This window comes from Pseudoglutamicibacter cumminsii (assembly GCF_016907775.1).
GTDB lineage: Bacteria > Actinomycetota > Actinomycetes > Actinomycetales > Micrococcaceae > Pseudoglutamicibacter > Pseudoglutamicibacter cumminsii.
Genome location: NZ_JAFBCO010000001.1, coordinates 1,900,719 through 2,131,404 on the forward strand (window position 1 = coordinate 1,900,719; position 230,686 = coordinate 2,131,404).

Sequence of the window (230,686 nt, forward strand, 5' to 3'; positions counted from 1 at the left end):
GCTTTATAAGACTGACAGCGACATGCCGGAGCCTATGTTGCGAAACCTTCAAAAGCCCGTGAGTAAGCGGTTAAACGGTCATGCAAGACATCTGAAGCGGCGTGCCGTTGGGCAAAATCGATCTAAATAGGGATAATGGATCCGTGACCACTGCGACTTCATCACTCAGCAAGCAGGGGCAGGCCATTCCTCGCCGCCCCAACATGGTGGCCGTCGGAACCATCGTTTGGCTGTCGTCCGAACTGATGTTCTTCGCGGCTCTCTTTGCCATGTATTTCACCCTCAAGGCCACAAGGCCAGACGTCTGGGCTGCGGATACCCAGCACCTGGCCTTCCCTCTTGCCTTGATTAACTCGACGATCCTCGTGCTTTCGTCGTTCACGTGCCAGATTGGTGTGAACAAGGTTGAAGCACACGGTAAGCCTGCGGTTCCGCGGCGTACCGGTGGAATCTTCGAGATCAGCAAGTGGGGGCTGGCGGAATGGTTCATCCTGTCGTTCCTGATGGGTGCCATCTTCGTTGCCGTGCAGTCCTTCGAGTACGCCGAACTTGTACAGGCAGGCGTGACGTTCTCGTCGTCGGCCTTCGGCTCCGCCTTCTTCATCACCACGGGCTTCCACGGCCTTCACGTGATCGGCGGTTTGATTGCCTTCCTGATCGTCATTGGACGTACCTACATGGCACGCAACTTCGGTGCCCATGAAGCGTCCTCTGCCATGGTCGTCTCCTACTACTGGCACTTTGTCGACGTAGTGTGGGTGGCCCTGTTCATCATCATCTACATCCTGAAGTAGTACGCGGCGTAGCCCGTCATCACTTCATTGCCCACAAACCCGAATTGAGGATCCGCACGTGAAGGCTTTGTCCCAGCGCCGGCGATCGCCCCTCGCTCTCCTCGCCTTGCTTGTGCTCGGCTTGGTAGCGACCGGTGGTGTATACACAATTGCCGGTTCCGTAACTTCCGCCAATGCTGACGCCCAGGCTGTCGCCGAGGGTGACGTAGAAAACGGCGGCAAGCTTTTCTCTGCTAACTGCGCAACCTGCCACGGCGTTAACGCCGAAGGCACCCCTGCTGGCCCAAGCCTGATTGGTGTAGGTGCAGCATCAGTTGACTTCCAGGTTGGCACCGGCCGTATGCCTATGCAGATGCAGGGCCCACAGGCTCAGATCAAGCCAAAGCAGTTCTCCGAGCAGCAGACCGCCGACCTCTCGGCTTATGTCGCTTCCCTCGGTGCAGGCCCAGCTATTCCGTCTGACGACGTTCTGGACCACTCCAACCTGACTTCAGAAGAGATCGCTGACGGCGGTACGATCTTCCGCGTCAACTGCGCTATGTGCCACAACGCTGGTGCATCCGGTGGTGCTCTGACCCGCGGTAAGTACGCACCAACCATTCACGGCGTTTCCGAGAAGCACATCTATGAGGCCATGGTCACTGGTCCTCAGAACATGCCAGTCTTCAACGACACCAACCTCCCGCCTGAGCAGAAGCGCCAGGTTCTCGGTTACCTCAAGATGCTTGAGAACGAGGGCAACCCAGGCGGCTTCCCACTCGGTGGTTTGGGTCCTGTGGCTGAGGGTCTGTTCATCTGGACAGGCGGCCTCGCCCTGATCATCTCGTTCACCATCTGGATCACGTCGCGTCGCGCCTAATGATCCACGTGCTCCCCGGCTCCGGCCGGGGACGCATACGTCATCTCCACTTGCACATCTAAGAGAAGGTAGTAAGCCACTATGAGCGACGAACGTCACGGCAACCCGCACACGTCGGGTGCCGTCGATCCGGTCGGTCAGGGGGGAACTTCTAAGGAGTTCCAGAACCCCGGTCTACCGCCGCACACCCCGCGTATCACCGACGTTGATCCGAAGGCTGAAAAGCGAGCATCTCGCCAGGTCTTCGTTTTGTTCCTGATCTCGATCCTGGGAACAATCCTGTTCTTCTTCGGTTACTTCGGTGTCGGCCACACCGGCATCGAAATCGGCACCAAGCTGCGTCTGCAGAACACCCTCATCGGTCTGGGTACCGCATTCGCGATGCTCGGCATCGGTCTCGGCATCATCCACTGGGCTAAGTCCCTCATGCCAGACCACGAGGTCATTGAAGAGCGCCACGAGCTTGCCCCAGAAGCTGGCCGTGCTGAAGCTCAGCAGATGATGGAAGAGATCATTGAAGAGTCCGGTATGAGCCGCCGTAAGGTCCTCACCGGTACCCTCATCGGTGCAGCAGCAATCGCACCGCTGCCAGCGATCTTCATGTTCCGCGACCTTGACCGCAGCAAGAAGACCGCAAACCAGATGGTCGACCAGCTTCGTCACACGATGTGGCACGAAGGTGTTCGCCTGGTTCGTGACCCTTCCGGTCTGCCAATCAAGGCTTCCGACATCCAGATCGGCTCCGCAGTACACGTCATCCCTGAAGGCCTCAACGAGCTCAAGGAGAACAAGCTCAACGAAAAGGCCAAGGCTGTTGTGCTGGTCATGCGCCTGTCTGAAGAGAAGATGCACATCTCCCCTGGCCGTGAAGACTGGCACGTCAACGGCATCGTTGCATACTCCAAGATCTGCACCCACGTCGGTTGCCCGATCGCACTGTACGAGCAGCACACGCACCACCTGCTGTGCCCATGCCACCAGTCGACGTTCGACCTCACGCAGGAGTGCAAGGTTGTCTTCGGCCCGGCGTCGCACGCTCTGCCGCAGCTTCCAATCACCGTTGACGATGAAGGCTTCCTTGTCGCCCGTAGCGACTTCCAGGAGCCTGTCGGCCCGAGCTACTGGGAGCGTGGTTGATCACTATGACCAACACAGTGACTGAATACCAGGCAAAGACCAAAACTGGTCGCATTGCCAACTTCGTTAACACCCGTACCGGCGCTCAGGCGCTTGTCAAGGAGTTCGGCCGCAAGGTCTTCCCAGACCACTGGTCATTCATGTTCGGTGAGGTTGCCCTCTACTCGTTCGTGATCCTCCTGCTGTCCGGTACGTTCCTGACGTTCTTCTTCGATCCATCGATGACGCACGTCACCTACACCGGCTCCTACCCTGGTCTCCAGGGCATCGGCATGTCGGCGGCCTACCACACCGCACTCGACCTCTCGTTCGACGTTCGCGGTGGCCTGTTCATGCGCCAGCTGCACCACTGGGCTGCACTGCTCTTCGTAGCTGCAATGTCCGTTCACATGCTGCGCGTGTTCTTCACCGGCGCGTTCCGCCGTCCACGTGAACTGAACTGGGTTGTCGGTTGCGTACTGCTCATCTTGGGCCTCGCGGCAGGCTTCACCGGCTACTCCCTGCCAGACGACCTCCTCTCCGGTAACGGTCTGCGCATTATCGACGGTGTTATCAAGGCGATCCCGGTCGTCGGTACCTACATCTCGATGTTCCTGTTCGGTGGCGAGTTCCCAGGCGAACACATCATTCCTCGCCTCTACGTGCTGCACATCCTCGTGGTTCCAGCGATGATCCTCGCAATGATCGTTGTCCACTTGATGATGGTCGTAGTGCACAAGCACACCCAGTACCCTGGCCCAGGCCGCACCAACAACAACGTTGTCGGCTACCCAGTTGGTCCTGTTTACGCAGCAAAGGCTGGCGGCTTCTTCTTCGTCGTCTTCGGTGCGTTGGCATTCATCTCGGGCGTGTTCCAGATCAACGCGATCTGGCACTACGGTCCATACGACCCATCGCCGGTCTCCGCTGGTACTCAGCCTGACTGGTACATCGGTTGGGTTGACGGCGCGCTGCGTCTCATGCCAGGTATGCTCGGCGACTTCTCGTTCGAGCGCGTTGTATCGCTCCCTTGGGGTGACAACACCTTCGCATTCGCAGTGCTCTTGCCAGCGCTCGGCCCGGCACTGTTCCTGTTCGCCCTGATGTTCGGCTGGCCATGGATCGAACGCTGGATCACCAAGGACAACCGCGAGCACCACATCCTCGACCGTCCACGTAACGCTCCGTTCCGTACGGCCGTCGGTGTTGCAGGTGTGATTTTCTACTGCGTCATGTGGGCGGCAGCGTCCTCTGACCTCGTAGCAACGCACTTCAAGGTTTCGCTCAACGACGTCACCTACTGGCTACGCGTCCTGTTCTTCCTGGGCCCAATCCTCGGCTTCATCATTACCCGCCGTATCTGCCTCGCGCTTCAGCGCAAGGACCGCGAGACCGTCCTGCACGGTAGCGAATCCGGCATCGTACTGATGAGCCCAGAGGGCGGCTTCCACGAGAAGCACACCCAGCTCAGCGAGTACGACCGCTGGCAGCTGGTCTCCTACAACTCGCCTGCCTACATCCCGGCTCAGCCTGATGAAGACGGCAAGATCACCAAGAAGGAGCGCCGCCGCGCCAAGTGGGCCAAGTTCTTCCTCGAGGACCGCGTCGCACCGGTCACCCCGGCAGAACTCGAAGCAGCTCACGAACACCACGATGAGATCGAAGGATCTGATCACCGTTCGGTAGAGAAGTAAGCTTCAACACCACACAGTCAAAGGGTGGGTTCGAAACTATGGTTTCGAACCCACCCTTTGCGTTACCCGGGCTCTGTCGACAGCATCCTTCCTTCCAAGACTCGCGCTCAACTGGTGTGTATAGTCGTTAAACGTGAACATGTGATCTCCACCCCGCTTCTAACGGCAGCAGTCGGCACGCTATAGGTGCCCATTGTGTTGCTAGAACCTAGCAATGCTCAGGAGATCACTATGCCTTCCATCAAGCTCGATCATATTTCTTTCGCATACGGTTCACACCAGGTACTAGATGAGGTGTCACTCAACGTTGGTGATGGTGAGCGAGCCTTCCTTGTGGGACCCAATGGCTGTGGCAAAACCACGCTCTTGAACGTCGCCTCGGGGCTACTTAAACCAGACAGCGGTCGTTTCACCTCCGGGGTTGTTGGCGCACCGATTCCAGAACCGGAACGCTTCAACGGTACTGTAGCGGAGTATTTTGCGACCGCGTTGGCACCGTTGCATGAACTGTCGCGACGCTTCGAAGAAACCACTGCATCGCTATCTACTGGCGACACCGGCGTCGAGCGCGAATATGACCAGCTTTTGGCAGCGATGACCGCACGCGATGTCTGGTCACTCGAAGCACGCCTAGATGAAACACTTGAAGGCCTAGGTCTAGGGGCGCTTTCTGGTTCTTCGGAGCGTCTGCTCACGAGTCTCTCCCCCGGTCAGCGTGCACGCCTTCACTTAGCTGCGCTGCTCACGCTACGACCAGACGTGCTGGTACTCGATGAACCGACAAATCACCTGGACCGTGAGGCGATCGACTTCCTCACCGCGATGGTCTCCAAGTGGCCCCGCCCTGTGCTTGCAAGCAGTCACGACCGTTTGTTCATTGAGAACGTTGCGACTGTCATCTACGACATGGACATCACGGTTTGGCAAGAGCTGGCCAGAGCCGAAGGCCAAGAGCTTACAGGTGGACTGTTCCGTAACGCTGGCAACTACTCGCAGTATCTAGCTGCGAAAGAAAAAGCTAGGCAATCACATCGTCAAATTCATGCGGAGCAGCAAGCAGATAAACGGCACATACGTGAGCACCGTAACGAGAGCATGAAGATTGCGGGCGGCGGGGTACGCCTCAAGACCGCGACGGGAAAGGCAAAGAAGTTCTTCGCCGACCGCGCAGCCGCGACATCCGTCAAACGCACACGCAACGATGACGTCAAGCTAAAGCGTCTAGAAGAGCGCGAAGTCCGTAAGCCACGAGACTATCAACTCGAACTCAGCATCCCAACTCCAAAGCCACAAGAAGGCCTAGCTCTCAGCATTCGGCACGTTGCTGTCGAGCACCGGCTGACACCGTGCGACCTCGACCTATCTGCCGGTGAACATCTTCTTGTAACTGGCGAAAACGGTGCCGGAAAATCGACTTTGCTGCAGTGGATCGCCACCGCTCAGCCGCCCGAGGGCGTTCTCTCGTCAGGGAGCATAACTCGCAAAGAGTCCGTGACTATGGTTCCGCAACGACTTCCAATGGAAAACGACCCGGGGTTCAATGCTGACATGTGGTGCAACGGTGTGGGCGAGCTCGGTAAGGGCTTCATCCACCCAGCAATGTGGTCTACCCCGATTCCTGAGTTGTCGGACGGAAACCAACGCAGAGCGCAATTAGCTGTTGCCATGTCAGCCCACCCGACAACACTGATCGTGGATGAGCCAACCAACTATCTGGATCTCGACACCATCGAGTCGTTGGAACGAGCCTTACGTGACTGGCCGGGAACACTGATCATAGCTAGCCACGATCGGTGGCTGATAGAGCATTGGCAGGGCCGCCATCTCCACCTGCAGTCATGCAGGTAAAAGCTCTAGTGGCGCCTGAGATCAAGCCTGATCGGGAATGTCTCAGGCCTGTAGAACGTACCGCTGAAGATCACCACGTTATCGCCTGAGAACTGGTGACGCACGATCTGCAGGAGTGCCGCCTTAGAGTTCAGGTTGAGCATCCGCTCCTGCAACAGCGTTGCTGTTACAGCCTCTATCTGCTCCAATGAGCGATCCAACGAAACATTGCATCGTTCCGCTAAGTGCTTTTCGATCTGAGCGCTCGGGCGGCCCTCCAAGAGGCCTGGCACGCGGCGCAATGCCACATACATCTCCTCGACTGCAGCAGGCGCCTCATCGGTGCTATGGAGGCGCTGCAGATACAGGATCTCCTCCCCCGGCTCAATACGTAGCTCACGAGCGAGAAGATTCGTTGCCTTGACAACCTCATGACGGATCAGGCGAACGCTCGGAGTGCGGTGCCGTAAACGCATCTCCTCAGCGAACGTGCGCAACCCGTAAGTAGGCGGTGTTGCTTGAGGCCGGGCTGAACGGGTCCCCCTACCAGGCTGTACCCGCACGTAACCTTCCCGCTCCAACGTCTCTACCGCAGTTCGTAGCGTGGTGCGGGAGACCTGGAGTGCCTCAGCCAGTGGCCGCTCCCCCGGTAGCCGCACACCGGGAGGTATTTGCAGTAGTACACCGCGTAGAGCTTCTGTGAGGCCATCTGAGCGCTTATACGCTTCTCGACTGCGCTGACCACGCTGTGCCGGGCCTTGAGCCCCCATGGGGTGGTGCCGCCACGCGTCAACAAATGCTTGCAGAATCAGGTCAGTGCTTGTGACGACTGATTGAGTATCGTCTCGACGTGAAGCAGAGTCGCTATGTGGATTGTCCGTTGTGCTCTCGGTGATAACTGACGAGTTCTTCATGGAACGTCCTGCCGCAGAAGGTCTGACACGTGAAGATAAGAAACGACGAGGGCTTACGTCTCAACTATATCCACTAAGGCGCGTTCGCATGGTTAAACAGCTGCGGGCTCCCACACCGTAGTGTGGAAGCCCGCAGTCTGAATCAGCTAATGCTTAGTGGCGGTAGGAGCCACGGTTCAGCTCGAAAGCCCAACCAATGACGCCAACTGCTACAGCGCCCAGGCCGATGTAGAAAACCCACCAGCCGATAGCCAGGCCCGCGAAGCCGATAGCTACGCCAGTACCGAGCATGAGCGGCCACCAGGACCATGGGGTGAACTGGCCGTAGATACCAGCACGGTCAGCGATCTCGCCGTCATTGTTGTCTTCAGGAAGATCGTCAGAGAGCTTGGCGTGCTTGTTGAAGTAGTAACCGATCATGCCGGTCATCAGACCGAGCAGCACGAGTGCTGGGAAGCCAACCCACTCTTCAAAGTTGGTCAGGAAACCGTAAACGATTCCGACCGGGATGAAGAAGAAGATGCCAGCAAGGAAAAAGTAACCGCTAGTTTTCATAACCTAATCACTTATCTCCCTGGTCAGCAGGACCGAAGATGGTTGCTACCGCGCCCTTCGGCGTTACACGACCCGAGGCGAGCTCTGGGTGGTGCAGGTCGAGGGCTGGACGCTCGGAGCGAATGCGTGGCAGCGAGTAGAAGTTGTGACGTGGGAGCGGGCAAGGAGTTGCCCACTCGAGCGAGGCACCGAAGCCCCATGGGTCATCAACCTGTACGCGGCGACCGTTGCGATGGGTGATGAATACGTTCAGGAAGAACGGAATCATCGAGACTGCAAGGATCATTGCACCGACCGTGGAGACCTGGTTCATAGCGGTGAAGCCATCCGACTGCAGGAAGTCAGCGTAACGACGTGGCATACCCATGACGCCGAGCCAGTGCTGTACCAGGAAAGTCAGGTGGAAACCGATGAACACGAGCCAGAAGTGAATCTTGCCCAGGCGCTCGTTGAGCATCTTGCCGGTCCACTTTGGCCACCAGAAGTAGAAGCCTGCGAACATCGCGAACACAACGGTACCGAAGATCACGTAGTGGAAGTGAGCCACAACGAAGTAGGTATCGGACACGTGGAAGTCCAGCGGAGCCGAGGACAACGTAATACCGGTGAGACCACCGAAGAGGAAGGTCGTAAGGAAGCCGAGGCTCCAGATCATCGGAGTCTCAAACGTGATGGAACCGCGCCACAGCGTACCGAGCCAGTTGAAGAACTTCACACCGGTTGGCACAGCAATCAGCATGGTCATGAAACCGAAGAACGGAAGCATAACCGAGCCGGTGACGTACATGTGGTGCGCCCAGACTGCCACCGAAAGAGCTGCAATCGCGATGGTCGCGAAGACAAGACCCTTGTAACCGAAGATTGGCTTACGGGAGAAGACTGGGAAGATCTCGGAAACCACACCGAAGAACGGCAGAGCGAGAATGTAAACCTCTGGGTGACCGAAGAACCAGAACAGGTGCTGCCAGAGAATCGGGCCACCGTTGGCGGCGTCGAAGATCTGGGCACCCAAGCGGCGGTCAGCGCCAAGGGCGAACAGTGCTGCTGCGAATGGTGGGAACGCCATGAGGATCAGCATCGAGGTGATCAGCGTGTTCCACGAGAAGATCGACATGCGCCACATGGTCATACCAGGTGCACGCAAGGTGATGATAGTGGTGATGAAGTTCACCGCACCGAAGATGGTACCGAAGCCCTGAAGCGCAAGACCGAAGACCCAGAGGTCACCGCCCAAACCAGGGCTGAAGGTCGTGGATGCAAGTGGGGCGTAACCGAACCAACCGAAGGATGCTGCACCCTGTGGGGTGATGTAACCCGACATCGCAATGAGCGAGCCGAACAGGAAGAACCAGAAAGCCAGAGCGTTCAGACGTGGGAAAGCCACATCCGGTGCACCGATCTGTACTGGCATGAGGACGTTCGCGAAGCCAGCGAAGAGCGGCGTACCGAACATCAGCAGCATCAAGGTGCCGTGCATCGTGAACAGCTGGTTGTACTGCTCCTTGGTGTGCAGAATCTGCATACCTGGCTCGAAGAGCTCAGCACGGATCAGCAACGCCATGACACCGGCGATGCAGAAGAAAATAAACGCAGAGATCAGGTAAAGGTAACCGATCTTCTTGTGGTCAGTCGTCGTAATCCAGTCGACGATGATGCGTCCCTTGGACTTAGGCACCACCGACTGAGCTACGGTGCGAGACTCGTTGGTCGAGTATTCAAATGTTGCCACGAGTCATCACTTCCCTTCTCGGCTCGGCTCTTCTTCGCCGGTCAGACGGTGGTAGGAAGGGTCGTTAGTCGGAGTAACCTCAAGGCGGTTGTACTCCTCCTTCAGGCTGCCCTTCTCCATCTTCGCGAGCTGCTTCTTGAATTCTTCCTCAGAAACAACCTTCACCTGGAAGATCATCTCGGAGTGGTATTCACCACAGAGCTCAGCACACTTACCTGGGTAGGTGCCTTCCTTCTGCGGGGTGAGCCACATGTGGTTCTGCTTGCCTGGGATCATGTCCATCTTCTGAAGGAACGCAGGAATCCAGAACGAGTGGATCACGTCACGCGAGTTCAACTGGAAGTGAACCGGAACGTTAACTGGGAGGTAGAGCGTTGGGAGCTTGGACTCGTCAACGACCTTGCCTGGCTCGTGCACCTGGGTCGTGACCTGGTAGCGCTGTTCGCCCTCGTAGTCGTAGTTGAAGTCCCAAGCCCACTGCTTGCCGTAAACGTTAACGGTCAGCGGAGAGTCAACTGGAGTGTCGACCTTCTGCTGGGTGCGGTGGGTGAAAATAAAGAAGGTCATGACAATGGCGATCGGGACCGCCGTGTAGAAGACCTCGAGTGGCAGCGAGTAGCTCAGCTGCTTTGGATAGCCGGTATCGCCCTTGCGGCGGCGGTAGGCAACGATGCACCACAGAGCCAAGCCCCAGGTAATCACACCGATTACCAGCGAGGCGATCCAGGAGTGATTCCACAGCTCAGCGAGTGCGCGAGTGTGGTTGGTCGTGTCCAGATCTTCCAGGGGCAGGAAGCCATTCTTGGACACGGGGGTGCATCCCGCGAGGGCTAGTGCCCCAACGGCAAGGATCCCGCCGAAGACCTTAGTCTTGACGCGACCGCTGGTCCGAACTTGCGAACTCACAGACGGCCCTTCCTCTTGAGTGTATGCGGATGACGTGATGTGTAAGCGGCGGCCAGTCCTAGAACTGGCACACCTACTCTTATAAGAGAGTACCGCTCTTTGGCTTTCGGCGCACAGTTGGCACGCCGAAAGCACTTAATAGTTGGTCAGTGGAACGAGTCGCCGCATGCGCATGAGCCTGCAGCGTTCGGGTTGTCGATCGTGAAACCGACTTTCTCGATAGAATCCTCGAAATCGACGGTCGATCCCGCAAGATATGGGGCCGACATCTGGTCCACGATGAGTTCAACGCCGTCGAAATCGCGGATGGCGTCGCCGTCCAGGACTCGCTCGTCGAAGTACAGCTGGTAAATCAGTCCAGAGCAGCCGCCCGGCTGAACAGCTACACGCAGACGAAGGTCATCGCGACCTTCCTGCTGAAGCAGTTCACGAACCTTACCGGCAGCGCCGTCGGTCAAAGTGACCTCGTGGCTTGCAGTTTCTGCAGCAGTTGTCATGAGAAAACCTCCATACCCGACACGCAGTGTCTCAGCGTGCCGTGTTTTGTGCGGTGTTCGATGGCGGTTTTTCTACCGCCATCGAACACTCAGTGTTGTCTCTAGTGTAGACCTCGGGTCTTAGCGGTTTGAGGCGCTTGAAGCGAGGTGCGCGAGCAGCAATGCTTCGGAAAGCGTGGCCTTGTAGAAGTCTTCAATGTGAAGTGATTCGTTGGCCGAGTGTGCTCGCGTGTCTGGGTCCTCGATACCTGTGACGAGAATCTCAGCGTCTGGGAAGACTTCCTGCAGATCACCGATGAATGGGATCGATCCACCCAAGCCCATTTCTACCGGCTTGACGTTCCACGCCTGCTCGAGCGCCCACATCTTCGCCTGAGCTGCCGGGGACGATGTGTCGGTTGCAAACGATGGACCAACCTCGGTGGTCTTGTAGGTGATCTGTGCGCCAAAGATGTTCTGCTTTGCGAAGTGATCTTCCATTGCCTTCGCTGCTTGTGCTGGATCCTGTCCTGGGGCCAGACGCACCGATACCTTGCCGCGCACCATCGGGATGATTGTGTTCGAAGACAACGAAACGTTGGTGATGTCCATACCGATGAGCGAAATGGCTGGCTTACGCCACAAGCGGTCTGCGATCGAACCGGTACCAGCGAGCTGCAAGCCATCGAAGACGTTGGCGTCGGCACGGAAATCAGCTTCCTCGTAATCGATCTCAGCGCTGGAAGCGGTCGCGAGTCCCTCTACCGCCACGTCGCCGTTCTCATCGTGAAGGGTTGAGACCAAGCGGGCCGCGATCGTCGGGGCATCCAAAACAGGCCCGCCGAATACACCCGAGTGAACCGCATGCTCGAGTACGCGTACCTCGAACTCACCTGCAGTCAGGCCGCGCAGCGACGTGGTCAGTGCGGGCTGACCTACCTTCCAGTTGCTGGAATCGGCCACGATAATGACGTCGGCCTTGAGGGCATCGCGGTTTTCCTTCAGGAAGTTAGCGAAAGACGGCGAACCGGCTTCCTCCTCCCCCTCGATGAAGTACGTGAGGCCCAAGCCCGTTGCAGCTGCAACCTGATCGACAGCACGCAACGCGCCGAGATGGACCATGATGCCGGCCTTGTCGTCGGCGGTTCCGCGTCCGTACAGACGCCCATCAACCTCAGTTGCCTTCCAAGGGTCCGTGTTCCACAAGTCCAGATCGCCGGTTGGCTGCACGTCGTGGTGTGCGTACATCAGAACAGTAGGCATGCCCTCAGCGGCTTCGCGGCGCGCGATGACCGCAGGGCGGCCCTCTACCCCATCGGGACGGGCGGCCGAAAGGATGCGGACATCATCCAGGCCAGCGGAACGGAAAAGCTCCGCGACAGCCTCGGCCGAGTCAATAACAGGCTGTGGATCGAGGTCATCCCACGCGATCGATGGGATCTCAACGAGTGCGCTGAGCTCATTGATGAGCTGCTCGCGTTGGCCGTCAACTGCGGCGCGAAGCTGATCGATGATCTCAGAAGGCACAGCGGAATGAGTTGGGTTTGTAGGTGTCATAGAACCAACACTAATACGAGCAACGTGTGCAAGAACACGTCGCTGTTCGGTAAACAGTGCAAAGACCGATAAGATAAGGGCCGTGTTTGGTCGTAAAAGGAATGAACAGGCGGGGAACACCCCGGAACCTGTAGTGGAAGAAGACAAGGGCAAGGCACCTGGCGCCAAGAAGGGTCCTACCCCATCGCGCCGAGAACAGGAAGCAAAGAACCGCCGCCCTTTGGTGGGCGGTTCCCCGGCAGTCTCGAAGCAACGGGACCGTGAGCGCCGCGCCGCTGAAGCCGCACGCATCCGTGAAGGCATGCGCACCGGCGATGAGCGTTACCTGCTGGCCCGCGACAAGGGTCCGCAGCGTCGCTATGCCCGCGAGTTCATCGACGCGCGCACATCCATCGGTGAGACGTTGCTCATCGTTGTGGTGCTGTTCCTCGTGACCTCGCTGCTGATGTCTTCGATCCTTCCACCTGAAGCGCAGGCCAACATGGTCTTCATCATGTGGATCTACCTGTTCATCGTGATCGTGGACGGGATCTGGGCTAGCCGCCAGCTCAAGAAGCGCTTGCTCGCGAAGTTCGGCGAAGTCCAAAAGGGGACGATGTGGTACGCGTTCATGCGTGCGCTGCAGTTCCGTCCGATGCGCCAGCCTAAGCCGCAGAATAAGCGCGGCCACTACCCAGAGTAAAGCTCTCGAATCGAGTAGAACTCACCAACTAAGGAGAGCTCACGAGGTAGAAACGGTTCGGGACCCACCTGCATGGTGGGTCCCGAACCGTTTAAGGAGCCTGCTATCGACGCGTGTGCCGAGTTTTACTTCCGGCCATAGGCTTTCTTGAGGGCACGGTTGATGCGGTGCACCCAGAACGGCCCCTCATACAGGAAAGCCGTGTAACCCTGAACCAGATCCGCGCCAGCCTCGATGCGCTCAATGACGTCGTCGCCAGACGTCACGCCACCAACGGAGATGATTGCGATATCTTTCGGAAGGGACTCTCGCAGGATCTCTAGGACCTCGATCGAGCGCTCGCGCAGTGGGCGGCCGGACAAGCCACCCGCGCCGAGAGCCGCAACCTCATTCGTTGGCGTCGAAAGTGGCTCACGCTTGATCGTCGTGTTGGTAGCGATGACCGCATCCAGGCCCAGATCCTGAGCCAAACGGGCTACATCGCGAACGTCTTCGTCCGCGAGGTCCGGGGCGATTTTGACCGCCAGCGGCACGTGGCGATCAGTGACCACCGCATCGGCCTCTTCACGCACCGAGGTGAGCAGCGGACGCAACGATTCGATGTCCTGGAGCATCCGTAAGCCCGGCGTATTCGGCGAGGAAACGTTGACAACCATGTAATCGGCGTACGGAGCCAGCGTGCGAGCCGAAAGACGGTAATCGTCAACCGCGTTCTCGAGCTCAACAACCTTGGTCTTGCCTATGTTCACGCCGATGATCGGGCGGATGCCCGCGCGGCGACTCAAAACCTCACGCGTGCGCGCCAAACGCGGTGCGATCGCGGCCGCGCCTTCGTTATTGAAGCCCATGCGGTTGATGAGCGCCTTGTCCTCCACCAGACGGAACAGACGAGGCTGAGGGTTGCCGTCTTGTGCCTGGCCCGTCACCGTTCCGACCTCGATGTGGCCGAAACCAAGGTTCGTGAGCGCGGTGGTGCCGTCTCCGTGCTTATCGAAGCCAGCGGCCAGACCAAACGCCGAAGGGAACGTCAGCCCCATGACGCGCACAGGCGTCGATGGGCGGGTCCAGCGCCGCAGGACCGCGCCGAGGCCGCACTTCTCGGCCAACTTGATCATCGAAAAACCGATGTGGTGTGCCTTCTCGGCATCCATGCCCGAGAAGGCAAGCTTAAAAAACGTAGGGTAAAAACGCATCAAGCAACTTCCTGATCAACACAACTGCTCGGATCACAACAACGCTCACAATGCATGAGCTAAACCTCTGTCCCACCTGAGTTGGCCGGCGCCGCATCATGCGGAGAATTCAACGAAACCGGCTTATTCACCGCACCACCAAACCGGCGATCCCGCGAAACATACTGCTCTAAGGAATCCCAGAACACTTCGCGGTTCATGTCCGGCCACAACGTATCTAGGAAAACCAATTCGGCGTACGCGGACTGCCACAGCAAGAAGTTCGAGATGCGCTGCTCCCCTGAGGTACGCAAGAACAAGTCGACGTCGGGCAGGTCCGGCTGATACATCCGCGCTCCCAGCGCTTTCTCCGTGATCCCTCGCGCAGAGACCGCACCGGAAGCGTAATCGGATGCCAAAGCCTGGACTGCGTGCATGATCTCGGAACGGCCGCCGTAATTGACGCACATCACTAGATCCATCACGGTGTTGTTCCGTGTCATCTCTTCGGCAGTCTGCAACTCAGAAATGACGGACTTCCACAACCGGCCAGGTTCACCGGACCAGCGGACACGAACACCCCACTCGTTCAACGTGTCACGCTGCCGACGCAAAACATCGCGCGAAAAGCCCATCAGGAAGCGGACTTCTTCAGGGCTGCGCTTCCAGTTCTCCGTAGAAAACGCGTACACCGAAACATGCTTGATGCCGGCCTCAATAGCGCCAGCAACAACATCCAGAAGCGCCTGCTCCCCCGCCCTGTGCCCCTCTGTGCGTGGCAGGCCCCGCTGATTCGCCCATCGGCCGTTGCCATCCATCACGATGCCCACATGACGAGGCAACAAAGACTTCTTATATCCCGGAGCGAAGCGGACAGGCCCCTCGCCAGGGGCGGGAACCGAAGCGGAAGAAACATCAGCCACTATGAGCGCAAACCTCCGACCTAAACTTCCTGCGCGCGATCCAGCACGCTCAACGACTTAACAGACCGTTCGAGGTGCCACTGCACATATTGTGTCACGATCTCACCGGCCTGCCGCATCGTTGCCTGATCGGCGCGCTGAACCCTTTCCCACTCCCCCGTGTTCAAGGCATCCAGCAGGTCCATGACCTCAGGCGAGGGACTGCGGGAGCCAGCGGGACGGCAATCGGGGCACACAGCTCCACCCAGCGGAACGTTGACGCTGCGATGAGAGCCAGGCATACCGCATCGAACGCATTCAGCGAACGACGCCGCCCAGCCAGCCACGGCCAGCGAACGCAGAATATAGGAATCCAGCACAGCGAACGGATGCAATTGGCTGTTCGCCAACGCGTTAAGCGCCCCGTAGAGCAGCGTGAACTGCGTGTGGGTCGAATCCGCATCATCACGCGTGAGCTTTTCGGCGACCTCAACCATGACGGCGGCGCAACTGTAGCGAACATAGTCCGCGCTCAACGCAGCGCCGTAAGCCTCCACGATTTGAGCCTGTGTCACGGTGTCCAGGTTCCGGCCCTTAGCGAACTGAGCGTCGATGATCATGCCCGGTTCCAGCACCGCACCGAACCGCGAGGACGTCCGACGGACACCCTTCGCGACAGCCCTTACCTGGCCGTGCGCCTGCGTCAGCAACACCACGATGCGGTCAGCCTCCGCGAGCTTGTAATGGCGCAACACAACAGCGCGATCCCTGAAGGATCGCGCCGAGAAAGTTGAACCACGGGCCATATCTACACCCTATATACAGGAGCTGACACACGTGCGGGTGGGGTGCGCGGTTGAATACGCACCCCACCCACACGGACTCAATGATTGATTACGATGCGGAAGCGGCTGCCGCCTGGCGGTCGCGGATCGCGCGGTTGACAGCGGAGATCACAGCGTTCAAGCCAGCGAGCGTCGTGTTGGTGTGGATGCCCACACCCCACAGGATGCGGCCATCAACTGCGGCCTCGATGTACGCGGCAGCGCGAGCGGCGCCACCGGCCTCGAGCGCATGCTCGGAGTAGTCCATGACACGCACATCGACGCCTTCTGCGTTGAGCAGGTTCACGAGGGCGTCGATCGGTCCGTTACCGGACGAGGCACGGACACGCTCGATACCATCGATCTCCATGGTCGCGGTGAGCTTGACTGAATCGTTCGACTCGTGCGCGCTCTCGACGTTGAGCAGACGGAAGTAACCCCACTGCTCGTCATCTTGCTTGGCTGGCAGGTACTCGTCAGTGAAGACGTTCCACAGCTGCTCGGACGTGACCTCGGTTCCAGAGGTCTCCGTGTGCTTCTGGACGACCTGGGAGAACTCGACCTGGTGTCGACGTGGCAGATTCAAACCGTAGTCCGCCTTCAGCAGGTACGCGACGCCGCCCTTACCGGACTGCGAGTTCACGCGGATCACAGCCTCGTAGGTGCGGCCCACATCGCGCGGGTCGATCGGCAGATAAGGAACAGCCCACACCATTTCGTCGACGGTCTTGCCGGCTGCCGCGGCATCGGCCTCCATGGCTTCGAAGCCCTTCTTGATCGCATCCTGGTGCGAACCGGAGAACGCGGTGAAGACCAAGTCGCCGCCCCACGGGACACGCTCTGGGATCGCCATCTGGTTCGCGTACTCGACCGTGCGGCGGATCTTGTCCATATCGGAGAAATCGATCTCAGGGTCAACACCCTGGCTGAACATGTTCATGCCCAGCGCGACGAGGTCGACGTTACCGGTGCGCTCACCGTTACCGAACAAGCAGCCTTCGATGCGGTCCGCGCCAGCCATGTAGCCCAGCTCCGCTGCAGCGACGCCGGTTCCGCGGTCGTTGTGCGGATGGAGCGAGAGGATGATGGATTCGCGGTTCTTGAGGTTGCGGTGCATCCACTCGATCGAGTCCGCGTACACGTTAGGGGTCGCCATTTCGACCGTTGCAGGCAGGTTGATGATGATTGGGTTTTCCGGTGTTGCGCCGAATTCTTCGACGACCTCGTCAACGATACGGCGCGCGAACTCGAGCTCAGTACCCGTGTATGACTCCGGTGAGTACTCGTAAATGATCTCGGTGTCACCCGACATCTGCTCTTCGTATTTCTTGCACAAGCGCGCACCGGTCAAAGCGATGTCGACGATGCCGTCCTCATCCTGGCGGAAGACGACGCGGCGCTGAAGGATCGAGGTCGAGTTGTAGAGGTGCACAATCGCGCGGTGAACGCCGTCGAGGGCTTCAAAGGTACGCTCGATGAGGTGCTCACGCGACTGCGTCAAAACCTGAATCGTGACGTCTTCAGGGATCAGGCCGTTGTCGATCAGATGGCGTACGAAATCAAAATCGGTTTGCGAAGCGGCAGGGAAACCAACCTCGATCTCCTTGAAACCCATCTCAACCAACAGCTGAAACAGCTTGAGCTTGCGGTCGGTATCCATCGGGTCGACGAGCGCCTGGTTACCGTCGCGCAGGTCGACTGCGCACCAACGCGGTGCCTTAGTGATCTTCTGGTCAGGCCACGTACGGTCCGGCAGGTCAACAGTGATCTGCTCGTGGAAAGGGACGTACTTGTGGATTGGCATGCCGGATGGCTGCTGAAAATTCTTCACGGTTTAGCTCCTGTAGACAACGTAGGTGCAACGGCCGGGCGCGAAAGTTTCCGCAACAAAAGACTCCGCGACGAGATTCGGCCGAAACGTTGATCTACAACGTGCCTACCGAGCATGATTGCTCAGGTTCAGGACTCTGGCATCTCGTCGCGGCAAGCAAGAAGAAGCATGCGCACCGTGATCATGTTTACAAACCTAACACTCGCCTCAAGTGCGTCGCATATTCATGACGAAACAGCGTTAGAACCCGAAGCGATCCCTTTAGAAGCCGAAACGATCTAGGTGTCGGGCGTCGCGCTGCCAGTCCTTGGCGACCTTAACCCGGATGTCGAGGTAGACCTTGGTTCCGAGCATCGCTTCGATCGAGCGGCGGGCGCGTTGCCCAACGTCGCGCAACCGCGAGCCACGCTTTCCGATCACGATGGCCTTCTGCGAGTCGCGCTCAACGTACAGCGTCGCGTAGATGTCGGTCAGCGGGTTGTCTTCGGGGCGGTCTTCGCGCGGTTCCATCTCTTCGATGGTCACAGTCAGGGAGTGCGGAAGTTCCTCGCGGACACCCTCAAGAGCCGCTTCGCGAATGAACTCCGAAACGAGCTTGAGCTCAGGCTGGTCCGTGACATCGCCGTCAGGATACAGCGGCGGAGAAACCGGCATGTGTTCAGCCATTACGTTTTCAAGCGCGTCAAGCTGTTCGCCCTTAACCGCGGAGACAGGCACGATGTCCTTGAAACCGCCGGGCAACAGCTCGTCCCCCATCGCCTGGACCTCGAGCAAGTGGTTCGCGACCCTCGCCTTGTCAACCGTGTCAGTCTTAGTCACGATCGCGATGACCGGCGTGCGCTTAACCTTGGCGAGCTGTTCAACGATGAACCGATCCCCCGGTCCTACAGCCTGATTTGCGGGCGTGCAGAAACCGATGACATCGACTTCCCGCAAAGTGTCTTCAACAAGGTTGTTGAGCCGGTGCCCCAACAACGTCCGCGGGCGGTGAATACCCGGAGTATCAACCAGGATGAGTTGAAAATTCTCGCGATGGACAACACCGCGGATCGTGTGCCGGGTTGTCTGTGGCTTATTCGACGTGATCGCGATCTTCTGCCCCACCAACGCGTTAGTCAGCGTCGACTTTCCTGCATTAGGGCGGCCAACAAGGGAAATAAAACCTGCGCGGAAATCGGAACTTGAAGTCATCTAGTGGCGCTCGCTTTCACGGTTCGTCGAAGTCCGCGGAGCTTTCCTAACGGACCCATCTTCACTGTCCAGTGTGCCACGCGATGCCTTGTGGCCTTCCCTCGCATCATGCTCATCTGTTCGCTCGGCACGCAGGCGTTCATAGCGTTGCATCGTGGACTCGTCGTCATCCCCGCCAAAGTCATCAACGAACTCATCGGCAGAGCCCTCCGGATCAAAGCCACTCGAAACTCGCGGCTCGACCTCGGTAACCCTGATCTTGCCGGGACGGTTGCGGCGGCCTTCAAGGGTCATGACTTCTAGACGCAAACCATCGATTTCAGCAACGGAACCCACAATCGGGACCTTGCCGATGAGCTTGCCGATCAAGCCAGCCACTGTGTCGACATCCTCATCGCGCAACTCGCGGTCAAACAGCTCACCGAGGTGCTCAATCTGGAAGCCCGCATCGACTTCGTAGCTGCCGTCCTCGAGTTGCGTGTAATCCGGTGTATCCGTGTCGTATTCGTCGTCGATGTCGCCGACAAGTTCCTCAAGCAAGTCCTCGAGGGTGATCAGGCCGGCCGTGCCGCCGTACTCATCCACGACGATCGCGAAGTGGGTGGATTCGCGCTGAAACTCTTGCAACAGTTCGTTCACGTGCTTGGAGTCCGGCACGAAACGCGCGCGCCGAGCAACCTCGAGAACGTTCGTCGCGTTGAGTTCATCCGAATAAAGGTTGCCGATCACATCTTTGAGGTGAACGACGCCGCGAACGTCGTCGTTGTCTTCACCGATCACCGGTACACGTGAACAGCCCGAACGCATGAACAGCCGGATCGCGTCTTCAGCGGAAGAGTCGGCAGAGATCGTGACCATGTCAGTGCGAGGGACCATGAGGCTGCGAACCAGCGTGTCATCGAGCTCGAAAACCGAGTGGATAAGTTCCGCTTCGGCATCGTCGATCTGATGAGTTTCCGATGCCCGCTCCAGCATGTCGCGGAAGTGCTCCTCCGTGAAGAAGGTAGCGCCGGGGCGGGCGCCCTTCGGGGTCGCCATCGAAACAAGCCACGAGGACACCGGACCGAGCAACCACGTCACGAAACGCACAATCCACGCCGTAAAGAGAACGGTTTTCTCTGCGTGCCGCTGACCGTACTGACGCGAGGCAAAACCAACGACGAGGATCGAAAGAACCGCTGTCACGAGCGCTGCAAGACCTGCAGCGGCCAAAGGGTGCGGGAAAACGTAGAAGAATGCACAAGCCAGCGCGATGCCCGCCAAAGATTCAGTCCAGACGCGCCAGAACCTGATGGCGTAGGTGTGCTGAGTCGGCTTTGCGAGGATTTTCCGCAAAAGATTGCGGCGCGGATGGTCAGTGAGCTCTTCAGCCGCCGGGCGAGATAGCGCCAAAAAGGCGGCCTCCGCTGTGCTCAATAGCCACGCCAGAGCAAAGAAAAGGCTCGCGGCGCAGAACAATAAAACGCTGGTCATAAGTTAGTGGGTTTCAGTTTCTTTCGGTGCTGGTCGGTTCAAGAACTTTTCAAGCAGCTCACGTTGCAAGCCGAACATTTCCGCCTTAGCTTCAGGCTCATCGTGATCGAAACCGAGCAGATGTAGGAACCCGTGGGTCAGCAGAAGGCAGATCTCATCTTGTGTTGAATGACCATGATCCTTTGCCTGCTTTGCCGCAACGGTTGGGCTGATCACGATGTCGCCCATGACTCCCGGCGGTGTCGGACGTTGCGGTGTTCCCGGGCGAAGCTCGTCCATAGGAAAGCTCATGACGTCAGTTGTATCCGGGAGGTCCAGCCAGTCGATGTGGAGCTGTTCCATCGCCTCATCATCGATGAGGGTCACCCCGAGCTCAGCATCCGGGTGGATATACAGCTCATCCATCAGGAACGCGGCGAGCGAGCCAAGTTGTTCGAGATCGCATTCGTGTTCGGTCTCGTTGTGGATCTCAACGCTCATGCCGTTTCAGGCTCCTCTGTTGTCGTCTGGCGGTGCTGTGCCTGCTTGTGTTGTGCGTGATGATTGTGATCGTTGCGAGGCTCGCGCGCCCTCTTAGCCTTGCCGGTGCTCAAGCGCTGATGGTCTTCATCCCACTTCTGGTAGGCGTCCACGATCTTGCCGACCAAGCGGTGACGTACGACGTCCTCAGCTGAGAGCTCGCAGATTGCGATGTCATCGATGCCGTCGAGGATGTCCAGAACCACACCGAGACCCGAGGTTTTCCCGCCAGGGAGGTCGATCTGCGTGATGTCGCCCGTCACGACCATGTGTGAACGGAAACCCAGACGCGTCAGGAACATCTTCATCTGTTCGGCGGTCGTGTTCTGAGCTTCATCGAGGATCACGAACGCATTGTTCAGCGTACGGCCACGCATATAAGCCAGCGGGGCAACCTCGATGGTTCCCGCGGCAATCAAACGCGGAATCGACTCGTGCTCGACCATGTCATGCAGAGCGTCATACAGAGGCCGCAGGTACGGATCGATTTTGTCTGAGAGCGTTCCCGGCAAGAAACCGAGGTTCTCACCGGCTTCGACCGCGGGGCGAGTCAAGATGATCCGGTCAACCTCACCGGACTGCAACGCTGCAACCGCGCGTGCCATAGCCAGATACGTCTTACCTGTACCGGCCGGCCCCACCCCGAACGTGATCGTGTGGGCGTCCATAGCCTCAACATAAGCCGCTTGGTTATTCGTCTTCGGGCGGATGCTCTTGCCGCGATGACGCAAAATCTCACCCGTCACCGCAGGATCAGGATTAGCGGCAGCTTGCTGACGCTCAGCCATAATCCAGCGCTCAATAAGCGTTGCCGTGACCGCGTTGCCTCCGGCCGCTGCTGCACGAGCCTGCTCGACGACGCGGCGCACAGCCTTAACATCATCGACCGGCCCAGCAACGTCGAGGGAATCACCGCGAGGAATCAACGTGACCTCGGGCCACACCCCGCCAACAATCCGTAAGAGCGTGTCTGCGGGACCGAGGCTCGCAACCATAGCCTGGTCAGATTCGAAATCGATGCGTGCGCGCGCGATACCGGCGTCCCCAGCGGAACCAGTCGCGGACGGTTTTGCTGAGCTGTTCTTAGATGTGAAGGGCACGTGCGTGCTCATCCTCGCTTCGGTAGATATGAAGTTCACGCCAGACCCGGCCGAGCCGGAATCTATCTTCAGTTTAGGACGCCTCGCATGTGTTCTCTATAGAAACCAAAGCGAGGCTTGCAAACGGTTCAGAACTTCGCTGACAGCTTTATTCATCCGCGAGGACGTGACGAGTTAAGACAGTTCCGACAGCACCCGCGGTGGACGCACGCAGAATATGCGGCCCCAGCGACACCAAAACCGCACCTGCCTGCGTGAGCGAGGCAACCTCGTCGGGAGAAATGCCGCCTTCCGGGCCCACCGCAAGCATCACATCGACATCCCACTCCGGCGCAACATCGCCAGTTTTTTCAGGGGCCTCGTCGTTAGCTTCACCTTCCGATGGGGTTGCCGGCTCGGTCTGAACGCGGGCAGCGTTCGCGGCATGAAACGTGGCTAGAACCGTGGCGAGATGGTCGCTTGCGTCCTCATGGCACACGGCAACAAGGACTCCGCGCTCGCTCGCTTCAGATACCGCCTTCACGAGCTGCTTGGTGGTCACCATCGAACCCACAACGGGCTGTTCAGCCCGACGCGACTGTTTAGTCGCGCGAACGGCTGTATCGACCCACTTTTGATGCGCCTTCGCAGCGCGGTCCCCACGCCAGCGGACAATCGAGCGGTCCGCTTGCCAAGGAATGAACGCGTCGGCCCCGATCTCGACGCACGTCTCGACAGCCTGCAGATCGCGGTCATTCTTCGATAACGCCTGAATCAGCCCAACACGTACCCCGGAGGATGTGTGCAGGATCTGCTCAACCTTGACTGAGACAGCCTCTGTATCCACGCGTTCCAGCGTCACGACCGCCGCGCGCCCCGCTCCATCGACAACCTGGATCGACTCGCCAGGCTCGAAACGCATCACGCGCACGTGATGAGCCTCAGACTCACACAGCTCATAAACGCCGCCCGGCTCCCAGTGCGAGACCGCCGGGTCCATGAACGATTTCAGCGACACCGTCTAGCCTCGGAACTTATCGCGCAAACGGCTCATGAAACCCCGCTGGGCGAGCTTGCCCTGGGTGAACTGCTCGTCACGGGCTTCAGCGAGCTTCTCCAACAGCTCGCGCTGATTCTCGTCGAGGTTCTTAGGCGTCTCAACGTTGACCGTGACCTTCAGATCACCGCGGCGGCCGCCACGCAACGACGGAACACCCAAACCAGCCAGCGTTAGGGTCTCGCCGGACTGGGTTCCGGGCTGAATATCGAGCTCTTGGTCGCCATCGAACGTCTCGAGCTTGACCTCGGTACCCAGAGCAGCCTGCGTCATCGGAACCGACAATGTCGCGTGCAAATCGTTACCGATGCGCTCAAAGGTCGCGTGGTTCCGAACGCTGATCTCAAGGTAAAGGTCGCCGTTCGGGCCGCCACCTGGGCCAGCCTCACCCTCGCCTTGCAACTGGATCCGGGTACCCGTGTCTACGCCGGCAGGGATCTTGATGGTCTTCTCGGCCTTCTCACGCACACGACCCTCACCGCTGCACTCAGGGCACGGCTTGACCAGGCGCGAACCGTAGCCCGCACACGCAGGGCACTCAGCAAGAGTCATGACGTCACCGAGCATCGAACGTACTGGGCGCTGAATATGTCCCGAACCGTGGCAGGTCTCGCACGTCACTGGCTGTGTATCGCCCTCGGTGCACGAACCGTGGCACAAGGAACACACGACCGCAGTAGAGACCGTGATATTGACTTCCTTGCCCTGGACAGCATCAACAAGGTCAATCGGGACCCGGACGAGCCCGTCGCGGCCCGGCTGAGTACGCGACTTCGGCTGCGGGCGGCCACTCCCGCCGCCACCAAAGAACGCATCGAAAATGTCGGAGAAGCCACCGAATCCGCCCCCACCGAAACCACCAGCAGCGCCGTTCTCATCGCCCGTACGGTCATAATTGCGGCGCTTATCCGGATCAGACAGAACCTCATAGGCGTGGGTCACCGCCTTGAACTTCTCGTGAGTATCCTCACCAGGGTTCAAGTCCGGGTGCAGCTGACGAGCAAGCTTGCGGTACGCGCGCTTGATTTCCTCATCCGAAGCGTCCTGGGAGACCCCAAGGGTTTCGTAGTGGTTAGCCATGACGTTAGTAAGTCGCTTTCCTTCGCTGTTCTCGTCGGGTGTGAATTGGCGTGCTTTTAGCTAGAAAGAATCCGGTTCAGGTAACGCGCGATTGCACGCACCGCGCCCATCGAGCCTGAATAATCCATGCGCGTAGGCCCCAAGACACCGAGCATCGCCGAACGGTTCTCTCCGTAGCTGCTGGCCACCACCGAGGTGTCCGTGAGCTCGGCGTGCGTATTCTCGCTACCGATGCGCACCACAACCTGGTCTTCATCCACTTCCATTTCTGAAAGCAAACGCAACAAGACAACCTGCTCTTCAAGGGTCTCCAACAAGCCAGTGAGATCCTTACGGAAGTCCTGCTGTGAGCGGGCAAGGTTCGCGGTGCCCGAAAGCACTACCCTATCGACCTGGTGCGCCGTAAGCGCCGAAGCGACCGCGCGAGCCACCGCGTGAGCGAAGTCTAGAAGCTGGCGCGGAAGGTTGAACCCAGTAGGGTCGCCAGGTGGCTGTGCTGCCACAGACGTCAAAACGTCAGTCACCGCATGCAACGGTTGCCCGACGATGTGCTCAGCGATCTGATCGCGTACCAACGCAACATCAACATCGGACACCTCATGTGGAGCTTGCACCATGCGCTGAGTGACATCGCCATTGCTAGCGATCACCACAACCAAGGCTTGCCCTGGGCCCATCGTGAGGATCTCAACGTGACGGATCCGCGTGTTCGAAACATTAGGGATCTGGATGACAGCAACCTGCTGAGTCAACGCTGAAAGCGCGCGAGCCGTGCGCGCGAGGACGTCATCGAGCTCTTCCGCGCCGTCCAGGAGCTTGTGGATCGCGCGACGCTCGGCAGCTGATAGCGGCTTAATGTCTTCGATGCGGTCCACAAAGTAGCGGTAACCGCGCTCAGTTGGGATGCGGCCAGCGGACGTGTGCGGAGCCTCAATGAGCCCCTGCTCTTCCAAAACGGCCATGTCGTTACGGATCGTGGCCGCAGACACGCCAAGGTTGTGGCGTTCAACGAGCGCGGCGGAACCGACGGGCTCACGCGAGTTCACGTAATCGTCCACGACGGCACGCAACACATGCACGCGACGCGCAGTTGCGCGGCTCATCGGCTTGTCGCTGTCTGGGCTGACCACGTGAACTCCCCCTACCTCGCTAGAACGTTGGCGGTGCCCTCAAGTTTGGCACTCTAAGGCCTCGAGTGCCAATTATATCGGGTGAGGGTCAAGCAACGCTTGGGCTCTGCCTCGGCGCGCCCATCGGCTGAGGCGGCCCGTGCCGGTTACCCTCAGTGTCAGCGCCTAACTAAAGGAGTCACGTGATGGATTGGAGCCAGTGGGGTCCCGGATCTATTTCACAGCCTGCCCGCAAAGCCCCACGCAAAGTCGCGGCGCAAGTAGGGCTTGTTCTGGAAGACGTCGAAACCGGGTTCGTCGGCGAAGTCATAAGAACGGAACGCTCAGGTGGGGTGCGGGTGCTCGAGCTAGAAGACGGACGCGGCGTCCGGCGCTCGTTTCCCGCGGGCTTCGGGTTCTGGATCGACGGTGAACCGGTTGAAATTGTTGAGCCGGCCTCGGTCGCAGAACCGGCTCAAGTGACTAAGATTTCCGCTTCCGGATCCGTGTACGTCGAAGGAGCCCGCGCGAAAACAGCGCGTGCCGCACGGATCTGGGTTGAAGGCATCCACGATGCTGCGCTGATCGAAAAAGTGTGGGGCCACGACCTTCGCGTTGAAGGCATCGTCGTGGAGCCGATGCACGGAGCCGACGACCTCGCTGGCCTCATCGAAGAGTTCCAGCCCACCTCGCAACGCAAGCTTGCGATCCTTCTGGACCACCTCGTCGAAGGTTCTAAGGAAAGTCGCTTGGCCGCCGACGCGATGCGCGTGCCAGGTGCCCGCGAGCACGTGCTGATCGTGGGACATCCGTTCGTTGACGTGTGGGAAGCGGTCAAGCCTCAGAAAGTCGGCTTGGGCGCGTGGCCGCAGATTCCTCGAGGGCAGGACTGGAAGCGCGGGATCCTGCGCCACCTCGGTTGGCCCTCGGATACGGACGCCGACGTCGGGGCTGGTTTCTCGCGCATCCTTGAGTCGGTCTCGATCTACGCAGACCTTCGTCCCGAGCTACTGGGCAAGGTTGAGCACATGATCGACTTCGTGTCAGCTGACGAATGAATCCGGGAGTTCTCAGGGTTCACGGCGTAGCCGCCTCTGTGAGGAAAAACACTTAAGACGCGTTTCTGTGACGAGTGGCCTACAACGTGATAGCCCTCTAAGCCATTAGACTGAAATGAACGCCAACACCCAAAGGAGAGGACAGCCGCGTGACGAACCCGACGCCTGGGAAGCCACAGCAGCCTCGTGACAGAGAGCTGTCATCTGAAGCCCTCCCGTTGGCTCCAAGTGAAGACCGCCGCTGGGCGACCGTCGCGCATTTCAGCGCCATCGCAGGTTTCATCCCGGCCATGATCATCCACTACCTCTTCAAGGATCGTGGACCATTCACGGCACAGGAATCGCGCGAGGTTGTCAACTTCACGCTACCGCTGTCGATCCTCATGTTCGTGCTGATGCTTTTGGCGATCTTCATCCCGGGAATCGGCTCGATCTTCGCTGTACTGCTCGTTGCGGTCTGGCTGTTTATGACGTTCTCCGGTATCGTCGCCGGCGTTGAAGTCAACAAGGGCCGGCCATACCTGTACCGCTTCAACATGCGCTTGTTCTAGCGGCTACGTTCGCCGCCAATCTTGAGTGGCCAATCGCTACCTGTTGACGGTTAACTGTCGATCAGCTCGAGGACGAGTCCGTCAGCGAGCAAACGCCCCTTCAACGTCAAAACGAAACGGCTATCTTCCGAAGCTTCCAGTTGCGTGTTGCCAGAAGCGTCGACGATGTTGCCCAGGCCGCGTGCAACAAATCCAGGCAGACGCCCACGCTCACGCTCAGACAAAAGCGAGACCGGAAGCCCGCTAGCTAAGCGAATCGAGAGCATGATGTTCTCAAGATGCGTTGCATCAGCGGACGGGACTTCACGCCCCAAGGCCGGAGAAACACCCGCATCAATACGCTGTTGATACGCGGCAGGATGCTTCACATTCCACCAACGGATGCCGCCGATGTGCGAATGCGCCCCCGGACCGATCCCCCACCAATCCTGGTTCCGCCAATAGGCAACATTATGGCGGGCCTGATGTTGTTCAGAGCGAGCCCAATTGGACACCTCATACCAGCTGAAACCAGCATCCGCGAGCACCGCATCAGCCAGCTCATACTTCTCAGCGTGATCATCCTCGTCGACCGCTGGGACTTCGCCGCGGCGCATCTGAGCCGCCAACTTGGTGCCCGGTTCAACAATGAGTGAATACGCCGAAATATGGTCCGGCTCCATCGACAGGCCGGCGTCGAGCGAAGTCCGCCAATCATCGATGGACTCCCCCGGTGTCCCATAAATCAGGTCGACCGAAACATCCAAGCCAGCATCGCGAGCCCACTCAACCGCCTGCGGTACACGCTCCGGGCTATGAGTCCGATCCAGCGTGGCCAGCACATGGGGAACAGCGGACTGCATCCCGAAAGAAACGCGCGTGAAGCCTCCCGCTTTGAGCTGAGCGAGCGACTCTGGCGTGACCGAATCTGGGTTCGCCTCCGTGGTAACTTCCGCATCGGGCGCAATATCGTACAGCGAACGCGCACGATCAAGGATCATCACCAGGTCATCGGCAGGCAACAGCGTTGGCGTGCCGCCGCCGAAAAACACCGTCGACAACGATCGAGCCGCGGCGCCGGCATTGCGAAGAACATCGGCCGAGAAATCGAGCTCCCGAGCCGCCGCAAGCGCGTACGTATCTTGGCTAGCGCCATGCCCCAGTTCGGTCGCGGTATACGTGTTGAAATCGCAATAGCCACAACGAACCGCGCAAAACGGGATATGAACGTACAGGCTCAACGAACGCTCACGCGCATGCGCAACCGACTCCGGGCTGAGCGCACCATCGGCAGGGGCTGGATCCCCTTCCGGAAGTTGAGCCATTACTTCTTCTTACCGCCGTTGTCGTCCGAAGACAGCGCCGCGATGAAGGCCTCCTGTGGGACCTCAACACGGCCCACCATCTTCATGCGCTTCTTACCTTCCTTCTGCTTCTCAAGCAGCTTGCGCTTACGGCTAATGTCACCGCCGTAACACTTGGCAAGAACGTCCTTACGGATAGCACGGATGTTTTCACGCGCGATGATGCGGGAACCGATGGCGGCCTGGATCGGGACCTCGAACTGCTGACGCGGGATCAGCTCGCGCAGACGGGAGGTCATCATGACGCCGTAAGAGTACGCGTTGTCCTTGTGCGTGATCGCAGAGAACGCGTCCACACGCTCTCCCTGAAGCAGAATATCGACCTTGACCAGATCGGCTTCCTGCGAGCCGTCGGCCTGCCAGTTCAGGGACGCATAGCCGCGGGTGCGCGACTTCAAGTGGTCGAAGAAGTCGAACACGATCTCAGCCAACGGCAAGCGGTAACGCATCTCAACGCGTTCCTCAGACAAGTAGTCCATGCCCATCATGTGGCCGCGGCGGCTCTGGCACAGCTCCATGACAGCGCCGATGAACTCGGCCGGCGTGATGACCGTGGCCGAAACCATCGGCTCAGTGATCGATTTGAGCTTGCCGTCCGGGAACTCCGATGGGTTCGTCACGTGAACGTGCGAACCGTCCTCCGTCACGACGTCGTACTCAACGTTCGGTGCCGTGGAAATGAGGTCCAGGTTGAATTCGCGCTCAAGACGTTCCCGAATGATCTCAAGGTGCAACAGGCCAAGGAAGCCCACGCGGAAGCCGAAGCCCAACGCGGCGGAGGTTTCCGGCTCATAAACAAGCGCGGCATCGTTGAGACGCAACTTGTCGAGAGCGTCACGCAGCACCGGGAAGTCGGAGCCATCGATCGGGAACAGACCCGAGAAAACCATAGGTTGCGGCTCGTCATAGCCGGCCAAGTGCTCGGACGCCGGATTCGTGAAGTTCGTGACCGTGTCACCGACCTTCGACTGGCGGACATCCTTAACACCCGTGATGAGGTAGCCCACCTCGCCCGCTGCCAAGCCATCCGTCGGGATCGGGCCCGGCGAAGAGACACCGATCTCAAGCAATTCATAGCTCACGCCAGAAGACATCATCTTGACCTTCTCGCGCGGCTTAAGCCGGCCATCGACCACCCGGACATACGTGACCACGCCGCGGTAGACGTCGTACACCGAGTCAAAAATCATTGCGCGAGCCGGGGCTTCAAGATCGCCTTCTGGAGCCGGGATATCGCGGACGATCTTCTCGAGCAGCTCCTCAACGCCCTCACCGGTTTTGCCGGATACACGCAGAACATCATCAGGCTCGCAACCAATGAGATTAGCGAGCTCAACAGCGAAGAAATCAGGCTGAGCGTTCGGCAAGTCAATCTTGTTCAAGACCGGGATGATCGTGAGCTCGTGCTCCATCGCAAGGTAGAGGTTCGCAAGAGTCTGCGCCTCAATACCCTGGGCCGCATCGACCAGAAGAATCGCACCCTCACAAGCAGCCAAGGAACGGGAAACCTCGTACGTGAAGTCCACGTGGCCCGGCGTGTCGATCATGTTCAATGCGAACGTTTGGCCGTCGACCTCCCACGGCATGCGGACTGCCTGGGACTTAATCGTGATGCCGCGCTCGCGCTCAATGTCCATGTTGTCGAGGTACTGGGCGCGCATTTCGCGAGGCTCCACAACACCGGTCGCCTGCAGCATACGGTCAGCCAGAGTCGACTTACCGTGGTCGATATGGGCGATGATGCAAAAGTTTCGAATGACGTCCAGCGGGGTCTTCGAAGGAACCTGCGGCGTAACGGCCTTAGGGGACACGGAGAGGGCCTCACTTCACACGGCGAAACACGAACTCCCCTAGTATCTCATGTCGCAGGCTGTATCTCGTGATGCGGGATGTGGCTCGCGATGCAGGTTGTTACTCCTGACGCGGGGCTCATCCTCATAAACTAGAGGCATGTCTTCACAAGGTCGATTTCTGAGCAGACTCCTGCGGGCAGCGCGTCCGCTCGTCGAACGCTATCTCTCTTCCCAGCGCACAAGCGATAGGCAACGTTCAGGAGAGGATCCGCGCCGAGGACAGGCCCAGCGCATGGGGCGGCGTCCGTCGGGATCTACCTCGCAACGTAGCCCGCAGCAAGCGACGCAAACATCGCAATATCCTGGTGACTACCGTGGTCGGCTCAACGCGGTCTACGATCCACATCCCGATGGGAACCCGGATCCGGGCGAGGTCGTGTGGGCTTGGGTTCCTTATGAAGAGGACCATTCGAAGGGCAAAGACCGGCCAGTTTTGCTTGCTGGCTGGGACGGGCCGTGGCTACTGGGGTTCATGTTGACATCCAAGGACCATGACGACCGCCACGATCACGAAGAATTCGTTGACATCGGATCAGGCGCATGGGACAAGGAACGCCGCCCGAGCGAAGCGCGCGTTTCGCGTGTGATCCGCATCGACCCGGAATCGGTGCGACGCATCGGGGCGATCCTCGATAAAGCTCGCTTCGACCTCGTGATCAGCGAATACCACCGGCAACTCTGACACGGGTGTGTGGCTTCTAGGCCAGTGGCCTCGAGGTCGGTGGCTACTAGACAGCGAACCGCTGTGGCGCGGCTCATGCGGCATGAACGCTAAATGAATGTTAGGATGGTCGCTAGTGTGTCCGCGCGTGGTCGACGGGCACTCGTGACTACCGGACCCAGTTCCCCACTCTCTCAGTCGTGGTAGTCGCGGAACCCTCAGACCCAATTCATCTTCAACACGAAGGAACAACGTGGCGAACATCAAGTCGCAGAAGAAGCGCATCATTACCAACGAGAAGGCGCGCCAGCGCAACCAGGCTGTAAAGTCCGAGCTGCGCACTTTCGAAAAGAAGGTCCGCGCCGCAGTTGAGGCCGGCGACAAGGAAGCAGCAGTTCCAGCTCTGCAGGCAGCAAGCCGCAAGCTCGACAAGGCAGCAACCAAGAAGGTTATTCACAAGAACCAGGCTGCTAACCGCAAGTCGAAGCTCGCTCACGCTGTCAACGGTCTCTAATCAATAGACGTTGAACGACCGGTAGTACAACCGGGAACGTGGCTCGGGGCCCATCCGTTTGGATGGGCCCCGAGTTGTTTAATGGTCGCTGTTGGGAAGCGCGGTATGAGGAATCCCAGGGCCTAGGAGGACAAGGCTTACGAAGCTCGTGGCCCTGCGGCTGCCATGCGCGATATCGCGATCACGCACCGTTCCAGCGCATATTCGGGGTTGCGCGATGCGCCCTTGAGCATGTGGTCCGTGGTTGCGATGAGCTGCACCGCTTTGGAGATATTTGTTGGCGAGAAGCGGCGTGACGACGCCTGCGCCTGTTTGATCATCCACGGCGCCATTCCTAATTCGGAAGCGAGCTGGCCCGAAGGCGCAGAGTTGCCGGCTACCTTCGCGATCTGGCGGACCTTGCCGCCAATCGCGGCGAGCAACGGTACCGGGTCCAGCCCGCTCGCGAGCGCGTACCGCAGCAAGCTGACCGCTTCCGCTCCCCTGCCTGCGACTGCCGCGTCAGCGACAGCGAAGCCCGTGGTCTCAAGCCGGCCACCGAAATAGGTGGTCACCGCATCGACCGTGATCGGGCCATCGATATCCGAAACCAGCTGGGAGACGGCGGCTCCAAGTTCTGCGACATCGCTACCCACGGAATCAACGAGGGCACGGACCGCTTCAGGGTCTGCTTTTCGGCGCAGTGCTTTGAACTCGCCGAGTACAAAGTCCTGACGCTCCTGGTCCTTTTTGAGAGGCGAAACATCGATGACGCTGGCTCGCTTCTTCAAGATGTTGACCAGTGATTTACCGCGCTGGCCACCGCTGTGTTGGAGGACCACAATCGCGTCCTCTTGGGGCGCTTCAAGATAGCTGAGCAGGTCCTTTTGGAGGGCCTCATTCATTTTCTCGAGCCCATGAATTTCGATGAGTGGTGCTCCACCGAAAAGCGATGGACTCGAAGCCAAAATGAGCTGGGACGGCTCATACGATTCCGCATCGATGCGGGTGACGTCGATGGACTCGTTAGCTTCCCGAGCCTTGTTCCGGATGATCTCGAAAGCTCTCGCCGCTTGATAGTCGTCGGCACCGTCGAGGAAAACGAGCGGAGCCGGTTCAGCTGTTCGGAAGTTTGGGCCGCGTTGTCCACCCTTAGCCCTTGCGGCTCGAGTTGAGCGGGCAGGTGGTGTCATCGTGTCTCCTTGACGGCATAGAACAGCGCGGTCAAAACAATAAGCGCGGTCAGAACAATAAAGACCTACTCCGAAATGCTACCCGCTGCCGCACGCTCATGAAGTACCTGAGCGCCTCCCCCGGTATTAGTGCCTTCGGCAGAACCATGAACAGAACCTTCAGATCGACTCAGGGGCCTGACCACGAGTGTGCCTTCGAGGTCTGTTCTGTGAACGCTCGCTTTGGCGCGGTACAGCGCCTCGAGGATTTCTTGGCGTGGGTGACCGTAATCGTTATCAGCGCCCACGCCGATCAACGCGATATCCGGGCTCCATTCTTCGATGAGCTGTGTTCCGCCAGTCGCAGAGCCATGGTGAGCGACCTTAAGGACACGTACGCTTGGGTTGGATTCGCCTAGCGTGTACGTCTGCAGCATCAACTGTGTCTGTTCCGATTCAAGGTCGCCTGTATCTATCAGCTCAATGTCGTAGGCATCACCGTTCCATAGCCGGGCCCTCGTCACAACGGAAGCGCCGTTTTCGGTGTGCGCGGTGTGCGGAGCCCATATGACCTCGACATCCCATGCCCCGCACATCATGGTGTCCCCTTGCGTAGCTCTCCGAGCACCTTCTACCGGCGGAGGCCGCTTCGACGTCCCGTAGATCACCTCTCCGTCTAGCTCTCGATTACTGAGGGCCCCTTCAATACCTCCCACGTGATCGAGATCCAGATGAGTAATGACCACGCCACATAGCTTGGTGACTCCGGCACGCGTCAAGCAATCATCGATAAGTTCAGGCTCTGCACCCACGTCGATCAGCAACGCGCTGTTCTGCTCCCCTATGAGCGCGAGTGCATCGCCTTGGCCAACATGGCAAAAGAGAATGTCCCCGGGCTTGACCTCATCGGTCGTTGAAGCAGGTGATCTAGTGAAGCTGAGGGCTAGAAGCGCTAAGACGACGGTGATGAGACCCGAGAGCGTAATGACTGCCATCTTCCGCTGAGGAGTTTGAAGGTGGTGCGTCCTCTGGCGGTGAGTTTGCCGGTCGTGAGTTGTCTGATGGTGACTTGTCTGATGGTGAATCTTAGCCCTAGGCCGTTGCTCAAGTCGCAGACGCATCTCGGTAATGAATGTGCGGAGTTGACCTGGCCGCATGCGTTGGGCCAGCACCAGGAGAGTCGCTGGAAGAACCCAACTCAGTGAGGCCGCTAGAAGGAAACCCCACGGCATGTCAGGCCATCGGTGCGTTGGGGCGTTCTCGGCAGAGAACTGCGCGAGCACAGTGATAGCTTGAGCAGGGAACCCAACCGATGCCGCTAACGGCCAACCCCAGGGCCAGGGAATCCAGCCCAGGATCATGACTATGGGGGCTGCAAGCCCTATGAGTGCAGCGGCGGGGCTAGCCAGCACGTTGATGGGTATGACCCACAATGACTGCTCGGGATCCAGGACAACCAATACGGGTGTGCACGCGATCGTCGCGGCTGCTGACACCGCCGTGACCTCTGCAAAGAGCCGCGGGAATTTGATGCGTTGCAGAAGCGATGCAATGGGGCGCGAGCCAACGAGTATTCCGAAAGTCGCTAGCACTGAAAGCTGAAACGCGGCCGCTGAGAGCATCCATGGGTCGACGAGCAAGAGGGTTGTTGTCGCGAGGGCGAGCAATGCGAGTGAAGCCGCGGGCCTGCCGATGGTCACCGCGAATGCACCCACTGCACCCGTGATGCATGCTCTGAGAACAGAAGGATCAGGCCCAACAATATGCGCAAAGACAATGATGACCGTGAGAATCACGAGGTAGAGCAACACCCCGCGAATACGTAGCAAGCGACACAGCGAGGAAACGACGAGCACCATGGCTGCGACGTTCGCTCCAGAAACTGCGGTGAGGTGACTGAGCCCCGAAACCACCATCGACGCAGCCAGCTCGACTGGCTGACTCGAGCGATCACCCACAATCAGCCCAGGTATAAGCGCTCCGGCATCGCCACCCCATTCCTCGCCGATTCGTTGCAGGTTCCCTCGCACCCACGACGTGAAGCCGGTTGGTGTGGTTGACTCTGCGACAGCTTGCGATAGGACGGCAACGCTGACCGGTTCCGCGCCCCGCTCGCGCGCGGCACTGACACGTACCCACGCGGTCCATTGCGTACCAACGACTGCCCCCTCCGGTAACTGGGTTGACGATGTGAAGATCACGGCGTCGAAGCTCGGCTGCGTGTGGGGTCGTTCTTGCAGTGCAGAAGCGGGCTGTCCAGGTGGGGCGAGTGGTGTCACTGCGACGTGCGTCAGCATCGACTGGCCGATGTCTCGAGGTGCGTCAGTGACTTCGATACGCGCTTGTAAAGGCGTGTCAGAGATATAGGCCTGGGCTTTCAATCGATCCTGGGCATCGAGTGCGCATGAGGAAAATCCCGCGCTCAGGATCACTAATGCGAGCACAACATGAGACAACCAATGAGCAGACCAATGAGAAGTCCAGGCGGATGAGCGGGGATAGGTTCGACGCGCTCGGCGTCGTAGAACGAAAAACAGGACTGCCGCGGTAGCCGCTGAAAGAAACGCGCAAGACCACGCGAGAACAGGCGAGAAACCGTAGACGGTGTAGATCCAGCAGAGCGCGACGCATGCTGCGGTACCCGACAGGATCGCTGGTGCGAGCGGTTGTAGGGATCGCCCGGGCCTCCGTATTCGGCCCTGCCGCGGTGTCTGACCGCGCCTCTGAGTGCGGCTAGTCATACGAGACCTTCTTCTCGATCTTTCCGAGGATGGAAGGGCCGATTCCCGAGACCGCGTCGAGATCAGCCGGTCCGCGGAACGGCCCGTGTTCAGATCTGAAATCGAGAATCCGTTGCGCGAGTGCCGGCCCCACCCCGGGAAGTTGCTGAAGTTCGTCCGCGCTCGCGGAGTTGATGCGGACTACAGGTGATTCTCCTGAACCGGCCGCAGAATTGGCTGAAGACCCTGGCCTATCAGCGCTACCTGGCTTATCAGCGTTGCCTGGTTGATCTGCCCCAGCGTTGCTGCTTACCTCGCCTTGTTGTGGAACGTGGATTTGCTCGCCGTCGTTGACAGGCGCAGCTAAGTTGATCCCTGCCTGGTCCGCCTTACGCGTTAATCCCCCAGCCTTCTTGACCGCGTCAGCCGCGATTGATCCTGGCTCTAGCGCGTATAGGCCGGGGTTCTTCACGGCACCGACGACGTGCACACGAATGCGCTCGCCTGCTCCCCTGCTCGCTTCCGGTTCTGAACGCTGCCCGGGTGGTTTCTCAGTGACCGGCTCAGCGGAACGATCAGGCTTGCTAGTGACGACCTCGGCTGGTTTTAACCCACCATCGCTGGATCCAAGAAAACGGAAAGTAAGCACAGCCGCTAGTACACAGAGCGCGAGGGCAAGCGCACCGATCCCCCACCGTCCCAGCAGGGGCCGGCGAGGCGGTTCGTCAAGCCACGAATACTCCTCATCAGTGTTTTGCTGATTCAGGTCTTGCTGATTCAGAACTTCTGTGGCTAGTGGATCGCGGACTAGTGGATCGCAACTGTGTCGCGGGCTCATGCACCCAGGTTATGAACGCAGAGACGCAGGCCGGAGCCGCTGTGGATAGCGCGCTGGTTGCAGTCACATTGGGGACAACGGATTGGTCCCGCTGAAAGAGACCCTCAGTCTTCAGTCTTGCTGTGCATGGCTCTGTGGACGACCAGGCCTATCGCGCCTGGCCCACAATGAGCCGCAAGAACCGACGGTAGCGGTGAAATGGTGACGGGCCACGAGGTGTGCGGCTCGAGCGCATCGGCAACCTCGATCGCAGCTTCTTCGGCGGCGAAATGCTGAACAGCGACCTGAACGTCGCCCGGTTCGGCCTCGCTCACGTGCGCAATGCCCAGCTCAGCAATTCGCTGCAACGCGCGGTCGGTGTGCCGCACGCGCTCTAACACGCTGATGCTTCCGGAAGCATCGAACCGCAAGATGGGCCGGATGCTCAATAGATTGCCCAGAACCGAAGCGGTGTTCGTGACGCGGCCGCCCTTACGCAACGCGTCCAAGGAAGGGACGGTGAGCCAGATGTGTGAACCCATCGCATGCTGTGCTGCCTCGACAGGGTCACGCCCCGTCATCGCGGCATCGGCCGCGGAAACCACGGCTAGTGCCTGACCGAAACCCGCGCTGCAAGAATCGATCACCTCGACATCAACGGCACTCTGCTCAGCGGCAAGCCGAGCAGAGTCTGCCGTGTTTGACAGCTTCCCAGCCATCGTGATCACGATGATCCGTTCAGCACCGTTCTCTACCGCGTGATCATAAGCTTCGCGAAACTTTCCGGGTGCCGGGCGTGACGTCGAAACCGATTGACCCAACGCGAAGCCCATAGCAAGGGCTTGCTGCAAATCTGGGTCGCCGTCGTTATAGACCTGGCCACCAACGGTCACGTGCATCGGGACAACCGAGAGGTAGCCACGGTAGCTAGCAACCACCTCATCACTTAGGCCCGCCGCCGAGTCAGTGATGATCCAGGTACGCGGACGGCGGCCCGAATACGCACGAGCCAACGCGGCGATGCGGTGGCCCAGGCGTGGTTGCCCACGCCCCGGCTGCCGCTCCAATGAGGCGGGCAACCGGCGTGCGAGAGACGATAAACGGTCAGACATTAGACGACGATCGAAACCAGCTTAGGGGCGCGCACGATGACCTTGCGGATCTCTTGATCACCAATGAAACGCTGGACGTCCGAGTTGGCGAGCGCGCGTGCCTGCAGGTCCTCTTCGGTGATGTCTAGCGGAACTTCGAGCTTGCCGCGCACCTTGCCCTTGACCTGAACCACGGCGGTGATCGTCTCTTCCTTGAGGAGGGACTCATCAACCTCTGGGTACGGCACGCGAGCGAGTGGCTCGTCGTGGCCCAGCATGTGCCACATGTCCTCCGCCGTGTACGGAGCGACGAGGCTCAAGAGCAACGCGATAACCTCAGCGGCTTCACGCACGGCTGGGTCGGCCGCGCCGGCGCCGGAATCGATGACCTTACGGGTCGCGTTGGTCAGCTCCATCGCGTGTGCAACGACAACGTTGAACTTGCCGTTCTCGAGGTTCTCCAGGGATTCGGCGAGGTTCTTGTGCGTCACGGAACGCAGGTCCTGATCGCCGGATGCGAGGTCGGCGCCAGGCTCGCTCGCGACATCCTGGGCAACGCGCCACGCACGCGCCAGGAACTTGCCGGCGCCCGATGGGGAAACGTTAGCCCAGTCGACGTCGTCTTCAGGTGGCGACGCGAAGACCATGGTCAAACGGACCGCGTCCACACCGAACTCGTCGAGCTGTTCGCCCAGGTTCACGCCGTTACCGAGGGACTTGGACATCGCCTTGCCCTGGTTCAAGACCTGCCCCTGGTTGAGCAAAGCCTTGAATGGCTCGTTGAAGTCGAGGTAGCCGAAGCTCTGCAACGCCTTGGTGATGAAGCGCGAGTACAGCAGGTGAAGGATCGCGTGCTCAACGCCGCCAACGTACTGGTCGACCGGCAACCAGCGCTTGACCGCATCGGCATCAAAGGCGGCCTGATCGTTGTTCGGCGAAGCGAAGCGCAGGTAGTACCAGGACGAGTCGACGAACGTGTCCATCGTGTCGGTATCGCGCTGAGCGGCACCGCCGCATTCAGGGCACGCGACGTTGACCCATTCCTCAGCGCCGGCAAGTGGCGAACGACCCTTGAGGGCAAGCTGCTCGCCGCGGAGGTTCTCCGGCAGACGAACTGGAAGCTCGGTCTCTGGAACAGGGACCTCACCGCAGGCCTCACAGTGGATGATCGGGATCGGTGCACCCCAGAAGCGCTGACGCGAAACGAGCCAGTCACGCAGGCGGTAAGTGATGGCCTCGTGTCCCGTGCCGGCCTTCTCAACGATCTCGATGGCCTTGGCGATCGCGTCCTGTTTGCTCAGCCCATCGAGCGGGCCCGAGTTGATGAGGGTGCCGTCGCCAACGGTTGCTACACCGCTGACAGCCGGGTCTTCTTCGCCGGTGTCGACGACGGTGCGGATCGGTAGGTCGAACGCGCGGGCGAACTCGAGGTCGCGCTGATCGTGGGCTGGGACGGCCATGATCGCGCCGGTTCCGTAGTCGGCCAGTACGTAGTCGGATGCCCATACCGGAACGGATGCGCCCGAGACCGGGTTGGTCGCGTAGCGGCCCAGGAAGACGCCGGTCTTCTTACGGTCGGTGGACTGGCGTTCGATGTCGGATGCGGCCTTGACCGATTCGCGGTACTCCTCGAACGCGGCACGCTGTTCGTCGGTAACCAGTTGGTCTGCGAGTTCGGCGTCGACGGCGACGACCATAAAGGTCGAACCGTAGAGGGTGTCTGGGCGGGTTGTGAACACCTCGATGGTGTGCTCGTCCTTGCCGTCGGCCGCTTCGATCACGAAGTTGACGTTGGCGCCCTGGGAACGGCCGATCCAGTTGCGCTGCATTGCGAGCACGCGCTCAGGCCACTTCCCTTCCAGGGCTGGCATTTCGTCGAGCAGACGGTCTGCGAAGTCGGTGATCTTGAAGTACCACTGGTTCAGGGACTTCTTGGTCACAGGCGTCTTGCAACGCTCGCATGCGCCGTCGACGACCTGCTCGTTTGCGAGCACGGTCTGGTCTTTAGGGCACCAATTCACTGGCGAGTTCTTGCGGTAGGCAAGGCCGTGCTTGAACAGCTCGAGGAACAGCCACTGGGTCCAGCGGTAGTACTCAGGGTCGGAGGTGTGAAGGCGCGCGTTCCAGTCCGCGGAGATCGCGTAACGCTTGAAAGATTCCGCCTGGGTGTCGATGTTCTTGTAGGTCCACTCGGACGGATGCTGGTTGTTCTTGATCGCAGCGTTTTCCGCAGGCAGGCCGAAGGAGTCCCAGCCGATCGGGTGGAAAACGTCGTAGCCCTTGTGCAGCCAGTGGCGCGCTACGACGTCGCCGATTGCGAATGCCTCGGCGTGGCCCATGTGGAGGTCACCAGATGGGTACGGGAACATGTCGAGGACATACTTACGCTCGCGTGAGCCGTCGTCGATTGGGCCGAAAACGTTGTTTTCTTCCCAATAGCCTGCCCAGCGCTTCTCGATGGCATGCGCATCGTAAGTCGCGTTTTCGTGTGGCGTAGGAGCCTGAGCCAACTCGTATTCCTCTTCTGTGTGCGTCACTTTTTGCTTGTAAATTCCTCGCGGATGGCGCGAGAGTCAAGGCAGTTCCCTATTCTACGTCGCGAACAGGGCTCTGTATGTTTGGTGCACGTCACATGACGTGGTGGTTAGGTTCCGGAATCAGCTTGGACGTCCTCGTCGACCCAGTCGAAGCTGCGGTGCACGGCTTTACGCCAGATGCGTTTCTTGCGTTCAACTTTCTCCTTCTCCATCGAGCGGGTGAAGGTGCGTTCAAGTTGCCAGTTCTGTTCGATTTCTTCCAGCGAGCCCCATACGCCAACGGCGAGCCCGGCGGCATAGGCTGCCCCGAGCGCGGTGGTTTCGGTGACTGCTGGTCGTACAACGTCCACGCCGAGAAGGTCGGCTTGGAACTGCATGAGCACGTTGTTGGCGACCATCCCGCCGTCTACGCGTAGCTCGGTGAGCTGACCGTCGACGTCTTCCTCTGCCGCATCGAAAACGTCTGCGGTCTGGAATGCGGTTGCTTCCAGGACGGCGCGGGCGATGTGTTCGCGGGTCACGTAGCGGGTCAGCCCGGTCATGACTCCGCGGGCTTCGGGTTGCCACCACGGGGCGTAAAGTCCAGAGAAAGCCGGAACGATGTAGCAGCCGCCCGAGTCTTCAACTTGGCTTGCAAGCTCCTCGATTTTAGGGGCGTGGTCGAACATCTTGAGGTTGTCGCGTAGCCACTGAACGAGCGATCCGGCTACAGCGATTGAGCCTTCGAGCGCGTATACGGGTTCTTCACCGTCGAGCTGGTAAGCGACCGTCGTGAGTAGTCCTTTGGTGCTGCGCGCTGGCGTGGTTCCGGTGTTGTACATGACAAAGCACCCGGTTCCGTATGTGTTTTTGGCTTGGCCTGGTTTGAAGGCGGCTTGGCCGAAGAGTGCGGCTTGTTGGTCGCCCAGGATTCCCGCGATGGGCAGGTCTGCGCCCGGTTGGTTCTCGCTGATGTGGCCGATGTGGCCGGAGGAGCTCACGATGCGGGGCAACATGGAAGCTGGAATGTTGAAGTCAGCGAGGATGCTGGGTTCCCACTCTTGCTTGCGCAGGTTCATGAGCAGGGTTCGCGATGCGTTGGTTACGTCGGTGACGTGGAGCCCGCCGTTGGTTCCTCCGGTGAGGTTCCAGATGACCCAGGAGTCCATGGTTCCGGCGAGTAGTTCGCCCGCGTCGGCTCGCCGTTGAAGTTCTGGATCGCTGTCGAGGATCCAGCGGAGCTTGGTCGCCGAGAAGTAGGTTGCAAGCGGCAGGCCGGTGATCTCGCGGTAGCGGTCGAGTCCGCCGTCTTCTTCCATTTCGTCAACGATGCGCTGGGTGCGGGCGTCTTGCCACACGATGGCTGGGGCTACCGGCTCGCCAGTTGCCGCGTCCCAAACGACGACGGTTTCGCGCTGGTTGGTGATGCCGATCCCCTGCACAGCACTGGCTCGGTCTCCGAGAGTTTCGAGCAGTTCGGCCAGAACGGCGGTGACGTTGTCGCGGATTTCGCTTGCATCGTGTTCGACCCAGCCGGGGCGTGGGAAGTGTTGCTCATGTTCACGCTGGGCGACAGCTTGTTGCTGACCGTGCTCATCGAAGGCAATAGCCCGGGAGGATGTGGTTCCTTGATCGATCGCCACGATCAGTTTCTGCGTCATGGAGCCCTCGATGGTGTGCGTGGTTGGCGGATGAGTCTCACAGCATCGTAGCGAGCGTGCAGGCTGAGCGCGATGTCCGGCACGCTCAGCCGGGGATCGCATCCCTTATTGTCTTGCTGACAATAACTAGGTACAGTCGCTTCTATGCACCGGTGGGCCAACGTCACTGAACGCCAGAACCTCCAGCCAGAGCTGGCGGTCTCCGTCATCGTTTTCGGCTTCAGAAAAAGCCAACCAACCTCGCCTCTGCCCTACCGCATCGTGATTCCCCTCGTCGAACGAATCCGGGAACCTTTCCGTGGCCGTTACGCGCTTCCAGGCGGGCCGCTCCAGCCGGCTCTATCCCTCGATGAGTCTGCGGCGCTCACGTTCAAGAATGCGGCCGGCCTAAACGGTTATCAGCCGGAACAGATGCACACGTTCGGTGGCCTGCACCGCACTCCTGAGCAGAACGAACCCTCCCCCGGGCTCCGAGTCGTCACGGTCGCCTACTGGAGCCTGCTCCAGGTAACTGACCTCGATGCGGGGCAACAGGTCGCCGAGTCCGATCCCTATCTCAGTTGGTGGGACATCGATGACCTCCCGGATATGGCGTTCGACCACCGGCACATCATCGACCAAGCCCGTGAAACCCTGCGGAACGTGCAGCTGGAGGATCTTGCGCAGGCGAGCCTGCCGTCGAAATTCGTCCTCGCTGACCTGCGAGAGCTTGCCGAAACCATCCAAGGCCACCGCCTAGATCCCGGAAACTTTCAACGCACCATCAAAAACCATCCGCGCATCAAACCCACCGAAGAATTCCTCGAAGGAACTAAGCACCGGCCGCCGCGGCTTTACACCCTCGAAACAACGGAAGCGCCCGAAACAACGGAAGTGAACCATGACTGATCTGCCTATGCCAACTATCCGCCGCGATGTACTCACGCCAGACATGCTCGCCGCAAGCTCGTGCTCGACGGGGCTCGTGGCGGCTCCATGGACGATCGACCAACAGGGCCCGGCGTATGGTCCCGGCGCCTCCGAGTCCGACCAGATTCCGGTCAACGCGCCGGTTCAGGGCAGCATCCCAGAGGAGTACCGCAAAGCGAGCGGTGGTGAGTTGCACGAGCGGATCGCGAGCGCCAAGGCCACGCTGGGCGACCGCGTTGTGGTGCTTGGACACTTCTATCAGCGTGATGAGATCGTGCAGCACGCTGACTTCCTCGGCGACTCATTCCAGCTCGCGCGCGCGGCACTGACTAAGCAAGACGCCGAATACATCGTCTTCTGCGGCGTGCACTTCATGGCGGAAACCGCGGATATCCTCTCCAAGCCCGGGCAGGCTGTCGTGTTGCCAAACCTCGCGGCAGGATGCTCGATGGCGGACATGGCGGACGTCGCAGGCGTAGAGGATTGCTGGGAGCAGCTGACCGACGTTTTGGGTGATCTGAGCACGCCGGATGAGACCGGCAAAATGCAGGTGATGCCGATTACCTACATGAACTCCTCTGCTGCATTGAAGGCGTTCGTGGGCCGTCACGGTGGCGTGGTGTGTACGTCCTCGAACGCTGAGGTGGTGCTGGAGAAGGCTTTTGAGAAGGCGCACCGGGTCCTGTTCTTCCCTGATCAGCATTTGGGCCGCAACACGGGACGCGCGATGGGGATTGGGTTGGACCGGATGCCGATGTGGAAACCGAATCATTCGTTGGGTGGTTACGGCAATACGGCCGACTCGCTCCGGGATTCGAAGGTCATTCTGTGGCACGGTTTCTGCTCGGTGCATGAGCGGTTCACGGTCGAACAGGTTGAGGCGGCGCGTTCCGCGTTCCCGAACGTGCGGGTTATCGCTCACCCCGAATGCCCCATGGAAGTTATCGATGCCGCAGATGAAGCGGGTTCGACCGACTACATCCAGCGCGCGGTGAAGTCCGCGGAGCCGGGAATGGTTTTCGCAATCGGAACCGAAATCACGATGGTCAACCGGCTCGCACAGCAGCATCCGGAACACACCATTTTCTGCCTGGACCCGGTCGTGTGCCCGTGCTCGACGATGTACCGCATCCACCCGGCCTATCTCGCGTGGGTTTTGGAGGAGCTCGTCGCAGGCCGCGTTGTGAACCAGATTTCGGTTCCAGCGGATCAGGCACGCGACGCGAAGCTCGCTCTTGACCGCATGCTCGAAGCCGCTCCGCGTAAGTAATCGCGCAGAACTAAGCACAGGGAGTGAATCGCTTGGCTTTTAATGACGATGCTGTAGCTGGCTTGCCGGCGGATGCTCGCCAGATAGTCGCGGGGGCTTTGGAAGAGGACGCCCCGTACGGGGACATCACGTGTCGCACGTTCGTTGATGCGGACTCGGTGATCGACGCTGTGGTGCGGGCCCGAGAGGCCGGGGTCATGGCTGGCGGCGAGGTCTTCGCCGAGGTCATGCGCCAGGCCGCTGATCGTGTTGGAACGCTGGCCGGGCGCGGCCGCGAAACTAGCGTCATCCAGGTGCGCCAGCTTGTTGCTGGTGGTGAGACCTTCGATGCTGGCGATGTGCTGATCTCGGTTTCGGGGCCAGCGCACGCGGTTCTGCTCGGTGAACGCGTTGGCCTCAACCTTCTCCAGCGCATGTGTGCCATCGCTACCGTGACGCGCGCTTACGTTGACGCAGCGCAAGCGGGGCGGTCAAGCGGTGGTTTCGACGGCGTCGTGCGTGTTGCTGACACACGCAAGACCACCCCGGGGCTACGCTCGCTCGAACGGCTTGCGGTGCGCTGCGGTGGCGGATTCAACCATCGATGGGGCTTGTCGGACGCCGTGATGCTTAAGGACAACCACGTGAGCCTCTTGGGTGATGATGAGGAGCTGACCCGGAATCTGCTGCGGGGCAAGGAACGGCTGGGTCACACTACGCATTTCGAGGTCGAGGTGGATCATCCGGACCAGATCGAGCCTGTGCTCGCGGCGGGCGTGGACACCATCATGCTCGACAACTTCGATAATGATGCGCTCGCTGCGGGCGTCCGGCAGGTAGCTGGCCGCGCGTATGTAGAAGCGAGCGGGAACGTGAACTTAGAAACCATCGGGGCTATTGCGGCGACGGGCGTCGATGTGATCTCGGTCGGCGCTTTGACGCACGCGGTTTCGAACCTGGACCTCGGCCTGGATGCGGTGTTCGCGGATTCGGTCGGTGCTGACGCTGAATCGGATGGTGCCGGTGCTGTATCTGGATGAGGCGGCCTCGGCGCCGCAGTCCGCTGAGTCGTTGCGGCACCACATCGCGTGGCTTCAGCAAGGAATCGGCAACCCGGCGAGCGTCCACGCGGCCGGTGCTTCGATGCGGTCCGGCCTTGTTTCTGCCCGTTCGCTCATTGCGCGAGGTCTCAAGGTTGCGGAGAGCTCTGTCGTGTTTACTTCGGGAGGGACTGAGGCGAACGCGATGGCCGTCACGGGCCTCGCACGTGCCGCGCGTGACACCCAGCCGGAACGCACGCGAATCCTCGTTTCAGCCATCGAGCATTCCTCGGTCCTGACCCCGGCCCGGGATGTGGCCGTGCGTGAAGGTTTCTCTCTCGAGGAGATCCCGGTGAACTTCCGCGGGCTGCTCGACGTTGACGCTCTGGCCGCGATGCTCGATGAGCGGGTCGCGTTAGTCGCCGTTATGGCTGTCAATAACGAGGTCGGCAGCGTGCAACCGATCGAGGCCGTGGCCCGGCTCGCGCGTGATACTGGTGCCGCTGTGGTGTGCGATGCTGTCGCGGCTCCGGTGCCGCTCATGCCGGGGCTGGTGGCTCACTGTGACGCTTTGACGTTTGCGGGTCATAAGTTCGGTGGGCCTACGGGAACTGGCGCGTTGGTTCTGGCCGGGAACGTTACGAATGCGCGCGGATTCGTACCGATGCTGCCGGGTTCGCAAGAGAACGGATTGCGGGCAGGAACGCCGAACGTTCCCGGCCTGATGGGTATGGCGGCTGCGTTCTCTGAGAAGCTCACGGCTGGTCCGGCGGAAGGAGAAACCCCTGCCGAACAACTTAAACGCGTTGTCCGTGAGCACGCCGGTGACGAGGTTGTGGTGCTCGGCCCTGATACGCCTCAGGACAGCTCCCCCAGCATCGCAATGTTTCTTTTCCCGCGCGTCAACGGTGAGGCGATGCTGATTGAACTCGAACACCGCGGCGTCGTGTGCTCGAGCGGCTCGGCGTGCCACGCGGGATCAACCGAACCATCGCGCGTTCTCACTGCCATGGGGATCGGCGCGGCGCAGGCACGAACGTCCGTGCGCATGAGCATCGGCCGTCGACTCAGCCAGGAAGAGGAAGCGACCCTAGGTACCGCAGTTGCGGAGTCTCTCGCATCGCTTGTGCCTATGCCTGGCTAGCCTTCAGCAGCTCATCGATTTCAGGAGCGCTTCGACCTCGCTGACCACCGCATCGTTCGCTTCTCCGTTGAAGCGCAGGTTGGTGCGTCGCCGCAGGATGTCTTCGGCGCTCGTGGCGTGTTCGCGCTGAGCCATCCACGCGACCTCTCCCCTGAGGAGCCCACGCGCGTGGGTCAACGGTTGCGTCGCATCGGGATCCGCCCCTGTGCCGATGAGCTCCGCGATGAACTCTGCCACCTCGTTCGCGTAGGAACCGTAGCGTTCAACCAGCGCTGGTGCGTACTCGCCCACGACCTTCTCGCAATCCTCGGTGGGATCGTATCGGCGGATCATTCCTTTGACGTCCCTGCCGCGGGTTGTTTTCGTGCGCTCGCGGTCAAGGTGATCGAGGACGTGGTCGCTCAGTTGCTCCCCGACCGCGCGGAACGTCGTGAACTTCCCGCCCACAAGGCACATGAGCGGGATTCCGCCGCGGGTTGAGCCGGAGGCATGGTTCAGGTGCACGATGTGGTGGTCGCGTGTGATCGCGCCGGTTGCGTTGGCGTTGGATCGCGGCAAAGGCCGCACGCCGGCGAACGTGTGCACGACGTGTTCCCTCGTGATCGGGATGTTCGGGAACATGTCTTGCACCAGATCGAGCAAGTAGTCGTATTCCTCGTCCGAGCACTCGGGTACTTCCCCAGCCTGGGCCGGTAGGTCCGTCGTGCCGACGAGCACGCGGTCCGCGAGCGGGCAGATCAGCACAATCCGGCCGTCTTTATGTTCGAAGAGAATCTCGCCGCCGCGGCACGCCTCAAGCAGTGCCGGATGGTTGAGCACGAGGTGCGCACCCTTGGTGCCGCCCATGAAATTCGTTTCGTGACCGAGCGCGCGGTTGGTGAGGTCAACCCAGTTGCCGGACGTGTTGATGATGATGCGGGGCTTGACCTCGATGTCGCGTCCAGTGAGCTGATCGGTCAGCGTTACAGCGCCAGACGTACCCGTGCCGGACTCGTGACCAGTCACCCCAAGCTGGTTCGCAACGCGGGCCCCGTAATCCTCGGCCTCGCTCAACAGATCGATGATGAGGCGCTCAGGGCTTTCTACCTGGGCGTCCTGATACTGAGCGACGTAACGCGTGTCGGGCCGCAGTTCCGGGAATGCGCGCCGCACGGCCTTGCGACCCATCAGGAACGAGTGGCGCTTGAGGCCGGCGGCTTTCCTCGTCGCCCTCGAATACGCGTCGTAGAGCATAAGCCCAGCTTTGATCATGAGGGCACCGCGCTCGGCCGGAGCACCTTGGTAATCCTTGATGAGGAAGCGCAGCGGAGCGTTCATGATGCCCGTGAAAGTTGTCCGCAGCGGCACGAAGGTTGGTAGCGGGCGCACACGGTGAGCGGCATGGTGAAGCAGGCGGTTGCGTTCCTGCACCGACTCTTTGACCAGCCGGAACTCGCCGTACTCGAGGTAGCGGATTCCGCCGTGGATCATGTGGCTGGATGCCCCGCTCGCACCGTAAGCGAAGTCGTTGGCTTCAGCGAGCACAACGTCAACGCCTTGAAGCGCTAGCTCACGAGCCGTTGCGGCTCCGTTGATTCCGCCGCCGATAATCAAGACATCGGTTTCTGGCCGCTCAGCGATCCGGGTGATCGATTCGCGAATGATCGATTCGCGAACCGCCGGAGCGCCATCAGCTGTCTTCTTGTCTGAACGCATACCGACCATCTTGCCGGTGTGAACTTCAAGTAACAAGCACGACCCGGCATAAAACCGCGATTACGCCTGCTTGTCACCTAAGGTTAAAGCGTGAGTAAGGACAGCATCGCGAAGCACCCGTATCCGGCCTCAATCCCGCTTGCCGAGCGGCCGCTCGACGATGACCGGGACTCGCTGTACTTCGATCTCAACGTCCATGGATCGCGGATGCGCACGTGGGTCTACCCTGCCGTGAAAGCCACCTCCAGCACCCGAACGTTCCTCGCGATCCACGGTTTCCGCGGAGACCACCACGGCTTGCGTCGCGTGATCAACGCGATGCCAGAACACACGTGGGTCGTGCCTGATCTCCCCGGCTACGGCGTCTCCACGCCGTTCGGCAGCAGCCATGTTCACGACGACAGCCAAGCTCGACACACGGCGCACGGCTTCCATGCGGTGATCGATGCGCTCATCGACGTCCTCGAACTCAGCCCTGACACCGTTCTGCTCGGGCACTCGTTCGGTTCCGTCGTGACATCGACGTACATGGCGGCCAAGCCTGGACGTTTTGCGCGCCTCATTCTTGTCAACCCGATCTCCGAGCCGCCACTCGCCGGCCGCCACATCGTGCTGACCCAAGCCACTCGCCTGCTCTACGAGCTCGGAACCCGCGTTCCAGCCCGTTGGCGCACCGCGGTCCTCAGCTCGCCAGCGCTCGTCGACGGCGCAACCATCACCATGACTACAAGCAAAGACCGCGCAACGCGCGACTACATCCGCCACCAGCATCGGGCATATATGAGCGGCTTCGCAAGCCCGGAAGTGCTGCTGGAAACCTATGAGTCCTCGGTTCGTACCACGGTGCTCGATGCGGCGGCAGATGTCGATGCGCCCACGCTACTGATTGCAGGGGCTGGAGATCCGCTGGGCACAGTCGCAAGCCAGACCGCGCTTGAAGCGCTCTTCCCGAACGCCCGGCTGGTCATGATCCCTCGCGTCGGGCATTTGATCCACTACGAGACGCCACAAACTGCGGCGCAGGCAATGAGGGATTGGCTGTCAGGCTCGCCTACAGCTCGCTAGGGTCATCCACACGAACCATGACCTTGGGGTCACGCCGGAGCGACCCCAAAACCTTACGCCTCCGCAGAGCGTGGGTCACCTTGGGTCCGGATGCGTAATCGAAGAAGAGAAGCCAACGTTGCTCGGCATCATCCGATCCGTCGGCAACGGGCGTCGGCCCGACGGCCCGGACCCCATCGACTGCCTGCATATCGGAACAGAACTGATTGACCACTTCGCGCGGACCCGTCAGCGAGGCCGAACGAACAGCGGGAGGCAAACCCACTTCCGAACGCTCAGCGAGCTCCTGCGCAGCCAGTCCAGACGGATCCCAGCGCACCAAAGCCCTACCTTGAGGCGACGGATGCCCCGTGAGGACTACCTCACCACCGTCCTGACGACCACGCACCAAGGCCGCGGCAGCAAACCAACGGTGAGCCACGTTCTCCCCCGAACGCAAACCACTGGAAGCCAGCATCGCATCCGCGTCCAGAAGCAACGCGGCCGCATAACCGCCGTCTACGAGCGGCTCAGCGCCCGGCGTCGCAATCACCAACTGAGGTTTAGCGTCTACGTGGTGCACCGCATCGGCCCCTGTTGCGCGAACCAACGGAACACCAGGGAACGCGCGGCCGAACTCCTCGACTGTGCGCTGGGCGCCCACGTGGCCCGCACGCAACTGACGCCCGTCGCACTCAGCACACGAAAAGGCGCGCTCGATCGTCCCGCACCAGCCGCATGTTGGAGCGGGATCATGCGACCCCAAGAACTGCAGAGGACCCTGGCACTGCCGGCACCTCGCCGGCATACGGCAACGTTGACACCGCAACAACGGGATGAACCCTGTGCGGGCGACCTGAACCAAGACCGGTCCCGATTCGAGAGCCTTGCGGGCTACCTCGAAAGCCAAACGCGGAAGCCGAACCGAATGGAAAATAGGGTCTCGCTCGGACTCGTAGCTATCCGATGTTGCCCTGACCCACGGGGTGCAATCCCGCAGGAGCGAACGTTCAGCCGCAAGCTCTCGGGCCCACCCGGTTTCGACCAGACGTTGAGCCTCAGAACTGCGTGCAAAGGACGCGAAAATAGCAGCACACCCTGACTCTTGCGCGCGCAACAGCAGAACCTCGCGGGCGTGATGATACGGAGCGCGTTGCTCAACGTGCGAATCATCGTGGTCGTCCCACATCGCGACCAGGCCGAGGCCCCACACAGGTGCGAACGCCGCCGAACGCGTTCCTGCAACAATTCGGCGTTGTCCCGTCACTACCTCAAGAAACGAGCGATACCGAGGGCTCGGGCCATCATCAGCGGAAAGACGCGCATAAGCATGCTGGCCCACAACCGCATCGAGCGCTTTGGACAACGTATCTAGATCGCGTGCATCCGGAACTACGAGGACGCTTCCCCGCCCCGAAGCCAGCGTTGCCGCCGCAGCTGTTGCCAAGCGGACGGCCCACCCCTCAAGCCGATGTTGGGCGTCACCGGGTGAGCCCAGATCGCGAGACACCGCTTGCGCAACTACATCACCCGGTGTGACAGTAACGACCGCGCGCGGAGATTCCCCAGCCGTCAAGGCTGAGGTGAGCCATGCATCGGGATCCTCAGGCGCCCACGATACCGCCCACGCTTGAGTCTTCGGGTCCACAACGGGCAACGCCACCGGCCCCGGCCACGGCTCCTTCTCGATCCGGGCAACCCTCGGAGCCACAGCCGACTTCACGACGTCAGCAAGCGTACCTGCATAACGTTCAGCAACCGCCTCCGACAGCCGCAAAACCGCAGCCGACAGAACAGGCAACGGCGAGTAGACCGTCATGAGCGGACGCGGCGTCACCTCGGGATCACAGTCGGCGGCCCGCTCAACGATGTACCCGTTGACCCGCCGCCCACCGAAGACGACACGCACGCGGGCGCCAGGAACCGCATCGGAATCCTGATTCTTCAAGACCGCGTAATCGAAGAGTCGATCGAGATGCGGAACCGGGGTATCGACCAAAACCCGGGCGTAAGGAAGCTGATCAGCGTACTCATCAGCGCCGATCCGAGGCGTTTTCGACGCTCGCTTAGCCGGCTGGGCGTCCTTGACACCAGGCGAAAAACCAAACTGGGAGGCGTCGAACAAAACGCCATCAGGCGAATCAGTCAACATGCCTCCCAGCTCAGAGAATCCAGTTCAGTTCATCACAGGTTGAAGTAGGACTTGAGTGCGTCGACGCGGTCCAGGTTCTCCCACGTGAAATCAGGGTCAGGCCGGCCGAAGTGGCCGTGCGCTGCAGTCTTGCGGTAGATCGGACGCTTGAGGTTGAGATCCTCGATGATGCCGAGCGGACGCAGATCGAAGACCTCACGAATCGCCGAGGCGATCTTGACCGGATCCTCCTGCGAGGTGCCGAACGTCTCAACGTACAGACCCACCGGAGCTGCCTGACCAATGGCGTAAGCGACCTGGATTTCAGCGCGGTCAGCCAAACCAGCTGCCACAACGTTCTTCGCAACCCAGCGGGCAGCATACGCAGCCGAGCGGTCAACCTTCGAAGGGTCCTTACCCGAGAACGCGCCACCGCCGTGGCGGGCAAAACCACCGTAGGTATCAACGATGATCTTGCGGCCAGTCAGACCAGCGTCACCGACCGGGCCACCAATAATGAACTTGCCCGAAGGGTTCAGCAGGATCTCCGACTCGGATGAATCCAGCTCCTCGGTAGCCAATACAGGCTTGACGACGTAGTCATGCAGATCGGACTGAACCGATACGAGGTCGTAGTCCTCTGCGTGCTGGCTCGAAACCACAACCGACTCGATCGAAACCGGCTTGTCACCGTCATAACCGATCGTGACCTGCGTCTTGCCGTCAGGCCGCAAGCCCGGCAGTACGCCGTCACGGCGCACACGCGTCAACTGCTGCGAGAGACGGTGCGCCAAGTGGATCGGGGTCGGCATGAACGAATCGTTCTCGTTGGTCGCGTAACCGAACATGATGCCCTGGTCGCCGGCACCCTGGATATCACGTGGATCCTTAGCCTTGCCGAGACGCTGTTCAAGCGAAGAGAACACGCCAGAAGAAATCTCCTGGGACTGCTGACCGATCGAGATATTGACGCCGCATCGAGCACCGTCGAAACCGTTGGCGGACGAGTCGTAGCCCAAATCAAGGATGGTCTCGCGAACGATCTCCGGGATCTCAACGTACGCGTCCGTCGTGACTTCACCCGCAACCTGAACCAGGCCCGTCGTCGTCAACGTTTCAACAGCCACGCGGGACTCAGGGTCCTTGGCCAGAAGAGCGTCCAAGATCGCGTCAGAAATCTGGTCGCAGATTTTATCCGGGTGCCCCTCGGTCACAGACTCCGAAGTGAAAAGGCGTAGGTGATCAGAAGTAAACATCATTATTTTTCGATTCTATAGAGCTTGGACGGTGCAGCTTATGCTTCAGTGACGAATCATTGATGAAACCTGGCAGCAATCGCATCCACAACAAAATCAGCGACTTCGCGTTTAGAGCCGGAGAACTCACCGGCATCAGATCCGTCAGCAGCCAAAACAGCGACGGTGTTATCAGGCGTACCGAAACCTCGAGTCTCGGACACCTCGTTCACAACAAGCAGGTCGGCGCCCTTGCGCTCGAGCTTGGCACGACCGTATTCGAGAACACTGCCGTTCTTATCGCCGGTCTCTGCTGCAAAACCAACGATGATGCGAGGCAGAAGACCTTGCTCGGTCGCAGCGCTGCTCTCGTCGTTACGTTGAGCACGAGCACGCCGATCTTCTACCAGACCCTTCAAAATATCTGGGTTACGGACCAACTCGATCACAGGCGCCGAATCATCGGCTGGGTTCTTCTTGATCTTGCTGTCCACGTATTCTTTCGGCCGGAAATCGGCAACAGCGGCGGCCATGACAACCACATCAGCTTCTGCGGCCGCATCGCGCATAACCCGCTCCAGATCATAGGCCGTCGTCACAGCAGTGACCTCTACGCCATCGGGAGCTGGAACTTCGATGTTGGCGGCCACGAGTTCAACCTCAGCCCCCGCGTCACGCAATGCCTCAGCCAGAGCCACACCCTGGCGTCCGGATGAGCGGTTACCCAAGAAACGTACGGGATCCAAAGGCTCGCGAGTACCGCCAGCGCTGACGACAGCACGCACACCAGCAAGCGGCACCGGCCGGTCGATGAGCGCGAGGGCTTCGCGGGCAATGACCGAAATCTCTTCGAGCCGGCCAGGCCCGGTGTCCTTGCCCGTGAGGCGACCAACAGCCGGGTCTGGTACATGGACACCGCGGCTCCGCAAGGTTGCGACATTCGCTTGAGTGGCGGCGTTCTGCCACATCTCGGTATGCATTGCCGGCGCCATATACACGGGCGCGGTTGCTGTGAGGATCGTAGCGGTCAGCAAATCATCAGCACGGCCAGTAGCGACACGAGCCAACAGATCCGCGGTGGCTGGAGCCACGACCACGAGGTCAGCTTCCTGGCCAAGTCGAACATGATTGACGCTGTCGACAGCTTCGAACACGGAGGTACGCACAGGATTGTGGGATAGCGCCTCCCACGTTGCGGCACCAACAAAATTCAGCGTTGACTTCGTCGGGATCACGTCAACGTGATGTCCAGCCTCAGTGAATTCGCGCACCAAGCCAGGGACCTTATACGCAGCGATACCGCCGCCAACTCCGACGACAATCCGAGCCATCCGAAACCCCTACCTCGCTCAACCGTCCCTCAATCCGCGAACAGCGCGAACTGTCCAATGCGGCACCGTGCTCATTCGAAGACCGTGCTCATTCGAAGCTCATTCGAAACACCGCATCTATTTAAACACGCGAAGACGTATGTAGGTTCATAAACGTTAACGGACCCCATGTACCAGGACCGCAGAACCCACATACGTCCGCGAAAACGTTACGTGGTACCTACGTAACCGAGTCTACTCAGCAGCAGGCTTACTCAGCAGCAGGCTTGGACTCTTTGAGAGGCTTCACTTCGAGAAGGCCTTCGTTGTATTCGCGCAGAGCGATCGAAAGCGGCTTCTCGTTTGGCTGGGTGTCAACGAGCGGACCAACGTATTCGAACAGTCCCTCGTGCAGCTGCGAATAGTAGGCGTTGATCTGACGTGCACGCTTGGCTGCGTTGATGACCAGCGCGTACTTCGAGTCAACGTGGGTCAGCAGTTCATCGATCGATGGATCGGTGATACCTGGCAGTTCTTCAGACACAAAGTCTCCTTGGCATTGGTATTGACACGGATCTGTCAATGGCACCATGAGGTGCAAACTATAAGTTTACAACGTCGAAGCCACAGTCGTGACCATCACGGCCGTGAACCTCTCAGTGGGTCGGATCGATACCCATGATCCGCACGAGCTCGGCGGCCGCACGCTCAACTTCGTCGTTGACGATGGTGTGATCGAATTCCGATTCAGCTGCGAGTTCCTTTTTCGCGGTCTCAAGTCGGCGAGCTTGTTCTTCTTCGCTCTCAGTCCCGCGGCCAATCAGCCGGGCAACCAGTTCATCCCACGACGGTGGGGCGAGGAACACGAAGCGTGCTTCGGGCAGGGTTTCGCGGATCTGGCGTGCACCCTGCAGATCGATCTCCAGCAGAACGTGCTTGCCGTCAGCAACCGCTGCATCGACTGAAGCGCGCGGGGTTCCGTACGTGTTCTGGCCGTGAACGACCGCGTACTCCAGCATTTCCCCGGCATCGATCATGCGGCGGAACTCGTCAGGTGAAACGAACTGATAATGCACGCCGTCGACCTCGCCTGGGCGTGGATCGCGGGTCGTCGCCGACACTGAAAGCCACACTTCTGGATAGTTCTCCCGGATGAACGTCGAGACGGTACCTTTGCCGACCGCCGTCGGGCCAGCCAGCACCGTGACCCGTGCTGGGTTGGGTTTGGTTTCAGGCTGTGCCATAGGTTTTCCTCCATTATCCCGGAAATCTGGAGGCCGATGCGGCCGAGTTCATTCTAGCTATTGACTGAAGCGCTATTGACTGAAGCGAGGTCTTCCTGAGCGGCTTCGATTGCGGCTTCCATCGCGTGTGGCTTCGCAAGTGAACGCGATGCTGGAACGACCACTTGATCCCAGACGTCACCGAACGTTTCGGCGAGGTCCGATGCGGTCGCCCCTTGCGCTCCGTAGCCCGGCGTCAACAGTGGTGGCTTGCCTGCGGCCAGGTCGATGCCGAGCTTACGTGCCGCATCGCCGGTCGTCGCGCCGACGACGAGGCCGACGTCACCTAGTGCGGCGGTGACGGCCGCATCAGGCGCGCTGCTAGCGTGGTGAGCCGACATGCGTTGGTTGACCTCGGCTACATCGGTGACTACACGCAGTGCCGCGGAGTCATCGCCGCCTGCGTGCTGAACACGTGCACCCTCAGGGTTGGAGGTCAACCCGAGAACGAAGACTCCACCGCCGAATTCCGTCGCGGTATCAAAAACCGGGCCGAGCGCCCCTACCCCGAGGTACGGCGATACGGTGACGGCATCCGCAGCGAGCGGCGAGGACGGATCCAGCCAAGCCTGGGCGTAGCCGGCCATCGTGGACCCGATGTCTCCACGCTTCGCATCCGCCAGAACAAGGATTCCCTGTTCTGTGGCCGCGGCCTGGACCTTCTCGAGCGCAGCTAGCCCTGCGGAGCCGAAACGCTCGAACAGCGCGACCTGCGGCTTGATGATGCCGGCGCGGCCGGCCGCGGCTTTCACCGCGGCCAAGCCGAACTCGAGCGCACCTTCAGCTGACTCTGCAAGCCCCCAGTCCTTGAGGATCGAAGCGTGCGGGTCGATGCCCACGCACAACTTGCCGTAGCGTTCCATTGCCTGGGCAAGCCGTGACCCGAAGGGCTGAACCGAATCCGTGGCCATGCTTAGCCCTCTTCTCCAGCGCGGATCGCTGCGAGCCGTTCAGCGTGTTCCTGGAGGCTTGCAACCTCCCATGGGTAGGTGCGCTGAGCCTCGATCGCCATGACGGCGGAGCTGAACTCAGCGACCGTCGTGATGATCGGGGTGCCCACCGACGTCGCTGCTGCGCGGATCTCGTAGCCGTCGGAACGCGAATCCCCACCGCCGGACGGCGTGTTCATGATCATCGCGATCTCACCGTCGGTTACAAGGTCAACGATCGAGCGTTCATCGCCGGCTTCGTGAACCTTGTTGACCACGGTCGCCTTGATGTCGTTGCGGCGCAGAACGTCTGCCGTACCGCCGGTGGAAACGATTTCGAAGCCGAGGTCCGCCAGCAGTTTGACTGGCATGACGACCGAACGCTTATCGCGGTTCGCAACCGATACGAAGACCTTGCCTTCGGTCGGCAACGGGTTGTTCGCGGCAGCCTGGGACTTAGCGAAGGCCGTATCGAAGTGCTTATCGATACCCATGACTTCACCGGTCGAACGCATCTCGGGGCCGAGCAGCGAGTCCACGGCGCGGCCGTCTTCGGTGCGGAAGCGAGCAAATGGAAGAACGGCTTCCTTGACCGCGATGGCCGAACCCATTGGCAAGCATGCGCCGTCGCCTTCCGCTGGAAGGATTCCGCCGCGCATCGACGCGATGGTTGCGCCAACACCGATGAGTGCCGCTGCCTTGGCAAGCTCAACACCGGTCGCCTTGGAGACGAACGGAACCGTGCGGGATGCACGCGGGTTCGCTTCGATGACGTAGAGGACATCGGATGCGAGCGCAAACTGGATGTTGATGAGGCCGCGCACGCCGACGCCTTCTGCGATGGCGCGGGTTGCCGCCGAAACGCGGTCGAGGGTTTCCTGCGAGAGCGTGGTCGGTGGCAGCGTGCACGCGGAGTCGCCAGAGTGGATACCGGCTTCCTCGATGTGCTCCATAACGCCACCGATGAACAGGTCGCTGCCGTCGAACAGCGCGTCCACGTCGATCTCGATCGCGTCTTCGAGGAAGCGATCCACGAGCATCGGGTGGTCTGCGGTGATCTCGGTAGCGTTCTCTACGTAGGTTGCGAGCTGGGCTTCGTCGTAGACGATCTCCATGCCGCGGCCGCCCAGAACGTAGGACGGGCGCACCAGAACCGGGTAGCCGATTTCGTCCGCAATCTTCTTGGCCTGCTCGAAAGACACGGCGGTGCCGTTCTTCGGTGCGGTGAGACCCGCGCGGTCCAGAACGCGCTGGAACTCGCCACGGTGCTCGGCGAGATCGATTGCGGTTGGGCTCGTGCCGAGGATCGGAACGCCTGCGGACTCGAGCTCGGCTGCGAGCTTAAGCGGGGTCTGACCGCCGAGTTGGACGTAGACACCCAGCACGCCGCCGGTCGCCTGCTCAGCGTGGATGATCTCGAGGACATCCTCGAGCGTGAGCGGCTCGAAATAGAGGCGGTTGGACACGTCGTAGTCGGTCGAGACGGTCTCTGGGTTGCAGTTGATCATGACCGTCTCGTAGCCGGCATCGCGCAGGGCCATGGTCGCGTGGACACACGAGTAGTCGAACTCGATGCCCTGGCCGATGCGGTTCGGGCCGGAACCGAGGATGATGACGGACGGCTTGTCGTGCTGCGCGAGTTCGGTCTCTTCGTCGTACGAGGAGTACAGGTATGGCGTGAAAGCCTCGAACTCGGCGGCGCACGTGTCAACGGTCTTGAACACTGGGCGGATTCCGAGCGCCTGGCGGATGCCACGCACAACGTCTTCGCGGCGGTGCGCGAGCTTGGCGATCTGCGCGTCGGAGAATCCGTGACGCTTAGCCAGACGCAAGGTCTCAGGCGATAGATCCTGGTCGGCTGCGATCTGTTCGGCTACCTCGTTGATCAACTGGAGCTGGTCGAGGAACCACGGGTCGATCGCAGTCGCCGCGTAGACGCGTTCGATGCTCGCGCCACCAAGCAGCGCGCGCTGAACGTTGTAGATGCGCTCGGTCGAACCACGTTCGGATTCCTTGAGCAGTTGCTCAATCTCAGCCTCATCCGGCTTCTCGAAGCTGAACTCGGCATCCTTCTGCTCAAGCGAGCGCATCGCCTTCTGCAGAGCCTCCGTGAAGTTGCGGCCCAGTGCCATCGCTTCGCCGACCGACTTCATGGTCGTGGTCAGAGTCGCGTCAGCTGCCGGGAACTTCTCGAACGCGAAGCGTGGAACCTTCACGACAACGTAGTCGAGCGCAGGCTCAAACGAAGCCGGGGTCTTCTGTGTGATGTCGTTCGGGATCTCATCGAGCGTGTAGCCCAGCGAAAGCTTCGCAGCGATCTTGGCAATCGGGAAACCGGTCGCCTTAGAGGCGAGAGCCGAGGAACGCGATACGCGTGGATTCATTTCGATCACGACGACGCGGCCAGTTGCCGGGTCAACGGCGAACTGGATGTTGCATCCGCCGGTGTCGACGCCGACTTCACGGATCACGTTGATCGAGATGTCGCGTAGCTTCTGGTACTCGACATCGGTCAGCGTCATGGCTGGTGCGACGGTGATCGAGTCACCCGTGTGAACACCCACCGGGTCGAAGTTTTCGATGGTGCACACGACAACCACGTTGTCGTTCTTATCGCGCATCATCTCGAACTCGTATTCCTTCCAGCCGAGGATGGACTCCTCGAGGAGCACCTCGCTGGTTGGCGAATACTGCAGGCCGGCACCGCAAATGCGGCGCAGGTCGTCTTCGTTGTAGGCCATGCCGGAGCCGAGGCCACCCATCGTGAAGGATGGGCGGACCACGACCGGATAGCCGAGTTCCTCGACGGCTTCGAACGCCTGCTCCATCGTGTGAACGATCGCGGAGCGAGCGGATTCACCGCCCGAGCGTTCCACGACGCCCTTGAACTTCTCGCGGTCTTCGCCGAGTTCGATGGCTTCGATGTTCGCGCCGATGAGTTCGACGTTGAACTTCTCAAGCACGCCGGACTTATCGAGCTCGATCGCGGTGTTGAGCGCGGTCTGGCCACCCAGGGTAGGCAGCAGAGCGTCCGGGCGTTCCTTTTCGATGATCTTCGCGACCACGCTCGGGGTGATCGGCTCGACGTAGGTCGCGTCCGCCATCGCTGGGTCGGTCATGATGGTCGCCGGGTTGGAGTTGACCAGGATCACGCGTACGCCCTCTTCCTTGAGGACGCGCAGCGCCTGGGTTCCTGAGTAGTCAAACTCGGCGGCCTGACCGATGACGATCGGGCCGGAGCCGATCACAAGGACGGATGAAATGTCAGTGCGCTTTGGCATGGAGGTTTCAGCCTTCCTTCTGCGCGGTGTGCGCTTGCATAAGTTCGATGAAACGGTCGAAGAGGTACGAGGAGTCGTGTGGTCCCGCACCGGATTCTGGGTGGTACTGCACCGAGAACGCTGGGATGTCGAGGCAGCGGATGCCTTCGACAACCTGGTCGTTGAGGCCGATGTGGGAGACCTCTACGCGGCCGAAGCGCGACTCGGGCGCCTCTACGGTTCCCTCGACTGGAATGTCGATCGCGAAGCCGTGGTTCTGCGAGGTGATTTCGACGCGGCCGGTTGCCTTGTCGAGGACCGGCTGGTTCATGCCGCGGTGGCCGAAAGGCAGCTTGTAGGTCGAGAATCCGAGCGCGCGTCCCAAGATCTGGTTGCCGAAGCAGATGCCGAAGAGCGGGATGTTGGCGTCGAGTACGTCGCGGACGAACTGAACCTCAGGGTCGGCCTGGGCAGGGTCGCCGGGGCCGTTCGAGATGAAGACGCCGTCGAAGTTTTCGCCCTTGATGTCGGCGAACGTGGATGCGGCAGGCAACACGCGTACGCGAACGCCGCGTTCTGCGAGTCGGCGCGGGGTCATGCCCTTGATACCGAGGTCGAGTGCGGCAACGGTTGCGAGCGGTTCACCTTCCCAGCCGTGATCGGCTGCGTCTACCCAGTAGCTTTCCTTGGTCGTGACGACGTCGGAGAGGCGCTGGCCCTGCATCGAAGGCTGGCCCTTGACGGTCTCTACGAGTTCCTCGACCGGCTTTTCCGCAGCTTCACCCGAGAAGATGCCGGCCTTCATCGCACCAGCGGTGCGGATGTGGCGGGTCACAGCACGGGTGTCGATGCCCGCGATGCCCACGATGCCGTCGCGCTCAAGCTCGTCATCCAGCGTGGTTTCGGAGCGCCAGTTCGAAGCGATGCGCGATGGCTCGCGGACTGCGTAGCCGGCGACCCAGATCTGAGCCGATTCGTTATCGGTCGGGTTGGCGCCGGTGTTGCCGATGTGCGGGAACGTCTGGACGACGATCTGCCCTGCGTAGGACGGGTCGGTCAGGGTTTCCTGGTAGCCGGTCATGCCCGTGGTGAAGACGAGTTCACCGAGGGTCTGGCCACGTTTGCCGTAAGCGGTTCCGCGGAATACGCGGCCGTCTTCAGTGACAAGGAGTGCCTTGTCGTGATCGGTGTGTGCCACCTATGCCGTCCTTTCTGGGTGCGTCCCGTTCACCGCGCCCGCGTTGTCGTTCGCGGTCGTCGATGAGTTCGGTTGCGTGTGAATTTCTGGGGCGAGCTTACGCAAAGCTGCCAAGAGTGTGCTGTGTACGGTGCGGGATTCGGCCCGGAAGCCGGTGTCGACGCTCGTTTCGCCGAGACTGTGGCGGATCACGATAACACCGCCGTCTTCAACGAACTTGCCGACCATGCCGCGCACCGTCGTGATCCCAGTGATGTGCTGGGCTGGGATGAAGAAGTTGTCCGCTTCGGTCCGGTAGACGGCCACGCCGTCCTCGCAGACCGAGAGCGCCGCCGCGCATCGGACGCCGAGCTCGTGTGCCGCGATCCGCTCGAGGTGCTGACCCGCGAAGGTCGTGACAACGTAGGTTCCTTCGCCTTCAACGCGTGGCTCAGCCAGCTCAGCTGGAAGCTGGTGCGGTGCCGCGATCGCTGATTGCCGCTTCTTGCGGTGCGACCAACCGAGCAACATGAGCGCGATAGCGAGAACGCAGATCGCCACCGTGACGATCAAGCCAATGAATTCTCCCTGAGTCATGCAACCTCCTTGCGTGGGGTTGCGAGCTCGCCGTCCATGAACGTCGCGTGGCCCGCGTAGAACGTGTGCATGACCTTGCCTGGGAGTTCGAGGCCCTTGTACGGCGAGTTACGGCCCTTGGTGTGATGCTCTTCAGGGTTCACGATGCGCACGGCACTTGGGTCGTACAGCGTCACGTTGGCCACGGAACCGACTTCGAGCGGCTGTCCGTGGTTGGTCGCCTTGATGAGCTTGGCTGGGGCAGTCGACATGATGCGTGCGACGTCTTCCCACGTGATCATTCCCGTGTCCACGAGGGTCTTCTGGACCACAGGCAGGGCCGTCTCGAGGCCAGTCATGCCCATCGCGGCTTCGTTCCAGGCGCACTGCTTGGTTTCCGATGTGTGTGGCGCGTGGTCGGTTCCGATCATGTCGATCGTGCCGTCAGCAACGGCCTCACGCAGCGCGAGGGTGTCTTCCTTGGTGCGAAGCGGCGGGTTAACTTTGAACACTGGGTCGTAGCCGCGCACCATTTCTTCAGTCAGAAGCAGGTGGTGCGGGGTGACCTCGGCGGTCACGTCGATGCCTTGGGACTTAGCCCAGCGGATGATCTCGACGCTTCCCTTGGTCGATACGTGGCATACGTGCAAGCGGGAGTCGACGTGCTGAGTCAGCAAAACATCGCGAGCGATGATCGATTCCTCTGCGACGGCTGGCCAACCGGTCAAGCCGAGCTCCGAAGACACGATGCCCTCGTTCATCTGAGCACCCTCGGTTAGGCGTGGCTCCTGCGCGTGCTGTGCGACCACGCCGTCGAAGGAGCGAACGTATTCGAGTGCCCGACGCATCAGAACAGGGTCGAAAACGCACATGCCGTCGTCGGAGAACATGCGGACGTTGGCGCGGGAGTCTGCCATCGCACCTAGCTCCGCGAGGCGCTCGCCAGCAAGGCCCTGAGTCACTGCGCCGATAGGGCGAACCTCAGCCCAGCCGGCCTTCTCCCCCAGCTGTCGTACCGACTCGACAACGCCAGCGGTGTCTGCGACCGGCATCGAGTTGGCCATCGCGTAGACCGCAACGAAGCCGCCGGCTGCGGCTGCCTGCGTGCCTGTCTCGACGGTTTCGGCGTCTTCGCGGCCAGGTTCGCGCAAGTGCGTGTGCGGGTCAACCAAGCCAGGAAGCGCGATCAGGCCTTTGGCATCGATGACGTGCGCCTCTTCAGGTGCAGTGATGCTTCCAGCGTCGGCGATGTCCTTGATGACACCTTCATCCAGGAGGATGTCCGCGGTGTTTCCGTTGGGGAGAGTGACGGATTGAATCAACGTGGTCTTCATGATCAGGCCTTCTGAGTATCGGTCGAATCTCCAGCCAAAACCAGGTAGAGCACGGCCATACGGACGGCTACACCGGCGGAGACTTGGTTTAGTACGCGAGAGTTAGGGGCATCCGCTGCTACGGAGCTGATTTCCAGGCCGCGGTTCATGGGGCCTGGGTGCATCACGATCGCGCCAGGCTTCATCGATGCGTGGCGGGCCGGGGTTAGTCCCCAACGGCGTGAATATTCAGAGGCCGATGGGAAGAAGGCTCCGTGCATGCGCTCGGCCTGGACGCGAAGCATCATGACAGCGTCAGGTTCGGTCGCGAGGGCTTCGTCGAAGTCATGGGTCACCTTTACAGGCCAACCTTGAACGCTGTGCGGCATGAGCGTTGGCGGAGCGACGAGCGTGACCTCGGCGCCCAGGATGTTGAGCAACCACACATTCGAGCGGGCCACGCGTGAATGCAGGATGTCACCCACGATGACCACCTTGGCGCCATCGAGGCCCTGGCCGAGCGAAGATTCACCCTTGATGGCGGCGAGTTCGCGGCGCAGAGTGAACGCGTCCAGGAGTGCCTGGGTCGGGTGTGCGTGCGTGCCGTCGCCGGCGTTGACGATCGCGGCGTCGATCCAGTCGGTTTCTGCGAGGCGGTATGCGGCGCCGGAAGAGCTGTGGCGGATCACGATCGCGTCGGCGCCGATCGCCTCGAGCGTCTGTGCGGTGTCCTTGAGGGACTCGCCCTTCGAAACCGAGGAGCCTTTCGCGCTGAACGTGATGACGTCCGCTGAAAGACGCTTGGCGGCCGCTTCAAACGAAATACGCGTGCGGGTTGAATCCTCAAAGAAGAGGTTCGCAACCGTGAGGCCACGCAGGGTCGGGAACTTCTTGATTTCCTTACCCGTGGCATCCGTCATCGACTCTGCGATGTCCAGGATCTGGATCGCTTCTTCGCGGCTGAGGTCCTTGGTATCCAGGAGGTGACGCATCAGTTGTTCGCCTCGCTTTCGTCCGCATCGCTCTCGTCGAGCTCAACCTGAGCGGCTGGACGTTCGATGATCACGCGGTCCTCGCCGTCGATTTCAGAGAGTTCAACGCGAACGGCCTCGGAGCGGGAGGTCGGAATGTTCTTGCCGACGTGGTCAGCGCGGATCGGGAGCTCACGGTGCCCGCGGTCCACCAGGACCGCGAGACGCACAGCTTGCGGACGCCCGCAGTCGACGAGGGCGTCGAGTGCCGCCCGGATGGTGCGCCCCGAAAAGAGGACGTCGTCGACCAAGATCACGGTCTGGTCATCCACGCCAGCCTCCGGCAGACGCGTTGGTGCGGGAACACGCGGAGCACGGCGACGAACGTCGTCACGATGCATAGTGATGTCCAGTGAGCCACAGAACGAAGCGGCTGGACGGTTGATGATGCGCTCAAGCTTTTCAGCGAGCCGTTCGGCCAACGGAACTCCACGCGAAGGGATTCCCAGGACCACGAGATCGTCGCCGCCACGGTTCTTCTCAACGATCTCGTGAGCGATCCGTGTCAGAGCGCGATCGATGTCGGATGCATTCATCACTTCAGCGGTTTCAGCTGAGGTGCTTCCCATGCGCCGACCTCCTTCCCCGCCTCACTGGACGGTTGTTAAAGGGTGTCTTCTCCGGTTCTCTAATCTACCAGCCCGGGAGGTCGCTGACGGGGTTCGTTACCTCTTGCCCGGTTGTGATCTCGCTTGCAGTAGTCTGCGTTGATTAAACGCCGATGGGGCACCCGGCTTAAGCGGGTACCCCATCGAATGCATGGTGGATCTAGTCTGACCGCACCGTTAGAGAATCAGCGTCGGCTTGATGCGCTGCAAGCGACCCAGCAAGCCGTTGACGAAATCCGGTGATTCAGGCGTGGACATTTCGCGTACAAGCCGCACCGCCTCGTCGACGGCTACCGCGTCCGGGATCTCATCGTTGAACAAAAGCTCCCACAAACCGATCCGCAACGCGGCTCGGTCCACCGCTGGCATACGATCGAGCGTCCAACCCTGCGCGTAGGTCGTGAGGATCTCATCGAGCTGGGCAGCATGCGTGCTGACACCACCGACCACTTCACGGGTGTACGGATTAACCGCAGCACCGTCTTCGTCTCGGCGCTGCAACACTTCAGCCGCATCGACGGCCCGCTGATCCGCCTCGAAGAGTACTTCGAGTGCGCGACGGCGAGCTTTCGAGCGGGTGCTCTCCCCTTGCTTGGTCACTCTGTTACGCGGCCCAGGTATTCGCCGGTGCGGGTGTCGACCTTGACCTTGGTGTTCTGCTCGACGAAGAGCGGTACCTGGATTTCGTGGCCGGTCTCCAACTTTGCTGGCTTGGTGCCGGCGTTGGAACGGTCACCCTGCAGGCCTGGCTCGGTGTAGGTGATTTCCAGGGTTACCGAAGCTGGAAGTTCGATGTACAAAACCTGGCCGTCGTTGAGCGCAATCTGAACGTTCTGGTTCTCAAGGAGGAAGTTAGCGGCATCGCCGACGGTCTCGCCAGGAACGGTCAGCTGATCGTAATCCTCGAGGTCCATGAACACGTAGTCAGCGCCGTCCTGGTACAGGTACTGGAAGTCACGGCGGTCAACGGTAGCCATCTCAACCTTGGCGCCAGCGTTGTACGTCTTGTCTACCGTCTTTCCGGATACGACGTTGCGCAGCTTGGTGCGCACGAACGCGCCACCTTTACCTGGCTTGACGTGCTGGAATTCAACGACGCTCCACAGCTGGCCGTCGATGCGAAGAACGCTGCCGTTCTTGATGTCGTTGCTGGTTGCCACGGTGGCTCCTTCAAAATAGATACCGAAGTAAATAGTGATCTAGTCGCGATTCATGGTTCATGTCGCGAAACGCTCACGCCTAGTTTACGCGTGTATCCGCATATGCGTTGGATATGGCCCTATGGGTTGGAAGCGTCAGTCAGAACTGAAACCTGAATCTCCTCAGAGGGGCCGTTGACTTCCTCGAGAACGGATTCGTACGCAGCGCGGGAAGCCTTGAGCAAAACCTCGGAAAAGTTGAACTGTTTCCGACCCTCGAGCGCCGCCTTATAGCGGGATGCTGCCGCGAGCATGTCGCCGACACTGTAGAAACACGCACCGAGGTTCTGAACGATATCGACCTCGTCCGCAGTGCCATCAAACTCTTTCCTGAGCTGTTGAAGCCGGTAGATCGCGCGTTCCGGATCGCCGCTCCAGCGAGACACTTCAGTGTCAAGGAGCCGCAAGCGGATGTTCGCGGGATCCATGAGCCGCGCATCGGCCACAAGTTCAGATGCTGCAGCGAGCCGGCCCTGCGCGATCAAAGCAACCACGCGGTCGCCAGCTTCACCCGACTGCGCGGTCTGGTTAGCGAGCTCTTCATTCACAACGATGGGCCGCAAGTCGGGGAGGCGGAATTCAACACCCGGGATACCCGTGCTAATGCTTTCCGTCTTCGTCACGCAGCAACCTCCTGGAATGCTGTAAAGAGTAGATGATCCTCGGGACCTTCAAGGATGCCCGGGCGCGCCAAACCGTCCAATACGACAAAGCGCAACAAGCGGCCGCGCGCCTTCTTATCGCGCCGCATCGTTTCAAGCAAGCTTTGCCAGCGGTCTCCACGGTAGTTTACAGGCAACCCCAAGGCAGTGAGGATTTCACGGTGCCGGTCGGCGGTTGCATCGTCGAGTCGACCGACGAGCCGGCCAAGCTCCGCAGCAAACACGAGACCCACCGAAACCGCGGCTCCGTGGCGCCACTGATAGCGTTCGGCGTGCTCGATCGCATGCCCCAGAGTGTGGCCATAATTCAGGAATTCTCGGCGACCAGATTCTTTGAGGTCGGAAGACACGATGTCGGCCTTGACCTTGATCGTGCGCTCAACGAGTTCAAACAAGCGATCGCTCGACGGGTCAGTTGCCTCCTCCACGTTCTCTTCAATGAGGTCCAGAATGCGTGGGTCTGCAATGAAACCGGACTTGACCGTCTCAGCCATCCCGGTCACGAGCTCATTCTTTGGCAGGGTCTGGAGCGCATCGAGGTCTGCGAGGACGCCCGCTGGCGGATGGAACGCACCCACAAGGTTCTTGCCCTCAGCGGTGTTGATGCCCGTCTTGCCGCCCACCGCGGCGTCGACCATGCCCAAGTACGTTGTCGGGATGTGCACGACCCGCACGCCACGCAGCCACGTCGCGGCAACAAAGCCTGCAAGGTCGGTTACAGCGCCACCGCCCACAGACACGACCGCATCCGTGCGTGTAAAGTCCGCTTGGCCCATGACCTGCCAGCAGAACGACGCGACCTCAATACGCTTGCCCTCTTCCGCATCGGGAATCTCGGCGGAAAGCGCTTCAACATTCTCCTGAAGCAAGAACTCACGCACGGCCTCACCCGTAGCGCGCAAGGCACGCGGGTGAATGATGAGGACCTTCTGAACCTTCTCACCCAGCATCGGGCGCAGACGGTTCAGCAAGCCGCGGCCGATCACCACATCGTAGCCAGAACCATCAGTGTGGTCGACGCGGACGGTACTCACGCGGTCAGTCATGGCTATGTACTCCTCTGGGGTGCTCTGATCTGGGTTGCTTTGTACAGGGGCGCAACGAAAGATTTAGGGTTTTGTGACGGATACAGGATCCGTGGTTGACGCGGCATCGAGCATACCTTGCAAGGCGCGCGCTACTTCGCGGGGGCTCGACGCCGAGGTGTCGATGGGACCAATGCCACACTCTCGATACAGTGGTGTGCGCTCAGCCCTAATCGACTGCCAGGTTTCGAGTGGATCGTCGCCCGCGAGCAGAGGCCGGTTGGCTCCGCCACGCATTCGGGCCGCGACCGCCTGAGGCGAAACATCGAGCCAGAACGCTACCTGATCGGTGAGGACGGCACGGTTTGCTTCCGCAAGCACTACTCCCCCGCCGGTCGCGATGATCTTAGGCTCACTTTGGCTGAGAGCACGCTCGAAAATGACTGATTCGGCTTCGCGAAATGCCTCAAAGCCATGTTGTTCAATGAACGCGGGAATGGGTCCGTGCTCCGAAACGAACTCGGCGTCCAGATCAGTCCATGGCTGGCCCGAAAGCAGGGACAGCTCGCGCGCGACCGCGGACTTCCCTGAACACATCGGCCCAATCAGGACGATATGAAAAGCTTGGGGGCCACCCTTCGGAAGAGGATGGCGCGAATCATTGGTCTCGGTCATAGTTGAAGATTTATTCTTGGTCGGTGGCCCTGGCAGCAAGATCGTCGGCGACCTGACGATAGTTAGAGATATTCGTGCGGACCTCTTCCACAGAGTCGCCACCAAACTTTTCTAGAACCGCGTCAGCAAGAACCAAAGCAACCATCGCTTCAGCTACAACGCCAGCGGCAGGGACAGCGCACACATCCGACCGCTGGTGATGAGCCTTCGCTGGCTCGCCTGTTGCAACGTTAATCGTGCTAAGCGCTCGCGGAACCGTTGCGATCGGCTTCATAGCGGCACGAACCCGCACAGGTTCTCCGTTGGTCATGCCGCCTTCAATACCGCCTGCACGGTTGCTCGAACGCACCGCGTGGCCATCCGCATCAAGAGCGATCTCGTCGTGGGCCTGGGAGCCGCGGCGGCGCGCGGTCTCGAAACCGTCACCCACTTCGACACCCTTGATCGCCTGAATACCCATAAGCGCGCCCGCAAGACGCGCGTCAAGACGGCGATCCCAGTGAACAAACGATCCAAGACCTACTGGACAACCAGTAGCGATGACCTCAACCACGCCACCGAGAGTTTCGCCCTCAGAGTGCGCGGCATCAACCTCAGCGACCATGCGCTTCGAGGTCTCAGCATCGAAACAACGCAACGGATCAGCATCTAGCGACTCGACGTCGGCCTTGCAAGGAAGCGGAGCGTCGGCTGGCGACGCAACGGTACCGATTGCAGTCGTGTGTGACACGAGTTCGATGCCGAGGCTTTCCAAAAACTTCGAAGCCACGGCACCCAAAGCCACACGCGTCGCGGTCTCGCGAGCGCTCGCACGCTCGAGAGCCGGGCGAGCTTCGTCGTAACCGTACTTCTGCATACCCGCTAGATCAGCGTGACCCGGGCGAGGACGAGTCAGCGCAGCATTGCGCGCTTTGCCCTCCAAAACCGCGGGATCCACCGGATCCGGGTTCATGACATCCTGCCACTTAGGCCACTCAGTGTTGCCGACCTCAATAGCGACCGGCCCACCCATCGTCACGCCATGGCGGACTCCACCCAGCAACGTGACTTCATCTTGCTCGAACTTCATCCGAGCACCACGGCCGTAACCGAGCCGCCTGCGAGCCAACGCCGCCTGAATCTCAGGCGTCGTGATCTCTACACCGGCCGGCAGACCTTCAAGGATGCCAACCAGAGCTTTACCGTGGGATTCACCTGCTGTAAGCCAACGCAACATTGTGCCATCATCCCACAACCACCGTGTTCGTACCGTCTGATGTGATTCCCACTACGTCACAAAGCGTTGCCAACGACGCCTCGTCAGGCTCAAATCCGATGAAACGGCGCCCCTGTTCCACGGCTTGGTGAACAAGCATCGCTAGGCCGTGGATAGCTACCCCACCTTGGTCACGCCACAGTTGTGCCAACTCCGACGGCCAGCCCGCGTACGCGACGTCGAGCAGGAATGCGTTTGGCGAAGCAAGATGCACGGCTAGGTGCCCCCACTGTTCGATGCCCGGGGCCGGCAAAGTGGAGATGATGACGGCCGGCTTGATCTGAGTGTCAGCGAGAGAAATCAACTCACACAGTTCGAGCCGGGGCCCGAAAGCCTCGAGTATATTCGCCATCTCAGCGCGAGCCTTGTGCGGATCACGGACGGCAACTATGACGCGGCTGGCTTCCCATTCCATGACAGCGGCAACCGCGGCGACACTCGTGCCGCCACCGCCCAAGATGACAACAGGCTCATGCATGAGCCGCCCCGGATCAAAGCCCGCGCGCACCAAGGCCTGCTGGATCCCATCGACATCTGTGTTGTCCCCCACCAAGGCAACCGCGCCATCGGGCCCACGACGAACCGAAACCGTATTCAACGCTCCAGTCAAAGCGACCCGGTCCGAAACCGAATCCATGAACGGAACCATGGCCTTCTTCATCGGCATCGTGACCGACAGGCCGACCCACCCCGGTTCGGTGCGTAACATCGACGCTAAACGAGACGCATCATGAGGCTGGGCTTGCACCCGTGTGTATTCGAGATCGATGGGGTTGGGGGCCTGCGCGTTGTGCATCTGCACGCTTTTTATTTGCGACATTGCATTGTGCAGATCAGGGGAACGCGAATGATCGATAGGATCGCCGATCACCGCGGCACGGACTGAAGCACGGGCATCAGGCATTGCACTCGCGTCAGGCATTGCACTCGGCTGGGTGATCTTCACACCACTTGCGGTATTCCTGTACGTAGCGTTCATGCTCAGCCAGGTTATCCGAATACTTCGTTTCACCCGTGATCAGGTTGACCGTGACCCAGTAATAGTCACCGCTCGGATCCGGCTTCGCGGCACCAGCGATTGCAACAGGGCCAGGCGAGCCGATCGGCGTAGGCGGCAAACCCTGATGCTTATACGTGTTGTACAGGTTCTTCTTGTCATCGAGCTCAGACTGCGTCAAATGAACCGTCGTCTTGTCCAGGCCATACGCGACTGTCGAGTCAAGCTGAAGGAAGCCACCCGTCTCGCGGTTGTCCTTGTGCAAGCGGTTCTCGATGATCCCCGCGACGTGCGGGTAATCATCACGCGGTGCTTCACCAGCGATGATGGACGCAATCTTCAACGTCCGGTACTGCTTAGCAGGATCAGTTACGCCGTTCTTCTTCAGCGCTTCCTTGGTCTTATCAACTAAGGTCTGCAGGATCTCTTCCGGCTTAGTGTTCAAAGGGAAGCGATAGTCGCCCGGATGCAGGTAGCCCTCAAGGTTCTTAGCTTCCTCGGGCAAACCGAAACGTTGCGGCTGCTCCGACAACTCTTCGAGCTTGCTCACCGGTATGTTGGTGCCTTTAGCGATCGCTTGCAGCGCGGCCTCGAGCCGTACGTTAGCTGGCAGAGCGAAGTAGGTGACGGCTTCGCGGTCCGTCAGCATCTTGATCGCAGCGTCAGAGGACATCTCTTTACGGAGCGTGAACTCACCTGGGTGGAAAACTGGACGCGGAGAGCCCGAACCCGCCTTCTTGACGAACGTAGAAGCGTTCTTGACGACGCCACGTTCCTCAAGGTGGTTGGCGATCTGACGAGTCGACCAGCCTTCCTCGATCGTTACAGCGACCTCGCCCGTCCCGCTACCTTCATAATCGGGATCAGGCATGTTCAGGAAGCGGTTCAGGGATAAACTACCCACGCCGACGACTAGGGCCAAAACCAGGACCAAGGCAAACAAGTTGATGCGACGGCGCTTGCGGCGTCGGCGACGTTCAGTCAGGTCAGCCTCCGAATCAGAAAAAATGTCTTCAGCCGGAAGGTAACCCACAGGAACATCCTCAAAGTGTCGGGCCAAAGCCCCGGCGAAGCCTACGTGCTCACCTTCGGCCTCGGCTTCGCTCGCCTCAGCGTCCGCCTGAGACAACCATTCCCGGTCATCCAACTCGGCCTCATTGTCGAGCTCCGTGGCGTCCATCGAAACCGGGCCGGCCGATGGAATCACAGCAAGCGTTGCGGTACCGCCCGGGGCAACGTCAACCTCATCGTCGACTTCATGCTCAAATACGAGAGCATCCTTCGGATCGTAGTCCTCCGGAAGTTCGACACCGAGCGGCGTTTCAAGGTTCGTATCCAATGGCGCGACCGGCTCAAGCCGTGCCGCCAAGTGCATCTCAATAACGTCATCGGTGACTACGCAGTGACGTCCCACACCCGTGAAACGGAAAGCACCCTGTGGGCGTTCCGCTTCCGCACGCCGACGAGCGCGGCGCGAGGGATAGCCCCCCGGAGGAGTATGAGTCACTGGAAATCCTTACGTCAGAGATAGGTTACAAACCCATAACGCATCTTGAGCTTATCGAAAAGACTAGCGAAAAAGGCAATGAACCCAATAACGCAACGCTCAAGCACATCATTCAGACGGCTATGACACAGCCGGCGCTCAGTTAGCAATTAGCTCGCGCTTGCCTCACTGACGCTTTGACCTGCCCACGCGTCGCTGCGCTTTTCAGCGTCGAGAGCATTCTCGAGTATCGCAACGGCCGCCGCCTGATCGATGACCGAACGCGAAGACTTAATGCTACGCCCCGCCTCGTGAAGCTGCCGTTGCGCCGAGACCGTACTTAATCGCTCATCCAAAAGACGAACAGGCACGGTGCCAAGCATTCGTTCGAGCTGTCGCGCAAAACGCAGCGCGTCCTTAGTCGAGGGGGTGTGCTCCCCCTCTAGGTTGACAGGCAAACCCACATAAACGCATACGGCGTCATATTCGTGCGCGAGTTCCGTAATACGCCGCAGGTCCGAACGTTGCTTCTTGTCCCGCTGCAACGTCTCAAGCGGAGTCGCCATGACACGGTCAGGATCACACTTAGCAACACCGACACGCGCCTTACCTACGTCGACCCCGATGCGGGTGCCACGCTCAACGAAAGCGTGGCACCCGGCAGCGGCGTCAGAGTCTGGCGACAAAGGTTCAGCCACGTTCGGCAACCTCGCGGCGGATCCCTGCCAGAGCCTCAGGGATCGCATCCACATTCTGGCCGCCGCCTTGCGCGACGTCGTCCTTACCGCCGCCACCGCCGCCAAGGGTCTTAGCAGCGGAACGAACCAGCTGGCCAGCCTTAACGCCCTCGGAGCGAGCGGCCTCATTCGTGGCAACCAAAACCATCGGCTTACCCTTGGCGATGCCGATCACCGCGACAACCGCGGCGTCCGAGCCCAAGCGGTCACGCAGAGGCAACGCGAGCGAACGCAAGTCGTCCGCGGATTCAACCTCGCCCGCATCGTGTGCGATCAGGCGGACACCCGCGACATCCTCGGCAGTATCGACCAAAGCAGCCGATGCGGCCTGAAGCTGTTCACGGCGCAGCTTCTCGATCTCCTTCTCAGCAGCACGAAGCCGCTGAACCGTCTGATCGATGCGTTCGCGCAACTGGTCTGCAGGAACACGCAACATTTCGGTCAAATCGGAAACCAGGGCACGTTCCGCTGCGTTGTGGCGGAAAGCATTCATACCGACGAGCGCTTCAACACGGCGGTTGCCCGCGCCGACGGACGCCTCACCCAGCAGAGACAGCGTGCCTACGTTCGCGGTGCGTGGAACGTGGGTGCCACCGCAGAATTCACGCGACCACGCGCCGTCGATCTCAACAACACGCACCGTATCGCCGTACTTCTCGCCGAAGAGGCTTGTGGCACCCAAAGCGAGCGCCTCATCCTTCTTCATGACGCGGGTTACGACCTCGAAGTCGCGATCGATAGCCCTATTGGTTACTTCCTCGATCTCCGACTGGGTTGCGCGCGAGAGCGCCTCAGCCCACGTGAAGTCGAAACGCAGATAGCCTTCCTTGTTGAAAGAACCAGACTGCAACGCCTCTGGGCCAAGCACCTCATGCAGAGCAGCGTGCACCAAGTGGGTTGCGGTGTGCGCTTCTTCACCAGCGTGGCGGCGCTCGGCATCGACAGCGGCACGCACGAGCGCGTTCTCTGGGAGCTCACCTTCGCGGACAGTAACTGTGTGAACGGAAAGGCCCTTGACCGGCGACTGAACGTCAGTCACTTCGAGGACAAAGCCGTCGCCCGTGATCAAACCTGTATCCGGAGCCTGGCCGCCGGCCTCAGCGTAGAACGGGGTCTCTTCCAGAACCAGCTCAACCGTGCTGCCCTGCTCAGCGACAGGAACACGGACGCCGTCGCGGATCAGGCCCTGAACGCGGGACTCTGTGACGAGTTCGTCGTAGCCAGTGAAGTGCGTCGTGCCCTGTTCGGCTAGCTCGTGGTAGATCGCGATATCGGAGTGGCCGGACTTCTTCTTCTTAGCGTCAGCCTTAGCGCGTTCACGCTGTTCGGCCATGAGCGCACGGAACTTCTCCGTGTCAACGCTCAGGCCTGCTTCTTCCGCGATCTCGAGCGTGAGATCGATCGGGAATCCGTACGTGTCGTGCAGCTGGAACGCGTCTTCACCCGAAAGGTTTGCACCGTGTCCCTTGGCTTCCGCAATCGCTTCATCCAAGCGGGCGGTTCCCGATGCGATCGTGCGGCGGAACGCACGCTCCTCGGCGTAAGCGATGCGCGAGATGCGCTCGTAGTCCTCAGCGACCTCTGGGTAGACGCCAGCCATCGCATCGCGCGACACCGGCAACAGCTCAGGGAGCACGGGGTCGGTAACTCCCATGAGGCGCATCGCGCGGACAGCGCGGCGAATCAGGCGACGCAAAACATAGCCACGGCCCTCATTGGAAGGCGTAACTCCGTCGCTGATGAGCATCAGCGCGGAACGCACATGGTCGGCAACGACACGCAGACGAACGTCATCTGCATAGCTTGGGTTCTCTGGGTCCTCAGTCGAGGAGTACGTCTTACCTGCGAGCTCAGCGGCACGGTCAAGAACCGGACGGACCTGGTCGGTCTCGTACATGTTCTCAACACCCTGGAGAATCATCGCAAGCCGCTCAAGACCCAGGCCCGTATCGATGTTGCGCTGAGGGAGCTCACCGGCAACATCAAAGTCAGTCTTGGAGCGGACCGCGGAGAGGCGGTACTGCATGAACACGAGGTTCCAGATCTCGATGTAGCGAGTCTCATCAACCGCAGGGCCGCCTTCCTTGCCGTAGGCAGGACCGCGGTCGTAGTAGATCTCGGAGCATGGTCCACCAGGTCCAGGCTGACCAGTGTTCCAGTAGTTATCGGCTTTGCCGGTACCAATGACGCGCTCAGACGGTACCCCGACCTTGTCTTCCCAAATGCGGCGCGCCTCATCATCCCGGTCATCGCCGTCTTCGTACACCGTGACCCACAGACGTTCAGGGTCAAGGCCATAGCCACCATCGGCAACCGGCGTAGTGAGCAACTCCCACGCCCATGTGATCGCTTCTTCCTTGAAGTAATCCCCGAAAGAGAAGTTACCGTTCATCTGGAAGAACGTGCCATGGCGGGCCGTCTTACCGACCTCTTCGATATCGGCAGTGCGGATGCACTTCTGTACCGAAACCGCGCGCGGATAAGGCGCAGGCTCGACAGCCGTCAGGTACGGGATGAAAGGAACCATGCCGGCGACGGTGAACAGCAGTGACGGATCGCTCGAGACAAGCGATGCGCTAGGAACATGCGTGTGACCGCGCTTGACGAAAAAGTCGATCCACCGCTGTGCGATTTCCTGAGATTTCATGAGGTTTGGATTCTCCGAATGGGCGAGGATGCCCGGTAATGAACGGACCGTGTCTTCAACACGGCTCTGAAGTTGTTTGGGGTGGGTCAGCGTGCGGCGCGGCGACCAGAAGGCGCCTTATCGACGCCCAGCGCCGCACGGAGCTCCGCTTCGCGTTCAGCAGACCCTTGCTTGAACGCAGCGATCGTGGACTCGACGACGTTAGCGGTGCGGTCGAGAACCGAGTCAGCGGTCGAACGCACACCCTGAGTGCGGATACGCTGCAGTTGGCGGCTAGCCATCACGCCGATAGACACACCTAGCGTGAGCCAAAAAAGCTTCTTCATAATTCCCCTTCACAAGATATTCAGCGCGTCAGAATAGGACGCTGTAAAGGCCACAGACAGACGAGTTACACGCCGTGGTCAACGACGAAAATAAGAGTTAGGAGCGACGACGGGTCAGAGCCGCACGAACACCTGCAGTGAACGATGCGGCGCGGATCAGAGGTCGACCTACAACAGCTGCAGTCAAGGAAGTCACAGAAGCCACGTTGGCAGTTGCGTCCTGAACGTTCGACGTAATCGCATCAACGCGCTCAAGCTGCTGGTTACCGTTGCGAACAGTGGTCGCGGTTTCCTGCAGGATTGGCGTGGTTTCTTCCGTGAGGTCCTTGACAGAGTGCCGCAACTCGTCGAAAACCTTACCCAGCTTGATGATTGGAACAGCCAGAAGGATAACGAGGATCGCGAAGAATCCTGCAGCGATCAAACCAGCGATGTCACCAATGCTCATGTTCTCTCCTCGAGTGTGTGCACACGTACCTGCCTCCCAAGCCTACCGAACGTTGCTCGCAAAACCTTGCACACAGAACCGTGCAGATAAATACATTCGTTAGGAGCGGCACCAGCATAAAAGAACGATGCCGCGGTCCCGTTGGTAACGGAACCGCGGCATCGACTGCTAAAGATTAGCGTGCGTAGTACTCAACGACGAGCTGTTCTTCACACTGAACAGGAACTTCGGCGCGCTTAGGGCGGCGTACGAGCTTAGCCTGCAGCTGATCCAGCTTGACGTCCAGGTACTCAGGGACAGCCGGCAGAACAGCGGCGTGTTCACCCTGGGCAGCCATCTGGAATGGAACGGTCTTCTCGGAGCGCTCCTTAACGTGGATGAGCTGGCCTTCCTTCACGCGGAAGGATGGGCGGTCAACAATCTGGCCGTTGACCAGGATGTGACGGTGAACAACCAGCTGGCGTGCCTGCTGGATGGTGCGTGCGAAACCAGCGCGCAGAACCAGAGCGTCGAGGCGCATTTCCAGCAGCTCGATGAGGTTCTCACCGGTCAGGCCAGCCTCGCGGCGAGCCTCGTCGAAGACGCGAGTCATCTGGGCTTCGCGGATGCCGTACTGTGCGCGCAGGCGCTGCTTCTCGCGAAGGCGAACTGCGTAGTCAGAGTCCTGGCGGCGGCGTGCGCGGCCGTGCTGACCTGGGCCGTACGGACGGCGCTCCATGTACTTTTCTGCCTTCGGCGTCAGAGCGATGCCGAGTGCACGGGACAAACGCACGGTGTTGCGTTGACGATTATTGGCCACGAATGTGTCCTCTTTCGTATGTCTGCGAGCTCACGGTTCTGGCCTCCGGATCGTGGAGAGTTGAGGGAACCCGCTTCCTCATATCTGCAACCCGCTCACGTTCAGTGCTTCCCGTTAGGACACACAGCGATAACCCTGTGAGGGATATCTAGGTGAGGGGCTTGCCAGCCAATGGTCTAGCTTATCAGACAAGAAACGCTTATCAGACAAGGAACGCGTATCGGAGAAAAACTTTCGCGGGCTTGTCGGCTAGTTTTTCCGCAGGATTGAACGTAGCGATTCGATGCGTTGTGAGATGGTGCGTTCGAAACCGTGCTGAGTTGGCTTGTAGTAGTCCACACCTTGAAGGTCGTCCGGGGCGTACTGTTGCGCTACGACGCCGAGCTCGTGGTCATGCGGATATATATATCCCTTGCCGTGGCCGAGCGCTTTCGCGCCTGCGTAGTGAGCGTCCCGTAAGTGCGCCGGAACACCATTGCCCTTGCCTGCGCGCACATCGGCGATGGCTTGGTCGATCGCGACGTAGGCGGCGTTAGATTTCGGTGCGCTTGCGAGGTGGACCACGGCTTGCGCGAGTACGATGCGGGCTTCCGGCATGCCGATGAGCTGCACGGCTTGCGCTGCGGCCACCGCGGTCTGCAGCGCGGTCGGATCGGCCATCCCGATGTCTTCCGATGCCGAGATTACGAGCCGGCGGGCGAGGAAGCGAGGGTCCTCCCCCGCCTCCATCATGACTGCAGCATAGTGCAGGGCCGCATCGACGTCAGAGCCACGGATCGACTTGATGAGGGCGCTCGCGGTGTCGTAGTGGTTGTCACCTTGCTTGTCGTAACGGCGAAGCGCAGTGTCTACTGCTCGTTCCGCATCTTCGCGCGTGACAACAGGCGGGGTCGCGTCGTCGTCGGATTCTTCCGCTTCGTGCCGGGCGCGTTCCAAAGCAACCGCGGCGGCGGCTTCGAGGCTCGTGAGAGCCCGGCGTGCGTCGCCTCCCGATAAATCGATGAGCTGATCCATGACGTCATCGGGAACCTCAACGGTGTTCCCGAGTCCGCGCGGCGACTCCAATGCCCGTGCAAGCAGGTCGCGAACATCTTCGCGTTCGAGCGGCTTGAGCTTGAGCAGCAATGAACGGGAAAGCAACGGCGAGATAACCGAGAACGATGGGTTCTCAGTAGTCGCAGCCACCAAAACGACCCAGCCATTCTCAACCCCCGGAAGCAACGCATCTTGCTGGGCTTTATTGAATCTATGGATCTCGTCGAGGAACAGCACTGTTGTGGTGCCGCGCATCGAGCGGTCCGCGCGAGCCTGTTCCATGACCTGCCGTACGTCTTTGACACCGGCGGAGATAGCCGAAAGCTCCACGAACGTTCGATGCGGGCCGTTAGCGATCACGTGCGCGAGCGTCGTCTTTCCGACGCCGGGCGGCCCATACAGGATGAGCGAGCTCAAACCTGCGGGCCCTCCTCCGTCGCTTTCCGCGAGCTGACGTAGCGGAGACCCGGGGCCGAGGAGGTGCTGTTGCCCCGCAACTTCGTCGATGGTCTTGGGGCGCATCCGCACAGCCAGCGGCGGGCGCGGACGCGGACGGTCGTCCTCGCGCACCGGGCTTTCGCTGGCGTCATCCTGTGCAGAAGAAAAAAGATCCATCGCTACACAAGCCTAGCCGTCAACTCCGTTCTTCCCCGCTTCCCCGTTAAGCTTGAGCTCAGACTGCTGGATGTTGAAAGGTTGGATATGCGCGCGGTTGTGCAGCGGGTGAAGAACGCGAGTGTTGAGGTCGACGGCGACGTCGTGTCTGGCTTTGAAGGCCAGGGCCTCTTGGTACTGCTGGGTGTGGCCGTCGATGATGGGCATGCTGAGGCCGCCGCTGTCGCCTCGAAGATCGCTCACCTTCGGATCCTGGACGACGAGAAGTCGGCGGTCAGCGCTGCCGCGCCGGTCATCGTGGTCAGCAACTTCACGCTGTACGGCGATGTGCGGAAGGGGCGCCGACCGTCGTGGTCGAAGGCTGCGCGGCCAGAGGCCGCGGTTGATCTCTATGAGGAGGTCGCCGCAACCTTGCGTGGGTTCGGTTTAGACGTCGGCACGGGTGTGTTCGGAGCCGAGATGGATGTGCAGCTGACCAACGATGGTCCGGTCACCTTGATCATTGATTCGGCTGAACTCGCGCTATAGAAACCCCGCGCTTCAAACACGGGAGGGATGCGAGCCTAGAACTCGCATCCCTCCCGTCGTCATCATCCTTGAGCAGGATGAATACTGAGCAGTCTCGGTCTACTTTGCAGCGCCGTTCTTTTCTGCGTCCTTCTTTGCGTTGCCGTCCTTCTTCTGCTCGGCAGGCTTGGCGTCAACGCCGGCTTCCTTACGCTGCTGCGGCGTGATCTCTGCTGGAGCGGCCGTGAGTGGATCGAAACCACCACCGGTCTTAGGGAAGGCGATGACTTCACGGATTGAGGTCTCCCCTGCGAGAAGCGAAACCACGCGGTCCCAACCGAACGCGATACCACCGTGTGGAGGCGCGCCGTACTTGAAGCCTTCAAGCAGGAAGCCGAACTGTTCCTGCTGGGTCTTCTCGTCAACACCCATGATCTTGAACACGCGTTCCTGAACGTCACGGCGGTGGATACGGATCGAACCGCCACCGATTTCATTACCGTTGCAGACGATGTCGTAAGCGTTGGTCAGTGCGGAACCTGGGTCGGTGTCGAACGTGTCCAGGAACTCCGGCTTAGGCGCCGTGAACGCGTGGTGCACCGCAGTCCACTTACCGTCACCAACCGCAACATCGCCATCGGCGACAGCTTCAGCGGTGGACATGAACATAGGCGCGTCAACGACCCAGACAAAAGCCCAGTCGCCGTCCTTGATCATGCCAGTACGGTGAGCGATCTCGACGCGTGCCTGGCCCAGCAGCTGGCGGGTCGAGTTGGTTGGCCCTGCACCAAAGAAGATGCAGTCGCCAGGCTTTGCGCCCACAGTTTCGGCGAGGTTCTCGCGCTCGAAGTCGGTCAGGTTCTTGGCCACAGGGCCGGTCAGCTCGCCGTCTTCCTGGACGAGGACGTAGGCAAGGCCCTTACCGCCGTGCTGCTTGGCCCATTCTTGCCAGCCATCGAGCTGACGACGAGGCTGAGAAGCGCCACCCGGCATCACCACGGCACCGACGTATTCCTGCTGGAACACGCGGAACTCGGTGTCCTTAAAGAACTCCTTGAGCTCGGTAATTGGGTTGTCGAAACGCAGGTCCGGCTTATCGGAGCCGTACTTGGTCATCGCTTCCTGATAGGTCATGCGGCGGATCGGGGTCTCGATCTCAACGCCGATGAGCTTCCACAGTTCCTTCACGATCGCTTCACCCAAAGCGATGATGTCTTCCTGATCAACGAAAGACGCCTCAATGTCGAGCTGCGTGAACTCTGGCTGGCGGTCAGCGCGGAAGTCTTCGTCGCGGTAGCAGCGAGCGAGCTGGTAGTAACGCTCAACGCCACCGACCTGCAGAAGCTGCTTGAACAGCTGAGGCGACTGCGGCAAGGCGTACCACTTACCTGGTGCAAGTCGCGCAGGAACGATGAAGTCGCGTGCACCTTCGGGGGTCGAACGCGTCATCGTCGGGGTCTCTACCTCGAGGAAGTTGCGTTCTTCAAGCACACGACGTGCGGCTTTGTTGGCCTCGGAACGCAGACGCAGGTTTGCGGCTGGCTTTGGACGGCGCAGGTCGAGATAGCGGTATTGGAGGCGGGTCTCTTCACCGACCTCGACGTGCTCATCAACCTGGAAAGGCAACGCGGCAGAAGCGTTCAGGACCTCGAGGCTGTCGGCGTGCACTTCGATCTCACCCGATGCGAGGTTCGGGTTCTCAGAACCTTCCGGGCGTGCCTTGACCTCACCCGTGACTTTGACGACGAACTCGTTACGCAACGGCGAGAACGTCGCTTCATCGTGTACCACGACCTGCGCGATGCCCGAGGCATCACGCAGGTCAAGGAAAGCGACACCGCCGTGGTCACGGCGACGAGCAACCCAGCCTGCGAGCGTAACGGTCTGCCCCACAAGCGAGGCGTTGAGGGAACCGGCGTCATGAGTACGGAGCACGGTGATGAAATCCTTTCAGCGGTCCGCCCTGCTCACACGGTTCGTGCCTGACTCTTCCGAGTAGCACTCCCCGGGGCGGGCCGGTTGTTTACAGCGAAACTTAAACGACAGTTATGAACTGCCTACGACGGCAATGGGGTAACTGTTCAGTTGACTATGAGCCAGTCTAATGGCTAATCAGCGCGAGGCGGCATCGGCGTTAGCCCCAACCGCAGGACGAAGATCTACTTCCGCCGGCTTCCACGTGTTCGGATCGGCACTGACCTGCTCACCCGAGCGGATGTCCTTGACCTCGTGAACGCGGTGTCCCGCATCGTCATGGGACATGAACCAGACGTACGGGATCCCGCGGCGATCAGCGTGGCGGATCTGCTTGCCGAACTTCTCCGGCTTGCCCATGATCTCCGTGGCCACGCCACGGGAACGCAACAGCTGAGCAACCTCGAGGGCTTCAGCGAAGTCATCCTCGCCAGGAAGGGCCATGAGTACCGCGGTCGGAACAGCACGGCTGGCCACGAGTTGCTCGGTCGAAAGCAACCGGGAAACCAACCGGGACACGCCAATCGAAAGGCCGACGCCCGGATAGTTCTTCTTACCCTTGGTTGCGAGGGACTCGTAGCGGCCACCCGAGCAGATTGAACCCAGGGATTCGTGACCGATCAACGTGGTCTCGTACACCGTGCCGGTGTAGTAGTCGAGGCCGCGCGCAATCGAAAGATCAGCGACGATGCGGCCCGGCTTGATCTTTGCCGCCACCTCGATGAGCGACTTGAGTTCCGCAAGGCCCTCGCTCAGCAGCTCGTGTTCAACGCCGAGCGCCTCAACTTGGTCGGCGAACGAGGCATCAGCGGCCTTGATCTCAGCGAGCTTCAACGCCTTCGTCGCCTGCTCGTCGTTCAGGCCAAGTCCAACTAGTGCCTCGTGAACCTCCTGCGCGCCGATCTTCTCGAGCTTATCGATCTCGCGCAGAACGGCCGCCGGATCCTCAACCCCGATGCCGCGGTAGAAACCCTCGGACAACTTACGGTTGTTGACGCGCACCTCGAAGTCACCGAGCTCAAGACGCTCGAGCGCATCGGCCATAACCAATGCCAACTCGAGGTCATACGTCAACGGAAGCTCGCCGTCGCCCACCACATCGACATCCGCCTGCGTAAACTCGCGGAAGCGACCATCCTGTGGGCGTTCACCACGCCACACCTTCTGGATCTGATAGCGGCGGAACGGGAACGTCAGGTAACCCGCATTATCCGTGACGTAGCGAGCGAACGGCACGGTCAAGTCAAAGTGCAACGCGAGAGCATTGGGATCGTTAGTACTTGCTCGCGCATCGTCGGCTAGGCGCGCAACGCCATAAACCTCTTTGTCGATCTCGCCCTTATTCAGCAACGTACCGACCGTCTCGACAGCGCGCGTCTCAATGTTGGAGAAGCCATGCAACTCGAACACCTCACGCAGCGTATCCAGAACATGGTTCTCCACGATCCGCTCCTGCGGAAGCCATTCAGGAAAACCAGTTAGGGATAACTTACGGGACATGACCGAGTGACTCCTCACATCAAGAGAACAAACAACAGCAGAACAAACGGATGTGCTCGTGCATCTAGGCAATCATCTATGCAATCCACGCAGGCTGCGAGTGCAAAGATATCGGCACAAGACGCTCCCCATTCTAGAGCTAGACAAGCAACGGTGACCGGTGCCGGAGCGTGTGTGGCGCAAAGCGTCACAATTCAGTACAAAAACGCATGTCACTCAGACGAAACACGGGTAGAATCTGGATCCGTACGTGTGTGCCTCGTCTCTGAACTCATGTTTGAGCCTGTGCATGGGCTTTTAGCTAGTGGTTCAGGCTTACATAACAGTTCAGTAGGCGTGGCAGTCTCAACCTTGAGCGAAAGTGATGACCGTTGACTGAACAGCAGCCTCACTCCCAGGACACTGCGGCCCAGGAGAACACCTCCCCGGAAACCGCGGAGAACACATCCACGCAGGATGCGCAGCCTGAAACGAATACCCCAACGCCAAGTGGCGCTCCAACCCCGGATGCCCCGAAGGCCCCAACGCCTTCCATGATGGCCGAGAAGGACACCGCAAAAGAGTCGGTGATCCCAGCCCCACAGGTTCCAACCACGAGCTTGGAAGAGGCGCGACAGTTCGCGCGAGTCACCGATGACGGCCACGTCTTCGTGATCGTGGACGGCAACGAACACCCAGTGGGCCAATACCCGGATGCAACCGGCGACGAAGCCCTCGCCTACTTCGTGCGTAAGTATGACGAGCTGCTTGGCGAGATCATGCTCCTTGAACAGCGTGTTGTTGCCAAGGCTCCAACTGCTGAGATGCCGAAGGCGCTCAACGCGATCGATGCGCGTGTCAAGGCACGCGACGTCGTCGGCGATATCGCGATGCTCGAGTCTCGCGTCGAAAACCTTCGCGTAGCCATCGATAACCTGCGCCAGCACGAACGCGCCAACGCAGAGCAACTGCGTGCCGAGGCTACAGAGGCACGCGAGAAGATCGTTGCGGCTGCGGAAGAACTCGCCGCCAAACCTGCCGAGCAGGTCCAGTGGAAGAGCGCATCGAAGCGCATGGCTGAGCTCTTCGATGAGTGGAAGTCTGCTCAGAAGAATGGCCACCGTTTGCCTCGCGCTACCGAGGATGAACTGTGGAAGCGCTTCCGTTCGGCACGCAACAAGTTCGATAAGAACCGCCGCACGTTCTTCTCTAAGCTCGACGACCGCAACGCCCAGGCCAAGCGCGTCAAGGAAGAGCTCATCAGCCGCGCAGAAAGCATGCAGAACTCGACAGACTGGGGTCCAACCTCGGCTGAGTACCGCAAGCTCATGGACGAGTGGAAGGCCGCACCGCGCGCATCCCGCAAGGACGACGACGCGCTGTGGGCTCGCTTCCGCGCCGCTCAGGACGTCTTCTTCAACGCCCGCAAGAAGGCTAACGACGAGATCGACGCTGAATACGCCGAGAACCTCAAGGTCAAGGAAGCCCTCCTTGAAGAGGCCCGCGCGATCCTTCCGGTCAAGGACCTCAAGCAGGCTCAACGCGCTCTCGGCTCGATCCGCGACCGCTGGGAAGCTGCCGGCAAGGTGCCTCGCGGTGACATGCACCGCATCGAGGCAGGTCTTCGCCAGGTAGAGGACGCTGTCCGCTCCGCTGAGCAGGACGAGTGGCGCCGCACCGACCCTGAGACCAAGGCTCGTTCCAACTCGATGCTTCAGCAGCTCGAAGACGCGATTGCTGATTTGGAAGCGGACCTCGAACGCGCACAGGCCAGTGGTGACCAGCGTAAGGTAGCTCAGGCGCAAGAAGCGCTCGATGCTCGCCGCGCATGGTTTGAAACCGTCAAGCGTTCCGCAGCTGAGCTGGGCTAAGCACCCGTCAGCTGACGTCCGGGCCCGGAGTTATCCACAGGATAACTCCGGGCCCTTGTCATGTGCGGATAGGAGCTTGAACCATAGAGCTATGAGTCGTGGCCAGAACGTGCTTGATATCCCGAAACCGCAACCAGATCTGTTGCCGATCCCCCACACCAAAAGCCGTTTGTGCTCGGTTGCGTTGTGGGATGAAATGCGTGAGGGGCTTCCGCAGGCTGAGCTCGCCGCAGGCATCAGGGATGACCTCATCCGACACATCCTCGGACCGCTCTACGCGGCCTTGCCGGTCAGCCTAGACCCTAAGGTTCGATGGGCAGCGCTCTATCGCTTCCAGGTTGCGCTTGCCGCGGAAGGCATCAAGAACAGCGTTTTTGACCACGAGAGCGCGTTGTGGGCCTGGCTCGGAGGGAAACCCCCGACGAGCTTGAGTGTGCGTGCACGGGCCATCAGCCGCCGTTTCAGAGCCTTCGGCGGCGTCAACATTTATATCGCCCCGTTGAATCTGGGCCAGAGAGACATCGCGTATGTCGAAGGTGTGCGGGTTGTAGCCCCTTTGAGCCTAGCTGTAGAGCTCGCCGGGTCGATTGCGAGCGACGCGGATGTTCCAAGAACTAAGATCGCTCGTCTGATAACGGACTATCCGGACCGGGTCGCGGCAACCTTTGATCCCAAAACCGGGCACAGCCCCGTGGAATGTGAGCTGAGCCCCGAAGACGTTGACATGATGCTTGCGCAGTGCGATCGCTTCGCAAGGTTTGGGACTAAGCGTCAGACCCTCGTCAAGCGGCGACTACGCGAGATCATTGCTGATCTTCTGACGACCCGCCCAGAACTCGGCTGACATCATAGACACCTTCGATCCGGCGAATCGCGGCGAAAATGTGGCTCATAAAGTCCGGCTCTCCGAGCTGGAAACGGAAACGGGATATCGCCGTACGGTCCTTCGTGGTCCATAGGTTCGCCGACAAAATGTTGACGTGATTCTCTGAAAGCACCTTCGTCACGTCACTCAGAAGCGAATGGCGGTCCAGCGCTTCAACCTGAATCTCGACGGTGAACACGGTGTGGGCGCGTGGATCCCACGCGACGTCCACGATGCGTTCGGCTTCGGCCCCGCCCAAGTTCGCGATGTTAGGGCACGCTGCACGGTGAACCGTCACGCCAGAACCGCGCGTCACGAAGCCCTTGATCGAGTCTGGCGGAACAGGCGAACAGCACGGAGCGAGCTTTGCCATGACATCGCGGGATCCCTGAACAATGACTCCCGACGAGCTCGGCTGCGACCGGTGAGAAGTACCCTGCCCTGACGTGAAATCAAGCCCTGGCTCCGGCGCAGCGACCTCGGGCTCGCCCGTCAGGCTCGTGATGTGCTCCATCACGTTCTTCGAGGAGACGTGTCCTTCGCCCAGCCCGGCATAAAGTCCCGTGATGTCCTTGTAGTGAAGCTCTTGAGCGACCGCGTTGAGGATCTGAGCGGTCATGAGTTTCTGAAGCGGCAGTCCGGCCTTGCGAATCGCTTTAGACAGCAGTTCCTGGCCCTTTTCGACCGCTTCCTCGCGGCGTTCCTTCAAGAACCACTGACGGATCTTGGTGCGGGCACGCGGCGAGGCCACGAAATCTTGCCAGTGACGAGACGGACCAGCGTTCTCGGCTTTAGAAGTCAGAATCTCGACCTGATCCCCGTTATTCAGCGGTGTATGCAACGGGACGAGCTTGCCGTTGACCTTAGCGCCGACAGCCCTATGCCCTACATCGGTGTGCACCGCGTAAGCGAAGTCAACCGGCGTCGAACCTAACGGAAGCGAACGTACCTCCCCCGCCGGGGTGAAAACGTACACCTCAGCAGAGTTGATGACGTAGCGCAGCGAATCAAGGAACTCGTCGGGGTCTTGGGTGTCTTTCTGCCACGCGACCAGACGGTTCAGCCAGTTGATGCTGGTCTCTTGGTCACTCTCCTGGGAGCCCTGCTTGTACTTCCAGTGCGCAGCGACACCGTATTCGGCACGCTGATGCATCTCATGGGTGCGGATCTGCACCTCGATCGGCCGGCCTCCCGGGCCGATGACCGATGTGTGCAACGACTGGTACATGTTGAACTTGGGCATCGCAATATAGTCTTTGAACCGGCCCGGAAGCGGGTTCCAGTGTGCGTGGATGATGCCCAAAACCGCATAGCAGTCTTTCACGGAATCGACGAGGATCCGAACCCCCATGAGATCGTGGATCTCGTTGAAGTCCTTCTTCCGGACCACCATCTTCTGGTAGACCGAGTAATAGTGTTTAGGCCGGCCCGTGATGACGGCCTTGATCTTCTGTTCGGTGAGGTTCGCTTCGATCGCCTGCCGAACCTGTGAAAGGTACCGCTCACGCTCTGGGGTTCGAGCCCCCACCATGCGAACGATCTCTTCATACACTTTCGGGTGCAGCACCGCGAAGGAAAGATCCTCAAGCTCCCACTTGACGGTATTCATACCCAGGCGGTGAGCAAGTGGGGCATAGATTTCGAGTGTTTCGCGAGCTTTCTTCGCGGCTGACTCTGGGTTGACGTACCGCCATGTGCGTGCGTTGTGCATGCGGTCCGCCAGCTTGATCATGAGTACGCGAATGTCTTGAGACATCGCGACGATCATCTTGCGCACGGTTTCGGCTTGTGCCGCTTCACCGTACGTGACCTTATCGAGCTTGGTCACGCCATCAACGAGCAATGCAATCTCGTCGCCAAAGTCTTTGCGGAGGGCCTCAAGCGAATACTCGGTGTCCTCAACCGTGTCGTGCAGCAGTGCCGCCGCGAGGGTCGCGCCAGTCAAGCCCATCTCGGCCAGGATGGTCGCAACCGCTACCGGGTGCGTGATGTATGGGTCGCCTGATTTCCGTTTGACCCCTTCGTGCCAGTGAGCGGCCACATCGTAGGCGCGTGTAATGAGTGTGAGATCCTCGCCCGGGTTCTGTGCCCGGACAGTACGGAGGAGCGGCTCAAGAATCGGTGGCGCAGCGGGGAACGACGAACGGCCAGAGAAACGGATCAGGCGCGACAAAGACCGGCCTCGGCGTGGCGGCTGTGAACCCACTCGCTGTTGCACCATGGCAGCGCTGCCTCCTCTTAGGCCAAGCGCGGAGCCTGGCTGTGTAAACACAATACGGTGATTGGGTCAGTCTAGACCAGGTGTGAAGGAAAAATCGCACCATGAAGCAGAGAAACCGTGGCGGAAGAGGTAGATACCTCGTCCCGCCACGGTTCACTGTCAGTCCATGGTTGCAAGACAACGTGCAACCGTGATCCTATGCGAGTGCTTCAGCCGACTCTTCACGATGCTGAGCGACTTCCGCATCGAGCTCCTTGACGTCTGCGTCGCCCTTACGCAACTGGTAGTACAGCGGCGCCTGAATGAACAGCGTCGACAACGTCGAAACGATGATGCCGACGAACAGCGCCAGCGCAAGGTCACCCAACGTACCGGCGCCCAGTAGCCAGTAGCCGATGAAGAGAATCGAACCAACCGGCAAGATCGCGACGACCGAGGTGTTGATAGAACGCACGAGCGTCTGGTTGACCGCTCGGTTGACCTTCTCCCCGAACGTCATGACGTACTTCAACGCCGGATCAGATGTGTTCTCGCGGATCTTGTCAAACACGACCACCGTGTCATAGAGGCAGTAACTCAGAATCGTCAAGAAACCGATCACAGCGCTTGGCGTCACTTCAAAGCCGACTGCCGCATAAATACCTGCGGTGACGATCATGACCACGATGAGGCCGCCAACTGCCGCGAGCGACATCTTCCAGGTACGGAAGTAGATCGCCATCAGCAACGCAACCAGAACCATGAATACGACCAAACCGATACCGGCCTGGCGGGAAACATCTGCACCCCAGGTTGGGCCGATAGCCGAGACCGAGACCTTATCGACATCGGTCTCATATGCCTCCGCGAGCGCGGCCTTGACATCGTCAGCCTGCTGACCCGTCAGCGGGTCAGTCTGAACGCGCATCGTGTTGGAAGCCAGGTGAGTCGTGCGAGCGTTCTTATCAGGAATCACCGCGTGCGCCGCATCATCACCAAGCTTAGGGTCAGTCTTATGGACCTGAGCCACCTGGAACTCGTTACCACCCCGGAAATCGATACCAAGGTTGAAGCCCCCACGCACGACCGGCACCAAGACCGACAGTACGATCAAAACCAACGCAATACCGAACCACAGCTTGCGCTGACCAATGAAAGGATACGAACGCTTACCCGAGTAGAGCTCGTTACCCCACGTTGCTAACTTCGCCACGTTAGTTCTCCTCTACTTTCGGTGATTCAGAACCCTGAGTGTTCTCGCGGGCTTCAAGCTCTTCAGCTCGGCGACGCTCGGCGATGGTCATACGACGCTGTGCCTCACGGTTGGCCCCACTACCCTTCTTACCGTCCTTCTTGCCGTCCTGCTGTGCATCGCCGGTTTGGCGACGCACCCGAACACGACCTGCACCTGCATACAGCGGTTCAGCACCCAAAAGACGTGGGTCAAGACCAGACATACGGTGGCCCTCGGAGAAGAACCGCATGCGGCTCAGCAACTGCAGCATCGGGTGCGTGAACAGGAACACCACGAAAATATCGGCAACCGCAGTCAGACCCAACGTAAACGCGAAGCCCTTGACGTTACCTACAGCCACGAAATAGAGGACAACGGCCGCGAGAATGTTGACAGCCTTGGAAGCCAAAATCGTACGACGTGCACGGTTCCAGCCCGTCTCAATGGCCTGCTGCAGCCTACGACCCTCGCGCAACTCGTCACGAATACGTTCGAAGTAGACGATGAACGAGTCGGCCGTCAGACCAATCGAGACAATCAAACCCGCGACCCCCGCCAACGACAAGCGGTAATTAGCGCCCCACCCCAGCAGAACGATCGCAAGGTAGGTCAACGTGCCCATGATGATGAGCGAGGCCATCGTGACCAGACCCAGAACGCGGTACTGGAAGAACGAATAGACAGCAACCAGAACCAAACCGATCAGGCCCGCGATCATGCCGGACTTCAGCTGGTCAGCACCGAGCTTGGCCGATACCTGAGTCTCAGTAGGGATGTTGAAGCTCATCGGCAACGCACCATAGCGCAACTGCTCTGCGAGCTCCTGAGCAGATTCCTGGGTGAAGTTACCGGTAATCGACGAGCGACCATCGGAAATGACCACCAGCGACTGCGGAGCCGAAACCACGCGGCCATCCAGCACAATCGCGAACTGATTCTTAGGAGGCTGCGAGGAAGTCAGGCGCTGTGTGACAGTCTTGAACGCATCGGCACCCTTCTTGTTGAAGGTCAATGCAACTTCCCAGCCGCCCGTCGTGTAGCCCTGAGAGTTCTGCTCTGGACGCGCCTCAGCATCAGTGATGTCCGAGCCCGAAACCTCAACCGGACCCAAGAGGTACTTCGCCTGCAACGGCGGATCGAGCTCACACGCAATCGCGGGCTCATCAGCCTTAAACGTCGTGCGCTCCTTCTTGTTCATCTCCGCCTCACAGTCCCACTGCTGGAACTGACGGAACAGCTCAGGAGTAACCCATGCGTCATCCGAACCGTGCTTAGGCTTCCCCTTAGGCTTTGGGATGTCCTTGATCGGAGTCAGATCCTTCTCAGGCGTCGCGGTGATGTCCTGGCTCGCCGTGATCACCGGACGGAACTGCATTTGAGCAGACGACTTTATCAGGTTACGGGTCTTCTCATCAGGGATACCCGGCATCGCGACGACGATGTTCTGGTTGTTCTGAGTCGTCACTTCAGCTTCGGCAACGCCAGTGCCGTCAACACGCTGGCGGATAATCTCAACAGCTTGCTGCAACTGTTCAGAGGTGACCTTCTTACTTGGGTCATCCAACTTAGGGGTCAGCACCATCTCGGTACCGCCCTCAAGGTCCAGTGCAAGCTTAGGAAGCGCACCGGTCTTGCCAGCGACGACGCCACCGACAAGCACAGCAATCATCACGAGATGAATCACTGCAAGCCAGATGAGCGACCGACGCGCATGACGCTTGGGGCTAGATGTTGACATAGGGGTTTCTCTCAAACACGGGCAATGAACAAATAAAACTTTGTGGCAGCCTCAAAACCTCAACGTAAAGAGGGTCCGAAGCGCCGGACGCCAGACGTCAGCGCTGACCAGGTTCCTGAGAGCCGCCAAGGCCGTCTTGGTCCTTAGGCTCATCGGTCGAGGCGGTGTCGGCAACGCTTTCCTGAGGGAACTGAGCGATAGCCTGAATATGGAACATCACCCGGTTGCCTGGAGAGAGCTCCAGCAACACCTTGTTCTCGTCCTTGAAGGTGTCAACGACAGTGCCGAAGATGCCCGCAGTCGTCATGACCTCCGCGCCAGGAACGAGCTTGGTCTCGCGCTCTTCATGGGCCTTCTGCATCCGCTTACGGTTACGGAACATCGTAAAGACCAGGAAGATGACCATCAGGCCAAGCATCAGCAAGAGAGGGCTAAAGCCTCCAGTCTGTGCCTTTTCACCTTCGGCCAATAAATGCTGCGCGGAGAACACGGGGCTTCCTCAATTCAGGTTGTCGAAAACGTTGCATGATCTTGCGCACACTTAAAGCGCAAGGGAAACACCGATCTAGCCTAACCCACGCAACCGACGACTCGCCGCACATCCACCCTAGGTTTCAAACGAGGATTCGCACCAGGTTTCAGATCAGACGGCCCGTACCACCGGATTCTGGATCGCTCCCAGCAACAGAGCCCGGTGCACCTTCAGGAGGCGTCAGTCCGAGGTGCGCCCATGCCGCAGGGGTCGCTACACGCCCCCGTGCAGTGCGGCCAAGGAGGCCTTCTCGAACCAGATAAGGCTCAGCAACCTCCTCAACGGTTTCCGTCTCTTCACCCACCGAGATAGCGAGCGTCGACAAGCCAACAGGGCCACCGCCGAACTTGGTGCACAAGGCCAACAAAACCGAGCGATCCAAACGGTCCAGACCGCGCTCATCGACGTCGTACATATCCAAAGCAGCAGCCGCCTGCACCGCATCGATCCGGTCGATGCGATGCACGAGTGACCAGTCACGCACACGCCGAAGAAGCCTGTTCGCGATACGCGGGGTACCACGGGAACGTGACGCGATTTGCCGGTAGCCGTCGTCAGTGAGCCGCACATCGAGCATCACTGCCGAACGCCGTAAAACCATCTCGAGCTCTTCGACCGAATAGAAGTCCAGGTGTCCCGTGAAGCCGAACCGGTCCCTCAGCGGACCAGGCAAGAGACCCGCACGCGTCGTGGCACCTACCAATGTGAAAGGCGGCAGATCCAATGGAATCGCGGTAGCGCCGGCACCTTTGCCGACGACGATGTCGACGCGGAAGTCCTCCATCGCCAGGTAGAGCATCTCTTCAGCCGGGCGGGCAAGACGATGAATCTCGTCGAGGAACAAAACCTCGCCTTCGGACAGCGAAGACAAGATCGCCGCGAGGTCGCCCGCGTTCTGGATGGCGGGGCCCGAGCTAATGCGTAGCGGGGCCTGCATCTCAGCTGCAACGATCATCGCAAGCGTCGTCTTACCAAGCCCAGGAGGACCAGAAAGCAATACGTGATCGGCAACCCGGCCACGCAACTTCGAAGATTCGAGGACCAAAGATAGCTGCTCACGAACCCGCGACTGGCCCACGAACTCATCGAAGTTCTTAGGACGCATCGCAGCTTCAAGCGCGCGTTCCTCGGGTTCGCCCGTTGCGTCCACGAGTCCACGCGACATGTCATCTGCCATCTCGGTGCGTTCCTCTCCCCTTGCTGATTACCCGTGATGTTAAGACCGTACGCCGGACCCAGCGCCCACTCCACGCAACGTGGCTCGCAACAGCTCAGGAACCGAGGCTCCCGCCAGTTCAGGCTGTGCCTTGAGGGTCGCAGCCAGAACCTTCTTAGCTTCCTTCTCGGTCCAGCCCAAGCCCGTCAAACCTTCGATCACTTGGGCTTCCGCGGCTCGTACCAGAGCTTCGGACTCGGTTTCAGGAGCAGGTGCGGCCTCCGCTGGCGCGTCGCCTGAAAGAGTTAGCTTGCCCTTGAGCTCAAGAATGATGCGGCTAGCGGACTTAGGTCCAACGCCGGATACACGCGTCAACGCCTTGGTGTCCTCGCTTTGCACGGCGGCCGCTAGCTCGTCGGCGGAATGCACCGCGAGAATGGCTAGACCCAGCTTGGGGCCAATGCCAGAGACCGTCGTGATGACTTCGAAAACATCGCGGTCGCGTACCGTGCTGAAACCGAACAGCGTCATCGAGTCTTCACGAACGACCAGGCTAGTCGGGAGCGTCTCTTCCTCACCCACAGTGAGTTCCCCCAGCGTCCGCGGAACAGCGTTGACCAGATACCCCACGCCATTGACGTCGAGCACAACCGAGTTCAGATTCAACGCCACAACAGTGCCTCGAAGCTGAGAAATCATGTGTATGGACAACCTTTCACGGAGAAGACGCACGCGTCGTGCAGCAAAGAAGCGCCGCGACCCCCACTATATCCGAATATATCTTCGAACCTACGGATCGCATCGCGATGCCTAAGGAACAGCCTTATAGTCCTCTTGGCTTTCGGGCCCTAGCACGCAGCGCGGCCTCCGCGCGGGCCGAATTATTCGCGGCCTGAGCCTGGGCTTTAAGCCAAGCCCGCTGCGCAGGTGCAACCCCACTCTCATTAGAAGCCGACGCAGCAGCTTTAGACGCCGGATCAGCGCCACGCCAACCGTGAGCCAACGCGATAGCAATAGCATCCGCCGCATCGGCCGGTTTAGGAGCAGCCGCCAGCCGCAGAATCTTCGTGACCATCCGTCCAACCTGCTGCTTATCCGCCTGGCCACTACCAGTGACAGCGGCTTTGACCTCAGTTGGTGTGTGGAGAGCGACCGGAATCCCCCGCCGGGCAGCCGCAGCGATAATCACGCCCATCGCCTGAGCGGTACCCATCACCGTCGAAACGTTCGTATACGTAAACACGCGTTCGATCGCCAAAGCATCAGGCCGGAACTCATCCAGCCACGCATCGATTCGTTCGGAAATCGTGAGCAAACGCTGGTCCAGCGGGACCTCAGACGGCGAACCGATCACCCGGACATCCTCAAGCGTCGCCGTGCGGTCAGCACCAACAGAAACCAGGGCCAACCCGCAACGGGTCAGCCCTGGATCAACACCTGCTACTCGCACTCGCCAACCACCGTGTTAGCCATCGTGCGTGCCCCTAGGCGCGATGTAAGCAACAGTTTCTACCTCTTGCCTTACTCTTCGCCGAGCGCCTCAATGACCTCAGGGGTCATGTCAACGTTCGAGTACACGGCCTGGACGTCGTCGAGCTCTTCAAGCGCTTCTTCGAGCTTGATGAAGGTGCGAGCGGCGTCAACGTCCAACTCGACTTTCATGGTCGGAACGTATTCGACCTCGTCAGAGCTGTACTCAACGCCGGCTTCATCGAGGGCCTTAGCGACAGACTGCAACTCAGATGGCTCCGAGAGGATCGTGAAAGAATCGCCGACCTTGGTGATTTCCTCGGCATCAACATCAGCCGTGAGGACAACCTCCATGAGGGAATCCTCAGTGTGATCTGCCTCCGGCACGACTACGACGCCCTTGCGGTTGAAGAGGTAGTTGACCGAACCTGGGTCAGCGATCGTGCCGCCGTTACGGGTGATCGCCACGCGGGTTTCAGACGCCGCGCGGTTGCGGTTGTCGGTGAGGCAATGCACCAGAAGCGCGGAACCTTGCGGGCCGCGAGCTTCGTACATGATTTCGGTGTAGTCGACAACCTCACCAGTTAGGCCGGCGCCACGCTTGATCGCGCGGTCGATGTTGTCGTTCGGAACAGAGTTCTTCTTCGCCTTGTTGACAGCGACTTCAAGTGCCGGGTTGCCTTCAAGGTCCGGACCACCAGCACGCGCAGCAACCTCGATTTTCTTAATGAACTGTGCGAAAGCTTTCGCGCGCTTCGCGTCCAGCGCCGCTTTCTTGTGCTTGGTTGTTGCCCATTTGGAGTGGCCTGCCATGGTTCTCCGTCCCTATGTCAGCTGTTCTTTCGACACACCATTCTATAGCTTGAACGCTGAGATGGGCCGCTCCACGCCTCAAGGCCCGCTTTCAAGCACGGTTTACATCTGTTTTCGGAAGCCCGGCGCCCTCGAGAGTGACATCGCCTTGTTTTCTGTGAAAGAGTCTCTTCATGACTTATCTCACACAGCCAAGCGGGCTGCCATACGATTTCCCTGACTTCTCCACAGTCACACCGGAGCTGTTGCGCGACTCGGTTCGTGCGGGAATCAAGGCTCAAGAAGAAGCCGTCGCCGCCATCGTGAACAACACTGACGAGCCGACGTTCGCTAACACGTTCGAGGCCTTTGAGCTCTCGAGCGAGGGCCTGCACCGTGCCGCCGCTGTCGCGTTCCACCTGTTCTCTGCCGATGCGACCGAGCCGATCCAAGCTGTTGAAGCTGAGATCACTGCCATGGTTGCGGCACATCAGGACGCAATGACGCTCTATCCGGGCCTGTACGCCCGGATGCAGCAGGTCGATGCTGGCGCGCTTGAAGGCGAACAGGCGCGCCTCGTTGAGGTCACAATGCGGTCCTTCCGCGCAAGTGGCGCGGAACTTGATGCTGAAGGCCAGGAAAAGCTCAAAGGCTTGAATGCTCAGCTCACTGATCTGCAGACCGAGTTTGGTCGCCTCGCGATGCAGAACCTCGTGGACGCAGCGCCTACCCTCACGGAGGCGGAAGCCACGGGCCTCTCCCCTGCACGACTTGAAGCGACCCGCCACGCCGCTCAGACCGCAGGCGCTGATGGCCACCGCGTCTCGCTCGTGCTGCCAACCGTTCAGCCAGATGAGGCGATCCTTACCACCGCTGAAGGTCGTAAGAAGCTGCATGAGGCTTCCTCTCAGCGCGCATCGGACGGCAAGAGCTCGGCCATCGCCGCGCAAATCGCCGCGTTGCGCGTCGAGCGCGCCCGGTTGCTCGGTTTTGAGACGCACGCCGAAGAGATTCTGTCTCTGCGCTCGGAAACCTCGGTCTCTGCGATCAACGATCTGTTGGCTCAGCTGGCCAAACCTGCGCTCGCGAACGCGGCTAGCGAGGATGCACGCATCGCTGAAACGCTCGGCCTCGAGCCTCTGTCCCCCGAGGTTCCTGTGGCGCCGTGGGACCGTGCACGCGGGCTCAGCCTGGTTGATTCGCAGTCCGATGGGGTTGACGCGGAACTACTGCAACAGCACCTTGAACTCGACACAGTTCTGACCGAAGGTGTTTTCCGTGCAGCTGGATTGGTCTATGGGTTGAGCTTCACCGAGCGCAACGACCTGCCGCTTCCGCACCCGGACGCCCGCATCTGGGAAGTTTTCGAGGAAAACGGAGATGCGATCGGCCTGTTCGTCGGAGACTTCTTTGCGCGTGACACCAAGCGTGGTGGTGCCTGGATGAACGAACTGGCGCAAGGAGCACGTGCCGCAAATTCACGACCGATCATTTGCAACACGCTCAACATTCCTAAGCCAACCGGCGGGAACCCTGCATTGTGCACGTGGGATGAAGTCATCACGTTGTTCCACGAGTTCGGGCACGCGCTCCATGGCCTCTTGAGTGCCGCCCAGTACCCGTCGTTGGCTGGCACCAACGTGGGGCGCGATATCGTCGAGTTCCCATCCCAGGTCAACGAGATGTGGGCGGTGCACCCGGAGGTTCTCCCCCACTACACGAAGCATGCTCACACGGGGGAACCGCTTCCTGCCGAGCAGATCGAGAAACTCACCGCGATCAGCACGTGGGGCGAAGGATTCTCGACGAGTGAATATCTAGCCGCATCGATTCTGGACCTCGCGTGGCACCAGCGCACCGGGACCGATGTCGAGGCTGATCCGGCCGGGTTCGAAGCCTCAGCATTGCGTAATGCCGGCTTCAACCCGAACTCGATCGAGTCTCGCTACAAGACCGGCTACTTCCAGCACATCTTCGCTGGCGGCTATTCGGCCGGCTATTACTGCTACATCTGGTCGGAGATCCTTGATGCCGATGCGGTCGAATGGTTTAAGGAGCAAGAGGACATCCGTGCCGCTGGCCAGCTATTCCGCGACGAATTCCTGGCCCGCGGCAACACCCGCGATGCCCTGGAGAGCTACCGCGCATTCCGTGGACGCGACGCCCGCATCGACCCGCTGCTTGAGCGCCGCGGTCTGAAGGCGTAGGGCGGCTACGAGCCCGGACTCTGGACACGAAAATGGTGTGGGTGATGCAGATTTCTGCATCACCCACACCACGTTAAGAGTGAACAGGGATCTAGCCCTCTAACCTGGTTCGATTACCAGCCGCGCTCTTCGAGGCGGTGGTGCACTGGGATCTCGTCGACGTTGAGGCCAACCATGGCTTCGCCGAGACCGCGGGATACGTCAGCGATCACCTTCGGATCGTTGTAGTTCGCGGTTGCCTTGACCACTGCAGCCGCGCGGGCTTCTGGGTTGCCGGACTTGAAGATACCGGAGCCTACGAACACGCCGTCTGCGCCCAGCTGCATCATCATGGCTGCATCTGCTGGGGTTGCGATGCCGCCAGCCGTCAACAGCGGAACCGGAAGCTTGCCTTCGCGGGCGACCTCGACGACGAGGTCGTATGGCGCCTGCAGTTCCTTCGCGGCAACATACAGTTCGTCTTCAGCCATCGAGGTGAGGCGGTTGATCTCGGCGCGGATCTTGCGCATGTGGCCGGTTGCGTTGGAAACGTCGCCGGTTCCAGCTTCACCCTTGGAGCGAATCATCGCTGCACCTTCGTTGATGCGACGCAGCGCCTCTCCGAGGTTGGTCGCGCCGCACACGAATGGCGCCTTGAACGCGAACTTGTCCACGTGGTTCTCGTAGTCCGCTGGGGAGAGAACCTCGGATTCATCGATGAAGTCGATGTCGAGGGCTTCCAGCACCTGGGCCTCCACGAAGTGTCCGATGCGGACCTTCGCCATGACCGGAATCGATACTGCTTCCTGGATACCAACGATCATGTCGGGATCCGATGCACGCGAGACACCGCCCTGGGCACGAATGTCGGCAGGCACGCGTTCGAGAGCCATAACGGCCTTAGCGCCCGCGGCTTCAGCGATGCGAGCCTGTTCAGGGGTCACGACGTCCATGATGACGCCGCCAGTCAGATGGTCAGCAAGCCCACGGCGGACACGAGCTGCCTGCTGGTTCGGTTGTGCGTTCACGCGAACAATACCTTTCGGTCATCGAAATAGAAGATCAGGGAAAACTTGGGCTGATCGAGGCCAAACCCTTGTTCATGTTATCGGTCATTGCGTCCAACGGTGTGCACGGCTGTCATATCGAGCGAACAAAAGCGTCATATGACGTCCGAGATGATGGATTGTCAGCAATGAATCACCGGCGCGTCTGTGCCGATGCATGGCCGGCCCGGGCCTGGGAAACCACTGTGGCGATGCGTTGCCCGATCGTCAGGACCGAGCCGCCGCACACGGCGACAACTCCTCCGAACCACCACCACGAGTTCAAACCCAATCCCGTGAAACCGGTCAACACCAGCACGACGACCAAACGTTCGGAACGTTCCACGAAACCCACCGCGGCATCGAAGCCCAGCGCCTCGGCTTTAGCCCGCACATAAGAAACCAGCCCACCAGCAGCCATGAGGACCAGCGCGGCAGTGCCGAACATCGGGCGCCCGCCGCCGGTAAACCACCAGAACGCGAGCGTACCGAAAATAGCGAAATCAACCAGCCGATCCAGGGACGAATCGAGGAAGTTGCCCAGGGCACGGTCTGCCGTGGAGCGGGCTTGACCGTGCCCTGCTTCTGCTTGTTGGTCGAGGTAGCGAGCAAGCTGGCCATCGATCATGTCGGAAAAGATGAACAGCGTGATCGCGACCGTGCCCCAAAACAGCTGACCCCAGCTGTACAGAGCGACCGCGGAAACAGCGGCGCCGACCGAACCTAGTACGGTGACCAGGTTCGGTGTTGCGCCCGCGCGTGCCAGAGTACGCACGAGCGGGCGAAACAACGCCGTGAAGAATCCGCGGGCATACCGATCAAGCATCGCTAGTTGACCTCGTCCCAGCCCTGCTTCATGAGACGGAGCGTGTCTCCGAGAACCACCGGGATCGCTTTGGACTCAGCGATGATCGGGAAAAAGTTGGTGTCGCCGTTCCACCGCGGGATCACATGCTGATGCAAGTGAGCCGCGATGCCAGCGCCACCGGCCTGACCCTGATTCATCCCGAGGTTGAAGCCATCGGGTTTCGAGACGTGGGCGGCAACCCGCATCGCTTTCTGCGCGAGCGCACCCATCTCAGCTGTCTCTTCCGGAGTGATGTCGGTGTACATCGGCACGTGACGGTACGGGATGACCATCATGTGCCCCGGGTTGTACGGGTACAGGTTGAGGTTCACGAAGCAATGCTCGCCGCGGTAGACGATGAGCGCTTCCTGGTCGCTGCGTTGGGGGCCAGAGCAGAACGGGCACGTATGCTCGTCCTTGACTTGATCCTGACCCTTCTCGACGTAGGCCATCCGGTATGGAGTCCATAGACGGCCTAGTCGGTCAGAGGCTGAAGCGAGCTCGAAGTCGTCGGTGACCTCGGCGTCGTGATCCTGTTGAGGCTGTTCAGGCTCAGGCATGGTCAGTGTTGATCCGTTCGCGGACGTGCTTCACGATGCGCTCGATGGCTTCATCTACCGGTACCTGGTTGTCCTGGGAACCGTCGCGGTAACGGAACGAGACCGCGTTGGCTTCCTGATCCTCGCCGCCAGCGATGAGCGTGAACGGGATCTTTTCCTTGGATGCGTTGCGGATCTTCTTCGGGAAGCGGTCATGGCTGTCGTCCAACTCCGCGCGGATGCCTTCGGCTTTGAGACGGTCAACGACTTCTGCGAGGTAGTCGTTGAATACGTCGGCTACAGGGATCGCACGGACCTGAACTGGTGCGAGCCACGCTGGGAAAGCTCCCGCGTAGTGCTCGGTGAGCACGCCCATGAAGCGTTCGATCGAACCGAACTTAGCGGCGTGGATCATGACCGGTTCCTGGCGGGTTCCGTCAGCTGCCTGATATTCGAGTTCGAAGCGGGCCGGCTGGTTGAAGTCGTACTGGACTGTACCCATCTGCCAGGTGCGGCCGATCGCGTCACGGGCCTGGACGGAGATCTTCGGGCCGTAGAAGGCAGCACCGCCTGGATCTGGGACGAGGTCCACACCGGTCGAGATGGCTACTTCTTCGAGGATGCGGGTCGCTTCTTCCCACTGTTCGTCAGAGCCGATGAACTTATCGGAGTCTTCGTCACGGGTCGAGAGCTCGAGGTAGTAGTCGTCCATGCCGAAGTCACGCAACAGGGAGAGCATGAATTCGATGAGGTGACGGACTTCCTCTGGGGCCTGTTCCTTGGTCACGTAGGAGTGCGAGTCGTCTTGTGCGAAGCCGCGCACGCGGGTCAGGCCGTGGATCACGCCGGACTTCTCGTAACGGTAGACGTGTCCGAACTCGAACAGTCGCAGCGGCAGGTCGCGGTAGGAGCGGCCGCGCGACTTGTAGATGAGGTTGTGCATCGGGCAGTTCATCGCTTTGAGGCGGTATTCCTGGCCCGGCTTGGTCACGTTGCCGTCTTCGTCGTGTTCTGCGTCCACGGTCAGTGGTGGGAACATCGTGTCTGCGTAGTACGGGAGGTGTCCCGAGGTGTGGAAGAGGCCGGCACGCGAGATGTGTGGGGTTCCGACGTAGTCGAATCCTGCGGCTACGTGGCGGTCGCGAACGTAGTCTTCCATTTCGCGTTTGATGATGCCGCCCTTGACGTGGAAGACCGGCAGGCCGGAGCCGAGTTCGTCTGGGAAGGAGAACAGGTCGAGTTCGGTTCCGAGGCGGCGGTGGTCGCGGCGTTCGGCTTCTGCGAGGCGCTCTTGGTATTCCTTGAGTTCCTGCTTGGTTGGCCATGCGGTGCCGTAGATGCGCTGCAGCTGCTTGTTGTTTTCGTTGCCGAGCCAGTAGGCGGCGGCGCTGCGGGTCAGTGCGAACGCGTTGGAGATGATCTTGGTGTTCGGCAGGTGTGGGCCGCGGCAGAGGTCGCGCCAGATGACGTCGCCGGTCTTGCGGTCGATGTTGTCGTAGAGGGTGATGTCACCTTCGCCGATTTCAACGCTCATGCCTTCGCCGGAGGTTGCGGCTTCGTCGGCTTTGGAGAGCAGGATGAGCTTGTATGGCTCGTCTTTGAGTGCTTCGCGTGCTTGTTCGGAGGTGACGGTTTCGCGGCGGAAGGATTGGGTTTGGTTCACGATGCGCAGCATGCGCTTTTCGATGGCCTTGAGGTCTTCCGGGGTGAATGGTTCGTCGACGTCGAAGTCGAAGTAGAAACCGTCGGTGATGTATGGGCCGATGCCGAGCTTAGCTTCCGGGTAGAGTTCCTGGACGGCCTGGGCCATGACGTGGGCGGTCGAGTGGCGCAGGACGTTGAGGCCGTCTGGGCTGCTGATGTCCACGGATTCGACGACGGCGTCGGCTGGTACTTCGCGGTGGAGGTCCCACAGTTCGCCGTTGATGCGCATCACCACGGTGGTTTTTTGGTCTTTGAACAGGTCGAGTCCAGTTGTTCCCTGTTCCACCTCCCGCGCCTGTCCGTCGATCGTGAGGTTCAGGGAATCAGCCATGGTGGCCCGCCTTTCTTGTTCTATGGCTTTATGGTGAGTGGCATACCGAGACCACGACCAGCCAATGTCTCATTCTAGGACACGGAAGTGCGTGAAGCATCGTAGGACCGTTGTGTGTATTTGGCCCCGGTGTAGTTGACCCCTGTGTAGTTGACCTGGGTCCGGCGGCTGGTGTTGTAGAGGCTGGTGTTGTTGAGGTATCCGGGTTGTGGCGGGATCCGTTCGGGCGGGGTTTCAGCTGTGATGGGTTCTTGGAGGTCCCACGCGCGGATCGCTTGGACGCTCACGGCTCTCGGGCCGGTGCGGCGCGTGGTGCCTTCCACAAGCATGAGCCGTGATGAGAACACGAGTGGGCCGGCTTCTTCTTGGGCTTGAGCGAAGAAGGCGATGTCGACGCACCCGTGGCCGTCGTCGAGGCTGATGAAGACGACTCTCTCCCCCGAGCGCATCGGCGGGGTTTGGGTTGCTACTCGCACACCGGCCACGAGCACACGGGTACCTGAGCGAAGCTCGAGGAGCCGGTTCGAAGGGGTCGCGCCGACCGCATCGAGGTATGGGTAGTGCGTGTTCATGACGTGGCCGCTGATATCGGCCGCGGTGAGGTCGAGTTCGGTTCGGATGTTTTGTTCCGGCGTCGGGTCAGGGAACACGGGTGTGAGTGACGCTGTTTCAAGGTCTACACCGAGGTCGAGCGCGCCTTGACCGGGGATCGGGTGGTCGCGGCGCGTGCGTTGTGGCGTGTTGCGTTGAGCGTCTAGGTGGTGGATGAGGTCAGCGCGGCCACCTCTTCCGGGGATCAGGAAACGATCGAGCGCTCCGAGTTGGGCGAGCCGGACCATGCTGGATTTACTGATGCGGGCGCGGGAACGCACATCTGCGACCGATGTGTAGGGCGCGTTGGCGCTCAGCCGTTGCGCTTCGGCACTCGTGAGGCCGCCGACGAGCGACCACGACATGCGGATGCCGAGGTCTCCGCGTGTTTGAATCCCGGGAACTGGTTCGTGTGGAGTTTGTGCATGTTGAACCTGATCTTGTTCGGGTATGCGTTCGAGCTTAAAGGATGTGCTCGAGGTGTTGACGTCCAGCGGGAGCAATGGGATGCCTAGCCGGCGTGCTTCCGCGATGAGTAGCCGCTGCGGGTACATCCCCGGGTCGTGTTCGAACAGTGCGGCCATGAACGCTTCCGGGTGGTGGGTTTTCAGCCATGCGGATTGGTACGTGGGGATCGCGAACGCGGCTCCGTGGGCTTTGCAGAAGCCGAAGGAGCCGAAAGCGGCGAGGATCTCCCAGACTTTATCGATCACATCGACCTTGTACCCTTTCGAGAGCGCTTCTCGCCTGAACGCTTTTTCAAAGATCGGTTCCTTCTCTGGGTTTCCGATCCAGCGCCGGTACACGTCAGCACGGGCAAGCCCGCACCCTGTCATGGTGTCGATGATGCGTAGGACTTGTTCGTGGAACACGACGACTCCGTGGGTTTCTTTCAGGATCGGCGCGAGGTCTGGGTGTGGGACTTCCGTGTGCCGGAATCCGTGGCGTTGTTCCAGGAATGGGGTGACCATGTCTGATTGCATGGGGCCCGGCCGGAACAGGGAAATGTCGATGATGAGGTCGTTGAGTTCGATCGGGGCGAGTTTTCCGATGAGTTCCCGCTGCCCTGGGGATTCGATTTGGAAGATGCCCAGCGTGTTGGTCGTGCGGATCATCTCGAACGTCGTTTCATCGTCGAACGGGATCCGGTCTAGGTTGATGAGCCCATCGGGTGAGATCCACGGGATATCGCTACCGGCTTTCCTCATGAGCGCGGCCGGAGAATCAGGCACGGTGTCAGGGATGCTGATCCCCAACGCATCTGGAGCGCTGCCGCCTTCAGGGGTCTCACGCACCTGCTGGTCACGGCTACCTGGTTGCTGATACCAGCCTTTCAGTGAAGCCCGATCGTGTTGGCCTGCAGCATAGACCGAACGCGCATTCCCGTGGATCCGTTTGATCTCTTCGAGGGTGTAGGCGATCGCAGACTGCATCCGTACCCCGAGCACATCGAATTTGATGAGCCCCATGTGGTCCATGTCGTGTTTATCGAACTGGCTCATGGCCAAGCCCATGCCAGAAAGCTGAACCGGGGTCCGGTCCAGCAAAGAACTGTCCGATAGGATCACCCCGCACGGGTGCATCGAGATGTGGCGGGGCAACCGGTCCAAGCGCTCCGTGAGGTCGAAGAGTAAGTCCCACCTGTTGTTACCGGAGCGGCGTTCCGCTTCAAGCCGTTGCGAGAGCGGGGCAAGTTCCGGCATCTTCGCAACCGCATCCCGCACGTTCGCGGCGTTGAGCCGCCACAAGTTTTTAGCCGCCCGGTCGATGTCTTCGTTTTCCATACCCAACGCATATCCGGCGTCGCGGACCGCTCCCCTTGCCCGGTACGCGTTCTGCATCGACATCAGCGTGGTGCGGTTCTCACCGAAACGCTTAAACAGTTCCCTGTACACCGCATGGCGTTGAGCGGATTCAACATCCACGTCGATGTCCGGAAGGCTTGCGCGTTCACGTGAGAGGAACCGCTCAAAAATCAGGTCATGCTCCAAAGGGTTCACATGGGATACCCCTAAGAGGTACACCACAAGGCTCGATGCGCCAGAGCCCCGGGCGGCTGCCCTCACTCCCATTCCGTGGATGATGTCGGTCGCTGCGGCGACCGTGAGGAAATAGCTTGCAAAGCCCAGGTCTTCGATGATGCCCAGCTCATGTTCCAGGAGGTCCAGGGCGCGCTGACGCATCCGTTCAGCGCGCTCCGCTGAACGGTGCAGAACCGCTTCACCGCCCGGAGCGAACAACCGTTCGAGGCTGTCAAGACACCGTTGCCGTAGTTCACGCATCGGGCTGTTCTTAATCCCGATCACGTGAGCCTCAGGAACAACCGGTCTCCCCCATCCCATGTGCTCGACCGGATCGAGCACGCTCAGGGACGCGCACATTTGGGTTGAACGCAGCAGCTGCTCGGCACCCTGGGCGCCGAGTCCCGCAACTGAAGCCAACTCAGAAGCCACTTGATGCATGTGGGCACTCGGTTTCAGCCATCCTTGCCCATTGACTTGCGGACTCTCACCCCGCGCAGCGCTCGCCGCTATACCCGCTGCCGCGCTGGAATTTCTTGCCACAGCACTGGAACCACCTGCCGATGCGATGGAACCCAGTGGGGTCATGAGACGCACCGCGTCCACAACATCGGCGGTCGCAGCACCGTCCGGGGTCGCGTACCGCACAGCGTTCGTCAAGACCGAGGCAACGCCACTCTCGCGGGCTGCCTTCCACATGCGTAGAGCATGCGCATGGCTACAGCGCTGCCCCGGCCTAGACATATGGCTCACCAGCTCAACGAACAACGCATCCGTACCGACCGCCGCTTGCCACGATTTAAGCCTGCGCCGCATGACCGAATACCGCCGTCGGTACGCGGCATGCCCCACATCGGAATCCGGGCCTAAGAGCACACTGAGCCGCACCGTACCTTCAGAGTCAACGGCCGCTTGGCTTACATCGGCCCGGCTCACCCCCACGATCCCGTGAGGCTCCATCCCCCGCCGATGCGCCAACGACACAAGCCGCACCAGCGCCGAATACCCTTCCGTGGAACCGCGCGCAAGCACAACAACCCGCCCCGCGACAGTCGCACCGGAGGCAGTCACACCGGGGGCATCCGCGGCTTTAGAGCCAGCAGGCACGCCGGAGTCCCCCGCCCCCTCAAGCAGCGCGAGGTCCACCCCCAGAATCGGGGCAATGCCATGCTCAATACACGCAGCAACATGCTTGACCGCTCCATAGAGCCCGTCGCGGTCCGTGCAGGCTAAAGCCCAAGCGCCATCAGCCGCCGCTTGCACAACCAGCTGCTCCGGACGGTCGACACCGTAATGCGCGCTATACGCGGTAGAAACATGCAGATGCGGGAAACCTATCTTCCCTTCATGCACTGACCCGCTCATCGTTACCCAGCTACCTTCTTCACGCGCTACGCCGTAAAGGCTGAGAGGGCAGCTCGACGTTAATCAGTCGCCACCGGCCCGTTTCACAGTGCTGAGAAACGTACATCGTCTGAGGTTCAGACCGCGGGTTCAGCTGAACCTGCAACTGCCAGATCAGATGATCAACCACCCCCGGCCCAGAACCTTTAACGGCTCGGGGGTCCTCATTCCACCACGCTCTACGCTCAAACCATCGGACGGGTTCAGTACATACCTTCCAGGTGCGCCCTTGCCACAGAACAGCGCTCGGAGCACCCTGCTCGTCGCACCGCAATTCCACAGATTGAGTGAACATACTCATTTCCTACTTCTCACCGGCCGCCTGTGAGCTGGCTCGGCCATAACACTGGATGCGTGAGGCCTGGGAAGCGGAACCTCACACAATGAGAATCGAACATATGTTCGATAGGAAGACCTTAAGAATACCCCCTGACAGTTTGAACCGCACACCCTTGTGTCCCACCTCGCACGCACCCATCGGAGACAATAGGGAGCGTGTCCCCCCAGTCCCTCGATAACGACGCAGCCGCACCCGGTTCCGGCCACACCACAACGGAAACCAACCCCGCCCCATCGCAATGCCTCTATGAACGCCTCGGCTGGGACTCCCTCACCGACGCACTCGAGGCAACCAACCAAGCATCCGAAAGCCGCGGCGTCACACTCGATCCACACCAAGAGCGCGCCGCCCACACAATCCTCGCCTCCCACGCATCAGGGGCCTACCTCACCGGCGAGGTTGGCCGAGGCAAAACCTGGCTCATCGACAGCATTCTCACCAACGCCTCCGCGCCAACCCAGCGCATGCACCTGACCGCGTTCTTCCGCGCGATAACCCACAGCATGCACACCAACAGGCACGCATTCGCGGAAGCCGTCACCGACGTCACCGCTGGCAACAGCGTCATCTTCATCGATGAATTCCACGTCCACGACGTCGCCGACGCCGTCATGCTCCGCCGCGCACTCAACGTCCTCGCCGAACACGACATCGCGCTCTTCACAACCTCCAACACCACGCCTGACAACGGCCACGACGACCCCATGATCGCCGACGCCCTCGCCCCCGCGGCACGCCACATCCACGAACATCTCGAAGTCGTGCCCCTCGCGCACCCGCAGGACTACCGCGCGCTCGCACATCAGCAAATCCAGCACCAACCAACAGGCTTCGCGGCAGGAACCTGGGCCATCATCAACACGCCTGCTTCACGCCCCAACACATCCGGCCCCCGCCCAACAGCCACCATCCCGCTGCCAGGAACCGCACGCACTCTGACCGTCAACGCCACCACCCCAACAACCCTGGAACCCCACACGCTCGACACAACATGGGAGGACCTGTGCGAAGGCAGCATCTCCCCTGCAGACCTGCTCGCGCTCGCCGAGGATTATTCGACCTGGATCCTGCGCGACGTCCCGCAACCGGAGAACATCACTCGCAACGCGATACAGCGCTTTGCGCACGTGGTCGATGTGCTGGTCGACGCCGACATCCCGCTTCACGTCTACGCCCCGATCCCGCCGGAGGATCTAGCACGCGCACCGCATAGCCCGGTCTACCCGCAACGCATGTTTTCGCGTCTGCAGCTACTGACACGCACCCCCGCGGCGCGATAGCCTCAACTGACACGCACCCCCGCGGCGCGATAGCCTCAACTGACACGCACCCCCACGGCGCGATAGCCTCAAAGGCATGATTCAAACCCTTCACACACTTCTCAATGCAACCCGCGTCACTGACCTTGAAGCTAGCGCCAACGGACGCATCGTCGCCACAATCCAGCAGCTGGATGCCGATGGCACCGGCTGGCAGAGCCAGATCGTTGAACTCCCGAAAGGGTCAACACAGCCTCGCACCCTGACCCGCCACGACAAGGACGCCTCGAGCCCGGTCTTAGATGCTCAGGGCCGCTTGTTCTATATGGCTTCCAAAGCCGACGACGCGAAGGCCGGTAGCTGCGTATGGCACCTTCCGCAGGGCTCGGCTTCCCCGTTGCTGCTTGCCGAGCGCCCGGGCGGATTCCGTAGCTTGCAGGTCAAGAAGGACACCCTATTTGCGCAGGCTGGTATGCATTCGCAGGCGAGCACCGAGGAGGAGCACGCCGAGTATTCGCGCAGCCGCTCCACGATGCATGTTTCGGGGATTCTGCATTCCGCGTTCCCGTCGCGGTACTGGGCGAGCGATCTTGGCCCTGCAACTGACGTGATCCTGGTGGCTGATCTTCCTCGCGACATCGAGGCCGCCGCCGCTGAGCATGAGAAGAACGCTCGCCTCAAGAAGGCCGCCGATGCGGCAAGCAAGGACGCTGTCAGCAAGGATTCCGCTGAGGGTAAGGGGTCTGCTGACAGCCAGGATTCGACCGACAGCAAGAATGCGGATTCGCTATTGTCGTGGCGAGTTCTTCACTTGCCTCAGGGCCGTTTGCTTTCCTGGATAGCGGCACCGAATGCGTCGTTCATCCTCGCCTCGATCGAGGTCAACGTCGCTGACCTCATCACGGGCACGCAGTTGTGGCGCATCGATGTCGCCACGGGCGAGCAGACAATGCTTACCGACGTTGACACGGTTCCTGGTCATCACCTCGGCTTGGTCGATATCTCACCTGATTCGGCGAAGGTTGTCGTCAACTGCATCCGCGACTGGACGCCGCAGCAGTCGCTGAGCTCGAGCTCCCACATCATGGACATCGCTACCGGTGAGCGCACTGAGCTGTGGCCGGATCTGGACCACTGGGTGGCTCCGATGTGGGCCACGAACTCCGAGCTCGCCGCAACCAGCGATGATTCCGGTAGCGGCTCGGTGTGGTTCGGTTCCGTGACCGATGCCGAGCCACAGCGCATCGCCGGCGGCCCTGGGAGCGGCGAAGTTTTCACTGGGTTGGCTCGTGTGGGCGCGGCAGATCGCTCAGCCAGCGGCGATGAAGCCCCTGCGCTGATTTCTTTGCGCAACGGCATTGCGGTTACGCCGCATCCGGTGCGCATCGAACTCCCAAGCGAGACCGCTCAAGCTGTAGCTGTTGAGGAGCTCGCGAACCCTGCCGATGCAACGGATCAGCCGGGCCGTACCGAAAACATCACTACAACAGCAGAGGACGGAACCGAGATCCGAGCCTGGCTGCGTCTGCCGGAAGGCGACGGACCGCACCCGCTCGTCGTGTTCGCGCACGGCGGCCCGTGGGGCTCGTGGAACGCGTTCACCTACCGTTGGAACCCAGCACCATTCGTCGCAGCAGGTTTCGCAGTTCTTCTGCCAGACCCAGCTATCTCGACCGGCTATGGCCAGGCGATGATCGACCGCGGCCAGCAGCAGCTCGGCGGCACCCCGTATACCGACATCATGGCGCTTACCGACGCCACGATCCAGCGTGCCGACATCGACGAAACCAAGCAAGCGTTCGCCGGCGGTTCGTACGGCGGCTTCATGGCTAACTGGGTTGCCGGGCATACAGCCGACCGGTTCAAGGCCATCGTGACCCACGCATCGTTGTGGAACACGACCTCGATGGGCCGCAGCACCGACAACGCGTCGTGGGACCGCGCCATGCGTGAACAGGGCGCGGAGTATTCGCCGCACCTCTTCGCGGAGAAAATCACAGCTCCGATGCTCGTGATCCACGGCGATAAGGACTACCGTGTGCCGATCGGCCAAGGTCTTGAACTGTGGCACGCCCTGCACGCGCATGCTGCCACGCCGCGCGCCGCCGACGGCTCACTACCGCACCGCTACCTCTACTTCCCGGATGAGGGGCACTGGATCGAGTCCCGCGGCAACGCCGAGGTCTGGTACCGGACGTTCATCGGCTTCCTGCAAGAGCATGTGCTGGGCGAGACCGCTGAGAAGCCGCTCTCACTCGGGTAGTCCTTGTTGAGCAACGTTCTGGCCGGCTAGCCGTTGATGGTTAGTCGACCAGAACGTTGTCCTGGTCCTTGCCCCGGCGAACATCAGTGAATACACTGTATTCATAATGGATTAGGGGGGCAACCTTGAGCACAATGACTATCCGCATGAACGAGGATGACGCCGAACTCGTCCGTAAGTTCGCCCGGTTCGAGGGGGTCACCATCTCCGATTTCGCCCGTGTAGCGATCCTCGAGAAAATCGAGGATTCGTACGATTTGGCGGAGCTACGTGAAGCCATAGCGCAGGATTCCGGTGAACGTTTCAGCATCGACGAGATCCTCGACGAGCTCGCCTGATGAGCCCACGTCCTGTCAGGTACCGCGTGGAACTAACTGCGCGGGCCCGCAAACAGCTGAAGAAGATGGACCGGTTCGACGCCCGGATCCTCGCCACCTGGATCAAAAACAACCTCGACGATTGCCTCGATCCGCGCGCCTTCGGCAAGGGGCTCACCGCCAACCACTCAGGCGAATGGCGCTATCGCGTGGGTTCCTACCGTGTCCTCGCCCTCATCCACGACGACGTCGTCACCATAGAAGTCTTCTCGATCGGTCGCCGCGACAAGGTTTACAAAGACTAAAGCCGGCTAGACGCAGTAAATCTACAACGAAAAAGCAAAGCTAGAACAGTGGCGGCTCGATGTCGTCGATGGGCGTGATCAGTTCCGGGCCGTTGTTCCGCACGTTGCCTACCGCGGGGTCCACTTCGTGCATTTCCCACTCCCCGAGCGAATCGTAGGCATGAGCTACAGCTTCGGCGACGAGCGCTGCCGCGTCCTGGTTCTGAGGATCGAGCCATGCACTCAGCGCAGCCTCGTCCCCGAGCGGCACAGGTAAACGGTCATGGAGCCGGCCGAGCTCACCCGCCGTCCCGACTGAGTCCGCTGACGGCGATGCGCACGTCAGCATCGTGCATGACAGCACCCACGGATTCTCCTCGCGAGTGTCACCTGTTCCCGAGTCTGCAGCTTCGTGCGAGGCTGAGTCTTGCTGTGGGTTTGGGTCTTTCCACCATTCATACAGGCCGGCGAAAACGATCGGTGCACCATCTTTACGATGCACGAAGAACGGCCTCTTACGCCCGCCCGGTTTCTCTGGCGCGAGCCACTCGTAATAGCCATCCACGGGAATCGCGCAGCGGCGAGCCTTCACGGCTGACCTGAACGTCGGCTTCGATGTCACGGTTTCAGAGCGCGCGTTGAAGGCTCTAGAGGAGAAAGAGAGGTCTTTAGCCCAGATCGGGACCAGGCCCCAGCGCGCTACGTGCAGTTCACGTCGATACCCCGATGGCATCTGTCCCGCTGTCGTCTGTCCCGTTGACACCTGTCCCGATGCTTCGATGAGCCGTTCCAGCACGATCGGAACATCCTTGGTGGGCGCGACGTTGTAGTCGGGCCGCAGTTCAAGCTGCTCGCCCGTAGCTTCCGCGCCATCCACATCCGGTACCTCGATGCCGAGCGCATCCATCAAGTCTCCGGCGGCCCGGGCGATCACATAACGTCCACACATGCATCCATCGTGGCACACGCCTGCTGAACCAGGCACCCGACGCGGGGCTCAGCTGCGTGCGCCGCCTAGTTGAAGCGGTAGCCGTGCTCGTCCCACACCTCTAGCAACACGTCGATGAAACGCTCATGCGTGACGTGCGCGGCGGCGAGGTCTTGCGCGGAGCCGATGGTGCGCGGGTCCAGTTCCAGATCCATCGCCTTGTAAACGGACTCGGTGACGGCGGCGATGGGCTCGGTGTCTTCCAGGACCACAGCCGATGAGAACAGCCACGCGCCTTGCACTACACGTTGCGCTGTACCGACGAGCTTTACTGTGCGGCCCTTTTCGAAGCGGCCTTCTCCGGTCGCGATCCCGTGGACGGAGTACTCGCCCGGGCAGTATTCTCCGGGTAGCTCCCCTACTGCCGCAGGAACGCCGAGGCGTGTGAATACTTCAACGAAGAGGTTCGCGAAGTGTTCGAAGCGGTGCTGGTGCGTGAGCATCGCGACTTTCTCTGGTTGGATGTGGTCGATGACCCAACTACCTGGATGGTAGGCCATCGCCCGTCCGCCGGCTTTACGGATGAGTGGGGCGAATCCGGTGTCGCGGCTCGCTTGGGCCGCGGCCTCGTAGCCGGGCGCGCGCGTGTCGCGTTGGCCGAAGGCCACGGTCGGTGCGGGGCGATAGATGCGCAGTAGCGGGCCGCGTTTGCCTTGCGCGACCTCGCGTAGCAGTTCGATGCCGCGTTCCAGGTCCGCCGCGGGGTCACCGGATGGACTTTCGCGCAAAAGGGTTCCGGTGTGTTGCGGCTGTTCGGGGATCGCTGTGCTCACGGGGCCTTAGTTTAGTCCGCCTGGTGCTTACATGGGCCTTGCAGCTTCATTTGCACGGTGCGTGGCTGACAATTAAGAGGCTCGGCCCTGTCCTGCCCGCATTGGCTGCGGGCAGAACAGGGCCGAGGCTCAACGTGATGGGAGCTTGGTTAGAAGTCCCAGAACCCACCGCCCCCACGCCAGCACACGGGAAACCGCGGCCCGTGGTGACCTAGTGGTGACCCGGCCCCACCACGCCATCACTCGCAGCCACAATCCGCGACACATCATCCACCCACATGTGCGCATACACCCTCAGTGTCATCGACGCATCAGCATGCCCCAACCTGCGGGCGACCGCGACCGGTGAGGCGCCCGCCGCGATGATCTGCGACGCGTGATAATGCCGGAAATTATGCCACCCGCCAACCTCTGTCGCCCACGGCATCCGCGCGAGGGCGTCACGTAGGACACCACCGGCGCGGGACTGTAGGAGCGCACGCTCCGGCGACTCCCAGAAAAGAAGACCGAGCAGGCCCGGCTCCTCGGCGCGGCGGGCGAGGATAGCGAGCGTCGCAGGCCCCACCGCGACAACCCTGTCCGACTCCCGTGTCTTCGGAGGGACGAACGCGGGTGCGTGCTGTGTCCCCGCCACCTGCCGTGTTACACGGATCTTCCCGGCCTCCAGGTCGACAGTGTCCGTGCCGACAGCGAGGAGCTCACTAATCCTGAGCCCGGTTGATGCGGCGACGGTCGCGAGGTCCTGGAACACGCCGGCCGGGAGTGCGTCGATCACCTCCTGGCACTGCTCGACGCTCCATACGGTCATGCGTGCCCGCCGCACCTCCGGGAGCCTCACGCCCCGCCCGGGATTCGACGGGATGAGCCCGGCCTTCACGGCCTCATTCATCGACGCGTTGAAATACGCGGCGACGCGTTTCACGGTGCGGGGCGCGTAATCCTCCGCCAACCGGCCCACCCACGCGGTCACGTCGCGGTATGTGATCTCATGCAGATACATGGCCCCGAATGTGGGGAGGATATGGAGCCGCAGGCTGGTCTCGGTGCTCACCCTGGTGCCGGGCGCGAGCGTGGAGCGTGACTGTACCCACTCGGCCGCCCAGTCCCGGTATAGGGTCGCCTCCACACGCGGGCGCCCCGCGGCGCGGTCTTCCTGCTCGCGACGTTTGAGCGCTATGTAGGCCTCCGCCGCGGCCTTCCGGTCGAATGATTTTTTGCGTTGCGGCTTACCGGGTGTTTCACGCCATACTGCGAGCCAGCGTTTCCCGCGCCCGTACCTGTCAGTGCGGGTGCCGTCTCGGTTATGCCAGGCGTCTACGACACGCACGCCCGCCCCCTAGCATGCATGCGCGCCGCATACCGGGCCGCGTCACCGGGCAGGACCTCCAGCTCGTGTGCGACAGCCTCTACGGTCTCGTAGGCGCGGGCGGCCTCCATATACCTACAGAAAGGGATCAGGAGCCAGGCCGCGTACTCGTCGGCCTCCCGCTCCGTGACAGCGGTGGAGGCTGTGTGCCCGTGGGCGGCGTGCCCTAGCTCGTGCGCGAGCGTGGACGTGTACGGGACACCCGACAGGCGCGGGTCCAGGCGGACCTCCCGGTGGGTGTGGTCGTATTCTCCCCACGCGCCGGTGACGGTGGGTGTGCGTGTGATCTTTACGTCGAGCATCTCGATGACCTGGTCTAGATACATACCCCCGAGTGTCGGCCGGGGGTCTGACAGATTGAACATGTTTATGGGTCGGTCGGTGTCGCGTCCGGGTCGATACCGTCCCCGAGCCCGCGCTGGAGTGCTGCTATCTGTCGAGGCTGAGTGTGTGCTCGATCAGATATTGACGTGACCTCACCGGCCGCGCCTGTGTCTGCGTGTGTGTGATCGTCGTGTGCGTCATTGTGCTCTACCAATAGTCGGATGATCTCGTCCACAGCACGGCGCTGTGGATCAGTGAGTCGCTCCGACCCCTCACGCGGGACATACGGGTGCGCGACCTCATCGGTCGTCGCCTCCACTATCTCGTCGACCGTCACCCCAAACACCGCCGCAAACGCCTCCAGCGCTCGCCGGTTCGGCGGGTCTGGGTGCTGTCCCCGCATATACGAGCCTGCCGTCGTAAATGAGATGCGCTGGCCAGCCTCAGCGGCCTTGGCTTCAATCTCCCTCAGAGACAGGTTCTCGCGGTTCAGCGAGTTCAGGTGGTCGGATAGTCGGCTCACACTCATCACCCTCATCGATACACAGGACTACACGCAAGCCTATCTGTGTGTGTCTCAGTCACAAACCACGCCGATGTAATTCCCGGAATCACGCGGAAACACGCGGGGCGTGCCAATCGTATTTGCACACTCGCATACAAGTGTGTAATGTGTAGACCGTACCCGCACAGCACGCACACTCCACACATTCGGAGAGGAGGCACACATGACGACCACCTACCAGGACACCGCACGCGGCTTCACCGCACGCCCACAGAAACAGCAGATCCGGCTCGCGATGAAGTTCAACCGCTGGACGAACGCAGAGCTAGCACGCCGCGCTGGGATCAGCCCAGGCACCGTCGGAAACGTCCTCGGGGCGCGCGCGACCTGCAACCCAGAGACCGCGGCGAAGATCGCTGACGCGCTCAATGTCGATACCACAGACCTTTTCACGCTCGAGCCGATCACATACGCGGCTTAACACAAAAGGTCCCCCCACGCACCTACAGCGTGGAGGGACCCAGGAGACCCACACGGTCTCGATCACACACAGTAAGGATACCAAAAATGTTGACCTTCCTAATCATCCTCGCGGTCGCGATCTCATTCGCGATCCTCATCGGCGCCGCGATCATCGCCACCGCACCCGACATCCTCGGAATCGAGCGACGCGCACCGCGGCACCGCGCCGAGCCACGCGGCAAGAAGGCGGTGAGCCGATGAGACGCCCCACGGTCTACGACGAACAGGGCTATCCGCGCGTGTGGGCGGTCCTCGCAGGGACTGCAGGGCTCCTCGCGACCCCGTACGCGCTCATGTGGGTATCAGTACAGCTCGCACGCCTCTTCGGCACGATCTAGGAGACACACGCGATGACTCTCACAGTGCAGCAGGTAGCCGACCGGCTCCAGATCTCGCCCTATGTCGCGCGGCAGATGGTCCAGCGCGGCGACATCCAAGGATTCAAACTCACCGATTCACCGCGGGCGCAGTGGCGTATCCCAGCCCGCGAACTCGAAAACTACATCCAGCGGCGGACAGCCGCGACCACACTCTAGGAGATACACATGACCACGACTACTAAAGCCCGGCCGTTGTGGGGGTGCCCGGCCGCGACCCTCACACTCCCAGTCGACGCCCCACAAGACGCTTGGCACGCCCAGCGCGCGACGGGTGTCGGCGGGTCCGAGATCGGCGTCATCGCAGGCCTCGTCACCTACCCGGGCACGAACCGGTACACGCTGTGGCAGGAGAAGACCGGCGAAGCCACCGACCCCGTTTACGATCAGGCGACCCTCGACCGATTCCGATTCGGGCACGCGATGGAGGACACCCTCGCGGCATGGTGGAGCGAGGACACCGGCCTCACTACCCGCCGGGCAGGCTCCTACCGGTCGAAGACCGTCGAGTATGCGCTCGCTAACCCAGACCGGCTCACGTCGGATGGTGGCGTGCTGGAGATCAAGACCACCAGCGGCTACACCGACACCGGGAAAACCTATCTAGCGGGGGATGTGCCGGCACAGCATTACGCGCAGGCGAACTGGTACGCCGGCGTACTCGGTAGGCGCGGGCCACTGCATTTCATCGCGCTCGTCGACCGGACACCAGTCATACTCCAACGCGACCCAGACCCGGAGCTCTACCGGGAGCATGTCGCGGCGGCGGGCGAGTTCTGGGAGCACGTCACCACCAAGACCGCCCCAGAGACGTTACTCGCGGACATGACCGACTCGGAGCTAGCCGCACGCTACCCAGCCAGCGAGCCAGACACGGTCGCAGTCGCGCAGGTCGATTTCCTGGTGCGTGACGAGCTCACACGACGCACCGCAGCCATGGAGCAGAAGAAGGCGGCGGAGGCTGAGATCAAACGCATCGACACCGCACTCAAAGCCGAGATCGGTGACCGGGAATACCTCGCGCTACCGGACGGTGAGAGGGTCGCCCGCTGGCAGACCGTCGCCGGCCGTAAACGCCTCGATACTGACCGGCTCCTCGCCGACTACTGCGAACTCGCCGGGATCAGCACCGACACCAGCGAGTACGGCGACATCCTCGACCGATACACCACCCACGGGAAGCCATCCCGCCGCTTCACGATCATCTAAGGAGACACAATGAGCGAGATCACACACACTCAGGCAGGGTCAGACCTAGCCATCACCGACGACCAGACGACATTCACCCCCGTACAGGTCGCCGCGCTCCAGCACATCGGCGTCGCGACCAACTCCCCGGCGGACGTCGCGATCCTCTTCCACCAGGCGAAGCGCACCGGCCTCGACCCTTTCAAGCGCGAGATCTACATGATCACCCGCAAGACGAAAGACGGGACACGCAAGCCGACGATCCAGACCGGGATCGACGGATTCTACGCGATCGCTCGCCGCGCCGCCGCCGCCGACGGCACCACCTTCGGCATCCCGGAGACCTACTGGTGCGGGAATGACGGGGTGTGGCGTGATGTATGGCTGCCATCCCAGCCGCCAGCCGCGGCGAAGGTCGTCGTCACCCGCGGGGACGCGACATTTACGACGGTCGCGCTGACACGTGAGTACATGGCGCCAGGCCCGATGTGGCAGAAGATGCCGGCCCGGATGATCGCTAAGTGCGCTGAGGCGCTCGCTATCCGGAAGGCTTTCCCGGATGTGACGTCAGGCCTGTACACGTCGGAGGAGATGGCGCAGGCAGGCCCAGGCGACCAGCCACAGCAGGCACCGCAGCAGGCACCTGCTCAGGGGCCGGCTGAGTCCGTCGGCGACCTGGTCTCGCTCCTACCGGACGCGACGACCCTCGACGAGGTCACCGATATCGCCCGCCGCCTCACCCAGATCAACGCACCCGCCGACGCTATCGAGAAGGCACGCGCCCGATGGACCGAGATCAACGACCACACCACCAGCGACAGCGAGGAAGCTGACGTGGTGGAGGATGCGGAGGAGGTCGACGCCGCATGACCACCACCACTAAATACGAGCCACGCCTAACCCACGATCACGGCATCACAGCTGCGTGCTCCTGCGGCACCCGCACCCGTCACCAGTGGGTGACCGACTGCCCAGCCACAGTCCAGGCAGAGGACGGCTACAGCGAGGTCACGATCCACTCCTACGGGAACGAGCTAGAGATCTCACGCGAAGACGCCTGGATGTTGGCACAGAACATTCTCGCGACGCTCGACGCGACCACCTACCAATTCGACCGATTCAAATAACCCGAAAGGACACAGAGTAATGACTGAAACGATGATCACTGTTGTCGGCAACCTCACGGCAGACCCTGAGCTGCGGTTCACCCCCGCGGGCGTGGCGGTAGCGAACTTCACGGTCGCCTCAACCCCACGCTCCTACGACAAGCAACAGCAGCAGTGGGTCGACGGTGAAGCCCTGTTTATGCGGTGCAGTGTGTGGCGTGACTATGCGGAGAACGTCGCCGAATCACTCACTAAGGGTGCCCGGGTCATCGCTACCGGGAAGCTTAGGGCCCGCTCATACCAGGACCGGGACGGCGACCAGCGGACGGCGTGGGAGCTGGAGGTAGACGAGGTCGGCCCTGCGTTGCGGTATGCGACGGCTCAGCCGGTGCGCACCCCGATGAAGAACAGCTCTGGCGGGCAGGCGTGGCCGGGACAGCAACAGCAAACCCAGCAGACACAGCCACAACAGCCACAACCACAGCAGCAGGGCTGGGACCTACCCGCCGGAACCCCGCAAGCCGCTCCACCGTTCTAAACCACACCACACCCGGCTAGCCAAGAAAGGAGACACCCCGCATGACGAAACAACGGGACCGCGCGTGCCGATACGTGGAGCCACCCAACGCCAAAACACAGCGCTACGACACCCACAAGCAGGCATATATCTACGCGACACAATGCGCAACCACGGTTGAGGAATGGCGGCCTATCCCAGGCTACGAACCCCGTTACCTCGTATCGAACCACGGCCGTTTGAAGAACACAGAAACCGGCCGTTACGTCGGCACTAGGGAGCACGGCGGCACCGGCTACATACGAGCAACCATCTACAAACAAGGCGCAACCAAACCAACCCGCGCCCGCGTCCACGTCTTGGTTGCGGCCGCGTTCCTCGGACCAAGACCCGCCGGGCTCGACATCTGCCACACCGACTCCAACCCCGGCAACAACCACATCGGGAACCTACGCTACGACACCCGCGGCGCAAACATAGCGGACGCGAAACACGCGCAAACACGATGCGCTAACGGGCACCCATGGAACACACAGACCCGTTACGTGAGGGCTGACGGCGGCGGCTGGAAATGCCGCATCTGCAGGAACGAAGGAATCGCACGCTACCGGGCACGCACGGCCGGGCACATCACGAAAGGCAGGCGCTCATGGGCATCACGACATGCCGCGGCTGGAACGGGACCGTACACGGCTACCTACACCACCAACAGCACGGAACCGCGCCGTGTATCGGATGCGTTACGGCGTGGCGGCAATACCAGGCACGCACCAAACCGAACCGGCGGTTAGGGCTCGCTACGTGGCCGCTATGCGGGGCAGAACACCCATACACGCCCGCCGGCTACACCTGGCACCAAGCAACCGGAACCCCGCCGTGTATCGGCTGCGAAACCGCACACAACGAAACCACACCATCATGAACCAGACCGAACAGAGCCTACACAACTGGATCACCGACCGGCGCGCCCGCGAACGAACCAGAAACCAGCCGGCCCTAACAATCCACCAAGCACACGCAAACGCTAAACGCATCATGACCGCCGCACAGAAAGAAGCGGATAAAGCACGGTGTGAAGCGAAACAACGGCTAAGCGATGCAACACACTTCGCGGTCACCATCCAGCGACGCCGCGCAATCCTAGCGCAAGCAGACCTGAAACACCGCGCCATGAAGCAGCAACGGCAACGCTCACGACAGGCCCAACCCGAACGATGCGGCGTTTGTGGTGACTGGACACTAAACGACCACTGCAACACGTGCCAACGAAAGAAACGACCATGACCATGACTAGCACTGTCTACAGCTACCGCGGCCGGAACCGTGACATCACATGCGGAGACGCGACCGGGACACCAAGAGGATACCGGAGACACTACCGGCGCGGTGAACCTGCCTGTGACCTATGCCGTGAAGCAGAACGGTTACGGAGCATACAGCGGCGAAACAAAATCCGGGAAGAACACGAACGCAGAACCGGGGGACGCAAACACCCTACCGGGTTCGACCTTGACGCGACCAAACGAGCGCTAGACCGATACCTACAGGCCCGCAGAGAACGGAAACAAAAGGCAGGTGCCGACCGTGGTTGAACGGAACTATTTACAAGCCCGCGGCGCATCCATCACCGCACCCACCAGCTACCGCACATTCAAACCCTACGTGTACAGGGGCGCGGAACCATGGACCCCACCGACCAAACCAGAAAACCACTACACCTGCGAGACCACAGGTAAACGAGCCACCACCTACACCTACAGGCAGCACCTCAACCAGGGGGAGCCGGCCTGCACGCCGTGCCAGGTGTTCAGTCGTCTGTTACAGCGGCGGCGTGAACAGCACCGCACCGTTGGCGTGTACTGCGAGGCACCGAAACCATGTAGCCCGGAAGGCTACGCGTGGCACCAACACCAAGGCGAAACACCTTGCCCCGAATGCACCCGATACCACCAAAAGGAAAACGAATGACTGATTACGCAGACGTTATTGACCACACCTTCGACACAGTCATGACCACGATCAGGTACACAGTCGACGCCCCATCCCCACAGCAGGTGGACCTCATCGTCATGCTCGCCAAGATAATCGAAGCAGCTAGCGGAGTTATCAAAAATAACGTGGCCAGGGATCTCCCACACAGCGCCGGGCTCAAACGGCATCTAGCCGATAGCGAGGTAGACCCGAACATAATCACAGCCGCATACGCCGCGGACCACATCTATGAGTATGTCGACGTGATCCTAGGACCTTGGAACCGTGATACAGCGAGCTGGGACGCCGATGAACGTGAGACAGTCGTATCAGTCATCCTGAGTGTCTCGTTTGAGTTGGGGAAGCTCCAGGGCGAGCTGCGGGGCCGGGCTGGATGTCACTGTAGCGACTGCCTGCCGTTCTAAACCCCACCCCACCCGCGGGCGCATCTCAATAACGGGCGCGCCCGCGACCCTACCCAGGAAACACCATGACCCACAGCCTCAAAACCCTACGGGCGCAATTCCGTGCAGTCGGGAAATTCCATACACCGCCCGAGCTAGCCCTAAAACTCCGGTCATATATCCCCGACACCCCCGCGGCCGTCTATGACCCGACATGCGGCGCAGGCGCCCTCCTATCCGTCTTCCCTGACACGACAGAGAAATACGGGCAGGACATCGACCAAGCAGCCCTCGAAGACGCCGCCGCTATCCCCGGTATGCGGACAGCGCACGGCGACGTACTCACCCACCCCGCGTGGCTGGACCAGCGGTTCGACGCGATCGTCGCTAACCCTCCGTTCAGCATCAGGTGGGAGCCACGCACCGATGAGCGATTCGAGAGCGCCCCTACGATCCCTACCCAATCACGCGCCGACTACGCATTCCTGCTGCATATCCTGCACATGCTCACCGATACCGGGACCGCCGCCGTGCTGTCATTCCCCGGCGTCTTATACCGCGGGGCACGTGAAGCGAAGCTCCGCGCCTGGATGGTCGAGCAGGGCTGGATCCACCGCGTAGTGCGTGTCCCCGGCGACACGTTCGAGGACACCGCGATCGAGACCGCGATCCTCATCCTCAGAAAGTCGCCCGCCGCGACTGAGGTCATATTCGAAGATCTCGAGACCGGTGACACCCACACCGCGACCCTCGACGACATCCGCGCCCAGGACTACATACTCTCACCCCGCACCTACATCCCCGCTCCCGTGGATGACACGCCACCGGTCGACCCGTGGGAGCTAGAGCAGGCCGCGCGCCGCAATACCGTGCGTCAGCTGCGAGACCAGATAGGCATGTCGCGGATGGTCGCCGCGATAGAGCGGTGGCCGATAGAGCCGTTCCTGGACGACCTAGACACGGTCCTAGTCGAGGCCCGCGCCACCCCACTACCGAACCTCTAGACAGACAGGAAACCCCACCATGACGCATGTTGACACGGTACGGATCGAGTCAGACCCGCACTACACGATCACACGCGCCGGCACAGTCACCAACACCAAGACCGGCCGCGCATTAAAACCATTCCCACGCGGGAAAGCTAACGGCCTATCCGTAGACCTACCCAGCGGCACCCACTATGTGCACACGCTCGTTGCGGCCGCGTTCCTCGGACCAAGGCCGGAAGGTCACGACATCATCCACCTAGACGGCGACCAAGTGAACCTACACGCAGACAACCTCGCATACGTGACCAGGTCCGAACGTGTACGAGACCAGCACAACCAACGCCGCCGCGCCCGCCGCCAAATCAAAGGAGTAAACACCATGACTAACACCCCTAACCCAGGCATTGAAGGTACATCACCCCGGAGTTCTGGAGAACACCCGGCATCGATAAGGTCAGCGCCCTGGGCCGTTTGCTGTACATCGCGATGCACACGTGGGCAGACAATCACGGCCGCGGGTTACTAGACCCCGATAACCTCAACCGGCACGCATTCCACCGCGACCGGCTCAGCCGCTACAGGATCACCCTAGAGCTAGCTGAAATCCCGACAGTGTTCCCAGTGACCTACTACACCGTGAACGGCGTCGATTACTACCAGATCGACAACTGGAAACTAACCCAGGGCGAACCGAACACACCACCGGTATACCCAAGCCCGGACCACCCAGACGCAACCCAAATCCCATAGAGACAGACAGGAGCACACAGACTCATGGCACGGATCAGAACCATCAAACCTGAATTCTGGGATTCACCCTCGACAGCGTCTGTTTCGTTCCCGGCGCGGCTGTTGTTTATCGCGCTGTGGAATTGGGCAGATGACCACGGTAGAGGCACCGCAAACCTTAAAGAATTGGAGGGGTTCGCGTTCCCGAATGATGACGAATTTTGCGGGTGTGGCGGAAACACCGCACACCGTAGCGGAAATACCGTGCAGTTCCGTGATCTTGTAGCGGAAGTTTCTGAGGCGTTCGGAGTGCTGTTCTACAAGGTGAATGATCGTCCTTATTACGAGATTCCTAGCTGGAATGAGCACCAGCGGAACGAGCGGCGCGCTAAGTCATCGAAGTTCCCGGGACCCGAAGAAGCGGACGACAAAAACCCCGGAAATACGCGGGAAAACGAGCCTGTAGCGGAAACACCGCACGTTGTAGCGGAAATACCGTGCAATGTGTCGGAAACACCGCACACTTCCGGCCCTGGAATTAGGAACAGTTTAACAGGGGAACAGATAGTTAACACTCCCCCCTCCCCCTCGCTCGACGCTGACGCGCCGACCGAGAGCGAGGAGGTCGCGAACGAAAACAAACCCCGCACCAAGCCAGCCACGAAGCCAAAACCGAAGCCGCGCACCTACCCAGACGACTTCCAAGAATTCTGGGACACCTACCCAAGACGCACCGCCAAAGCCGACGCCTACAAAGCATGGAAGGCAGCCACCAAACGAGCCAGCGCGGAAACCATCACCACAGCCGCCGCCAGATACGCCGCAGACCCGAACCTCCCCGACCCGCAGTACATCCCGTACCCGGCGACCTGGCTCCGCAGCGACTCCTGGGACAACCCACCCGAACCCCCACGCCACGACCTCACCCCCACCCAGAGACGGCTACAAGCCACACTCACCCACGGCCTCACCTGGGCCGCACAAGACCCACAAGACCCACACGACGCACTCACGCAGGAGAACCCGCCATGGCAGATCACCGCATAACCCGCCGCGACACCCTCACCATCGTCGGCTACCTCCAAGCCCTCGACCCCACCATCGACGGCACACACGACGCCACCCTCGACCTCTGGCACCACGGCCTCAACCGCACCCCGCCAGGACAGCCCCCCTACACGCCCGCCGAGATCCGGGCCGCGATCATCACCTACTACGACAACCCACCCACCACCCCGACCGGATACCGACAACCAGCCACACCCGCCGCGATCCGCCGCATCATCCACCAAGCACGGGAACACCAACAGCGGCGCCAGTCAGCTCTCGAAGCCACCCGGCGCCGCGAGCTCGAACCCCCACGCAACCCCACCCCACGCCGCATCCCCTGGCGGCAACTCCTCCATAACCTCCAAAACAACACCCCCTAGAACCCCCAGCAAGCCCGCAGACGCGCGAACACCCCACCAGACAAGGAAACACCCACCCGACAAAAACAAACCCGCCAGAACGCCACACAGCGGCTCGCAAGAGTCCGACCCCCACCGACCCCCACCGACCCCCACCGACCCCCAACTCAACCCCCCCTTCAACCCCCTCGACCCCAGGAACAACACCCATGCCAGACCCCACCCAACCCCCCGCAAAGCGGCAACCCCCAAAAACCCTCACCATCACCCACAACGCAACCCCACAAACCCAAGGCTCCATGCGCACATACCGCGGCCGCATCACCCACACAAACCCGCGCCTGGCCGGGTACCGTGACGGGCTCACCTACACCGCCCGGTCAGCGGCCGCCCGCGCCGGCTGGGCTACCCGCGACACCCCCGTCACCGTCGACCTGACCGTCTACCTCGCCCGCCCTAAAGGCCACACCACCCGGGCCGGTAGCAGGTCGGCCGCGTGGACGGCATACCCGGCGCGGCTCCGCACAGGTGACCTCGATAAGCACCTCCGCGCGACGTTGGATGCGCTCACCGCGGCCGGGATCTGGGTAGACGATTCACGCGTCACGCACATCACCGCCGCGAAAGCATGGGCTGACACCCGCTCTCCTGGTGTGTTGGTTGTGGTGACTGATACACCACCAGACCCCGTTACATCCCCGCTATGACGCTGGCAGACGAGTACAAGAGTGAACCTGTGTCGGATATAATCGGGCGCGGGGCGAGCCACGGAGGTAAAACAGCATGAGTGAGCGTGTCAAACGCCAATGCCAAGGCAAAAACAAGACCGGGAAACCGTGCGGTATCGAGCCCGCTAAAGGCGCCCGCATGTGCTACCGGCACGGCGGTAAAGCACGGCAGGTCGCACAGAAAGCGCGTCAACGCGCGCTAGTCCAGGACAACGCGCCCGAAATGCGGCGGCTACACATCGACACGTATCGCGGCATCGACGATCCTGCGCGCGCGCTCATGGACCTGGTCGCCTCGAAGTCAGCCGAGATCCAGTTCCTATCGCACCTCGAATCCACACTCCACACGGAGTATGGGAACGACGTGTACGCGTGGCATAAGGCCGAGACCACCGAGAACAACGTGACGGGTGAGACTGTGAAACACCGCGCGGGCCCGCACCCGGTGATCGTCCAGCGCCGGCAGGCGGAGAAGGACCTCGCCGCCATCGCGTCCGACGCGCTCAAGGCGGGGGTCGAGGAGCGCCGCGTGAAGCTCGCAGAGCTACAAGTCCGCGCCGTCTCAGACGCGATCCACCGCGGCATCAACAAAACCACCCTCACCACCGACCTACGCGAGACACTCCTCGGCAACATCGCGGCAGAGCTGCGCACCCTCGACACCACCACGGGAGGCACCCAGTGACCGGCGACCGGATCGTGTGCGGCCTCTGCCAAACTCCAGACACAGACATGCACCTCTGCCCCACCTGCACCGGCCGCCTCACCAAACTCTTAGCGTCCTGTCGTGACGCGCTCAGGCTCGCCCCGACCACCATCGCTAAGCAGGGCACGGCACGCGCAGGGGAGCACACTAGGGCAGGGAGCCCAGCCACCGGCGCGCCCGTCAACCTCGCCGCCGCACAAGCCCGCGATAATCTCCGCGCCGTCTACGTCAGGCACGCCACCACCAGTGATACCGCGGCGCTCTACGACTGGGCACCTGCCTGGTACCGCGACCTACTCGCCGCCTATAAGCACCTGATGAGCTTCATTGACCGGCCGCCGGAGCGGCACAGCCTCGGCCGCTGTACCGGTGACGGGTGTCGCGGCCAGCTCCTCTACCGCACCGGAGCCCATACCGCGAAGTGTGACACGTGCCTCGGGACAGTCAACGTGCGCGAGATGCGGGACTGGCAACTCGCTAACCCCGCCACCGATAAGACCGCGCCGCTCCCCGTCATCGTCCGTGCCCTCCAAGCGTGCGGGGCCGAGATCACCCAGGCTATGGCGGACGGATGGGCACGCCGCGGGAAGATCCGGCCGTGTGATGACCAGGGCCGGTATTCATTCCAGCAGGTCCACACCTACTACCGCGGCCGCCTGTAGGAAACCTATAAACAGGCCAGTGCGACACGCCCGAGAATCCACCAAAAACCCGGTAAACGATGCTAACCTAAACATATAGTCCCAGGAGTATGCCCGGGACGGGGTCAAACGTGCAGACGCCCTGCACCCAAACCCCCACAAACAACACCCTCTAGTGGCCGCCCCGCCGTTCTTCCGCAGTGGACAGCGAGCGCGTATTCCTTGCTCCACCAAGCGTCCCGGCTCCGATCTCCGGCCGGGCACGCCTGGTCGACGCCCCCGCACACAGGGGCGGCCACTACAGGGCCACACACCCGACACAGTAGGGGGACAACAGTGTTCCTCACACAACTCGCTGACGCACTCACCCCACGCCCACCACAATGGGCCACACCAGGCGACCTCGCGACCCACCTCAACCCACACACCGTCAACACCCCCGCCCTACGTATCATCGATGACGCGCTCATCGACGCATACACCACCCCCGACAGCCGCCTCATCATCTCGATGGCACCACAGGAAGGCAAGTCACTGAGGGTCGCGCAGGACTACCCGATCTGGGCGCTCACACAAAACCCAGACACTAGGATCGTGACCGCCTCCTACGGACAATCCCTCGCGACACGCAACGGCCGCACAATCCGCAACCGCATCACCGCGGCACCTGAACTCGGTTTAGCTATCGCCCCCGACAACGGCAGTGCTAGCGAATGGCAACTCACAGGCCACGCAGGCGGCGTCTACAGCGTCGGCGTGGGTGGCGGCATGACCGGACGCTCCGCCGACATGCTCATCATCGACGACCCCGTCAAAGACCGGTCCGAAGCAGACTCCCCCACCTACCGCGACCGCGTCTGGGAATGGTGGACAGACGTCGCCTCCACACGACTCACCCCCGGCGCGCCCGTCATCATCATCATGACCCGGTGGCACCACGACGACCTCGCCGGCCGCCTCCTAGCGGCTCCGGACGGCGACAGGTGGCGGTACATCAACATCCCCGCCCAAGCAGACCACCGGCCTGAGCAGGGCGAGACAGATATTCTCGGGCGTGAGCCCGGCGAGTACATGGTGTCCGCGCGCGGCCGCACACACCAGCAGTGGGAGCAACGGAAACTCCAAGCCGGCGCTAAAACCTGGGCGTCCCTCTACCAGGGCCGACCGACACCAGACTCCGGCGGGATCTTCCCGCCATCACACGAGTGGCCGACCTATTCAGCCCCCGTATGGGTCCAACACGACGACGGCCGCCGCACCATCCCACACCACAGCGGCGACATGGAGCTCGTCCAGTCCTGGGACCTCGCATTCAAAGACACGACCGGCTCCGACTATGTCGTCGGGCAGGTCTGGCTCCGTGTCGGCGCGAAGGTCATGCTGCTCGATATGGTGCGTGACCGAATGAATTTCACGGCGACATGCCAAGCAATCCGCACACTTTCCGCGCGCTGGCCGCAAGCGTCCGCGAAGTTCGTGGAGGATAAAGCGAACGGCCCCGCGGTGATCCAGGCGCTACGGCACCAGGTGCCCGGGATTGTCCCGGTAGAGCCTCAAGGCTCGAAGACTGCGCGGGCGTCCGCTGTCGCCCCATTCCTGGAGGCAGGGAACATACACCTCCCGACCGTCGACCTCCTCCCATCCGTGGCAGACCTCATGAGCGAGGCTGACGGATTCCCTAACGCGGCACACGACGACACCGTCGACGCACTCACGCAAGCCCTAAACCGGCTACTACTCCATCCACTCACCCAGGGCAGGAGCCTCACGACCGAGGATGTCCTACCCGACTACACCCCCGTAAACCTCAACCTCATATAAGGAAGGGCGGCCCTATGGCGTTCCTGGACTGGCTCACCGGAAACCGGATCATCCAGGCACAAGAGCACGCCGCCACCACTGGTTATGACGCGCAGGTCGCAAACCTCACCCACCAAGTCGAGACCCTGTCTGAGAGCCTCGCGAGCCTACGGGATGAGGACCGCGGCTGGACCTCGATCACCGACACCGGCGACACCATCGGACGCGACCGCCTCCTAACCATCGCGAACCAGACCCGCGCCGCCAGCCTCACGAACCCTTTCATGGTCCGCGGTAAGAAGGTGCGCGTCGGGTACATCTGGGGCCAAGGCTACTCAGTCACCGCCACCGAGAATGAGGACGGGCAGGACATCGACCGAGTCGTCCAGGGCTACCTGACCGACGACCGTAACCGTCACGCCGTATTCGGGGCGCAGGCGATGCAGGCCGCTGAGGGCGACCTATTCGACGACGGGAATGTGTTCTGGGCTCATTTCGCAGACCCACGCACCGGGCATGTACAGACCCGGCCGTTGCCGATGACGGAGATCACCGAGATCGTCACCGCGCCGCATGACCGGTTTACGCCGCACTACTATAAGCGTGTATGGCGGGAACGCGTCCAGGGCTCGACACAGTACGTCGACCGTGAAGCCTACTACCCGGACATCGACTACGCGCCATCCAAGAAACTCAAGACCCTCGACGGGGTCCCGGTCATGTGGCCGGGGACGGTCGGTGGCGCGGCGATCCTGCACATCAAACCGAACCCAGTCGGGCGTGACCGGTTGTGGGGTATCGGTGACGGCGCCGCGGCCCTCCCGTACGCGACCGCATACCAAGACTTCCTCCAGGATTGGTTCAGCTTGGTGAAGGCCCTGTCGCGTATCGCGTGGCAGGTCACGAACAAGGGCGGCCGCTCCCAAGCCACTAGGGCCGCCGCTGAGGCACTCACGAGCCTGACCGGTGTAGGTGGCGCTATCGCGGGCGACACCGTACAAGTCGAGGCTGTACCTAAGACCGGAGCGACCATCGACGCCGACAGTGGCCGGTCCGGTGCCGCAGCTGTAGCGGCCGCGCTCGACCTCCCCGTCACAGTGCTACTCGCCGACCCAGGCGTCACCGGCGCTAGGGCTGTAGCTGAGACACTAGACCGTCCGATGCATAACGCTATGACGATCCGCCGCGAAGTCTGGGCCGACGCACTCCGCGCGTCGATCAGGTTCATGCTCCGCCAACAGGTAGCGGCCCCATATGGGTCGTTGCGTGGCTCGATTGGTCGTGACGGTGACCGCGAACTCCTGCAATTCACAGACGACACCCGGATCACGTTGCAGGTACGGTTCCCTGACATCACCGAACCGGACATGGACCGCGTACTCGACGCGATCGCTACCGCCGACACCCTCGACGTCATCCCACCGATCGAGAAGGCGAAGCTCGTCCTCCACGCGTTGCGGGTCGAGAACCCGGAGGAGATCATCGGGGCGATGGTCGGCGATGACGGCGAATACATCCCGCCGTCGCTGTCGACGTTGGGTGGTGTGGGGCAGGCGATGGTCGACGCGTACCGGGCCGGCCGGACACAACACACCGCCCCACCGCCTGAGGGCGAGTAGCGCAGCCATAATCCGAACAACACGCACGAGGGGGTGTCTAGTGGCTATCACCCCCGAAACCCTCCACGCCGCCGAACAGGTCAAGACCACGGTCCGGCGCCTCACGGATGAGACCGAGCTCGACCTAGTCCGGGCGTGGGTAGATGCGTGGGAGACCCTAGAGCCCGAATACCGCGCTTTGGCTGACACGCTCGCGTCCCGTATCGAGACCGGCACACCCGTCACACGGGCTGAGGTCGCGCGGCTAGACCGTCTACAGGCGGCACTCGGGCAGACACAGGAGACCCTCACCGCGCTCACGTCACAAGCTAGCGCGGCGACTGTGGACGCGCTTCCCGCCCTTGTAGAGGTCGCTGAGGGGAGCCTCGCGACAGTGCTCGCGACACAACTCCCCCGCAGGCTCCGCCGCACCCCTGACCCGCTCGACATCGAGGCGATCAACCCGGGCGCAGTCGACGCGATCGTCGCCCGCACTAGCGAGCAGATCCATTCCCGCTACCGGCCGCTCCCGGCGGAGACCGTGACAGTCATGCGGCAACAGCTCGTCTCCGGTGTCACGACCGGCACCCACCCGCGCACGGTCGCACGCCGTATCCTGCAGAAGGCTGAGCAGGGCTTCAACGGCGGCCTAGCCCGCGCGACAAACATCACCCGGACGGAGATGCTCGACGCGTACCGGTACGCCGCCCAAGAAAAAGCCATAGCCAACCAACATTTGATCGCGGGCAGGCGTTGGCTCGCCACCCTCGATGACCGGACCTGCCCGTCATGCCTAGCGAATCACGGGCGGGTCGACCCGCCGGACGCGTTCGGGCCAGCCGACCACCCCTCCGGCCGGTGCACCTATGTAGAGGAGCTACGGCCGTGGCGAGACCTCGGGATCGACCTCGACGGCACCCCCGAGCCGGTCGCGCACTGGCAGGACCGTGACGAATGGTGGCAGTCGCTGGATGAGAAGACCCAGCGCCGGATCCTAGGGCCCGCAAGGTTCGAGCTACTCGCTAGTGGGCGTATCGGGTGGGCCGATCTCACGACGCTCGCTACCAGTGATGGGTGGCGGGACTCCTGGCGTACCCCAACCGTCGCGGCCCTCACGCTCGGCTTGGATCATCGCAGCTAGCCGCCGGTAGATCTCCGGCTCCGGCTCGAAGAAACCCGGTGGCGGGGCACGTAACACGCTCACATCGCCGCAGGTGTCGCATACACCCGTGATCGCGCCGCCACCCGCACCGAGCGTTACCCGCGGCCTATACCTGCCGCCCGTACACGCACTACACCGCAACTCATCCTTATCACCCATAAACACCAAGTCTAGGAGCACCCTATGAGTGTGATCCTCACAGAGACACATACCGCCCACATCACCACCCCCGCCCCCGGGCACGCCCGCATCCGAGTGATCACCCCTGGTGAAGGGTCTTCCGGCGTCTACAGCGAAGCCGTGCTCCAGCTGGCCGTGCAGGAGAAGGCTTTCCCGGCGCGGACGCAGTGCCACATCAATCATGACTCCCCGGACCAGCCGCCGACCGGTGACGCTCGTAACCTGGTCGGCTACCTGGTCGAGGACGCGGTGTGGGGTGACGGCGCTATCGAGGCGACTGTGAAGGTCGGCGAGAAGTGGTGGCAGTGGGTCAAAGACTATGGCCCCGTGATCGGGATGTCGATCCAGGCCCGCGCTGAGGTCACCGAGCAGGACGGGAAACGCGTCGTCGAGCGTATCCTGCCGCACCCGATGAACCGCGTCGACTTCGTCACCTATGCGGGCCGCGGTGGCGAGGTCATGGAGATATACGAATCCGCGAATATCGCGGCTACCGAGATTTCATCCACAACCCCTGTGGATGCAGAGAAAACCCCCGCCCGCCCGGCCGGGGACACCACTACACAGAAAGAGGAGGGCCACATGAGTGATGTGACCATTACCGCGACAGAGCACGCACGCCTGTCGGAGGCCTCCAAGCGGGTCCCCGCACTGGAGGCAGACCTGAAGGAAGCACGCGAGGCACGCGAGGCCGCTGAGAAGGAGCTGGCTGAGCTGGTCGAGGCTCGCGAGACCGAGCTCGCGGACGCGGCCGAGAAGGCTGTGCGTGAGCGTCTGGGTGATGACGCGCCCGCATTCATCATCGCGGCGGCACGTGAGGCCGCACGCTCTGAGGCGGGTTTCGACCCGAAGACCCTGGACGGGGTCACGGTCGCGGCTGAGGCTGGCGAGCCGCACGGCACCGGCACCACCGCTACTGAAGGTACTCGCTCTATTTCTCGCGAAGACATCGCGAACGCACTCTAAGAAAGAGGCTAAACGTTATGGCTATGAATCAGCTCTACCCTGAGGCGCGCCACATCGCCGTCGTCGCGCCAAACGCTATCGAATCCGGCGACCCAGTCATCATCGGCGGCCTCGCAGGCGTCGCACAGACCACCGCCCAGGCAGGCGAGACCGTCACTGTCTGGCTGGACGGCTCCTACCGTCTCCCAGTCACCGGCACCCCTAAGACCGGCGACGTCGTCTCCCTGAAGGGTAAGACACTCGCTGTCGGCGCGGGCTCGGCGTTCGGTGTCGTGATCACCGCTGACCAGGCGGCCGGAACCGCCGAGATCGTCCCTTTCGGTATCCACCAGCCAGCCGCTGGCTCTGACTCCTAACCCGCCACCCAAACCATAGAAAGGAAACCCATGTTTGAGAACACTGGGTGGCGTAAGGCCACCACTGCTGATGAGCGTGTCTACGAGGCCGCTCAGTATTTCACGAGCCACCGCAACGGCTCCCCCGTCCAGGTCGCGACCCTCGCCGAGGCATTCACCACGTCCGACTTCCCACGCCTGTTGGCCTCCGCGTTCACTGCGAAGGCACTAGAGCAGCAGAAGACCGTCACCCCGGATTTCGACGGCGTCGTCTACAAGACCACCGCCCCGGACTTCACCGAACGACCACTGGTCGATCTCTGGTCGGGTGACGAGTTCGAGCGCGTCCACGAGGGCGAGGAATACCGTGCAGGCACCTTCAACACCACCAGCGTGAAACACAGCACCGCTAAGTGGGGCCGCTCCTACGGTCTCACCTACGAGCTCCGCCGCGACGGTAACTTCGATCGCCTCGCGGACTTCCCGACCTTCCTCGCTAACGCTGAGGTCCGCGCGAAGAACAAGGCTGTCGCGAACGCGCTGGTCACCAACGGCGCGTGGGATAAGGCGTTCTTCAAGACCGTCGATAACAAGCCGTTGAACGCCGACAACCTGAAGGCGGCTATCTCTCAGCTCGCGTCCACGGAGGATCACCGCGGCGACCTCGTCGAAACCTCGAACCTGGTGCTCGTGGTTGGTCCGGGCCTCGCGGAGACCGCACGCGAGCTGGTTAGCGTCGACCGCCTCACCGTATCGAGCGACGTGAACGGCAAGGACACGAAGGTTGAGATCGCGAACCCGTTCAAGGGTCTCGTGACTGTGGTCGAGTCCCGTGCGCTCGGTGTCGCTCTCGGCGATAATCAGGCGACCGCGTGGGCGCTGTTGCAGGGTGCGTCGTCGACTCTGCCGTCGCTGATTCAGACCGGGCTCGCTGGTGCTGAGGGTATCGATATTCGTGTCCGTAATGACCAGGGCACCTCGGTCACGGGCGGCACGATCGGTGCTGATGAGGGTTCGTTCAACGACGACACGATCTGGTACCGCGGCCGTTCGTTCTTCAACATCGACCGTGGCTTCCGTGAGGGCGTGTACGCGTCCACCGGCAAGTAACAACCACCCACTACCGCTAGCTTGAGGGGATGCATGCCCATGGATATGGAGACTCAGGTGCGTCTCGTACGCCAACTCACCACCGACACCCACCCGAAGGTGCGGCTGTTCAGTGATGGAGACGTCACGGATGCGCTCGCACTCAATACCGGGGCGGGCATCCCCCCAGGCGCGGTAGTACGGTACGCCGCCGCCGACCTCCTAGAGATGGCCGCCGTCAGTGAGGTGCTGGTCTCGAAAAAGATCAGGACACAGGACCTACAGACGGACGGGCCCGCGGTGTCGGCGGAGCTGAGGGCGCTCGCTAAGCGTCTCAGGGATGCGGCGGACCGTCTCGCGACCCCGGTCGAGGATCAGTCCGCGTTCATCCACGTGGTGCCCGGCGGCGGGTCGCGTGGGCGGTGGGAGGCGGAGGAATACCGATGGCATTAGCAAACACGTTCGTGATCCCAGCCAAATGGGTAGAACACCACCGGCCCATCGTGGAAGCCACGCTCGGGCTCCCTGCCCGGCTAGTCCGGTCCCCGCAGGGTCCACCTGAGCCTGGCACCGCACCCGCCGAGGATGTGGTGTGGGAGGGCCGGATCAGGCTCCAACGCCTCGCGCAAGCCCGCACCACACCAGTATCGGATGCGGTCGAGCAGACCCGGCAATACCTCGCCGTACTCCCCGCCGACGTCCTAGACAAGGTCAGGGTCGGTGACTACGGGGACACGCTCATCACCGAGCCCGGTGACACGTACCGGGTCGTGGATGTGATGCGCGGCTCGCTCCTATGGGAGACGGATTTGATCGTGTCGGAGATGGTACCGAGGGGCGGAGGTGAAGCGTGATGCGGATGCGTATCGAGACTAAAGGCCTCGATAAGGCGGCTCGGAAGCTGTCGCCGCGTGACGCGCACCAGATTGCGGGGCGCGTGACTGAGGTCGCCGCCGTCCAGCTGTATAACACCGCGAAAACCAGGACACCGGTCGATACGGGGCACCTGCGTGACTCGGCTACGTGGGAGGCCGACACGTCGAGCGGCGTGATGGCGGCGCGGGTCGAGTATGGCGCGGATTATGCGTACTGGGTTGAGCACGGCACATCACGCATGCCGGCGCGCAGGTTTGTCGCGTCAAGCCTGGAAGACGTCGCACCGAAATACCACGAACAACTGTTGCGGGCGTTGCGGGCTGGGCTGGTGAAGCGATGACCACGCAGACGCTCACCGACACAGTCCTGACCGCCCTACGCGGTATCCCCTACCTGACCGGTGGTGTACACGACGGCACCCCGGCGAAGGTGCCGGCGGATCGTGGCTGGTACCGGCCGCACGCTGTCGTGTGGGCAGGCGAGACACGCGACCACACCCAAGAACGCTCACTGACCCACCTCGGGACAGTCGAGCAAGGCGTGTGGGACATCACCGTCACAGTCACCGCGGCGATACCCGCCTACACCCGCACAGCGGCTAGGCATGTCCGCACCGTACTTGCCGGGCTAGCTTTACCGGGCGGCGGCTACCTGAAACCCGCCCCCATATCGGGCCCATCAACCGTGACCGCGGACACGACGATCACCCCGACCCACTACTACATCCCCACCTACTGGACCGCCACCACAGGAGGCACCCCATGACCAACATCAAAGACGTCACCCCACCGAAGAAGAAGCCACGCCCGAAACCGGGCCCGGACACGCTCGTCCGCGCCTACGACACAGTATCCGGGCGGATCCTCCCCGTCCCCGTCCCCTACCACTACGTGACGCAATTCCCTCACCTAGAGATCGCCCCATCAGACCGATAGACACCCCCGAAAGGAATAAACATTATGGCTGTAAAGATGCTCGCTGACGCGAACCGCAAGCTCGTCTACGTCCCGACCCTCGCCGACTACCATAAGCCGACCATCGCAGAGCTCGAGGCCGGTATCGACATCTCATGTCTCGTGACCGCAGCTGACTTCACGCTCGGCTCCTCCGGTGACGACGATATCGATGACCCGGCGCTGTGCGCGTCCTCGAACTCGACCGCGCCAGGCCGCTCGAATTACGCGGCGTCGATGAATTTCTTCCGCCTCACCGAAGACAAGGATGATAAGCCGTGGGCGACTTTCACCCGTAAGGGCCTCCCAGGCTACCTGGTCCAGCGTATCGGCCGCGGCGCTAAGCCCGTCGAAGACGAGTCCGTGAAGCCCTTCGAGCAGGAGTGGGCAGAGGGCGACGAGGTCCAGGTGTACCAGGTCCTGACGTCGACGCCGCAGATCCTCTCCCCTGAGGGCGGCGGTTTCGAGAAGTTCGCTATGAATTTCCGTGTCCAGGATCAGGTGGACGAGCGCGCGAAGGTCGCCGCAGGCTAACCAGCCCTGCGGCCATAGTCTCCGGTACCCCCGTGCCCCGCTATATGGGTGCGCGAGGTGGATAGCCGGGCGTGTATGTCTGTCGGGTACATGCACGCCCGGTCTGCTATCCCCCGCACGTCGAGTAATGATCTACCGCGCGGGGGTACCGGACCCCCCTTTTTTACCCGGCATCCTTACCCGATATACCCGATAGGAGCATCATGGCTACCGATAAGACCACTACCGAGCAGACCACTACCGAGCAGGTGGGCTCGGTCGATTTTGATGCGTGGCTGGCAGGCCTGACCCGCCAGTCCCGCACCGTCACCCTCTATGGCCGCCCAGACCTCTACGGCGCGCTAGAGCAGGCCCGTGACCGTGTCACCCGTCTCGAGGAGCAGGCGAAGACCGTGAAGGCTACCGCCGGTGACCGTGGCCTCAACGACAACATCAACGGCGACCTCACCGCGGCGCGTGAACGGCGCGACCAGCTCACCGCTGAACTAGCCGCGTCCGCGATGCGGTTCCGCGTCGAGGCGTCCATCGAGGACGAGGTACGCGACGCCGAACGGCAGGCACGCAAAAACCTCACCCCCGAAGCCCGGCAGGCGCTCGCCGACCAGGCAGCAGAGATCGCCCGTGAAGACGCCGCCGCCGCCGGCCACGACGAAGAAACCACGCAGGAGATCATTACCGCGGCACGCACGACCGCGATCGTCCAAGCTATCGCCGACGAGGTCGCCTGCATCATCCTCGGTGACCGTGTCTCCACCCAGCGCGGCGGGGACTGGATCCCCGTAGGAGCAGACGCGATCCGCAAGATGCGTAAGACCCTCGGCGGCCCGCAAATCAAAATGCTCGAGGAGACGTGGCAGACCGCTACCGAGACCACGGTCGAGGTCGACGCCCCAAAATAGCTCACGCGATCGCGACCCCCGAATGGGAACACCTCCGCCTAGCGGTGAAGACCGCCCGCGACTGGCAGTGCCCCGTCACTGTCTTTCTCGGGTATAGGCGCGATGACGGGACCGTGACCCACCGCGACCGGGTCATGGCGCTAGCACTCACCTACCTCGAAGAAAACGAATGCCCGAAATGCGGGCTACCTACGTGGGAGTGCCGCGGCCTAGACGCGCTCGGCGCGTACGAGACGACCGAGGACGTCTGCCACGTCACCGAGACCGTCGAGTCCGGGTACCGAGACGCCGAGAAACGCTACGGCGGGGACGGTGTCCCGGGGCATATCGTGATCGGCCTGAAACGATCCAACGACTAAAACGAACAACTATATAGAGAACGGGATGGTGGCCTCGGTGGCATACACAGAGCGTATACAGGGCGAACTCCTACTGGACGTATCCGACTGGATGCGTGGCATGGCGGAAGCCCAGAAAGCCACCGAGGAAACCTCCCGCAAATCACGCGAGCACTCCCGCAAACAACGCGAGCAGGCTGACGAGACCGCTAAAGCCCATGCGAGACAGGCGAAGAGCGCCAAGGCCGTCAGCTCGGTACTCTCTGGTGTCGGGACGGCATTCGCCGGCGCTACGACAGCGGCCGGAGCTATGGCGACTAAGCTCGTCAAGCAGGGCGTCGCATACAACACCCTCCAGGCATCCTCCCGCGCCGCGCTCACCACCATCTTCAAAGACGCCGGCAAGGCGAATACCCAGATGGACAAGCTGGACGCCTTCGCGAAAAACTCGCCCTTCGCTAAAGACGTATTCATCAAAGCCCAACAACAGCTCCTAGGCTTCGGGCTAGAGGCCGACAAGGTCATCCCTACCCTAGGCGCAGTCCAGGACGCTGTCGCAGCTGTCGGCGGCACTAACGAGGACATCGCGGGCATCACCGAGGCGCTCGCGAAGATGAAAGGCCAGGGCAAACTCTCCGCCCAGGAGCTGAATCAGCTCGGTCAGTACGGTATCGACGCGGCCGCGATCATCGGCGAAGAGATGGGCCTGACCTCGCAGCAGATCCGCGCGATGGCATCTAAGCCCGGCGGGATCCCAGCTGAGGAGATCTGGGACCCCCTCACCAAGGGCCTGACTAAGCGTTTCGGCGGCGCCGCCGCCTCCGTGAAAGAAACGTGGGTCGGCGCTACTGACCGTATCAAGGCCGCATGGCGTGACACCGGCTCCGTACTCGCTAAGCCGCTCATCGACCCTAAGGGCGGCGGCCAAGCCATCCTCTGGGCGAATCAATTCGCCGACGTACTGCGTGGTGTGGAGAAGCAGGCCGGGCCACTCACGGATATGCTGGTCCAGCGGCTCACACCGGGGATGATCGGTGTCTCTAAAGCTATGGAGGACGCTCGGGTCGCCGTCAATAATTTCGATATCCGCGACCTCAATAGCATGCTGTCGAAGCTGGCCGGGTACGGTCCAGCTATCGCCGGCGTGTCCGCGGCCCTATTCTCGATGGGGACGAAGAACATCCCTATCATCGGTAGCCTTACGGGCGCGCTCGGGCCGCTACCTACACTCCTGCTCGGTGCCGCGGCCGCATCCCCAGAGATGCGCGACGCATTCGCCGACCTCATCGACGCGGCCGGGCCACTCATCAAGGCCGCCGGCGAAATCGGAGCAGTATTCGCTGGCACCCTGTCTGAGGGTATGGCTATCGCGGGTAAAGCCCTCCAGGGTGTCGCCGGTATCCTCGGCGCCGCGACTGACGCCTTCGATAAACTCCCCGGCCCAGTGAAGTCAGCTGCGCTCGCGCTCGCCGGGCTCATGGCTGTCCGGAAATTCTTCCCGGTCTTCGCTAAGGATATGGCAGAGCTCCCTAATAAGGCGGGCGGCGCTGTCCAGGGCGTCGTGCGGTCTTTCAGCGGCTGGACGGGCACTTTCCGCACCGCCGCGGCTGAGGCAGGCACTTTCGGCGGGAAAGTCACTGCGGTCGGTAAGACCCTCGCCGCCTCCGGTGGCCGCGGCTTCCTAGGTGCCGTGAACGGGATCATGGGGGCCCTAGGTGGCCCGTGGGGACTCGCACTCACAGGCGCGACCCTCGCACTCGGGTATCTCGCTAAGCAAAACGCCGACGCTAAGGCCCGCCTCGATGAGCTACGCGGTGCCGTGGATGCGCAGACCGGCGCACTCACTGAGAACGCTGAGGCGGTCGCGGCGAAATACGTCCAGGAAGAGATCGGCACCGAGAAGCTCGCCCAATACGGTGTCTCACTCGCTGACGCGACCCAGGCCGTACTAGGTCAGGGGGACGCGCAGGAGCGTGTCGCGCAGCAGATCAGCGACTCCACCGACGAGGCCCAGCGGTCGAAGAATATCTGGGAGACGATCGGTGACGCGATCTTCGACCCATTCAACCAGGGAGCTTCACAGGCAGCGCTAGAGGCCGAGAATCTTCAGGGGCAGATCAGCAAGGGCGCTGACACGCTCGCTGACGCGGCGGAGAAGGGTAAGGCTAACGCCGATGCTGTGCGTGAGCTGGAGGCCGCGCAGACCCAGGCTCACCGCGCCGCTGAGACCTTCACCCAGCAGATCAAGACCTTCAATGACGAGACCCGGACCGCCGCAGAGCGCACGGACGCGTTCGCGAACGCCCTCGACCTGCTCCGTGGGGACACTGCCTCGACGGAGGAGATGAACCGCAAACTCGCCGCGAGCCAGCGCAGTATCGGCCAGTTCTTCCAGGAGAACGCCGAGAAGGGCGAGGCATGGCGGCGGAAGCTCGTCGACGTGAAGACCGGGACAATCCAGCAGTCCGATGAGGGCGACCGCCTCAACCAAGTGCTCTCGGATCACCGCAAGAAGATGCTCGACGCGACCCGCGCCGCATACGATAAGGCCGTCCAGGACGGAGACTCAGCAGGTGCCGCTGATAAGGCGCGCGCCGCATATGCACGGCAGACTGAGGAGCTGAAGAACACCCTCCGCGAGGCCGGGCTGACTGAGGAGCAGATCCGGAAACTCACCCGCCGGTACCTAGATACCCCGGACGCTGTCGAGACGACGATCAAGCTCATGGGGAAGAAGGACTTCGAGGCGGACGCGAAGTGGCTGACCCGTCAGCGTGACATGGACGTGATCGCGCGCGCTACCGCCGACTGGAATAGCTTCGAGCGTGTCCTAGCCAAAGCTCAGGGCTACATGACTAAGGCCGGTAAAGTAGTCACCCCTAATAGCGGGAAGGGATTCGGGGTCCTCCGCGCTGACGGTGGACGCATACCTGGCTACGCGGCAGGCGGCCGCCCAGGCGGGTATAAGCTCCCCACCACGGGGCCGGGCACGCGCGTGACGGACGGTATCGTCGGTGTCACCCGTGCCGGTGTCCCGCTCGCTCGCCTAGATGCTGGCGAGTGGGTGATCCGCCGCAAGATGGCCGACAAGTATGATGCGCTACTGGCTGGGATCAACGCCGACGCTCCGTGGGTCCAGGGGCTACTCGCAGGATATGCACGCGGGGGACGCCCAGGCGTAGGCGTGAAGGTGTCGCCGCCGCAGGTCGAGGGTGTAGATGCGCCGGATAAACGGCCACTCACGGACACGTGGGAGACCGCGATGGAAGAACTCACCCAGACTACGACGCGGGCATTCACGGCGATCACGACTACGACGGCACAGCAGGGTAAATCACAGACTAAGACCGTCCAGGATCAGGGCCGCGCGCAGCAGACTGCGGTCAAGACATCTACAGCCCGGATGCTGGGAGATACCAAGGCCGCGTTTACAGGCATGCGGGCGGTCGCATCGACTCAGGCGCAGGGGATGCGCGCTACTGTCACTACCCACACGCAGGGGATGAGTGACTCTGTCGCGGCCCATACTAAGTCCATGCGGCAGACCGCCTCCACCCAGGCGCAGAGTATGCGGACTACTGTGGTGGGGCACGCGCTAGGGATGCGGAATACTGTCACTAGCCACGCTGACGGTATGCGCGGCAGTGTCGCATCTCACGCTACATCTATGCGGTCTAGCGCTGTCACAGAATTCAATACGATGCGAGATAAGGGCGTCTCGGCTGCAGGCTCTCTCCGCACCGGGATGGTCGAGCAGATGAGCGCCGCGCAGCCAGGATTCACGGGCGCCGTGAATCGCCTGGTCGGTGTGCTCCAGCGCTTCAGCTCATCCGTGAATAAGGCTTACGGCGACTACAGCGTGAAGCTGGGCTCGCCGGTGAAGCTCGCGACCGGCGGTATCATGCCTGGCTACACTCCAGGCCGCGACGTGCATAAATTCATGTCCCCTACCGGCGGGGCGCTAGAGCTGTCGGGTGGTGAGGCGATCCTCCGCCCTGAGGCTACGCGTGCGCTGGGTGCGGGCTGGGTCCACTCCGTCAACGCGGCGGCACGTAAGGGCGGCTCGGCGGGTGTCAGGTCGATGCTCGGCACCGACGACCCGAACATCACCCAGCGTTTCGCTGACGGTGGTATATTCCAGTCACCAGCGCAGGTCCGCGCCCGCGGCCGCTCCATCGCGGGGACACATAAGGGCGAGGCCGGGGCCGGCTGGTTCGGCCAGCTGGGCCGGTCGATCATCGATAAAGTCACCGCGGCCGCCGTGAAGCGAGCGATCAAAGACCTAGAGGAATTCGCTCCAGGCCGTGGCTTCATCAAACCCACCATCGGGTCAGTAACCGCCCCATACGGGCAAGCCCGCGGCCGGTACCCTCACGCCGGCATCGACTTCGCCGCACCAGGCGGCGGCCCGACATGGGCGTCCGCCGCTGGCCGCGTCATGAAAACCGGCTGGAACATCCTCACCGGCCGCACCGGTATCGGTATCGCACTCGATCACGGTGGCGGATACTACACCTACTACGGCCACAACCCGCCGGGCGGGGTGAAGGTTAAGCCCGGCGACAAGGTCAGGCAGCGGGACCGTATCGGCGCGCAAGGTAATACCGGTAATAGCACGGGTACTCACCTGCATTTCGAGATCCATAAGGGCCGGTATGGCGCGGCTGTGAACCCCGCACCGTATCTCGCGGGTGATAAGGCGCCGCTACTGGGTGGTGTCGCTGGTGTCGCTGGAGGTGCGGCACGCTGGGCTAGCGATGTGAGGCGGGCGCTCGCCGCGAACGGGCTCCCCACCACCTCGGACTATGTGGGTGCGTGGCTCCGTCAGATCCAGACCGAGTCCGGCGGCAACCCTCGGGCCCGTCAGGGGATCGTCGACATCAACAGCATTATGGGGATGCCCGCCCAGGGGCTCCTGCAGACGATCCCGCCCACCTTCAATGCCTTCAAACATAAAGGTCACGGCGACATCTATAACGGCTACGACAATATGCTCGCGGCGATGGCGTACGCGAAATCCCGGTACGGCGTGAAGGGGATGCTGCAGGCGGTCGGTCGTGGCCGCGGATACGCGTCTGGCGGCCCAGTCACCGGTAAGGGGACTGGGACGAGCGACAGTATCCTCGCACGCCTATCTCATGGTGAGCATGTCTGGACTGCCGGTGAAGTGCGGGCGGCGGGCGGCCATGATGTCGTGACCGCGCTCCGCGCCTTGGCTACGACACGTACTACTACCGCCGATATTCCGGCACGCGTACAGACTGTGAGCCTGTCGCGCGGCACGCTCGAGCAGATCGCGACGATGGTCGACAAAGCGGCGCGGGCTCAGGTCGAGATCAGCGGCCCCGTAACGACCGTCGACCCGGCTGAGATCGGCCGGGCGGTGGTGCGGGAGCAGACCCGCCGCGCACGGCTCGCGACACTCTAGGAGGACACATGGACGAGTATGTAGTGAAAAATGTGCGGGGCGACTGGGGCACCATCCAAGAATGGATCCAGGCACCGCACCGCGAATATATCGACATGTACCACGCGAAAATAGGCGGGATTCCCCAACTTGATCCGGGCCCGTACCTGGAGGCGGGCCTGTACCGGCCAGACCTCTCCCAGGGCGTCGTGCTCCAGCATGACGGGTCCGGGTACGGGTACAAGCTGCTGGCGGGTGTGGAGGGGCTGGGTCCGGCGCCGGTGGAGTCGACGATCACCCCGATCGCGGCCGGCGGCGGTATCCGCCGACACTACAGGAAGACAGAGGGCGAGATCTTCCTCCCGATCCGGTACCAGGGATTCATGAAGAGTGAGATCCACGCGTACGCGCACGACCTGGCTATCCTGGCGGGTGTGGATGGGGCGCCGGTCGACCTCGTCATCAAAACCGACACCACTGGCTACGCCAACCGCACTAAACAAATGTTCTACCGGTCGGGTATGGAGATCCCCACCGTCTACGAGCGCGGCTATATCGCCTACGGTCTGACTTTCGATTATGTGGACCCGTACTGGTACGGCGACGAACAAACCCAGACCGTCAGGCTCGGCGACCCGATGAAACCATTCATCACCGCCCCCGCGTCGGGTGAGGCTGTCCCTTTCCTCCCGGTCGTGCTCGGCAACTCATCAATCGAGGGCAGATTCACTCTCCGGGTCGACTCTGAGCTACCCGTCTACCCGGTATGGGAAATCACCGGTCCAGGTAATGATCTCCGCATCCAGGTCGGCAAAAGCGTTTTAGAGCTACGCGGGAAAGTCCCGGAAAACCTCACGATCACGACTGACCCGCGCACCGGTATCGACATCACCGGCGACGGGGCCACGCGTGGCGAGCTGTGGGAGCGTGTCCCGCTCGATAGTGAGCTCGCGCCGCTACAGCCCGGCCGCAACAACATCCGCGTGCAGATGACCGGCGCTGAGGGCGCATCCAGTGTCACGATCCGGTACCGGGGGAGGTACACGACACCATGGCGCTGACTGTCTACACGGACTACGTTGTCGCACATATTTACACCCTCGGTAGCGACAATTATTTGACGCCGCGGGGTCGGTTCCCGGTCATCACCGCGACCGTGAACCTGCTCCGTAACGATGTGGGTGTGTTTGAGTTCACGGTGGACCCGACTCTGCCGGGCTGGTCACGCCTCGACACCACGACACATATAGCGCTCTACCACCGCGGGCAGCAACTCGTCGCGGGTGTGCCGGTGGAGATTGAGCAGTCCTGGGAGCACGGCGTCACCGAACTCAGGGTCGCGGCCGTCTCTCACATGGTGTATCTCCGTGACCGCGTCACGGTACCTAACCCTGCGCGTACGTTGACGGCGCAGGACACGGACGCCGAATACAAACTGTCCGGTAGCGCCCTGAATGTGGTCGGGCAGATGGTGCGGGCCCAAGCGTCGACCGCCGCCGCCCGCGCCGAATATAGGTCGCCGCTCTGGGTGACGGGTCTCTCCTCTGGCGGGGAGCGTGTCAAGGTCAGGGCGCGCTACAAAGGCGTGCTCGATGAGCTACAGCGTATCGCCGCGCTCTCGCCAGGCTTGACGGCGTCGACACAGGTCACGGAGACCACCAATAGCCGGCCGCGCGTCGCGTTCACTGTCGCGCATGGCCGCGACCTGGCCCGCGCGATCCGCTTCACCGAAGCCACCGGCGGGGTCCTCTCCTACACCCTCACTCGGTCGGCGCCGGAAGTCACGGACGTGATCGTCGCCGGGCAGGGCGAAGGCACAGCCCGCACGATCCGGCACATCACCGGCGACAGTAAGACGTGGGGCCGGCGAGTCTATGTGTTCCAGGACCGACGCGACACCGACGACCCCACCGAGCTCGACACCGCCGGGAAAGAGACCCTCACCGAAGGCACCGCGACCTCGGCTGTCTCCGTACAGGTCACCGACACCGACCGGATACAGTACGGCCGCGACTACCAGATCGGCGACACCGTCACCATACAGACCAGCGCCGGAGACATCACCGACACCCTCGAAGCCGCCGAGCTGAGGTTCGACCATACTGGCCTCGACATCCGGCTACATGTCGGCGCGAAGCCCGGAGCACCAGCCGGCGCCGAATGGGTCCCCACCGTCGCTAAGCTCGCGCGCGCATTCACCACCATCACCACCCAATAACCCCACCCCACTACACCCACTGGAGGTGCCTTATTATGGCGTCCATCGACGAGCGCGTCACAGCGCTAGAAAAACTCATCAAAGCATCCCCCGCCGCTGACTTCACCGGGCTACAGCGCTCCTACCCGGTCGAGGGTCAGCAGATGACTAGCGACATGTGGGGCAACGTCACCTTGGGTGTCGGTAACGGGATTTTGGACCGCGGCGGGTACCCGTACGACCTCATCAACATCAATAACAGCCGAAATACGGTGACGATCAAACCGGAGAATGACGGGCCGGCCGCGGCGATCGTCAACGGGTACTACCACGAGCTCCACAAGAACGTGGTGTTTAAGGTCCCGGCGCCATCGAGCGGGACGGTCACCTACGACATCGTCCTAGAGTACGATCCCTCGGCACACGGCAGCACGGACGGCCCGGTCATGCTGAAGCTGATCCGCCGTGGCCCCGACCGCCCATCCGGAGCGATCCAGGTGATTGTGCATAGCATCACTCGCCGCGCTAACGAGCTCCTCACGGATGCTGAGATTATCCGCCACTCTCCGCGTATCGCCCCGACGATCTATGTGCACCGGAAGGTGTCGATGCCGGCTCATGACAGTGTCTTGTACGGGACGACGTGTGTCGTCAAAAGTGAGGGCCGCGTCTACACCAGGATGTTGGAGCGGTGGGAGCCACTGGAGCCTCCGGTGGAGCGCGTCAACCTCTCCGGTATCGGCACCGACTACGTATGGGGCACGAATTCCTACATCCTGCGGGAGGGCCCGTACCGGCGCCTATTCGGGCGACTGCGTCGCGCTGACGGCCGGAATTTTGAGCCCACCTCGACCGGGTATGGCGTCTATACGATCCCGTACCAGGACCGCCCACAGACCGTACTCACCGCGCAAGTCGCGGCAGGGTCAGGCGACCGTGACCCGCGGTTCGTGAAATGCGCGGTCGACGGGACCGATAAAGTGTGGCGGCTCTACCCCACCGGGTCGACCTCTTACATCGATTTCCATGACTTCACGTGGAGGGCCGACTAATGGCCGAGCCCCTCACCACCCTCAGAGACCGCGTCATCCCCCGCATCATGTGGGTGCAGGCGGTCTTGTACCTCGCTATCGGCGCGACCTGGTACACGGCCCCTACAGAGTCACGGCTACGCGGGCTAGGCATCCTAGGCGGCGACCGGCCGCATATCGCGGTAGCGCTCCTCCTCACGGTCGGCGGGGTCATCACCATCGCCGGCGCGATCGCGCCAGCGGCCCGATACGGGTGGGTCCGCATCCTAGGAGTCTGTGCCGCGTCCGCGACCCCGCTGCTCGTCGCCTACCCATATTTTTTGTCATGGCTCTTAGGTGACGCCCCGCGCGGGCACATCACCGCTATCAGCTACACCGGCTACAGCGTTATTTTTATCGCGGCGGTGACTGCCGTGTCACGGTACACGATTGATAGCGCGGACCAGATCCGTGCCGCCCCGGCCGCCCGGCACGCCACTGACGAAGGTGGGGGTGGTGGTGTGAGTGAGTGACCACATCCTCACAGCGATATTCGCGGCCGTCTCAGCGCTCGCCGGTAGCGGCCTCACCATGTGGGCGACTATCAGGACTGCCCGCGCAGACCAGGCCGCGCAGGACGCCGCGACCGAGGTTGACGCGACCCGCGCCGCGTGGGAGATCACTACGGACACGATCACGTCCCTGCGTGACCGGATCGACGCCGCAGAGCAGGCCCTGTCCGCTGAGCGGGCAGAGCGTGAGGAGATCTCCGCGAAAGTCTCTGCGCTAATGCTGGATCTCGCACGCAGGGACAGTCTCCTACTGGAGGCTAGCGCTGTGATCGAGTGGGTGCGCAGGGGTGCATATCCTCCCCCACCGACAGTGTCTGACGCGATGATCCACTACATCAGTAAGAATCCCCCATCCCAGTGACCCCGGCTATGTGTCCGGGGTCGTGTTGTTTCTACTCGGCAGGAGACTATCTATGTCGTATAAATATGTCCGTAAACATTCATCCCCCAATAGGACGCCCGGTGCGCGTGGCGCGGGCCAGATCGATCGGATAGTGATCCACTGGTGGGGCGACCCGAAAACCCGCCCGAGCTTCGGCGGGGTCGTAGGGTGGCTGACTAACCGCCGCGCTGGAACCTCGGCTCACTATGTCGTGGAGGCCGGGCAGGTCGCGTGCATCGTATCCCCTAAGGATGTCGCCTGGCACGCCGGTAATTACACGATGAATAAACGCTCGATCGGTATCGAATGCAATCCCCGTATGACCGCCGGCGACCTGTCGACCGTGGTCGAGCTGGTCGCGGAGCTACGCCGCACCTACAGCATCCCTGAGTCTGGTGTGATCGGCCACCAGGACGTGGTCGCGACACAATGCCCGGGACGGTATATGTCTCAGCTGCCGTCGATCCGGTCCCGGTCTACCGCTATCATGCGCGGCTCAGCTGTAGCCGCCTCCGGGGTCGCGTCTGTCAGGGCCGCTAAGGCCTCGACGAAGGCTAAACGGGTACAGAAGCGCGTCGAGAAGAAGGCGGCGAAGCGTAAGCCGTGGCCATCCGCTGACCTCCCCGTCACTAAGACCCACACCACCGCCAGCCATAACGCGTGGGTGCGGCTCATGGCCTCCGTCGGGTATAAAGACCGGCGGCTCGGTACGGCGCTACAGAAATGGCTCCGCAAGCTCGGATACTACCGCGGCATCGTTGACGGGCAATTCGGGCCTATGAGTGTCCGTGCGCTGCAGTCTTTCCTGCGTGCCAAGGGCCTCTACCGGGGCCTGGTCGACGGGTCCCGCGGCCCACTCACGATCCAATCCGAAATCCGCTACCTCAATACCCAACGCAAATACATCAAGAAGTAGGAGACCCTGATGAATATTACTGAAGCTATTCCCGCGCGTGTCCGCGCTGTCCTGTATCTGGTCGTAGGTGTGCTCACTGTCGCGGCTGGTGCCCTCTCCACCTGGTATGCGACCGTAGACGGTGGCGTCCCGACGTGGGTTACCGGTGTGACTGGTGTCCTAGCGTATGTGGCGGGCGCGACCGGCCTGGTCGCCGCTGGCAACACGGCCGTGTCTTCTGTGGATGGCAGCGTTATTTCTGCCGCTGACGAACCCACCATCGACGATATTGACGTAAACACTGAGGCCGAATAGGATAACGTGTGGAGGGCTCGTACCTCTAGTGTTAAAAAGTCATGAGAGCGCCCAGCAAGCCTATCCCAGGTTTGCTGGGCGCTCCTTTTGTGTTTAAAGCCCCATCACGTCCAGTCGACTCCGGCGTCTGGGATGTTGTGGGCGACGCGTGCAAGCACCATGCGCCACCACCCTACCGGCGCTCCCTCGGGTGCCTGCACGTCCTCGTAGATACCCGCGTCGACCGCCGCCTGATTATATGGCACCTTGATCGGCCACTCAGCAGTGTGCGTCTCGTAATGCCGGGTCAGGTACGCGACGGCCTTGTCTGTCAGGGCTACGAGCTCACGTACCCTCTCTGTCACCTCAGGTGGCGGTAGGTACCGCTCTCGCTCCCAGTCGCGGGCGGCGCTTAGTGGCGTGTCTAGGTATTCTGCGAGCTCCCGTAGCTGGTATCCAAGGTAGGCTCGGGTAGCCTTTAGCTCGGCCGCTGTCATTCGACGTGTCATTTGCGGGCTCATTTCTTAGCGGCTGCTGGTGTCGTGGCGCATCAGGACGGCGTTGAATTCGTCTTCGGTGAGTTCTTTGATCCGATATTGGGTGTTACCTAGCTGGATTCCGTCCTCATTGAATTCCTGGACCCATTCGACGATCTCATCTTCGATGGCGTCGAGGTCGTAGTCTTCGACGAAGTCACCGAGATATGGGATCACCACGTATTCGATGATTTCGCCGGGGGTGCTGTAGAGGGTACGGGTGTCTCGCTCTTCCTCACGCTGGGCCTGGTATTGTCTGAGGATTTCTTCGTAGCCGTCGTCTAGTAGCTCGTGCATGTCGGGTCTCCTATATGTGATCGGGGTGCCCCGGCCGGTGTTGGCCGGGGCAGGTTGTGTGTGGGTTTAGGCGGTGAGGTCGTGCTTGGCGACGATGCCCCAGAATTCGTCTTCGGTGACCTGGATCGCGTAGCCGTTCTCGTAGTCGCCAATGACTTCGTCTGCGATCGCGTCGATGTCGTAATCGGATTCGTGTCCTGCGAGTGGTGCGAGGATCTCGGTCTCGATTGCCTCGTTGCGGGTGGTGTAGGTGGTCATTTCGTTTGCTCCTGGTGTGATCGGTTGGCTGAGGTTTTTGTTTCCCTCTCTGCCTTACACCTATAACTATACCCCCTTGAGTGGGGTATTGCAAGTTGAGACAGGAAAATCTTTAAAAATTTTCCAGACCCACCCCGCGCCTGTGGTGTCACCACGACGTCACCACCGTGGCGACATCTCCGCCACCGTCACCACGACGACATCCGCGCCCCTTCGCGCTGTGGTGACTTAGTGGCTACCGCACACCACCACAGCCCCACACCCAGCCACACGCCACCACACCACCAAAACCCGGCCACACCTCCAGGATCACGCGGGAAAACCACGTCAATACACGAAAAAGCGGGAGCCCACGCGCTAAGCGCGTAGACCCCCGCAAAACCAGGACCCTAGAAGTCCCAGTCTTCGTCTTCGGTGTTGACTGCGGTACCGATCACGTAGGAGGAACCGGAGCCGGAGAAGAAGTCGTGGTTTTCATCCGCGTTCGGTGAGAGCGCGGAGAGGATAGCCGGGTTCACATTGGTCACCGAGCGTGGGAACATTGCTTCGTAACCGAGGTTCATGAGCGCCTTGTTGGCATTGTAGTTCAGGAACTTCTTGACGTCCTCAGCAAGGCCCACTTCGTCATAGATTTCGTGGGTGTAAGCGACTTCGTTCTCATAGAGCTCGAAGAGCAGCTCGTAGACCCAGTCCTTGAGTTCGTCGCGGCGTTCCTGGGTCTCGTTTTCTAGGTTCTTCTGGTACTTGTAGCCGATGTAGTAGCCGTGGACTGCCTCGTCACGGATGATGAGGCGAATCATGTCTGCAGTGTTCGTGAGCTTGGCGTGTACAGACCAGTAGAGCGGCAGGTAGAAGCCCGAGTAGAACATGAACGACTCAAGCAGGGTCGAAGCAACCATGCGCTTGAGCGGGTCCTCGCCGTCGTAGTACGACTGGATGATCTGCGCCTTCTTCTGCAGGTATGGGTTCTCGTGAGCCCAACGGAACGCGTCATCGATCTGGCGGGTCGATGCCAGTGTCGAGAAAATCTGCGAATACGACTTAGCGTGCACAGACTCCATGAACGCGATGTTCGTGTACACCGCTTCTTCGTGCGGGGTCAGGGCGTTCTGGATGAGGGATACAGCCCCGACGGTGCCCTGCAGGGTGTCGAGCAACGTGAGGCCGACGAAGACACGCATCGTCATGAGCTGCTCGGCTTCGGTGAGGGTCGCCCAGGACTGTACGTCGTTGGATACCGGGACCTTCTCCGGGAGCCAGAAGTTGTTGGTCAGACGGTTCCAGACCTCAACGTCTTTATCGTCTTCGATGCGGTTCCAGTTAATGGCGTTGACAAGCGGGTTACCGGCGTCGGTGGTCATGTCACCTCTCCCTTTCAGAGGATCGCATGGGTGGAAAATTCGTAAGTGGCGTGAATGTGGTGGGACATCCAACGATGTTCGGCTGGATACCCCACCACTGTCAGCACTGCTGTGTGTCCAGCAGCACTGTCATGTTTAGAGCATGCAGGATACGCAGCCCTCTACTTCGGTTCCTTCCAACGCCATCTGGCGTAGGCGGATGTAGTAGATGGTCTTGATCCCCTTGGTCCATGCGTAAATCTGTGCACGGTTGACGTCGCGGGTTGTCGCGGTGTCACGGAAGAAGAGCGTCAGCGAAAGTCCCTGGTCGACGTGCTGGGTAGCAGCGGCGTAGGTGTCGATGACCTTCTGGTAGCCGATCTCGTACGCATCTTCGTAGTACTCACGGTTGTCGTTCGTAAGGTACGGAGCTGGGTAGTAGACGCGGCCGATCTTGCCTTCCTTACGGATTTCGATCTGCGATGCGACCGGGTGAATCGAGCTGGTCGAGTTGTTGATGTAGGAAATCGAACCGGTTGGTGGCACTGCCTGCAGGTTCTGGTTGAAGATACCGTGCTCCATAACGGAAGCCTTGAGATCTTCCCAGTCCTGCTGGGTTGGAATATGCACTTGAGCGTCTTCGAACAGCTTGGCGACCTTGGGTGTCTCCGGAACCCATGCCTTCTCAGTGTACTTATCGAAGAATTCGCCGCTTGCGTACTTCGAATCCTCGAAGCCGTCGAAAGCTTCCTGCTTCTCGATCGCGAGCTGGTTCGACACGCGAAGCGCGTGGTACAGCACGGTGTAGAAGTACATGTTGGTGAAGTCCAACCCTTCTTCCGAGCCGTAGAAGATGCGTTCGCGGGCGAGGTAACCGTGCAGGTTCATCTGGCCGAGGCCGATCGCGTGGGTCTTGGCGTTGCCCTTAGCGATCGATGGAACCGACTGGATATCGCTCATCTCGGACACAGCGGACAGCGCACGGATCGCAACCTCGACGGACTTACCGAAGTCCGGGGAGTCCATGGTCTTAGCGATGTTCATCGAACCGAGGTTGCACGAAATGTCCTTGCCGACGTGTGCGTAGCTGAGGTCAGCGTTGTAGGTCGAGGCTTCGGAGACCTGGAGGATCTCTGAGCACAGGTTGGACATCGTGATCTTGCCCTTGATCGGGTTCGCCTTGTTGACCGTGTCTTCGAACACGATGTACGGGTAGCCCGATTCGAACTGCAGCTCTGCCAGGGTCTGGAAGAACTCACGAGCGTTGATCTTGTACTTGCGGATCCGCTTGTCATCAACCATCTCGTAGTACTTCTCAGAGACGTTGATTTCAGAGAACGGCTCACCGTAGACGCGCTCGACATCGTAAGGCGAGAACAGGTACATGTCTTCGTTGCGCTTAGCGAGGTGGAACGTGATGTCCGGGATCACGACGCCGAGCGACAGCGTCTTAATGCGGATCTTCTCGTCAGCATTTTCACGTTTCGTGTCGAGGAAGCGGTAAATGTCTGGGTGGTGTGCGTGCAGGTAGACCGCACCTGCGCCCTGACGTGCACCAAGCTGGTTCGCGTAGGAGAAGGAGTCTTCCAGCAGCTTCATGACTGGGATGACACCGGAGGACTGGTTCTCGATCTTCTTGATCGGCGCACCGTGCTCACGCAGGTTGGTGAGGTTGAGCGCCACACCACCGCCGCGCTTGGAGAGCTGCAGCGACGAGTTCACGCCGCGTGCGATGGACTCCATGTTGTCTTCAACACGGAGCAGGAAGCAGGAGACGAGCTCACCGCGCTGCGCCTTACCAGAGTTCAGGAAGGTTGGGGTTGCCGGCTGGAAGCGACCCTCGATGATTTCCTCAACCAGGGACTTCGCGAGCTTCTCGTCGCCACGTGCAAGGTGGAGAGCGACCATGCACACGCGGTCTTCGAAGCGTTCAAGGTAACGAGCACCGTCGAACGTTTTCAGCGCATATGAGGTGTAGAACTTGTATGCACCAAGGAACGTTTCGAAACGGAACTTCTTCGAGTAGGCAAAGTCGTAGAGCTCTTTAATGAACTCGCGCGAGTACTGTTCGAGGGTCTCTGGCTCGTAGTAGTTCTTCTCGACGAGGTAGTTGAGCTTTTCGTCGAGGTCGTGGAAGAAGACCGTGTTGTTGTTGACGTGATCCAGGAAGTACTGACGTGCAGCGTAGCGGTCAGCGTCGAACTGGATCTTTCCGTCAGGTCCATACAGGTTCAACATGGCGTTGAGCTCGTGGTAGCTCAACCCCTGGTACTGCTCAGGAATTTCCTTAAAGCTGGTTTTCACTGAGGATTCAGCGAGAGGTGTGTCCAAAACTCGTCCAGTCCTTCGTTAACGCGGGCTACGTCTTCTTCCGTGCCCATGATTTCGAATGTGTATAGCAGAGGTACGTCTAGTTTCGCGGCGATCTTGCGAGCTGCGATGTTGTATTGCGCACCGAAGTTGGAGTTCCCAGCCCCCATAACTCCACGCAGATATTTCCGGTTCTGAGGTTCCCTCAGAAAGTTGAGGATCTGCGGCAGAATTGACCGCTCAGCCTTAGTGCCGCCGTATGTCGGCACGAGCAACACATAGTCGGTCTCAGCTACGAGATCCGGTTCTGTGCGACGCATGGGGATGCGCGCCGCGCGGCGATTGAGCTTGGTGATAAAGCGGTGTGTATTCCCTGAAGCGGATGAATAGTAAATCAGCCGCTCACGGGTTGTTTCTATGTCCTTTTCCGGCACAGGCATTGCCTGCTGCGGGACCACTGTTGACGACATGCTCCCTCTCCCGACAAAGGCGTCGTGTTCAAAGGCTGACGAGATACACCAGTCGCTAACGGATCCATCCCGGCCCGTGTGGTCAGCCACTAGCCACACGCTGAGGAAATATGAGACCCGCTGAAGGCGTCATTAGGCTACGGAAGACTTGAGCGCGTTTTCGAGCTCGCTGATCTTGTCTGGGCGGAAACCAGCCCAGGAGTCAGACTCGGTCACGACAACTGGTGCCTGCATGAAGCCCATGGAACGTACACGCTCAAGCGCGTCAGCGTCCTGCGACATGTCGACAACGTTGTACTCGATGCCCTTCTTGTCGAGGGCACGGTAAGTCGCGTTGCACTGAACGCATGCAGGCTTCGAGTAGACGGTTACGGCCATGATCCTTCTTTTCCTTCCTGAGTCGTTTCTGCAGAGAAACGTCACAGCATCGGGTACGACGTGTATTGCTGGGCTACGTGATGTTTCAGTTGCTTAGCCGCAGCTGTGCGGTTCCAGCGGTTATGGGTTCCATACTACCCCCCACCACTACATATTGTGTGCAGTAAGAGACACAACCACCATATCCTGTCTTACATCGATGTCATTACAACATCGTTCATCCACAGCACATGTGGAGATATTCACTACTGGAACGCCGAGATTTCGCGGTTCAAAACTCGTTGTCCACAGCGTGTGGGTTAACAGTCCCCAAGGATGTGCACAGTGAAAATCGCTGAAAATTAATTTTTAAACATCTGCCCTCCGGCGTGTTGCGCATCGAATCATCGTCAGGCCTCACCATGCATTAACCCCCTGACAGATTGAAAAAGGACGGGACGTCGATCACTCGACGTCCCGTCCCACATATCCAGCTACACGCGCCACTTCAACCGCTATGCGCATGAGTCAGATAACCAGAAAATCATCACACGGATTCCTGAGCCTGTAGCTCGGCCAATTCAATTGCCGGAGCGTCAGCCCAGATCCGATCCAATCCATAGAAGTCACGATCCTCAACATGTTGAACATGGATCACGATGTCACCGTAGTCCAGCAAGACCCAACGGCCGCTACCGCGCCCTTCCCTGCGCAGAGGCTGATCCTCGTGATTGACACGCAGCTCGTCTTCAACCGCTTCGGCGATCGCTTCTACTTGCCGCTCAGAGCCTCCCGAAATAAGCAAGAACGCATCGGCCAAACCGAGGCGCTCCCCCACGTAGATCGCGGAGATCTCTTCCCCGCCTTTGAGATTGGCCGCATGTGCGGCAGCGTTGAGACGATCTGTGACAATGCCCGGAATGTTCACGGTCCTCCAAATGATGAGTTGTGAGATCTGCCGACTATCTAGACAACAAGGCGAATAGAGCTGCGGCCACAGCAATGACCGCGGAACCACCGACAACACCCATAGCGATGAGTCGTTGACGTGCCCCGCCCTCCTGATAGGTCATAGGTTCGAGGCCGTGAGCCGTGCTAGCGGACACAGGCCCGCCGTCCTGTTCACGGTAGCTCGGTTCATAACCATCTGTATCCGGAGACGCAGGCGCCGGAGGTTTCTGCGTCTCTTCTACATCTGGAGGGGAGGTTTCAGGCACAACAATTTCGATGTTGCGCGTCACGGGACCTATAACGCCCGTGGTCTCTAGTTTGCGTTGCGCGTCCCGATGATCGTCGGTAGAGATACCGAGGACATCGTTGAAACTAGGGAAAGCATCGACGTCGGCGTCGCCTAATGCGTCGCGTAGCTTTTCAACGCGTTGAAGTTCATATTCTTCGAGGGCTTCCTCCTCATCGAAGGTTCCCTCTAGTTCCGAATCAACCGGAGCTGCAATCGCTTGCCGCGTTAGATCCTCTAGGGATTCTTCTGGTTGAGTGCCGTCAGACTCGTTGGCCTGACCGCGGTCTTGTGCATCCTGTTCGTGCTGTGCACGGCGCAGCTCACGACGGCTCACGTACTGTGGCTGATCGTGTCCAGTTTCAGCCTCGCTGGCTTGCGGCTCAGCTTGAGATGTCTCTGCTTCGGCTTGAGCGTTTTCTGCTTCGGCTTCAGCGTTCTCTACGTCAGCCAGTGTCAGGAACAGGGTTTCGATAGGCGCATCGGCTGTAGCGGATGATTCGCGTTCCGCTGCTGCCCGCTCCATTTCGCGGAGTTCACGCCGCGTCAGCGGACGTCCTGATGTTGGCATCTGGTCTTCAGCCACGCGCGTTCACCTCCGCCGATACTGTCTGTTGGTCGACATAAAGCCCATGCTTGTTGATGTACTGAACAACACCATCGGGCACCAAGTACCAGACCGGCTCGCCGCGCGCTACGCGTCCGCGACAATCAGTCGACGAAATAGCCATGGCCGGCACCTCGAGAAGTTCGAGCCGTTCTAGGCCGTTGTCTTCGAGCACGTGCCCCGGGCGGGTCACGCCAATGAATGAGGCGAGCGACTGCAGTTCATCGATGTCTTTCCACGTCATGATCTTGGCAAGCGCGTCCGCTCCGGTGATGAAGAAAAGATCCGCATCAGGGTGTTGAGCGTGGAGGTCTCGCAACGTATCGATGGTGTACGTGTATCCGGGGCGGTCGATATCGACGCGGGATACCGTGAACCGTGGGTTCGAGGCAGTCGCAACAACTGTCATCAGGTACCGGTGTTCGGAATCAGTGACGTGATCCTTGGGGTCCTGAAGTTTCTGCCACGGGCGTCCCGTGGGAACGAAAATGACCTCGTCGAGCCTGAACTTCGCCGCAACTTCACTCGCCGCAACAAGGTGGCCATGATGGATCGGGTCGAATGTCCCGCCCATCACGCCAATCCGTTGACGTTGTGAATGCAGCTTCGGCACGACTTAGCGGCCTGCTCCGAGGGAACCTACCTGGCGGTTCGGGTCGATCAGCTCGATGTCTTCTTTGCCGATGGTGTGGTTGTTGGAGAACGATGCAGTGATCAGCAGGAGGATGAGGAAGGTCAGCATGATGCTTCCGCCGATGATCAGCGGGATCAACAGGCTGTGCTCCGAGTGCTCGGCAGCGTTCTCAGCCAGCAACATGAGGTTATTCGCCAGGGTCAGCACGGGTGACTCTCCTTGGACTCGTTAGGGTTGTTAGCGGTTCCGTGGGCGGTTCCGCACGCGTGATGAATTTGTTAACACGGGAGTGTTCACGGCCATTCTATCCGTTACTGCGCAGAGTTCAGACATTGATCCACCACGGTGTCTCGCAAACATGGCCGTGACGTGCCAGCGTTTCTAGCTCCGAACGTTGTAGTCGCCTTCGAGAATCCACTTCCAAGAAGTCAACGCCACGGCTCCCATTGGACCGCGAGCATGCATCTTCTGGGTTGAGATGCCAACTTCAGCCCCGAGGCCGAACTCACCTCCATCGGTGAATCGCGTGGACGCATTCACAACGACAACGGCCGAGTTGACGTTCTTAAGGAACGCCTGCTGGCTCGTGACCGACTCGGTGATGATCGCGTCGGTGTGGCCGGTGCTGTAACGCTCGATGTGCGCGAGAGCTTCATCCAGCGAATCCACAATCTTCACAGCGATATCGAGATCAAGGTATTCGTCGGTGAAGTCCTCTTCCTGTGCCGGAACGACCTCTGCATCCACTGCCTCGGCTACGCGTTCGTCGCCATGCAGCGTAACCCCAGCCGCAACCAGGGCGGACAAAACAGTCTTGCCGGTCCCTTCGAGCGCGTCGGCATGAATCAGCAAAGTCTCCACGGCGTTGCACACCGAAGGACGCTGAGTCTTGGCGTTGAGCACAATCTCAGTCGACTGCTCGGTAGGTGCGCTCGCATCAAGGAAAATGTGGACATTGCCTTCGCCCGTCTGGATCACAGGAACTTTCGCATTATTGACCACAGACTGGATCAGATTGCGTCCACCGCGTGGGATGAGGATGTCAATCTTGCCCACAGCTTCCATCATTGCGTTCGCGGCGGGACGCCCACCGTCGTCGACCGACTGGACCGCAGCGACTGGCAGGCCCTTCTTCTCGAGGACCTCCTGGATAACGCGCACGAGCACCTTGTTCGTGTGCGCCGCCGCACTACCGCCGCGCAACAGAACAGCGTTACCGGAGCGGATCGCGATGCCTGCGATATCCACGGTGACGTTCGGGCGTGCCTCATAGATCACGCCGACCACACCGAGCGGAACGCGCACCTGACGCAGACGCATGCCATTGGGTAGCTGGCGTCCGTCGGTGACCTCACCCACTGGGTCCGCTTGATTGGCTAGTTCTTCCAAAGCTGCCATGAGACCGTCGATGCGGGCGTCATCGAGCTTGGTGCGGTCAAGCATTGCCTTTGACGTGCCGTTTTCTTCGCCAGCTTTCATATCAGCCTGATTGGCTTCAAGGATCTCGGCGCGGGCAGCGTCAATGGCCGAAGCGATGTCACGCAGAGCCGCATCCTTCGCTTCCCGCGGCAGGTTCGCCATGACGTGTGATGCTTCACGCGCCTTGTCAGCGCGTTCAGCTACCAAAGTGGTTGCGTCAATATCGGTTGCCATACGTGTGTGATCCTCCATCTGATCCCGATTTCTGAGCCGATGTTTGGTCTGATGATCAGCTATTGATTGCGTCTGGATTGGCTTTCGCGAATACAGAACCGAAAACCGCGAGTTCGTCTGCGTGGACGACAGGTCGCTCGAAACGGTCGCCCAGGTCTTCGCGTAGCTGGTCGCTGGTTAGGCCGAGCATGTCTGGGATTTCATCAGATGCGAACGACGAGAAGCCACGCGCGATGACGACACCGTTACTGTTGGTGATGTCGACAGGTTCGCCTTCGATGAACTCGCCCCGGACATCGATGATTCCGGCGGCCAAAAGTGAGTTAGTTCCGCTTGCGATCGCTTTGACCGCGCCGTCATCCAACACAAGGCGTCCGCGGCCCTCCGCGAGATGCTCAAGCCACAGACGTTTGAGGGAACGACGCCCACGCTGGGCAGCAAAGAACGTGCCGACGTCCTCCCCTGCAAGTGCTTTCGACGCATTTGCGGCCGAAGTTACCAGCGTTGGGATGCCAGACTGCGCAGCAATCGTGGCTGCTGCAACCTTCGTCTGCATACCGCCAGTGCCCACGCCCGCGCTTCCTGCGGAACCCAGCTCGACGTCAGCTAGGTCACTTGGGTGCGTCACCGTATCGATCGGTTCACCGCCGCGTTCAGGGTGCGCCGTATAAACTGCGTCAACGTCTGAAAGCAGAACGACCGCATCCGCTTTGACCAAGTTTGCAACCAGTGCTGCCAGCCGGTCGTTGTCGCCGAAACGGATTTCACTCGTAGCGACCGCGTCGTTTTCGTTAACGATCGGCACGATGCCCAGTGACAATAGCCGCGACAAAGAGCGGAACGCATTCGCGTAGTGCCCGCGGCGAATCAAATCATCGGCAGTGAGCAAGACCTGCGCGGCTGTTTCACCGTAGCGGCCGAATTCCTTGGAATACTGGGCCGCCAACACCACTTGGCCAACAGCGGCTGCGGCCTGCTGCGTCGCTAGATCCTTGGGCCGCGACGTCAGTCCCATCGGTGCGAGCCCCGCGGCAATAGCACCCGATGAAACCAGAACCACCTGGTTTCCGCGTCGGATCACTTCACCCAGAGCATCAACCAAATCAACGACGGCCTGCGTGTTGAGTCCACCCTGAATGTCGGACAAAGATGAAGATCCAATCTTCACCACAATCCGGTTAGCGTGTGGGATGTCTGCACGCTGTTGAACCTTAGATAGTTCGCTGTGCTCTGAAGCCACTTAGTGATCCCTTTCTACACTCGCGGAAAAATCTTCGTTGTCTGTCCAGAGGCCGGATTTGCGCTCGGCGTCCATGATTTCGCGGGTGGCTGCGCGGCGATCCTTGCGTGCCTGATACGCGGCGCGACGCTGGGCGGTCGTCCTGCGTTCGTTCGTGTCAAGTCGCGGATCCTCGCCTCGGTTTCCGAGCAGCTCCGCACCTGTAGTCATGGTTGGTTCCCAGTCGAAGAGCACTCCGCCTTCACCACCGATGACGACAGCGTCACCGGGCTCGGCGCCTTCTTCGAACAACGCCTTCTCGATTCCGAGTTTCTCGAGGCGATCCGCGAGGTAACCAATCGCCTCATCGTTGCGGAAGTCTGTTTGTTCAACCCAACGCTCAGGTTTCTCGCCGCGAATTCGATAGAGCGCCTCACCGGATCGTTCCTCACGTTTGATGGTGAACTCTTCGACGTTCACTGCACGAGGGCGCACAACCTTGGGAACCTCAACCACGTCGGCATCATGCACGACCTGCGCGCGAGCCTGCTCAACAAGGTCAGCCATCGCAAACGAAAGCTCACGCAAGCCTTTACGGCTCACAGCCGATACATCAAAGACCTTATAACCGCGGGCTTCGAGCTCTGGACGCATCATGTCAGCCATGTCCTGGCCATCAGGAACATCAACCTTGTTCAATGCGATGATCGCAGGGCGGTCGATCAACGGGACCGGTGCAGACTCGGTACCCTCAAAGTCTGCGTCGGCCTTATAGCGTTCAAGCTCGCCCAGAATAATGTCGAGATCGGAAATCGGGTCTCGATCAGTCTCAAGGGACGCACAGTCGAGAACGTGCACAAGAGCAGCGCAACGCTCAACGTGCCGCAGGAATTCAAGGCCGAGCCCACGCCCTTCAGCCGCACCTTCGATGAGGCCCGGAACGTCAGCGATCGTATAGCGCACGTCGCCGGCCGCAACCACACCGAGGTTCGGAACCAAGGTAGTGAACGGATAATCAGCGATCTTTGGCTTTGCGGCGGAAAGTGCGCCAATCAGGGATGACTTACCCGCGGACGGGAAACCCACCAAAGCGATGTCAGCAACCGTCTTAAGTTCCAGAACGTGGCGCGTTTCCTCAGCCTGCGTACCGAGTAGCGCAAACCCTGGAGCCTTACGCTTGGTCGATGCCAGAGCAGCGTTACCGAGCCCTCCCTGGCCGCCTTTAGACAGGATGAACTCTTGTCCAGGGCGCATCAAATCAGCAAGGATCTCACCTGATTCGTCCTTGACAACAGTGCCTTCGGGAACCGGCAGCACAAGGTGTTCGCCGTGCTTGCCGTGACGCAGGCTACCCTTGCCTGGCTCACCGTTTTCGGCTTTCTGATGCGGAGCGTGGTGGAAAGACAGCAGAGTGTTGATCTGAGGATCAACCCGGACAATCACATCGCCGCCGTGACCACCGTTACCACCGTCTGGGCCACCCAGAGGTTTGAACTTCTCGCGGTGTACGGAGACACAGCCGTGGCCCCCGTTTCCACCGCGCGCGAAAACAGTCACGCGATCAACAAACGTTGCCATTTCGACCTCCCCTTGCCCACCACGATGGGCCCTTATATATGTTCACCGGTTCAAACGGTGCAACCGCAACGGATACGTTGGAGAACCGCGCGGTCGTTGTTTCTATGCTTCCACATCCAGCATCCTCAAGGCCCCCGAATGTGAACAACCTTCACGGTCAGCTAAATCCTTGTGGATAGAGCCGACGCGACACGTCGACTAAAACATCGACTTAATAGAAAGCGGGGAAGACCATGAGGTCTTCCCCGCTTTCGGTGAAAGATATTGATGCTGCGAGGTTTACTCGCCAACAATGCTGACGGTCTTACGACCGCGACGCGTACCGAACTCAACCGAACCTGCAGCAAGTGCGAACAGCGTGTCGTCCTTACCGCGGCCAACGTTGGCGCCTGCGTGGTAGCGGGTGCCACGCTGACGAACCAGGATCTCGCCTGCCTTGACGGTCTGGCCGCCAAAGCGCTTGATGCCCAGGTACTGCGGGTTGGAGTCGCGACCGTTACGAGTCGAGCCAACGCCCTTCTTTGATGCCATTTCTGCCTACCTTAGAGCTTGAGGGTTACTGTTTCCGGGTATCAGGCAATCGAGGTGATCTCGACGCGCGACAATGCTGCGCGGAAACCCTGACGCTTCTTGTAGCCGGTCTTGTTCTTGTACTTCTGGATGACAATCTTCTTGCCGCGGAGGTTCTCCAGGACCTTAGCCTGAACCTTAACCTTGGCAAGCTTGTCGGCATCCGACGTCACGTTGTCGCCGTCGACCAGCAGCACCGCGGGGAGCTCGATCGTGTCACCGATCTCATCGCGGACGCGGTCGAGGGTCACGATGTCGCCAACAGCGACCTTCTCCTGGCGCCCACCAGCGCGAACAATCGCGTAGACCACTTGGTACTCACTTCTCTCGACTTTGGACAATGCAAAGTGGATCCCTGCTGCGTTGCAGCTCATCCACATGAACGTTCGAAACGTGCAATACCCGACCAGAACAATCTTTGAATCTCTAATGGAGTTCATCCTGAGGTCAATACAAAGAACTGACCCGGGCACACGCACCGACATTCCATCTTACGTTCAGACGGCGTTACAAGCAAATAAGAGATGACCCGCGTGGCGCGTCGCTCACTGTTCACTTGAGAGCCGCCCTGGACTGAGGGCTCGAAAGCCGCTAATTAGCCACGCTTAATCTGATCTGCTGAGACCCCAACACCAAGCATCGTGACTTCCGTCTCTTTTTGCTTCGGCGTGTCGCTAGCGGTTTGAGTCGAGCTCACTCGACTGCCCGAGCTCACTCGCGTCTCAACTGTAGCTGCAGTCTTAGACCCTTGCGCAGATCCTGCTGCACGGCGTCGACGGCGGCCCGATATTTCAGGCTTATCGAGAGACTTCTCGACGGACGCTGTCTTCGACTTCGTCTCATCCTGCTTCGTAGGGTTGCTACCTTCGGACTTCGCAGGTTGCGACATCTTAGGTTCGCTGGATTCCGACTTCGCAGGTTTGCTAGCCACTGACTTTGTAGGTTCCGACGAATCAGCTGACGGTGACTTCTCGTTGTTGCCCTCAGCCTGTTGGCGTCCGCGTCCCCCACGGCCGCGACGCCCGCGCCGGCGACGACGGCTCCGGCCTTCAGCGCCGCCATCTTCGGAAGTATTTTCGGAGCCCTTGGCCTCAACATCGCCAGCATCCGCATCGTGCTGTTCAGGCACGTCCTGGCCCTCATCGTCACCGTGCTGTGACGCGGCGGCGATCTTCGTCAGAGCCTCACGAGTTGCTGCTGCCCGCTTTTCACGTTCGCGATCCTGCTCCGTCGGCTCCGCGTTGGATCCGCTATCCGACTGATCCTTCGCTTCATCACGCTGATCGCGTTGCGCCTCGCGTTCCATCTGACGCGCCTTACGGCGTTCGGAGCGAGTTGGACGGTCGCTCGGACGATGCACATGCTGCTGTCGGCCACCGCCACCGACGAGTGGCTCGTCGTGAACCACGATGCCGCGCCCGGAGCACGCTTCGCATGCGGTAGAGAAAACCTCAACGAGGCCAGTTCCCACACGTTTGCGGGTCATCTGAACCAGGCCAAGGCTCGTCACCTCGGACACTTGATGCTTGGTCCGGTCGCGCGCGAGGCACTCGACGAGGCGACGCAACACGAGGTCGCGGTTGGCTTCCAGCACCATGTCGATGAAGTCAATCACGATGATGCCGCCGATGTCGCGCAAACGTAGCTGACGCACGACCTCTTCAGCAGCTTCGAGGTTGTTCTTGGTGACGGTTTCTTCGAGGTTGCCGCCAGTGCCGGTGAACTTGCCGGTGTTGACGTCGATGACCGTCATGGCTTCGGTGCGGTCGATCACCAAGGAACCGCCGGATGGCAGGTTGACCTTGCGGTCCAAGGCCTTAGCGAGGGTCTCATTGATGCGCTTGGCGTCGAATACGTCTTCCTCGCCTTCCCACTTGGAGAGGCGATCCAACAGATCCGGAGCAACGTAGGTCACGTACGCTTCGATCGTGTCCCACACGTGTTCGCCCTGAACCACGAGTTCCGAGAAGTCTTCGTTGAAGACGTCACGGACCGTCTTGATCGTCAGGTCCGGTTCCGCATACAGAAGTTCAGGGGCGCGCGTCTTGGTGGACTTGGACGCTTTTTCGATCGCTTCCCACTGAACGCGAAGGCGGTTGATGTCGTTCATGAGTTCTTCCTCAGAAGCGCCTTCTGCCGCGGTGCGGACGATCACGCCGGCCTCGTCTGGGGTGTGTTCGCGCAGGATGCGCTTGAGGCGCGTACGTTCCACCTCAGGTAGCTTGCGCGAGATGCCGGTCATCGATCCACCTGGAACGTAGACGAGGTAACGTCCAGGCAAGGAGATCTGGCTCGTCAGCCGCGCGCCCTTATGTCCCACGGGATCCTTCGTGACCTGCACGAGGACCGAGTCGCCGGACTTGAGAGCGTTTTCGATTCGCTTAGCCTGGCCGTCGAGTTGTGCGGCGTCCCAGTTGACTTCGCCCGCATACAGGACAGCGTTGCGTCCGCGGCCGATGTCAACGAAAGCGGCTTCCATGGATGGCAACACGTTCTGGACACGGCCAAGATAAACGTTGCCGATCAACGAGTCTTGCGTTGTATGCGATACGAAGTGCTCAACGAGGATGTCGTCTTCGAGCACGCCGATCTGGATCCGCTCGCTGTCTTCGCGCACGACCATCTTGCGGTCCATCGATTCACGGCGTGCGAGGAACTCTGCTTCAGAAATTCCGTGCCGGCGGCGTCCCATGTCTCGGGATTCGCGTCTGCGCTGGCGCTTCGCCTCGAGGCGGGTCGAACCGCGGACGGCAGTCACCTTATCCGGTGCTTTGTCTACCGTTGAACGTGGTGCACGCACACGGGTGACGGTTCCTGGTGGATCGTCCTGGCTACCGCCTTCGATCTCCATGTCTTCGGTACCACGACGACGGCGACGACGACGGCGTGATGTCGTCGTCTGCTCGTCGGCTTGGTCTTGTGCAGCGTTGTCGTTGTCGCTGTCGTCTTGGTTCGTGCTCTCCGCCTCATCCGAGCGGCGGGACTCACGTGAGCGGCGAGACTCGCCTCCCCTGCGGCGGCGTGAACGCCCACCCTGCTCCGATTCCTCGGAGTCTGATTCCTGTTTCACGAGGTCATCGGTCCGCAACAGGTCACCCAGCGGCAGGTCCGGAATCGCAAACGGGTCGAACACGACATGGTTTGCTTGTTCAGGCGTCGTTGCCTTTTCAGCTGACGCTGTATGTTCGGCAGACTCGTGCTGGTCTGCGTCCTTTTTCTTCGCCATACGTGGCTACTCCCAGCGGGTATCTGCCACAGTCAGATGCCCGTACTCGTCATCAGATCTCAGCCTGCACTGTGTGCGTCACGGCTTGATCCGGAAGTCGTTAACCGGTTCGGCCTCTCACACCGAAGCACTCACCGTTGAGCCGCCTTCCACGTCCGCTGGACGTCAACAACGCATGTTCTCGTCCTCTTCAACCATCATTCGTGATGGCGCCAGCCGCGCAATCCTACGGCCGTTCGAGTGTCCTAGCACCCCGTTTACACATGAGATGCTCATGCGATATTCATGCGGATTTCCTGGCGGCGGGTCTATGGCGCGCGTGCAGCAGCAAGCACATAGTCGCGTGCGAAACATCCGTTGACGACCTGTGGTCGTTGCACGGTGTCTCCACCTTGGAAACCCACCAAAACACGTATTATCGGAAGGAAACACACTGTCGGTGAGTAGAGCGCCCCGGTCTGTGGTGTCCGGAGACTCTCTGCACTGATTGTCTCACATCACGGTAGATTGTTCTCTCTACTACTACTGCGTATAAGGATTACCCTCCATGAACTCGCTAGCTACAACAGGTCAACAAGGATCAGATGAGGCTTTCACTGAAGATGTTCCCGGGCGTGTCCAGGACCTTCCGTGGTGGGCTCGCACGCGCGGATTCGGGTGGGTTCTTCTTGTTTGCGGCGTGGGATCCTTCTACGGTGCCGTTGAGCTAACGCTTGAACGGATCCAGCTCTACATCAACCCTGATCACATCGCTGCGTGCGATGTCGGTGGCGCGTTCTCGTGTAGCACTGTCATGAAGTCGGCGCAGGCTTCTGTGTTCGGGCCTCCGAACCCTTTCATTGGCTTGGTTGGTTTCACTATTTTGATTGTTGTCGGTGTCGTGTTGACCACCGAAACACGGCTTCCGCGCTGGTTCATGAACATGAACTTGCTCGGCACTGCCGCCGCGACCGGTTTTCTCGTGTGGCTCTACACGCAGGCCGTCTACGAGATCGGTTCGCTGTGCCTTTACTGCATGGTGTGCTGGTTCTTCATGGGGTTGCTGTTACCAGTTCACCTGGCCCGGAACATCCTCACGAACGATCTGCCGGCTCCGCGATGGCTTCGCGGATGGGCCCAGCACGGTGCGTGGCTGACGTCTTTCATCCTTCTGGTTGCGTGTGCTGCTTCGATCCTGGTGGTTTTCTCGAATCAGTTCTTCGGCTAGTTCACGCGCAGGCCTCAACACCTCAAGGCCTCAACACATGACGATGGCGTGGTCACCTTGGTAGGTGACCACGCCATCGCTGTGTATTACGGCCGTCGTGTTGCGGTGCTTCCAGCAGCGCCGGTCGGTTCTACTCGCTCTCTAGCGCTTAAGCCGAACTCTGCTCCTTTAGCTGAACTCTGTTGCTTTAGTCGAACCACAGGCCGAGCTCACGCTCAGCGGAAAGAGTCGAGTCGGAACCGTGCACGAGGTTCTTCTGAACATTCGCACCCCAGTCTCGGCCAAGATCGCCTCGGATCGTGCCAGGGGCGGCGACCGTTGGGTCGGTTGCTCCGGCCAGCGAACGGAAACCTTCGATGACACGGTTGCCTTCAACCTTCAACGCAAGCACCGGCCCCGAAGACATGAACTCGAGCAGAGGCTCATAGAACGGTTTACCCTCGTGCTCCTCGTAATGGTTTTCGAGCAGTTCACGGGACGGGGTTTCAAGCTTGACCTTAGTGATGACGTAGCCCTTGGCTTCGATGCGGGCCATTATCTGGCCCATCAAACCGCGTTCAACACCATCTGGCTTCACCAATACAAGAGTGGATTCCATAAAAATGAGTCCTTAGAACGTTGAGAAACTTCTGATATTCAGCGTATACGAGGCGAGGGTGAGCACCTAAGCGAACGTGTTGCGGCGCCCGGTATCTGATCCGGCGCAGTGAATGTGCTCCGGCTCAGCGTCACCCGGTGTCAGCCGTTCTCGGCTTCCCATTCAGCTTGTTCCTGGGCGCGGAGGACGTTCTCACGGTCCATCTGCTTGCCCTTGATGATTCCGTAAGCCCAGATGCACGCGAAAATCGCGCCGACCACGTACATCATCGGCTCGAGGATCCCCAGCGCAATCATGACAACCTGGAGACCCCACCCCAAAGCGACGCCCCATGGCTGCCGCAAGAAGGCACAGGTCAAAACCATCACAACGCCGATGACGACGCACGTCAGCAAGTACGGCAGGCCGCCGCCTTCGAGCAGCCCATGCTTACCGAACAACGCGAGGCCTGCGAAAATAACGACGAGCGCTTCAAGTGTGAGCGTCGAGGAACCAAACATCACGGCGATCGAACGCTGTTGTTTCTTCTGACCTGGTCGCCAGGCCAGCTGCTTTTTCGTATAGCGTTTCTGCGCCACTCAGACCTCCTTCTTCGGGTTCAACAAGGCGCGCGCCTGGCCAATCAGGGTGATCGATCCTGTGACCAAAACACCGCCGCCCATGTCCTCGGCCTCATCGGTCTTCGCGGCAGCCCAATCCAAGGCGTCCGGAACCGACTCGGTGATGAAGAGATCTTCTTCATCGAACCCGGCATCCACGGCCATAGCAGCCAGGTCTCCGGCAGGGATGGAACGCGGCGAATCAGACTGAGTGATAGCTACGTCGTGGACCAAGTCCCCGAGTTCTTCACGCCACCGAATCAGCATGCCGAGTGCGTCCTTCTCCTGAAGGACACCGAGGACCAACACGAGGCGAGAGAAACCGAAAGCTTCCTTGAGCGCTTTAGCCGTGACACTCACGCCCGCAGGGTTGTGAGCGGCATCCAGAATGAACGTCGGCGATGTGCGTACAGTCTCAAGACGGCCGGGGCTTTCGGCAGCTTCGAAGCCAGCGCGCACAACATCGATGTTGAGCGGCTTATCTCCCCCGCCCAGGAACGCTTCGACCGCGGCCAAAGCCACGGAAGCGTTCTGCGCCTGGTGTTCGCCGTGCAGTGGAACAGCAACGTCAGGATACCGGTCGGCCAGACCCTGAATCGTGAGCATCTGACCGCCGACAGCAAGCTGACGCTCGGTCGTACCGAACTCAACGCCCTCAAAACGCCACTGGGCGCCCGCCTCCTTTGCCGCATCGAGCAGAACCTGAGCAGCTTCCGGTTGCTGGACCGAAGACACCACGATCGCGTCCTGCTTGATGATCCCCGCCTTCTCCGAGGCGATGTCCTCGAGGGTATCGCCGAGAAGATCTGTGTGATCCAGATCGATCGGAGTGATGACAGCAACCTGTCCGTCAGCGACGTTCGTCGCATCCCAGGCTCCGCCCAGTCCGACTTCAAGAACCACGACCTCAACCGGTTCATCAGCGAAGACAGCGAACGCGAGGATCGTGACGGCCTCGAAAAACGTGATCGGGTTCTCGCCCTGCTCACGCAACTCGGCGTCCACGATCTCAAGGTACGGCTGGATTTCATCCCAGATCCGCACCAGCGTCGTGTCCGCAACAGGCTTGCCGTCGATCACGATCCGCTCCGTGACGCTCACCAAGTGGGGGCTCGTGAAGCGGCCCGTACGGATGTCGTGAGCCAACAGAAGCGACTCGATCATGCGAGCAGTCGAGGTTTTACCGTTGGTTCCGGTGATGTGGATGACTGGCGCCGCTTTCTGCGGATCACCCAGAACATCCATGGCCCGTTGCATCGCGTTCATGCGCGGCTCAACCTTGTTCTCAGGCGCACGCGCAAGCAATTGCGCATACACCCGAGCCACTCCCTCCGGATCTTTCAGAGGTGGTGCGTTGTTCTTAGACACTGAACGATCAGCCTTCCTGCCCGGCAGCATCAGCCGCTTCAACCGTGGCGCTCGGCGCGTCAGCATCCGCGGCCGCCTCAGTCACGAGCTCAACCGCGAGGGTCTCCCCCGCAACAAGCTCACGGTGAGCCTCAACCGCATCGACGACCGACTGCTCAGCTCGGACCACAACCTTGGCACGTTGGCCCACGCTCAGGCCAGAATCACGACGGGCGGCCTGGATCACGCGGATCACGTCACGGGCAACGCCCTCGGCTTCAAGCTCAGGGGTCACCTCAGTATCCAAGACCACGAAGCCACCCGACGGCAGAACCGCTGCCGCGCGAGCGCCGGCCGAACACTCATCGACAACCGTCGAGAGCGTGTACTCGCCCTCTTCCAGCGCAAGACCGCCAACGGTCACGGTGCCGTCCTCGGCAACAGACCAGTCACCGGTCTTCGACGCCTTGATCGCCTGCTGGACCTGCTTACCCAAACGCGGGCCAGCAGCGCGAGCATTCACTACCAGCGTGCGCATGATTCCGTACGATGCATCATCGACCTCGGCAGCATCAGCCAAGCGAACCTCCTTGAGGTTCAGCTCATCCGCGATGATGTCGGCAAACGTGCCCTTCAACGCATCGGCGCCATCGACCACAACATCCATCGCAGCCAGAGGCAAACGAACACGCAACTGATGCGCCTTACGCAAGCTCGAGCCCTGGGACGTGATCGAACGGGTCAAGTTCATCAGCTCAACCAGCTGAGGATCCTGCGGGAACTTATCCGCATCCGGGTAATCCGTAAGGTGCACGGAGCGGCCACCCGTCAGGCCACGCCACATCTCCTCCGTCGCCAACGGCAACAGCGGAGCGGCAACACGGCACACCGTCTCCAAAACCGTGTACAGAACGTCCATCGCCTCAGTGTCTTCATCGAAGAAACGATGACGCGAACGACGTACGTACCAATTGGTCAGCAAGTCAGTGAAGCGACGCAACGCCTCGGTTGCCCCAGCGACCTCGTAATTGTCCATCGACTCACGAACATCGCGGACCAAGTCGCCCGTAGCGGCAAGCAAGAAACGATCCAACGGATCCTTCGCATCGTAGCGTTCCTGAGCGTCATAGCCCTTGCCGCCAAACGAAGAGTTTGCATACAGAGTGAAGAAGTACCACGTGCTCCACAGGGGCAACAGAACCTGGCGGACACCCTCGCGGATACCCTCCTCCGTGACGATCAAGTTACCGCCACGCAGAATCGGCGAGGACATCAGGAACCAACGCATCGCGTCGGAACCGTCGCGGTCCAGGACTTCGTTGACGTCCGGATAGTTCCGTAGCGACTTCGACATCTTCTGGCCATCCGAGCCCAGCACGATGCCGTGCGAGATCACGTTTGTGAACGCAGGGCGGCCAAAGAGCGCGGTCGCGAGGATGTGCATTGTGTAGAACCAGCCGCGGGTCTGGCCGATGTATTCGACAATGAAGTCAGCCGGGTTGTGCGTATCGAACCACTCTTCGTTGCTGAACGGGTAGTGCACCTGTGCATACGGCATCGAGCCGGAATCGAACCACACATCCAGAACGTCCTCGACGTGGCGCATCACGCCGTTGCAACCGTCGCCGCAGCATTCGGCTCCGCACTCGACCGTGAGCTCGTCGATGAACGGACGGTGCAGATCGACCTCGCCCTCGTGGTTGCGAGGCAAACGACCAAACCGTTCCTCGATCTCAGCGAGGGAACCGAAAACCTCGATGTGGTCGCACTCGCCACAGTCGCACTTCCACACCGGGATCGGCGAACCCCAGAAACGGTTACGGGAGATTGACCAGTCACGCGCGTTCTCAAGCCACTTACCGAACTGGCCGTCCTTAACGTTGGACGGGATCCAGTTGATCTGCTGGTTGAGGTCCAGCATGTCCTGCTTGAAATCAGTGACCTTGACGTACCACGACGTGATAGCTCGGTAGATCAACGGGGTGCGGCAACGCCAGCAGTGAGGATAAGAGTGGTTGTAGGTCGCCTGACGCATCAGCCGGCCACGCGACTTGAGGTTCGCGATGATCGCCGGGTTCGCATCGAAAACCTGAACGCCAGCGATCTCATCCAGATCGGTGCCCTTGAAGAACGGCAAGAAGCGGCCGCCCTCATCCACCGACAAGATCACGGGGATCCCGTTGGCTTCACACACACGCTGGTCATCCTCACCATAGGCAGGAGCCTGGTGAACAACACCGGTACCGTCCGTGGTCGTGACATAGTCATCGACCAAGATGCGGTACGCATTCGCGGTATCGAACTTCTCGTTGTCCGCCAGAACCGACCACAACGGTTCATAGTGCAAGCCAGCCAACTGCTCGCCCGCGTAGGTGGCGACCACCGCATCGTGCGCCGCATCCGCATCCGCATAGCCGAGGTCCTTCGCGTGAGCCGCGATCAGATCCTTTGCCAGCAGGTAACGAGCGCCTGCCTCGACCGTGTTGGTCTTTGGTTGCTCAGGGCCGGCAGGGAGCACCGCGTACTCGATCTCCGGGCCCACGACGAGCGAAAGGTTCGTTGGCAGAGTCCACGGGGTCGTCGTCCACGCGAGCACAGCGACGCCCGTGAGCTCATCCGCGAGCGGGTTATCGCCGGCAGCGGTGATCGGGAACGTGACCGTGACCGTTGGGTCCTGGCGGTCCTTGTAAACGTCCTCATCCATGCGTAGCTCATGGTTGGACAGCGGCGTCTCATCACGCCAGCAGTACGGGAGAACTCGGAAGCCCTCGTATGTGAGGCCCTTATCGTGCAGCGTCTTGAACGCCCACAAAACCGACTCCATGAAGGACGGGTTCAGGGTCTTGTAGTCGTTCTCGAAGTCGACCCATCGCGCCTGACGCGTCACATACGTCTGCCACTCTTTGGTGTACTTGAGCACCGACTCACGGCAGGCCGCGTTGAATTTGTCGATCCCCATCTCGAGGATCTCGTTCTTGTCCGTCATACCGAGCTGCTTCATCGCCTCAAGCTCAGCCGGCAGGCCGTGCGTATCCCAGCCGAAGCGGCGCTCGACGCGGCGGCCACGCTGCGTCTGATAGCGGGCCACGAGGTCCTTGACGTAGCCGGTCAGAAGGTGGCCGTAGTGTGGCAGGCCGTTAGCGAACGGAGGGCCATCGTAGAAAACAAACTCGTTGTCGCCGCCGGCGCGCTGATCAATCGACGCTTGGAACGTGCCGTCCTTTTCCCAGAACTCGAGGATCCGTTCCTCGATCGAAGGGAAATGCGGGGACGACGGGGTCTCACCCGACGGATCAGTAGTTACGCGAGGATAGTGGGTTTCACCGGGATTGCTCATTGGCGCCCTTCCAGTTCTTAGACCCGGGTTGCCCGGATCATGATCGTAGGAAAGGGGACGAACCCGCCGATGCGACGCATCAGTGGCCCGCGGTACCACCCCGATTGCTGGCGTCAAGAAACGCCAGCCACTCGTGTTCAGCTGTAACGGGCTGTCCCGTCCGGTTCTACTCCCCCGCCGATGCTACGGCTGGTTTTCTTCCGGAAGGCTCGCCGGTGATTGCCGGGTCAATGCCTCAGTTGTCTGTCAACGATTTTAGCTGAAACAGCCGCGAAAGCCATCACAGCCGGGACCTACTTCTGGCCGAGTGTGCCGCGAATCACTTTATGCTGCGCAGCCTGCGCAACAGGCCGGATGACGACCTCATCGATGTTCACGTGGTGAGGGGCGTTAACCGCAAAAGCGACAACTGAGGCGACGTCCTCAGCAGTCAACGGCTTCTCGACGCCCTCATACACCGCATCGGCCCGTTCCTGGTCCCCGCCGAAGCGGCGAAGCGAGAACTCCTCAGTGGCCACCATGCCCGGCAAGACCTCGATCACGCGCACATTGTTCTCTGCCTCTTCAAGACGCAAAACCTGTGTCAAGGCACGCTCAGCGGACTTCGCCGCGTTGTAGCCAGCCCCGCCTTCATACGAGACGATGCCCGCGGTCGAGGTGAGGTTCAGAACCGTACCGCCACCATCCACAGCGCGCAGATGCGGAAGCAGCGCCTTCGTGACCTTGAGGGTACCGATCACGTTGTTGTTGTACATCCACTGCCAGTTCTCAAGATCAGCATCAGCCACCGATTCCTGGCCCCGAGCACCACCGGCAATGTTGATCAGGGTCTCCGCGCCCGCATCGACCGCCGCGGCCACGATCCGCTCAACATCCGCATCCACCGTGATGTCGCCTGCGACCACTGAGCAACCGGTCTCAGTAGCCAGCGCATCCAGCTTCTCGGCACGACGCGCAACACCCACAACATTCCAGCCGGCTTCGCGCAACGCAACCACCGTCGCACGACCAATACCAGCCGAAGCACCAGTCACAACTGCACAACGAGCGGACGCCGCGGTAGATGCAGGAGTGTTAGAAGCAGAAATCGCAGAAGCCATAGCCCCAACTTTACGTCGTGACGTAAACCCCAGCCCACCTCACGCCGTAACAACGCAATACATGGGACAATGGCGGCATGTCTGAGAATCGTCAGGGCACAGACACGCCCACCGAAATTAATGTTCCCGACCGCCCCGGCCTCGAAGGCCTCGAAGAGAAACTCAATCAACGCTGGGCCGAAGAAGGCACCTACCGCTACAACGAAGACACGACCCGCGCCGACGTCTACTCGATCGACACGCCGCCTCCAACCGCGTCTGGTTCGCTCCACGTAGGCCACGTTTTCTCCTACACACAGACCGACGTGCTGGCCCGCTACCAGCGCATGAACGGCAAGAACGTCTTCTACCCGATGGGTTGGGACGACAACGGACTGCCAACCGAACGCCGCGTACAGAACTACTACGGCGTCCGCTGCGATCCCGCAGTACCCTACGATCCTGACTACCAACCGCCAGCCCAGCCGGCTAAGAACCAGCGCGACTGGGATGCGATCTCCCGCCACAACTTCATCGACCTGTGCCTCAAGCTTTCCGAGGAAGACGAGAAAGTCTTTGAAGCACTCTTCACCCGCCTGGGCCTGTCGGTTGACTGGAACATCACCTACCGCACGATCGACGACCACTCCCGCGCGACCAGCCAGCGTGCGTTCCTGCGCGATCTTGCCGCCGGTAACGCATACATGGCCGAAGCCCCAACGATGTGGGACGTCACATTCCGCACTGCTGTAGCCCAGGCCGAGCTTGAAGACCGTGAGGTCGATGGCGCACAGCACCGCTTCAACTTCACAGCAGCGGATGGCCGCGGCATCGAAATCATGACGACGCGCCCCGAGCTTTTGCCGGCGTGTGTCGCTTTGGTCGCGCATCCGGACGACGAGCGTTACCAGGACCTGTTCGGGACCACCGTGACCTCGCCGCTGTTCGGCGTTGAGGTTGAGGTGCACCCTCATCCCCTGGCTAAGCCGGACAAGGGTACGGGCATCGCGATGATCTGTACGTTCGGTGACGCAACCGACGTGACTTGGTGGCGCGAGCTCAACCTCCCGACCCGCTCGATTGTGGGCCGCGACGGCCGTCTGATGCGCGAAACCCCGGAGTGGATCACGTCCGAGGCTGGCCGCGCCGCATACGAGCAGATGGCCGGTAAGACCATCTTCTCGGCTAAAGAATCCGTGGTGAACCAGTTGCGCGAAGCCGAGCTGTTGCTCGCGGAGCCAACTAAGATCAAGCACGCCGTCAACTTCTTCGAGAAGGGCGAACGCCCGCTCGAAATTGTGACCTCCCGCCAGTGGTACATCCGCAACGGTGGCCGTGACGCCGAACGTCGCGACGAGCTCATCGAGCGTGGCCGCGAACTCGAATGGCACCCGGGCCACATGCGTTCCCGCTACGAGAACTGGGTTGAGGGCCTCAACGGCGACTGGCTCGTTTCCCGTCAGCGTTTCTTCGGCGTTCCGTTCCCTGTCTGGTACCCGATCACTCAGGACGGCGAACCGGACTACGACAACCCGATCATCCCTGACGAGGCGCAGCTTCCAGTTGATCCGCTCGAGGATGTCCCTGCAGGCTACAGTGCGGATCAGCGCGATCAGCCGGGCGGCTTCATGGGTGACCCTGACGTGCTCGACACGTGGGCGACGTCCTCGCTGACCCCGCAGATCGTTGGCAACTGGGGCGTTGACGAAAAGCGTTTCCGCAACGTCTTCCCGTTCGATCTGCGTCCGCAGGGCCACGACATCATCCGTACCTGGCTGTTCTCCACCGTGGTGCGTGCGAACGCTCTTGAGGGCGTTGCACCGTGGAAGAACGCCGCGCTGTCAGGTTGGATCCTGGACCCTGACCGTAAGAAGATGTCCAAGTCCAAGGGCAACGTGGTCGTTCCAACCGAGATTCTGGACCAGTTCGGTTCCGATGCGGTGCGTTACTGGGCGGCATCTGCTCGCCTCGGCGCGGACACCGCATATGAGGTCGGCCAGATGAAGATCGGCCGTCGCCTTGCTATCAAGCTGCTGAACGCATCGAAGTTCGCTTTGAACCTTGGCGCTGATGAGTCGCAGGTCCTGCGCGGCTCTGCTGAGGTTGTCACGAACCCGTTGGACCGTTCCCTGTTGGCCCGCCTCGCGGATGTGATCGAGAAGGCGACCGCCGCGTTCGAGTCCTACGAGTATGCTCGTGCGCTCGACCTCACCGAGTCGTTCTTCTGGGACTTCACCGACGACTATGTTGAGCTCATCAAGGACCGTGCATACGGCGGCCGTTCGGAAGTCGAAACCGCTTCCGTCCGCGCTACGTTGGCCACGACCCTCGACGCTCTGCTTCGTTTGCTCGCGCCATTCCAGCCGTTCGCTACCGAAGAGGTGTGGTCGTGGTGGCGTGCTGGTTCTGTTCACCGTGCGGCATGGCCGAAGGCTGAGGACATCCGCGCAGGTCTTGCGGATGCTGATGTTGACATCCTGCCGGCTGTCGGTGAGGCGCTCATTGGCTTGCGTAAGGCGAAGTCCGATGCGAAGGTCAAGCAACGCACGCGTGTCCTCTCCGGTACGATCACGGCTCCGGAAGTCACTATCGAGCGCGTCCGTGCGGCTCTTGAGGATTTGTCCGCCGCAACTGCTGCAGATTCGCTTGAGCTTGTCGTTGACGGAACCGAGCTGGTTGTCTCTGGTGTCGAACTCGAGCAGGCTGAGGAAGCGTGATCTAGCGGTCAGCTACACCTGAGTGGCCCCGCCACACTCAAGATTGAACTAGCCCCCGAAAGTTGGACTGAGAAATTCAGTTACCGACTAGCGGGGAGCAGCTCAGATGTGTGGCGGGGCCCCTCAGTTTATGAGAGTTTCTTTATTTGAACGGGCTCTCGTTATTCGGGAGTGCTTGCGTTACTCTGCAGTGCTAGGCGATTCGGTGCGGCTGCGCTTGAGCTCGAAGAAGTGCGGGTAGTTGCCCAAAGTAACTGCCGCGTCGAAGATCTTCCCGGCCTCTTCACCCTTCGGAACCCGTGTGATGACAGGGCCGAAGAAGCCAACGCCGTTGAGGGCCACGATCGGGGTGCCTACGTCGTCGCCTACGAGGTCCTGAGCTTCCTTCGTGGATTCACGGAGGCGAGCGTCGAAAGCCTCGTCGTCCCATGCGTCCATGAGATCAGCGTCAAGGCCGAGTTCTTCGATAGCTTCCTTGACCGCTTCATGACGGTTCTCGAGCGTGTCTACGCGGCCTTGGTCGTGGTAGCGTTCACCGATTTCGGTGTACAAGTCATCGAGGACTTCCGCACCTGCACGCTGTTCGGCCGCTGCCATGACGCGCATGGCGCCCCACGACATGTCGATGATCTTGCGGTAATCCGTAGGCAGGTCGCGTCCTTCGTTCACAACACCGAGGCTGATGAACTTCCAGCGGACGTCGATGTCGCGAACCTGGGCTACTTCCTTGATCCAGCGGGACGTGACCCATGCGAACGGGCATGACGGGTCGAGATAGAAATCAACTGTCGTTTTCTCAGCCATAGCGGGTTTCCTCCTGCGGGCTCAGTTAGCTGAAAGCTCTGTTAGTCGAACGCTCAGTTAGTCACAAGATTTATTCAGTGAGAAGAACCAGTCTTTATGTGAAGTCTTAAGCGGACTTACGTTCTTCGATGCCTTCGCGCAGAATCAGCTGAGGTTCTTTACCGTCCGTGATGACGTCCTCGGTCACGATGACCTCTTCGACGTCGTGGCGGCCAGGCACGTCGAACATGATCGAACCGAGCGACTCTTCGAGAATCGAACGCAAGCCGCGCGCACCCGTACCGCGTTCGAGGGCTAGGTCAGCGATCGCGCCAAGGGCGCCTTCCTCGAAGGTGAGATGCACGCCGTCGAACATGAACATCTTCTGATACTGCTTGATCAGGGCGTTCTTCGGTTCGGTCAGAATAGAAATCAGCGCATCGCGGTCTAGATTCTCAACCGCGGTGATAACCGGCAAGCGACCAATGAACTCCGGAATCAGACCAAACTTCAGCAGATCCTCTGGCTGAACGTCGGCATACGACACCTCGTCAGTCTTGAGGGTCGTCAGTGGAGCACCGAAACCGATCCCCTTGCGGCCCGCACGCGACGCGATAATGTCTTCAAGGCCTGCGAACGCACCAGCGACGATGAAAAGAACGTTCGTGGTGTCGATCTGCAGGAAGTCCTGATGCGGATGCTTACGGCCACCCTGAGGCGGAACAGAGGCGACAGTGCCTTCCAGGATTTTCAGCAACGCTTGCTGAACGCCTTCACCCGAGACGTCACGGGTAATCGACGGGTTCTCGGATTTCCGGGAGATCTTATCGATCTCGTCAATGTAGATGATGCCGTGCTGGGCGCGTTCAACATCGAAGTCCGCAGCCTGCAAAAGCTTCAGCAGAATGTTCTCGACGTCTTCGCCAACGTAGCCAGCTTCGGTCAGGCTCGTCGCGTCAGCAACCGCGAAGGGAACGTTTAACCGACGCGCGAGTGTTTGCGCCAAATAGGTTTTACCAGAGCCGGTCGGCCCGACCAGCATGATGTTGGACTTTGCTACCTCAACCTCGTCAAAGTCCTTGAGGGATTCGTGGGTAGCTGAACCGGTTCCGTTGATGCGCTTGTAGTGGTTGTAGACCGCGACGGACAGTGCACGCTTGGCTGCTTCTTGCCCCACAACGAACTTCTCGAGGTGCTCATAGATCTCCTGCGGGCGAGGCAACTCCATTTCCTGGGTTTCCTCAACCTCTACGCTTTCCTCTTCAATGATCTCGTTGCATACCTCGATGCAGTCATTGCAGATGTAAACACCAGGTCCCGCGATGAGACGGCGAACCTGCTTCTGGCTCTTCCCACAGAAAGAGCATTTCAACAGATCCGTAGCTTCGCTCACGAGAACTCCTTAGAACATTCCTATGCTGGCTTCCAGCGCGCGGATTAACTACAACCCACTCTAGGCCAGGGGTCTGACACTTATGAGCGCATAAAGCGCGTGTCCACCCTCGGATCCCCAATTCTATGGGGTACCTGGGCGAACACGCGCCTTATGCTGGGGCGGTTCTTATGCGTTTCTTAGTTATGAACGCGTCACCTTACGCGAGGTCACAACCTCGTCAATGAGGCCGTATTCCTTAGCACCCTCCGCAGTCATGAACAGATCGCGTTCAATGTCCTTGTCGACCTGCTCAGAAGACTGATTCGACAGGTCTGCAAGCGTGTCAGCGAGCCACTGACGCATACGCAAGACCTCATCGGCCTGAATCTGAAGATCAGTCGCCGTGCCGCGTTCGCCGCCGCCCATCGCAGGCTGGTGAATCAGAACGCGAGCGTTCGGCAACGCAAGGCGCTTGCCTGGGGTACCTGCGGCCAGAAGCACCGCCGCGGCAGAAGCAGCCTGCCCAAGGCACACCGTCTGAATCTCCGGGCGGATGAACTGCATCGTGTCGTAGATAGCGGTCATCGCGGTGAACGAGCCACCCGGCGAGTTGATGTACATCGTGATGTCGCGCTCAGGGTCCATCGATTCGAGGACCAAAAGCTGAGCCATCACGTCATCGGCGGACGCGTCATCGACCTGGGCGCCCAAGAAAACGATGCGGTCTTCGAACAGCTTCGCGTATGGGTCCTGGCGCTTGAAGCCGTATGGGGTACGTTCCTCGAACTGTGGGAGGATGTAGCGGTTTTCTGGAAGGTTGCCCGCTGCCCCAGAGAAGTTCTGTGGATCAAAGTTCATGAGTTCTCCTTAGAAGACGTTGGGCTTAGTTCTGGACGCCGCCGGTGCCGGTCACGGACGATGCGTTCACAGCGATGTGGTCGAAGAAACCGTATTCCTTGCCCTCTTCAGCGGTGAACCAGGAGTCGCGCTCGTTGTCCTTGAGGATGCGTTCGAGTGGCTGGCCGGTCTGCTCCGCCGTGAGTTCGCTCATGACCTTCTTCATGTGCAGAATCAGCTGAGCCTGAATGCGGATATCCGATGCGGTACCGCCGATGCCGCCCGATGGTTGGTGCATCAGAATGCGAGCGTTCGGGGTTGCGTAGCGCTTGCCCTTAGTTCCGGAGGACAACAGGAACTGACCCATGGAAGCTGCGAGACCGGTAGCGACAGTCACGACGTCGTTCGGAATGAACTTCATCGTGTCGTAGATCGCCATGCCCGCAGTGATCGAACCACCTGGAGAGTTGATGTACAGGTAGATATCAGCTTCAGGGTCCTCTGCTGAGAGAAGCAACAGCTGGGAGCAGATCGTGTTCGCGATCTTGTCTTCAACCTGGCTACCCAGCCAAATGATTCGTTCCTTCAGCAAACGCTTGTAGATGTAATCTTCCTGCAATGCCGGGTCCACGGAGGACATGCTCGGCGTTTCAGAGCTCGTCATATTTCTCCCTCTCTGTGAGGTCCTCAGAGGCAGACCTGAAATGGGTCCACGTGAATTGCTTGCTAATGACATTACATAGGGGGTCGTTGCTATTTACCGGGAAAACGGCGTGTTTCGCTCACGGCGTGAGTACGCTCGCTAGAAGCGGACAGGTTCTGGAAACCGTTAACCTCCAAGCATGAGTTTGGCCCCGCTAGATGATCTAGCGGGGCCAAACTCAGTGGATACAGAGAATTAGTTCTCCTCGGAAGCTTCCTCGGCGTCCTTCTCACCTTCCGGAGTCACAAACTCAGTGAGGTCAACATCCTTGCCGTCAGTGTCCTTGACCTTAGCGGCCTCGAGAACCTTGGCAAGAGCCTTACGGCGGCGTACCTCACCTACGACCGCCTCGATCTGGCCGCCCTGGCCCAGCATCTGCATGAACTGCTGTGGGTCCATACCGTACTGCTGCGAGGTCTGGAAGATGTACTCGAGCAGCTCGTTCTGCTCAACACCGATCTCTTCTTCGTCGGCAATCTTGTCGAGGACAATCTCAGCACGGAACGCCTTCTCGGTGTTCTCTCGAACTTCCGCACGGTGTTCCTCGGTATCGTGGTCTTCGTCCTGGTTCGGAGAGTTGAAGTGAGCTTCAACCTGCTCCTCGATGACGCTCTCTGGCAGGGCGACCTCGACCTTTTCCAGGAGTGCGTCGAGAGCCTTATCGCGTGCTTCAACACCCTGCTGCATCACGGCGTCCTTCTCGGCGCCTTTGCGCAGAGATGCACGCAATTCTTCGACCGTGTCGAATTCGGACGCCAACTGAGCGAACTCATCGTCTGCCTCAGGCAATTCGCGTTCCTTGACTGCGGTCAGGGTGACCTTGACGGTCGCATCCTCACCAGAGTGCTCGCCACCTGCAAGCTTGGTCTCGAGTGCAGCATCCTCGTCAACGGACAGGCCGATCAGAGCCTCGTCGATGCCCTCGAGCATCGTGCCGGAACCGATCTCGTAAGACAGGCCCGTTGCCTCGTCAACGGTCTCACCGTCGATGGAAGCGGAGATGTCGATCGTCGTGAAGTCGCCATCCTTAGCTGGACGATCAACAGACTTGAGCGTGCCGAAGCGGCCGCGAAGCTCATCGAGAGCCTTCTCAACGTCTTCGTCCTTGGCTTCACGTGGCTCAACAGTGAGCTCGATGCCCTTGTAGTCAGGCAGCTCAATCTCTGGGCGAGCTTCAACAGTGATCGTCAGGGAAACGTCAGCTTCCTTGTCAGCGTCGTTGAGCGACGGTGCCTGCTGAACCTCGACCTCAGGGCGGGCGAGCGGAACAACACCGGTCTCACCGAGAGCCTGCTGGTAATAGGAATCCAGCTGGCTGTTCAGAGCGTTCTCAACCACGTATTCGCGGCCAACGCGCTGATCAATCATCACTGCAGGAACCTTGCCGCGGCGGAAGCCAGGAACCTGGATCTGCTGGGCAACTTCCTTGTAAGAGGCATCCAGAGCCGGCTTGAAGTCGACAAACGGGACCTCGATGTTCAGCTTGACCCGAGTGGGCGTCACACGCTCGAGCGAGGTTTTCACTATGCTGATGCTCCTGACGTCTAGTCAATTATGAAAGTGATTCAAGTAAGGCCCGCCGTCCGAAGATTCGGCTGGCGGGCCTTACAAGATAGTGAAAGAGTCGGGATGACAGGATTTGAACCTGCGACTTCACGCTCCCAAAGCGCGCGCTCTACCAAGCTGAGCTACATCCCGTTATCAGGCACCGATCCATCTAAGCACATCTCTGCGCCAAAACGAAATCGTACCCTATTCTCGAATGATCCTTGAAGTTGATTCCGAGGAGCCTTGCTCCCCCGTCCGCTTCAGGACCAGTGATCACTGTATACGACGATTTTGATTTTGCGAAATCGTCCGTTTCCTACCGTGTGTTTCTAGATCAGGCCGCATCCGAAACACAGCGGCTGAGGTGTGCAAAATTTTGGTGAACTCGATGTCGCTGTTAGAGTGGTTCAGGTCGCTTCACTGAAGCGAACGACGCGGGTGTAGCTTAATGGTAAAGCCCTTGCCTTCCAAGCAAGTTACGCGAGTTCGATTCTCGTCACCCGCTCTGGAAGAAAAGTATTCGCCCGGAACGCAAACATGCGTTCCGGGCGAATACTTTTAACCGCGGATCGTTTTAGCTGCGGTCAGAATCGTCTGACATCAGATCTGCAGTGCTCCATCGCTACATCTGAATTTCGCCGGTGGTTTCGTAGGTGCCGATCTTGCCGATACGGCGGACGTGACGCTCGTCACCTGGGAATGGCTCAGCGATGAATGTGCGAATCAGCTCCGTTGCCTCATCGACGGAATGCTGACGGCCACCAACAGCAACCACGTTCGCGTTGTTGTGCTCACGCGCAAGCTTCGCAGTCTCTTCGTTCCAGACGAGCGCCGCACGAATGCCTTTAACCTTGTTCGCCGCGATCTGCTCGCCGTTACCCGAGCCGCCCAATACGATCCCCAGCGACTCCACGCCCTTCTCCCAGTCATCAGCCACAGCGACTGCCGCGTTGATGCAGAATCCTGGGTAGTCATCGAGCGGGTCGTATTCCTGTGGACCGTGGTCAATGACTTCATGGCCGTCCTCCCCTAGAACCTTGATCAGGTGGTGGCTCAATTCGAGTCCAGCGTGATCTGTAGCGATGTGGATGCGCACAATTCCTCCATGGCAACGTGTCCGATAGTCTCCACGGTTTATTCTAGGCAGGAAACACGTCTACACACCTGGTCAGAATGCGCCTCGAGTGGGAAACTGTTCAAAGATGCCTTGAGATCAGATGCATGGAGATCATGAGTCTGCATGGTCAAAGCGCTGAATGAATCGTAGATTAGAGGAGAAACCTGTGCCCGGAATTAATCTCACCCGCGACGAAGCGATGGAACGCTCACGTCAGCTAGTGGCCCAGACCTCAAACATTCACCTGGATCTCACAACCGGCAGCGAAACCTTCCGCACTAAAGCCACCATCGCATTCCGGGCGACGCCGGGTGCTACCTCATTTATCGACGCGATCACCGAGCGCATCCACTCCATCAACCTCAACGGGCAACAGCTCGACCCGGCCACGCACGCAGATGAATACCGTATTCAGTTGCCAGGGCTTAAGTCTGACAACGTGTTGGAGATCGACGCGGACTTCCGTTATTCCTCAACCGGTGAAGGTCTCCACCGTTTCGTCGACCCAGTTGATGGCGAGGTCTACCTATATACCCAGTTCGAAGTGCCAGACGCCCGCCGCGTCTTCCCTACTTTCGAACAGCCTGACCTCAAACAAGCCTTCAGCTTCACAGTCGATGCTCCGGCCCACTGGACAGTCATTTCCAACCAGCCGACCCCGAAGCCTGAGCCGCTACCGGCTGAACATGGTGCAGAAACCGATACCGACGTCGCGCGCTGGGTCTTCCCGCCCACGCCACGCATATCTTCCTACATCACGGCGATCGTCGCCGGACCTTATGAAGGAACCACCGACGTCTATAGGGCCGAAGACGGGCGTACCGTTCCGCTCGGCGTGTACTCCCGCGTATCGCTCGCGGAATATGTCGATGCCGATAATCTCTTCGCAACCACGAAAGCCGGCTTCAAGTTCTTCGAAGAACAGTTCGGCACCCCGTACCCGTTCACCAAATACGATCAGATCTTCGTGCCAGACTTCAATGCTGGCGCCATGGAGAACGCCGGTTGCGTCACGATCCTCGAAGACTACGTGTTCCGTTCCAAGGTCACGGGCGCGCTGAGGGAACGCCGCGACATCACCGTCCTCCACGAGCTGGCTCACATGTGGTTCGGGGACCTCGTGACGATGCGCTGGTGGGATGACCTGTGGCTCAACGAATCCTTCGCAGAGTTCATGTCGCACCTGTGCGCGGTTGAAACCGGAGTGTCCCCGCATGCATGGACGACCTTCGCCGCCTCGGAGAAGACGTGGGCGTACGCGCAAGATCAGTTGCCGACAACCCACCCGATCACCGCAGATATGGTGGATCTCGATGCGGTCAACGCGAACTTCGACGGCATCACATACGCAAAGGGCGCCGCGGTTCTAAGGCAGCTCGTCGCCTGGGTTGGCCAGGAATCCTTCATGGAAGGTGTACGCGGTTACCTCGCGGAAAACGCGTGGGGCAACGCTGAGCTCAAAGACCTTCTTGGTCACCTCGAGAAAGCTTCTGGCCGTGACCTGAGCGGCTGGTCCCAACAATGGTTGGAGACGTGCGGGGTCAACACCATCAGCGTGGAATACGACATCGATGAAGACGGCTACCTCACTGACTTCACCGTGACACAAACCGCCTGCGAGGAGCACCCGCACCTACGCAAGAAACATATCAAGGTCGCTTTCTACACATTCGACGGGGCGAATAAGCTCAATCGCGACCTGGTCCTCGACGTCGATGTCGACGGCGAGACAACGGTCGTCGAGCAGGCCCAGCGAGTGCCAACTCCGGACCTTGTTCTGTTGAACCATGGCGACCTGGGCTTCGCGAAAATCAGGTTGGACTCGACTTCGCTCGAAACCGTTATCCAGCACTTGTCTGGTCTGGAAGATCCGCTCGACCGAGTTGTTGTGTGGTCAGCCTTGTGGGACGCAACCCGCGACGGCGTGCTCCCCGCTACCACGTTCGTCGACACCGTCTTGACGCACCTCCCGGCAGAAACCGACGCAACGCTTGCCAACTTCTTGCTCCGGCAGCTTGAGTACGCGCTCAAGCACTACGTGCGTCCAGCGAAAACAGACACAATGCTTCAGCGTGCCGGCAACGTCTTGTGGGGCGCCGCGCAGGAAGCTGCCAGCGGTAGCGACATGCAATTCCAGCTTGTCAACGTTTTCGCTCGCCTAGCCAACAGCGATGTTCAGCTCGGCATCATCGAAGACCTCCGGAGCGGCGAAAGCTCGCTATCAGGGCTCGAGATCGACCAAGACCTTTCATGGAATCTGCTCATCTCACTCGCAGCTGGCGGGCGCATCGGCGAAGCTGACATCGACGCCGAATACGAGAAAGACACCTCCGCTAACGGCGCGATCAGCGCACACACCGCCAAAGCCGCGCTACCAACACCTGAGGCCAAGCAGGAAGCTTGGGATGCGATGGTCAACGAGCAATCGCTCACGAACACCCTGCAACGCGCCGTGATTCAGGGCTTCAACCGTTGCCAGGATGAACAGCTCTTGGCTCCATACGCTGAGCTTTATTTCGAGAACCTTGCATCGATGTGGGACGACGCCAGCTACGAGATGTCCCAGCGTCTCGTAACAGGCCTCTACCCGTACTTCGCAGCAACCACCCCAACGCTCGAGGCTACTACCCACGCGATCGAAACCCTCGCGGCCGAAAAGCCGGGACTCAAGCGACCGCTTCTCGAAGCCCGGGACGGTCTCGAACGCATCATTGCCGCACGCAAAGCTGACGAAGCCGCCAACCATGCAAAGGCTACGTGCTGAAGCCACATACGTTCGAGGTGAGCGTTTCGTGGGAGGTCGGCGACGGTGACCCGACGACCTCCCTGCGCGCTTTCTCGCGTGATTCGGTAGCGACCACCCCAGGCATCGAGGCCCAAGCCAGTTCCTCAGCGGGTGCTCGCGTGGGACTCGAGGTATCAGCAGCCAAGGCCTTCTTCGGGGACCCCAGCAAGTGGAATCCTGAAACGCTCCTCCTTGCTGCGCTCGGTCAATGTCACCTGCTGTCGTTCCTGCGTGCCGCAGGCGTTCGCGGATATGAAGTCACGCACGCCACCATCGATGTGAGAGGCGAGCTAGCGCTCTCCCCCGACGGCTCAGGCCGCTTCACTTTCATCGAGATGCAGCCGGCGAGCAGCATTTCAGGGCAGGATCCAGAAACCGACGCGGAAACCTACTCTGAACTCCACGAGCAAGCGCACACCTGGTGCTTCATCGCCAACAGCATCTCGTGCGAGATCGCTGTCCAGCCCGATACCGGCGGCCTACAACGCGTACTCTGAAGAAGCCGACGCGACCACTTGAGAGAATGCAGTTATGCAGATGAACGAAAAACCTACCCCTGGCGTTGAACAGCGAGAATTCAAAGGCGCTATCCTGTTGGGAAACGTGCGTCCAGCAAGCCTCAACAGCACCGAGGCCATGGTCGGTAGCGTGTATCACCAGCTCGGGGAAAAGAAATTCGAAGACCTCGTTGCTGCCTTCTATCGTGGGGTCGCACAAGACGACGTCCTGAGGGCCGAATACCCCGAAGAAGACTTGGGGCCGGCAGAGATCCGTTTGCGGATGTTCCTAATCCAGTACTTCGGCGGCCCCAGCACCTACTCGGAACACCGCGGCCACCCGCGACTGCGTGCCCGCCACTTCGCGTTCAAGGTCAACCGAGACACCCGCGAACGCTGGCTCAAACACATGCGAGCCGCGATGGATGAAGTTTCTTTACCGCCCGCTATCGATGCGTTGATGTGGGACTATTTTGAGCGCGCTGCCACCGCGATGCTCAACACCGCCGATTAGCTCAACCCAGCACGGTAGAGAAGAGTTCCGCCGTGGCACGACAACCGACGCCACATCCCCGAGGTGAAGACGCGCGAACGCTGGCCCTGCGCCACAAACCCTAACGCCTGGGCGGTAAATGCCGCCCCAGCAAGCATGGGCGCCAAATGATCATCCTGCGGAACCACACCTAACTCGCCCAACGTCTGACCCCACACAGCGTTCCGAGCCTGCACGACAACCGGCTGGCCAGGATGATCAGGCAACGAATCATTCACGATCCGCGCAACCTCAGCCCCCGCGTCGTACACCGCATCATCAACGACCGTGCCGCCAGATTCCCACTGCGCCTGCAACGGAACCAGCGACGTCCAAGGAGCGTTCACACGCTGTGGCGGAACCCGCAACTGACCCCGCCCAGCGTTCACAGCCCGAGGCATACGGTCACGCAACTCAGCCAACGGAACCACAACATCGAGCAGCTCAGTCTGCTGCGTCAACCGCACACCACGCTGGGCGATGATGACCGGCGCCGGGTCCGTCAACATCAATGGGAACGAGAACGCCGTATGCAACGCGGCGACCCGCCCACGAGCAACAATCCGGCACACGCCATCGCGGATACCTGCCGACCTCTTGAGGAAGGTATCAACATCGTGAAGGTCGGTCGCATCAGACAAGATCAAACTATTGGCCACCCTCCTAGTGTGCCAGGGGCCGCGAACACACAGTGTGCCAGGGCCCGCGAACACACGGCCTCCGGCTATGATCTGAACAACAGAATTCATCAAGACCACCACTATGGAGGGTCATATTTCATGACATCGCCAACCGATGTGCTCAAGAACTTGCTGGATCTCACCGAACCCGGCGCTCAAACCCACGAAATTATCTCGGTGGGACACACACCTAAAGTGGGGCCGGCGCGTGTTTACGGCGGTCAGGTTTTGGGTCAGGCTGTTGTTGCGGCGCAGCGAACCGTAGCCGATGACCGGCCGATCCATTCGCTGCACGGCTACTTCCTGCGCCCAGGCGATCCTCAGAAGCCCATCACCTACGGTGTTGCAGAGCTACGTGACGGCCGTTCGTTCAGCGCGCGTCGCGTCAATGCGTATCAGGATGGTAAGCCGATCCTTTCGATGTCGGCTTCCTTCCAGACGCCAGGTTCCGGGCCTTTGTTCCAGGACACGATGCCCGAGGGTGTTCCAGCTCCTGAGGACGTCCCTACGTTGGATGAGGAGCTCGCACATATCGACCATCCGTTGAAGGACATGGTTACTAAGTACCGACCTTTCGACCTCCGGTATCCGGGCGGTTCTTTGTATGTTCAACCAGCTGAGCCTCCGGAGCGCCATCTGGTCTGGATGAAGACTCGCGCGGACCTTCCTGATGATCCGCTACTGCATCGGGCGGCTTTGGCCTTCGCTTCCGACTTCACACAGGTTGAGACGGCGCTACGTCGCATGGGAGTTTCATGGGTTGGTCTCGACCGTCTTGGGGCTTCGTACGCGAGCCTGGACCATTCGATGTGGTGGCATCGCGATGCCCGTGTGGATGAGTGGCTACTGTTTGACCATCACGCTACGACTGCGCAGGATGGCCGTAGTTTGATCCGTTCTTCTATTTTCAACCGCGATGGTCAGTTGGTCGCGTCGGTCGTTCAGGAAGCCATGATTCGTTTGCCTGAAGATCAGGAATATCCGCTGGCTTAGCGAATATCCGCTGACCTAGCCACAACGAATATGTTGCAGGCTTCTTCGCAAGACAATTATTAACGTTGGCGGGCCCACACCGTGAAGTGTGGGCCCGCCAGTGTTTAAGGTTTCGCGGACGTTAGCCGCGGAGCGTGTTAGTCGCGGGTGAGGCGACGGTGCGTCACGCGGGTTGGACGTGCAGCCTCTGGGCCGAGACGCTCAACCTTGTTCTTCTCGTAGTCCTCGAAGTTACCCTCGAACCAGTACCAGTTTGCTGGGTCTTCGTCGGTGCCTTCGTAGGCGAGAATGTGGGTTGCAACGCGGTCGAGGAACCACCGGTCGTGGGAAATGACCACTGCACAGCCAGGGAAGTTCTCGAGAGCGTTTTCCAGCGAACCGAGGGTTTCGACGTCGAGGTCGTTGGTCGGCTCGTCAAGGAGCAACAGGTTACCGCCCTGTTTGAGGGTCAGCGCGAGGTTGAGGCGGTTACGCTCACCACCGGAGAGCACGCCGGACTTCTTCTGCTGATCCGGGCCCTTGAAACCAAACGCGGATACGTAGGCCCGCGATGGCATCTCGACTTCACCAACGTTGATGTAGTCGCGGCCGTCGGAGACGACTTCCCACACGGACTTCTCTGGGTCGATTCCAGCGCGGTTCTGGTCAACGTACGCGAGCTTGACGGTTTCGCCGACCTTGAGCGAACCTTCGTCGATCTCTTCGAGTCCAACAATGCACTTGAACAGTGTCGACTTACCGACACCGTTCGGGCCGATCACACCGACGATGCCGTTGCGTGGCAGCGTGAAAGACAGGTCGTGGAACAGCGTGCGCCCGTCGAAGCCCTTCTTGATGTCGTTGGCTTCGAGTACCAGGGTGCCCAGGCGTGGGCCAGGTGGGATCTGGATCTCTTCGAAGTCGAGCTTACGCATCTTCTCGGCTTCGGCGGCCATCTCTTCATAGCGGGCCAGACGTGCCTTCTGCTTCGACTGACGGCCCTTCGTGTTGGTACGAACCCATTCGAGTTCGTCCTGGAGGCGCTTAGCGAGCTTGGCGTCCTTCTTACCCTGGACCTCGAGGCGTTCACGTTTCTTCTCGAGGTACGTCGAATAGTTGCCTTCATATGGGATCAGGCGGCCGCGGTCGACTTCTGCGATCCACTCTGCGACGTGGTCAAGGAAGTAGCGGTCGTGGGTCACCGCAAGAACAGCGCCTGGATAAGTCTTGAGGTGCTGCTCGAGCCACAGGACAGACTCGGCGTCGAGGTGGTTAGTCGGCTCGTCAAGCAACAGCAGGTCAGGCTTCTGGAGCAGCAGCTTACAGAGAGCAACTCGGCGACGCTCACCACCAGATAGATGGGTCACGTCAGCATCCGCCGGAGGTAGCTGAAGCGCATCCATCGCTTGTTCAAGCTGCGAGTCAATATCCCACGCATCAGCCGCATCGATATCTGCCTGGAGCGAGCCCATCTCTTCCAGAAGAGCATCGAAATCAGCGTCAGGCTGGGTCATCTCTTCAGAGATCTGGTTGTAGCGCTGAAGCTTCTCGTAGATCTCGCCAACGCCTTCCTGGACGTTACCCAGAACCGTCTTCTCTTCGTTGAGAGGCGGTTCCTGCAACAGAATGCCCACGGTATAGCCGGGGCTCAGGCGGGCTTCGCCGTTGGATGGCTGATCAAGGCCCGCCATGATCTTCAGGATCGTGGACTTACCGGCACCGTTCGGGCCGACAACGCCAATCTTTGCGCCCGGGTAGAACGACATGCTGACATCGTCAAGAATGACTTTGTCGCCCACCGCTTTACGGGCTTTGACCATGGTGTAGATGAACTCCGCCATGTTTCCTTTCGGTTGCTGCTCCGCCACAAGAAAACGCATCCTGGGCGCGCGGACAGGGCCGCGTTTGGCCAAGGTCCATTCTAGTCCCCTAGCTGCGGCCCTGTCGCACTGTGCTTTAGAGGCGTGCCTTAGGAGGCGTCCGCGTCGCTCCTTACGGTCCGCTTCGACGGATTCCCGCCGCAAAGCGTCAAGCAGTCAGGCGTGCCGTAGCGTCAGCATCCGCGTCGTCTTCCACAAGCGTCGTGGCGCCGAAATCATCGAGACCTTCGACTACAGCGGAGAATGGGTCCGCGCCTGCACTTGGAGAGTGGCCTTGATCTTCCCCGTTGTTGGTGTCGGCGTTGCGCTTTGCTTGAGAGGTGCGCACATACGTCGCTGTGCCAAACAAGAGGTCTGGGCCAACCGCATCCGCTAAGACTTCTACAGCGGTTCCCGTGCTGTTGTCTTCCCGCGTGTATTGACGCACTTTGAGCCGTCCGGAAACCATGACGCGGTCGCCTTTAGATAGCGAACACATCACGTTAGACCCCAAGTCACGGAATGCAGATACCGAATACCAGTTGATGCCGGTTTCTTCCCATTCCTGGGTCTCGCGGTTGAAACGAGACTCAGGGCACCCCATGCGGAAAGAGGCGACCTTGAAGTTGTCGTGGTGCTTGAGTTGAATCTCGGTTGCTACGAATCCTCGTAGTGTCACGTAATCGCTCATCGTGCGCTCCTTATTCTCGTCAGCTGGTTTATGAGCTCTTGCAGTTCCAGCGTCGCGAAAACCCGGTTCAGAAAGATGCGCTCGTCTGAATATGTGGATGAAGCCCAGTGAGTTGGGCGGTGTGAACAATGGATCTACCCGTTATGCTGAGATGGTTGCCTCTATAACAGCCTCTGAGGCATCGGGCCTCCGTAGCTCAGTTGGATAGAGCAGCAGACTTCTAATCTGCCGGTCGCGCGTTCGAGTCGCGCCGGGGGCGCTAACCGCAGTTTTGGTTCTGTATGAGACAGGGAAGGGACCATGAAGCAGCACAACAGCGATAACGTCTCGTTCAACGGTGGCGCGTCCGAGAACGCATCGGACGACCACCATGACTTCCACAGCTCACCCCTGGACAGTCGCGGCAATTTCGTTGCCCACGACAACACGCTTCCTGACGATGCTGTGCTCACGTTTGAGGGCCGCAACAACCGCGTCGTCATCGACGGCTCGGTCCCACTGACTGGTTTGAAGGCTCACTTCCTGGGCGATAACGGCCAGCTTGTGATCGGTTCGAGCGATCACAGCCTCAACATCGAGGTTGTTGTCGCCGAGAACGCGAACGTGGTCATCGGTGAGAACGTCGCTACCGATGGCGCCCTCACGATCAATACTGTTCCGGAAGCGCGTGTAGCTATCGGTTCAGGATGCTATTTCCGTGCGGAGGCTTCGATTGATGCCGATGCGGCTGCCTCACTCGATGCCTCGAGCGAGAATGTCGTCACGATTGAAGACCGTGTTCTGGTCACGGGATCGGCCATTCAGTTCCGCGCAGGCGCGCACGTCGGTGCAGGGAGCATCCTCGAGATGACCCCGATCGTTGACGAGGCCATCCCTGAGGCCTCGCTGGTTCGCGGTCTCCCCGCGACCGTGGTTCGCAAGGCCAGCTGGTCCCGCGAGCACTTACCGCGCGGCTAACAGCGTCTGCCTGCAGCCGCTAGTCGGCTTGCATCCCTCGCCTGCGGTAGGTACGAATCTGCTGCAGGCGCCGCGAAAGCGATGCACGACGTCGTGGGTCGTCTTGCGCGGTGAGGTCAAGGTGGTTATAGCCAAACTTCCACAGCAACAAGTCGTCGAGAAGACGGTCTGGCCCTGGCGAGAACCTGTGGTCAAGCGCTTGACGCACGTGTGTGATTGTTGCGGCGTCCAACAGAGAAGCGAGACCCTTAGGGGTCGTGATGTTGTGCGAGGCCAGTAGTTCCCGCGCCCACTCCCAGTCGGAGTCTTCTTTGTACTCGAGGTGAGGCCACATCGTCGACCACACTTCACCGATCAGTTCGGAGGTCAGCTCCTCGCCGCCAACGCCGTTCGCGTCCCAGAACGCGAGGATGCGTTGGTGCCGCTGGTCGATGTCGGTAAAGAGGTGCTCAACGGAATCGAGCATCGCGGCCGCACCCGTGAATTCGCGGTCGAGGTAGGGTGTCCAGGCTTCAGAGTTGCGTCGTTTGAAACGGATTTCGTGTTCGAATTCGCTCCACGCGTGGGTAAGAATCGTGCGGATCTGGATCTCGAAGACGAACGGCAGCACTCGTTGCGGGTGCCGCGCCTCGTAGTCGGCGACGGTCTGGTTGTCTTTGGGCCGCACGATGAGGTGCCTGGAGGAATAGCCGTATGTTCCGGTTTCGACGGAGCCGGTTTCTTTCTCGCGGTCTGATTCGATGTAGAACTCGTTGCGGCACCGTTTGATGATCTGTGCCGCGGCCCTGACCTGGCGCGGCAACTGAACGATGACACGGATCCCGACGATGTCGTGCATCATCGAGATCGGGTCTGGGAACTCGAGTTCCCGTTCTTGCCCTTCTTCGCCCGAGTACACGGTGCGGGAGGCCTTCTGCCTAAACGATTCAACAGATTTAGTGCGGGCCGCGACGAAAAGCGGACGCACGTCCGTGTCGTTGAAGATCTGCTTGATCTGCACTCGGAGTTGTTCGGTGATGACTTCGAGTTCGGGCCGCATTTCGCGGTATTCGTCGATATAAGCGACGACCTTTTCCCGGAGGCGGTCATCGAGTTCTTTCCATGCTCTCGTCACCAGTACTGCCAGCTCCTTCAAGCGGTATCCCGAGTCCAAACGATCTCACGAGCTCAAGCACTTTCGTTGAACGTATGTGCCTTGAACAGTCCGGCGCGCAGGCTCAGGCTGTTGGTGGCACCCGATCAACAGTACCTGCGAAACCTGAAGGTTTCATGAAGGGTGTTCCCTACTTGCGGGTAGTGAGGCGCTGTGGATTACCAAACTCGTTCGTCGATGACGCGCGGGCTCCGGTAACGGAGGGCCGCGAACTGAGAGACAGACCATGGCGCCAGTGTTGGCATGACGATGCTCGCGTCGGCTGGCTTGCGTATGTCGGTCCACGTCGGCAGTTTGATGAGTTTTCGCTGCGTACGAGGAAAGGCCAAAGCGGTGACGCTGATGGCTGTTGCGACCAATATGAATACGGCCTGGAACCCGCCGAGCTCTTGCCATGGCGGCAGGGAGATTTGGGTTGAGGTTGTCCAGATGACGTGAAGGGTGCTGCCCCAAACAATAAGCTGCTCGACGAAGCCGAAATACGCCTTTCGGCACAGCAGGAACGGGAGGATCCAGTAGAAGTACCAAGGCTGGATGACAGGATTCAGAAGGCTCGCCGCCATGAGCACGAGCCCAGCTGAGGTGAGCGGTGAAACTTTTGGACGGGCAAGCGCGAGCCATCCCGCGAGTCCGATTGCGATGAGTTTGCCGGCCGCATAAAAGAGGCTTTGCGCGATGAGCCCCGCCTGCGTTCCTCCTGCCAACGAGACGAGGTGGCCAAAGCCGAGACCGAGTAGGCCGAATGGCGCAAACGGGAAGATGGCCATACCTTGCCCGGCCATCGCGGTGATCCATCCGAACCACGTGCCGGTGAGCCCACCAAGTGCCGTCAGAACAACGGTGACAGTGATGCCCGTGACGATCCAGCACATCCAGCGACGACCCCATCGTGCGTTCTTGCCTGCCCATGTGAGGCCGAGGAACGGTAGACACAGCACGACGATTGGTTTGATCGCGATCGCGCCAGAAGCGAGAAGCAGTCCGGCAAAAGTTTTGCCTCGGCGCATAGCTACGAAGGCCCACAACATGAGCCCCACCATGAGTGCATCATTGTGGCCTGAGGCGATCATCGAGTACAAGAACAGAGGCGAAGCTGCGGTGAGCCACTGAATCCATGCCGGGTTTACGCCGTGATCTCGGCTGAGCTTAGGGATGATCTTCATGAAGATGATGACCCCGACAAGCGCGACGAGCCGGAAGAGGAACAGCGCGATGTCCGGGTTGCCCCATGACACGAGAGCAACGGCAGCCGCGATGATCAAGAACAGTGGGCCGTAAGGCGAAGCCGACTCAGCCCAGACAGATGCCGCTCCCTGCCCAAACCATCCGGGGACCTGCGATACCCAGTCCGTATAGGGATTCTTGCCCAGCGTCAGCAGGCGCCCCTGGGCGAGATAGGAGTACATGTCGTTGCTGAAGATCGGTGGCGCAAAGAACCACGGCGCGCTCCACAGGACAACGATGCGGGTCTGGATGTGGTGGCCGTCGGCAAGCGGTAAACGGCGGGCTAACTGAATCCAGGCGTGGCTAGCTAGACCCACTGCTACTGCTAGGCCGAGGACTGCCGCCCAGAGCACGGCGTCGTATGCGCGAAGAGCATTCACGAATGTTGAACCGGTCAGGGTGGCTTCAGGGACATTGGCGGTGAAGCCGATCGCCCAGGCTGACAGTGCACCGAGAACAGACGCGATGAAGCCGACCCACACGCTCGTGCTGAGCCTGAGCGCGTCCGGGAGAACCCGAGCGCGCATGCGAGACAAGAGTGAACGCGTGGACCTCACCTGAGAGGAAGGCTGCGCGCCTTGAAGCGCATCGGTTTCTTCGCGCATGGGCTCCCCCAATCAGCTCGAGGTCAAGATCGATTGCAGACAGCGTGTTCAACAACTGTGCTCACCTAAGGCTACGCTGAGTTGTATGGATTCTCGTTCTCATTCTGCAGTGGTGTCTGATCAGGTTGCTCAGCCCGGAACCGTGGCCTCACAGTCGTCTCCTTCCTCGGGACAGCGCACGCTTAGCTCCGGTGATATGCCGTTGGTGTGGATCGATTGTGAAATGACGGGGCTCGATGCGGTCAACGATGCTCTGATTGAGGTCGCTGTCATCGTCACTGACTCGCAGTTGCAGCCGGTCGATGACGGTATCAGCGTCGTTATCAAGCCGCCTGCTGGAGCGGTTGAGAAGATGGATAACTTCGTGACTCAGATGCACACCAACTCCGGACTGCTCGAGGAGATTGACGGCGGTGTATCGATGGAGGAAGCGCAAGCCACCGTTCTGGGCTACATCCAGAAGATCGTTCCTGAAGCCGGCATCGCTTTGTTGGCCGGTAACTCGGTAGGCAACGACCGCCTTTTCCTGGCTCGCGACATGCCGGAGGTCATCGACCACCTGCACTACCGCATCGTCGATGTGTCCTCCATCAAGGAGCTGGCCCGCCGCTGGTATCCAACGGATTTCGATGCGGCACCGGCTAAGACTGGAAACCACCGTGCTCTTGGTGACATCCAGGAATCGATCGATGAGCTCGCCTACTACCGCAGCGCTATCATGAAAAGCAACGACGCCTGAAAAACAACGACACCTGGGGCATTTGTGTTGCCTTCGCCACGAATAGACCCTCAGGATTAGGTTGCCAACACTTTAACGTGTAGAGTCTCTCCTGTTGCCTCAATCCGGTTCACTGCTGAACTGCACTGAACTGAACGAGGAGAACAACTGAATATGGTGGGTGTAGCTCAGCTGGTAGAGCGTCTGGTTGTGGTCCAGAAGGTCGCGGGTTCAAGCCCCGTCACTCACCCAGAAGGGAATGTCCCGGAAGGTTTCGCACCTTCCGGGACATTTGTTTTATGGCCAGTGTGAATCTCGCGGAGCCTGAGTCACGCACAGAGCGGCCACAACGCCACGCGTCATTCTGAAGAAATGCTACCCACGCTCCCCTTGCGGGGTTAGACTGTTCCTCTGTATGGCCCAGGCCCGCATCCAATGGCGGACTGCTGGGAGGGTGCGGAACTTGTGGCTATGCCGCAATCGAATCACCCCGACAGTTTGGAGGATGCAGCATCATGTCCACGCAGTTCCAGCGCAAAGTCGGGTTCGACCCCCTCCGTTACATCCAGCTCCAGTCCAAACACATCGCTGAACGCCGCGAACACATCGGCGGCAAGCTGTACCTGGAGATGGGCGGCAAACTCTTCGACGATCTCCACGCTTCACGCGTGCTGCCAGGCTTCACCCCTGACAACAAGATCCGTATGCTTCAGACGCTGACCGACGAACTCGAGATCCTGGTCACGCTCAACGCTAAAGACCTCGAACGGAACAAGGTCCGGGCCGACCTGAACATCCCTTACGAAGAAGACGCTCTCCGTCTGATCGATGCGTTCCGTAATATGGGTTTCCTCGTTGAGCACGTCGTTTTGACGCGATTCGACGAATCCAACGAGGCCGCCGAGCGTTTCAAGGCCCGCCTCATCAAGCTCGGCCTCAAGGTCGCCGTGCACCGGACTATTCCCGGCTACCCAGATGACACCGACCAGGTCGTATCTTCCGATGGCCTGGGCCGAAACGAGTACGTCGAAACGACGCGCGACCTCATCGTGGTCACGGCTCCAGGTCCGGGTTCCGGAAAGCTTGCAACGTGCCTTTCGCAGATCTATCACGACTACCAGCGCGGAACTAAGTCGGGTTATGCCAAGTTCGAGACCTTCCCGGTCTGGAACTTGCCGCTGAACCACCCGGTCAATCTCGCTTACGAGGCAGCAACGGCCGACCTCGACGACGTCAATGTGATCGACCCATTCCACCTCGCCGCATACGGTGAGCAAGCGATCAACTACAACCGCGACGTCGAAGTCTTCCCGCTCTTGAAGACCCTGCTCGATGAACTCGCTGGCGGCTCGCCGTATGAGTCCCCTACCGATATGGGCGTCAACATGGTTGCTGACGCGATCATCGACGACGACGTGTGCCGCGAGGCCGCTAAGCAAGAGATTATTCGCCGCTGGTACAAGGCCCGCGTTCAAGAACGACGCGAGGGTCTCGACCCGATCTATTCGCGCCGTATCTCGCTCGTGATGGGTAAGGTCGGATGCACTCCGGAAGACCGCACGGTGGTCGCTCCGGCGCTCAAGCTAGCTGAAGAAACCGATGCCCCGGCATCGGCTATCCAGCTGCACGACGGAACGATCATCACCGGCAAGACCTCGGCATTGCTCGGAACGTGCTCCGCTACCCTGCTGAACGCGCTCAAGCACCTTGCTGGATTGCCCAAGGAAGTGCAGTTGCTCGCGCCGACGTCTATCCGACCGATCCAGTCGCTCAAAACCGAGCACCTCGGCTCGCAGAACCCGCGGCTGCACACGGATGAAGTGCTCATCGCGCTGTCGGTCTCCGCGGAACGCGACCCGAACGCACAAGCAGCTCTGGATCAACTCCAGGCTCTGCGCGGATGCGATGTCCACACGACCACGATCCTCGGATCCGTCGACGAAGGCATCTTCCGTAACCTCGGCGTCCAAGTGACCTCCGAGCCTGAGTTCCAGGCCCGGGGCGTCTACAACAAGCGCTAACTCTCACAGCAACCCAACGACGACAGGAGCTCACCGACGTGGCCGTCCGCCCCATCGTGATCTACACGGAGCCAGTGCTTCACCAGCGTGCCGCCGAAGTCACCGAAATTGACGACGAGATCCGCACCCTGGTCGAGGACATGTTCGAAACCATGGACGCCGCTAACGGCGTGGGTCTCGCCGCGCCGCAGGTAGGCGTGGGTCTGAGGATTTTCACGTGGGAGTACGACGAACATGATGACGACGCCCCAACCCGCGGCGTCGTCATCAACCCGAAACTGACGTTGTCGAAGGTTTCTGGAGCTAACCCCGACCCGGAGCGTCACACCGAAGGCTGCCTTTCTGTGCCTGGCCTCAACTTCCCGTTGCAGCGCGCCGACTACGCGCACCTGACCGGCATCGACGTCGACGGGAACCCGGTGGACTTCGAGGCGACCGGATGGTTCGCGCGCATCCTGCAGCACGAATACTGGCACCTTGAAGGCAAACTCTACGTGGACATGCTCAATGAGCGCTGGACCCGCCGCTGGAAACGGGAACGGAAGAAGTCTGGAATGACCGAGCCGGGGCTCACATGGATGCCGGGAGTCGACCCCGACCCGTTCGGTCACTAAATACCGCGTCCCACGCGGTAATCCGGCACAGCAGTGAACAAACACTGTTAAAAGCCTTGGCCCCGAGGTGTTTACCTCGAGGCCAAAGCTTTCGCTATTTACACCGTAACGGATGCTGTATCAGCAGTCTTACTTGACGGCTGGGATCGCAACCGGGTGGCTGCCTGCCATCTTCTCGATGATGCGGACAACCTGGCACGAGTAGCCGAACTCGTTGTCGTACCAGACGTAGAGCACAACGTGCTTCTTGTCTGCACCAACGATGGTTGCGCGGCCGTCGACGATGCCTGCGCGGCGGGAGCCAACGAAGTCAGTCGATACGACCTCTGGCGAGTCGGTGTAGTCGATCTGCTTGTGCAGTTCGCCCGAAAGAGAGGTTTCACGCAGGAAGTTGTTGATGTCCTCGACCGAGGTTTCCTTCTCGAGGGTCAGGTTGAGGATCGCCATGGAAACGTCCGGAGTTGGAACGCGCACAGCGTTACCGGTCAGCTTACCTTCAAGCTCAGGAAGAGCCTTCGCGACAGCCTTAGCGGCGCCGGTCTCGGTGAGCACCATGTTCAAGACTGCGGAACGGCCGCGGCGCTCGCCCTTGTGGAAGTTGTCGATGAGGTTCTGGTCGTTCGTGAACGCGTGAACCGTCTCAACGTGGCCCTGGACAACGCCGTAGCGATCATTGACAGCCTTCAGGACTGGGGTGATCGCGTTGGTCGTGCAGGATGCTGCGGAGAGGATCGTGTCGTCCTCGGTGATGTCGCCGTCGTTGACACCGAACACGATGTTCTTGATGTCTCCCTTACCTGGCGCGGTCAGCAGGGCCGCGCTGGTGCCCTTAGCCTTGATGTGCTGGCCGAGGCCTTCTTCATCGCGCCAGCGGCCGGTGTTGTCAACCACGATGGCGTTCTCGATGCCGTACTGCGTATAGTCGACCTGGGATGGGTCGTTCGCGTAGATGAACTGGATCTGAGTGCCGTTCGCGGTGATCGTGTTGTTCTCTTCGTCAACAACGATCGTGCCGTCGAATGCACCGTGAACCGAGTCACGGCGCAACAGGGACGCGCGCTTCTGCAGGTCGTTATCTGCGCCCTTACGGACGACGACGCCACGCAGGCGCAGGCCCACGCCGCCGCGTTCGATGAGGATACGAGCCAAGAGGCGGCCGATCCGGCCGAAACCGTAGAGGACGACGTCGCGGGCACCGCTTGCGTCAGCCTTCTGACCCAGGACGTCCGCGTAGAGCTCAGCGAGGAACGCATCCGCGTCGTCTGCACCCTTTTCTTCGAGTGCACGGTTCAGACGACCGAGGTCGATCGATACGTTGCCTGGGTTGAGTTCGTTGAGCTTCACCAGCAGATCGTAAGTGCGCTGCGGATCGAGTTCCTTGCCCTCGATGCGGCGGACGACGCGGTGAGCCTTGAGGATGTCGACTACTGAAACATTGATCAGTTTGCGACCGTAGATCGAGGTCACCACGTTGTTTTCGCGGTACAGGCGACCGATCAGCGGAATCATCTTTTCCGCTAGAGCCTCACGGTTCTTCCAGTCTGCGTATACAGCTTCAGTCTGCTGGGTCACTGACAACTCCTGGTTGATTGGATTCAGCCAGCAGCCCTTCATGATGTGAGCGTTCACTGGCCTAGACGAGTGTGGAGCGCGCAACACCTGCCCGGTGAGCGTGCTAAACCGCTCCCCATTCTACCTAAGGACGTGCCAGACCTCACGGGGTTCACGCCGCTTTGAGTGGCGTCACACACTTCCAGAGAATCAGCGCTACGCAGTTTGAGCGGAAGAAGACGGCCATAAGCCGGATTCTGTATGTGTAAGGCGTTACCGCCTCACGCATGACGACCATCTATCTAGAGCCACGATTACTCGTGGCTTCAAGCAACCAACCCGACTACTTCAGCGGACCGCCTTAGAGCGTAGTCTGCTCGGTCTTGCTCCGGGTGGGGTTTTCCTGGCCGCGGCAGTCACCTGACGCGCCGGTGGTCTCTTACACCACCCTTTCACCCTTACCGTGTGCATCCTCGAAAGGGCCACGGCGGTCTTCTCTCTGTTGCACTTTCCTGCAGGTCACCCTGAGTGGACGTTATCCACCACCCTGTCCTGTGGAGTCCGGACTTTCCTCGGCGCCCACGGCGCCGCGATCGTCTGTCCGTCTCCTTCCGCGCCTTACATCCTACCCATGCATGCGGCCCGCGCAGGTTTCTGCGCGACTATGATGACCATCGTGATTATTCTTTTGCCGCCTTCTGAAGGTAAGACGCCCGCAACCCACGGAAAGAGCGTGGATCTGGAGGCACTCGTGTGCCCGGAGCTCGCCGATGCGCGCCGCGAGGTTGCGCAGCGTCTTGAGGAGGTTTCAGTGGCGACCGATGCGCCGGAAGTCTTAGGTGTTGGCAAGGCTGTCGCTCACGAGATCGAGCGAAACATCGACATCTTCGATGCGCCTGCAGCTCCCGCACACGAGATCTATACAGGCGTGCTCTACGATGCGCTTGATTACGCGGGCATGACTACCACCCAGAAAAAGAAAGCCAACGAGCGCATCCTCGTGATCTCGGCGCTGTGGGGTGCCGTTGGGCTCGGTGATCACATCCCGGCGTACCGACTGTCGATGCACGTCAAGCTTCCTGGCCTTGGCAAACTCGCTACCTACTGGAAACCACGCCTTGCCGAGGCCCTAGCTGAACGCGTTGAAGGCGAACTCATCATCGATTGCCGGTCCTCCGCGTATCAAGCGGCTTTCGTTCCACCGCCGGAACAAACCGTGACCGTCAACGTCGTGCAAGTTAAGGACGGGAAACGCAAAGTGGTCTCACACCACGCCAAACACACCCGAGGCGAAGTTGCGCGGCTCCTCATGCAAACCCGCGGCGACGGCCCTCAAACACCACAAGCCCTGCTCACCTCGATGCAGAAACACTGGCCGCAAACAGAACTCATCGAGACGACACCACGAAAGGCCGGGCAACTCACCGTCGTGCTCGACGAAAACTAGCCTCGCTGAGCCGGTTTAGAAGCCGCTCTCACGCACGAGAATAATCCCGGTGTGAGGGCAGAACGCGAGCTCCTCTTCACCAAGCTCCGCGATGGCGGCAAGCTCTTTCGGCGACAACGGCAATCCGGTCGCTGAACACGTACCGTTGTCGAGTCGGGCAGCTCCAACGCCGTGTTCTGCAACGAGCTTCTCAAAAAGCTCACGCAGCTCCGCATCCAGGCGAGATCTGAGCTCCTGACGCTGCGTTTCAGCATCGTTAATCTGCGCAACAAGGGACTCACGCTGGTCCCTCACGTACACCTGAGCGGCGTGATTCTCTGCGACCGCAGCAGTCAAAACCCGCTCAGCTTCCTCGGCATCGGCACGCTTTTCGTCACGCTCCTCAACCGTCTCGATCAACGTCTCCTCGAGCGAAACACGGCGTTCACGCAGAATATCGAGCATCCGTGCCAAACGATCAGCTTCGCTCTGCGGCTCGACGCCGGCGAGGAGTTGCTCTTCCTTGGCCTCAATATCGGATGCCAGCTCAACGATGGCTTTCTCTAGATCAGCGACCGCACGGTTCAAAACCTCAACCTGCCGCACTTCATCGTCACGCTCGGCACGTGCCTGGATCGCATCCGCGCGCGCCTGACGCACACGCTTGGCCGTCGCAACCGCATCGTGTTCGCGGCGCCGCTGCTCAACCGAGGAGATCAGAGCCTGAATCTCCAGGAGAAGCTCCTGATGCTCACGTGTTGCGGTAATCACGACGATCCCTACTTTCGTATCCGAGGCCTCACTGCGTACCTCTATTGTCTCCCACGCCAAGCGGCTAAGCCATTACGGCGTCACGCTGGCCATTCTGCGGGAGCCCATCACGGCGTCAAAATAAAATCCCATGGGTCAGTGTTCACTTGGCTCACCTGGCACACGACGTCATAGCCATCGTCGTGCAGCGAGCGGCTCAGCGCATCAGCCGCGGCGGGTAACCACAGCCATTCCGACGCGAAGTGCGAAACATCAATGAGGAACGGGCGGTCATTGACCGCAGCTTCGCGGGCCTCCGATGCGGGGTGGTGTCTCAGGTCCGCCGTCACGTACACATCCGCTTTAGAGGCACGAACCGCATCGAACAGCGAATCCCCCGCCCCGCCGCACACAGCTACACGTTTGACGCTGCCTTCAGGGTTTCCAGCGACCCGCACCCCACCGGCAACCGCCGGAATGATGCTGTAGACGCGCTCAGCGAACTCCGCGAGCGTGCACTCCTCAGCAAGATCGCCGACGCGGCCGATCCCTTCACCTTCAACGCCACGGTCCACCGGAGCCAGCGGCTCAGACTGCTCAACACCTAAGCCACGAATGATGACGTCAGAGACACCGCCCAGAGCCGAATCAGCCGACGTGTGAGCCGTGTAGAGGGCACAACCCGCTTCAATCAGCGTGTGCACAACACGGCCCTTGAAACGATCACCAGCAACTGAGTTCACTGCCCGCAACATCAAAGGGTGGTGAGTCAACAAGAGGTCCGCGCCGCGTTCAATCGCATCGACAGCGACCTCCTCAGTCGGATCAACCGCAAACACGATGCGGTGAACCAGCTGATCTGGACGTCCAGTTACGGGGCCAACAGCGTCCCACGACTCAGCCAACGTCTCCGGCCACAAACGGTTGATATGTTCCCAAACCGTGCTGAGAGTTGGGACCCGATTCTCCGATGCAGTAGAACTCATACTCATTAAGCTACCCGTGAAACCGGTCTCGGGAACACTCCCGGCTCGCGAAGTGTTGAACCAATTGATGAATCAACAAAGTGTACGCACGATCGTGATGGCCGGCGGGTGCTTCTGGTGCCTCGACGCCTGGTTCCGCATGGTCCGCGGTGTCACCCACGTCAAATCCGGTTACACCGGAGGCGGCGATGCACCCGCCGACTACGACAGCGTGTGTACAGGGACCACGGGCCATGCCGAAGCTGTGGCAGTAACTTTCGACCCTTCTCTCATCAGTGAGGATGTGGTGTTGGACATGTTCTTCACGATGCACAACCCGACAACACTGAACCGGCAAGGCTACGACGTCGGAACGCAATACCGTTCTGCACTGTTCACTAACAGCCAGGAGCAGACTGAAGTCTTCGAAGCCGCCATTGAACGCAACCAAGCCAACTGGACCGACCAGATCGTCACCACCATCGAGCCCCTGGGCCCTTGGTACACGGCAGAGATCGAGCACCAGGACTACTACCAACGGAATCCGCAGGCGGGCTACTGCCAGGTCATCATCGACCCGAAGCTCAGCGCTGCAAGATCACGTTTCGTTAAGTTTCTTGAAGCCGACATTCCAACAAGCAATTCCATAAGCTGAGCACCGAAACCGGGCAGCAGCTCATAGCCAATCACGCTGTCTGGGCACATAAGCGTTACAGACCATTCAAGGAAAAGGAGCAGACCGTGCCAATCCTGAACAACGTCACTGAAGCAATCGGCAACACGCCACTCGTTCGTCTCAACAAGCTCGACGCTGACCTTCCAGGCAACGTCGCCGTCAAGCTCGAGTTCTACAACCCAGCGAACTCCGTTAAGGATCGCATCGGCCGCGCGATTATCGACGCCGCTGAGAAGTCCGGCGAACTGAAGCCAGGCGGAACCATCGTCGAGGGCACCTCCGGCAACACCGGCATCGCGCTTGCGATGGTTGGCGCTGCACGCGGCTACCGTGTGATCCTCACGATGCCTGAGACCATGTCGAGCGAACGCCGCGTGATTCTTCGCGCATTCGGTGCCGAGATCGTTTTGACTTCCGGCGCAGATGGCATGCGCGGTGCAGTTGAAAAGGCACAGCAGATCGTCCAGGAAACCGACAACGCGATCCTCGCTAGCCAGTTCAGCAACCAGGCCAACCCAGAGATCCACGAGGCCACGACCGGCCCAGAAATTTGGAACGACACCGATGGCGCGGTTGACATCCTCGTCGGCGGCGTTGGCACCGGCGGAACCATCACGGGTGCCGGCCGCTACCTCAAGAAGCAGAAGAGCGGCGTGAAGGTTGTTGCAGTCGAGCCAGCCGATTCCCCACTGCTGAGCGAAGGCACCGCGGGCCCACACAAGATCCAGGGCCTCGGCGCGAACTTCGTTCCAGAGGTCCTCGACCGCGAGATCTACGACGAAGTCATCGACGCTCCGCTCGACGCTTCCATAGAAACTGCACGCGCCCTTGGCGCAAAGGAAGGCATCCTCGGCGGTATCTCCTCGGGCGCTTCTGTGTGGGCAGCGCTTGAGGTAGCTAAGCGCGAAGAAAACCGTGACAAGCTCATCGTTGCGGTTGTTCCGGACTTCGGTGAGCGCTACATCTCCACGATGCTCTACGATGACATCCGCGGCTGAAACCAGCTAGCACTCTTTTAGCCCGAAAGGACCCTCTGTGGGATTCATCTCCACGTTCCGGGAAGACATCAAGAACGCGCGGGACCACGATCCAGCGGCGCGCTCAGGCGCCGAAATCGCGATCGTTTATTCAGGCCTGCATGCCATCTGGATGCACCGGCTAGCACACCGCATGTGGAACGCTTCACCGTTGCTGAGGCTCCCGGCCCGGGCCCTTTCGCAGCTAACCCGCTTTGCAACCGGCATCGAGATCCACCCTGGCGCGCGCATCGGCCGCCGCTTCTTCATCGACCACGGCATGGGTGTCGTGATCGGCGAGACCGCGGAAATCGGTGACGACGTCATGCTCTACCACGGCGTGACCCTTGGCGGGCGGTCGCTTGCGAAGATCAAACGCCACCCGACCATCGGTGACCGCGTCACTATCGGCGCTGGCGCGAAGGTTCTGGGTCCGGTTGTCATCGGTGATGATTCACAGATCGGCGCTAACGCGGTTGTGGTCAAGGACGCCGATCCGGGCTCAATCATCACCGGCGTTCCCGGCAGGGCGCGCGCGGCTAAACCGGACGAGCGCAAGCCGGCGGTCGACCCGGGCGAATACGTCGACCCGGCGATGTGGATCTAGGGGCCTCAAGCTGAGCTTTAAACTGGGGCGTTCGATGTGGTGATTGCCACATCGAACGCCCCAGTTGGGTAAATCAGAAAAATTAGGGTAAGGTGAATGTTCGTGCTCAGGGATCGAAAGTGAACTGAGAACAAACAGTTGGGTCTATAGCTCAGTTGGCTAGAGCATCTCGTTTACACCGAGAGGGTCGGGGGTTCGAGTCCCTCTGGACCCACCATTGTTATGTGTCGGGACATCGTTCATACGATGTCCCGACATTTTTTATGTCCTGGGGTGGTGATGTGTCGCGTCATCGTTCCGCTTTTTTGGTGGATGTGTCAGGACATCGTTCCGTTTTTTGGGTTGGTAGTTTTTGGTGGGGTCGATGGTGTAGGCGCCAATGATTTCTCCTGTTGTTTTGTTGATAGCGAGGGCTTCGGGGCCGTTGACGAGCAGGATGATGCGTTGTCTGTTGTGGGCGTGGCCGATGCCGAGGTGGCGGAGTTTTCCGGCGTAGCGGAGGGTGATTTTGCCGTGGCTGTCTACGCGGTCGTAACGGACTCGCCAGCAGCTGTTGCCGAGTGTGATGGTGGGTTGATCTTTAGGTGTGGCGGTGTAGGCCTGGTGGGGTGTTCGTCTGTTGATGGCTCGGTGTTTTCGTTGGGTGTTATAGAGGGTCTGGAAGTCGTGGAGTTGTTGTTGTAGGTCTTGGTGGGTTTGGGCTGGTGGTTGGGCTTTGAGCCATGTTTTCAGGGTGCGGTGGAAGCGTTCGATTTTTCCTTGGGTGGTGGGTTTTCCGGGGCGGCCGTTCTTTTGTTCGATGTTGAGATCGGTGAGGAGTTGTTCGAAGGGGTTGGGTTGTTTATTGGTGGTGCGGCCTCCGGCTAGGCGTGTGGTGTAAACGAGTCCGTTATCGGTCAGGGTTGCTGCTGGGAGTCCGTGTGTCTCGGTGGCTTCTAGGAAGGTGTTGACTACTATGCGGCCGGTGATTCTGGGGTAGACGCTGATGTGGGTGAGGTAGCGGGAGTGGTCATCGAGCCAGGAGATGATTTCGGTGTCGGTGCCATCGGCTAGCGGCCAGTGGGTGAAGTCGGACTGCCAGAGGCTGTTGGGGGCGGGGGCTTGGAATCGTTGCCATGAGGAGCGGGGCCGTTTTTGTGGTTGAGGTTGGATTGTCCCGGCTGTTTTCAGGATCCGGAAGATGGTGCTGGTTGAGGGGCGAGTGTTCTCTGGTAGCAGGTCATAGATCGTTTCAGCACTAGCGTCTAGGCCGTCTCGAAGGAGTTGGTGGCGTAGCGCGAGGATAGTTTCGCGTAGTTTTTCTGGTGTCTGGTTGGGGTTGGTGTGCGGGCGTTTGGAGTGTGGGTGGAGTGCTTCAAGCCCGCCGATACGGAAGCGTTTGAGCAAGGTCCTGATCCAACGGGTGCTGACACCAAAATGTGCGGCTGCGTCTTTAACGCTCATCCCACCGTCAGTGATGGCTAGCACGATCGCTCTGTTGCGTGTGTATGTCATACCTCAGCATGCCGACTCACCCCACCTTATGCGGAACGATGTCGTGACAGACGGGTGAACGATGTCGTGACAGATGGTTGGCAGGGTGTCGTGGCACATCTGTGAGTGGGTTGGGGTGGTTAGGGGTGAACGATGTCGTGAAACCAAACACATGGATTGTCGAAGGATATAACCACTTTGAGAATATTCACGCGCCCAACAAGAAACTCCATAACGGAAATTACTGCGTGACATGTACGGCGCGAGAAGAGGAGCGCATTTTCTTTAGGCCCGGCCGGGCAAAACAGCAGAAACCACGGTGGCCGGCCCTACTGACGCAAGGACGCTCCTATTGAAGCGCAAAGACAACGGCTGGGGAGTTCAACGAGTCGACGGTGTTAGACGCTAAAACTCCTCTAAAGAATCACCGCGACTTAAATGGGCGAATCTATAGTTCAACCCCCGCCGTCTGCAATGCCTCAACGTAGGCGTCCAGAGGTCTGCTCGCGGTGCGATCAGCTTCGATCCTCGAAACCAGCCGCCCTGAAGCATCCCATACGAAAGCGGTACGCGTAGCGTGGCCGCGCCCCGCATCGAACGCGTCCAACGCTTGCGCAAGAGCCCCATGCGGCCAAAAATCACTCAGCACGTCAAAGCACAAACCCAGCTGATCCGAAACCGTACGCAACGTATACCGCGAATCCACCGAACACGCCGCAACATACACGCCAGCCTCAGCCCACGCACCGGCAACCTGAGCAAGCCCGCCCAACTCCGAATGACACACCGGAGTGAAACTCAACGGGAAAAAACTCAAAACCGTCACCTGACCAACACGGTCAGCGAGCACAACCCGCTCACCATGCTGGTTCACCAACGGAACCGAAAGCGACGCCAACCCAGGCGCCGCATCGGAAGGATCTACCACCATTCAGTGACGCTTCCGCTGCTGCAGACACACAGCGGACCACAGCTCAGAAACATCAACAGTGCTCGTCGTGTGCAAGCCAGCCGTCGGTGCAGCTTCCTGAATCTCAACAGGAGACACATGGCCCTCCTCCCCCAGCTTGGGGGTCAAAAGCCACACAACGCCGCCATCATCAAGATCCGTGAGGGAATCAACCATCGCATCAACAAGGTCACCGTCGCCGTCACGCCACCAGAGCAAAACGGCGTCAACAACCTCGTGCTCGTCCTCGTCCAGAATCGGCTCGCCAGTGACCTCCTCGATCACGTCACGAAGCTCAAAATCGACATCCTCGTCATAACCGAGCTCTTGAACAAGATGATCTCCAGAGATCCCCATCCGCTGAGCAGCACCCTCATACGGCGCCGTCCGAACGCTCACGTCACAAATCCTTTTCCATAGAACAACGAAAACTCACCCCGTGATCAGGGCTACACGTCTAACAAAACACGTTTTCAACGCTCAAAACAACTGAACGCGCCAAAACTCCCCGCCGTCCCCTACTACGATGGGAACAAGACAGTTCGCTCAACCGTTGAAAACGGGAGAGAATCAAGAACGAGATTTGTCAGCACTAGAAAGGGAACGGCCGTGGCCCAACAGGACCATCACATCACCGATATCCGCAGCGGATTGGTGAAACATCTGTCTGACACCGACCCCGAAGAAACCAAAGAATGGCTTGAATCCTTCGACGGGCTCGTTGAAACGCAGGGAACCGAACGCGCCGAATACATCGTGCGTTCGCTGCTACAGCGCGCAGGCGCCAAGTCCGTAGCCGTCCCGATGGTTACCACCACCGACTACGTCAACACGATCCCGGTGGACCAAGAACCTGACTTCCCGGGTACCGAGGAACTCGAGCGCGCATACCGCCGCTGGATCCGCTGGAATGCAGCCGTCATGGTCCACCGCGCCCAGGCACCAGGCCTGTCCGTTGGTGGCCACATCTCGACCTACGCCGGCGCAGCAACCCTCTACGAGGTCGGTTTCAACCACTTCTTCCGCGGCCCAGGCCACGACGGTGGCGGTGACCAGGTCTTCTTCCAGGGCCACGCTTCCCCGGGCATGTACGCGCGTGCGTTCCTCGAAGGACGACTGACCGACGAGCAGCTCGACTCCTTCCGTCAAGAAAAGTCGAAGGCCCCCAACGGCCTGCCTTCCTACCCGCACCCACGCATGATGCCTGAGTTCTGGCAGTTCCCAACCGTCTCGATGGGCCTTGGCCCAGCGAACGCGATCTACCAGGCACAGTTCAACCGCTACCTGCACAACCGCGGCATCAAGGACACCTCCCAGCAGCACGTCTGGGCATTCCTCGGCGACGGTGAGATGGATGAGCCAGAATCGCGCGGCTTCCTGCAGCACGCAGCCAACGAAGGCCTCGATAACCTGACCTTCGTCATCAACTGCAACCTGCAGCGCCTTGACGGCCCGGTCCGCGGTAACGGCAAGATCATGCAGGAACTCGAAGCCTACTTCCGCGGAGCAGGCTGGAACGTCATCAAGGTCGTGTGGGGCCGTGAATGGGATGCCCTGCTCGAGAAGGACCACGACGGTTCGCTCGTCAACATCATGAACGAAACCCCGGACGGTGACTACCAGACCTACAAGGCTGAGTCCGGCGCGTTCGTCCGTGAGCACTTCTTCGGCAAGTCCCCACAGACCAAGGCGATGGTCGAGGACATGACCGACCAGGAAATCTGGCAGCTCAAGCGGGGTGGCCACGACTACAACAAGGTCTACGCCGCATACAAGGCCGCCGTTGAGCACAAGGGCCAGCCGACCGTGATCCTCGCTCAGACGGTCAAGGGCTACGGTCTCGGAACCCACTTCGAGGGACGCAACGCGACCCACCAGATGAAGAAGCTCACCCTGCAGGACCTCAAGGACTTCCGTGACCACCTGCGCATCCCAATCTCGGACGAAGAGCTCGAGAAAGACCCAGCACGCCCGCCGTACTACCACCCAGGCATGGACGACGAAGCGATCCGCTACATGATCACACGTCGCCAGGCACTCGGCGGTTTCGTGCCGGAACGCCGCGAACGCACCTCCCCGATCGCGCTTCCAGACAAGACCGCATACCGCGGCACCAAACGTGGTTCAGGCCGCCAGGAAGCAGCAACCACGATGGCGTTCGTGCGACTTCTGCGCGACCTCATGCGTGACAAGGACTTCGGCCACCGCATCGTGCCGATCATCCCGGACGAGGCACGCACTTTCGGTATGGACTCGTTCTTCCCTACCGCGAAGATTTACAACCCACAGGGCCAGAACTACGTCTCCGTGGACCGCGACCTGATGCTCGCATACAAGGAGTCCCCACAGGGCAAGATTCTGCACACTGGCATCAACGAAGCCGGCTCCGTGGCTGCACTCACCGCGGCTGGTTCTTCGTACTCGACCCACCTCGAGCCGATGATCCCGGTCTACATCTTCTACTCGATGTTCGGCTTCCAGCGCACCGGCGACAGCATCTGGGCTGCAGCCGACCAGTTGGCACGTGGCTTCATGATCGGCGCAACCGCCGGTCTCACGACTCTGACCGGTGAAGGCACGCAGCACATGGATGGCCACTCGCTCGTTCTGGCCGCAACCAACCCTGGCGTCGTCTCCTACGACCCTGCCTACGGTTACGAAATCGGCCACATCGTCCAAGACGGCCTTGAGCGCATGTACGGCGGCGAGCACCCAGATCCAAACGTGATCTACTACCTCACCGTCTACAACGAGCCAATCAAGCAGCCGGCAGAGCCTGAAAACGTCGACGTCGAAGGCATCGTGAAGGGTATCCACCAGGTGTCCAAGGGCGAAGCCGACGGCCCAACGGTTCAGTTGCTCGCCTCCGGCGTTGCTGTTCCATGGATCTTCAAGGCCCAGGAGCTGCTCGCTGAGGACTGGGGCGTCAACGCTGACCTGTGGTCGGTGACGTCGTGGTCCGAGCTGCGTCGTGACGGCCTGCGTGCAGAAAAGCAGCGCTTCCTGCACCCTGAGTCCGAGGCACCGGTCCCTTACGTGACCGAGAAGCTCAAGGATGCCGAAGGTCCGTTCCTTGCCGTAACCGACTACCAGCACCACGTGCCGGACATGATCCGTCGCTTCATCCCAGGCGACTACACGACCCTGGGCGGCGACAACTTCGGTTTCGCTGACACCCGTCCAGCAGCCCGCCGCTACTTCCACATCGACGCCGAGTCGATCGCAGTACGTGCGCTCCAGCAGCTTGCTGACCGCGGTGACATCGACAAGGACATCCCAGCCAAGGCCGTCAAGAAGTACGACCTGCTGAACGTCAACGCTGGCACTACCGGCGGCGGTGGCGGCGACGCCTAAGCCCTAACGGTAAAGCCACCCTGCTCGTGAGGCGGCTTGCGCACCCCGTGCGTAGGCCGCCTCACGAGCATATGAACCCCATCAACCCCTATAAGAACCGCCAGGAACAGAATCGTCAGGAGGGCCCGCGTGCTGAACATGCCGCCAGAAGACGGTGCACTCGCCGAAGCAGCCAACGCCGAGGCCCTCCACCAAGCACCGCAGCAAGCAGGAACCTCCGTCCCGTCGCAACGTTCTTTGCGTCTTTCAGAGGCGGTGTCGCAGGCTCCTGTTGCGATGGAGCGGCTCAAAACCCACGTCGGACAGCTATCAACCCTGGCGCTCAATGCGCTCGATCAACAGCTCCCGTGGTACCGATCTTTGCTACCGGACCAGCGTTCGGCGCTGGGTTTGGTTGCCCAGCGAGGAATCTCGCATTTTGTTCAGTGGTGTCAAGACCCCGATACGCCCGCCTGGGTTCTGGCAGATGTGTTTGGCTCGGCCCCGAGCGAGCTGTCTCGCACGGTTTCTCTGCAGCGCGCTCTCCAGCTGATCCGCACCGTCGTGGGGGTAGTTGAAGATGAGGTACCGGCACTCGCGGATGCCTCCGAACAAGCCGCGTTGCGAGAAGCTGTATTGCTCTATTCGCGAGAGATCGCGTTCGCGGCAGCAGATGTTTACGCGCGTGCGGCTGAACATCGCGGCGCGTGGGACTCACGTTTGGAAGCGCTCGTGGTGGATGCGGTGCTACGCGGCGAGGGCGCTGACGCGTTGCGTTCACGGTTGTCTGCGGTTGGCTGGCGTTCGCTGGACTCATTCTGCGTCGTTGTGGGCCACACTGCTGATGAATCCACGGCGAACAATGTTGCCGATATCCGGCGCGCTGCGATGCGAGCTGGCAAGGATGCGGTGATCGGGATCCAGGGAAACCGTTTGCTGGTCTTGCTGGGTGGAGTCAATGAAGCCTCTGAGGCGTTCGAACCACTTGCGAGTCAGTTTGGCGGCGAGCACGTTGTGATCGGACCTGTGGTCGATGCGATCGAGGATTTCCATAACTCAGCGCGACAGGCTCTGGCCGGTTTGGCTGCAGCGTCCGCTTGGCCGGATGCGCCGCGAGTCATCCGAGCTGAGGATTTGTGGCCAGAACGTGCTCTTGCAGGAGACGAGCTGGCCATCGCCGAGCTGATTGAACGGGTCTATGAACCCATCGCGCACTCCGATGCGGTGCTTGCGCAGACCTTATCGACTTACGTTGCTGGTGGGCGTTCCCTCGAAGGCACAGCTCGTGAGCTTTATGTCCACGCCAATACGGTGCGCTACCGCTTGCGCCGGGTCACGGAGCTGACCGGCTGGGATCCTTTGCTACCGCGCGATGCACTTGTTTTGCACGTTGCTCTGATTGTTGGCCGGATTCACGGCGCGAATGCGTCTGCCTAAGCTCGATAAGCACCTCATCCAGCTCTTGAAGCTGCGAGGCCCTTCACGAGATGCGTTGTGCTATTCAACCAATGAAGACGACACCTCGGCGCCGAGTTTTCGCCGAACCGCACGCACCGCTTTGTAGGATGTCTACAAAAGTCATCCGTGACCTTGGTCTCTCGCATGCCAGCCAGAGTCCGTCAAATTTTGGAAGAGTGGAACACGTGTTAGCAATAGTTTGCCCTGGACAGGGTTCGCAGACTCCCGGTTTCTTGACAAGCTGGCTCGAAGAGCCTGCTCTCGCCTCGCGTTTGGCTGAGCTGTCTGACGCAGCGGGCAAGGATCTCGCTTGGCTCGGCACCGAAGCCGACGAGGAAACCATCAAGGATACGGCGCATGCACAGCGCCTCATCGTTGCCGCTGGACTGCTGGCAGCCGATGCGCTGTTCGGCGACGACGGCGCCCCAGCTGATGCGGTTTACGCGGGCCACTCTGTCGGTGAGATCACCGCATCCGCCATTACCGGCGTCATGAGCTACGAGGATGCACTCCGCTTTGTCGCTTTGCGCGCGGATGAGATGGCGAAGGCATCGAACGCACAGCCAACCGGCATGGCGGCCGTCTTGGGCGGTGACCACGCGGAGGTCATCGCAGCCATCGAGGCCGCAGGCACTGCCCCCGCGAACATGAACGGCGGCGGGCAGATCGTTGCCGCAGGTAGCCTCGAAAGCCTCGAGAAGCTCGGAGAAAACCCTCCAGCCAAGGCCCGGGTCATCCCACTGAAGGTTGCTGGGGCATTCCACACCGAATACATGGCCCCAGCTGTAGACCCTCTGCGCGAACTGGCGGCATCTATCACCGCAAGGGATCCACGAGGGACGCTACTGACAAACGCTGGCGGTTCCGAAGTAGACACGGGAACCCACATGCTTCGGCTTCTTGTAGACCAGGTGACACGCCCTGTGGACTGGGAGTCCTGCCAGGAAACCATGAAAGACCTGGGCGTCACCGGCCTCATCGAGCTCACGCCAGCCGGCACGCTAACCGGCCTGGCCCGTCGTGGGCTCAAAGGCGTCAAAACATTCGCCCTCAAGACACCGGATCAGCTCGAAGAAGCACGCGCCTTCATCAGAGAGCATTCCGGTAACTAACCACAGCTTTCACGGGGTCACCATCTTCACAGAAGTAGCCCCGTAATACTGAACTCTGTCCCGCAACCACATAGGCTTAGTTCAGACCGTCAATCCAGTTTTGGCGGAGAACACCACAACCTGGCCACCCACGGGCAGGTACAAACAATGAAGGAGCCACACATGGCAGCAAGCAAGGAAGAGATTCTCGCCGGCCTGGCAGAGATCGTCAACGAAGAGACCGACATCGACGTTGAAGAGATCCAGCTCGAGAAGTCCTTCACCGAGGACCTCGACATCGACTCGATCTCGATGATGACCATCGTTGTTGAAGCTGAGTCCAAGTTCGACGTCAAGATTCCAGATGAGGAAGTAAAGAACCTCAAGACTGTTGGCGACGCCGTTGACTACATCGAGAAGGCTCAGGCCTAGTCTTAGCTAGCCTGTTCAAGGCTTAAACGGTGTGCGGCCGATTTCCAGGTAGCTTGCGCGGCCGGTGTTCGGCCGCACACCGTATTTCCACCCTTTCAGGGTAAGTGTCGCGTCCATCCAGCGTTGTCTACGGTTTCCGTAGCATCAGCGTGGTTGCGCGCTCCCCTATCAGATCTTGACTATACGAAGCCCTCAGCGGCCCGTGACTAAAGGATGTTCTATGGCTCAGAAAGTTGTCGTGACTGGCCTTGGCGCCACGACGCCGATCGGTGGTGACGTCCCTACGACGTGGGAGGCGGCTCTGGCTGGCACCTCGGGTGTCGGGCACCTCAATGAGGACTGGGTCGAACAGTACAGCTTGCCGGTGAACATCGCCGCACGGGTAGCTGTTCCGGCATCTGAAGTGTTGTCCCGCGCCGAAATTAAACGCAATGACCCGTCAACCCAGCTCGCCCTGGTTTCAGCACGGGAAGCGTGGGCGGATGCACAGCTGGAAGAGGCTGGGATTGACCACGAACGCTTGGGCGTCGCGTACGCAACCGGTATCGGCGGTGTCAACACTCTTCTGGATGCATGGGACACCCTGCGCGACAAGGGCCCACGCCGCGTTCTTCCGATGACGGTGCCGATGTTGATGCCGAACGCCGCGTCTGGCGCGCTCTCGCTTGCTTTCGGCGCTAAGGCCGCGGCCCGCACGCCGGTCTCTGCATGCGCATCGGGCACCGAAGCTCTCGCCGTAGCACAGCAGATGATCCGCGATGGCCACGCTGACGTTGTGATCACGGGTGGCTGCGAGGCAGCTATCCACCCGATTACGATCGCCGCGTTCTCCTCTATGCAGGCGCTGTCTCGCCGCAACGATGACCCACAGTCCGCGTCCCGCCCGTACGACGTCGACCGCGATGGCTTCGTCATGGGTGAAGGCGCTGGCGCGCTGATCCTCGAATCGGAAGAGCACGCTAAGGCACGCGGCGCGAAGATCTACGCTGAGCTCGCAGGAACCGGAATCACCGCTGACGCATTCCACATCACCGCACCAGACGAGTCCGGCAATGGCGCGATGCGCGCCCTTAAGGCCGCGATGGCTGACGGCGAGTTCAGCCCTGAAGACGTGGTTCACGTCAACGCTCACGCGACCTCTACCCCGGTGGGTGACATCCCTGAATACACCGCGATGCGTGCCGCGTTCGGTGACGCACTCGACAACGTTGCTGTATCGGCAACGAAGTCGATGACGGGCCACCTGTTGGGTGGCGCCGGCGCTGTTGAAGGCGTCTTGACTGTCCTGGCTCTGCACCACGGCAAGGCCCCAGTGACAATCAACCTTGATCAGCAGGATCCACAGATCCCGCTTGATGTTGTCACCGGTACACCGCGTGATCTGAAGCCTGGCGTCGCAGTTTCGAACTCGTTTGGTTTCGGCGGACACAACGCTGTCGCTGCATTCCGCAGCTACTCATAACGTTCATAAACATTAAAGGTTGGTGCCCCACACGCTGTGTGGGGCACCAACCTTTAAGCAGTGAAGTTTGATCTAGATAGGCAGAGCTTTAGCCGACGTGGTGGAGCCAGCGGATCGGTGCGCCGTCGGATGCCGCTCGGAATGGCTCGAGTTCCTCGTCCCAGGCTTCGCCGAGGGCGATCGAGAGTTCGTGGTAGACCGCAGCTGGGTTTCCTCGGCCTTGTTCGTAGGCGTAACGGATGCGGTCTTCGGACACGAGGATATTTCCAGCGACGTCTGTGGTTGCGTGGAAGATGCCAAGTTCAGGGGTGTGCGACCAGCGGCCTGCATCAACGCCACGTGAGGCTTCTTCCGTAATTTCGTAGCGCAAATGCGCCCACCCGCGCAGGGTGGACGTCAAAACTGCGCCCGTGCCTTGTGGACCGGCCCAGGCCATTTCGGCCCGGAGCATTCCGGGCGAGGCAGGCTGCGGAACCCACTCAAGTGTTGTGTGGCGCTCAACCACTGAGCCGATAGCCCACTCGATATGAGGGCACAGCGCTGCAGGGGCCGAGTGGATATACAAGGCGCCCCTTGTCATTGGTTGTGACATGCCGCTCCTTCTTCACTGCTTCGGTACGTCTTCCCCTACGACCGATGCTGAATTAGAACGGTGGGTCTATTCTGTCAAGTACTAGGCCGGTTCACAAGCGGCCTATCACTTGAGTCACACTGGTCACAACTGCTTCATATATTGCGTTTCAAGGCCCTCCCGACGGTGTTTATGCTCGCGGGTGTCCTTGTTGGTAAGCCTTCCTGAGCCGTTCGACTGAAACGTGTGTATAGAGCTGGGTTGTAGCCAGGGATGAGTGTCCGAGTAGCTCTTGAACACTACGTAAGTCCGCACCGCCGTCGAGCAGATGGGTTGCGGCTGAATGTCGTAGGGCGTGTGGGCCACGAGCGGATGTGTCGCCGAGCTTTTCAAGTTCAGTGTTGACTGCTTCGCGGATCTGGCGGCTTCCCCACCGTCCGCCTCTCACACCAAGGAACAAGGCATCGTCCCGAGCATTACCTTGATTGTTGTTCTTCTCCGTAGCGCTGTTCTGCTCCGCACCGCTGTTCGAATGCGCAGACGCCTTGAGCAAATGAGGTCGGCCTTCGTTGAGCCATTCTCGGATCGCAGCTTCGGCAGGAACACCGAACGGGACAACACGTTCCTTGTTTCCTTTGCCGAGGACTTTCGCGGTCCGCTGGTCGAGGTCGATGTCTTCCAGGTTGAGTCCTTCGAGTTCGGATACGCGGATGCCACTCGCGTAGAGAAGCTCGAGGGCCGCCTGGTTTCGCAGGCGTACTGCGCGTTGCTGCGGCGCTTCCGGTGCGGAATCGACGGGTTGGGCTGAATGGCTCAGCAAGCGTTCCGCTTGCTGGTTCCTCAGAACCTGCGGGAGATGCTTATTCCGTTTTGGGGCTTTGAGTCGGTTTGATGGGTCCGATTCGATGAGCCCTTCGCGTAGCGCCCAAGCGAGGAATGTACGGGCTGATGCGGCTTGTCGGGCAAGAGTAGCTGGAGCTCTACCGTCATGGGCCGCTTGGGCGAGCCATGCTCGTAGTTCAGCAATCGTGATGCGGCGCAGCGCATCGGCCTTGTCTGCCTCGACCTCGAGCCCTGCGTGCTCGCACAGTGCAGTGACGTCGGAGGTATAGGCGCGGATCGTGTGTTCGGATCGGCCCCGTTCGTACCGGAGGTGGCGGGCAAACGAATCAATGACGTCGCTCAGTGATTCGCCCATAGTCCCTCCTTGACTCAGTGCCAGCTTACACATGCCCCGCGTTGGTTCCATCAGGCTGGCGCTTTGCCGCGTTTCCATGCGTGCCCTCTTTGAACGGCCAGACCACGTCGGTGTAGTTGGCTTAGAACGGGCATCGCTTCAGGCACTGACAGACCAGCTATCGCGAAGACCTCATCCAGGTTGCGGTAGGTGCGTGGCGACAGTGCTTCTACGATTCGTTGTTCGATGGGGTTAAGACCGTCAGTCAAACGTTGCGGGCCGGCCGTTGCGTCTGGAATGAGCATTGGCTGGGTTTGGTTGTTGAACCCTAGCGAGTTGCACAGTTCGGCTCCAGAACTAACGAGCTCCACAGGGTAGTCACGGATGAGCCGGTGCGGACCGGCTGAGGTTGCCGATGTCACGGGCCCTGGTACCGCTCCAACCCAGCGGCCTATCTCCAGACCATGTACTGCTGTTGAAATCGCACCTGAACGATGACGACCTTCGGTCACGAGGATTCCACGGCTCAGTGCTGCGATGATGCGGTTGCGAGCCAAGAACCTCCACCGCATGGGCGATGCCCCCGGCGCCGCTTCGGAAATGATGACGTGTTCTTTCCCGATTCGTTCCAGCAGCGCTCGATTCGCGGCCGGGTAGAGACGATCTACTCCCCCGGCTAAAACCACGGCTGTTGCGAGCGGAGCGGTTGAATGTTCAAGTGCCGTGTGGTGTGCCAAGGCGTCTACTCCGAGTGCGCCTCCCGATACGATCGTTGCACCACGCTCAGCCATCTCAGCCGTGTATTCACGGGTCACATGTTCTCCGTATGGTGTGGGATCACGCGTACCGACGACCGCAACGCATTCATTCGTGTTGGTAGGAATGCTCTGAGCACCGCGCCACCAGAGTCCGTATGGGGTTGATTGGCCGAGATCGTTCAGGGCTTCCGGCCATCCGGGATCTCCCGGGATGACGAAGCCTCCACCTTGTGAAGTGATGTATGCGAGGTCGCGTTCAGGGGCGCTCTGTTCTCGGCGGCTTTCCCAACGGTCTAGAGCATGTTCCAGCGTTACGTGGCGCTGGTGTTGACGTGTTCCTCCGTAGGCTTCGCGAACAGAGGCACTAAACCGTTCTCGCTCTTCCACCGAGGGGACGGAACCTGAGATGAGTTCCCACAACCGCACGGCGCCGAAAACAGCCACTCCAAGCCGCGCTGGATAGTCGTCGGCTTCAGTGACACGAGAGAGGCCTGCCCGCGCCTGACGTTCCGGTTCAAAACTAGCTTTGGTGGTCACCATAATCAGTTGAATGCCTCCGGTGTGCCTCGCAGGTGTACGGCCGCTGCAATATCATCTGGACTGGGTAGGTCCCTTCCTGCGAGGTCAGCGAGTGTCCACGAAATCCTGAGTACGCGGTCCAGTCCTCGGCCAGTCAGCCCACTATGCATGCTGATAGCTAAGAGCTCTTTTGCCGCTGCACCTGAAGGTCGAAACTTGTGAGACCTCAAAACCGAGGCAGGCACAGATGCGTTGGTTAGAGATCCGGTAGCGTGCGATGCTGGGTGATCCGCCTTATCCATCACGCTCCGCCACCTTTTGCGCGCAGAGGCTCTGGCTCTTTCGACTCGTTGCCTTATGCACGCTGAGCTTTCCTCTGCATCGTTCGCTAGAAGGGATGCCAAGCGCGCGGCAGGAACGTTGACGCGAATATCCACTCGGTCTAGCAGCGGCCCCGACATGCGGGCCCAGTACCGTCGTTTCGTGAGCGCCGGGCATTCGCAAGCAGAACCTTCCTTCCCGCATGGGCAAGGATTAGCCGCCATGATGAGCTGGAAACGTGCCGGATACGTCGCTACCCCGGCCGAACGATGCAAGGTAATAACTCCTGACTCAAGGGGTTCACGCAGAGCATCGAGAGTGCGGGCCTGAAATTCTGGCGCTTCATCCAAGAACAAGACTCCACCGTGTGCCCGGGACGCCGCCCCTGGACGAGGTATGCCTGACCCTCCGCCCACCAGCGCGGCCGCACTCGAAGTGTGGTGCGGGGCCTGGAACGGCGCAACCTTCATCAAGCCTGAAACGGTCTCTCCAGACAGCGAATGCACGCTCGTGGTGAGCATGGCTTCCTCGTCTGTCAACGGCGGAAGAATACCGGGTAGCCTCTCCGCAAGCATCGTTTTACCTGCGCCCGGAGGCCCCGTCAGCAAGAGGTGGTGTCCGCCTGCAGCGGCAACTTCAAGCGCCCATCGCCCAGTCGCTTGACCACGGACATCAGCCATATCCGGAACCTCAGAAACGCTACCGCTTCCTTCGACAGTCTGATGCTGGCCCCGCTCGTTAGGCTCTGACACGCTGTCCACTTGCTTGCTCGGCCTCACGATGTGCCGCACGTCAGCACCCAAGTCCGCCAGCAGAGCACTGACATGGTTGTAGCTGCAGACTTCAATGCCCGGGACCAGACGGGCTTCTTCTGCGTTGGCGGCAGGGACGACGATGCGTTTGATCCCTAGTTCACGGGCCTGAAGCACCGCGGGCAACATTCCGACGAATGGCCTGAGCGAGCCGTCAAGCCCCAGTTCACCGATGTATGCGGTATCCGCAGGCGATGAGATACGTCCGTCTGCAGCCATCGCTGCGACCAGGATCGCTACATCGAAACCCGGGCCTTTCTTGGGTAAGCCCGCTGGGATCAGGTTGATCACGATGCGGCGCGCACTCAGCGGGATGCCGACGTTGCGGGCCGCTGACCGGACACGATCGCGCGCTTCGTTGAGGCTCGCGTCGGGAAGTCCGAGAAGAGTCATACCTGGCAAGCCGTTACCGATGTCGGCTTGGACCTCAACCTTGTGGCCTTTCAAACCCACCAAAGCGATGCTGAGACACGAACCCAGTCCCCGTTCCTGGGCCCGGTGCATTTTCGCCCGCGATGCTCGCAGTGTGCCTTGAGGTGCCGTTACCGCGTTCATGCTCCAGTCACCTCTCGGTAGTACTCGACTGAAGCAGGGGCTGATGCTTTTCGTGGCCAGACGATGCCCAAGACATCGACCCGAGTTCCGCCTTGTGCCGTGCCGATAGCCTCGACGTATTCCCTACCTTGGGCATACTCCCAAATAAGCCTTTGCAGACGTTCAAACTTGGGTAACGTCACGGCTTCAGCGGGTAGGCCATACCCGGTCCCCGAGCGAGTCTTGACCTCAAGCGCGACCAACTGTTGCGCAGCAGGGTCATAACCCACGATGTCCAGTTCGCCGTGACTCCCACGCCAGTTACGATCGAGCACGATGATCCCGTTTTCGTGACACCAGCCCGCCGCGAACTCTTCACCGCGCCGCCCCAACTCAGTACGCAGCTGGGCTATTTCCAGTTGCGTGGTGTCCCGTTGCACTGAGTCCAGTTGGGCGCGGTCTTGGGCGCTGTGATTGTCAGCCTGCCTCGATGCCATGTTTCCTCCACTGGATGAGCTTGTAGCTTCATCTCAGCGTGGAAAACACTCACACATACCGAGATCGAAAAGAATGTGGATAGAACGCTGACATCTACGGCCTGTGAATACAGAAACCGCCTGCTCACTCGCCCGTGCTGGGCCTATTTAGGATTCGCCCTGCGTCCCAGGAAGCTCTTCGCCTTTGAATAGATCCGGTTTAGAAAGCTCTTCGACGTTCACGTCCTTGAACGTGATGACTTTGACCGATTTCACGAACCTTTGCGGCCGGTACACGTCCCACACCCACGCGTCGGTCAGCGTTATCGCGAAATAGATTTCACCGTTGGAAGTCAGGGTCTCGAGCTCGACGTGGTTCGCTAGATAGAACCTACGTTCCGTCTCCACGACATAGGAAAACAGGCCCACAACGTCGCGGTATTCGCGGTAGAGGTTCAGCTCCGCTTGGGTCTCAAACTTTTCGATCTCTTCATCGCTCATGGGATCTGTTCCCCCTTCCTGCTCGTAATGACTTCCTGCTCACAACAGTTTCCGTGTCACAACAACTTCCATGTCATAACAACTTCCATGTGCGCCGATGGTTGTCGGTCGCTCCATGTTCCAGGATCGCGGCTCGGTGTTTCGCTGACCCGTATCCCTTGTTTGTATCCCATCCATACTGAGGATGAGCCTTCGATAGTTCTACCATGACACTATCGCGATGCGTCTTTGCGAGGATGCTCGCTGCAGACACCGATGCGCAATCGCGGTCCGCTTTAGCCCGCGTGATCACGGGCGGCAGGTCCAAGCCGTCCAGCGCATCAGCCTCAGAAGCCGAGTCGGACTCCGCGTCCGTTGCAAGGTCGCTAAACAGGTCGGGTTCTGGTGTGCTGAGCCAGTCATGCACCCCGTCAAGCAAAATAACGATGGGGGCCTCACCCGCCGCTGGATCGTCAGCGAGCTGTTGCAGTGCCTCAATGTAGGCTCGCTGTCCAGCGAGCCTCAGTGCCGCCACGATCCCGAAACGGTCAATCTCTTCTGGGCTTGCACTGCCGACGCCCCACGCCGCGACCCAATCCCGGATCAACGGTACGAGTGCCTCACGCCGAGCGGGAGTAACGTCTTTCGAGTCCCCGAGCCCTTCGGGATGCGGGCCACATTCGTGTGGCGCTACGAACGTGAGCCCCACAGTAACCGGGCCTGCAAGCGCGCCCCTGCCCACCTCGTCGACTGCCACAATCAACTGGCAAGGCGCCACCAAGCCTTTTTCTACCTCGAGGTCAGGCACGAACCTACTCTTTCGGCTCGCGGTCAGGAACTGCGTCGAAGGCGCCTTCCGGGTTCGCTACCCCGCCCCAACGGTCCAACGGCCACGCAATGAAATCTGCGCGCCCCACCACGGAGTCCATCGAAACCATGCCGTTGTTTTTATCGGTGTGATAGCGCGAATCCCCGGAATCCGAGCGGTGATCGCCCAAGACCCACAGATGATCCTTCGGAACCGTGACCTTGAATGGCACCTCGGAAGGCTTGTCCCCCGGGTACAAGTACGGCTCGGTAATCTCGACCCCATTGACGGAAATCTTTCCGCTAGCCGTACAACACTCGACCGTGTCACCCGGAAGCCCGATGATGCGCTTAATGAGGTGTTGCGTACCGTCAACTGGCCGCAGGCCCACGAAAGTCAACGCCTTCTCGAAAGCGTTCGGCTGCGCCGCTTGTGGAAGCTCCGGCAACCACTTCTCATCATCTTTGAAAACAATGACGTTACCGCGTTCAAGATCGAACGGCTGAGGGAACAGCTGATTCACAAACACGCGGTCGTTAACCAGTAACGTGTTCTGCATCGACGTTGATGGGATGACAAAGGCCCTGAATAGGAACGTCTTAATCACAATCGAGACCGCGAGCGCGATCACGACGGTGAGGAGGATCTCCCGGACAGAACCCCAGACGCCACGCTTCTTATGCTCGCGCACCTCACCCTCGTTCTCGTCGAGGTCGACCTGGGGTTCTTCGTCACTGAATCTCTTCACGAACGTTCCTCAAAGCATCTCGTATGACATGAAGCAGGCGCCACCCCATTCGAAGTGTCGGGGTGGCGCCTGCCATGTGCTCACAAGGGAGCACGGAAGTCAGTAAGCCGGGCTTACTTTGCGCCCTCGCGCTTCTCGCGGATACGAGCTGCCTTACCGTGGCGGTCGCGCATGTAGTACAGCTTGGCGCGGCGAACGTCACCACGGGACACGACCTCAATCTTGTCGATGACTGGGGAGTGAACCGGGAAGGTACGCTCAACACCTACGCCGAAGGAAACCTTGCGAACCTTGAAGGTTTCGCGAACGCCGCCACCCTGGCGAGCCAGAACGTAGCCCTGGAAAACCTGAACACGGGAGTTCTTACCTTCGATGATGTTTACGTGAACCTTGACGGTGTCACCCGGCGCGAAATCCGGGATGTCGTTACGAAGGCTCTTGGCATCGAGAGAATCAAGAAGATTCATTCTTTTCTCCACATGGAACCGGCCGCAGGTCCGTGAGCCATGATGTATACGGGCGCTACTCTCTCATGGAGTTCGCCGATATTCCCGGCCCGCTCAAGCGAGCCGGACCCGACCGTTTTCACACATGACCCCTGCGGCAGTCATGCATGCGGTGGGTAACAACTTAGCTATTCTAACGCAGTTAATACGCTATGTCAGTTTTCTGAGCGAGTCGGGTGGTTTCCTTCAAGATTCCACCCCAACGATGCGAGTGTTGCTTTGTCTTGTTTGTCCAGAGCATCGGTGGTGAGCCTCTCGATGAGGTCTGGTCGACGTTCGCTTGTACGTTCAAGCTGCCAGTCGCGACGAGCCCTCGCTACCTTGGCGTGGTCCCCGCTCAGCAATACTGTTGGGGCTTCGCGCCCCTCCCACACCGCAGGCTTAGTGTAGACCGGGTATTCGAGCAGCGCATCGCCTGCGACCGAGTGGCTTTCCTCAATGAGCGATTCCGGGTTGCCCACCATCCCGGGAACTAGACGCACGACGGCTTCGATCACCGCCATTGTCGCTACTTCCCCGCCGTTGAGTACGTAGTCGCCCAACGAGAACGGAACCACACGGAAGCGTTCACGCGCCCATTCGATGACGCGCTCATCGATGCCTTCGTAGCGCCCGCATGCGAACACGATGTGGGGCTCTTCAGCCCAGGCGTGTGCAGTTGGTTGGCCGAAGACTTGCCCCGCGGGTGACGGCACGAGCAACAAAGGCGGATTGCTTGCTTCAACGCCAGCGTCATCAAGGACGTGAGTCAGCGCCTCTCCCCACGGTTCAGGCTTCATAACCATGCCCGCACCTCCGCCGTACGGGGTGTCATCGACTGTCCTGTGTCGGTCGTATGTGTATGACCGGAGGTCGTGAACATGGACGTCAATGAGACCGCGCTGCTTGGCTTTGCCGATCAGTGAAATGTCGAGAGTTTCGAAGAACTCGGGGAAGATCGTGATGATGTCGATGCGCATGAAAACCTAAGTCTTGTCTCGTTACTGGTCGCCGCTGTCAAGCTCAAGCAGGCCAGGAGGCGGGGTCGCGATCACCGTTGCCGCGTCGAGATCGATCTCCGGGATGATGTCCTCAACGAGCGGTAGCAGAGCCTCAGAGCCGTCGTTGAGCGTGACCTCAAGCAAATCCTGCGCAGGCCCGGTGTGCAATGCCGACACCTTGCCGATGGTCTCGCCCTCGACGACAACACTAAGACCAACGAGGTCGTGTTCAAACCACGCGTCGTCGCTGGATTCTTCCGCTTCGACGTAAAGCATGGTCCCGCGAAGCTCTTCGGCACGGTTGCGGTCGGAGACTTCATCAAATCCAAGCAACAGGATGCGTTTGTTCCACCGGGCTGATTTCACGGTGAGTGGGCCGTTCGATTCCGGATCCGTCAGCAAGCGAGCTCCCCGCGCGAAACGCGTTTCCGGGTCGTCAGTAAGAACGTGAACTGTAACCTCACCGCGAATACCATGCGGCTTGCCGATGCGCGCAACTTTTACGTCCATGCGTGGCCTCTTTTGCTCAAAACAGAAATGCAGATACTTCAACGGGATACGAAAGCGGCCCTAGCCGACTGAGGGTGGCTAGGGCCGCTTTCGTCACAACGTGATCGACGCCGATCAGACTTGGTTAGAACAGGCGTGGTTAGCGTTGTCGGTCGGTGTCTACGACGTCCACTCGGACCTCATCGCCACCTGGCAAAGCACCGATAACAGCGCGCAACGCTTTCGCGGTGCGTCCCTGCCGGCCGATCACACGACCAAGGTCCTCTGGGTTAACACGTACCTGCAACACGTCGTGTCGGCGGCCTGAGCGACGGCGGACATCGACGTCATCCGGGTTGTCTACAATCCCGGACACCAAGTGATCAAGTGCGTCTTCAAGCATCAAACTGAGCCTCAGGCTTCTTCAGTCTCAGCTGGCTCTTCAGCAGCCTCCGCTGCTTCCTCAGCTGGAGCTTCTTCAGCGTCTGCCTTCGACTTCTTAGGGGTGGTTGCCTCCGGGAGGATGACCGAACCCTTGTCTGGTGCAACGAACTCAGGCTTAGGCTCTGGGTACTTGACCGAGCCTTCCTGACCCTCGATGCCCTTGAACTTCTGCCAGTCACCGGTCAGCTTGAGGATCGAGAGAACACGATCCGATGGCTGTGCACCAACGCCGAGCCAGTACTGAGCACGCTCAGACTCAACCTTGATGGTCGATGGGTTGGTCATTGGGTTGTACGTACCGATTTCCTCGATCGGACGGCCGTCGCGCTTTGCGCGACCATCGATGACGACGATGCGGTAGTGAGGCTGGCGGATTTTGCCCATCCGCTTCAGGCGAATCTTAACGGCCACGTTAGTGGTCACTCCTGTTTCTGTTGAACGGGACGAGTCCGCCAAGCTCTGGGGTAAAGCAGCGATAAACGTCCCAAATGTCCGACGAACGCAGAGAGAGGGGGCCACGCACGCCGAGTACTCGGTCCATTATGCCATGCGTTGCGGTTCAACGCACACTCACGATGCGTGTGTCACCACACACGCAAGGCACCTTCGATAACGCAGTGGCTATTTACGTTGGCGCGGCCACATCGATGCGGCCAGAAGCATGCATGCACCGCCGACGAGCGCTACGATGCCGCCGATGACGGCCAACGTCGAACGTGCTTGGAACGCGACCTCGGGGAACGAGATGACATCCATCCCGCGCAGAACCAAGAAGGCCCCAACAATGAGCCCCACAATGCCAACGACCAACCACACGATGTGAGCCACACGGCGAGGAGCAGTCCCCAACTCGGTCTCCGTAGCAACCGTAGTCTGCCCTGCTGGCGTTGGTTGCGGATAGTCCGAGCCTGGCTGGACAACCGCTGGGTCGTTCGCGCCTGACTGCAACCCGAGAATCTCACTGAAACTCGGCTCCGATTTAGAGCTCGTCGCGTCTGCAAGCTGAGACTCGAAGCCGCCTTGTGATGCTTCGATCTCCCCTGGCTCATCGTGTTCAGGCTGAGCTTCTGCCGACGCAGCCCCCGCCTCAGAAACAGGCACGAGTCCATCGTCAGCGACCGGTACATCAGCTGCGTAGTCGACAGCTTCTTGCTCGACAGCGGCGTCCGGTTCGGTGGCTTCCGTTTCAGCCGCATCCGTTTCGAACTGGTCATGTCCAGGAACACCGACTGGACGTACCGAACCGCCAACGGGTGACCTGCCTTCAAACAGGCCGATCCATGCGGTGTCCTCCCCTAGCGCTTCAAGCATCGCGCGAGTAGCCGCGTACGCCTGTTCCTGCTCCTGGTCAGAGGTATCTTCGACCTCTTCACCCGGCATCAGGCCGTCTTCGAGGACAGCCAACGCGCCCGCTTCTGGATCAACACCCCGAACAGGTGCATCGTTGATCGCCGAAACCAACGCGTCAACGCGCTTAGGCGGAAGCATCGAAGCCAACGTCTTAATGTCGTTCTCAGAAAGTGGAGCGAAATCTTCTTCGAGCCGCAGCAGCAGCGAGGCCACTTGCGAGCCTGCCGGGCGGTACATTTCCGGAAGAACAATCGGGCGGCAGCGGGCGCCAGCATGCGTATTGATGAGCGGCGTGAACTGAGCCGCACGACGACGACGCGTAACGGGTTGCTGCCGAGACTCAGCCGGCCCCCACAACGCAACGTCAACGCGACCAGCGCGCTCCCGAATCGAGCACGAAATCTTATCTGAGCCAGGCATGATGAGCATCGTCGGGTCAGCCGGCACCGAATTCAACGCAACAACCGTGCGCTCACCTTCAGCCATCCAACCCGAAACCTCACTGCGATCCAAGGCGTCTTCGACCGCACTTGGACGAACCGTATCGAGCAGAAGAACCGACGTGATCCGCTCCTCCAGGACGCCGGCGATCTGACGATCTCCGAAATCCTCGGAGGCAGCCAATACAGCGAAGTCCCCCGATGCGGGGTCGCCATTGACGATGACCGCACCCGTGCTCGCATGTAGCTCGCGAGCAAATTCCTCGCCACCGAGCCCCGGCTCAACATCGCCTTCGAACGTAGCGGTTAAAACGCGCGTTTCACGCATTGGAAGCACGAGTTCAACCGCGACACCTCGGCGGGTCGGACGCCCAGGCCCCATGAGGCCTACGATCTTACGGTGCGTCAAAATCTGCATGAGCCCATCAACGCGTTCCTGCTGGCCTACCGGATCTGTTTCCGGCCAAGCGACAGTAACGCGCCACACGGTTTGGCGTTCAGATTCCTGGGCATTGTTTGTGGCGATCACTTCACATGACCTTTCCCTAGGGGGCCGTCAGATCCTTGCTGAGCGCGCGCTTTCTTAGCTTTCAGGCCCGCAAACGCCGCGATCAAGCCGACCACCGCGTCGAGCCCTAACGCGAAAGCGACAACGTAATTGAGCCACACAAGCGTCAACGGTCTAAACATCAACACGACGACGGCCAACGCGATCCACAAGACGGACAACAGGATCGCCGGAATCGGGTGGCGGCTACGCCAAGTCTCGGCACCCGGAGCTGCAACCGAAGCTCCGCGCGACGCCTCAGCCACGCTTTCACGCGCCTCGTTCAAGGCTTCTCGGCTCGCTCGTTGATGAGCGTTCTCTTTAGCGGCTTCAACAACATGAACGCCGTGTGGAGCGGAAAGCCCGAGCGCGAGCGCAACCCACTTCGGGTCCTGGCCCAGCAACGTCAGGGCTTCCTCGAGAGGTGCTCGCACAAGCTCTGCTGCCCGACCGCTCGGTGCATCAGCCGCCGCCGAAGCTAACTCTGCAACCTCGCTGAGATACTCCTCCGCTTGGGTTATAGCTTCCACACCCACTGAATCAGCAAGTCCAGCAACGGCCTTCAGGCGCGCATTAGATGCGCTATCCCACTCAACCATTGGCTTCGCCTCACCCGCTACATCCTGGGATCCAGCAGCCCACAAGCGCAAAGAGACGACGATGCCGGTTTCAGCTTCTCGGGTATCAGCAGGATAAGCCGAAAGCAGCATCATCGCCCGCGACCCCGAGAAGACAGAGCGTGAACCCGCCGAGGGCGAGTCAAGCAAAACCGCATCTTCAAGCCAACGGGTGCCAGGACCGCCCATTTCAGGCGTATCCACACCCGTCAAAACCGCAGGGCCCAGCAATGACACGCCGTACTGCGACGCACCCGCGTCACGGCCCGCGAGCTCCCCCGCGGGACCGTCAGCAGAATCCGAGAATGTACGCTCGCTCACAGACTCACCGCAAAAACTTCTCGAAGCCCTTAGGGAGCTTCAAATCCTCAGGCTTGAGTTCCTGATTCTTAGCGAACGAAGCCCCAGACTGCTTATGGCCTTGAACCTTCTCGCCACGCGCAGCAGCGGCCGCGCGTGCCGGGTTGCCGTACTTCTTACCGCGCTTCTTGTTCGCCGCCCCCTTGCGGCGTGCAGCACGACCACCAGGAATACCCGGCATCGCGCCCTGAGCGGCCATACGCTTCATCATCTTCTGAGCCTGAGTGAAACGCTCAAGCAACTGGTTCACCTCAGACACCGAAACGCCCGAACCACGGGCGATACGTGCACGACGCGAACCGTTGATGATCTTAGGAGCAGCGCGCTCATGCGGAGTCATCGAACGAACAATCGCCTCGACGCGATCCGCCTGCGAATCATCGAACTGCTCAAGCTGACGCTTATCGATACCCATGTTCGGCATCAACGCCAGCATCTTCTTCATCGAGCCCATCTTCTTGATCTGCTGCATCTGAGCCAAGAAGTCATCGAGCGTGAAGTCCTCCTGATCGGCGAACTTCTTAGCCATGCGCTCGGCCTCAGCCTTATCCCACGTGCGCTCGGCCTGCTCGATCAGGGTCATGACGTCGCCCATATCCAGGATGCGCGAAGCCATACGGTCAGGGTGGAAAACCTCGAAGTCGCCGACGTTCTCACCCGTCGACGCGAACATGATCGGCTTACCCGTCACCGAAGCAACAGACAGTGCGGCGCCACCACGCGCATCGCCATCAAGCTTCGACAAAACGACACCGGTGAAGTCAACGCCCTCGTTGAACGCCTGTGCAGTAGCCACGGCGTCCTGACCGATCATCGCATCGATCACAAACAGGACTTCGTTCGGCGAGATCGCGTCACGAATATTGCGGGCCTGCTGCATCAGCTCGGCATCAACACCAAGGCGACCCGCGGTATCGACGATCACCACATCGTGCTGCTTCTGACGAGCCTCAGAAACACCGTTACGCGCAACCACAACCGGGTCACCCGTAACCTCTTCGAACTCCGACTGCACACCAGGGTGCGGAGCGTAAACAGGAACACCCGCACGCTGACCAACAACCTGAAGCTGGGTCACCGCGTTCGGTCGCTGCAAGTCAGCGGCCACAAGCAACGGAGTGTGCCCCTCAGACGCAAGCCACTTGGCCAACTTACCGGCCAACGTCGTCTTACCGGCACCCTGCAAACCAGCCAACATGATGATGGTCGGGCCGGTCTTCGCGAACTCAAGACGGCGAGTCTGGCCACCCAAAACCTCAACGAGCTGCTCGTTGACGATCTTCACGACCTGCTGGGCAGGGTTCAGCGCCTCAGAAACCTCAGCCGAAAGCGCGCGCTCCTTAACGTTGGCCGCGAACTCGCGCGCAACCGAGACGGCGACGTCCGCGTCCAGCAGTGCACGCCGGATCTCACGGACGGTACCGTCAACATCGGCTTCCGAAAGACGGCCCTTACCCCGCAGATTCCGGAACGTCGAGGTGAGGCGCTCTGTTAGAGAATTGAACACGTTGTCCTGCTCGCTTATCTGGTTGAACTTCTGTAGGTGAAGGCCTACACGTTTACATGTCGACCTACCATTTTATCCCGTTCGGGGCACAGCGTCTGCCTGAGCCCGCGACGGCGTGGTCATGTCAATCGAGAATCGCTTCCACAAACGCTTCCGGCTCGAACGGCGCCAAGTCGTCAGGACCCTCGCCCAGGCCTACCAGCTTGACCGGAACGCCCAGCTGACGCTGGATAGCAACAACGATGCCGCCCTTCGCTGTGCCGTCAAGCTTGGTCAGGACGATGCCGGTGACGTCTACGACCTCAGAGAACACCTTGGCCTGGCTCAAACCGTTCTGACCCGTTGTCGCATCCAGAACCAGCAAAACCTCACGCACCTCCGCACGCTTGTTGATAACGCGCTTGATCTTGCCGAGCTCATCCATGAGGTTCGAGCGGTTCTGGAGGCGTCCCGCGGTATCCACCAATACCGTGTCGACCTCGGCCTCGATGCCCTTATCCACCGCATCGAAAGCTACCGATGCGGGATCCGCGCCGTCCTTATCCGAACGCACCGTCGGCACACCCACGCGGGAACCCCAGGTCTGCAGCTGATCAGCGGCCGCGGCACGGAACGTGTCGGCAGCACCCAGCAGAACATCCTTGTCTTCCGCGACCAAAACGCGGGCGATCTTACCGATCGTCGTGGTCTTACCCACACCGTTGACGCCGACCACCAGAATGACCGACGGCTTGCCGTCCTTGCGCTCGGTATCAAGCGCGCGGTCCATCGTCGGGTCAACGATCTTCAAAAGCTCTTCATGCAGAATCTGACGCACGCGTTCAGGAGAACGGGAACCTTCGATCTTGACGCGTTCACGCAAGCTAGCGATGAGCTCATCCGTCGCCTCAGTGCCGAGGTCCGCAGCCAAGAGAGTCATCTCGACCTCGTCCCACACGTCCTCGTCGATCTTGTCGGAGGACAGCAGGGCCAAGAGACCCTTACCAAAAACGTTGTTCGAGCGAACCAGACGCGCACGCAGACGCGCTAAACGACCCTGGGCAGGAGCTGGGGTGTCAAATGCTGGAGCCGGCTCGGCCGCTTCCCCAACAGGCGCATCTTCAACCGCTACGCCGGCACCCGGGGGCGAATGAGCCCGCGGACTATCAACATCGGCAGACCCCGATGGGCCCGAACCTGCCCCTCGAACCGGAGCATGAGAGGTCCTAGGCGCCTGCGGTACACGCGTCTTGCGGGAGCGCACCACCACAGCGATGACGATCGCCGCGATGAGCACCACAGCCGCGATGCCGATGATGATCCACACAGTCTGTTCATTATTCACAGCATTAGCTTCTCACAGACCGCGGACCGAATGCCTCAAGCTAAAAGGAGTTCAACGCCTTGGTGACCTCGTTGACCCACATCTTGGCTGACTCAGGGCCAGGGTGAATACCGTCCGAAGCGATATCGGTAGCGTTGACGGCAACCTGATCCCAGTGCGCTACGCGCACCCTCTCTGGATTGTCCTTAGCGAACGCGGCGATGCTCTTACGCGCCTGCGGAATCCACTCGCGATCACCGTATGGCATCACCACAATGAGCTTGGTGTTCTTTCCCGCAATATTGAGAATCTCACCGAGCTGCGCCGGGGTGAACGTCGAGTTCGTACCCAAACCCAAAACAACATACTCGCCGAGTTTGCCCTGAGCCTTGAGCTTCCGAACCACATCCGGAGCATCCCAAATATGCATACCGACAGTCGCCTGCACCGGAGACTTCGGGTAGACCTGTCGGATCGCCGGCACCGATGCGAGCGTCACCGAGTCACCGATGAACGTGACCTTCTGCGACGAAACAGCCGGCTTAAGCTTCTCACCCGAGCTCTGTTTGTCCTTATCGTCAGGCTTATCAGACTCTGCCGGTTTTTCGGATTCCCCAGGCTTGTCAGATTCTGCCGGCTTGTCCTTGTCGGCTGGCTTGTCCTTGTCGGCTGGCTTTTCTTGATCCTCATCAGAGCCCGGCTTCGGTTCCTCGTCAGCCGGCGCATCGTCCATGCCCGGCCCTTCAGGATCCAAAGCCTGCGCCTGCGCAGCCAGCGCTTCAAGACGTTTCTGCTGCTCCGTCTTAGCTGGGGCCGTAGCAACCGCAACCAAAGCAAGAATCACCAACACGGAGACGAAGCTAGCCCACAGCCACGCGGCCCTCCGCGAGACACGAGCCTTCAGGCCAGCAGCGTACGCACGGTACCCCCTCTTCAGAATCGGCTGCTCAACCCACCGGTAGGAAGCCGCAGACAACGCAAACGTCACAACAACAACCAACGATGCGCGAGCAAGCAACAGCGGAAGCTCAACTTCGCCACCATTAGGGTCAGGCATCCACGAAGCCACCAGCACCACCATCGGCCAGTGCCACAGATACATCGCATACGAGCGCTCAGCAGTCCACCGCAAACCAGACGCTACCAAGCCGCGCGGTTGCCAGTGAGCCTGCTTGCCCGTCGTACCCATCAGAACAGCGCCGGCCGCCGCGACCGAAAAGACGAACATGCCACCCAACTGGGTGATAGCGGTCTGCTCCTTCAGAACCACGACACCCACGGCCAACAGAGCCCACGAGCCCGCGGTCACAGCCACACGAAGTCCACCGCCCAGCTGAAGATCCCGCGGAACACACGCAACCACCGCACCGAGCAACAACCCGAAGCAGTGCGTCAGCGTGTTGAGGTACGCCTGGTCGAAATTCTGGGTCAGCGAGTACGTCACGGCCATCGAAATACCAGACAAGACCGCGACGATGACCGCCACAACCCCTACCAAACGATGAAGCGAAACACGCTTCGACGCAGTATGTACGCCGATGTAGGACAAACCGATAATGATGATCGGCCAGAAAAGGTAGAACTGCTCCTCGATCGCGAGCGACCACATGTGGTTCAGCAGCTGCGGCTGATCCTGATCAAAATACGAAACACCCGCGGCCAGCTGGACCCAGTTCGCCGTAGCCGTCAGAGCGCCAGCAACCTGCCGCCCCAAATGCAGACGCACGTCCGGGTGAGACATAAGCGTCAAAGGGAGGATCACGATCAACATCAAGACCGCCGCGGGCACCAAACGCCGCAAACGCCCCAGATAGAACTTGCCGAAGAACCCTTTCAAACGAGCACGCCAGGTGCCCGACTCGACGTGCAGGTGCGATGTGCGGCGCAACAAGCTCGACGTAATCAGGTAACCCGACAAAACGAAGAACAAGTCCACGCCGAGGTAGCCTGCCGGAACCGAGGCAGGAGCCACGTGATAGGCGATAACCAAGAGCACAGCGAGGGCGCGCATAGCGTCCAGCACAAAATTGCGCTGATGGCCGCTAGCAGTGCGCCCCGGCGCCCCGAAACCGCGAGAAGGCTCACGGGGTTCAACGCTGATGACTTGGCTCACTTGACATACCTTTCGACGCTCAATAGGGGTCGACGCTCAACACGAGCTAATCCACGATACAAAGCACGCGATGCTTCCCACGCCATTAACAGGCGTTGATACCGCATTGATACACAACTTTCAGGAATCGTTATGGTCCCGTTGCCGTAGGCATGATCTACGATCGAAACATCATGGCCCGCACCGTCACACCTCGATCTTCAACCCCCCAGCCGTCAACGCCGGTTCCCAACGAGATTAAAGTTCTTATTGCCGGCGCGCTTCTGATCGCGCTGGGTTTCGGTCTGATCGCCCCGATCCTGCCGCAATACGCCTCAAGCTTCGATGTCAACCACATGATGGCCGCGGCCATCGTCTCCGTGTTCGCTTTCACGCGCTTAGGTTTCGCGCCATTCGCGGGCGGGGTCTCTGAGAAGCTCGGCGAACCTGGCGCGTACGTGCTCGGTGTCTTGATCGTGGCGCTCTCAACCATCGCGTGTGGACTAGCACCCAACTACTGGACCTTGATCGTGGTGCGAGGTATCGGCGGCATCGGCTCAGTTACGTTCACGGTCGCGGCTTCGAGCTTTATTGCCCGCACCTCACCGCCAGATATCCGCGGACGCATCGCTGGACTGTACGGTGGCGCTTTCCTCATCGGTAACGTGTGCGGACCACTCGTTGGCGGCCTGCTCGCCCCACTGGGCTACCGCGTGCCGTTCTTCATCTACGGCGGCTCACTCATCGCGGCGTCACTCGTCGTTTTCTACTTCCTCGTCAGCTCCCGCGGACGCCAAGGACAGCCACGCGAGCGCCACAACCTGCCCCCGTACAGCCTCGCGGACGCCCTCGCCAACCCGAAGTACCGTGCCGCGTTGCTCTCCAACTTCGGTAACGGTTGGATGTCGTTCGGCGTGCGTGTAGCGATCGTTCCGCTCTTCGCTGCCCAAGTGCTCGGGCTCGATCCTCTCGCCGTTGGGCTTGTCATGACATGCTTCGCGGCAGGTAACGCGGCCGCCCTGACTTTCAGCGGCCGCTGGTCCGACCGCGTAGGGCGCCGCCGCCCCATCATCATCGGGCTGAGCCTAGCCGCTGTGTGTTCTGCAACCATCGGCCTCTCCCCTCATCTCGCGTTGCTTATTGTGCTGTCCCTACTCTCGGGTTTCGGAACCGGTATCTTCAACCCCGCGCAGCAAGCCGCGGTAGCCGACATCGTGGGGCCGGAACATCACGCAGGCCGCGTGATGTCGATGTTCCAGATGGCGGCCGACCTCCCGGCGATGATCGCTCCACTCATTGCAGGATGGGTCGCAGATCACTTCGGATTCAGCTGGGCGTTCATGCTCTCAGGCGTCATTATGGGCATCGGGGTCATCGCATGGATCCTGGTGGTTCCACGGCAAAGCATCGACCACACCGAAGTCACACCACACAAGGCGCCCTAAAGCTAAGCAAGGACTGGGCCGCGCCTACGCCTCGTCGGCGGAATCCATGCTGCCAGCGGCGATGCGCTGCGAAACCACGTGGCTCACGCCGTCTCCACGCATCGAAACGCCATAGAGCGCATCCGCGATGTCCATCGTGTGCTTCTGGTGCGTGATGATGATCAGCTGCGAGGCCTCCTGGAGGTCTTTGAACACCTCGAGTAGCCGTAGCAAGTTCCGCTCATCAAGCGCCGCCTCGACCTCGTCCATGACATAGAACGGCGACGGGCGCGCCTTGAAAATAGCAATCAACATCGCAAGAGCGGTCAGCGATCGCTCGCCGCCGGACAACAGCGAAAGGCGCTTAACCTTCTTTCCTGCCGGCCGCGCTTCCACCTCGATGCCCGTCGTCAGCATGTCCGAAGGGTCCGTGAGCGTCAGTTTGCCCTCACCACCCGGGAACAAACGGCTGAAGATCGCGGTGAACTCTTTCGCGGTATCAGCGAACGCATCAGCGAAGACCGTCTGCACGTGCTGGTCAACCTCGTCGATGAGCTTCAACAGCTCGGCGCGGGTGTTCGTCAA

General features: G+C 60.3%; 213 protein-coding genes, 5 tRNA genes, 1 other RNA gene and 1 pseudogene (1 of these 220 running past the window's edge). 87 read left to right on the forward strand and 133 right to left on the reverse strand.

Annotation, left to right across the window (positions count from 1 at the left end; translation table 11 throughout):
• The first annotated feature begins 143 nt into the window (after positions 1-143).
• From ctaE to JOD50_RS08680, 5 genes are all read left to right on the forward strand, one after another.
• Entirely contained in the window at positions 144-794 is a 651-nt protein-coding gene (ctaE, locus tag JOD50_RS08660) for an aa3-type cytochrome oxidase subunit III (protein ID WP_109302949.1), read from the forward strand.
• 58 nt (positions 795-852) lie between these two features.
• Positions 853-1,653 carry a cytochrome bc1 complex diheme cytochrome c subunit gene (gene qcrC / locus JOD50_RS08665; protein WP_204881205.1) on the forward strand — a complete coding sequence of 267 codons (801 nt, stop codon included), beginning with the start codon at positions 853-855 and terminating at the stop codon, positions 1,651-1,653.
• An 81-nt stretch (positions 1,654-1,734) separates the two neighbouring features.
• Positions 1,735-2,790, forward strand: coding sequence for a cytochrome bc1 complex Rieske iron-sulfur subunit (gene qcrA / locus JOD50_RS08670; RefSeq protein ID WP_204881206.1), 1,056 nt, complete (start codon positions 1,735-1,737; stop codon positions 2,788-2,790).
• Positions 2,791-2,795: 5 nt separating this feature from the next.
• A complete protein-coding gene (qcrB, locus tag JOD50_RS08675; RefSeq protein ID WP_204881207.1) occupies positions 2,796-4,463 on the forward strand; it encodes a cytochrome bc1 complex cytochrome b subunit in 1,668 nt (555 codons plus the stop codon).
• 231 nt (positions 4,464-4,694) lie between these two features.
• Positions 4,695-6,311 carry an ABC-F family ATP-binding cassette domain-containing protein gene (locus tag JOD50_RS08680; protein WP_204881208.1) on the forward strand — a complete coding sequence of 539 codons (1,617 nt, stop codon included), beginning with the start codon at positions 4,695-4,697 and terminating at the stop codon, positions 6,309-6,311.
• A gap of 5 nt (positions 6,312-6,316) precedes the next feature.
• On the opposite strand, the gene JOD50_RS08685 is transcribed toward JOD50_RS08680, so the two are convergent.
• The 7 genes and pseudogenes from JOD50_RS08685 to JOD50_RS08710 form a co-directional block, all read right to left on the reverse strand.
• The gene (locus tag JOD50_RS08685; protein ID WP_239541563.1) at positions 6,317-6,766 is read right to left on the reverse strand and encodes a GntR family transcriptional regulator; all 450 of its coding nucleotides are present in this window, start codon (positions 6,764-6,766) and stop codon (positions 6,317-6,319) included.
• A gap of 69 nt (positions 6,767-6,835) precedes the next feature.
• Positions 6,836-7,204, reverse strand: a pseudogene (locus JOD50_RS10710) (winged helix-turn-helix domain-containing protein); the annotation flags it as partial.
• 153 nt (positions 7,205-7,357) lie between these two features.
• Positions 7,358-7,759, reverse strand: coding sequence for a cytochrome c oxidase subunit 4 (locus JOD50_RS08690; protein WP_204881210.1), 402 nt, complete (start codon positions 7,757-7,759; stop codon positions 7,358-7,360).
• Between the two features lie 7 nt (positions 7,760-7,766).
• Entirely contained in the window at positions 7,767-9,488 is a 1,722-nt protein-coding gene (gene ctaD / locus JOD50_RS08695) for an aa3-type cytochrome oxidase subunit I (RefSeq protein WP_109302953.1), read from the reverse strand.
• Positions 9,489-9,494: 6 nt separating this feature from the next.
• On the reverse strand, positions 9,495-10,394 hold the full coding sequence (gene ctaC, locus JOD50_RS08700) for an aa3-type cytochrome oxidase subunit II (RefSeq protein ID WP_204881211.1): 900 nt from the start codon (positions 10,392-10,394) through the stop codon (positions 9,495-9,497).
• 146 nt (positions 10,395-10,540) lie between these two features.
• Entirely contained in the window at positions 10,541-10,891 is a 351-nt protein-coding gene (erpA, locus tag JOD50_RS08705) for an iron-sulfur cluster insertion protein ErpA (RefSeq protein WP_101629311.1), read from the reverse strand.
• A 120-nt stretch (positions 10,892-11,011) separates the two neighbouring features.
• Positions 11,012-12,427, reverse strand: a complete 1,416-nt coding sequence (locus tag JOD50_RS08710) for a dipeptidase (RefSeq protein ID WP_204881212.1) — start codon at positions 12,425-12,427, stop codon at positions 11,012-11,014.
• Positions 12,428-12,560: 133 nt separating this feature from the next.
• On the opposite strand from JOD50_RS08710, the gene JOD50_RS08715 reads away from it, so the two are divergent.
• Positions 12,561-13,109 carry a DUF3043 domain-containing protein gene (locus JOD50_RS08715; protein WP_204881213.1) on the forward strand — a complete coding sequence of 183 codons (549 nt, stop codon included), beginning with the start codon at positions 12,561-12,563 and terminating at the stop codon, positions 13,107-13,109.
• A 125-nt stretch (positions 13,110-13,234) separates the two neighbouring features.
• Here the strand turns inward: JOD50_RS08715 and JOD50_RS08720 are convergent, their stop codons facing one another.
• The 11 genes from JOD50_RS08720 to hrcA form a co-directional block, all read right to left on the reverse strand.
• On the reverse strand, positions 13,235-14,302 hold the full coding sequence (locus JOD50_RS08720) for a quinone-dependent dihydroorotate dehydrogenase (protein WP_204881214.1): 1,068 nt from the start codon (positions 14,300-14,302) through the stop codon (positions 13,235-13,237).
• A 59-nt stretch (positions 14,303-14,361) separates the two neighbouring features.
• Entirely contained in the window at positions 14,362-15,204 is an 843-nt protein-coding gene (locus JOD50_RS08725) for an isoprenyl transferase (protein ID WP_338052086.1), read from the reverse strand.
• A 20-nt stretch (positions 15,205-15,224) separates the two neighbouring features.
• Entirely contained in the window at positions 15,225-15,989 is a 765-nt protein-coding gene (gene recO, locus JOD50_RS08730; RefSeq protein ID WP_204881215.1) for a DNA repair protein RecO, read from the reverse strand.
• An 88-nt stretch (positions 15,990-16,077) separates the two neighbouring features.
• Positions 16,078-17,838, reverse strand: a complete 1,761-nt coding sequence (gene leuA / locus JOD50_RS08735) for a 2-isopropylmalate synthase (RefSeq protein WP_204881216.1) — start codon at positions 17,836-17,838, stop codon at positions 16,078-16,080.
• Between the two features lie 261 nt (positions 17,839-18,099).
• The gene (gene era, locus JOD50_RS08740) at positions 18,100-19,029 is read right to left on the reverse strand and encodes a GTPase Era (RefSeq protein WP_204881217.1); all 930 of its coding nucleotides are present in this window, start codon (positions 19,027-19,029) and stop codon (positions 18,100-18,102) included.
• Positions 19,030-20,502, reverse strand: a complete 1,473-nt coding sequence (locus tag JOD50_RS08745; protein ID WP_204881218.1) for a hemolysin family protein — start codon at positions 20,500-20,502, stop codon at positions 19,030-19,032.
• Between the two features lie 3 nt (positions 20,503-20,505).
• On the reverse strand, positions 20,506-20,982 hold the full coding sequence (gene ybeY, locus JOD50_RS08750) for an rRNA maturation RNase YbeY (protein WP_204881219.1): 477 nt from the start codon (positions 20,980-20,982) through the stop codon (positions 20,506-20,508).
• Complete coding sequence (locus JOD50_RS08755) at positions 20,979-22,133, reverse strand: PhoH family protein (protein ID WP_109302961.1); 1,155 nt, start codon at positions 22,131-22,133, stop codon at positions 20,979-20,981. Before JOD50_RS08755 ends, ybeY begins: the two co-directional genes overlap by 4 nt.
• 136 nt (positions 22,134-22,269) lie before the next feature.
• A complete protein-coding gene (locus JOD50_RS08760; RefSeq protein ID WP_338052088.1) occupies positions 22,270-23,118 on the reverse strand; it encodes a 16S rRNA (uracil(1498)-N(3))-methyltransferase in 849 nt (282 codons plus the stop codon).
• A 3-nt stretch (positions 23,119-23,121) separates the two neighbouring features.
• Positions 23,122-24,237, reverse strand: coding sequence for a molecular chaperone DnaJ (dnaJ, locus tag JOD50_RS08765; RefSeq protein ID WP_204881220.1), 1,116 nt, complete (start codon positions 24,235-24,237; stop codon positions 23,122-23,124).
• A 56-nt stretch (positions 24,238-24,293) separates the two neighbouring features.
• Positions 24,294-25,340, reverse strand: a complete 1,047-nt coding sequence (hrcA, locus tag JOD50_RS08770) for a heat-inducible transcriptional repressor HrcA (protein ID WP_204881622.1) — start codon at positions 25,338-25,340, stop codon at positions 24,294-24,296.
• A gap of 212 nt (positions 25,341-25,552) precedes the next feature.
• Here hrcA and JOD50_RS08775 point away from each other — a divergent pair, with 212 nt between their 5' ends.
• Both JOD50_RS08775 and JOD50_RS08780 read left to right on the forward strand, forming a co-directional pair.
• Positions 25,553-26,404 (forward strand): DUF3097 family protein, encoded by an 852-nt coding sequence (locus JOD50_RS08775; protein WP_204881623.1) that lies wholly within the window; start codon positions 25,553-25,555, stop codon positions 26,402-26,404.
• A gap of 149 nt (positions 26,405-26,553) precedes the next feature.
• Positions 26,554-26,955, forward strand: a complete 402-nt coding sequence (locus JOD50_RS08780; protein WP_101629324.1) for a DUF4870 domain-containing protein — start codon at positions 26,554-26,556, stop codon at positions 26,953-26,955.
• A 50-nt stretch (positions 26,956-27,005) separates the two neighbouring features.
• Here the strand turns inward: JOD50_RS08780 and hemW are convergent, their stop codons facing one another.
• Positions 27,006-28,259 carry a radical SAM family heme chaperone HemW gene (gene hemW / locus JOD50_RS08785; RefSeq protein ID WP_204881221.1) on the reverse strand — a complete coding sequence of 418 codons (1,254 nt, stop codon included), beginning with the start codon at positions 28,257-28,259 and terminating at the stop codon, positions 27,006-27,008.
• Positions 28,259-30,109 (reverse strand): translation elongation factor 4, encoded by a 1,851-nt coding sequence (gene lepA, locus JOD50_RS08790; RefSeq protein WP_101629326.1) that lies wholly within the window; start codon positions 30,107-30,109, stop codon positions 28,259-28,261. The genes hemW and lepA overlap by 1 nt, the downstream gene beginning before the upstream one ends.
• Before the next feature lie 274 nt (positions 30,110-30,383).
• Here lepA and JOD50_RS08795 point away from each other — a divergent pair, with 274 nt between their 5' ends.
• Positions 30,384-30,833: a type II toxin-antitoxin system PemK/MazF family toxin gene (locus tag JOD50_RS08795; protein WP_204881222.1), complete on the forward strand. Its 450-nt coding sequence runs from the start codon at positions 30,384-30,386 to the stop codon at positions 30,831-30,833.
• 232 nt (positions 30,834-31,065) lie between these two features.
• The gene (rpsT, locus tag JOD50_RS08800; protein WP_101629328.1) at positions 31,066-31,326 is read left to right on the forward strand and encodes a 30S ribosomal protein S20; all 261 of its coding nucleotides are present in this window, start codon (positions 31,066-31,068) and stop codon (positions 31,324-31,326) included.
• A 137-nt stretch (positions 31,327-31,463) separates the two neighbouring features.
• Here rpsT and holA read toward each other — a convergent pair whose 3' ends face one another.
• The 6 genes from holA to glpK form a co-directional block, all read right to left on the reverse strand.
• A complete protein-coding gene (gene holA / locus JOD50_RS08805) occupies positions 31,464-32,498 on the reverse strand; it encodes a DNA polymerase III subunit delta (protein ID WP_204881223.1) in 1,035 nt (344 codons plus the stop codon).
• Between the two features lie 65 nt (positions 32,499-32,563).
• Positions 32,564-34,921, reverse strand: a complete 2,358-nt coding sequence (locus tag JOD50_RS08810; protein WP_204881224.1) for a ComEC/Rec2 family competence protein — start codon at positions 34,919-34,921, stop codon at positions 32,564-32,566.
• A 289-nt stretch (positions 34,922-35,210) separates the two neighbouring features.
• Positions 35,211-36,035, reverse strand: a complete 825-nt coding sequence (locus tag JOD50_RS08815; protein WP_204881225.1) for a helix-hairpin-helix domain-containing protein — start codon at positions 36,033-36,035, stop codon at positions 35,211-35,213.
• A 104-nt stretch (positions 36,036-36,139) separates the two neighbouring features.
• The gene (locus JOD50_RS08820; RefSeq protein ID WP_204881226.1) at positions 36,140-37,126 is read right to left on the reverse strand and encodes a DegV family protein; all 987 of its coding nucleotides are present in this window, start codon (positions 37,124-37,126) and stop codon (positions 36,140-36,142) included.
• Positions 37,126-39,615, reverse strand: a complete 2,490-nt coding sequence (gene leuS, locus JOD50_RS08825; protein WP_239541844.1) for a leucine--tRNA ligase — start codon at positions 39,613-39,615, stop codon at positions 37,126-37,128. Before leuS ends, JOD50_RS08820 begins: the two co-directional genes overlap by 1 nt.
• A 134-nt stretch (positions 39,616-39,749) precedes the next feature.
• On the reverse strand, positions 39,750-41,282 hold the full coding sequence (gene glpK / locus JOD50_RS08830) for a glycerol kinase GlpK (protein WP_204881227.1): 1,533 nt from the start codon (positions 41,280-41,282) through the stop codon (positions 39,750-39,752).
• Positions 41,283-41,426: 144 nt separating this feature from the next.
• Between glpK and JOD50_RS08835 the strand changes: the two genes are divergently transcribed.
• The 4 genes from JOD50_RS08835 to JOD50_RS08850 are packed head-to-tail and all read left to right on the forward strand — an operon-like array spanning position 41,427 to position 45,624.
• Positions 41,427-42,170, forward strand: a complete 744-nt coding sequence (locus JOD50_RS08835) for an NUDIX hydrolase (RefSeq protein ID WP_204881228.1) — start codon at positions 41,427-41,429, stop codon at positions 42,168-42,170.
• Entirely contained in the window at positions 42,163-43,461 is a 1,299-nt protein-coding gene (gene nadA / locus JOD50_RS08840; RefSeq protein WP_204881229.1) for a quinolinate synthase NadA, read from the forward strand. The genes JOD50_RS08835 and nadA overlap by 8 nt, the downstream gene beginning before the upstream one ends.
• A 32-nt stretch (positions 43,462-43,493) precedes the next feature.
• Positions 43,494-44,480: a carboxylating nicotinate-nucleotide diphosphorylase gene (gene nadC, locus JOD50_RS08845; RefSeq protein ID WP_239541564.1), complete on the forward strand. Its 987-nt coding sequence runs from the start codon at positions 43,494-43,496 to the stop codon at positions 44,478-44,480.
• Complete coding sequence (locus tag JOD50_RS08850) at positions 44,437-45,624, forward strand: aminotransferase class V-fold PLP-dependent enzyme (protein WP_204881230.1); 1,188 nt, start codon at positions 44,437-44,439, stop codon at positions 45,622-45,624. The genes nadC and JOD50_RS08850 overlap by 44 nt, the downstream gene beginning before the upstream one ends.
• A 3-nt stretch (positions 45,625-45,627) precedes the next feature.
• Here the strand turns inward: JOD50_RS08850 and JOD50_RS08855 are convergent, their stop codons facing one another.
• Positions 45,628-47,319 (reverse strand): glycerol-3-phosphate dehydrogenase/oxidase, encoded by a 1,692-nt coding sequence (locus JOD50_RS08855; protein ID WP_204881231.1) that lies wholly within the window; start codon positions 47,317-47,319, stop codon positions 45,628-45,630.
• A gap of 90 nt (positions 47,320-47,409) precedes the next feature.
• On the opposite strand from JOD50_RS08855, the gene JOD50_RS08860 reads away from it, so the two are divergent.
• Entirely contained in the window at positions 47,410-48,384 is a 975-nt protein-coding gene (locus JOD50_RS08860; RefSeq protein WP_204881232.1) for an alpha/beta fold hydrolase, read from the forward strand.
• Here JOD50_RS08860 and JOD50_RS08865 read toward each other — a convergent pair.
• From JOD50_RS08865 to JOD50_RS08990, 26 genes are all read right to left on the reverse strand, one after another.
• Positions 48,371-50,515, reverse strand: coding sequence for a primosomal protein N' family DNA-binding protein (locus JOD50_RS08865; protein WP_204881233.1), 2,145 nt, complete (start codon positions 50,513-50,515; stop codon positions 48,371-48,373). The genes JOD50_RS08860 and JOD50_RS08865 overlap by 14 nt on opposite strands.
• Before the next feature lie 32 nt (positions 50,516-50,547).
• Positions 50,548-51,750, reverse strand: coding sequence for a methionine adenosyltransferase (gene metK / locus JOD50_RS08870; protein ID WP_101629341.1), 1,203 nt, complete (start codon positions 51,748-51,750; stop codon positions 50,548-50,550).
• A gap of 56 nt (positions 51,751-51,806) precedes the next feature.
• Positions 51,807-53,060, reverse strand: coding sequence for a bifunctional phosphopantothenoylcysteine decarboxylase/phosphopantothenate--cysteine ligase CoaBC (gene coaBC / locus JOD50_RS08875; RefSeq protein WP_204881235.1), 1,254 nt, complete (start codon positions 53,058-53,060; stop codon positions 51,807-51,809).
• 250 nt (positions 53,061-53,310) lie between these two features.
• Positions 53,311-53,583 carry a DNA-directed RNA polymerase subunit omega gene (gene rpoZ / locus JOD50_RS08880; RefSeq protein ID WP_101629343.1) on the reverse strand — a complete coding sequence of 91 codons (273 nt, stop codon included), beginning with the start codon at positions 53,581-53,583 and terminating at the stop codon, positions 53,311-53,313.
• A gap of 112 nt (positions 53,584-53,695) precedes the next feature.
• Positions 53,696-54,283, reverse strand: a complete 588-nt coding sequence (gmk, locus tag JOD50_RS08885; protein WP_204881236.1) for a guanylate kinase — start codon at positions 54,281-54,283, stop codon at positions 53,696-53,698.
• Positions 54,284-54,336: 53 nt separating this feature from the next.
• Positions 54,337-55,233 carry an orotidine-5'-phosphate decarboxylase gene (gene pyrF, locus JOD50_RS08890; RefSeq protein WP_204881237.1) on the reverse strand — a complete coding sequence of 299 codons (897 nt, stop codon included), beginning with the start codon at positions 55,231-55,233 and terminating at the stop codon, positions 54,337-54,339.
• A gap of 2 nt (positions 55,234-55,235) precedes the next feature.
• Positions 55,236-58,532, reverse strand: coding sequence for a carbamoyl-phosphate synthase large subunit (carB, locus tag JOD50_RS08895; RefSeq protein WP_204881238.1), 3,297 nt, complete (start codon positions 58,530-58,532; stop codon positions 55,236-55,238).
• Positions 58,533-58,539: 7 nt separating this feature from the next.
• The gene (gene carA / locus JOD50_RS08900; RefSeq protein WP_204881239.1) at positions 58,540-59,709 is read right to left on the reverse strand and encodes a glutamine-hydrolyzing carbamoyl-phosphate synthase small subunit; all 1,170 of its coding nucleotides are present in this window, start codon (positions 59,707-59,709) and stop codon (positions 58,540-58,542) included.
• Positions 59,710-60,285 carry a PH-like domain-containing protein gene (locus JOD50_RS08905; RefSeq protein ID WP_204881240.1) on the reverse strand — a complete coding sequence of 192 codons (576 nt, stop codon included), beginning with the start codon at positions 60,283-60,285 and terminating at the stop codon, positions 59,710-59,712.
• Positions 60,282-61,598: a dihydroorotase gene (locus JOD50_RS08910; RefSeq protein WP_204881241.1), complete on the reverse strand. Its 1,317-nt coding sequence runs from the start codon at positions 61,596-61,598 to the stop codon at positions 60,282-60,284. The genes JOD50_RS08905 and JOD50_RS08910 overlap by 4 nt, the downstream gene beginning before the upstream one ends.
• 2 nt (positions 61,599-61,600) lie before the next feature.
• A complete protein-coding gene (locus tag JOD50_RS08915) occupies positions 61,601-62,569 on the reverse strand; it encodes an aspartate carbamoyltransferase catalytic subunit (RefSeq protein ID WP_204881242.1) in 969 nt (322 codons plus the stop codon).
• Complete coding sequence (gene pyrR, locus JOD50_RS08920) at positions 62,569-63,177, reverse strand: bifunctional pyr operon transcriptional regulator/uracil phosphoribosyltransferase PyrR (protein ID WP_101629350.1); 609 nt, start codon at positions 63,175-63,177, stop codon at positions 62,569-62,571. Before pyrR ends, JOD50_RS08915 begins: the two co-directional genes overlap by 1 nt.
• A 216-nt stretch (positions 63,178-63,393) precedes the next feature.
• On the reverse strand, positions 63,394-63,816 hold the full coding sequence (gene nusB, locus JOD50_RS08925; protein WP_204881243.1) for a transcription antitermination factor NusB: 423 nt from the start codon (positions 63,814-63,816) through the stop codon (positions 63,394-63,396).
• Positions 63,813-64,376, reverse strand: a complete 564-nt coding sequence (efp, locus tag JOD50_RS08930; RefSeq protein ID WP_101629352.1) for an elongation factor P — start codon at positions 64,374-64,376, stop codon at positions 63,813-63,815. Before efp ends, nusB begins: the two co-directional genes overlap by 4 nt.
• 119 nt (positions 64,377-64,495) lie before the next feature.
• Entirely contained in the window at positions 64,496-65,038 is a 543-nt protein-coding gene (locus tag JOD50_RS08935; protein WP_204881245.1) for a tetratricopeptide repeat protein, read from the reverse strand.
• Positions 65,035-66,123, reverse strand: a complete 1,089-nt coding sequence (aroB, locus tag JOD50_RS08940; protein WP_204881247.1) for a 3-dehydroquinate synthase — start codon at positions 66,121-66,123, stop codon at positions 65,035-65,037. The genes JOD50_RS08935 and aroB overlap by 4 nt, the downstream gene beginning before the upstream one ends.
• A gap of 63 nt (positions 66,124-66,186) precedes the next feature.
• A complete protein-coding gene (locus tag JOD50_RS08945; RefSeq protein ID WP_204881248.1) occupies positions 66,187-66,777 on the reverse strand; it encodes a shikimate kinase in 591 nt (196 codons plus the stop codon).
• A gap of 10 nt (positions 66,778-66,787) precedes the next feature.
• Positions 66,788-67,993 (reverse strand): chorismate synthase, encoded by a 1,206-nt coding sequence (gene aroC / locus JOD50_RS08950; protein ID WP_204881249.1) that lies wholly within the window; start codon positions 67,991-67,993, stop codon positions 66,788-66,790.
• Between the two features lie 7 nt (positions 67,994-68,000).
• Positions 68,001-68,978: a shikimate dehydrogenase gene (locus tag JOD50_RS08955; protein WP_204881250.1), complete on the reverse strand. Its 978-nt coding sequence runs from the start codon at positions 68,976-68,978 to the stop codon at positions 68,001-68,003.
• Positions 68,947-70,536, reverse strand: coding sequence for an endolytic transglycosylase MltG (mltG, locus tag JOD50_RS08960; protein WP_204881251.1), 1,590 nt, complete (start codon positions 70,534-70,536; stop codon positions 68,947-68,949). The genes JOD50_RS08955 and mltG overlap by 32 nt, the downstream gene beginning before the upstream one ends.
• 149 nt (positions 70,537-70,685) lie before the next feature.
• Positions 70,686-71,213, reverse strand: a complete 528-nt coding sequence (gene ruvX / locus JOD50_RS08965) for a Holliday junction resolvase RuvX (protein WP_285329882.1) — start codon at positions 71,211-71,213, stop codon at positions 70,686-70,688.
• Entirely contained in the window at positions 71,206-73,899 is a 2,694-nt protein-coding gene (alaS, locus tag JOD50_RS08970; RefSeq protein ID WP_204881254.1) for an alanine--tRNA ligase, read from the reverse strand. The genes ruvX and alaS overlap by 8 nt, the downstream gene beginning before the upstream one ends.
• An 86-nt stretch (positions 73,900-73,985) precedes the next feature.
• A complete protein-coding gene (locus JOD50_RS08975) occupies positions 73,986-74,225 on the reverse strand; it encodes a hypothetical protein (RefSeq protein WP_204881255.1) in 240 nt (79 codons plus the stop codon).
• Positions 74,226-74,322: 97 nt separating this feature from the next.
• Positions 74,323-74,673: a DUF948 domain-containing protein gene (locus JOD50_RS08980; protein WP_101629360.1), complete on the reverse strand. Its 351-nt coding sequence runs from the start codon at positions 74,671-74,673 to the stop codon at positions 74,323-74,325.
• A gap of 175 nt (positions 74,674-74,848) precedes the next feature.
• The gene (rpsD, locus tag JOD50_RS08985; RefSeq protein WP_035755153.1) at positions 74,849-75,472 is read right to left on the reverse strand and encodes a 30S ribosomal protein S4; all 624 of its coding nucleotides are present in this window, start codon (positions 75,470-75,472) and stop codon (positions 74,849-74,851) included.
• A 249-nt stretch (positions 75,473-75,721) separates the two neighbouring features.
• Positions 75,722-77,122, reverse strand: a complete 1,401-nt coding sequence (locus JOD50_RS08990) for a replication-associated recombination protein A (protein WP_204881256.1) — start codon at positions 77,120-77,122, stop codon at positions 75,722-75,724.
• A gap of 87 nt (positions 77,123-77,209) precedes the next feature.
• Here JOD50_RS08990 and dtd point away from each other — a divergent pair, with 87 nt between their 5' ends.
• Positions 77,210-77,650, forward strand: a complete 441-nt coding sequence (dtd, locus tag JOD50_RS08995) for a D-aminoacyl-tRNA deacylase (protein ID WP_204881257.1) — start codon at positions 77,210-77,212, stop codon at positions 77,648-77,650.
• A 99-nt stretch (positions 77,651-77,749) separates the two neighbouring features.
• Here the strand turns inward: dtd and aspS are convergent, their stop codons facing one another.
• The gene (gene aspS, locus JOD50_RS09000) at positions 77,750-79,564 is read right to left on the reverse strand and encodes an aspartate--tRNA ligase (RefSeq protein ID WP_204881258.1); all 1,815 of its coding nucleotides are present in this window, start codon (positions 79,562-79,564) and stop codon (positions 77,750-77,752) included.
• Between the two features lie 177 nt (positions 79,565-79,741).
• A complete protein-coding gene (gene hisS, locus JOD50_RS09005; protein ID WP_204881259.1) occupies positions 79,742-81,103 on the reverse strand; it encodes a histidine--tRNA ligase in 1,362 nt (453 codons plus the stop codon).
• A gap of 371 nt (positions 81,104-81,474) precedes the next feature.
• On the opposite strand from hisS, the gene JOD50_RS09010 reads away from it, so the two are divergent.
• Positions 81,475-82,953, forward strand: coding sequence for a DUF349 domain-containing protein (locus JOD50_RS09010; RefSeq protein WP_239541566.1), 1,479 nt, complete (start codon positions 81,475-81,477; stop codon positions 82,951-82,953).
• 91 nt (positions 82,954-83,044) lie between these two features.
• On the forward strand, positions 83,045-83,797 hold the full coding sequence (locus JOD50_RS09015; RefSeq protein WP_204881260.1) for a hypothetical protein: 753 nt from the start codon (positions 83,045-83,047) through the stop codon (positions 83,795-83,797).
• On the opposite strand, the gene JOD50_RS09020 is transcribed toward JOD50_RS09015, so the two are convergent.
• The 8 genes from JOD50_RS09020 to JOD50_RS09055 form a co-directional block, all read right to left on the reverse strand.
• The gene (locus tag JOD50_RS09020) at positions 83,757-86,039 is read right to left on the reverse strand and encodes a RelA/SpoT family protein (protein WP_204881261.1); all 2,283 of its coding nucleotides are present in this window, start codon (positions 86,037-86,039) and stop codon (positions 83,757-83,759) included. The two genes, JOD50_RS09015 and JOD50_RS09020, sit on opposite strands and share 41 nt — an antisense overlap.
• Positions 86,040-86,235: 196 nt before the next feature.
• The gene (gene secF, locus JOD50_RS09025) at positions 86,236-87,231 is read right to left on the reverse strand and encodes a protein translocase subunit SecF (protein ID WP_204881262.1); all 996 of its coding nucleotides are present in this window, start codon (positions 87,229-87,231) and stop codon (positions 86,236-86,238) included.
• A 1-nt stretch (position 87,232) separates the two neighbouring features.
• A complete protein-coding gene (gene secD, locus JOD50_RS09030) occupies positions 87,233-88,990 on the reverse strand; it encodes a protein translocase subunit SecD (RefSeq protein WP_204881263.1) in 1,758 nt (585 codons plus the stop codon).
• 97 nt (positions 88,991-89,087) lie between these two features.
• Positions 89,088-89,480 (reverse strand): preprotein translocase subunit YajC, encoded by a 393-nt coding sequence (gene yajC, locus JOD50_RS09035; RefSeq protein ID WP_204881264.1) that lies wholly within the window; start codon positions 89,478-89,480, stop codon positions 89,088-89,090.
• Positions 89,481-89,628: 148 nt separating this feature from the next.
• A complete protein-coding gene (gene ruvB / locus JOD50_RS09040) occupies positions 89,629-90,687 on the reverse strand; it encodes a Holliday junction branch migration DNA helicase RuvB (RefSeq protein ID WP_204881627.1) in 1,059 nt (352 codons plus the stop codon).
• Between the two features lie 51 nt (positions 90,688-90,738).
• Positions 90,739-91,377, reverse strand: a complete 639-nt coding sequence (gene ruvA, locus JOD50_RS09045) for a Holliday junction branch migration protein RuvA (RefSeq protein WP_204881265.1) — start codon at positions 91,375-91,377, stop codon at positions 90,739-90,741.
• 124 nt (positions 91,378-91,501) lie between these two features.
• On the reverse strand, positions 91,502-92,128 hold the full coding sequence (gene ruvC, locus JOD50_RS09050) for a crossover junction endodeoxyribonuclease RuvC (RefSeq protein WP_101629371.1): 627 nt from the start codon (positions 92,126-92,128) through the stop codon (positions 91,502-91,504).
• Positions 92,129-92,199: 71 nt separating this feature from the next.
• Positions 92,200-92,961: a YebC/PmpR family DNA-binding transcriptional regulator gene (locus tag JOD50_RS09055; RefSeq protein WP_204881266.1), complete on the reverse strand. Its 762-nt coding sequence runs from the start codon at positions 92,959-92,961 to the stop codon at positions 92,200-92,202.
• A gap of 173 nt (positions 92,962-93,134) precedes the next feature.
• Here JOD50_RS09055 and JOD50_RS09060 point away from each other — a divergent pair, with 173 nt between their 5' ends.
• The gene (locus JOD50_RS09060) at positions 93,135-95,147 is read left to right on the forward strand and encodes a M3 family metallopeptidase (RefSeq protein ID WP_204881267.1); all 2,013 of its coding nucleotides are present in this window, start codon (positions 93,135-93,137) and stop codon (positions 95,145-95,147) included.
• Positions 95,148-95,260: 113 nt separating this feature from the next.
• On the opposite strand, the gene pdxS is transcribed toward JOD50_RS09060, so the two are convergent.
• The 5 genes from pdxS to dnaE form a co-directional block, all read right to left on the reverse strand.
• Positions 95,261-96,154, reverse strand: a complete 894-nt coding sequence (gene pdxS / locus JOD50_RS09065; protein WP_101629374.1) for a pyridoxal 5'-phosphate synthase lyase subunit PdxS — start codon at positions 96,152-96,154, stop codon at positions 95,261-95,263.
• Between the two features lie 172 nt (positions 96,155-96,326).
• The gene (gene pgsA / locus JOD50_RS09070) at positions 96,327-96,998 is read right to left on the reverse strand and encodes a phosphatidylinositol phosphate synthase (protein ID WP_204881268.1); all 672 of its coding nucleotides are present in this window, start codon (positions 96,996-96,998) and stop codon (positions 96,327-96,329) included.
• A 2-nt stretch (positions 96,999-97,000) separates the two neighbouring features.
• Positions 97,001-97,579: an HIT family protein gene (locus JOD50_RS09075; RefSeq protein ID WP_204881269.1), complete on the reverse strand. Its 579-nt coding sequence runs from the start codon at positions 97,577-97,579 to the stop codon at positions 97,001-97,003.
• Entirely contained in the window at positions 97,572-99,593 is a 2,022-nt protein-coding gene (thrS, locus tag JOD50_RS09080; protein WP_204881272.1) for a threonine--tRNA ligase, read from the reverse strand. The genes JOD50_RS09075 and thrS overlap by 8 nt, the downstream gene beginning before the upstream one ends.
• Before the next feature lie 74 nt (positions 99,594-99,667).
• Positions 99,668-103,570, reverse strand: a complete 3,903-nt coding sequence (gene dnaE, locus JOD50_RS09085; RefSeq protein ID WP_204881273.1) for a DNA polymerase III subunit alpha — start codon at positions 103,568-103,570, stop codon at positions 99,668-99,670.
• Positions 103,571-104,104: 534 nt separating this feature from the next.
• Here dnaE and zapE point away from each other — a divergent pair.
• The 4 genes from zapE (at position 104,105) to JOD50_RS09105 (ending at position 108,093) form a co-directional block, all read left to right on the forward strand.
• Positions 104,105-105,229 (forward strand): AFG1/ZapE family ATPase, encoded by a 1,125-nt coding sequence (zapE, locus tag JOD50_RS09090; RefSeq protein ID WP_204881274.1) that lies wholly within the window; start codon positions 104,105-104,107, stop codon positions 105,227-105,229.
• A gap of 76 nt (positions 105,230-105,305) precedes the next feature.
• Positions 105,306-107,471, forward strand: coding sequence for a S9 family peptidase (locus JOD50_RS09095; protein ID WP_204881275.1), 2,166 nt, complete (start codon positions 105,306-105,308; stop codon positions 107,469-107,471).
• A gap of 134 nt (positions 107,472-107,605) precedes the next feature.
• The gene (gene relB / locus JOD50_RS09100; RefSeq protein WP_239541856.1) at positions 107,606-107,809 is read left to right on the forward strand and encodes a type II toxin-antitoxin system RelB family antitoxin; all 204 of its coding nucleotides are present in this window, start codon (positions 107,606-107,608) and stop codon (positions 107,807-107,809) included.
• Positions 107,809-108,093: a type II toxin-antitoxin system RelE family toxin gene (locus tag JOD50_RS09105; RefSeq protein ID WP_204881277.1), complete on the forward strand. Its 285-nt coding sequence runs from the start codon at positions 107,809-107,811 to the stop codon at positions 108,091-108,093. Before relB ends, JOD50_RS09105 begins: the two co-directional genes overlap by 1 nt.
• Positions 108,094-108,133: 40 nt before the next feature.
• Here JOD50_RS09105 and JOD50_RS09110 read toward each other — a convergent pair whose 3' ends face one another.
• The 5 genes from JOD50_RS09110 to JOD50_RS09130 all read right to left on the reverse strand — a co-directional run bounded on the left by JOD50_RS09110 (position 108,134) and on the right by JOD50_RS09130 (position 112,046).
• On the reverse strand, positions 108,134-109,021 hold the full coding sequence (locus tag JOD50_RS09110; protein WP_204881278.1) for an SOS response-associated peptidase: 888 nt from the start codon (positions 109,019-109,021) through the stop codon (positions 108,134-108,136).
• A gap of 65 nt (positions 109,022-109,086) precedes the next feature.
• On the reverse strand, positions 109,087-109,833 hold the full coding sequence (locus JOD50_RS09115; protein ID WP_338052091.1) for a lipoate--protein ligase family protein: 747 nt from the start codon (positions 109,831-109,833) through the stop codon (positions 109,087-109,089).
• Between the two features lie 211 nt (positions 109,834-110,044).
• Positions 110,045-111,160: a tyrosine-type recombinase/integrase gene (locus JOD50_RS10645; RefSeq protein WP_204881279.1), complete on the reverse strand. Its 1,116-nt coding sequence runs from the start codon at positions 111,158-111,160 to the stop codon at positions 110,045-110,047.
• A complete protein-coding gene (locus tag JOD50_RS09125; RefSeq protein ID WP_204881280.1) occupies positions 111,148-111,525 on the reverse strand; it encodes an ImmA/IrrE family metallo-endopeptidase in 378 nt (125 codons plus the stop codon). The genes JOD50_RS10645 and JOD50_RS09125 overlap by 13 nt, the downstream gene beginning before the upstream one ends.
• A gap of 41 nt (positions 111,526-111,566) precedes the next feature.
• On the reverse strand, positions 111,567-112,046 hold the full coding sequence (locus JOD50_RS09130; protein ID WP_204881281.1) for a hypothetical protein: 480 nt from the start codon (positions 112,044-112,046) through the stop codon (positions 111,567-111,569).
• Between the two features lie 205 nt (positions 112,047-112,251).
• Between JOD50_RS09130 and JOD50_RS09135 the strand changes: the two genes are divergently transcribed.
• The 40 genes from JOD50_RS09135 to JOD50_RS09330 all read left to right on the forward strand — a co-directional run bounded on the left by JOD50_RS09135 (position 112,252) and on the right by JOD50_RS09330 (position 144,823).
• Complete coding sequence (locus tag JOD50_RS09135; RefSeq protein WP_204881282.1) at positions 112,252-112,509, forward strand: helix-turn-helix transcriptional regulator; 258 nt, start codon at positions 112,252-112,254, stop codon at positions 112,507-112,509.
• An 86-nt stretch (positions 112,510-112,595) separates the two neighbouring features.
• On the forward strand, positions 112,596-112,751 hold the full coding sequence (locus tag JOD50_RS09140; RefSeq protein WP_204881283.1) for a hypothetical protein: 156 nt from the start codon (positions 112,596-112,598) through the stop codon (positions 112,749-112,751).
• Positions 112,748-112,888: a hypothetical protein gene (locus tag JOD50_RS09145; protein ID WP_204881284.1), complete on the forward strand. Its 141-nt coding sequence runs from the start codon at positions 112,748-112,750 to the stop codon at positions 112,886-112,888. Before JOD50_RS09140 ends, JOD50_RS09145 begins: the two co-directional genes overlap by 4 nt.
• A gap of 12 nt (positions 112,889-112,900) precedes the next feature.
• Positions 112,901-113,086, forward strand: coding sequence for a helix-turn-helix domain-containing protein (locus JOD50_RS09150; protein WP_204881285.1), 186 nt, complete (start codon positions 112,901-112,903; stop codon positions 113,084-113,086).
• A gap of 9 nt (positions 113,087-113,095) precedes the next feature.
• A complete protein-coding gene (locus tag JOD50_RS09155) occupies positions 113,096-114,136 on the forward strand; it encodes a YqaJ viral recombinase family nuclease (RefSeq protein ID WP_204881286.1) in 1,041 nt (346 codons plus the stop codon).
• A 9-nt stretch (positions 114,137-114,145) separates the two neighbouring features.
• Complete coding sequence (gene bet, locus JOD50_RS09160) at positions 114,146-114,985, forward strand: phage recombination protein Bet (protein WP_204881287.1); 840 nt, start codon at positions 114,146-114,148, stop codon at positions 114,983-114,985.
• Positions 114,982-115,242 (forward strand): hypothetical protein, encoded by a 261-nt coding sequence (locus JOD50_RS09165; protein ID WP_204881288.1) that lies wholly within the window; start codon positions 114,982-114,984, stop codon positions 115,240-115,242. The genes bet and JOD50_RS09165 overlap by 4 nt, the downstream gene beginning before the upstream one ends.
• A gap of 19 nt (positions 115,243-115,261) precedes the next feature.
• Positions 115,262-115,759 (forward strand): single-stranded DNA-binding protein, encoded by a 498-nt coding sequence (locus JOD50_RS09170; protein WP_204881289.1) that lies wholly within the window; start codon positions 115,262-115,264, stop codon positions 115,757-115,759.
• Positions 115,760-115,800: 41 nt separating this feature from the next.
• The gene (locus JOD50_RS09175; RefSeq protein ID WP_204880465.1) at positions 115,801-116,529 is read left to right on the forward strand and encodes an NUMOD4 motif-containing HNH endonuclease; all 729 of its coding nucleotides are present in this window, start codon (positions 115,801-115,803) and stop codon (positions 116,527-116,529) included.
• Positions 116,530-117,702: 1,173 nt separating this feature from the next.
• Positions 117,703-118,134: a hypothetical protein gene (locus JOD50_RS09180; protein ID WP_204881290.1), complete on the forward strand. Its 432-nt coding sequence runs from the start codon at positions 117,703-117,705 to the stop codon at positions 118,132-118,134.
• 65 nt (positions 118,135-118,199) lie between these two features.
• Positions 118,200-119,117 carry an HsdM family class I SAM-dependent methyltransferase gene (locus JOD50_RS09185; protein WP_204881291.1) on the forward strand — a complete coding sequence of 306 codons (918 nt, stop codon included), beginning with the start codon at positions 118,200-118,202 and terminating at the stop codon, positions 119,115-119,117.
• Between the two features lie 19 nt (positions 119,118-119,136).
• Positions 119,137-119,628 carry an HNH endonuclease signature motif containing protein gene (locus JOD50_RS10715; RefSeq protein WP_204881292.1) on the forward strand — a complete coding sequence of 164 codons (492 nt, stop codon included), beginning with the start codon at positions 119,137-119,139 and terminating at the stop codon, positions 119,626-119,628.
• Entirely contained in the window at positions 119,589-119,852 is a 264-nt protein-coding gene (locus tag JOD50_RS09195) for a hypothetical protein (protein WP_204881293.1), read from the forward strand. Before JOD50_RS10715 ends, JOD50_RS09195 begins: the two co-directional genes overlap by 40 nt.
• Positions 119,853-119,876: 24 nt before the next feature.
• Entirely contained in the window at positions 119,877-120,878 is a 1,002-nt protein-coding gene (locus tag JOD50_RS09200) for a hypothetical protein (RefSeq protein ID WP_204881294.1), read from the forward strand.
• Positions 120,860-121,261, forward strand: coding sequence for a hypothetical protein (locus JOD50_RS09205; protein ID WP_204881295.1), 402 nt, complete (start codon positions 120,860-120,862; stop codon positions 121,259-121,261). The genes JOD50_RS09200 and JOD50_RS09205 overlap by 19 nt, the downstream gene beginning before the upstream one ends.
• Before the next feature lie 188 nt (positions 121,262-121,449).
• Positions 121,450-121,947: a RusA family crossover junction endodeoxyribonuclease gene (locus JOD50_RS09210; protein ID WP_204881296.1), complete on the forward strand. Its 498-nt coding sequence runs from the start codon at positions 121,450-121,452 to the stop codon at positions 121,945-121,947.
• Between the two features lie 76 nt (positions 121,948-122,023).
• A complete protein-coding gene (locus JOD50_RS09215) occupies positions 122,024-122,653 on the forward strand; it encodes a hypothetical protein (protein WP_204881297.1) in 630 nt (209 codons plus the stop codon).
• The gene (locus JOD50_RS09220; RefSeq protein WP_204881298.1) at positions 122,650-123,336 is read left to right on the forward strand and encodes a hypothetical protein; all 687 of its coding nucleotides are present in this window, start codon (positions 122,650-122,652) and stop codon (positions 123,334-123,336) included. The genes JOD50_RS09215 and JOD50_RS09220 overlap by 4 nt, the downstream gene beginning before the upstream one ends.
• A 315-nt stretch (positions 123,337-123,651) precedes the next feature.
• Positions 123,652-125,136, forward strand: coding sequence for a phage terminase large subunit (terL, locus tag JOD50_RS09225; RefSeq protein ID WP_204881299.1), 1,485 nt, complete (start codon positions 123,652-123,654; stop codon positions 125,134-125,136).
• Positions 125,137-125,150: 14 nt separating this feature from the next.
• Positions 125,151-126,734, forward strand: a complete 1,584-nt coding sequence (locus JOD50_RS09230; protein WP_204881300.1) for a hypothetical protein — start codon at positions 125,151-125,153, stop codon at positions 126,732-126,734.
• A gap of 40 nt (positions 126,735-126,774) precedes the next feature.
• On the forward strand, positions 126,775-127,854 hold the full coding sequence (locus JOD50_RS10650) for a phage minor head protein (protein ID WP_204881301.1): 1,080 nt from the start codon (positions 126,775-126,777) through the stop codon (positions 127,852-127,854).
• A 204-nt stretch (positions 127,855-128,058) separates the two neighbouring features.
• Positions 128,059-129,021: a hypothetical protein gene (locus tag JOD50_RS09240; protein ID WP_204881302.1), complete on the forward strand. Its 963-nt coding sequence runs from the start codon at positions 128,059-128,061 to the stop codon at positions 129,019-129,021.
• Positions 129,022-129,038: 17 nt separating this feature from the next.
• A complete protein-coding gene (locus tag JOD50_RS09245) occupies positions 129,039-129,377 on the forward strand; it encodes a capsid cement protein (RefSeq protein WP_204881303.1) in 339 nt (112 codons plus the stop codon).
• 30 nt (positions 129,378-129,407) lie between these two features.
• The gene (locus JOD50_RS09250) at positions 129,408-130,466 is read left to right on the forward strand and encodes a phage major capsid protein (RefSeq protein WP_204881304.1); all 1,059 of its coding nucleotides are present in this window, start codon (positions 129,408-129,410) and stop codon (positions 130,464-130,466) included.
• Positions 130,467-130,505: 39 nt separating this feature from the next.
• Complete coding sequence (locus JOD50_RS09255) at positions 130,506-130,898, forward strand: hypothetical protein (RefSeq protein ID WP_204881305.1); 393 nt, start codon at positions 130,506-130,508, stop codon at positions 130,896-130,898.
• Positions 130,889-131,299, forward strand: coding sequence for a DUF6093 family protein (locus JOD50_RS09260; RefSeq protein WP_204881306.1), 411 nt, complete (start codon positions 130,889-130,891; stop codon positions 131,297-131,299). Before JOD50_RS09255 ends, JOD50_RS09260 begins: the two co-directional genes overlap by 10 nt.
• A 5-nt stretch (positions 131,300-131,304) precedes the next feature.
• Positions 131,305-131,661 carry an HK97-gp10 family putative phage morphogenesis protein gene (locus JOD50_RS09265; protein ID WP_204881307.1) on the forward strand — a complete coding sequence of 119 codons (357 nt, stop codon included), beginning with the start codon at positions 131,305-131,307 and terminating at the stop codon, positions 131,659-131,661.
• Positions 131,658-132,086: a hypothetical protein gene (locus tag JOD50_RS09270; protein ID WP_204881308.1), complete on the forward strand. Its 429-nt coding sequence runs from the start codon at positions 131,658-131,660 to the stop codon at positions 132,084-132,086. Before JOD50_RS09265 ends, JOD50_RS09270 begins: the two co-directional genes overlap by 4 nt.
• The gene (locus tag JOD50_RS09275) at positions 132,083-132,256 is read left to right on the forward strand and encodes a hypothetical protein (protein WP_204881309.1); all 174 of its coding nucleotides are present in this window, start codon (positions 132,083-132,085) and stop codon (positions 132,254-132,256) included. Before JOD50_RS09270 ends, JOD50_RS09275 begins: the two co-directional genes overlap by 4 nt.
• Positions 132,257-132,280: 24 nt before the next feature.
• Positions 132,281-132,808 carry a phage tail tube protein gene (locus JOD50_RS09280; RefSeq protein WP_204881310.1) on the forward strand — a complete coding sequence of 176 codons (528 nt, stop codon included), beginning with the start codon at positions 132,281-132,283 and terminating at the stop codon, positions 132,806-132,808.
• Between the two features lie 203 nt (positions 132,809-133,011).
• A complete protein-coding gene (locus tag JOD50_RS09285; RefSeq protein WP_204881311.1) occupies positions 133,012-133,707 on the forward strand; it encodes a hypothetical protein in 696 nt (231 codons plus the stop codon).
• Positions 133,708-133,820: 113 nt separating this feature from the next.
• Positions 133,821-134,066 (forward strand): hypothetical protein, encoded by a 246-nt coding sequence (locus tag JOD50_RS09290; protein WP_204881312.1) that lies wholly within the window; start codon positions 133,821-133,823, stop codon positions 134,064-134,066.
• Positions 134,067-134,103: 37 nt separating this feature from the next.
• Positions 134,104-139,473, forward strand: coding sequence for a peptidoglycan DD-metalloendopeptidase family protein (locus JOD50_RS09295; protein ID WP_204881313.1), 5,370 nt, complete (start codon positions 134,104-134,106; stop codon positions 139,471-139,473).
• An 8-nt stretch (positions 139,474-139,481) separates the two neighbouring features.
• Entirely contained in the window at positions 139,482-140,513 is a 1,032-nt protein-coding gene (locus JOD50_RS09300) for a hypothetical protein (protein WP_204881314.1), read from the forward strand.
• On the forward strand, positions 140,504-141,670 hold the full coding sequence (locus JOD50_RS09305) for a Gp37-like protein (protein ID WP_204881315.1): 1,167 nt from the start codon (positions 140,504-140,506) through the stop codon (positions 141,668-141,670). Before JOD50_RS09300 ends, JOD50_RS09305 begins: the two co-directional genes overlap by 10 nt.
• 35 nt (positions 141,671-141,705) lie before the next feature.
• Positions 141,706-142,701, forward strand: coding sequence for a hypothetical protein (locus tag JOD50_RS09310; protein WP_204881316.1), 996 nt, complete (start codon positions 141,706-141,708; stop codon positions 142,699-142,701).
• Complete coding sequence (locus tag JOD50_RS09315; protein ID WP_204881317.1) at positions 142,701-143,192, forward strand: hypothetical protein; 492 nt, start codon at positions 142,701-142,703, stop codon at positions 143,190-143,192. Before JOD50_RS09310 ends, JOD50_RS09315 begins: the two co-directional genes overlap by 1 nt.
• Positions 143,185-143,592 carry a hypothetical protein gene (locus tag JOD50_RS09320; protein WP_204881318.1) on the forward strand — a complete coding sequence of 136 codons (408 nt, stop codon included), beginning with the start codon at positions 143,185-143,187 and terminating at the stop codon, positions 143,590-143,592. The genes JOD50_RS09315 and JOD50_RS09320 overlap by 8 nt, the downstream gene beginning before the upstream one ends.
• Before the next feature lie 52 nt (positions 143,593-143,644).
• Positions 143,645-144,529, forward strand: coding sequence for a peptidoglycan recognition protein family protein (locus JOD50_RS09325; RefSeq protein WP_204881319.1), 885 nt, complete (start codon positions 143,645-143,647; stop codon positions 144,527-144,529).
• 9 nt (positions 144,530-144,538) lie between these two features.
• The gene (locus JOD50_RS09330; RefSeq protein WP_204881320.1) at positions 144,539-144,823 is read left to right on the forward strand and encodes a hypothetical protein; all 285 of its coding nucleotides are present in this window, start codon (positions 144,539-144,541) and stop codon (positions 144,821-144,823) included.
• A 104-nt stretch (positions 144,824-144,927) separates the two neighbouring features.
• On the opposite strand, the gene JOD50_RS10495 is transcribed toward JOD50_RS09330, so the two are convergent.
• From JOD50_RS10495 to JOD50_RS09415, 17 genes are all read right to left on the reverse strand, one after another.
• A complete protein-coding gene (locus JOD50_RS10495; protein ID WP_239541567.1) occupies positions 144,928-145,167 on the reverse strand; it encodes a hypothetical protein in 240 nt (79 codons plus the stop codon).
• 159 nt (positions 145,168-145,326) lie between these two features.
• Entirely contained in the window at positions 145,327-145,635 is a 309-nt protein-coding gene (locus JOD50_RS09340; RefSeq protein ID WP_204881322.1) for a hypothetical protein, read from the reverse strand.
• Between the two features lie 66 nt (positions 145,636-145,701).
• Positions 145,702-145,893: a hypothetical protein gene (locus JOD50_RS09345; protein ID WP_204881323.1), complete on the reverse strand. Its 192-nt coding sequence runs from the start codon at positions 145,891-145,893 to the stop codon at positions 145,702-145,704.
• Between the two features lie 389 nt (positions 145,894-146,282).
• A complete protein-coding gene (gene nrdF / locus JOD50_RS09350) occupies positions 146,283-147,254 on the reverse strand; it encodes a class 1b ribonucleoside-diphosphate reductase subunit beta (RefSeq protein WP_204881324.1) in 972 nt (323 codons plus the stop codon).
• Positions 147,255-147,389: 135 nt separating this feature from the next.
• Complete coding sequence (gene nrdE / locus JOD50_RS09355; protein WP_204881325.1) at positions 147,390-149,537, reverse strand: class 1b ribonucleoside-diphosphate reductase subunit alpha; 2,148 nt, start codon at positions 149,535-149,537, stop codon at positions 147,390-147,392.
• Positions 149,534-150,013 carry a class Ib ribonucleoside-diphosphate reductase assembly flavoprotein NrdI gene (gene nrdI, locus JOD50_RS09360; protein ID WP_239541569.1) on the reverse strand — a complete coding sequence of 160 codons (480 nt, stop codon included), beginning with the start codon at positions 150,011-150,013 and terminating at the stop codon, positions 149,534-149,536. The genes nrdE and nrdI overlap by 4 nt, the downstream gene beginning before the upstream one ends.
• Positions 150,014-150,145: 132 nt before the next feature.
• Positions 150,146-150,391, reverse strand: a complete 246-nt coding sequence (gene nrdH, locus JOD50_RS09365; RefSeq protein WP_101629385.1) for a glutaredoxin-like protein NrdH — start codon at positions 150,389-150,391, stop codon at positions 150,146-150,148.
• Positions 150,392-150,917: 526 nt separating this feature from the next.
• Positions 150,918-151,298 (reverse strand): ribosome silencing factor, encoded by a 381-nt coding sequence (gene rsfS, locus JOD50_RS09370; RefSeq protein WP_204881326.1) that lies wholly within the window; start codon positions 151,296-151,298, stop codon positions 150,918-150,920.
• A 34-nt stretch (positions 151,299-151,332) separates the two neighbouring features.
• On the reverse strand, positions 151,333-152,193 hold the full coding sequence (locus tag JOD50_RS09375; RefSeq protein ID WP_204881327.1) for a hypothetical protein: 861 nt from the start codon (positions 152,191-152,193) through the stop codon (positions 151,333-151,335).
• Positions 152,186-152,827, reverse strand: coding sequence for a nicotinate-nucleotide adenylyltransferase (gene nadD, locus JOD50_RS09380; protein WP_338052093.1), 642 nt, complete (start codon positions 152,825-152,827; stop codon positions 152,186-152,188). The genes JOD50_RS09375 and nadD overlap by 8 nt, the downstream gene beginning before the upstream one ends.
• Positions 152,828-152,830: 3 nt before the next feature.
• Positions 152,831-153,055: a hypothetical protein gene (locus tag JOD50_RS09385; protein ID WP_101629389.1), complete on the reverse strand. Its 225-nt coding sequence runs from the start codon at positions 153,053-153,055 to the stop codon at positions 152,831-152,833.
• A 174-nt stretch (positions 153,056-153,229) separates the two neighbouring features.
• Complete coding sequence (locus tag JOD50_RS09390; RefSeq protein ID WP_239541570.1) at positions 153,230-154,501, reverse strand: glutamate-5-semialdehyde dehydrogenase; 1,272 nt, start codon at positions 154,499-154,501, stop codon at positions 153,230-153,232.
• A gap of 55 nt (positions 154,502-154,556) precedes the next feature.
• Entirely contained in the window at positions 154,557-155,741 is a 1,185-nt protein-coding gene (proB, locus tag JOD50_RS09395; RefSeq protein ID WP_204881329.1) for a glutamate 5-kinase, read from the reverse strand.
• Positions 155,742-157,298, reverse strand: coding sequence for a GTPase ObgE (gene obgE, locus JOD50_RS09400; protein ID WP_204881330.1), 1,557 nt, complete (start codon positions 157,296-157,298; stop codon positions 155,742-155,744).
• A 279-nt stretch (positions 157,299-157,577) separates the two neighbouring features.
• On the reverse strand, positions 157,578-157,829 hold the full coding sequence (gene rpmA, locus JOD50_RS09405; RefSeq protein WP_035755092.1) for a 50S ribosomal protein L27: 252 nt from the start codon (positions 157,827-157,829) through the stop codon (positions 157,578-157,580).
• 41 nt (positions 157,830-157,870) lie between these two features.
• Complete coding sequence (gene rplU, locus JOD50_RS09410; RefSeq protein ID WP_035755090.1) at positions 157,871-158,179, reverse strand: 50S ribosomal protein L21; 309 nt, start codon at positions 158,177-158,179, stop codon at positions 157,871-157,873.
• Positions 158,180-158,463: 284 nt separating this feature from the next.
• Positions 158,464-161,094, reverse strand: coding sequence for an Rne/Rng family ribonuclease (locus JOD50_RS09415; RefSeq protein WP_204881331.1), 2,631 nt, complete (start codon positions 161,092-161,094; stop codon positions 158,464-158,466).
• Between the two features lie 547 nt (positions 161,095-161,641).
• On the opposite strand from JOD50_RS09415, the gene JOD50_RS09420 reads away from it, so the two are divergent.
• A complete protein-coding gene (locus JOD50_RS09420; protein WP_204881332.1) occupies positions 161,642-162,301 on the forward strand; it encodes a vitamin K epoxide reductase family protein in 660 nt (219 codons plus the stop codon).
• A 187-nt stretch (positions 162,302-162,488) separates the two neighbouring features.
• On the opposite strand, the gene ndk is transcribed toward JOD50_RS09420, so the two are convergent.
• The 5 genes from ndk to JOD50_RS09445 form a co-directional block, all read right to left on the reverse strand.
• A complete protein-coding gene (gene ndk / locus JOD50_RS09425; protein ID WP_239541572.1) occupies positions 162,489-162,899 on the reverse strand; it encodes a nucleoside-diphosphate kinase in 411 nt (136 codons plus the stop codon).
• Between the two features lie 140 nt (positions 162,900-163,039).
• The gene (locus tag JOD50_RS09430) at positions 163,040-163,477 is read right to left on the reverse strand and encodes a DUF4233 domain-containing protein (protein ID WP_338052094.1); all 438 of its coding nucleotides are present in this window, start codon (positions 163,475-163,477) and stop codon (positions 163,040-163,042) included.
• Positions 163,478-164,842, reverse strand: coding sequence for a bifunctional folylpolyglutamate synthase/dihydrofolate synthase (locus JOD50_RS09435; protein ID WP_239541865.1), 1,365 nt, complete (start codon positions 164,840-164,842; stop codon positions 163,478-163,480).
• 31 nt (positions 164,843-164,873) lie between these two features.
• On the reverse strand, positions 164,874-168,182 hold the full coding sequence (gene ileS / locus JOD50_RS09440) for an isoleucine--tRNA ligase (RefSeq protein WP_204881333.1): 3,309 nt from the start codon (positions 168,180-168,182) through the stop codon (positions 164,874-164,876).
• A 293-nt stretch (positions 168,183-168,475) separates the two neighbouring features.
• Positions 168,476-169,282, reverse strand: a complete 807-nt coding sequence (locus JOD50_RS09445; RefSeq protein ID WP_204881334.1) for an SDR family oxidoreductase — start codon at positions 169,280-169,282, stop codon at positions 168,476-168,478.
• 77 nt (positions 169,283-169,359) lie between these two features.
• On the opposite strand from JOD50_RS09445, the gene valS reads away from it, so the two are divergent.
• On the forward strand, positions 169,360-171,978 hold the full coding sequence (gene valS, locus JOD50_RS09450; protein ID WP_204881335.1) for a valine--tRNA ligase: 2,619 nt from the start codon (positions 169,360-169,362) through the stop codon (positions 171,976-171,978).
• A gap of 180 nt (positions 171,979-172,158) precedes the next feature.
• Here valS and JOD50_RS09455 read toward each other — a convergent pair whose 3' ends face one another.
• The 6 genes from JOD50_RS09455 to JOD50_RS09480 all read right to left on the reverse strand — a co-directional run bounded on the left by JOD50_RS09455 (position 172,159) and on the right by JOD50_RS09480 (position 177,374).
• Complete coding sequence (locus JOD50_RS09455; protein WP_204881336.1) at positions 172,159-172,782, reverse strand: mycothiol-dependent nitroreductase Rv2466c family protein; 624 nt, start codon at positions 172,780-172,782, stop codon at positions 172,159-172,161.
• Between the two features lie 106 nt (positions 172,783-172,888).
• Complete coding sequence (clpX, locus tag JOD50_RS09460) at positions 172,889-174,154, reverse strand: ATP-dependent Clp protease ATP-binding subunit ClpX (RefSeq protein ID WP_204881337.1); 1,266 nt, start codon at positions 174,152-174,154, stop codon at positions 172,889-172,891.
• 183 nt (positions 174,155-174,337) lie between these two features.
• A complete protein-coding gene (locus JOD50_RS09465) occupies positions 174,338-174,994 on the reverse strand; it encodes an ATP-dependent Clp protease proteolytic subunit (protein ID WP_204881338.1) in 657 nt (218 codons plus the stop codon).
• Positions 174,995-175,019: 25 nt separating this feature from the next.
• Complete coding sequence (locus tag JOD50_RS09470) at positions 175,020-175,613, reverse strand: ATP-dependent Clp protease proteolytic subunit (RefSeq protein WP_204881634.1); 594 nt, start codon at positions 175,611-175,613, stop codon at positions 175,020-175,022.
• A gap of 258 nt (positions 175,614-175,871) precedes the next feature.
• On the reverse strand, positions 175,872-177,200 hold the full coding sequence (tig, locus tag JOD50_RS09475; protein WP_204881339.1) for a trigger factor: 1,329 nt from the start codon (positions 177,198-177,200) through the stop codon (positions 175,872-175,874).
• A gap of 100 nt (positions 177,201-177,300) precedes the next feature.
• Positions 177,301-177,374, reverse strand: a tRNA-Pro gene (locus JOD50_RS09480).
• A gap of 284 nt (positions 177,375-177,658) precedes the next feature.
• Here JOD50_RS09480 and JOD50_RS09485 point away from each other — a divergent pair.
• A tRNA-Gly gene (locus JOD50_RS09485) sits at positions 177,659-177,729 on the forward strand.
• 117 nt (positions 177,730-177,846) lie between these two features.
• Here the strand turns inward: JOD50_RS09485 and JOD50_RS09490 are convergent.
• Entirely contained in the window at positions 177,847-178,320 is a 474-nt protein-coding gene (locus tag JOD50_RS09490) for a ribose-5-phosphate isomerase (protein ID WP_204881340.1), read from the reverse strand.
• Positions 178,321-178,507: 187 nt separating this feature from the next.
• Between JOD50_RS09490 and pepN the strand changes: the two genes are divergently transcribed.
• The 3 genes from pepN (at position 178,508) to JOD50_RS09505 (ending at position 182,137) form a co-directional block, all read left to right on the forward strand.
• Positions 178,508-181,105: an aminopeptidase N gene (gene pepN / locus JOD50_RS09495; RefSeq protein ID WP_338052097.1), complete on the forward strand. Its 2,598-nt coding sequence runs from the start codon at positions 178,508-178,510 to the stop codon at positions 181,103-181,105.
• Positions 181,099-181,623 carry an OsmC family protein gene (locus JOD50_RS09500; protein WP_204881341.1) on the forward strand — a complete coding sequence of 175 codons (525 nt, stop codon included), beginning with the start codon at positions 181,099-181,101 and terminating at the stop codon, positions 181,621-181,623. Before pepN ends, JOD50_RS09500 begins: the two co-directional genes overlap by 7 nt.
• Before the next feature lie 139 nt (positions 181,624-181,762).
• The gene (locus tag JOD50_RS09505) at positions 181,763-182,137 is read left to right on the forward strand and encodes a globin (RefSeq protein ID WP_204881636.1); all 375 of its coding nucleotides are present in this window, start codon (positions 181,763-181,765) and stop codon (positions 182,135-182,137) included.
• On the opposite strand, the gene JOD50_RS09510 is transcribed toward JOD50_RS09505, so the two are convergent.
• Positions 182,134-182,814, reverse strand: coding sequence for a DUF8185 domain-containing protein (locus tag JOD50_RS09510; protein WP_204881342.1), 681 nt, complete (start codon positions 182,812-182,814; stop codon positions 182,134-182,136). The two genes, JOD50_RS09505 and JOD50_RS09510, sit on opposite strands and share 4 nt — an antisense overlap.
• A 120-nt stretch (positions 182,815-182,934) precedes the next feature.
• On the opposite strand from JOD50_RS09510, the gene JOD50_RS09515 reads away from it, so the two are divergent.
• The gene (locus tag JOD50_RS09515; protein WP_204881343.1) at positions 182,935-183,828 is read left to right on the forward strand and encodes an acyl-CoA thioesterase; all 894 of its coding nucleotides are present in this window, start codon (positions 182,935-182,937) and stop codon (positions 183,826-183,828) included.
• Between the two features lie 137 nt (positions 183,829-183,965).
• Here JOD50_RS09515 and ettA read toward each other — a convergent pair whose 3' ends face one another.
• The gene (gene ettA / locus JOD50_RS09520) at positions 183,966-185,648 is read right to left on the reverse strand and encodes an energy-dependent translational throttle protein EttA (protein ID WP_204881344.1); all 1,683 of its coding nucleotides are present in this window, start codon (positions 185,646-185,648) and stop codon (positions 183,966-183,968) included.
• Positions 185,649-185,835: 187 nt separating this feature from the next.
• Positions 185,836-186,357: a single-stranded DNA-binding protein gene (locus tag JOD50_RS09525; protein ID WP_204881345.1), complete on the reverse strand. Its 522-nt coding sequence runs from the start codon at positions 186,355-186,357 to the stop codon at positions 185,836-185,838.
• A gap of 185 nt (positions 186,358-186,542) precedes the next feature.
• On the opposite strand from JOD50_RS09525, the gene JOD50_RS09530 reads away from it, so the two are divergent.
• A tRNA-Arg gene (locus JOD50_RS09530) sits at positions 186,543-186,616 on the forward strand.
• 41 nt (positions 186,617-186,657) lie between these two features.
• Complete coding sequence (locus JOD50_RS09535) at positions 186,658-187,314, forward strand: LbetaH domain-containing protein (RefSeq protein ID WP_204881346.1); 657 nt, start codon at positions 186,658-186,660, stop codon at positions 187,312-187,314.
• 19 nt (positions 187,315-187,333) lie between these two features.
• Here the strand turns inward: JOD50_RS09535 and JOD50_RS09540 are convergent, their stop codons facing one another.
• Together JOD50_RS09540 and mptB are read right to left on the reverse strand one after the other, a co-directional pair.
• The gene (locus JOD50_RS09540) at positions 187,334-188,428 is read right to left on the reverse strand and encodes a (p)ppGpp synthetase (protein ID WP_204881347.1); all 1,095 of its coding nucleotides are present in this window, start codon (positions 188,426-188,428) and stop codon (positions 187,334-187,336) included.
• A gap of 197 nt (positions 188,429-188,625) precedes the next feature.
• Positions 188,626-190,296: a polyprenol phosphomannose-dependent alpha 1,6 mannosyltransferase MptB gene (mptB, locus tag JOD50_RS09545; RefSeq protein ID WP_204881348.1), complete on the reverse strand. Its 1,671-nt coding sequence runs from the start codon at positions 190,294-190,296 to the stop codon at positions 188,626-188,628.
• Positions 190,297-190,381: 85 nt separating this feature from the next.
• On the opposite strand from mptB, the gene orn reads away from it, so the two are divergent.
• The 4 genes from orn to def all read left to right on the forward strand — a co-directional run bounded on the left by orn (position 190,382) and on the right by def (position 193,649).
• Positions 190,382-191,035 carry an oligoribonuclease gene (gene orn, locus JOD50_RS09550; RefSeq protein ID WP_204881349.1) on the forward strand — a complete coding sequence of 218 codons (654 nt, stop codon included), beginning with the start codon at positions 190,382-190,384 and terminating at the stop codon, positions 191,033-191,035.
• 156 nt (positions 191,036-191,191) lie between these two features.
• Positions 191,192-191,264 (forward strand) — tRNA-His (locus tag JOD50_RS09555).
• Positions 191,265-191,529: 265 nt separating this feature from the next.
• Positions 191,530-193,035: a DUF1846 domain-containing protein gene (locus JOD50_RS09560; RefSeq protein ID WP_204881350.1), complete on the forward strand. Its 1,506-nt coding sequence runs from the start codon at positions 191,530-191,532 to the stop codon at positions 193,033-193,035.
• Between the two features lie 38 nt (positions 193,036-193,073).
• Positions 193,074-193,649, forward strand: a complete 576-nt coding sequence (def, locus tag JOD50_RS09565) for a peptide deformylase (protein ID WP_204881351.1) — start codon at positions 193,074-193,076, stop codon at positions 193,647-193,649.
• Between the two features lie 129 nt (positions 193,650-193,778).
• Here the strand turns inward: def and JOD50_RS09570 are convergent, their stop codons facing one another.
• Both JOD50_RS09570 and rnpB read right to left on the reverse strand, forming a co-directional pair.
• Complete coding sequence (locus JOD50_RS09570; RefSeq protein WP_239541872.1) at positions 193,779-195,158, reverse strand: glyceraldehyde-3-phosphate dehydrogenase; 1,380 nt, start codon at positions 195,156-195,158, stop codon at positions 193,779-193,781.
• Between the two features lie 273 nt (positions 195,159-195,431).
• An RNA gene (gene rnpB / locus JOD50_RS09575) (RNase P RNA component class A) lies at positions 195,432-195,809 on the reverse strand.
• Positions 195,810-195,864: 55 nt separating this feature from the next.
• Between rnpB and JOD50_RS09580 the strand changes: the two genes are divergently transcribed.
• On the forward strand, positions 195,865-196,647 hold the full coding sequence (locus tag JOD50_RS09580) for a YaaA family protein (RefSeq protein WP_239541573.1): 783 nt from the start codon (positions 195,865-195,867) through the stop codon (positions 196,645-196,647).
• A 15-nt stretch (positions 196,648-196,662) separates the two neighbouring features.
• Here JOD50_RS09580 and JOD50_RS09585 read toward each other — a convergent pair whose 3' ends face one another.
• Both JOD50_RS09585 and JOD50_RS09590 read right to left on the reverse strand, forming a co-directional pair.
• Positions 196,663-197,397 carry a zinc ribbon domain-containing protein gene (locus JOD50_RS09585; RefSeq protein WP_204881352.1) on the reverse strand — a complete coding sequence of 245 codons (735 nt, stop codon included), beginning with the start codon at positions 197,395-197,397 and terminating at the stop codon, positions 196,663-196,665.
• A 107-nt stretch (positions 197,398-197,504) separates the two neighbouring features.
• Positions 197,505-198,362 carry a Nif3-like dinuclear metal center hexameric protein gene (locus tag JOD50_RS09590; protein ID WP_338052100.1) on the reverse strand — a complete coding sequence of 286 codons (858 nt, stop codon included), beginning with the start codon at positions 198,360-198,362 and terminating at the stop codon, positions 197,505-197,507.
• Between the two features lie 67 nt (positions 198,363-198,429).
• Between JOD50_RS09590 and msrA the strand changes: the two genes are divergently transcribed.
• The 4 genes from msrA (at position 198,430) to JOD50_RS09610 (ending at position 200,857) form a co-directional block, all read left to right on the forward strand.
• Positions 198,430-198,996 carry a peptide-methionine (S)-S-oxide reductase MsrA gene (gene msrA, locus JOD50_RS09595; RefSeq protein ID WP_204881639.1) on the forward strand — a complete coding sequence of 189 codons (567 nt, stop codon included), beginning with the start codon at positions 198,430-198,432 and terminating at the stop codon, positions 198,994-198,996.
• An 86-nt stretch (positions 198,997-199,082) separates the two neighbouring features.
• Positions 199,083-200,015: a cysteine synthase A gene (cysK, locus tag JOD50_RS09600; RefSeq protein WP_204881354.1), complete on the forward strand. Its 933-nt coding sequence runs from the start codon at positions 199,083-199,085 to the stop codon at positions 200,013-200,015.
• Between the two features lie 37 nt (positions 200,016-200,052).
• Positions 200,053-200,640: a serine O-acetyltransferase EpsC gene (epsC, locus tag JOD50_RS09605; RefSeq protein ID WP_204881355.1), complete on the forward strand. Its 588-nt coding sequence runs from the start codon at positions 200,053-200,055 to the stop codon at positions 200,638-200,640.
• Positions 200,641-200,780: 140 nt separating this feature from the next.
• A tRNA-Val gene (locus JOD50_RS09610) sits at positions 200,781-200,857 on the forward strand.
• Between the two features lie 44 nt (positions 200,858-200,901).
• Here JOD50_RS09610 and JOD50_RS09615 read toward each other — a convergent pair.
• From JOD50_RS09615 to JOD50_RS09625, 3 genes are all read right to left on the reverse strand, one after another.
• Positions 200,902-202,134 (reverse strand): IS481 family transposase, encoded by a 1,233-nt coding sequence (locus JOD50_RS09615; protein ID WP_239541574.1) that lies wholly within the window; start codon positions 202,132-202,134, stop codon positions 200,902-200,904.
• Positions 202,135-202,561: 427 nt separating this feature from the next.
• The gene (locus JOD50_RS09620) at positions 202,562-203,044 is read right to left on the reverse strand and encodes a redoxin domain-containing protein (RefSeq protein ID WP_204881356.1); all 483 of its coding nucleotides are present in this window, start codon (positions 203,042-203,044) and stop codon (positions 202,562-202,564) included.
• A complete protein-coding gene (locus JOD50_RS09625) occupies positions 203,045-203,419 on the reverse strand; it encodes a DUF3052 domain-containing protein (RefSeq protein ID WP_101629684.1) in 375 nt (124 codons plus the stop codon).
• A gap of 252 nt (positions 203,420-203,671) precedes the next feature.
• Here JOD50_RS09625 and aceE point away from each other — a divergent pair, with 252 nt between their 5' ends.
• From aceE to fabF, 5 genes are all read left to right on the forward strand, one after another.
• Positions 203,672-206,416 (forward strand): pyruvate dehydrogenase (acetyl-transferring), homodimeric type, encoded by a 2,745-nt coding sequence (gene aceE / locus JOD50_RS09630; RefSeq protein ID WP_338052103.1) that lies wholly within the window; start codon positions 203,672-203,674, stop codon positions 206,414-206,416.
• Between the two features lie 138 nt (positions 206,417-206,554).
• Complete coding sequence (locus tag JOD50_RS09635) at positions 206,555-207,832, forward strand: PucR family transcriptional regulator (RefSeq protein ID WP_204881641.1); 1,278 nt, start codon at positions 206,555-206,557, stop codon at positions 207,830-207,832.
• Between the two features lie 206 nt (positions 207,833-208,038).
• Entirely contained in the window at positions 208,039-208,965 is a 927-nt protein-coding gene (locus JOD50_RS09640) for an acyltransferase domain-containing protein (RefSeq protein ID WP_204881357.1), read from the forward strand.
• A 162-nt stretch (positions 208,966-209,127) separates the two neighbouring features.
• Positions 209,128-209,376, forward strand: coding sequence for an acyl carrier protein (locus JOD50_RS09645; RefSeq protein ID WP_035754216.1), 249 nt, complete (start codon positions 209,128-209,130; stop codon positions 209,374-209,376).
• A gap of 220 nt (positions 209,377-209,596) precedes the next feature.
• Positions 209,597-210,838 carry a beta-ketoacyl-ACP synthase II gene (gene fabF / locus JOD50_RS09650; RefSeq protein WP_204881358.1) on the forward strand — a complete coding sequence of 414 codons (1,242 nt, stop codon included), beginning with the start codon at positions 209,597-209,599 and terminating at the stop codon, positions 210,836-210,838.
• Positions 210,839-210,926: 88 nt separating this feature from the next.
• On the opposite strand, the gene JOD50_RS09655 is transcribed toward fabF, so the two are convergent.
• The 18 genes from JOD50_RS09655 to JOD50_RS09740 all read right to left on the reverse strand — a co-directional run bounded on the left by JOD50_RS09655 (position 210,927) and on the right by JOD50_RS09740 (position 228,698).
• On the reverse strand, positions 210,927-211,430 hold the full coding sequence (locus JOD50_RS09655; protein WP_101629430.1) for a DUF3145 domain-containing protein: 504 nt from the start codon (positions 211,428-211,430) through the stop codon (positions 210,927-210,929).
• Positions 211,431-211,599: 169 nt separating this feature from the next.
• On the reverse strand, positions 211,600-212,607 hold the full coding sequence (locus JOD50_RS09660) for a tyrosine recombinase XerC (protein WP_204881359.1): 1,008 nt from the start codon (positions 212,605-212,607) through the stop codon (positions 211,600-211,602).
• Positions 212,608-212,657: 50 nt separating this feature from the next.
• Entirely contained in the window at positions 212,658-213,884 is a 1,227-nt protein-coding gene (gene dprA / locus JOD50_RS09665) for a DNA-processing protein DprA (protein WP_204881360.1), read from the reverse strand.
• Positions 213,885-213,886: 2 nt separating this feature from the next.
• Positions 213,887-215,551: a YifB family Mg chelatase-like AAA ATPase gene (locus tag JOD50_RS09670; RefSeq protein WP_338052104.1), complete on the reverse strand. Its 1,665-nt coding sequence runs from the start codon at positions 215,549-215,551 to the stop codon at positions 213,887-213,889.
• Entirely contained in the window at positions 215,548-216,027 is a 480-nt protein-coding gene (locus tag JOD50_RS09675; RefSeq protein WP_204881361.1) for a YraN family protein, read from the reverse strand. The genes JOD50_RS09670 and JOD50_RS09675 overlap by 4 nt, the downstream gene beginning before the upstream one ends.
• Before the next feature lie 147 nt (positions 216,028-216,174).
• On the reverse strand, positions 216,175-216,507 hold the full coding sequence (locus tag JOD50_RS09680) for a DUF2469 domain-containing protein (protein ID WP_109304141.1): 333 nt from the start codon (positions 216,505-216,507) through the stop codon (positions 216,175-216,177).
• Between the two features lie 73 nt (positions 216,508-216,580).
• Positions 216,581-217,294, reverse strand: a complete 714-nt coding sequence (locus tag JOD50_RS09685) for a ribonuclease HII (protein WP_338052105.1) — start codon at positions 217,292-217,294, stop codon at positions 216,581-216,583.
• 4 nt (positions 217,295-217,298) lie between these two features.
• A complete protein-coding gene (gene lepB, locus JOD50_RS09690; protein ID WP_338052106.1) occupies positions 217,299-218,042 on the reverse strand; it encodes a signal peptidase I in 744 nt (247 codons plus the stop codon).
• Positions 218,043-218,155: 113 nt separating this feature from the next.
• Positions 218,156-218,509 carry a 50S ribosomal protein L19 gene (rplS, locus tag JOD50_RS09695; RefSeq protein WP_101629437.1) on the reverse strand — a complete coding sequence of 118 codons (354 nt, stop codon included), beginning with the start codon at positions 218,507-218,509 and terminating at the stop codon, positions 218,156-218,158.
• Positions 218,510-218,703: 194 nt separating this feature from the next.
• On the reverse strand, positions 218,704-219,507 hold the full coding sequence (gene trmD, locus JOD50_RS09700; protein WP_204881362.1) for a tRNA (guanosine(37)-N1)-methyltransferase TrmD: 804 nt from the start codon (positions 219,505-219,507) through the stop codon (positions 218,704-218,706).
• A gap of 21 nt (positions 219,508-219,528) precedes the next feature.
• Positions 219,529-220,038 (reverse strand): ribosome maturation factor RimM, encoded by a 510-nt coding sequence (gene rimM, locus JOD50_RS09705; protein WP_204881363.1) that lies wholly within the window; start codon positions 220,036-220,038, stop codon positions 219,529-219,531.
• A 139-nt stretch (positions 220,039-220,177) separates the two neighbouring features.
• Entirely contained in the window at positions 220,178-220,420 is a 243-nt protein-coding gene (locus JOD50_RS09710; protein ID WP_101629440.1) for an RNA-binding protein, read from the reverse strand.
• 11 nt (positions 220,421-220,431) lie between these two features.
• Positions 220,432-220,872, reverse strand: coding sequence for a 30S ribosomal protein S16 (gene rpsP / locus JOD50_RS09715; RefSeq protein ID WP_109304151.1), 441 nt, complete (start codon positions 220,870-220,872; stop codon positions 220,432-220,434).
• A gap of 210 nt (positions 220,873-221,082) precedes the next feature.
• Entirely contained in the window at positions 221,083-222,780 is a 1,698-nt protein-coding gene (locus JOD50_RS09720; protein ID WP_204881364.1) for a hypothetical protein, read from the reverse strand.
• Positions 222,777-223,736: a DUF308 domain-containing protein gene (locus tag JOD50_RS09725; protein ID WP_204881365.1), complete on the reverse strand. Its 960-nt coding sequence runs from the start codon at positions 223,734-223,736 to the stop codon at positions 222,777-222,779. Before JOD50_RS09725 ends, JOD50_RS09720 begins: the two co-directional genes overlap by 4 nt.
• Positions 223,737-223,740: 4 nt before the next feature.
• Positions 223,741-225,282 (reverse strand): signal recognition particle protein, encoded by a 1,542-nt coding sequence (gene ffh / locus JOD50_RS09730; protein WP_204881366.1) that lies wholly within the window; start codon positions 225,280-225,282, stop codon positions 223,741-223,743.
• 124 nt (positions 225,283-225,406) lie between these two features.
• Entirely contained in the window at positions 225,407-226,606 is a 1,200-nt protein-coding gene (gene ftsY / locus JOD50_RS09735; protein ID WP_204881367.1) for a signal recognition particle-docking protein FtsY, read from the reverse strand.
• Positions 226,607-226,646: 40 nt separating this feature from the next.
• Positions 226,647-228,698, reverse strand: a complete 2,052-nt coding sequence (locus JOD50_RS09740; protein ID WP_204881368.1) for an acyltransferase family protein — start codon at positions 228,696-228,698, stop codon at positions 226,647-226,649.
• 173 nt (positions 228,699-228,871) lie between these two features.
• Between JOD50_RS09740 and JOD50_RS09745 the strand changes: the two genes are divergently transcribed.
• Positions 228,872-230,122 carry an MFS transporter gene (locus JOD50_RS09745; RefSeq protein ID WP_204881369.1) on the forward strand — a complete coding sequence of 417 codons (1,251 nt, stop codon included), beginning with the start codon at positions 228,872-228,874 and terminating at the stop codon, positions 230,120-230,122.
• 24 nt (positions 230,123-230,146) lie between these two features.
• Here the strand turns inward: JOD50_RS09745 and smc are convergent, their stop codons facing one another.
• Positions 230,147-230,686, reverse strand: the 3' portion of a protein-coding gene (gene smc, locus JOD50_RS09750) for a chromosome segregation protein SMC (RefSeq protein ID WP_204881370.1). Its footprint extends 3,045 nt past the window's final position; 540 of the gene's 3,585 nt are visible here — the last part of the coding sequence; its start codon lies beyond the right edge, outside the window — the gene reads right to left on this strand; its stop codon occupies positions 230,147-230,149.

What these genes read in the sequence shown, in the direction of transcription:
- qcrA (WP_204881206.1), top strand. Translation starts at nt 1,735, where the DNA reads ATGAGCGACGAACGTCACGGCAACCCGCACACGTCGGGTGCCGTCGAT.
- qcrB (WP_204881207.1), top strand. Translation starts at nt 2,796, where the DNA reads ATGACCAACACAGTGACTGAATACCAGGCAAAGACCAAAACTGGTCGC.
- JOD50_RS08680 (WP_204881208.1), top strand. Translation starts at nt 4,695, where the DNA reads ATGCCTTCCATCAAGCTCGATCATATTTCTTTCGCATACGGTTCACAC.
- JOD50_RS08685 (WP_239541563.1), bottom strand. Translation starts at nt 6,766, where the DNA reads ATGCGTTTACGGCACCGCACTCCGAGCGTTCGCCTGATCCGTCATGAG.
- JOD50_RS08690 (WP_204881210.1), bottom strand. Translation starts at nt 7,759, where the DNA reads ATGAAAACTAGCGGTTACTTTTTCCTTGCTGGCATCTTCTTCTTCATC.
- erpA (WP_101629311.1), bottom strand. Translation starts at nt 10,891, where the DNA reads ATGACAACTGCTGCAGAAACTGCAAGCCACGAGGTCACTTTGACCGAC.
- JOD50_RS08710 (WP_204881212.1), bottom strand. Translation starts at nt 12,427, where the DNA reads ATGACACCTACAAACCCAACTCATTCCGCTGTGCCTTCTGAGATCATC.
- JOD50_RS08720 (WP_204881214.1), bottom strand. Translation starts at nt 14,302, where the DNA reads ATGCGTTTTTACCCTACGTTTTTTAAGCTTGCCTTCTCGGGCATGGAT.
- recO (WP_204881215.1), bottom strand. Translation starts at nt 15,989, where the DNA reads ATGGCCCGTGGTTCAACTTTCTCGGCGCGATCCTTCAGGGATCGCGCT.
- era (WP_204881217.1), bottom strand. Translation starts at nt 19,029, where the DNA reads ATGACTTCAAGTTCCGATTTCCGCGCAGGTTTTATTTCCCTTGTTGGC.
- JOD50_RS08745 (WP_204881218.1), bottom strand. Translation starts at nt 20,502, where the DNA reads ATGACCAGCGTTTTATTGTTCTGCGCCGCGAGCCTTTTCTTTGCTCTG.
- ybeY (WP_204881219.1), bottom strand. Translation starts at nt 20,982, where the DNA reads ATGAGCGTTGAGATCCACAACGAGACCGAACACGAATGCGATCTCGAA.
- JOD50_RS08755 (WP_109302961.1), bottom strand. Translation starts at nt 22,133, where the DNA reads ATGAGCACGCACGTGCCCTTCACATCTAAGAACAGCTCAGCAAAACCG.
- dnaJ (WP_204881220.1), bottom strand. Translation starts at nt 24,237, where the DNA reads ATGGCTAACCACTACGAAACCCTTGGGGTCTCCCAGGACGCTTCGGAT.
- hrcA (WP_204881622.1), bottom strand. Translation starts at nt 25,340, where the DNA reads ATGAGCCGCGCAACTGCGCGTCGCGTGCATGTGTTGCGTGCCGTCGTG.
- JOD50_RS08775 (WP_204881623.1), top strand. Translation starts at nt 25,553, where the DNA reads ATGGATTGGAGCCAGTGGGGTCCCGGATCTATTTCACAGCCTGCCCGC.
- hemW (WP_204881221.1), bottom strand. Translation starts at nt 28,259, where the DNA reads ATGGCTCAACTTCCGGAAGGGGATCCAGCCCCTGCCGATGGTGCGCTC.
- JOD50_RS08795 (WP_204881222.1), top strand. Translation starts at nt 30,384, where the DNA reads ATGGGGCGGCGTCCGTCGGGATCTACCTCGCAACGTAGCCCGCAGCAA.
- holA (WP_204881223.1), bottom strand. Translation starts at nt 32,498, where the DNA reads ATGACACCACCTGCCCGCTCAACTCGAGCCGCAAGGGCTAAGGGTGGA.
- JOD50_RS08815 (WP_204881225.1), bottom strand. Translation starts at nt 36,035, where the DNA reads ATGAGCCCGCGACACAGTTGCGATCCACTAGTCCGCGATCCACTAGCC.
- JOD50_RS08820 (WP_204881226.1), bottom strand. Translation starts at nt 37,126, where the DNA reads ATGTCTGACCGTTTATCGTCTCTCGCACGCCGGTTGCCCGCCTCATTG.
- glpK (WP_204881227.1), bottom strand. Translation starts at nt 41,282, where the DNA reads ATGACGCAGAAACTGATCGTGGCGATCGATCAAGGAACCACATCCTCC.
- JOD50_RS08835 (WP_204881228.1), top strand. Translation starts at nt 41,427, where the DNA reads ATGCACCGGTGGGCCAACGTCACTGAACGCCAGAACCTCCAGCCAGAG.
- nadA (WP_204881229.1), top strand. Translation starts at nt 42,163, where the DNA reads ATGACTGATCTGCCTATGCCAACTATCCGCCGCGATGTACTCACGCCA.
- JOD50_RS08855 (WP_204881231.1), bottom strand. Translation starts at nt 47,319, where the DNA reads ATGCGTTCAGACAAGAAGACAGCTGATGGCGCTCCGGCGGTTCGCGAA.
- JOD50_RS08865 (WP_204881233.1), bottom strand. Translation starts at nt 50,515, where the DNA reads ATGTTGACTGATTCGCCTGATGGCGTTTTGTTCGACGCCTCCCAGTTT.
- metK (WP_101629341.1), bottom strand. Translation starts at nt 51,750, where the DNA reads ATGTTTACTTCTGATCACCTACGCCTTTTCACTTCGGAGTCTGTGACC.
- coaBC (WP_204881235.1), bottom strand. Translation starts at nt 53,060, where the DNA reads ATGGCTCGGATTGTCGTCGGAGTTGGCGGCGGTATCGCTGCGTATAAG.
- gmk (WP_204881236.1), bottom strand. Translation starts at nt 54,283, where the DNA reads ATGGCACAGCCTGAAACCAAACCCAACCCAGCACGGGTCACGGTGCTG.
- pyrF (WP_204881237.1), bottom strand. Translation starts at nt 55,233, where the DNA reads ATGGCCACGGATTCGGTTCAGCCCTTCGGGTCACGGCTTGCCCAGGCA.
- carB (WP_204881238.1), bottom strand. Translation starts at nt 58,532, where the DNA reads ATGCCAAAGCGCACTGACATTTCATCCGTCCTTGTGATCGGCTCCGGC.
- JOD50_RS08905 (WP_204881240.1), bottom strand. Translation starts at nt 60,285, where the DNA reads ATGACTCAGGGAGAATTCATTGGCTTGATCGTCACGGTGGCGATCTGC.
- JOD50_RS08910 (WP_204881241.1), bottom strand. Translation starts at nt 61,598, where the DNA reads ATGAAGACCACGTTGATTCAATCCGTCACTCTCCCCAACGGAAACACC.
- JOD50_RS08915 (WP_204881242.1), bottom strand. Translation starts at nt 62,569, where the DNA reads ATGCGTCACCTCCTGGATACCAAGGACCTCAGCCGCGAAGAAGCGATC.
- pyrR (WP_101629350.1), bottom strand. Translation starts at nt 63,177, where the DNA reads ATGGGAAGCACCTCAGCTGAAACCGCTGAAGTGATGAATGCATCCGAC.
- aroB (WP_204881247.1), bottom strand. Translation starts at nt 66,123, where the DNA reads ATGACTGACCGCGTGAGTACCGTCCGCGTCGACCACACTGATGGTTCT.
- JOD50_RS08945 (WP_204881248.1), bottom strand. Translation starts at nt 66,777, where the DNA reads ATGACCGAGACCAATGATTCGCGCCATCCTCTTCCGAAGGGTGGCCCC.
- aroC (WP_204881249.1), bottom strand. Translation starts at nt 67,993, where the DNA reads ATGTTGCGTTGGCTTACAGCAGGTGAATCCCACGGTAAAGCTCTGGTT.
- alaS (WP_204881254.1), bottom strand. Translation starts at nt 73,899, where the DNA reads ATGAAATCTCAGGAAATCGCACAGCGGTGGATCGACTTTTTCGTCAAG.
- JOD50_RS08975 (WP_204881255.1), bottom strand. Translation starts at nt 74,225, where the DNA reads ATGAAGAAGCTTTTTTGGCTCACGCTAGGTGTGTCTATCGGCGTGATG.
- JOD50_RS08980 (WP_101629360.1), bottom strand. Translation starts at nt 74,673, where the DNA reads ATGAGCATTGGTGACATCGCTGGTTTGATCGCTGCAGGATTCTTCGCG.
- JOD50_RS08990 (WP_204881256.1), bottom strand. Translation starts at nt 77,122, where the DNA reads ATGGATCTTTTTTCTTCTGCACAGGATGACGCCAGCGAAAGCCCGGTG.
- dtd (WP_204881257.1), top strand. Translation starts at nt 77,210, where the DNA reads ATGCGCGCGGTTGTGCAGCGGGTGAAGAACGCGAGTGTTGAGGTCGAC.
- hisS (WP_204881259.1), bottom strand. Translation starts at nt 81,103, where the DNA reads ATGTCCCGTAAGTTATCCCTAACTGGTTTTCCTGAATGGCTTCCGCAG.
- JOD50_RS09015 (WP_204881260.1), top strand. Translation starts at nt 83,045, where the DNA reads ATGAGTCGTGGCCAGAACGTGCTTGATATCCCGAAACCGCAACCAGAT.
- JOD50_RS09020 (WP_204881261.1), bottom strand. Translation starts at nt 86,039, where the DNA reads ATGGTGCAACAGCGAGTGGGTTCACAGCCGCCACGCCGAGGCCGGTCT.
- secD (WP_204881263.1), bottom strand. Translation starts at nt 88,990, where the DNA reads ATGTCAACATCTAGCCCCAAGCGTCATGCGCGTCGGTCGCTCATCTGG.
- ruvB (WP_204881627.1), bottom strand. Translation starts at nt 90,687, where the DNA reads ATGTCGCGTGGACTCGTGGACGCAACGGGCGAACCCGAGGAACGCGCG.
- ruvA (WP_204881265.1), bottom strand. Translation starts at nt 91,377, where the DNA reads ATGATTTCTCAGCTTCGAGGCACTGTTGTGGCGTTGAATCTGAACTCG.
- JOD50_RS09055 (WP_204881266.1), bottom strand. Translation starts at nt 92,961, where the DNA reads ATGGCAGGCCACTCCAAATGGGCAACAACCAAGCACAAGAAAGCGGCG.
- JOD50_RS09060 (WP_204881267.1), top strand. Translation starts at nt 93,135, where the DNA reads ATGACTTATCTCACACAGCCAAGCGGGCTGCCATACGATTTCCCTGAC.
- pgsA (WP_204881268.1), bottom strand. Translation starts at nt 96,998, where the DNA reads ATGCTTGATCGGTATGCCCGCGGATTCTTCACGGCGTTGTTTCGCCCG.
- JOD50_RS09075 (WP_204881269.1), bottom strand. Translation starts at nt 97,579, where the DNA reads ATGCCTGAGCCTGAACAGCCTCAACAGGATCACGACGCCGAGGTCACC.
- thrS (WP_204881272.1), bottom strand. Translation starts at nt 99,593, where the DNA reads ATGGCTGATTCCCTGAACCTCACGATCGACGGACAGGCGCGGGAGGTG.
- dnaE (WP_204881273.1), bottom strand. Translation starts at nt 103,570, where the DNA reads ATGAGCGGGTCAGTGCATGAAGGGAAGATAGGTTTCCCGCATCTGCAT.
- JOD50_RS09095 (WP_204881275.1), top strand. Translation starts at nt 105,306, where the DNA reads ATGATTCAAACCCTTCACACACTTCTCAATGCAACCCGCGTCACTGAC.
- relB (WP_239541856.1), top strand. Translation starts at nt 107,606, where the DNA reads ATGACTATCCGCATGAACGAGGATGACGCCGAACTCGTCCGTAAGTTC.
- JOD50_RS09105 (WP_204881277.1), top strand. Translation starts at nt 107,809, where the DNA reads ATGAGCCCACGTCCTGTCAGGTACCGCGTGGAACTAACTGCGCGGGCC.
- JOD50_RS09110 (WP_204881278.1), bottom strand. Translation starts at nt 109,021, where the DNA reads ATGTGTGGACGTTATGTGATCGCCCGGGCCGCCGGAGACTTGATGGAT.
- JOD50_RS09125 (WP_204881280.1), bottom strand. Translation starts at nt 111,525, where the DNA reads ATGTATCTAGACCAGGTCATCGAGATGCTCGACGTAAAGATCACACGC.
- JOD50_RS09135 (WP_204881282.1), top strand. Translation starts at nt 112,252, where the DNA reads ATGACGACCACCTACCAGGACACCGCACGCGGCTTCACCGCACGCCCA.
- JOD50_RS09140 (WP_204881283.1), top strand. Translation starts at nt 112,596, where the DNA reads ATGTTGACCTTCCTAATCATCCTCGCGGTCGCGATCTCATTCGCGATC.
- JOD50_RS09145 (WP_204881284.1), top strand. Translation starts at nt 112,748, where the DNA reads ATGAGACGCCCCACGGTCTACGACGAACAGGGCTATCCGCGCGTGTGG.
- JOD50_RS09150 (WP_204881285.1), top strand. Translation starts at nt 112,901, where the DNA reads ATGACTCTCACAGTGCAGCAGGTAGCCGACCGGCTCCAGATCTCGCCC.
- JOD50_RS09155 (WP_204881286.1), top strand. Translation starts at nt 113,096, where the DNA reads ATGACCACGACTACTAAAGCCCGGCCGTTGTGGGGGTGCCCGGCCGCG.
- bet (WP_204881287.1), top strand. Translation starts at nt 114,146, where the DNA reads ATGAGCGAGATCACACACACTCAGGCAGGGTCAGACCTAGCCATCACC.
- JOD50_RS09165 (WP_204881288.1), top strand. Translation starts at nt 114,982, where the DNA reads ATGACCACCACCACTAAATACGAGCCACGCCTAACCCACGATCACGGC.
- JOD50_RS09170 (WP_204881289.1), top strand. Translation starts at nt 115,262, where the DNA reads ATGACTGAAACGATGATCACTGTTGTCGGCAACCTCACGGCAGACCCT.
- JOD50_RS09175 (WP_204880465.1), top strand. Translation starts at nt 115,801, where the DNA reads ATGACGAAACAACGGGACCGCGCGTGCCGATACGTGGAGCCACCCAAC.
- JOD50_RS09180 (WP_204881290.1), top strand. Translation starts at nt 117,703, where the DNA reads ATGACTGATTACGCAGACGTTATTGACCACACCTTCGACACAGTCATG.
- JOD50_RS09185 (WP_204881291.1), top strand. Translation starts at nt 118,200, where the DNA reads ATGACCCACAGCCTCAAAACCCTACGGGCGCAATTCCGTGCAGTCGGG.
- JOD50_RS10715 (WP_204881292.1), top strand. Translation starts at nt 119,137, where the DNA reads ATGACGCATGTTGACACGGTACGGATCGAGTCAGACCCGCACTACACG.
- JOD50_RS09195 (WP_204881293.1), top strand. Translation starts at nt 119,589, where the DNA reads ATGCACACGTGGGCAGACAATCACGGCCGCGGGTTACTAGACCCCGAT.
- JOD50_RS09200 (WP_204881294.1), top strand. Translation starts at nt 119,877, where the DNA reads ATGGCACGGATCAGAACCATCAAACCTGAATTCTGGGATTCACCCTCG.
- JOD50_RS09205 (WP_204881295.1), top strand. Translation starts at nt 120,860, where the DNA reads ATGGCAGATCACCGCATAACCCGCCGCGACACCCTCACCATCGTCGGC.
- JOD50_RS09210 (WP_204881296.1), top strand. Translation starts at nt 121,450, where the DNA reads ATGCCAGACCCCACCCAACCCCCCGCAAAGCGGCAACCCCCAAAAACC.
- JOD50_RS09215 (WP_204881297.1), top strand. Translation starts at nt 122,024, where the DNA reads ATGAGTGAGCGTGTCAAACGCCAATGCCAAGGCAAAAACAAGACCGGG.
- JOD50_RS09230 (WP_204881300.1), top strand. Translation starts at nt 125,151, where the DNA reads ATGGCGTTCCTGGACTGGCTCACCGGAAACCGGATCATCCAGGCACAA.
- JOD50_RS09240 (WP_204881302.1), top strand. Translation starts at nt 128,059, where the DNA reads ATGAGTGTGATCCTCACAGAGACACATACCGCCCACATCACCACCCCC.
- JOD50_RS09245 (WP_204881303.1), top strand. Translation starts at nt 129,039, where the DNA reads ATGGCTATGAATCAGCTCTACCCTGAGGCGCGCCACATCGCCGTCGTC.
- JOD50_RS09250 (WP_204881304.1), top strand. Translation starts at nt 129,408, where the DNA reads ATGTTTGAGAACACTGGGTGGCGTAAGGCCACCACTGCTGATGAGCGT.
- JOD50_RS09255 (WP_204881305.1), top strand. Translation starts at nt 130,506, where the DNA reads ATGGATATGGAGACTCAGGTGCGTCTCGTACGCCAACTCACCACCGAC.
- JOD50_RS09260 (WP_204881306.1), top strand. Translation starts at nt 130,889, where the DNA reads ATGGCATTAGCAAACACGTTCGTGATCCCAGCCAAATGGGTAGAACAC.
- JOD50_RS09265 (WP_204881307.1), top strand. Translation starts at nt 131,305, where the DNA reads ATGCGTATCGAGACTAAAGGCCTCGATAAGGCGGCTCGGAAGCTGTCG.
- JOD50_RS09270 (WP_204881308.1), top strand. Translation starts at nt 131,658, where the DNA reads ATGACCACGCAGACGCTCACCGACACAGTCCTGACCGCCCTACGCGGT.
- JOD50_RS09275 (WP_204881309.1), top strand. Translation starts at nt 132,083, where the DNA reads ATGACCAACATCAAAGACGTCACCCCACCGAAGAAGAAGCCACGCCCG.
- JOD50_RS09280 (WP_204881310.1), top strand. Translation starts at nt 132,281, where the DNA reads ATGGCTGTAAAGATGCTCGCTGACGCGAACCGCAAGCTCGTCTACGTC.
- JOD50_RS09285 (WP_204881311.1), top strand. Translation starts at nt 133,012, where the DNA reads ATGGCTACCGATAAGACCACTACCGAGCAGACCACTACCGAGCAGGTG.
- JOD50_RS09300 (WP_204881314.1), top strand. Translation starts at nt 139,482, where the DNA reads ATGGACGAGTATGTAGTGAAAAATGTGCGGGGCGACTGGGGCACCATC.
- JOD50_RS09305 (WP_204881315.1), top strand. Translation starts at nt 140,504, where the DNA reads ATGGCGCTGACTGTCTACACGGACTACGTTGTCGCACATATTTACACC.
- JOD50_RS09310 (WP_204881316.1), top strand. Translation starts at nt 141,706, where the DNA reads ATGGCGTCCATCGACGAGCGCGTCACAGCGCTAGAAAAACTCATCAAA.
- JOD50_RS09315 (WP_204881317.1), top strand. Translation starts at nt 142,701, where the DNA reads ATGGCCGAGCCCCTCACCACCCTCAGAGACCGCGTCATCCCCCGCATC.
- JOD50_RS09325 (WP_204881319.1), top strand. Translation starts at nt 143,645, where the DNA reads ATGTCGTATAAATATGTCCGTAAACATTCATCCCCCAATAGGACGCCC.
- JOD50_RS09330 (WP_204881320.1), top strand. Translation starts at nt 144,539, where the DNA reads ATGAATATTACTGAAGCTATTCCCGCGCGTGTCCGCGCTGTCCTGTAT.
- JOD50_RS09340 (WP_204881322.1), bottom strand. Translation starts at nt 145,635, where the DNA reads ATGCACGAGCTACTAGACGACGGCTACGAAGAAATCCTCAGACAATAC.
- JOD50_RS09345 (WP_204881323.1), bottom strand. Translation starts at nt 145,893, where the DNA reads ATGACCACCTACACCACCCGCAACGAGGCAATCGAGACCGAGATCCTC.
- nrdF (WP_204881324.1), bottom strand. Translation starts at nt 147,254, where the DNA reads ATGACCACCGACGCCGGTAACCCGCTTGTCAACGCCATTAACTGGAAC.
- nrdI (WP_239541569.1), bottom strand. Translation starts at nt 150,013, where the DNA reads ATGTCGTCAACAGTGGTCCCGCAGCAGGCAATGCCTGTGCCGGAAAAG.
- nrdH (WP_101629385.1), bottom strand. Translation starts at nt 150,391, where the DNA reads ATGGCCGTAACCGTCTACTCGAAGCCTGCATGCGTTCAGTGCAACGCG.
- JOD50_RS09390 (WP_239541570.1), bottom strand. Translation starts at nt 154,501, where the DNA reads ATGGCAACCGATATTGACGCAACCACTTTGGTAGCTGAACGCGCTGAC.
- obgE (WP_204881330.1), bottom strand. Translation starts at nt 157,298, where the DNA reads ATGGCAACGTTTGTTGATCGCGTGACTGTTTTCGCGCGCGGTGGAAAC.
- rpmA (WP_035755092.1), bottom strand. Translation starts at nt 157,829, where the DNA reads ATGGCATCAAAGAAGGGCGTTGGCTCGACTCGTAACGGTCGCGACTCC.
- JOD50_RS09415 (WP_204881331.1), bottom strand. Translation starts at nt 161,094, where the DNA reads ATGGCGAAGAAAAAGGACGCAGACCAGCACGAGTCTGCCGAACATACA.
- JOD50_RS09420 (WP_204881332.1), top strand. Translation starts at nt 161,642, where the DNA reads ATGAACTCGCTAGCTACAACAGGTCAACAAGGATCAGATGAGGCTTTC.
- ndk (WP_239541572.1), bottom strand. Translation starts at nt 162,899, where the DNA reads ATGGAATCCACTCTTGTATTGGTGAAGCCAGATGGTGTTGAACGCGGT.
- ileS (WP_204881333.1), bottom strand. Translation starts at nt 168,182, where the DNA reads ATGAGCAATCCCGGTGAAACCCACTATCCTCGCGTAACTACTGATCCG.
- JOD50_RS09445 (WP_204881334.1), bottom strand. Translation starts at nt 169,282, where the DNA reads ATGGCTTCTGCGATTTCTGCTTCTAACACTCCTGCATCTACCGCGGCG.
- valS (WP_204881335.1), top strand. Translation starts at nt 169,360, where the DNA reads ATGTCTGAGAATCGTCAGGGCACAGACACGCCCACCGAAATTAATGTT.
- JOD50_RS09455 (WP_204881336.1), bottom strand. Translation starts at nt 172,782, where the DNA reads ATGGCTGAGAAAACGACAGTTGATTTCTATCTCGACCCGTCATGCCCG.
- JOD50_RS09465 (WP_204881338.1), bottom strand. Translation starts at nt 174,994, where the DNA reads ATGAACTTTGATCCACAGAACTTCTCTGGGGCAGCGGGCAACCTTCCA.
- JOD50_RS09470 (WP_204881634.1), bottom strand. Translation starts at nt 175,613, where the DNA reads ATGTCCTCCGTGGACCCGGCATTGCAGGAAGATTACATCTACAAGCGT.
- JOD50_RS09505 (WP_204881636.1), top strand. Translation starts at nt 181,763, where the DNA reads ATGGTCGGTAGCGTGTATCACCAGCTCGGGGAAAAGAAATTCGAAGAC.
- JOD50_RS09515 (WP_204881343.1), top strand. Translation starts at nt 182,935, where the DNA reads ATGACATCGCCAACCGATGTGCTCAAGAACTTGCTGGATCTCACCGAA.
- ettA (WP_204881344.1), bottom strand. Translation starts at nt 185,648, where the DNA reads ATGGCGGAGTTCATCTACACCATGGTCAAAGCCCGTAAAGCGGTGGGC.
- JOD50_RS09525 (WP_204881345.1), bottom strand. Translation starts at nt 186,357, where the DNA reads ATGAGCGATTACGTGACACTACGAGGATTCGTAGCAACCGAGATTCAA.
- JOD50_RS09535 (WP_204881346.1), top strand. Translation starts at nt 186,658, where the DNA reads ATGAAGCAGCACAACAGCGATAACGTCTCGTTCAACGGTGGCGCGTCC.
- mptB (WP_204881348.1), bottom strand. Translation starts at nt 190,296, where the DNA reads ATGCGCGAAGAAACCGATGCGCTTCAAGGCGCGCAGCCTTCCTCTCAG.
- orn (WP_204881349.1), top strand. Translation starts at nt 190,382, where the DNA reads ATGGATTCTCGTTCTCATTCTGCAGTGGTGTCTGATCAGGTTGCTCAG.
- JOD50_RS09560 (WP_204881350.1), top strand. Translation starts at nt 191,530, where the DNA reads ATGTCCACGCAGTTCCAGCGCAAAGTCGGGTTCGACCCCCTCCGTTAC.
- JOD50_RS09570 (WP_239541872.1), bottom strand. Translation starts at nt 195,158, where the DNA reads ATGATTCCGCTGATCGGTCGCCTGTACCGCGAAAACAACGTGGTGACC.
- JOD50_RS09580 (WP_239541573.1), top strand. Translation starts at nt 195,865, where the DNA reads ATGATGACCATCGTGATTATTCTTTTGCCGCCTTCTGAAGGTAAGACG.
- JOD50_RS09590 (WP_338052100.1), bottom strand. Translation starts at nt 198,362, where the DNA reads ATGAGTTCTACTGCATCGGAGAATCGGGTCCCAACTCTCAGCACGGTT.
- msrA (WP_204881639.1), top strand. Translation starts at nt 198,430, where the DNA reads ATGAATCAACAAAGTGTACGCACGATCGTGATGGCCGGCGGGTGCTTC.
- JOD50_RS09615 (WP_239541574.1), bottom strand. Translation starts at nt 202,134, where the DNA reads ATGACATACACACGCAACAGAGCGATCGTGCTAGCCATCACTGACGGT.
- JOD50_RS09620 (WP_204881356.1), bottom strand. Translation starts at nt 203,044, where the DNA reads ATGGTGGTAGATCCTTCCGATGCGGCGCCTGGGTTGGCGTCGCTTTCG.
- JOD50_RS09625 (WP_101629684.1), bottom strand. Translation starts at nt 203,419, where the DNA reads ATGGGGATCTCTGGAGATCATCTTGTTCAAGAGCTCGGTTATGACGAG.
- JOD50_RS09635 (WP_204881641.1), top strand. Translation starts at nt 206,555, where the DNA reads ATGCCGCCAGAAGACGGTGCACTCGCCGAAGCAGCCAACGCCGAGGCC.
- JOD50_RS09645 (WP_035754216.1), top strand. Translation starts at nt 209,128, where the DNA reads ATGGCAGCAAGCAAGGAAGAGATTCTCGCCGGCCTGGCAGAGATCGTC.
- fabF (WP_204881358.1), top strand. Translation starts at nt 209,597, where the DNA reads ATGGCTCAGAAAGTTGTCGTGACTGGCCTTGGCGCCACGACGCCGATC.
- JOD50_RS09655 (WP_101629430.1), bottom strand. Translation starts at nt 211,430, where the DNA reads ATGTCACAACCAATGACAAGGGGCGCCTTGTATATCCACTCGGCCCCT.
- JOD50_RS09660 (WP_204881359.1), bottom strand. Translation starts at nt 212,607, where the DNA reads ATGGGCGAATCACTGAGCGACGTCATTGATTCGTTTGCCCGCCACCTC.
- dprA (WP_204881360.1), bottom strand. Translation starts at nt 213,884, where the DNA reads ATGGTGACCACCAAAGCTAGTTTTGAACCGGAACGTCAGGCGCGGGCA.
- JOD50_RS09670 (WP_338052104.1), bottom strand. Translation starts at nt 215,551, where the DNA reads ATGAACGCGGTAACGGCACCTCAAGGCACACTGCGAGCATCGCGGGCG.
- JOD50_RS09675 (WP_204881361.1), bottom strand. Translation starts at nt 216,027, where the DNA reads ATGGCATCGAGGCAGGCTGACAATCACAGCGCCCAAGACCGCGCCCAA.
- JOD50_RS09680 (WP_109304141.1), bottom strand. Translation starts at nt 216,507, where the DNA reads ATGAGCGATGAAGAGATCGAAAAGTTTGAGACCCAAGCGGAGCTGAAC.
- rplS (WP_101629437.1), bottom strand. Translation starts at nt 218,509, where the DNA reads ATGAATCTTCTTGATTCTCTCGATGCCAAGAGCCTTCGTAACGACATC.
- trmD (WP_204881362.1), bottom strand. Translation starts at nt 219,507, where the DNA reads ATGCGCATCGACATCATCACGATCTTCCCCGAGTTCTTCGAAACTCTC.
- rimM (WP_204881363.1), bottom strand. Translation starts at nt 220,038, where the DNA reads ATGGACGTAAAAGTTGCGCGCATCGGCAAGCCGCATGGTATTCGCGGT.
- JOD50_RS09710 (WP_101629440.1), bottom strand. Translation starts at nt 220,420, where the DNA reads ATGCTTGAAGACGCACTTGATCACTTGGTGTCCGGGATTGTAGACAAC.
- JOD50_RS09745 (WP_204881369.1), top strand. Translation starts at nt 228,872, where the DNA reads ATGGCCCGCACCGTCACACCTCGATCTTCAACCCCCCAGCCGTCAACG.